This is a genomic window from Sphingomonas sp. PWP1-2 (genome assembly GCF_049898305.1).
Taxonomy (GTDB): domain Bacteria; phylum Pseudomonadota; class Alphaproteobacteria; order Sphingomonadales; family Sphingomonadaceae; genus Sphingomonas; species Sphingomonas glacialis.
On record NZ_JAFCXM010000004.1, the window covers coordinates 168,072 to 389,512 of the forward strand.

Here is a 221,441-nt window from a genome sequence, read left to right on the forward strand (position 1 = left end):
CTTGCGCCGCGCCCCACACGCCCATCCGCAACCCCGCTTGCGCTTCGCCGTCCGCGCCCGCCAGCGCCATCATCGCGCCGATCGCGGCGACTGCGAACACGCCATTGGCAAAACCGAGCGCAAAGATGTTGGCAAGGATCGGCCAGCCCGGCCCGACGCGCGCCGCCAGCGCGAGCCCCGCCAGCGCCAGCGCCGACCCGATACACCCGCCGACGATCCAGCGCTGCAGCGTAGTGCCGCGCCGCGCATCGAACGCGCCCCCGGCAAGCCCGACCACGATCATGCCGAGCAGCACGCCGCCATGCTGGATCCCCGAAACCTGAGTCGACTGGCTCGGCGTCATCCCGAAGCGCAGCCCGGTAAAGGGCTCGAGGATCAAGTCCTGCATCGCGTATGCGAGCATCGACAGGAAGACGAAGCCGGTAAACCCGCGCGCGCGGCGATCGGCCCACAGCGCCGCGAGCGCCGGGCGGAGCGGAACGCGCGCGGCAGGCGTCGCTGGACGCGGTGTCCCGCCCGCTGCTTCGACCCCCCAGATCGCCACCGTCGCGAGCAGGAAGGCGGCGCCGGCGATGCCGTCGACCACCAGCTGCAACCGCGCGAACGAGAAGGGATCGATAAGCTTGCCCGCCACGCCCGCCGACACCACGATCCCGACGACCATCATGATCCAGGTGATCGACGCCGCCGCGGCACGACGCTCGGGTGCAACGCGCGTGGCGAGGACCGCGAGCAGCGACGTCCCCGCTGCCCCGACACCTGCGCCGATCAAGCTGAAGCCGAGCACCGCGATCGCGATCCCCATCGCGGCCGACTGCGCGACCACTCCGACCGCCGCGACCGCGAGCATCGCCCCGCATGCGAGCACTGCCATCCCGCCAATCACCCACGGCGTCCGCCGCCGGCCACTGTCCGAGCGATGCCCCCATAGCGGGCGCGAGAGCTGCACCGCATAATGCCACGCGACGAGCCCGGCGGGCAGCGCCGCGGGCAAGGCGTATTCGACCACCATCACGCGATTGAGCAGCGACGTCGCCAGCATCACGATCGCGCCGATCGCGCTTTGCACCAGCCCCAACCGGACGATACCGACCCAGCCGAGCCCCGCCTGCGATCCCGCGCGCGTCATAGCCCGAGCACTCCCCCGAGCCCGAGCGCCGAGGCCAGCATGCCGAGGACATACAGGCTCGTGCCCGTCGCATTGTACCACGGCGTGAAGCGCAGCGGATCGCGCAGCAGGCGCGTCATCAACGCCAGCTGCCCGACGAGCAAGGCGGTAACGCTCGCCGCGACGAGCGAGTGCTGCCACAGCCCGAGCAGCACGATCACGCCGATTTGCGGGAGGATCATCACGCTACAGGCGAGCCGCGCCGCACGATCGACGCCCAGCGTCGCCGGCAGCGAGCGGATCCCCATCGCGCGATCGCCTTCGACCGCCTTGAAATCGTTGAGCGTCATGATGCCGAACGCGCCGGCACTGTACAGCAGCAGAATCGCGAGGATCTGCGGCGACGGGAACGCCCCCGCCATCACCGCCGCGCCGGTAAACCAGGTCAGCCCCTCATAGGTCAGCGCCACCGCGATCGGCCCCCAGACCCCGCTTTGCTTGAGCCGGAACGGCGGCGCGCTGTACGCCCAGGCGAAGACCAGCGCGAGGCACGTCGCAGCGAACACCCAGCGGTCGGTCGCCGCCGCGACGACAAGCGCCAGCACGGTGCCGATCATCGCGATCCACAGACCCCATTGGCCGGCGATCCGGCCCGAGGGGATCGGTCGTCCAGGCTCGTTGATCGCGTCGACGTGGCGGTCGAACCAGTCGTTGACCGCTTGGCTGGTGCCGCACACCAGCGGCCCGACGAGCAGGATCCCGGCGATGAGAAACGGCAATCGGCTCGCTACCGGCACGCCCGCCGACGCCACGCCACAGCCGAACGCCCAGATCGGGGGAAACCACGTGATCGGCTTGAGCAGCTCGAGCACGTCGCGGAGCCGCGGAAGCTGCGGAGCAGCGAGCGAAGGAGTCGTCACACGTGCCATGCCGCAAAGCTATGGCGGACACGTTCCAACGTCAAATGATTTTGACACTCGCTGTGTCAAGCAGGACTGTCAGTGCGTCAATTGTCGCCCGAGACGAGATTGCCCAATCCGTGCCGGTGGAGCTTGGAATAGAGGCTTTGCCGACTCACCCCGAGGATTTCCGCGGCCGATGCGCGATTGTCCGAGGTATAAGCAAGCGCCGCCTCGATGCAGAGCCGCTCGATCAGGTCGGTCGATTCGCGGACGATATCCTTGAGCGACATCCGCCCGACCAATTCGGTCAATTGCTCGACCGATCGCGGCGCGGCGCGCTCCTCGGGCGCCACGCTGCTCAAGCGCCGCGCGACATTGCGGATCGTGAAGCCGTAGCATAGCGAATCGCCTTGCGGCGCAACGACGCCAGACAGCTCGATCTCTTCCTGCGCGCCGTTCTGACCGCGCAGAATCGTCGCGACGTTGCGGACGGCGGTATGATCACGGATCTGCGCGAGGATCAGGTCGAGATCGATACCGGGACGCCCGAGCCATGTGCCGAGCGGCGCGCCGATCACGCGCTCGGCCGAAGCAACGCCCGCCAGCTCGACGAACGCGGCGTTCGCGACGAGGATAGTGAGGTCGGCATCGGTCAGCACGAAGGCGTCGGGCATGTGCTCGATGACATCCTCCACCGCCGCGGCATGCGAGGCGAGCACCGGCTGCGGCGCAGCCGCGACGATCCGCACGAGCAACAGCGCCGCGCGCCCCTGGCGGAACAGCCGCGCCGAGATTTCCGCATTGCCGTGTTCGCCAGCGAGCCGGACCGCGATCGACGGGAGATCGTCGGTTGCGCTCGCCGCGCCGAGATGCGCGATGAAGCTGTCCCGATCCTCGGCTGCGACGATCGCCCCGATCGACTGGTCGGCAAGGGCCCCGTCCGTGACGCCAAGCAGATTGAGCGCCGCCGGATTGCTCTCCCGGATGCGGCGCGTCGCGGCATCGACGATCAGGATCGGCTCGGTGCCGAGATCGAACAGCATGCGATAGCGCGCCTCGGCCTGGCGCAGCTTGATATAGTCGCGTTCGAGCGACTGCTGCGTCTGGAGCAAGCGCTGCTGGAGCGCCGCCGCCGCGCGCATCTCTCGACCGATCGCGATGATGCTGCCATCGGCACCCGTTTTCATGACGAGATAGCGGATCGGCACGTCGCCGCTGGGCAGGATGTGATTGACCTGCCGCCAGCGCGTCGACTCGCCATGCTCGGCAAGCATGTCGATGATCTTTGGCTGGCTTTCCGACGTGACGACATCGTGCCAGCGCTGGCCGACCCAGTCGCGCACGCCCTGCGCGTCGAGCTCGGCATTGGGGACCGCGATGTCGCGGATCACGCCAGCGGAATCGAGCACCAACGCGACATCCCCTACCGAGGCAAGCAACGACACGGCTGCGTGGGGCGCGAGCGTGCGCACCACCGTTTCGGGATCGCAAAAGGCATTGGGTGCAGGATGGGGGGGACGATCGTTCATCGCCGAACCGTTCATACTCCTGAAGTCCTTCGTCCCGCAGGGTGCCTGCCCCGCGCGACCCGAAATTAGATCAGCCCGTCATCGACGCAACAGCCTCCCGTGCCACCGCATCGACCAGCTCGCCAGCGACGCGAACCGCCGCACGCGCGTCGGGTGCCGTCCCGTCGGCACCGACCGCGGCGGCGCGGCTGGCATCAAGGGCAAACACTCGTCCGCCGACCATCACGCAAATTCGCGGATTACAAGACGCCGCACGGATAGCGCGCACGATCGAAGGCAAGGGCGCGATATGGCAGTCACACGTGATCGTCAATCCGACCAGGTCGAACCAAGTGTCGCGAACGCGCTCGAGCAATTGCGCCGTTGTCGCTTCGGCGATGCGATCGGTCATCCAGCCGTTGGCGCAGAACAGCTCGTCGATGACGACGGTGCCGAAGCTGTGCTGGTCGCCCTCGAGCGACGCGAACAGCGCGCGCCGTGCGAGATGCGGGATATGGCCATCGGGGGTGGTACGCCCGAAGACTTCGTGGACAACCTCCTGCAGCCGCCACAGGCCCATCGTCACATCGACGAAATCGCAGCGATCCTCTTCCCAGAACTGCCCGAGCATCCGCGCCGCGGGGGCGAGCAGATCGACCAGCAGCGTCTCGCGCGACACGCCGCGGGCCAGCAGCGCCTCGACATGCGCGAGCAGTTCGTCGGCCTCGACTTGCAGCGCGAGCGGCGCGAACGCCGCGACCTCGGTCTCGGCGATCCGATCGCTGTGCATGCCCTCGGCCGCGGCAATCGGCGCGGCGTGCGCAACGAGCAGGCGGGGGATGATCTCGCATTCGATCAAGTGATTTAGCGCGCGCGCCTTGTCCGCCGGAGGCGCGGGCTGCGGGGTATCGCGCCTTTCGAGCGTAGATCGATCGCGCAAGCGACTTAACCGCGCACGACCGCGCTGGACGAACTCTTCGAACCTGAGCACCGAAGCCACCCCGACTCTCCCGGTCTGGTTGATCACGCGACGTACGTCGGCGGCCATGTTTGGCTGGTCCGGCGACTCGCAACCTATGCCTCTCGGAAGTCCATGACAACGCACTATCGATGCGGCACCGCACCATTCTGTCATAATTATTGGACGTCAATTTATATTGACACTCTGAATGGGCTGGCCCAGTCTTTCCTCACGACAAGTGGAGCGGGGAAATGCAGCAGAGCGGGCGTTCCGGCACGACATTGAGCCCCCCGGCAGCGGTGGGGCTCTACACGCCCGAACAGCGGCTGCGGCGCGACGCGACTCGCTGGACGCTCGTCCAGGGCCTGCTTGCGCCGCTGCAATTCCTCGTCTTCCTGGTCAGCACGGTGCTGGTTCTGCGCTATCTCGCGACCGGACACGGCGCGACCGCGGCGACCGTCTCGATCGTGCTCAAGACGCTGACGCTCTACACGATCATGATCACCGGGTCGTTCTGGGAAAAGGCGGTGTTCGATCGCTGGCTGTTCGCCGACGCCTTCTTCTGGGAGGATGTCGTCAGCTTCCTCGTGCTCGGCCTGCACACCGCTTATCTGGCGATGCTGGCGTTCGGGCTCGGCAGCGAACGTGGGCGGATGCTCCTCGCGCTCGCCGCCTACGCCACCTATGTCGTCAACGCGACGCAATTCCTGCTCAAGCTGCGCGCCGCCCGGCTGCAGAGCAACGGCCACGCCGCGCGCTTGCAGGCGGTGACGGCATGACCGCGCTGACCCTGCCCGCGAGCAGCGACTGCGCACCCGCCCCACGCACGGTGCTGCGCGAGCGCGGCCAGCGCGAAGTGTTCTGCGGGTTGACCGGGATCATCTGGCTGCATCGCAAGGTGCAGGACGCGTTCTTCCTCGTCGTCGGCTCGCGCACCTGCGCGCATCTGCTGCAATCGGCGGCCGGCGTGATGGTGTTCGCCGAGCCGCGCTTCGGCACGGCGATTATCGAGGAACGCGATCTCGCCGGGATGGTCGATTGCAATGCCGAGCTCGACCGCGTCGTCGACCGGCTGCTTGCGCGCCGCCCCGATATCAAGCTGCTCTTCCTGGTCGGCTCGTGCCCGTCCGAAGTGATCAAGCTCGACCTCTCGCGCGCGGCGCAGCGGCTGTCGCTCAAGCATTCGGGCACGACGCGCGTGCTCAATTATTCGGGTAGCGGGATCGAGACGACCTTCACCGAAGGCGAGGATGCGTGCCTTGCCGCGCTGGTGCCCGAGCTTGCCGCGACGGCACCTGGTGCGGCGCTCGAGTTGATGATCGTCGGCGCGCTCCCCGACGTGGTCGAGGACCAGTTCCTGCGGCTGTTCGCGCAATTGGGGATCCCGCGCGTCCACAGCTTCCCCGCGCGGCGCGCCGGCGCGATGCCGCCGGTCGGGCCCAACACGCGCTTCCTGCTCGCGCAGCCCTTCCTCGGCGAAACCGCGCGCGCGCTCGAAGATCGCGGCGCGGTGCGGCTCGATGCGCTGTTCCCGTTCGGCGCCGAGGGCACGACCGCCTGGCTCCACGCCGCCGCGGTCGCCTTCGGGATCGACGAGATGCACTTCCGCGCGGTGATCGCCCCCGGCCGCGAGCGCGCCAAGCGCGCGATCGCGCATGCGCGCGACCGGCTTGGCGGCAAGAGCATCTTCTTCCTCCCTGATTCGCAGCTCGAACTGCCGCTGGCGCGCTTTCTCGCGCAAGAGCTCGGCATGGTGCCGCTCGAAGTCGGCACGCCCTACCTCCATCGCGCGCATATGGCGCGCGAGCTCGCACTGCTGCCCGCCGAGACGGTGATCAGCGAAGGGCAGGACGTCGACCGCCAGCTCGACCGCGTCCGTGCGGCGCGGCCCGACCTGACGGTATGCGGACTCGGGCTCGCCAACCCGCTCGAGGCCGAGGGGCTGACGACGAAATGGGCGATCGAACTCGTCTTCTCGCCGATCCACGGCTTCGACCAGGCGGGCGATCTCGCCGACCTCTTCGCGCGTCCGCTGCGGCGGCGCGACGTGTTGAAGGTATGACGTCGGTGTCCGCGTCCGCTCCGCTCGACCGGGGGCTGCGATGCAGCTGACCGTCTGGACCTACGAAGGCCCGCCGCATGTCGGCGCGATGCGGATCGCGACCGCGATGGAGGGCGTCCACTACGTGCTCCACGCGCCGCAGGGCGACACCTATGCCGACTTGCTGTTCACGATGATCGAACGCCGCGGCAAACGCCCGCCGGTCACCTACACGACCTTCCAGGCGCGCGATCTCGGCAAGGATACCGCGGCGCTGTTCCAGACCGCGGTGCGCGAGGCGATCGATCGCTTCGCGCCGCAGGCACTGCTCGTCGGCGCATCGTGCACCGCCGAACTGATCCAGGACGATCCGGCCGGGCTCGCCTCGGCGCTGCGGCTGCCGATCCCGGTGATCGCGCTCGAGCTGCCGAGCTATCAGCGCAAGGAGAATTGGGGCGCGGCCGAGACCTTCTACCAGCTGGTCCGCGCTTTGTGTCCGCCGGCAAAGGCCGAGGCCGAGCCGCGCAGGGATGGCCCACACACGCCGAGCGCCAACATCCTCGGCCCGACCGCGCTCGGCTTTCGCCACCGCGACGACGTCGTCGAGATCACCCGGCTCCTCGGGACGCTCGGCATTGCCGTCAACGTCGTCGCCCCGCTCGGCGCGACGCCGGCCGACCTCGCCCGGATCCCTGACGCCGATTTCAACATCAGCCTGTATCCCGAGATCGCCGACACCGCGTGCCGCTGGCTCGAGCGCACGCATGGTCAGAAGACCGTCCGCACCGTGCCGATCGGCCACGGCGCAACGCGCGACTTCATCGCCGAAGTCGCCGCGCTTGCTGGCGTAGATCCGACCGCCGCACTCGACACGTCGCGGCTGCCATGGTGGAGCCGCTCGGTCGATTCGACCTATCTCACGGGCAAGCGCGTCTTCATCTTCGGCGATGCAACGCACGCCGTCGCAGCAGCGCGCGTCGCGCGTGATGAGTTCGGCTTCGAAGTGGTCGGCCTCGGCTGCTACAATCGCGAGTTCGCGCGCGAGATCCGCGCTGCCGCTCAGCTGTACGGGCTCGAGCCGCTGATCACCGACGACTATCTCGAAGTCGAGGACGCGATCGCCAAGCTCCAGCCCGAGCTCGTGCTCGGCACGCAGATGGAGCGCCACATCGCCAAGCGGCTGCGCATCCCGTGCGCGGTGATCTCGGCGCCGGTCCACGTCCAGGATTTCCCCGCGCGCTACTCGCCGCAAATGGGGTTCGAGGGTGCGAACGTGCTGTTCGACACCTGGGTCCACCCGCTGGTGATGGGGCTCGAGGAACATCTGCTGACGATGTTTCGCGACGATTTCGAGTTTTCGGACCACGCGGGGGCGAGCCATCTGGGGCATGGCGCCGCTCCAATCCCCCCCCGCGAACCGCAGGAGGCGGCCCCTACGCCGTCAGCGAATGGTGGCGGGGAAGCGACAGCAGGTGTCGCGCCCGCCCCCCTCCACCCCTTGGCTGAAGGCGCCGAGCTGTCCCCCGCCCACATCCCCGCCGAAGCCGAGAAGGATCAGGAGGGCTGGTCCGCCGAGGCCGAGCGCGAGCTGCTGAAGATCCCGTTCTTCGTTCGCGGCAAGGCGCGCCGCAACACCGAGCGCTATGCCACCGAGCACGGCATCGCCGCGATCACGCTCGACACGCTCTATGACGCAAAGGCGCATTATGCCCGCTAGCGCACCCAGCCCCGCCGGCTCTGGATCGACCGCGGTCCACGTCGTCATCGTCACGCTCGACAATCATCTGGCGGGCGCGGTCCAGCGCGCGCAGGCGCGGCTGGCGCGCGAAAATCCCGGGATCACGATCGGCTTCCACGCCGCCGCCGATTGGGAGGAAAAGCCCGAAACGCTCGCCGCCGCTCGCGCCGACATCGCGCGCGGCGATATCGTGCTGGCGACGATGCTCTTCCTCGAGGATCATATCCGCGCGGTTCTGCCGCAGCTCGAGGCGCGCCGCGAGGACTGCGACGCGATGGTCGGGCTGATGTCCGGCGGCGATGTCGTCAAGCTCACGCGGATGGGCGACTATCGCATGGACCGCCCGAGCGGCGGAATGCTCGCCTTGCTCAAGAAATTGCGCGGATCCCCCAAGCCTGCGGCAAGCGGCGGCGCCAAGCAGATGGCGATGCTGCGGCGCCTGCCCAAGATCCTGCGCTTCGTCCCCGGCACCGCGCAGGACGTCCGCGCCTATTTCCTGACGATGCAATATTGGCTCGCGGCGTCGGACGACAATGTCGTCGAGATGATCCGTGCGTTGGTCGATCGCTATGCAGACGGTCCGCGCCGCGCGCTGCGGGGGACGATCAAGGCGCAGGCGCCGCGCGAGTATCCCGAAGTCGGCGTCTATCACCCCGCGCTGCCCGGCCGCATCGCCACCACCGCGACCGAGCTGCCGCGTCGGCGCGATGCGCACGGCACGGTCGGGCTGCTGATGCTGCGCTCGTACATCCTCGCCAAGGATGCCGGCCATTATGACGGCGTGATCGCCGCGCTCGAAGCGCGCGGTCTCGACGTGATCCCGGCGTTTGCCGGTGGGCTCGACGGGCGTCCGGCGATCGAGGCGCTGTTCCAGCACGACGGTGTCGCGACGGTCGATGCCGTGATCAACCTCACCGGGTTCAGCCTGGTCGGCGGCCCCGCCTATAACGATGCCGCGGCCGCCGAGTCGGTGCTCGCCAAGCTCGACGTCCCCTACATCGCCGCGCATCCGGTCGAATTCCAGTCGCTCCAGGCCTGGGCGGCGAATGCACAAGGGCTGCTCCCGCTCGAATCGACGATGATGATCGCGATTCCCGAGCTCGACGGCGGCACCGTGCCGATGCTGTTCGGCGGCAAGTCCGACGGCACCGCCTGCACCGGCTGCGCACGCCACTGCAGCTTCCCCGACGCCACGACGCCGCGCGCGATGCAGCCCTGCAGCGAGCGCGCCGATATGCTCGCTGCACGCGTGCTGAAGCTGATCGCGCTGCGCCGCGCCGAGAATGCCGAGAAGCGTGTCGCAATCGTGCTGTTCAACTTCCCGCCCAACGCCGGTGCCGCGGGCACCGCGCAATTCCTCAGCGTCTTCGCCTCGCTCCACGCGACGCTCGCGCGGCTCGGGCGCGAAGGCTATCAGGTCGAGCTTCCCGCAACCGTCGATGCGCTCCGCGAGGCGATCCTCGGCGGGAACGCCGCGCGCTTCGGGACCGAGGCCAATGTCCACGCCAAGGTCGGCGCCGACGCGATCGTCGCACGCGAGACCTGGCTTGCCGAGATCGAGGCGTCATGGGGCCCTGCGCCGGGCAAATTGCAGTCCGACGGCACTTCGGTGCAGATCCTCGGGCGGCAGTTCGGCAACGTGTTCGTCGGCCTGCAGCCCGCTTTGGGCTATGAGGGCGATCCGATGCGGTTGCTCTTCGCGGGCCGCTTTGCCCCGACGCATGCCTTCGCCGCTTTCTACCGCTGGCTGCGCGAGGATTTCGCGGCGCACGCGGTGCTGCACTTCGGAACGCATGGTAGCCTCGAATTCATGCCCGGCAAGCAGACCGGCCTCAGCGCGGCCTGCTGGCCCGACCGGCTGATCGGCGATTTGCCCAACATCTATCTCTACGCCGCCAACAACCCCTCGGAGGGCGTGCTCGCCAAACGCCGCTCGGGCGCGACGCTGGTATCGTATCTCACGCCCGCGCTGACCAACGCCGGCGTCTATAAGGGCCTCGCCGCGCTGAAGGCGTCGGTCGAGCGCTGGCGTGTCGCCGCACCGGGCAGCGATGAAGCGCGAGACCTGGCCGAACTGATCCGCGACCAGGCAAACGACCTCGACCTCGGTTCTCGCGACCGTCATCCCGGCCTCGTGCCGGGGTCTACCGGGTCGCTAAACCTGCAGCCCGAGCGCGAGGATGACGGTGGACCCCGGAACAAGCCCGGGGTGACGGAGGAAGCGGCTGGCTCGCATCCGGTCTCGGACGCATGGATCGCCGATCTCGCCGCGCGCCTCTACGAAATCGAGCGCGAGCTGATCCCGCAAGGCCTCCACGTCGCCGGCGAAGCGGCAAGCCGCGAGGAGCGGATCGCGATGATCGCCGCCACGCTCCAGGCGCGCGGCGAAACGCTCCCGCCCGAGACGATCGTCGCTTTGGTCGATGGCACCCGCGCCGCCGACACGCCGCTGCTCAAGGACCTGGCGGCACTCGACGCCGCGCTGTCGGCCAATGGCGAGATCGACGGTATCGTCACTGCGCTTGCCGGGCGCTACATCCACCCGGTCACCGGCGGCGACCTGCTGCGCAACCCCGAGATCCTGCCGACCGGGCGCAACATCCACGGCTTCGACCCGTTCCGCATCCCCTCGGCCTTCGCGGTCAAGGACGGCGCGGCCCAGGCGCAGCGGCTGATCGAGCGCAGCCTCGCCGATTCGGGGCACCTCCCCGAGACGGTCGCAATGGTGCTGTGGGGTACCGACAATCTCAAGAGCGAGGGCGCGCAGATCGCGCAGGCGCTCGCGCTGCTCGGCGCGCGCCCGCGCTTCGACAGCTATAACCGGCTGGCGGGTGCCGAACTGGTCCCGCTCGAAGAGCTCGGTCGCCCGCGGATCGACGTCGTCGTCACGCTGTCGGGGGTGTTCCGCGATCTGCTGCCGCTCCAGACGCGGATGCTCGCGCAAGCCGCCTTGCTCGCGGCCGAGGCCGACGAGCCCGACGCGCAGAACTTCGTCCGCCGCCACGCCCGCGCACACGCCGCGGCGCAGGGCTGCGACCTCGAGACCGCGGCGCTGCGGGTCTTCTCGAATGCCGAGGGCGCATATGGCGCCAACGTCAATCTGATGATCGACACCGGCGCGTGGACCGACCCCGACGAGCTTGCCGACAGTTTCGAGCGGCAAAAGGGCTATGCCTACGGCGTCAAGGGCGCGCCGGTACGCCAGCCCGAAGTGCTCAAGGCCGCACTCCAGACGGTCGATTGCGCCTATCAGAACCTCGAAAGCGTCGAGCTCGGCATCACCAGCATCGACCAATATGTCGACACGCTCGGCGGGATCAGCCGCGCGGTGACGCGCGCCAAGGGCGGCCAGACCGCGCCGGTCTATATCGGCGACCAGACGCAAGGCACCGGCAAGGTGCGCTCGTTGCAGGAGCAAGTCGCGCTCGAAACTCGGACGCGCGTGCTCAATCCCGTCTGGACCGAAGGTCTGCTCCGCCACGGCTATGAAGGCGTCCGCCAGATCGAGGGCAGCGTCACGACGACGATGGGCTGGTCGGCAACGACCGGCGAGGTCGATCCCTGGGTCTATCAGCGGATCAGCGAAACCTATGTGCTCGACGCCGAAATGCGCGAGCGGATCGCGGCGCTCAATCCCAAGGCTTCGGCGCGTGTCGCCAACCGGCTGATCGAAGCCTCCGAACGCAAATACTGGACTCCCGACGCGGCGACGCTCGCCGCACTCCATGCCGCCAGCGATGAACTCGAGGATCGTCTCGAAGGCATCGTTGCGGTGGCGGCATAAAGGAATTTCGCATGGCTCTGCTCGATCCCCCCATCCCCCGTTCGACTCTGGGCCTCGACGGCGAAGGTTCACTCCAGGTCGGGCTCGACCCCAATGACCGGATCGGCAACGCCAAGGTGTTCGCGGTGTACGGCAAGGGCGGGATCGGCAAGTCGACCACTTCGTCGAACCTCTCCGCCGCTTTCTCGCTACTGGGAAAACGCGTGCTGCAGATCGGCTGCGACCCCAAGCACGACAGCACCTTCACGCTGACCAAGAAACTGATGCCGACGGTGATCGACGTGCTCGAGACGGTCGAATTCCATGCCGAGGAATTGCGGCCCGAGGATTACATGTTCGAGGGCTATAACGGCGTGATGTGCGTCGAGGCGGGCGGCCCGCCGGCCGGCACCGGGTGCGGCGGCTATGTCGTCGGGCAAACGGTCAAGCTGCTCAAGCAGCACCATCTGCTCGAGGAAACCGACGTGGTGATCTTCGACGTGCTCGGCGACGTGGTGTGCGGCGGGTTCGCCGCCCCGCTGCAACATGCCGAGCGCGCGGTGGTGGTCGCGGCGAACGATTTCGACAGCATCTTCGCGATGAATCGCATCGTCGCGGCGATCAAGGCCAAGGCCAAGAATTACGACGTGCGGATGGCGGGCGTCATCGCCAACCGCTCGGCCGCGACCGACGAGATCGACCGGTTCAATGCCGCCACAGGATTGAAGCGGCTCGCGCATTTCCCCGATCTCGACGCGATCCGCCGCAGCCGCCTCAAGAAATGTACCTTGTTCGAGATGGACTCGACCCCCGAGGTCGATGCCGCCTGCCTCGAATACAAACGCCTCGCCGCGCAGATGTGGGCCGGCTGCGAGCCGCTCGATGCGCAGCCGATGAAGGATCGCGAGATCTTCGAATTCCTGGGGTTCGAATGATGCGCTCCTCCGCCTGCTCCCTCACCGTCATCCCCGCGCAGGCGGAGATCCATACGGGCGAACGTCTCCTGTCGCTTGCGGGCGTTGCTGCAATGGATTCCCGCCTTCGCGGGAATGACAGCGGTGTGAGGCACGCGCGATGAGCACGGCGAGCTACACCCACTTCCGCGGCAATCTCGAAACCTATTTCGATCGCACCGCGGCCAAGGCGTGGGAGCAGCTCACGTCGGACGCCCCGGTCAGCGGGATCCGCGCAACGGTGCGCGCCGGGCGCACCACGATGCGCGATACGCTGCTGTCGTGGCTCCCCGCCGACATGACGGGCGTTCGCCTGCTCGATGCCGGCTGCGGCACCGGCGCGCTCGCGGTGGCGGCGGCTGAGCGCGGTGCGCAAGTGGTGGCGATCGACGTTGCGGGCAGCCTCGTCCAGATCGCACGCGACCGCGCACCGGCGCATCTGGCGATCGACTGGCGCGTCGGCGATCTGCTCGATCCCGCGCTCGGGCATTTCGACCATGTCGTCGCGATGGACTCGCTGATCCACTACCGCGCGTTCGATATCGTCGCGGTGCTGCAACAGCTCGCCGAGCGCACGCACGGCTCGATCGTCTTCACCTTCGCGCCGCAAACCCCGCTGTTGATGGCGATGCTCGGCATGGGAAGGCTGTTCCCGCGCAGCGACCGCTCGCCCGCGATCCTGCCGGTGCGCGATCGCTTGCTCCGCACGCTCATCACCAACGCGGTCCCGACGAGCCGGATCGGGCGCGACCGGCGCATCTCGGCGAGCTTCTATACCAGCCATGCGCTCGAGCTGGTGACGGCGTGAGCGACCTCTCCGCCTTGAAAGCCTCGCTAGCACCGCGCGCAGCGGCGGAGCCCGGACGACTCGCGACGGTGCGGAGCGGCGCGTTCTGGGGACGGCTCGGCACGCGCTTCCTGCCCTTTGCCGATGCCGCCACCACCGAACTCCCGCTCGGACGGCTGCTGCGGCTGTCGCTGTTCCAAGTCTCGGTCGGGATGGCGGCGGTGTTGCTCACCGGCACGCTCAACCGCGTGATGATCGTCGAGCTCGGCATGGCGTCATGGGCGGTCGCGGCGATGGTGTCGCTGCCCTTGCTGTTCGCACCGCTTCGCGCGCTGATCGGCTTCAAGTCGGACCGTCACCAGTCGATCCTCGGCTGGAAGCGCGTTCCATATATCTGGTTCGGCACGCTGCTCCAGTTCGGCGGCTTTGCGTTGCTGCCGTTTGCTTTGCTGGTGATGACGGGGCTCGGGCACGGCCCGACGATCGTCGGACAGATCGGCGCCGGGATCGCCTTCCTGATGGTCGGTGCGGGGATGCATACGACGCAGACCGCCGGCCTCGCGCTCGCGACCGATCTTGCGCCAGCCGAAAGCCGGCCGCGGGTCGTCGCGTTGCTCTATGTCATGCTGCTGCTCGGAATGATGGTCAGCGCGATCGTGATCGGCCGGCTGCTCGACCATTTCACCCCGACGCATCTGGTCCAGATCGTCCAGGGCGCAGCGGTGCTGACCGTCGTGCTCAACATCACCGCCTTGTGGAAGCAGGAAGCGCGGCGTCGTGGCGGCACGGCACCCGAGGAAAACTCCGCGCCCTTCCGCGAGATCTGGGCGCTGTTCATCGCGCGCCCGCGCACGCTGCGGCTGCTGGTCGCAACCGGGCTGGGATCGGCCGCCTTCTCGATGCAGGACGTGCTGCTCGAACCCTATGGCGGGCAAATCCTCGGCCTGTCGGTCGGCGCGACGACGTCGCTCACCGCCTTGTGGGCGGTTGGCATGCTCAGCGGCTTCGCACTCGCCGCGCGCAGCCTGGCGGATGGTGGCGAACCGCACCGCCTCGCGGGCTTCGGCGGCGTCGCGGGGATCGCGGCGTTCCTTTGCGTGATCTTTGCAGCGCCGCTGCACGCGAGCGCTTTGCTGGCGATCGGCGCGACGATCATCGGCTTTGGCGGTGGCCTGTTCTCGGTCGGCACGCTGACCGCGGCGATGGCGATCTCCGACAGCGCAGAGCTCGACGGTCGCAACGGCCTTGCGCTCGGTGCGTGGGGTGCGGTGCAGGCGACCTGCGCGGGTGCGGCGATCGCGATCGGCGCGATCGTCCGCGACGTGACCAGCGCCGCTGCAACTGCGCGCGACCTCGGCCCGACGCTCGCCGATCCGGCGACCGGCTACGGCGTCGTCTACGGCGTCGAGATCATCCTGCTGCTCGCCACGCTCGTCGTGCTCGGGCCGCTCGTCCGCCCGGTCGCACCCTCGCAGACCATTCGCTTCGGCCTGGCCGAATTTCCGGCTTGAACCCAGGGGAGACCGCCCATGCACCCGACCCTCACCCCCGGCATCGATGTGGCGATGCTCGTCTTCTACGCCTTCGTGCTGTTCTTCGTCTGCCTGGTCTTCTACCTGCGCCGCGAGGATCGCCGCGAGGGCTATCCGCTCGAGCATGAGCTGACCGGGCGGGTCGAATCCGAAGGCGGCCCCTTCCACACCGCGATCGCCAAGACCTTCAAACTCTCGTTCGGCCGTGGTACCGTCACCACGCCGACCAAGGGCCGCGAACCCTTCCAGATCGCCGCACGCCAGACCGACCGCTTCACCGGCGCGCCCTATGCGCCGACCGGCAACCCGCTGGTCGACGGCATCGGGCCCGCCGCCTACGCCAACCGCGCCAAGCACCCCGACATCGACATGGAGGGACATCCGCGCATCGTCCCGCTCGGCGCCGCGCTCGACATCACGATCGAACGGCGCGATCCCGATCCACGCGGTATGCCGATCTTTGGCTGTGACGGACGCCAGGCCGGCATCGTCACCGAACTGTGGATCGATCGCGCCGACCGGCTGGTCCGCTATCTCGCTGTCGACGGCGCTGCCGGGACCGGCGCGATCCTCGTGCCGATGATGATGGTGACGATCGACCGCCGCCGCGGCCATGTCGCCTGCGACGCGATCACCGCCGCGCAATTCGCCGACGCGCCGCGCATCGCGACCGACACGATCACCCTGTACGAGGAGGATCGCGTGCTCGGCTATTTCGGCGGCGGCTATCTCTATGCCACCCCCGCCCGTCAGGAGCCCTTCCTGTGACCGAACATGATTACGAGCCGATCCCGGGGCTGCCCGGGCTCCTCCCGCCAGGCGAGCGGATCGTGTGGCAGGGCGCGCCCGACTGGCGGGTGCTCGCGCGCCGCGCCTATCATACGCGCGCGGTGACGGCCTATTTCGGCGTGCTCGGGGTGTGGGCGGCGGTCGCCGCGGTCGCGCGCGGCATCCATGGCCCCGGAGATCTGTCGGGCCTCGCGCTGACGGCGATGTTCGGGATCGTCGCGGTCGGCCTGTTGCGCGCGCTCGCTTGGGGCGCGGCGCGCACCACGCTCTATACACTGACCAACCGGCGCGTCGTGCTCCGCATCGGCGTCGCGTTTCCGAAATGCATCAACCTGCCACTGGCGATGATCGGCACCGTCGGTCTTGCCGTTCAGGGCGACCGATCGGGCGACATCCCGCTCGCGCTGGTCGGCGAGCGCCGGCTCGGGTATCTCGCGCTGTGGCCGCACGCGCGGCCGTGGCATGTTGCCTCGGCGCAACCGATGCTGCGGGCACTTCCCGATGCAGCGCACGTCGCGTCGCTGATAGCGCGCGCGTGCCTCGAGGTGCAGCCGGGCGGCCAGGTCGCAGTGCCGGTAACTTCAGCAGCGCAAGGCCACGGCTTCGGCCAGGCGGTGGCGGCATGACCCACGCCCATCACGCCGAGCAACTCCCGCGCGGCGCGCTCATCCTGGCCGGGTCGCTCGTCGGCTTTGCCTTCCTGCTGACCGCGACCGTCCGCATCGCCCACATCCCGCCCGCCGGCTCGCCCGCCGCGCTGCGCGAGACGACGCACGTCGCAGCGGTGCAAACGCGCACGCTGCGCTTCCTCGATGCGGCCAATCGCGGCGTGCGGATCGAGGATGTCGGCACCGGGCAGACCGCGGGAACGATCGTACCGGGCCAGGAGACGGGCTTCATCCGCGGCGTGATGCGCGGGCTCGCGCGCGAGCGGCGGATGCACGGGATCGGCAGCGAGGCGCCCTTCACGCTGACGCAGTGGCGCGACGGCGAGCTGACGCTGACCGACAGCGCGACGGGGCGCTCGATCGAGCTCAACGCCTTCGGCACCACCAACCGCGCTGCCTTTGCCGCGCTGCTGCGCACGCCGGAGCTGCCCCGATGAGCCCGTTCCGCCGCAGCTGCTTCGACACGCCATGCCGGATCGAGGTCGAGCATAGCGACGAGTTCCTCTGCGCGCATGTCGAGCTGGCCGGCGGTGTCGCGATCAATCCGGGCGACCGCGTCCGCGTCCATGGCGATCCGATCCACGTCGCCTTTGGCAGCGCGCGCGTGTTCGAGCGGATCGCGACGGTCGAGCGCGCCGGGCCGATCGAACGGCTGTGGACCAAGCTCTGCGGCCATTTCGAGATGAACGAACTGTACGAAGTCAGCTTTTCGGATCGGAAACTGTCATGAACGCTATCACGCCGATCAACACGCATGGCGCCGACACGCTCGCGATCGCGCGCGAGGATACCGTGCTGTCCCCCCGCTTCTACACCACCGATTTCGCCGCGATGGACCGGATCGACGTCTCGCCGGTGCGCGCCGAATGGGACGCACTGATCGCCGAAATGGTCGCCGACCCCAACCGCCGCCATTTCCGCCGCACCAACGCCTTTGACGGCGTGATCGAAAGCTTGCCCGATGGCTTGCGCGAGGAATTCATCGATTTCCTGGTGAGTTCGCTCACCGCCGAATTCTCGGGCTGCATCCTCTACGCCGAGATCCAGAAGCGGGCGCAGAATCCCGATATCAAGGCGCTGTTCCGGCTGATGAGCCGCGACGAAAGCCGCCATGCGGGCTTCATCAACGATACGCTCAAGGACGCCGGGATCGGGGTCAACCTCAGCTTCCTGACCAAGACCAAGAAATACACCTATTTCCGCCCGAAATTCATCTTCTACGCGACCTATCTGTCGGAGAAGATCGGCTATGCGCGCTACATCACGATCTTCCGGCACTTGGCGCAGCATCCGCAGTGGCGCTTCCACCCGATCTTCAATTGGTTCGAGGAATGGTGCAACGACGAGTTCCGCCACGGCGAGGCGTTCGCGATCCTGATGCGGACCGATCCCAAATTGCTGCGCGGGCACAATGTGCTGTGGATCCGCTTCTTCCTCGTCGCGGTCTACGCGACAATGTATGTCCGCGACCACAACCGGCCGGCGTTCCACAAAGCGCTCGGGATTGATCCCGACGTCTATGACCACCGCGTCTTCACGGTCTGCTCGCAAATCACGCGGCAGGTCTTCCCGCTCGTGCTCGACACCGACTCGCCGCGCTTCCGCGCCGGGCTTGTGCGGATGCGGCGGATCGCCGCGAGGATCGATGCCGCCAAGGCGCAGGGCGGCGTGATCGGCGCGATCAAGCGAGTCGGGCTGATCGGCGCGGCAGCGGTCAATTTCGCGCATCTGTATCTGACGCCCGTCCAGCGCAACGCGATCCCCGCCTCGGCCCGGCTGGTTCCGGCCTGGTGACGATCCCGCCGCTCCTGTTCGCGCTCGTGATGTGGTTCATCGGGACCGCGGCGGTGGTGTGGCTCGACAGCCGCCCGCGCGCGACCTTCCGCACCAGCTTTCGCGTGGCAGGTGTCGCGGCAGTGGCGGCGACTGCGGCGGTGTGGTGGTCGGCGAATGATGCGAGCTGGGGCGGCGCCTATCTTGGTTTCGCAGGCGCAATCTTGATCTGGGGCTGGCATGAAATGGGCTTCCTGATGGGATTCGTCGCTGGCCCCAATCGCGCGCCCTGCCCACCCGCGGCGACTGGCTGGACGCGATTGAAGCTCGCCACCGCGACGGTGATCCATCACGAGATCGCGATCGCGGCGACCGCGCTGCTGCTGTTCGCGCTGACCTGGCGCCAGCCCAACCAGAGCGCGCCGCTGACCTTCCTCTTGCTGTTCGGCTTGCGGCTCAGCGCCAAGTTCAACCTGTATCTCGGCGTGCCCAATCTCAGCGACGAAGTCTTCCCGGCGCATCTCGCCTATCTCAAGAGCTATTTCCGCACCCGCGCGGGCAATGCGCTGCTGCCGGTGTCGGTGATCGGCTCGGGCGCGCTTGCCGGGTGGGCGTGGAGCGTCGCCGAAGCCGCGCCAGCGCAAAGCGGCGCAGCCGTCACCGCGACCTTGCTCGCAGCGCTCGCGGCATTGGGGCTCGTCGAGCATCTTTTTCTTGTGTTGCCGCTGCGCGATGCCAAACTGTGGCAGTGGGCGTCGGCAAAGACCCAAGCGGCAAAAGCCGCGATAAGAGAGTAGGAGGGGTACGCCATGGATTATGAGGCATTCTTTCAGGTCGAGCTCGACGCGCTGAAGGAGGACGGGCGCTACCGCATCTTCGCCGAGCTCGAGCGCAAGGCCGGCAGTTTCCCACGCGCGAATCATTATGCCGAGGACGGCATCGGCGACGTCACCGTATGGTGCTCGAACGACTATCTCGGCATGGGTCAACACCGCAAAGTGCTCGACGCGATGCACGCCACGCTCGATGCGTGTGGCGCGGGCGCCGGCGGCACGCGCAACATTTCGGGCACGACGCACGCGCATGTCGTGCTCGAGGCCGAACTCGCCGATTTGCACGGCAAGGAAGCGGCGTTGCTGTTCACCTCGGGCTATGTCTCGAACTGGGCGGCGCTCGGCACGCTCGCCGCGCGGATGCCGAATTGCGTCGTGCTGTCGGACGAACTCAACCACGCCTCGATGATCGAGGGAATCCGCCACAGCCGCGCCGAGTGCATCCGCTTCAAGCATAGCGACCCCGAGGATCTCGACCGCAAGCTGTCGCAGATCGACCCGTCGCGGCCCAAGCTCGTCGCGTTCGAAAGCGTCTATTCGATGGACGGCGACATCGCACCGATCGCCGAGATCCTTGACGTCTGCGAGAAACATGGCGCGATGTCGTATCTCGACGAAGTCCACGGCGTCGGGCTGTACGGCCCGCGCGGCGGCGGCGTCGCCGAGGAGCGCGGGCTGATGGACCGCATCACCGTGATCGAAGGCACGCTCGGCAAGGCGTTCGGCGTGATGGGGGGCTATATCGCCGCCTCGGCCGCGCTTTGCGATTACGTCCGCAGCTTTGCGAGCGGCTTCATCTTCACCACCGCGCTGCCGCCCGCCCTCGCCGCTGGCGCGACCGCGAGCATCCGGCATCTCAAGGCCAGCGGGTGGGAGCGCGCGCAGCACCAGGCGCGCGTCGCGCAAGTCCGGCGACGGCTCGACGCGATCGGCATCCCGACGATCGAGAATCCGAGCCACATCATCCCGGTGATGGTCGGCGATGCCAAGAAGTGCAAAATGATCAGCGACTGGCTGCTCGAGCAGCACGGCATCTATGTCCAGCCGATCAACTATCCGACGGTCCCGGTCGGCACCGAACGGCTGCGGCTCACGCCGTCGCCGGTCCATTCGGACGGCGATGTCGACAAACTGGTCAACGCGCTGTCGGAGATCTGGTCGCAATGCGCACTGGCGCGGCGCGCCATGGCGGCGTGAGGGCGGCGGCGTGAGGGCGGCGGCGTGAGGGCGGCGGCGTGAGCGGGGCCGCGCCAGCGGCGCGGCGCCAGGGGGCGAAATACACGCCGAGTCTTTCGCAACGCCCTTCTCCGTCACCCCGGCCTTGTGCCGGGGTCCACGGCTGAGCGCGACACGGCTCCCGATGCGATTGCGGCACGGTGGACCCCGGGACGAGCCCGGGGTGACGAGTCTCGGCGAAGCACCCGTTTTGGTCTATTGGAGCGACATGCCGATCTCGGCGAAAAACCTCGGACAGTCCGGTGCCCGCGTCTACTCTTCCAGCCGCCTGCGCACCCGCCGCGCGAACAGCCACGCCGCGCCGAACACCAGCGGCACCGCGCCGACCATCACCCATTCCTTCCAGGCATGCGCCGGCGCAGCGAGATAGCCGATCAGCGCCACGGCATAGTAACTGATCGCCACCACAGAGAGCCCCTCGACCGTCTGCTGCAGCCGCAATTGCAGCTGCGTGCGCGTGTCCATCGATTCGAGCAAATCGCGATTCTGCTTGGCGAGCGCGATGTCGATCCGCGTGCGGAGCAGCTCGCTGGTCCAGGCGGCGCGCTGCGACAGATCGTCGAGCCGCGCCGAGAAGCTGTCGCACGTCCGCACCGCCGGCGTCAGCCGCCGCTCGGTAAAGTCGGCGAGCGTCTGATAGCCCGCGATCCGCCCGATCCCGAGCGTCTCGAGCCGGTCGAGACTGAGTTGCGCATAAGCGCGCGTCGCGCTCATCCGATAGCGCGTCTCGGCAAGCAATCGCGCGAGCTCGGCCGACAGATAGGTCAGCTCGTCGAGCAGATTGTCGTCCTGTGTCCGCCGCTCGGATACTGCGTGCGTCAGGTCGGCGAGTCGCGCCTCGAGCCGCGAGACGTCGGGGGTGAGCCGCTGTGCAAGCGGCAGGCCGAGCAGCGCCATGTTGCGATAATTGCCGAGCTCCTGCAGCCGCAGCACGAGCTGCGAGGGCTCGTCACGCTCAAGGCCATGGTCGATCAGCAGCAGGCGTCCGAACCCGTCGGTGTTGAGCCGGAAGTCCGACAGCATCGTCGCCTTGCCCCCGGCAATCTGGCAGCGGATCAGCGCATCGGGCGCGAACAGCCGGTCGAGCTGCGCTTCGGCGGGCGGATCGGTGCCGGGCGGATAGACCGCGATCTGCGTCGCGCGGATCACCGCGCCGGGCATATCGGCGGCGATATCGGGCGCCAGCGGATCGAACAGGTCGGTCGCGAACGGCTCGTCGAACGCCCCTTCGCTGAGGAAGGTATAGCTGGCGAACTCGGTATGCCGTTCGAGCACGAGCTTGGTGGTGCCGAAATCGACCACCGCATAGCGCGTATCGGGAGCAACGCGTATCCCGATGTGCCGCGTGATCCGCTCGAAATGCGCCGCCGCACCGCTTGCGCCCTCTTCGCCGAGCACGGTCACGATCTGCATCAACCGGCACGGCGCGGCGAACCGCGGCAGCCGGCGGACGTGCATTTCCTCGGCGAGCGCGGCGCGCAGCGGATGGTTGTGGAAGCTCAGGCCGTCCATGCAGACTGCTCCCGACCGGACACACGCCCGCAGCCAGGCGGCTGCGGCGCGCGATCCATCATTGCCGCCGCGTCATAGCCTGCGGGTCGGCCAGCACCGCGGGCACCGCCTTCCCGGCGGCACCACCCTCGGGTGCAGCGGTTGGCATTGGCGGCGCCTTGAGCGTCGGGTTCGCCGCGAGCATCGAAATCCCGCCGAGCGGCTTCGACTGGCCCTGGTGACACGTCTGGCAATTGACCTTGTACGGGTCGCCATGCGGTCCCTTGCGATAGGCCGGGAACACGCTTGCCAGCGAGTCGATATATTGGCCGTTGATATCGCGCACCATGCGGATCCCGTAATAGGCGGTGACGCGCTGCGGCCGGCTGATCGTCCACGATCGGAACGACTGCGTATTGTGGCAATAGGTGCAGTTGACGCCGAGCGCAGTGCTCATGTGCATCATCAACCCATAGCTCTTCTCGGCCTCTTTGATCGACACGACGTGGCCCGGCGAGGGATATTGGCTGCTCGCCGCGACGCGGATCTGCGCCTTGCCGTTGAGATAGGTGGCAAACGGATCGTAAGGCAGCGAGGCATAGCCGACGCTTACGTTGGGCGTGTTCTGGCCATGCTTGTTGCGCACGATCGAATTGGGATCGGCGACTCCTTCGGCGATCGCCCATTTATACGCCGGCACCGCATTGCCGCGATGGCAGGTGTAGCAGGTCACGCCCGTCGCCTTGACATGGCTCGACCATTTGCCGTTGATCTGCCGCGTCATCTGCAACATCCGCCGCGCGACGACCTTGGTGTATTTCTCGTCCGACGCCATGTTGTTGGGGTTGTGGCAATAATTGCAGCCCTGTTCGGGCGGCGCGACCCATTGGTTGATCGACGCCATCAGATGGTTGAAGCGTTCGGTCGAGACGTCGCCGAGCACCTTGACGTTCTGATAGGTTTCGCGCGCGCGCGGCCCGCTATCGTCGGGGAGCGCGTAAGGCGGCGCGGGGATCGCCGACGCCTTCACCATATGGCGGACGTCGATGATCTGGTCGCCGCCGGTGCCGCGATACCCGGTCTGCTGCGTGATCTTCGGTCCGACTTCGCACCCGCCGAGCAGCATTGCGCTCGCCAGCCCCGCGACACCAAGGATCTTGCTGACGCCGCTCATTGCGATGCTCCCGGAAGCGTAGCGGGATCGATCACGCCCGTGCCCGGATAATTGGGCGCATAGCCGTGCTGGATTGCCCACAGATACCAATTGTCGACCACGGTGCCGGTCAGCAGGATACCGATCCCGCCGGTCAGCGTGGTCAGCACCGCGAACCACCAGGCCCAGCGATGGATCGATTCGTAGGTCGCGTTGAACCCCATCGTCCAGCGCCAGAACAGCGCCGCGCGTTCGGCCGCCGTCCCGCGATCGGTGATGTGCTCGAGCTCGCGCTCGCCGCCATAGCGCCCGACCGCGAGGATCGTCGCGCCATGCATCGCGAACAGCAGCGTCGATCCGTACAGGAAGACGATCGAGAGGCAGTGGAACGGGTTATAGAAGAGATTGCCGTAGCGGATCGAGAACGCCGCGGTCCAATCGAGGTGCGGGAAGATGCCGAACGGCACCGCCTCGGCCCAGCTCCCCATCAGCATCGGCCGGATGAAGCCGAGCACCAGCATCAGCCAGATCGCGCTCGCAAAGGCCCAGGGCACGTGCGTCCCCAGCCCCAGCGCCTTGGCGCGCCGGAACGTGCGCAACCACCACAGCAGCACCGAGGTCGACATCGAGAAGCCCGCGATCTGCCACCAGCCGCCTTTCGCCAGCGGCACGAACAGCTGGAAGCCATATTCGGGCCCGGGCGGCTCGAGCGCGAGCCACGGCAATTGCCGTGCGAACTGGATCGGGTCCCAGCCGACCGACGCCCACATGTTGAGCCCGATCACCTCGAACGCGAGGAAGCCGAACATCAGCGACAGGATGCCGAGCCCGCCAAGATAGATCGGCCCGATCTGCGCATTGCCGATCTTGCCCATCCAGTAGGAGAAGCCGGGCTTGCCGAGCCGCGGGAAATCATAGGGTCCAAGGGCGGGCCCCATTTCGGGCGCGCCGCGCAATTGGATTTGGGTGAAGATGTTCTGATAGCTTGCCACGCGACGTCTCCCCTCAGGACCAGATCGGCAGGTTGAGCCACCAGCTCCACCATTCGGGCCAGCCACGTGTCCATAGCGGCCCCGAGATGATGATGCAGATCGCGCTCCAGAAACCTGCGCTCAGCGCGAGGAACAGCCCGAGCCGGTGGATGCCGAGCGTGCCGACCGAATAGCCGATCGTGTCGCGGAAGAAGGCGTCCTCATATTCGGGCGAGCGCACCTCGCCTTGCGTCCCGTCGGGGTTCTTCGCGGGGTTCGCCGCCGACAACACCAGGCCGCCGTGCAGCGCGAGCGCGAGCGTCGTCGTGAAGAAGAAGCTCACCGCGAGCATGTGCGCGGGATTGTAGTGGAAATGGAGATATTGGTAGCCGGTGTTCGACACCCAATCGAGATGGCTGAAGATGCCGTAGGGAAAGCCGAAGCCCCACGCGCCGAGCAGCATCGGGCGGATCACGACGAGCGAGACATAGGCGAAGATCGCGACGCCGAACGCGGCCGGCACGTGATAGCCGATGCCGAGCTTGCGGCAGATCTCGACTTCGCGCAGCGCCCACGACACGAACGATCCGACCGCGCAGATCGTGATGATCTGCCAGAAGCCGCCCTCGCGAAGCGGCGCCAGCGACAGGCCATAGCGGAGGTCGGGGGGCGCGATGCTGATCAGCCAGATGTTCCAGGTCGGCCCGAGCGATGCGGCATAGACGATCAACGCCGTGCCGAGCCCCGCGAACAAGGCGGTCGTCACCCCGAAGAAGCCGACGAAAAACGGCCCGACCCAGAAATCGAAAAGATCCCCGCCAAGCAGCGTGCCGCCGCGGACGCGGTATTTTCGTTCGAAACTCAGCAGCGCCATGACGCCATCCTCCATCGCCAGCCCGCAGCGTCGTGCTGCGGCGGGCGCCATCCCTCCCCAATACCGGCATCAAGCGGATGGGACGGCTGTCACGCCCCATCCGCTTGAGCGCGCGCCCGCTATGGCGCGGGCGTCGTCGCCGGTGCGGTCGCCGCCGCTGGTGCGGTGTGCGGACCATCGAGCCAGTTGAACCGGTCGGTGCTGAGCAAGATGAAATGGATCAGCAGCGCCAGCACGAACAGGAAGGCGAACAGAGCGACGAGCGTGCGCCGCGGATCGAAAATAAGCCAAACTCTCCACATGACGTGGTCTCCTCGTTACGATGAAATATCAATGGATCCAGGGCCGCCACATCCACACAAGGATATGCGCCACGATCGCGACTGCGGTGAACAAAGCGAAGCTGGTGATGAAGAGCTTGTGAAACTCCTTCGCTTCTTCCGGGGTCAAATAGGTCCCCGGCCCGAACCTTTCTTCTCGATTATCGCTCATTGCTGCGTCTCCATTCTGACGACCACGATCAGGAGCGTTGGATGCGCTCCCCGGCTGCATCCGCGCGGCACCTGCCGTGGGATTTCGGATCCGCGCGAACGCGGGAAAGAACACCGCGCGGTCATCCGCCGCGGCTTTCGGTGATGGCGTGCGCGAGGCGGCTCGGCGAAACCGAGGCCTCGCCGGCGCGCCGCGCGCCACGTTCGGCGGCGTCGCGGATGCGCTTGGCGGCGGAAATCCGCACCAGGACGGGCTCGCGCTCGACCGCTTCGTCGAGCGCCGCCTTGGCGGCGTCTTCCCACGCGACTTCACGCTCGATCCGCGCGGGCGTCGCCTCGACCGTGTCGAGCTGGCCGGCAAGCGGAAGGATGTGGAAGAGCGCGTCGAACAGCGCGTTGCACACTTCCTGGATGAGATAGGTCGCGCCGGCATAGCCCATGAACGGCGTGCCGGTGTGGCGGCGGATCACCGCGCCGGGGAAGCTCGCCGGAATGTACACGCCGCGCGCGCCGGCCTCGGCCATGTACATCCGCTCGTTGAAGCTGCCGAACACGATCAGCGGCGGGTTGCTGCGGATCGCGTCGATCACCGCCTGGTTGTCGGGCTTGATCCCGGCCGAGCGCCCGAAGGCGAAGTGGCACGGCAGCCCCATATCGCCTTCGAGAAACGCGCGGATGCCGCGCGCATAGGTCTCGGTCGCGACGATGCCGAAGCTTGCGGTGCCGAAGAAGTCCTGCGTGACCGAGCGCCATAGGTCCCAAAGCGGCTTGATCGTCGTATGCTTCTCGCGCTCGATGAACGGCTCGGGATCGAGCCCGAGCAATTCGCCGAGCTTGCGCAGGAACAGCGTCGTGCTCTCGAGCCCGATCGGCGCCTGCAGATAGGGCCGCTCGAGCGCCTCGCACAGCCCGCGCCCGAACTCGCGATAAAGGCAGACGTTGACGCGCGCGTCGGCGAGCTTGCGGACGTCGGCGAGATGGCTGCCGAGCGGGAAGACCATCCCGATTTCGGCACCGATCCCCTCGACCAGGCGGCGGATTTCGGCGAGGTCAGACGGCATGTTGAAGCTGCCGTACATCGGGCCGATGAGGTTGACCTTGGGGCGTTCGCCCTCCTTCAACGGACGTAACGCCGGAACCTTCTTCGGGCCGAACTGCGTCCACAGCCAGGTCAGCGCGCGGTCGCCCGACTGCCACTGATCCTCGTCGATCGTGCGCGGCAGGAAGCGCTGGATGTTGGTGCCCTCGGGCGTGACGCCGCCGCCGATCATCTCGGCGATCGAGCCGGTCACGACGACTGCGGGGAGATCGGCGTCGAGCGTCGCCCAGGCGCGTTTCATCGCGCCTTCGGTGCCGTCGCGGCCGAGCTCCTGCTCGCCGAGCCCGGTGACGACGATCGGCAATTCGTGCGGCGGCAACGCATCGGTGTAGTGCAGCACCGAGGTGACGGGCAGATTTTCGCAGCCGACCGGGCCGTCGATGATGACCTGCAGCCCCTTGATCGCGGTGAAGGCGTAGACCGCGCCCCAATAGCCGCCGGCACGATCATGATCGAGGATCAGCGTCATACCCCGACGCTTTCTTCCGCCTTGGCGGCGGCGATGCGTTTGGCGGCGTATTTTGCCTTGAACTCGGGCCGGTCGACCGGCGTGGTCTCCCACACGCCGGCCGACGGCCCCGTCCCCACCCCGTCGAAGAAACGCGTCATCTTGTCGAAGCGCGCCTGATTGGCGAGCGCGGCGTTGACGACGAGTGCGAGGCTCCCCGCGCCCGCCGGCCCCATCAGCGGGCGCGCCGAGATGAGGTTGGTGAAATAGAGCGCCGGGATCGCCTTCTGCTTGGCGTGCTGGACGACGGGCGTCGTGCCGATCGCGAGATCGGGGCCGAATTCCTCGACCGCGGCGATGTCCTGCTCAAGGCTGGCGCGATATTGCACGCGGCAGCCATGCGCCTCGAGCCAGTCGCGATCGGGATCCGACCACACTGTCCGCGGGCATGCCGTACCGACATAGGGGACGTCCGCGCCGCTCTCGATCAGGAGGCGCGCAACGAGCAGTTCTGAGCCTTCATAGCCCGAGACGGTGATCCGCCCGGCAATGGGTTTGGCGGCGAGCGCGCCGCGGATCGCGGGGATAAAGCGGTTCTTGGCCGCATCGACCTTGCCTTGAGCGATCCCGCATGCCGCGCCGATCGCGTCGAGCCATGCCGCCGTCCCGTCAGCCCCGACCGGCGCCGAGCCGACCACGCTGCGGCCAGCCGCCTCGAACTCGCGGATGCTCGCGGTGTAAAACGGATGGATTGCCGCCACCGCGGCGCAATCGAGCGCGGCGTAGAGCTCGCGCCATTCGCGCGTCGGGACGACCGGGCCAGCAGCTAGGCCCAGCGGTTCGAGCAACAGCCCGATTCCGGGCGGGTCCGCCGGGAACATCTCGCCCAGGAGCGTCACGCTCGGCCGGTCGGGTCGTTGCTTCGGCGCGGCGACCGGGCCCTGCTCGGCCTCCTTGCGCGCATAACTGAGCATCGCGCCGGCAAGCACGTCCTTCGCCTCGGCATGCGTCGGCACGCCGAAGCCGGGGACGTCGATCCCGATAATGCGGACGCCGTTGATCTGGTCGGGGAGCAATTGCAGCGGGACGCCGCTTGCCGTCGGCACGCACAGATTGGTGACGATCACCGTGTCGTACAGCGCCGGGTCAGCGAGCTGGTGGACGGCGTCGCGAATGTCCTCGAACAATTTGCCCGTCACCAGCGTCTCGGACGAGAAGGGGACGTAGCCGACGCTGCGTTTCGCGCCGTAGAAATGCGAGGTGAAGGTCAGGCCATAGACGCAGCACGCCGAGCCCGAGAGGATCGTCGCGGTGCGGCGCATCCTGAGGCCCACGCGGAGCGAGCCGAACGCCGGGCACATCGATTGCGGCTGGTCGTGCGGTCCCTTGGGGTAATCGGCGTCGTAGCGGGCGAGGACGTCGGATTTGCCGGCGAGTTCGGCGGCTTCGCGGAGCGTGGAACCACTCGAGCAGCCACCGCTCTGGGTCGCAAGTTCGATGCGGTCCGGGCGTCTCTCCGTCCCTGCGGGCAGGGAAGGCGCAAGGAGACCAGCGTCAGACGGCATCGTACACGACCTCGAGCGTCGGCTTGGTGACATAGGCGACGCCGCGCATGTCGGTCTGGCTCGCAGGCCGGAGCGTGTAGTCGGCCCCCGTCACGTCGGCCGAGAACAACCCGAGCAGCCCGTCCTGGTCGAGCGGCGTGGGCCGCAGCGGCGGCGCCTCGGCGACGTTGAGCGCGAGCTGTTCGAACAGGCTCGCCCATTGTCCGCCGGGCTTGCCGATGATCTGATAGTTCGCGCTCTTCTTGCGGATATCCTCGTTCGCGGGGATCGCGGTCAGCACCGGAATCCCGACGGCCTCGGCAAACGCGTTGGCCTCGCCAGTGCCGTCATCCTTGTTGAGGATCATCCCCGCGACGCCGACATTGCCGCCCATCTTGCGGAAATATTCGACCGCCTTGCAGACGTTGTTGGCGACATAGAGCGACTGGAGATCGTTCGAGGCGACGACGATCACCTTCTGGCACATGTCGCGCGCGATCGGCAGGCCGAAGCCGCCACATACCACGTCCCCCAGGAAATCGAGCAGGACATAGTCGAAGCCCCATTCGTGAAAACCGAGTTTCTCGAGCGTCTCGAAGCCGTGGATGATCCCGCGCCCGCCGCAGCCGCGGCCGACCTCGGGGCCGCCCAATTCCATCGCGAACACGCCGTCGCGCTGGAAGCAGACGTCCTCGATGCCGATCTCCTCGCCCGCGAGCTTCTTCTTCGAGCTCGTCTCGATGATCGTCGGGGTCGATTTTCCGCCGAACAGCAGCGACGTCGTGTCGCTCTTGGGGTCGCAACCGATCAGCAGCACGCGCTTGCCCTGCTGCGCCATCATGTAGCTGAGGTTGGCAAGCGCGAACGATTTGCCGCTGCCGCCCTTACCGTAGATCGCGATGATCTGCGTTTCCTTGGTCACCGGCCCGGTCGAAACGGGATCGGGCTCGTACGCGGCTTCGTCGCGCAGCGGGCCTGGGTCGAGCATCGTCATACCGCACTCCAATCGAGGACCATCTTGAGGCAAGCAGGATCGCCGAACGCCGCCGGATAGGCGTCGGCGGCTTCGGCGGCCGGCCGAAGGTGACTGATCAGCCCGTCGAGCCGCAGCGCGCCGGATGCGATCAGCGCCGTGGTCGCGGCGACATCAGCCGGGGTAAATTCGGCCGAGATGCGCAGCCGCGCCTCGCGCTGGAAGGCTGGCGGAAAGGCAAAACCGAGCCGGTCATAGAATCCCGCAAGCACGATCTCGCCGCGCTTGGCGAGCCGTGGGACGATCGCGTCGAGGATATCGGACGCGCCGCTCGCCTCGCAGATCGTCGCATAGTCGCGGCGCTCGTCCTGTGCGGGATCGATCACTGCATAGCCGCTCGCATCGCGCCGGTCGGGGTTGGTCTCCCACACCGTCGGCGCCGGCGCGCCGAGCGCCACCGTGATCCGCGCCGCAAGCCGCCCGACGATACCGTGCCCGATCACGAGCTCGGGCGGCGCGCCACCCGCGACGGCGTGATAGGCGGTTGCCGCGAGCGCGGTGAGGATCCCGTCGGCACCGAGCGACTCGTCGACCGGGATCGCGCGCGCCGAAGGCAACAGGACGCGCCGCGCCGATCCGCCGAACAGGCCGCGTGCGCCCTCATAGCAATTGGCACCGGGAACGAAGACCCATTCGCCGATGCGCGCGCGGACCTCAGGGCCCGCATCGACTATCCGCCCGACCGATTCATATCCCGGGACCAGCGGATAGCCCATGCCGGGGAAGGCGGGCATCTTGCCCGACCACAGCAATTTCTCGGTGCCCGCGCTGATCCCGCTCCAGGCGATTTCGATCAGGACGTCGGCGGGGCCCATCGCGGTCAACGCCAGGCGACGCAGGGCGAGCTGTCCGGGCTCCTCCAATACGATCGCCAGTGTATCCACCGTGCTTCCCCTGCCGCGCCCCGTTACGGGTCGTCTTGGTGTCAATCTATATGGACACTTTGTTTTGTCAATCATGATTGACGGTTGATCGTCAGGCCTCCGCGACGACCACACGACACGTGATCGGCAGCGCAGTCGGCAGCAGCCGCGAGCGAGCAAAGCCAGCGGTGTGGAGCATAGCGCGAATCTCGGCGGGAGCGCGCGGACGGCCCGACCCCATCGCGAGCAGATACAGGCCGAAATAGGCGTCTCCGGCGGGTTCGGCGCCCGGTGTCTGCGCCATCGGCTCGGCGATCAGCAGGCGACCGCCGGGGGGCAGCGCGGCACGGATCGCGCGCAACAAGGCGAGCACGACCGAATCGTCATGATCGTGCAGCACACGCACCAGCGTGATGAGATCGTACCCCTGCGGGACGGGGTCGCTGCGAAAGCTGCCACCATGAATCGACGTCCGTTCGCCAAGCCCCGCGGCGGCGAAGCGCGCGCGCGCGCGTTCGCCGACCGCGGGCAGATCGAACACAGCGAGCTCGAGCGTCGGCACACGCGCCGCGACCGATTCGACAAATCCTCCCTCGCCCCCGCCGATATCGAGCATCCGCAGGTGGCGCGCGAAATAGTAGGCGTCGAGCGTCTGCGCCGCGACGAGCGGCTGCGACGCCGCCATCAGCCGCGAATAGGGCGCGACCGATTCGGCGTCGCCGGCGCCCGGCGCCTCGGCATAGCCCCAATATCCCGCGAGCGCCCCGCCGCCGCCACCGCGCCGCAGCAGCGCCACGGGGTCGGCGAGATCGGCATAGAGCAAGCCGTGGTGCGCGACCATTTCGGCAATCCCGCCATTGCCGCGCAGCGCCGCGCCCGCGCTGCCCAGCACCCAGGCATCGCCGAGTCGTTCGACCAACCGCAGCGCCGCAGCCGCGCGCAGCAGCCTGAGCGTGCCCTCGGGCGGCACGTCGATTTGCGCGGCGAGCGCGTCGCACGTCTGCGGTCCGCCGCCGAGTCGATCGAGCAGACCGGTCGCGATGCACGCCGCGAGCGTCTGCGAATAGACGAAGCCCGCCACCAGATCGAACAGCCCGCGCGCACGCGACCGGGCGATCGGGCGCGTCAGCCAGCAGCGCGCGGCAAAGCGCTGAAACCGCGGCGACCCCAGCAGCCCGTTTCGCCATGCCAGCCAGGACGTCCGGGCCGAGAGCAGGAGGGACTTGCGCAAGACAGGCTTTGACATGTCGCCCTTGGTGGACGAAACTGAGTGTCCAGTCGAGTGGACACTGACTGGATCGAGGATTCATTACGGTGGACAGACGCGATACGGTGCTCGTCATCGGCGCCGGGATCGGTGGGCTGGTCAGCGCGGCCTTGCTCGCCGCGCGCGGTGTGCCGGTTACCGTGGTCGAGGCAGCCTCTGCCCCGGGCGGAAAGATGCGCCAGGTCATGGCGGGCGGCGCGGCGGTCGACGGCGGGCCGACGGTCTTCACGCTGCGCCATGTGTTCGACGAGATCTTCGCCGCCTGCGGCGCGTCGCTCGATGCGCATGTCGCGCTCACCCCCGCAAAGATCCTCGCGCGCCACGCCTGGGGCGACGACCGGCTCGATCTGTTCGCCGATCCTGCGGAAAGCGAGGCCGCGATCGGCGATTTTTCCGGCGCGCGCGCAGCGGCGGGTTACCGCGCATTCTGCGCCGAGGCGCGCCATATCTTCGAAACGCTCGAAGCGCCGTTCCTGCGCGCGCCGCAGACCAACCCGCTCGGGCTCACTTGGCGGATGGGGTTGCGCGGGCTGACCGATCTCAGCCGCATCCGCCCGTACGAAACGCTGTGGTCGGCGCTCGGTGATCATTTTCCCGATCCAAGGCTGCGGCAATTGTTCGGGCGCTACGCGACCTATTGCGGATCCTCGCCGTTCCACTGCCCAGCGACGTTGATGCTCGTCGCGCATGTCGAGGCCGCCGGGGTCTGGCTGATTTCGGGCGGGATGCATGCGCTGGCCAAGGCGCTCGAGGCACTGGCGATCCGGAACGGCGCGGTCTTCCGCTATGGCGCACCGGTCAGCGAGATCCTGGTCGAGCGCGGGCGTGCGAGCGGCGTGCGGCTCGCCTCGGGCGAGCAGATCCGCGCGACTGCGATCGTCTGCAATGCCGATCCCGCAGCGATCGCGCACGGTGCGTTCGGCCAGGCAGTGCGGCGCGCGGTCGCTCGGCAACCGGCGCACAAGCGCTCGCTCTCGGCGCTGGTGTGGTGCGCGAACACGCCCGCGCGCGGTTTCCCGCTGCTGCGCCACAATGTGGTCTTCGCACGCGACTCGGCGACCGAATTCGCCGAGCTCGCCGCCGGCCGCGTTCCCGCCGACCCGACCGTCTATGTCTGCGCACAGGACCGCGACGCCACGACCGGCGCGGGCGCCGGCGCGTCCGAGCGCGTCCAGATCATCGTCAACGCCCCCGCCACCGGCGACACGTCCCCTCTTTCCCAAGCGGAGATCGAGCAATGCACGCTATCGATGCACGCCACGCTGCAGCGCGCTGGCCTGACGCTGGACTTGCCCGAGGAGGCGACGGTGCTGACGACGCCGAGTGGCTTCAACGGCCTGTTCCCACGGACGGGTGGAGCCCTTTATGGACGGGCCTCGCACGGGTGGGCGGCATCCTTCCAGCGCCCCGGCAGCCGGACACGGATCCCTGGGCTCTATTGCGCGGGCGGGAGCACCCATCCGGGCGCGGGCGTCCCGATGGCGGCCTTGTCCGGCCACCTAGCCGTCGACTGCCTGCTCAAGGACCGCGCTTCGACGTCCATGTCGACGCGAACGGCTATGCCTGGTGGTATATCGACGCGGTCAGCGCCGACCGTCGCTTCGGCCTGACGATCATCGCGTTTATCGGGAGCGTCTTCTCTCCCTATTACAAGCTTTCAGGGCGCGGACGGCCCGACAATCACTGCGCGATCAACGTCGCGCTGTGCGGTCCGCGCGGTGGGGCATGGGCGATGACCGAGCGCGGCGAGCGCCATGTTCGGCGCGATGCCGATCATTTCCAGGTCGGACCGAGCGCGCTCAGCTGGGACGGCGATACGCTGGTGATCGCGATCGACGAACGTTCGGCACCGCTGCCCTACCGCGTGCGCGGCACCGTCCGCGTCACCCCGGAGCTGATCGGCACCACCGCCTTCGCGCTCGATCCCGCGGCGCGGCACCGCTGGCACCCCGTCGCGCCGCGCGCGCGCGTCGAGGTGGCGATGACGCATCCCGATCTTGGCTGGTCGGGCAGCGGCTATTGGGATTCGAATTTCGGCGACGAGCCGCTCGAGGCGGGGTTCGACGACTGGCACTGGGCGCGCGCGCACCTGCGCAATGACGTGGCCGTGCTGTACGAGGGGCGACGCCGCGGTGGCGATCCGTTCGAGCTGGCGCTCAAATTCGATCGGCAAGGCCGCTGGCATGACGTCGCGCCGCCACCGCGCGTGCGGCTTCCGCATACCGGCTGGCGTGTCGCGCGTGCGACACGCGCCGATTCCGGCGCTACGCCGCTCGTGACGCGGACCTGGATCGACGCGCCGTTCTATGCGCGCTCGGGGCTGTCGACGCGGCTGTTCGGCGAGACCGTCGACGCGGTGCATGAAAGCCTGTCGCTCGCGCGCTTCCGCTCACCGATCGTCCAGTCGATGCTCCCCTACCGGATGCCCCGGGCGCTCTGGTGAAGCGTCGGGCGGCACCGCCTTCTTGGCCTTGTCGCGCGCGATCTCGCGGTTGATCGAGACGAGTTGCCAGACGACGAAGAGGATCGTCGGCACCCCGACGATCGCCATGTCGAGCAAGGCGAAATAGCTATTCGGCATCCGCAAACCCTCGAATCAAGGCGGCGACATCGGCGGGGCGTTCCTCGTGCGCGAGATGGCCGAGCCCGGCGAGCACTTCCAACCGGCTCTCGGGCAGCAAGGCTGCGGCTTGGCGGACCGACGCCAGCGCGATCGCCGAATCGGCCGACCCGTGGATCAGAAGCGTCGGCACGCGAACGCGCGGCAGATCGCGCGCGAGCGAGTCCAAATCCCAATCCGCCATCATCGTGATCGCGCCCGCGGCGTGATCCGAGGTCGAGAACAGCCGCCGATACCAATCGACCCCGCGCGCGTCGATCGTCGAGCCTGTCGCGCGCTCGAGATAGCGCTTCGCATCGCCCGGCCCGCGCGCAAGCCCCGCAACGAGATGCGGCGCGAACGGATTGACGAACAGCATCCGCGCGAGCGTCGGGAAGAGCGCCGCGGCGAGCCCGGGAAACGGCATCAGCGCGGGGTTGAGCCCGACCAGCCGCGCGGGCTTAGCGCCGCCATCGAGCACCAGCCGCGCCCCGATCGCCGCGCCCGCGGAATGCCCCACAACCAGATCAGGCGCGAGCCCGAGCGTGGCGAGCAATTCCCCCACCGCGCGCGCCATCGCGGGCATCGTCAGCCCCCCGACCGGGCGCCCGGTAGTGAAACCGTGCCCCAGCAGATCGGGCGCGACCACGGTAAAATTTTCCGCCAGCAGCGGTGCAAGATCACGCCAGCTATGTGTCGCCGCCCCCGTGCCGTGGAGCAGCAGCAACACCGGCCCTGCCCCCATCATCTGGACATGCCAGCGAATGCGCGCGGTATCGACGAATTGGCTCGCGGCGCGATTGGGCCAATCGCGCCCCTCGGCCTCCCAGCGCGCGCGGCTCATGCGGCCTGCGCCGCCGACACCGCGCGGTGCATCGCCGCGGCATCGGCGCGCGGCAGCGGGAGGTAGCGCGCGCCCATCGCCAGCGCGAGTCGCGCGCCCTCGGGGCGGGGGCGCGCGGCGGTATCGAGGAACACCGCGCCGATCCCGGCCTGGCCGATCGCGCGCGCGGCTTGCTCGGCGTCGCGCTCGGCACGCTCGCGCACCGCGCTGCCATCGGCGGCGATGTTGCCGCGTCCGTCGGTCAGCACGACGAGGAAGGGCGTGCGTCCGCGCGCGCGCGCCGCCTCGGCGAGCGTTCGCGCCGCGTCGAGCCCGGTGGCCAGCGGCGTGCCGCCACCGCCCGGCAAATCCGCCAGCGCGCGCCTGGCGCGAGTCAGCGAGCGCGTCGGCGGCAGCAAGACCTCCGCGCCGCCCCCGCGAAACGCCACCAACGCGACTTGCGCGCGCTTCACATAGGCTTGCGCGAGCAGCAACTCGACCGCGCCCTTCGCCTCGGCCAACCGCGCCGCCGCCGCCGAGCCCGACGCATCGACCGCAAAGATCGTCACCGTTTCCGCACGCGTCTCGAAGCGACGGATGCGCAGGTCGTCGCGGCGAATCCGGATCGCGCCGCCGCCACGCTCGCGCAGCTTCTGCCACGGCGCGGCGGCGCGCAGCGTGTCGATCAAGCTCAGCCGCAAGCCGCCACGCGGAATTCCCGCACGCGCGCCGAGCGGGCGACCTCGAAGGGGCGACTTGCGCCGTTCGCCCGCGCCGCGCGCGCGATTGACCCCGCGCCGTGCCGCGCCGGCCGCGAGTCGTTCGAGCACGTCGCGCGGGAGCGCCGCGAGCGCGGCGGCGAGCACGACGTCGTCGGGCGGTTCGGGCGCACCGCGCTCTTCCTCGCTCGACTCGCTTTCGGGCGGCGGGGGTGGCGCGTCGGTCGCGCTGTCGTCCTGCGGCGGCGCGGGAAGCCGCGTCGCGCGCGGGCCGAGGACGAGCCGGATCGCGAGGATCACATCGTCTTCGTCGGGTTCGCTGCGCCCCGCCAACGCCGCCGCCGCGCGCGCGGCACGCAGCGCGAACAGCGCAGCGCGCGCCGAATCGATGCCGAGTGCGGCAGCAGCGCCGCTGAGAATCGCGCACGGGTCGATCGCTGGCGCGTCGCCGTCTGCTGCCTTCGCTTCAGCATCGGATGGCACCGTGTCGGTTGCCCCGCGGCACTCGGACAGATCGATCCGAAACGCCAGCCGCTCGACCAAGGCTTGCGGCGGCGCTTCATCCTCGACCCCGTCATCGAACGCGACCACCGCAATGCGCACCGCTACCGCATCGATCGCGCGCGCGTCGAGCACCGCGGTGATCCGCGCCGCAGTCGCTTCGGCGATTCGCTCCGCCATCGGCAGCACGACGATCCCGCCATCCGCCGCCGCAAGCACTCCGCGCTGCCGCACCGGCCGCCCGAGCGCGAGCGTCGCGCCAAGATCGAGCCCGCCGAGCAGCGCATCGTCATCGACATGCGCGGGAATCCGCCGCAGCGGCGCGCCTTCAGGGAGGTCCGCATGCAAGCGCGCGACGACGCGGTCGCGCAATTCTGCGCCACCGCGCAGGATCATGCCCCCCAGGCCGACTGGATCGATCGCGCACAACCGCGCCGCTAGCATCGCATCGTCGAGCGGCGAGGCGGCCGCGCTCACGCCGCCGCCAGTTCGTCCAGCGCGCGTTCGATCCGCACCGCCGAGCCCGTCTCGTCGAGCACCCCGCGCCGCAACCGGTGCCGCAACGCGAGCGGGGCGACGCGCGCAAGCTGCGCGGGGCCGACGACGGCTTCGCCATCGAGCGCCGCCAGCGCGCGTGCCGCGCGCATCAGCGTCAGCTCGCCGCGCAAGCCATCGGCCCCGACCGCCATGCACAATTGTGCGGCGCGTGCGAGGATAGCATCGGGCACGGTCACGTGCGCGAGGCTGGCCCGCGCCCGCGCGAGCCGTCGCAGCGTCTTCTTCTCCGCTGCGCGCCACGTCTCGGCGAATTCCGCAGGCGTCCGCTCGAACGCGTCGCAGCGCTTGAGGATCTCGATCCGCGCGGCGAGATCCTGCGGCGTGCGCACCTCGACCGACAGGCCGAAGCGATCGAGCAATTGCGGGCGGAGTTCGCCCTCCTCGGGATTTCCGCTGCCGACCAGCACGAAGCGCGCCGGATGCCGCACCGACAATCCCTCGCGCTCGACGACGTTCTCGCCCGATGCCGCGACGTCGAGCAGCAGGTCGACGATATGGTCCTCGAGCAGGTTGATCTCGTCGATATACAGGAACCCGCCATTGGCGCGCGCAAGCAACCCAGGCTCGAACGCCTTTACCCCGGCGCCGAGTGCCCGCTCGAGATCGAGCGCGCCGACGACGCGGTCCTCGGTCGCGCCAAGCGGCAGATCGACGAAGGGAACGGGGACCGTCGCCTTGCGATCGGGCGGTGGCGCACCCTCGGGATGGAACCCGGCAAGGGCGGCAGGCATTGGGGGAAGCAAGGCGGCGAGCGCGCGCACCGCGGTCGACTTGCCGGTGCCGCGATCGCCGAATACCATCACGCCGCCGATCCGCGCGTCGATCGCGGCCAACAGCAGTGCCAGTTTCATCTCGTCCTGGCCGACGATCGCCGAAAAGGGAAATGCCATGCCCATCGCTCATGTGTACCACGCGCTTGACACTCGGCAAGTGGACAGTCGTCGAAAAGTGATCGGAAACGCCGCATGAGCCCGCTGATCGTCTCGGGCGGATGCGCTGCGGTGTTGCTCGTGGCGGGTGGCCTCGCGACGCCGATCGGGTCGTGGTACAAGGCGCTGCGTAAACCCTGGTGGCAGCCGCCCGGCTGGGCGTTCGGCCCTGCTTGGACGATTCTGCTCGGACTTGCCGCCTGGTCCGCCGCGATCGCATGGCAAGCTGCGCCCGATGCGGCGGCGCGTCAGTCGGTCGTCATCCTGTTCGCGGTCAACGCGGCGTGCCATTTCGCGTGGAGCCCGCTCTTCTTCGCGGTGCGGCGGCCCGATTGGGCGCTGGTCGAAGTCGTCTTCCTGTGGGGCTCGCTCATCGCCTTGCTCGTCGGGCTGTGGCCGATCTCGCATTTCGCTGCGGCGCTGATCGTGCCCTATTTCCTGTGGGTGAGTTTTGCCGCGGTGCTCAACCGCAAGATCGTGCAGCTCAACGGGCCGTTCGGCTGAGGCTTTCGCGCTAATATTGTCGGCGCTCGCCAAAGGGCGTACAGTCCTCACTCCAAGACAAAGGAAAGTACGCTTAGGACGAGGACCAACCGATGACCGCCACCCTACACGCAACCGCCCTGCCCGCACGCGCCGCCGATCTGCCCGAGATCCGACGAATCGAGACAGCCGACTTGACCTGGGCGCTGGCGGAGGGGTGGAAGGACTTTACCGAAAAGCGCGGCGATCTGATCTTTCTCGGGCTGCTCTATCCCGTCATCTGCTTCGTGGCGGTCGCGCTCGCCTTCAACGCGCCGCTGCTGCCCTTGCTCTTTCCGCTCGTCGCAGGGCTCTCGATCGCCGGGCCGGCCGTGGCATCGGGCTTCTACGAACTCGCGCGGCGCCGTGAGGAAGGCCGCGACTCGAGCTGGTGGCACTTCCTCGATCCGCTCAACGGGCGCAGCCGCTGGCCGCTCGCGCTGCTGACCGGCGGGATCGCGCTGCTCTTCGTGGCATGGCTCGGCGTCGCCTATGCGATCTATCAAGCGACCTTCGGCACGGTCGGGCCGATGCAGCCCGGTGACGTGATCGCGCGGCTGTTCACCACGGCGGAGGGCTGGCAGCTGATCGTGCTCGGCAATCTTGCCGGCGGGGCGTTTGCGCTGGCCACGCTCGTCGTTGCGGTCGTCGCGTTCCCGATGGTGGTCGATCAACCCGTCGATGCAGTGACGGCAGTGCGCACGTCGCTCGCCGCGGTGCGCGAGAATCCGCGCGAAGTGCTCGGCTGGGGCGTGCGCGTCGCGGGGCTGCTCGCGCTCGGCATGATCCCGGCGGCGATCGGGCTGGCGGTGGTGCTGCCGTGGCTCGGCTACGCCACCTGGCACCTCTATACGCGGCTGGTGGTGCGCTAACGCGCCGCCGCGCGCTGTGCGGCCGCCACCTTGTCGAACTGATCGAGCGCGGCGAGCCGCTGGACGATGTCGTCGCGATACGGCGCGTTCGCCGGCGTCACGCTCAGCGCGAACGCCCAGGCCGGCCGTGCCTGTGCGACCTCACCGGCATCGACATACGCCATGCCGAGGAAGAACGCCGGACCCGGGCTGTGCGGCGCAAGCGCAACCGCGCGGCGGAAGGCGAACTTCGCCGCCGGCGACACCGCAGTGTCGTGCAGCGCGAGGACATAGCCGAGCCCGGTCCACAGCGCAGCGTCGCCCGGGCGCAGCGCGATCTCGCGGCGCAGGCCATCGGCCGCGGCATGCGCGTCGCCCGCCGCCAGCCGCGCATCGGCGCTGGCAAGCGCGAGACTGTCCTCGCGCGACGGCGCGAACACCGCCTCGCGAAACGCGACCATCCCGGGATCGACCGCGATCGGCGTGACATCGGCGGCGATCGGCTTGCCCGGCACGTGCCGCGCCGCCTGCACCGCAAAGCCCGCCGCGCCGAGCATCAGCGCCGCGCCGGCAAAGCTCCACAAGCGGCGCCCGACGCCCAATCCCCACAGCAACCCCGTCGCAGCGATCCCAACCAGGGCGAGCATGAGAAGGTTCATCGTTTCGCCCGCCGCTTGAAACTCGCGCGTGCGAACCAGACGCCGAGCGCCAGCAAGATCAACGGCGCGATCCACAAGGGAGCGGTCACCGCGCTGAGCGGCGGATCGTAGCTGACATAGTCGCCATAGCGCGCGATCAGCCACGCCCGGATCGCCTCCGGGCTCTGCCCCGCGGCGATCCGCGTGCGGACCAGCGCGCGCATGTCGCCCGCCATCTCGGCATTGCTGTCGGCGATCGACTGGCCTTGGCAGACGACGCAGCGCAGCGTCAGCATCAACGTCTGCGCCTGCGCTTCCTTGGCCGGGTCCTTGAGCTGGACATTGGCGAGCGGGGCGGGCGGAAGGTTGCTGTCGGCAAACGCCGGTGCCGCAACCAGCATCAACAGCGGGAGCAGCAGCCGCTTCACCGCGCGTTCCTCACCGCCGCGATCAGCCCCGGCACCTCCTCGGCGCGGATGTCGCCGACATGCTGGAGCACGATTCGCCCGTCGCCACCGATCACGAAGGTTTCGGGCACCCCCGACGATCCGAGCGCGAGCTGGACCGAACTCGTCTTGTCGTCACCGATCGCGGCGTAAGGATCGCCATTGCGCGCGAGGAACTCGGCGATCGCGGCGGGCGTATCGCGGATCGCGACGGCGTCGATCTCGACCCCGGCTTGCTTGAGCTTGAGCAATTGCGGCGCCTCGGCGATGCACGGGATGCACCAGCTGGCAAAGACGTTGAGCAAGCGCGGCTTGCCCGTCGCAAACGCTGCGGTGGCGAGCCCCGGCTTGCCCGGGACGATCGGCGGGAGCGCGAATTGCGGCAAGCGTTGGCCGACCAGCGCCGAGCGGACGGTGCGGTCCGCAGGCTTGTAGAGTCCCCAGCCGACCAGAGCGAGCAAGCCCAGCGCGACGGCGAACGGCACCCAGATCAGCCAGCGCTTCATGCGTACGCCTCACGCACCCGCACGCGGCGTTCGCGCCGCAAGCGCCCGAGCAGCGACAGCGCCCCGCCGATCGCGACGAGCGCGCCGCCGAACCAGATCAGCGTCACGAACGGCTTCCACCACAGCCGCAGCTGCCAGCGCCCGGTGCCATCGGGCTCCCCGAGCACGGTGTAGAGTTGCCCGTCCCAGCGCGTCGCGATCGCCGACTCGCTCGTCACCGTCACCGGATTGGCGAAGAAGCGCGATTGCGGGCGGAGATAGAAGACCGCGCCGTCGGCCCCACGCCGCGCGCTCAGCCGCGCTTCGAGCGCCGACCAATTGGGGCCGACCACAGGCTTGATCCCGTCGAGCGTCACGCTGAACGGCCCGGCGCGATACGGCTCGCCGACGCGCACCGCGACGAGCGTCTCCTGCGTGAAGGCGGCGTCGCACGCCATCCCCGCCAGGCTCACCGCGATCCCGAGATGCGCGACGACCATGCCGTAGGTGAAGAGCGGCGTGCGGCGCAGGTTGCGCCCCCACAGCGGCAACACGCTCGCCACCGCGAGCCCGATCGCGAGCGCCAGTCCGAACAGCGGCAGCCACGCGATCCCGCCGCCGAGCGCGACCAAGGCAACGAGCGCGAAGCCCGTCACCGCGACGGGTGCGATCATCCGTCCGAGCACCACGCCTGGATCGTCGCGCCGCCAGCGCACCATCGGCCCGATCGCCATCACCACGCCGAGCGCAAGCGCGATCGGACCGATGAACTTGTCGAAGAACGGCTTGCCGATCGACAATTGCGTCCCGAAGCCCGCCGCGACGATCGGATAGAGCGTGAACAGCAGGACGAGCGCGAGGATCACCGAGAGCAGCAGATTGTTGACGATCAACGCGCCCTCGCGGCTGACCGCGTCGAAGGTGTTGCCTTGCTTCACCGTGCCGACGCGGAGCGCGAACAGCAGCAGCGCGCCGCCGATATAGATGGCGAGCAGCGCGAGGATGAACGACCCGCGTGTCGGATCGACCGCGAAAGCGTGGACGCTGGTGAGGATTCCCGAACGCACCAGGAAGGTGCCGATCATCGACATCGAGAAGGCGACGACGGCGAGCATCAGCGTCCAGGCGCGCAAGCCGTCACGCGTCGCGAGCACGCTGACCGAATGCAGCAAGGCGGTCGCCGCGAGCCACGGCATCAGCGAGGCGTTCTCGACCGGATCCCAGAACCACCAGCCGCCCCAGCCGAGCTCGTAATAGGCCCAATACGATCCCGCAGTAATGCCGAGCGTCAGGAAGATCCACGCGCCGAGCACCCACGGCCGCATCGCGCGCGCAAACGCCGGGCCGACATCGCGCGTGATCATCGCGCCGACCGCGAAGGAGAAAGCGATCGAGATGCCGACATAGCCGATGTAGAGCGTCGGCGGATGAAACGCCAAGCCGGGGTCCTGCAACAGCGGGTTGAGCCCGTTGCCGTCGGCGGGCGCGGGATCGAGCCGCGCGAACGGATTCGAGGAAAAGAGCAGGAAGGCGTAGAAGCCGAGCGCGATCGCGGCCTGCGCGCCGAGCGTGGCGATCAGGGTAGGCTTGGCGAGGCTGCGCTCGAGGATCGCGACCGCAGCGCCTGCGACGCCGAGGATGGTCACCCACAGCAGCATCGAGCCTTCATGGTTCCCCCACGCGCCCGCGATCTTGTAGAGCATCGGCTTGTCCGAATGGCTGTTCTCGGCGACGAGCAGCACCGACATGTCGCTGCGCACGAACACGGTGATGAGCAGCAGCATCGCGAACAGGGCGAGCACGCCCTGCACCACCGCGACCGGTCGGACCGCGGCGATGATGTCGGCGGTGAGCGTGGTTTCCGCGTCGGTTCGCGCTGAGCCTGTCGCCTCAGCGCGAAGGGGGGTGGAGCGCCAGACCCCCATTCCCGCCAGCACGAGCTGCAACAGCGCGAGCGCCGCGGCGAACCACAGAGCGGCAAGGCCGGCCTCGGCGATCAAAGGACCGTCCCCCCGCCGTCACCCCGGGCTCGTCCCGGGGTCCGCCCTGCAACGAGCGCTGCACGTGCGGCGCGGTGGACCCCGGGGCGCGCGCGGGGTGACGAAGCATGGTGTGACGAACGGCGCGCCCTCATTGCTGCAACGTCTTCGTCTCGTGCATCTTGCCGGCGATTTCGGGGGGCATGTATTTCTCGTCGTGCTTGGCGAGCAGATTGGTCGCGGTGAAGCTGCCGTCGGGGTTGAACGATCCTTCGGCGACGACGCCCGATTTCTCGCGGAACAGGTCGGGCGCGATGCCTTTATAGGCGACCGGGACCGTGGCGACGCCATCGGTCACGACGAAGCGCATCGAAACGCCATCGGTGAGCCGCTGGATCGAATGATCGGCGACCATTCCGCCAAGTCGCACCGCACGCCCGATCGGCAGGCCGTCCTTCTTGACGTCGCCCGGCGCGTAGAAGAACGCCGCCTGGTCCTTGAGCGCGGAGAGCGCGAGCAAGCTCGCCCCGCCGACCGCACCGATCGCAAGCAGGACAAGCGTGAGGCGTTGATGCTTGGCTTTCATTTCTTTTCGCAGCCGCGCATCGCGAGAAAGCTCCACACGGCGAGCCCAACCGAGACGACCCCGGTCAACGCATACGCCGCCGTCACGAACGGCCAGGGATTCATGCAGTCACCTCGACGACATTGGCCATTCGCCGCAGCCGCGCCTCGGCCTTGGTGCGCGCGAGGATCGTGCGCATCCGCATCAGCACGATCCCTGCGAAGAAAAAGGTGAAGCCGCCGAGCGTGAACCACAGCGGCCACAGGATCGACGAATCGATCGTCGATTTGGTGAGGCCGATACTCTGCCCCTGGTGGAGCGTATTCCACCACACCACCGAATAGCGGATGATCGGCAGCAACACCGATCCGGCGATCCCGTAGAGCGCCGGGGTCCGCCCATCGCCGCCGCGATCGTCATCGGCCCGGACCAGCGCCATGAAGCCGAGATAGACGAAGAACAGCAACAGCATCGAGGTCAACCGCCCGTCCCACTGCCACCACGTCCCCCAGGTCGGGCGACCCCAGATCGACCCCGTCGCGAGGCACAGCCCGGCGAACACCGCCCCCGGCAACGCGATCGCGCGTGCGGCGATCATCGCGAGCGGATGCCGCCAGACGAGGAACACCAGCGACGAAATCGCGATCCCGCTCCACCCGCCCATGCCGAGCCAAGCGGTCGGCACATGGATATAGAGGATGCGGACGGTCTCGCCCTGCAGATAGTCGGGCGGGGTTTGCGTGAGGCCACCCCAGACGCCGATGCCGATGAGCCCGACGCCGAGCCAGAACAAGACGGGCGTGAGCGGACGCGCAAGCTTCAGAAAACGGGCCGGATTGGCGAGGATGTGGAGGCTCGGCACGCGGTCGAGGTTACGCAAGAAACGTGGAAGAATCTACAGTCAAGCCAGCCTCCCCTTTACCGTCGCGCGCGGATTTTCACTCCGCTGCGCGTAATCCGTTCTCACCATAATCAACATCCTCGGGCAGTGCCCAGAGCAATTCGTGCTTGGTCAGCACGCGGCCGTCCCACGCTCGTACGTCGATCGGGGCGATCGGGCGCATGTCGCGCTTGTCGACCAGCACCGGGCTGGCGCGAAAGCCCGTCTCCCAGCGCTCGCCCCATTGCCGCAGCGCGAGCATCGTCGGCAACAGCGCAGCGCCCTTCTCCGTCAGCTCATACTGGATCTTGCGCCGGTCGGCGGCGACCGCTGTGCGCGTGAGGATGCCATGCTCGACCAACCGCCCCAGCCGATTGGCGAGGATGTTGCGCGCAATCCCGAGCTCGGACTGGAATTCCTCGAAATGGTGCAGGCCGTTGAACGCGGCGCGCAGGATCATGAAGCTCCAGCGCTCGCCCATCGCTTCGAGCGCCGCGGGGAGGCTGCATTCCACCAAATCCCGCAAGGGCTCGCGCAACTTTGCATCCATAATCGGAAACCCTAACGCATTTATAGGTAAAGGGGGAAGCAAAACTACGTTTTGACTTGCAACTCGCAACTGCAGCATTTAGGTAGCGGATCGAAACTGACAAGGCAAGGAGTCTCCCCATGATCCGTTCGCTTCCGCTTGCCGTCGCCGCGTTCGTGGCGACGCTCCCCTTCGTACCGACCGTCGCGCATGCCGCCGACGCTGCGCCGTATTATGCCGCGACCCCGGTCGCTGCGCCCGCCAAGACGATGCTGATCACCAACGGCACCGTGTGGAAGTGGAACGACACCGCCTTCACCGCGAACAAGGGTCCGCAGCGCGAAGGCATCGTGTGCGAGATGATCGCGCAGCGTGCCGGCAAGCTTTCGGCCTTCGCGATCGCCGGCCAGCCGCTCGATGCCGACGCGCTCGCCAAGTGCAACGCCCGCGCCAAATAAGCGTGGCGGCAAACCGATCGAAGCCCCTTTCGCAAGCGTGCGAGAGGGGCTTTTTTCTGCGATTCGCGCAAACATGTTGCAAAGCAACACTTCGTGACGCCATCTTGGTTTGAGATGTTGCGTCAGTATGAACTCGTCGATCGTGTCCTGGAGTACGATCCCTCGGCCAATGAGGCGCTGCTCAACCGCGCCTATGTCTTTTCGATGCAGGCGCACGGATCGCAGAAGCGCGCGAATGGCGATCCCTATTTCAGCCATCCGATCGAAGTCGCCGGCATCCTGACCGACCTCCATCTCGACGACGAGACGATTGCGACGGCGATCCTCCACGACACGATCGAGGACACCGTCGCCACCCCCGAGGAGATCACCCGCCTCTTCGGCGCGAGCGTCGCGCGGCTGGTCGACGGCGTCACCAAGCTGTCGAAGATCGAAGCGCAGACCGAAAACGAGCGCGCCGCCGAGAACCTCCGCAAATTCCTGCTCGCCATGTCGGACGACATCCGCGTGCTGCTGGTCAAGCTTGCCGACCGGCTGCACAACATGCGCACGCTGCATTTCATCAAGAATCCCGACAAGCGCAAACGCATCGCGCGCGAGACGATGGACATCTACGCGCCGCTCGCCGAGCGGATCGGCATGTACGAGTTCATGAAGGAGATGCAGACGCTCGCCTTCGCGCAGCTCGAGCCCGAGGCGTTCGAATCGATCACCAAGCGGCTCGCCCAGCTCAAGGACGGCGGCGGGGACCGCATCGCCAAGATCGGGTCGGGGCTCAAGCTGCTGCTCAGCCGCCAGGGAATCGAAGGCGACGTATCGGGGCGCGAAAAGCATCCCTATTCGATCTGGAAGAAGATGGCCGAGCGGCACATCAGCTTCGAGCAGCTCAGCGACATCATGGCGTTCCGCGTGATCGTGCCCGATGAAGAGGCGTGCTACACCGCACTCGGCGTGATCCACCGCCGCTGGCCGATGGTGCCGGGGCGTTTCAAGGATTACATCTCGACCCCCAAGCGCAACGGCTACCGCTCGCTGCACACGACGGTGATCCATGCCGACAATACGCGCGTCGAGATCCAGATCCGCACGCGCGCCATGCACGAAGAGGCCGAACTCGGGCTCGCCGCGCACTGGGCGTACAAGCAGGACAAGGTCCGGCCCGACTCACAAGTCAGCTGGATCCGCGATCTGGTCGAGATCCTCGACAATGCCGAGAGCCCCGAAGAGCTGCTCGAGCATACCAAGATGGCGATGTATCAGGATCGCATCTTCGCCTTCACCCCCAAGGGCGAGCTCCACCAGCTGCCCAAGGGCGCCTCGCCGATCGATTTCGCCTATGCCGTCCACACCGATCTCGGCGATCAGGCGGTCGGCGCGAAGATCAACGGGCGCGTGGTCCCCTTGCGCACCGTGATCGACAATGGCGATCAGGTGCAGATCCTGCGGTCCAAGGCGCAGGAGCCGCAGCCCGGCTGGCTCAACTTCGCGATCACCGGCAAGGCGCGCGCCGCGATCCGGCGGCATCTGCGCCACAAGGAGCGGATCGAGACACAAGCGCTCGGCCGCAAGATGTACGACGAGCTCGTCTCGCGTCTCCCCGCCCCGCTCGCCGGCAATGCGCAGGCGATGGCGATGCAGCGTCTCAAGGTGTCCGACGAAGCCGCCTTGCTCGAGGCGATCGCGCGCCGCCGCATCCCCGACGCCGCGGTGATGGAAGCGTTGATGCCCGGCTCGGCCGGCGTCGACGCGATGCGTGATTTGCCGCCGCAGTCGAGCGCGATCTCGATCCGCGGGCTGACCGCAGGCGTCGCGTTCGATCTCGCCGAATGCTGCCATCCCGTCCCCGGCGACCGGATCGTCGGGCTGCGCCGCCCCGACGCCGGGATCGAAGTCCATACGATCGATTGCCCGATCCTCGGTGCCGCCGACGATACCGATTGGGTCGATCTATCGTGGGGCGACAAGACCGAGGGCGCGACCGGGCGGATCTCGGTCGAGGTCAAGAACGAACCCGGCGCGCTTGGCACGATCGCGACGATCATCGGCGCGCAAAAGGCCAACATCGTCAATCTGCGGCTCGATAATCGCGATACCGGCTTCCACACCAATACGATCGATGTCGAGGTCCACGACGTCCAGCATTTGATGCACGTCATCGCCGCGCTGCGCGCCGCCGACGCGGTCAATGCGGTGACGCGCGTCTAGTACGCCGCCGGCGGACCGACACCCTTGCGCGTCAAGGGCGAGCCGTTAGGCTGCGCTGCGGGCAGACAAAGGGATGATGATGGACCGGCGTGATTTTCTGTGTTCGACGAGCGTGTTCGGCGCGCTCGCCCTTCTTCCCGCCGCCGCTGCCCGCGCCGCGATCGCGGCCGCGCCGGGCGATGCTGCGCTCGCGGCGCTGTTCGACCGGATCTTTGCCGAAGGCCTGCAGGAAAGCCCCGAAAGCGCGACGCAGCTCGGGCTCGACAAGGGTGCCAATGCTGCGCTGAAGCGTCGGCTCGACGACCCCTCGCTCGCCAATCGGGCGCAGGGCTTGGCCCGGACACGCCGCGCGATCGCTGCGCTCGACGCGATCGATCCCGCGACGCTCTCCCCGGCGAGCAAGCTCGACCGCGAAGTCGTGCTCTATTCGCTGCGCCAGCGCGAAGTCGGCCCCGCGCGCTTCGGCGTCGGCTCGCCGCAGCGCCCCTATGCGATCACGCAGCAGCAGGGCGCCTATTTCGCGGTCCCCGACTTCCTCAATTCGCGCCATGTCGTCGCGAATGCCGCCGATGCGGAAGCCTATCTCGACCGCCTCGCCGATTTCGCGCGCGTGCTCGATGCCGAGAACGCCGTGCAGGCGGAAGCGGCCAAGCGTGGCTTGCTCGCCCCCGCCTTCGCGCTCGATCTCGCGCTCGGGCAGATGGCCGCTTTGCGCAAGCCAGCCCCCGCCGATAGCGGACTCGTCACCTCGCTCACGCGCCGGACGACGGCTGCCAAGTTGCCCGGCGATTACGCCGGCCGCGCGGCCAAAATCGTTGCCGATGCCGTCTATCCGGCGCTCGACCGGCAGATCGCACTCGTCACGCGACTGCGCCGCACCGCGCGGACCGATGTCGGGCTGTGGTCGGTGCCCAATGGCGACGCGCTCTATGCTGCCGCACTGGCAAGCGCGACGACGACCGATTTCACGCCCGATCAAGTCCATCAGATGGGGCTCGACCAAGTCGCCGAAATCGGCGCCAAACTCGATTCGCTGCTCAAGGCGCAAGGGCTGACCACCGGCAGCGTCAGCGCCCGGCTCGACACGCTCAACACCACGCCGTCACAGCTCTTTCCCGACACGCCCGAAGGCCGCGCCGCGTTGCTCGCAAGCCTCAACGGCCAGGTGCGGACGATGCAGGCGCGGCTGCCGGCGCTGTTCATCAACCCGCCCGACGCCCCGCTCGAGATCCGCAGCGTGCCGGTCGAAATCCAGGACGGCGCGTCGAACGGCTATTATTACCGCGCCGCGCTCGATGGCTCGCGCCCGGCGATCTATTGGATCAACCTCAAGCACATCACCGATTGGCCGAAATACGGGCTGCCGACGCTGACGCATCACGAGGGCGTTCCCGGCCACCACCTCCAGATCAGCATCGCGCAGGGTGCCGCAGGGCCGCTGATTCGCAAGACGAGCTTCTTCAACGCCTATACCGAGGGCTGGGCACTCTATGCCGAGCAACTCGCCGACGAGAGCGGCGTGTACGACCAGGATCCGCTCGCGCGCATCGGCTATTACCAGTCGCTGCTGTTCCGCGCGTGCCGGCTCGTCGTCGATACGGGCATGCACGCCAAGCGCTGGAGCCGCGAAAAGGCGATCGCCTATATGGTCGAGATCACCGGCTTCCCGCCCCCGCGCGCGACGAGCGAGATCAACCGCTATTGCACCATGCCGGGACAGGCGTGCAGCTACAAGATCGGTCATGTCAGCTGGCTGCGCGCGCGCGCCAAGGCCAAGACGATCCTCGGCGCGAAGTTCGACGTACGGCAATTCCACGAGATCTTGCGCAACGGCGCGGTGCCGCTGGTCATTCTCGAACGTCTCGCCGAGGAGCGCGCGCGGGCTCAGGCGTGAGCTCGCCGGCATAGGCGCGATGCGGATAGGCGATGACGTAGCGGCAAAGCGGCGCTAAACCTGCCGCATGATCCGCCCCGCGCTCTCCATCGTCATTCCCTGCTATAACGAAGCGGCATGCCTCGACGTGTTGCACGCACGCGTCTCGGCCGCTGCGCACGCTGCAGTCGGCGCGGATTACGAGATCGTGCTGATCAACGACGGGTCGCGCGACGAGAGCTGGCCGGTGATGCAGCGCCTCGCCGCCGCCGATCCGCGGCTGGTGGTGATCAACCTGTCGCGCAACCACGGCCATCAATTGGCGCTGACCGCCGGGCTCGATCTGTGCTCGGGCGCGCAGATCCTGATCATCGATGCCGACCTGCAAGATCCGCCCGAATTGCTCAGCGACATGCGCGCGGCGATGGCGGCGCAGCAAGCCGATGTCGTCTATGCCGTGCGCCGCACGCGCGAGGGCGAGACCGCGTTCAAGAAGCTCACCGCGGCGATCTTCTATCGCTTGCTCGACCGGGTCACCGACACCGCGATCCCGCTCGACACCGGCGATTTCCGCCTGATGAGCCGCCGCGCGCTCGATGCGTTCCTGGCAATGCCCGAGCAAGCGCGCTTCATCCGCGGGATGGTCGCGTGGGTCGGCTTCCGCCAGGTGCCCTTCCCGTACGATCGTGCCGAACGCCATGCCGGCGAGACGCATTACCCGCTCGCCAAGATGATCCGGCTCGCACTCGACGCGGTCACCGGCTTCTCGACCGCGCCGTTGCGCTTCGCCAGCCATCTGGGGCTCGCGCTGACCGCGGCGTCGCTGCTGCTGTTCCTCTATATCGCGATCGGCTTCTTCAGCGGCAGCGCGGTCGCCGGCTGGACCTCGACGATGCTCGTCGTCGTGCTGCTCGGTGCGTTCCAGATGTTCGTGCTCGGGATGATCGGCGAATATCTCGGCCGGCTCTATGTCGAATCGAAGCGCCGGCCGCTCTATCTGGTCGCCGATGTGGTGGGGCCGATCCAGGGTCATGCGACGCTGGGGTATCGCGCGGAAGTCGAGCCCCTGCCCGTTCGCCCCGAGCCTGTCGAAGGGCACGCCGCTCCGCAGGCGACCGCGCCTGCTGCAAGCAGTGCTTCGACAAGCGCAGCACGAACCGAAATCTAGCGTCAGCCCTCCTTCGGCGACGCCAAGGTCAGGATCGAAACCCCTGGCGACAGCGGCACGCGCCCGACGAGATGCCGCTCGAGCCGGAAGATCCGCTCGAACAGCGCATTGAGCGCGGGGTGCGGCGGCGAATCGTCGCTGTCGTCCTTGCCGCGCAGCCGCCCGGCGATCCGCGATGCGGCGGCGAGCGGGAAGAGCAGCGAGTTGAACCAGCGCAGCCCATTGTGCTTGAGCCCGGCCTTCCCGATCGCCGCGGCGAGCGTCGCCTTCGAATAGCGGCGGTGATGGTGGTTGACGACGTCGTGCGCGCTCCACATCCATTGGTGCGCGGGCACTGCGATCAGGATCTTGCCGCCGGGCTTGAGGCATTCGCCCATCGCCTTCAGCGCCGCGACATCGTCCTCGATATGCTCGACCACATCGAGCACCGCGATCAGATCGTACGCGCCGCGCTCGATTCCCGGCAGTTCGGGCAGCGGTGCCGCGCTCACCGGCGCGCCGAGCCGCGCGCTCGCGATCGCGCGCGCGGCGGGATCGATCTCGATCGCCTCGACCCGCCCGAACTGCGCGAGCATCGGCAGATTGTGCCCGGTGCCGCAGCCGATCTCGAGGATCCGCGCATCCTTGGGCAAGCCCCCCTCGCGCACGAGATAGTCGGCGAGGATGTCGCGCCGCGCGCGATACCACCAATGCGTGGAATCGTGTGCCGCCATGCGGTCGTAAACGATGCGGTCCATTTATTTGAACACCAATTGGCGATTGAGGAAGAAGGTGAAGACGGTGGCGCAAGCGACCGCGGGCAGCAGCGGCACCCATGCCGGATACCCGAGCTTGGCAGTGCCGATCCAGGTGATCAGCGCGTTCAACAGCACGCCCGAGGCCTGCACGCAGACGAATTTGACGTGCTGCATCCGACCGGGATCGCGCGATCCGTGCCCCTTGAAGCTCCACCGGCTGTGCAGGAAGAATCCCACCGTCACCGCCACCAGAAAGGCGAAGGGCACGGCATAGACCGCGTGGCGCTGCTCGAACACGAAGTGCGTCAGCGGGAGATAGACCGCGGCGTAGATGGCCGTGGTGATAACACCGGCGATCCCGAAGCGCACGAGCTGCCCGACGAGCGGGTTCTCTCGCAGGCTCTCAATCTGTCGCTGGATCGCTGTCACGTTGGCTTGCCCTTTACGATAGCGCCACTAGAGGGCGGAGAGACCCGAGGAAAGCGTTTTACATGGTTGACGGTACAGTGGCGCGGACGCTCGATCGGGATTGGGTCCGCCTCAGCCTGATCGCATGGGTCGGCATCGCGATCTATTATGTCGCGCAACGCTGGACCGGGATTCACTACCTCCAGCTCGGCGACACCGACGACAATATGCGGCTGATGCAAGTCCGCGCCTGGCTCGGCGGGCAGGGCTGGTACGATCTGCGCCAGTACCGGCTCAATCCGCCGCTCGGTTTCGACATGCATTGGAGCCGGCTGGTCGATCTGCCGCTCGCCGGGCTGATCGTGCTGCTGCGCCCGTTCGTGGGGCCGCGCGAGGCCGAGATGCTCGCGTGCGGCATCGCGCCGTTGCTGCCGCTCGGCATCGTGATGCTCGGTATCGGCGCGACGGTGCGCCGCCTGGTCAGCGTCTATGCCTGGCCGCTCGGCATCGTGCTGCTGCTCTGCTGCTCGGCGACGATGATGATGTATATGCCCGAGCGGATCGACCATCACGGCTGGCAACTCGCGATGCTGAGCCTTGCGGTCGCCGGACTGTCCGACCCCAAAAGCGCGCGAGGCGGCGCGATCGTCGGCGTGGCGAGTGCGGTGTCGCTGACGATCGGGCTCGAGATGCTGCCCTATGCAGCACTGGCCGGCTCGATCCTGACGCTGCGCTGGATCTGGGACCGTAGCGAAGCGCCGCGGCTCGCGATCTATGCACTGTGCCTCGGCGCTGGCAGCGGACTCGGCTATGCGCTGTTCGCCTCCTATGCCGATGCGGTGCTGCGCTGTGACGCGCTGACGCCGGTCTGGCTGAGCGTGATGGTGATGGCGGGCGCGCTGTTGTTCGCACTGGGCTGGGCAAACCCGGCGAACCGCTGGGTCCGGCTTGGCCTGGCGATCGCGGCGGGGGCGATCATCGTCATCGGCTTCGCGCTCGTCTTCCCGCAATGCCTCGGCCGCCCCGAACAAGCGTCGCCCGAGCTGCAGAAGAACTGGCTCAACATGATCCGCGAAGCCAAGCCGATCTACAGCCATCCCTTCCGCGTCGCCTTTCCTGTAGCGGCGATGCCGATCGTCGGGGTGATCGGCGCGGCAGTCGCGACGTGGCGCGCGCGCGGGACCGAGCTGCGCGGTGCGTGGGCGACGGTCCTGCTGTTCGTCACCGGCGCGGCATTGCTGCTGCTGTGGCAGGCGCGCGCGGGGCCCGCGGCGCAAATGCTCTCGGTGCCCGGCGCGGTCGCGCTCGGCTGGCTGCTCGTCCCTAGCCTCCTCGGCAATCGCTCGGCGCTGGTGCGCGTGCTTGGAACGGTGGCGGCGGTCGTGGTGATCGGCTCGGGGCTGTTCGCCGGGCTCGCGATCCGCTTCCTGCCGATCGACCGACCGAGCAAGCGCGTCCAGATCATCGACCGCGCGAGCGGCCAATGCCCGACGATGACCGCGCTGCGCCCGCTCGATCGCTATCCCGCGCAGACGGTGTTCAGCTTCGTCGATCTGGGGCCGCGGATCATCACGATCACGCATCACGATGCGGTCGCGGGCCCGTATCACCGCAATGGCGCTGCGATTCTCGACGTCCAGCACGCCTTCTCGGGAAGCCCGGAGAATTTCCGCGCGATCGCCAAGCGCCACGGTGCGACGCTGCTGCTGGTCTGCCCCAACATGGCCGAATCGACGATCTACCGCGTGCGCGCGCCCGGCGGCTTCTATGACCAGCTCGCGCATCGCAAGACGTTCGACTGGCTCGAGGAACTGCCGATGCCGGCCAAGTCGCCGCTGCGGCTGTGGCGGATCAAGGACTGACGATTTATGCCCCTTCCCTTAAGGGGAGGGGCTTTTCTCCAATCACCCGAGGCTTTGCTTCACCCCGTCGATCACGAACTGCACCGCAAGCGCTGCGAGCAGCACGCCGAGCAGCCGCGTGATCACCGCTTCGATCTTCGCCCCGAGCACGCGCATGATCGGCCCCGCTGCCAGCAAGGCGGCGAGCGTCAGCGCCAGGATCGTGGCGAGCGCGGCGAGCACGACGGCGATCGGCTCGAGCCCGTGGTTGCGGCTCATCAGCAGCATCACCGACGCGATCGACCCCGGCCCCGCGATCATCGGCATCGCCATCGGGAAGATCGAGACATCCTCGACTTCGGGCGTCGCGGCGACCTTGGCAGCGCGATCCTCACGCCGCTCGGTGCGCTTTTCGAACACCATCTCGAGCGCGATCAGGAACAGCATGATCCCGCCGGCGATGCGAAACGAATCGAGGCTGATGCCGAGCGACTTGAGCAGCACTTCGCCGAACGCGGCAAAGGCGAACAGGATCGCGGCGGCGACGAGCACCGCGCGGATCGCCATCGCCCGGCGATTGGCAGGCGAGGCGCCCGACGACAGCCCGGCATAGATCGGCGCGCAGCCGGGCGGGTCGATCACCACGAAAAAGGTGATGAGCGACGAGATATAGAGTTCGATCAAAGCGCGCCCTCACCGACGACGTTTTCGCGCCGTTCGGCGGAGATCAGCGTGTTGCGCAGCAGCACCGCGATCGTCATCGGGCCGACGCCGCCGGGTACGGGCGTCACCGCCCCCGCCACGTCGAGCGCACCCGCGAAAGCGACGTCGCCGACCAGTCCCTCGGGTGTGCGGTTGATGCCGACGTCGATCACCGTCGCGCCGGGCTTGAGCCAGTCGGCCTTGACCATCTGCGGTCGCCCGACCGCCGCGACGACGATGTCGGCGCGCTTGACCACGCTCGGCAGATCGCGCGTACGCGAATGCGCGACGGTGACGGTGCAGCTCTCGGCGATCAGCAATTGCGCCATCGGCTTGCCGACGATGTTCGAGCGGCCGATCACCACCGCGTCGAGCCCCGACAGATCCCCGAGCTGGTCCTTGAGCAGCATCAGGCAGCCGAGCGGCGTGCACGGCACGAAGCCGGGAAGCCCGACCGCGAGCCGCCCGGCATTGACCGGATGGAAGCCATCAACGTCCTTGTCGGGGTCGATCCGCGTCGTCACCGCTTGCTCGTCGATATGTCCGGGCAGCGGCAGCTGGACGAGGATCCCGTCGATCGCGGGATCGGCGTTGAGCGCGTCTACGAGATCGAGCAGCGCCTGCTGCGGCACGTCGGCGGGGAGGCGATGCTCGATGCCCGCCATGCCCGCCGCCTTGGTCGCCTTGCCCTTCGAGCGGACATAGACCGCCGAAGCGGGGTCGTCACCGACGAGCACGACCGCGAGCCCCGGCGCGCGGCCGGCCTGTTCGACAAAGCGCGCGACGCGCTGTGCGACGCGCTCGCGCAAGCCGGCGGCGAACGCCTTTCCGTCGATGAGTGCGGCAGTCATGCTAGCGCCTTTCGCCTTAGAGCGGCGTGCCGCTCAGGATATGGGCAGCCAGATTGTTGAGGATGATGCTGAGGATCCGCAGCGTCAGCAGCACCGCGAACGGTGCCAGGTCGATCGATCCGAAATCGGGGAGGATCCGGCGGAACGGGCGATACAGCGGCTCGGTCCCGCGGTTGAGCCCGGTATAAATCGAGCGCACGACTTCGTTGTAGGTATTGATGACGTTGAACGACACGAGAAGCGACAGGATCACCTGAACGATGACGATCAGCGTGACCGCGTCGATCAACACCTGCAGGATCTGAATGATGGTAATCACGCGCGTCTCCGGGTGGTGTTCATCACGGTTCTAGCGCGCTACCGCAGGTGCGAACACCCCTAGCGACGCAGACCGTGCGAGGCGCAACGCTCAGCGGCGAACCAGGGTCCCGGCGCCGCGCTTCGTGAAGATTTCGAGCAGCATCGCATGCGGCACGCGCCCGTCGAGGATGACCGCGGCATCGACCCCGCCCTCGACCGCATGGACGCAGGTCTCGAGCTTGGGGATCATCCCGCCGCTGATCGTGCCGTCGGCGCGCAGCGCCGCGACGGCCGCGGGATCGAGATCGGTGACGAGTGCACCCGCCTTGTCGAGCACGCCGACCACGTCGGTGAGCATGAAAAGGCGTTCGGCGCCGAGTGCGGCGGCGATCGCACCGGCCATCGTGTCGGCATTAATGTTATAGGTCGCGCCATCCGCGCCGAGCCCGACCGGCGCCACCACCGGGATGAAGCCGTCGCGCGCGAGGTTGATCAGGATCGACGGGTTGACCGCAACCGGATCGCCGACGAAGCCCAGATCGACGTGCCGCTCGATCCCCGAATTGGGATCGGGCTCGCGCCGCCCACCGACCTTTTCGGCCACGACGAGGTTGGCGTCCTTCCCCGAAATGCCGACCGCGCGGCCGCCCGCCTGGCCGATCCAGCCGACGATTTCCTTGTTGATCGACCCCGCCAGCACCATTTCGGCGATCTGCGCGGTCTCGGCATCGGTTACGCGAAGGCCGTCGACGAAGCGCGATTCGACCCCCAATCGCTTGAGCATCGCGCCGATCTGCGGTCCGCCGCCGTGCACCACGACCGGATTGATCCCGACCGCCTTCATCAACACCACATCCTCGGCGAAATCTCGCGCGAGCTCGGGGTCGCCCATCGCGTGCCCGCCGTACTTCACGACGAAGGTCTTGCCGGCGTAGCGCTGCATGTACGGCAGCGCCTCGACCAGCGTTTCTGCCTTGGCGAGCAGTTCGGGCGCAGGGGAATGATCGGTCATGTTCGCGCCCATAGCCAATCCGTCACCCCAGCGAAAGCTGGAGTGATATGTCAGCCGCGATCGAGCCGCCGCCCGATCGCCACCGCGAGATAGATTGCCGGCGGCACGAGCAGCGCCGACAGGATCACCTTGATCAGCATCTGCCCAGCGAGCAACTGGCCGATCGGGAATTCGCCGTAGAACGCGATCGTCACGAACAGCAACGTATCGACGACCTGGCTCAGCATGCTCGCAATCGCCGCGCGCAGCCACAGCAAGCTGCTCCCCTCGCGGCCTTTCAGCGCCGCGAAGATCGTCACGTTGAGCGTCTGCGACACGCCGTAGGCGACGATCCCGCCCGCCCAGATCCGCCACGTCGCGCCGAGCACGAGCTGGATCGCATCGCGATTGGCGGGCAGCATCGCGGGCGACGGCGGCAGGATCCAGACGATCCACGACAGCAGGATCGACACCAACAGCGGAACGAAGCCGATCCGCACCAGCCGGTTGGCGACCGCACCGCCATGCAGCTCGGCGACCGCGCTCGACGTCACCACGAGCAAGAGGAAGGCGAAGATCCCGGCCTCGACCGCGAGCGGCCCCAGGCCGAAGACCGGTCCGATCGCGGAAATCGGCCCAAGCGAGACTTGCTTGTTGCCGAGCACGCCCGCGATGCAGACCATCCCGCCGTAGAAGATCGAGAAGGCGAAGAGCGAGCGCGGGATACCGCCGACCGCGGGAGAAGCAGCTGTGTTCATCGCGCCGACGCTAGCCGGTTTCGCGCGCAGAGCAAACCGCCACTAGCCCCCGCCGCGCGGCGCTGTATGGTGGCGCGCTTGCGCGGGGGGCCGCGTGCCGGTTTCAACGCGAGTAACGACCCACATGAATCGTCTTCTCATCGGCATCGCCGGAATTGCGGTCATCCTGCTGATCGCCTTCGCTTTGTCGAGCAATCGGCGCGCGATCCGGCTGCGCGTCGTCGGCGCGGCGTTCGCGCTGCAAGTCGCGATCGCGGTGCTCGTGCTGAAGGTGCCGGCAGGCGTCGCGGCGCTGCAATTCCTGTCGGGCGGCGTCGCAAACCTTCTGGGCTATGCGCATAACGGCGTCGATTTCCTGTTCGGCCCGCTCGCCAAGCCCGAGATCGGCGGCAACAGCTTTGCGATCGCGGCGCTGCCGGTGATCATCTTCTTCGCCAGCCTGGTGTCGATCCTCTATTATCTCGGCATCATGCAGTTCATCGTCCGCTGGCTCGGCGGTGCGATCGAGGCGGTGATCGGCGTGTCGAAGGTCGAGGCCTTGTGTGCCGCGGCCAACATCTTCGTCGGCCAGAGCGAATCGCCGCTCGTCATCCGTCCCTATCTCGCCGGGCTGACCCCGGCACAGCTGTTCACGGTGATGACCAGCGGGATGGCGGGCGTCGCCGGCACGATCCTCGCGGCCTATGCCTCGATGGGGATCCGCATCGAATATCTGCTCGCGGCAAGCTTCATGGCGGCGCCGGCGGGGATCCTGATGGCCAAGATCATGATGCCCGACGAGACCGTTCGCCAAGGCGAACTGCCGCTCGGCGATCATCCCGAGGAGAATATCCAGCTTTCCGAGGCGCGGATCAGCGGCCAGGGGCCCGCCGCCTTGCTGCCCGAGGGCGTCCCCGGCGAACCGATGCCGCACGCGAGCCACGACGAGGAAAAACCCGCCAACATCATCATGGCCGCGGCACAGGGCGCGCAGACCGGCGTCAAGCTCGCGGTCGCGGTCGGCGCGATGGTGCTCGCCTTCGTCGCGCTCGTCGCGCTCGCCAACGGCATCCTCGGCGGAATCGGCGGATGGTTCGGCTATCCGGCGCTGAGCTTTCAGGGGCTGCTCGGCACGGTGTTCGCGCCGATCATGGTGCTGCTCAACGTCCCGTGGACCGAAGCGCAGATCGCCGGGGGGCTGTTCGGGCAGAAGATCGTGCTCAACGAATTCGTCGCCTATATCAGCCTCGGGACGCAGAAGGGTCTGAGCGCGCATACCATCGCGGTGGTCACCTTCGCGCTGTGCGGGTTCGCCAATTTCTCGTCGATCGCGATCCAGATGGCGGTGACTGGCAGCCTCGCCCCCAACCAGCGCCCGATGATCGCGCGGCTCGGGTTGAAGGCGCTGGCGGCGGGGAGCCTCGCCAATCTGATGTCGGCGGCGCTGGCCGGGCTGCTCATCCCCGACGTCCCCGCACAGCCCGCGGCCAAAGCGCCGGCAGCGGTCGTTGCGCCGGTGGCAAAGCCGTGATCGACGCGCAGCGCGGCTAGCCTCCCTTGATCGAGGCGCGGTCCGCCAATGCCGTCCGGACGGAGCCCGTCGAAGTCCAGCCCTGAACCCGCCGGCGGTCGGCAAGTGGCGATCGGCCCTTCGACAGGCTCAGGGCAAACGGTGGGTCGGTTAGCCTCTGGAAAAGGCCGCTAGCGGTAGATCCAATGCCACACCCCGGCTGCGACCCCCGCGATCGGCAGATGCGCCCAGGTCGCAGCGAGCCAGATCACGACACCGCCCGCGATGTCATGCGGCCGGAAGCCACCGAACGCCGCGCGCCGCTGCGCGATCGCGACGAATGGCCAATAGCTCGTCTTGCCCTCCCAATCGCGCCATAGAGCGGGCTGGAGCGCTTCCTTCTTGCGATCCTGCAACGCCGCGCCGACGAGCGCGAGCACGATGATCGCCACCGCCACGACGATGTTCGCGGCGATCGGATAAACCGCGATGTGGCACAGCCCCCAGAGCGCGAACGCCCACATCATCGGATGCCGCGTGATGCTGAACACGCCGCGCGCGCTGGCAGGCGCAGTCGCGGTCGGTGGTCCGGGAAGCGCGGGATTGCCGAGCAGCGAGCCCATCAACAGGATGCTCGCCACCAGCATGACGAGCGTGACGGGACCCCAGATGCCCTCGCCGACCGCCCAGAGCAGCGCAGTCGCAGGCGCGATCTTATAGGCATGCGCGAGCCAGCCGAGCGTCGCGAAGGCGACCAGCGCATACACGCCCATAAAGCCGTTCGCGCCGATCGCCTTGACGATCGGCGCGCGCAACGGATGCGACAGCAGGAAATGCGTTCCAACGAATGCCGCAGCCGCGGCGATCACCATTTCCGTGCCGTCCATCGTCTTTCCCCCTTATTTGACGCCGTGCATCCACTTCTTGAGCGGCCACGACAAGGCCAGCAGCACGACCCCGAGCACGATCGCGACTTCGGCGATCGTCGTGAAGGTGCCGGTATAGGTGTCGAGGCTGACCTTGAGATTGGTCACCTGCCCGCCGACGGTGTCGACGCTGGCGAACTGCGCGACGATGCCCGCGACATATTGCGCGCACGAGATCGACAGGAACCACACGCCCATCATCAGCCCGACGATCCGCGCGATCGACAGCTTGGTGATCATCGAGAGGCCAACGGGCGAGATGCACAGTTCGGCGACCGAGTGGATCAGGTACAAGCCAGCGAGCCACCAGATGCCGACCTGGAAGCCCGGCCCGGCGAACCCTGCGCCGAGCACAAGGAACAGGAAGCCCGCCCCCACGCCGATCAGCGCGATACCGAACTTGACCGGGATCGACGGCTCGAGCCCGCGCTTGGCGAGCGTGGTCCAGAGGATGCTCATGATCGGCGCGAGCGTGACGATGAAGAAGGCGTTGAAGAACTGCGTCTGCGGCGCCGAGATCGCGAAATCGCCGAACAGCCGCAAATCGGTGTTGCGATCGGCGAACAGCGTCAGCGACGAGCCGGCCTGCTCGAACAGCGTCCAGAACACGACGTTGAAGATGATCAGCACCATCGCTGCGAGCATCATCTGGAATTCGCGCTTGTCGCCGATCACGAACGACCAGATCAGGATGCCCGGGATCGCGACGAGGAAGGTGCCGAACAGCAATTTGCCCATCAACGACAGCGACGCGAGATAGCCGATAAAGCCCGAACCCGGCACTGGCGGGGCCGAGTTCATCAAATTGACGAACAGGAAATACAGCACCGGAACCGCAACGAGCGCGCCGATGAAGATCGGGATCGTCCGGTCGGGCCCGCTCCGCACGGGCGGTTCGCCGTATCCGTTGAGCTTGCCGCCATCGAACTGGATCAACGTGAACGAGATCAGCATGCCGACTGCGGCAAGGCCGAAGCCTGCCCACCAGCCGAACGTCTCGGCAAGGATCGGACAGAGGATCTGCGAGGCGAGCGACCCGAGATTGATCCCCATGTAGAAGATCGTGAAGCCCGAATCGCGGCGTCGGTCGCCCTGCGCGTACAATTCGCCGACCATCGTCGAGATGTTGGGTTTGAAGAAGCCGTTGCCGACCGAAACGAGGCTGAGCGCGAGCAGCATGATCGTGACGAACAGCGGGCTGCGCTCGGCATCCGACTTGAAGCCGTCCTTTTCGATCGTGCGCGCGGTGCTGCCATCGGCGGCGAGCAGCGAGACGGTGCCGTCGTCATTGCCCTTCACCTGCAGCCGCTTGCCCTGATCGGTGATGTAGCGCTGCTCGGTCCCGGCCTTGGATTCGACCGTTACGTTATAGCGCTGGCCGTCGATCGTCGCGAACGGCACCGCTGTCTGGCCGCCGAAGCAGAGCGTGAAATACCCGACCGCCATCATGATCGCGCCGAACTTCACCGAGCGCTTCGACCCGAGATACTGGTCCGCCAGATACCCGCCGACGAGCGGCGTCAGATAGACGAGCGCGGTGAACCCGCCGTACAGCCCGGTCGCGGCGCGATCGCCGAAGACGAAATGCTTGGTGAGATACAGCGTGAGCAACGCGCGCATGCCGTAATAGCCGAAGCGTTCCCACATTTCGGTGGTGAACATCCGCGCAAGCTGGCGCGGATGTCCGAACCAGGTCTCGCCCGCCGCCGGATTGACGTGGCTAATATCCGGCTCGCGCGGAGTATCCGCGGTCGGGGTGTCCACCATGTACGAAAGCTCCCTGAATGTCCGTGCGCCGCTACCTTCGGCGCCGACTTGTTACCGTTGAGACTAGCGGCTTGGGCGACGGTGTAAATATGCGCGCGTTCCGCTACAGCGCGGCGATGCTCAACGACTCGTCCACCCCGCTCTTGCTCCTCGCCACGCGCCGCTCGGGAAAACCGCGCGATCTCGTCGCGCCGGGGCCCGATGCGGCACAGCTCGACACGATCCTGCAGATCGCCGCGCGCGTCCCCGACCACGGCAAACTCGCCCCGTGGCGCTTCGTGATCGTCGCGCCCGAGCAGCGCGCCGCGCTCGCCCGCGTGATCACCGACGCCTGTCGCGCCGAGCGTCCGCACGCGTCGGCGAAGGAGCTCGAATCGCTCGAACAGTTCGCGCACCAGGCACCGACTTTGGTGGTGGTCCTGTCATCGCCGCGGATCGACAGCCCTATCCCCTTGTGGGAGCAGCAATTGTCGGCGGGCGCCGCGGCGATGAACCTGCTCCAGGCGACGCACGCGCTCGGTTTTGCCGGCGGCTGGCTGACCGGCTGGGCGAGCGCTTCGGATGCGGTGCGCGATGCGTTCGGCGCGGCCCCGGAACGGATCGTCGGCTTCTTCTTTCTCGGAACACCCGCCAAGCAATTAGAAGAACGCCCCCGCCCGGATACGAGCAAGATTATTTCTCACTGGAAGGGCTGAGGTGTGGACCTTTTTGGCGGTTGCTGTATTATAGCAGCATGACAGCCCTGAATAGCGAAGACAGCCCAGTCTACATCAAATTGCGCGGGACGATCTCGGCCGCGATCCTGCGCGGCGAGTTTCGCGCTGGGGACCAGCTCCCCTCGGTCCGCGCGCTTGCCGCCGAACATGGCGCAAACCCGCTGACCGTCGCCAAAGCGTATCAGAGTTTCCAGGACGACGGCTATGTCGAGGTCCGGCGCGGGGTCGGCATGTTCGTGCTCCCAGGCGCCGCCGAAAAGCTCCGCGCTGCCGAGCGCGAGCATTTCGTCAAGACGAGCTGGCCGCGCATCGCGGCGCATATCGAATTGCTCGGGCTCGACGTCGCCGACCTGCTCGAGCGCGAAAAGGCCTGAAAGCCTGGCCCGGCCGCGAAGCGCTGCTTCCGACCGGGCCGTTACACAATAACCGCCTATCCGACGGTGACCCCCGCCACGCGCCAGCCACCCGTCTCGCGCTCGAGCGTGACCGTCTCGATCGCCTCGGTCCTATTGGCGAAACGGGTCCGAAACTTCACCATTTGGTAGCCGTGCGGCGGCGTCGGCACTTCCTGCTGGCTGACGAAGTTGCGTGACAGCATCTCGCCCAGCGGCACACGCGCCTGTTCGGACGCCTTCGTCCAGACTTCGAGCGTGTTGAGCTTTTGGAACGACGGCGTCGTCGCACGGTAGCTCTCACCCCACTGCGCGCGGTCGAGCAGCATGAGCCATTGCCGCGCTTTATCCACGACCGCTGCATCGGGCGTTTCTGCAGCGACGGATGGCCCCGGAGGGGCAGGCGCGTCTTGAGGCAGCGCGACGAGCGCCAAGAGACCGAGGGTAAACGTCATGAGCAAGCCTCCGATGAGGAACCGGGGCTGGCGGTGTGCCCGCCCCACGCCGACTTCCGGCGCGGTTTCCTGTTCCCCCCGAGCAGCGTCCGCGGCTTCCCCGATTGGCGTGTCCCCCACAGAATCGGGGGCCGGCGGCACGCCGCCGCCTTCGGCCGCGAGCAGCATCCGCGCAGCCTCGCGACTGCTCGACACGGCGAGCTTGCGCCGCGCATCGCGCAGCCGCTCGTTGATCGTATGGACCGACAGGCCGAGATCGCGCGCGCTCGACTTCGCATCGTGCCCGCGCACGATCAGGCGAAGCGTCTGCTTCTCCTTCTCGGTCAGCGCGCGGACCCCGTCTCTCACCGGCATGTTCATGCCCCGGAGGCTAGGTCGGGGGCCGCGTTGCGCCTACCCCGAAAAATTCGGGGTGAGCGCGGCAGGGGCTCAGCTCAGGCCGCGAAGGCCTCGGCCGGGACCGAATAGAGCACATCGGCCTTCGCCGTCGCCGCCGCCTTGAGCCCCAACGCCTCGGGGACGATCTGCGCGACATAGAAAGCGCACGCCGCGCGCTTCATCGCCGAGAAGGCATCGTCGCCCGTCGCGATCCGGCCCGAACGCTCCATCAGCCAGCCGCACGTCGCGACCGAGAGCATCGTCAGGAACGGATAGCTTGCCGCAAGCTTGTCGTCGGCATCGAGCCCCGCCATGCCGCGCCCGATCTCGTCGCACGCGTCGATCAGACCGATCAGGCCTGCATCCTGCGCTTCGGCGCGCATGTCGGCGATCAGCTGCGCGAACACGCCGCCATTGGCCATCGACAGCTTGCGCCCGACCAGATCGGCCGCCTGGATGCCGTTGGTGCCCTCGTAGATCGGCGTGATGCGTGCATCGCGGAAGAACTGCGCCGCGCCCGTCTCCTCGACATAGCCCATCCCGCCATGCACCTGGATGCCGAGGCTGGCGACTTCGTTGCCGATATCGGTGCCGTGCGCCTTGGCGAGCGGGGTGAGGATCTCGAGCCGGTCCTGCGCGCCCGCTTGCCCGAGCGCCGCGCGGTCGACTTGCGCCGCGGCGTAATAGACGAGCGCACGCGCCGCCTGTGTCTGCGCCTTCATCCGCAGCAGCATACGGCGGACGTCGGGATGCTCGACGATCTTGACCGATTCCTTGCTGGGCGAGCCAGCGCGCGGCGACTGCACGCGATCGAGCGCATAGGCCACCGCCGCCTGCGTCGCGGCTTCGGCGACCTGGACGCCCTGCAGCCCGACATTGACGCGGGCATTGTTCATCATCGTGAACATGGCGCGGATGCCGCCGAATTCGCCACCGATCAGCTCGCCGATACAGTCATCGTTGTCGCCGAACGACAGCACGCAGGTCGGCGAAGCGTGCAGCCCCATCTTGTGCTCGATCGAGACGACGCGGACGTCGTTGAAGTCGCCCGGCGTGCCGTCCTCCGCCAGCCGGTACTTGGGCACGAGGAACAGCGAGATCCCCTTGGTGCCGGCCGGTGCGCCCGGCGTGCGTGCGAGCACGAGGTGGACGATGTTGGGCGCCATGTCGTGATCGCCGAACGAGATGTAAATCTTGGTGCCCTTGATCGACCACTTTCCGTCGCCAAGCGGCGTCGCGGTCGAGCGCAGCGCGCCGACGTCCGAGCCCGCCTGCGGCTCGGTCAGGTTCATCGTGCCGGTCCATTCGCCCGTCGCGAGATGCGGAAGATACAGCGCCTGCTGCTCGGGGCTGCCGTGATGCGCCAGCGCCTCGATCGCACCGACGGTCAGCGTGGGCGCGAGCGCGAAGCCCATGTTCGCGCCACCGAGCGTATCGAGCACCGCGGTCTGGATCGCGAAGGGCAGGCCCTGCCCGCCAAATTCTTCGGGAACGCCGATCGTGCCCCAGCCGCCTTCGACATAATCGTGATACGCCTTCACGAAGCCGTCGGGCATGACGACGCCCTCTGGGGTCCATTTCGCGCCGACGGTGTCGCCGGCGCGCAGCAGCGGCGCCCATTCGCCCGCCGCGAGTTGCCCGACGCCTTCGAGCACCGCGTCGACGACGTCGTCGCTCGCGGCGGCGAAGCGTTCGGTCGCGGCGAGATCGGCGATCCCGACGATGTGATCGAGCACGAAACGCTGGTCGGCAGTGGCGGGGGTGAACATGGCGGATCCTCTGACTCAGGGCCCCTTATCGGGGCTGCTGCGCCGGGCTATAGCCCTGTCCGATGATCCCGCCAAACCCGCCTTTTGCGACGCAGACCTTACCCTACGGCGAGGCCGCGATCGCCGCCGCCGCCGCGCTGATCGTGGCCGGCCAGCCGGTCGCGATCGCGTCCGAGACGGTCTACGGCCTTGCCGCCGACGCGACCGATTCGGCCGCCGTCGCGGCGATCTATGCGGCGAAGGGCCGGCCGAGCTTCAACCCGCTGATCGTCCATGTCCTCGATCTGGCGGCGGCTGAGGCGATCGCCGAGTTCGATTCCGTAGCGCGCGCGCTCGCCGAGGCGTTCTGGCCGGGACCGCTGACGCTGGTGCTGCCGGTGCGCGCCGATGCGGGGATCGCCGCGGCGGTGACGGCGGGGCTGCCGACGATCGCGCTGCGCGTGCCGGCGCATCGCGCGATGCGCGCGCTGATCGCGGCGTCGGGCAAGCCGCTGGCGGCGCCGTCGGCCAATGCCAGCGGGGCGATCAGCCCGACGCAGGCGGCGCACGTGGTGTCAAGCCTGGATGGCCGCATCGCGCTGGTGGTCGATGACGGCGCGACCGAAGCCGGGCTGGAATCGACGATCGTCGCGACCGCGGGTGGGCTGCACGTGCTGCGCCCGGGGCCGATCACGACCGAAGCGCTCTCCCCCTTCTCCTTCCCCGGCGAAGGCCGGGGCCCAGGAGGTGAACAGCCGGCATCAGGCAGAGCGCACGATACCGACCCGCCCTCGACCGGGCCCCGGCCTTCGCCGGGGAAGGAAAAAGGGGAGACACCCGCCATAACCGCGCCCGGCCAGCTCGAGAGCCATTACGCGCCGAGCAAGCCGCTGCGCCTCAACGCAACCACGGCAGCCCCCGACGAATATCTCATCGGCTTCGGCACTATCCCCGGCGCCGTCACGCTCTCCCCAAGCGGAAATCTTGCAGAAGCCGCGACCAACCTCTTCGCCGCGCTGCACGCGGCGGACGCATCCCCATCAGCAAGAATCGCCATCGCGCCGATCCCGAGCGAAGGGATCGGCGCCGCAATTAACGATCGGCTACGGCGGGCGGCGCATAGCGGATGAGATCGCGCAACATCCTCGCGATCCTATTCGTAATCGTCGTAGCTGCTTGGGTCGGCTGGTCGATCAGAACAAGCATCGCAGTTGATGCATGTCTCGATTCCGGCGGCCGTTGGGAAGCCACAGGGGGTTTTTGCGAAAGTGCCCCGCCGACTGGCGGCTAGGCCCCCACCGCCGCCTTCGACCGTGCCGCGAAGCTCTTGCGCAGCTTGGCGAGCTTGGGCGGGATCACCGCGAGGCAATAGGGATTGCCGCGGCCTTCGGTGTCCCAATAGTCCTGGTGATAATCCTCGGCCGGATACCAGGTCGACATCGGCTCGATCGTCGTGACGATCGGCGCGGGCCAGTCGCTCGCGGCCCGCTGCATCGCCGCGACGGCCGCGTCGCGCTGCGCATCGTCGGCGGGGAAGATCGCCGAGCGATATTGCGTGCCGACATCGTTGCCCTGGCGGTTGAGCTGCGTCGGATCGTGCGTTGCAAAGAACATGTCGAGGATCTCGCCATACGACACCTGGTCCTTGTCGAAGGTCACGCGGATCGCCTCGGCATGGCCGGTGTCGCCACCGCACACCTGCTTGTAGGTCGGATCCGGCACCGTCCCGCCGATATACCCGCTTTCGACCTTCTCGACGCCGATCACGTCCTTGAACACCGCCTCGGTGCACCAGAAACATCCACCCGCGAGCGTTGCGACTTCGCTTGCCATTTTCGAATCCTTTATTGCTAGGTTCCTAGATAGGAACGCGGTGGCGCGACGCAATCTCCACGGGTAGGGCGTGGGCGCTGGCAGGAGACGAAGATGCTCGACGGTGCGGTAATGGTGACGGGCGGAGCGGGCTATATCGGCAGCCATGCGGTGCTGGCGCTGCTCGACGCGGGGCACCGTGTCGTGGTGTTCGACAATCTTTCGACCGGGTTCGACTGGCTGGTCGACCGTCGCGCGACCCTGGTCCGCGGCGAGATCGAGGATGACGTGCTCGTCCGCGGCACGATGCGCGATCATGACGTCCGCGCCGTGATGCATTTCGCCGGCTCGATCATCGTCCCCGAATCCGTCTCGAACCCGCTCAAATATTATCGCAACAACACCGTCGCGAGCCGCGCCTTGCTCGAAAGCGCGGTCACCTCGGGCGTGAAGCACTTCATCTTCTCCTCGACCGCGGCGACCTACGGCACGCCCGAAAAGGTGCCCGTGGCCGAGCGCGACCCGACCGTGCCGATCAACCCGTACGGCATGTCGAAGCTGATGACCGAGGCGATGCTGCGCGACGTCGCCGCCGCCTATCCGTTGAACTACGCCGTGCTGCGCTATTTCAACGTGGCCGGTGCCGACCCGCAGCAGCGCACCGGCCAGTCGACCGTCGGCGCGACGCATCTCATCAAGATCGCGGTCGAAGCCGCCCTCGGCAAGCGCGCGAGCGTCGGCGTTTACGGCACCGACTATGACACGCCCGACGGCACCGGCGTGCGCGACTACATCCATGTCAGCGATCTCGCCGCCGCGCACGTCGCCGCGCTCGACCTCCTCGTGGCGGAACCCGGCAAGAGCCACACGCTCAACGCCGGCTACGGCAAGGGTTTTTCGGTGCTCGAAGTGCTCGACGCGGTCGACCGGGTCACCAACATGAAACTGACCCGCGTCATCCAAGGCCGCCGCGCGGGCGACGCCGGCGAACTCGTCGCCGACAATCGCGCGATCCTCGCCACGCTCGACTGGACGCCGCAGCGCGCCGACCTCGACGGCATCGTCCGCGATGCGCTGGCGTGGGAGCGCAAACTGGGCGAGCGGGGCTGAACGTCCCCCCTCCCGCTTGCGGGAGGGGAGTAGGGTCAGATCGTCTTGCTGATCCCGAACATGAAGCCGCGCCGCGCGCCGAATTGCGGCGCGCCGACGCCGACCCCCGAGCCGTCGCGAATCTCGTACACCCGGTCCGCCACGTTGAGCACGTCGAAGCGCACCTCGATCCCCGGCCCCTTGAAGTCGTGGCTCGCGGTGAGGTTGAACACCGCATAGGGCGTCAGCTTGCCGCCATTGGGCACGTCGCCGTCCTTGCGCAGCCCCGAGCCGTAAATCATGCTCCCGCCGAGTTTGCTGTCGCGCAGGAACCCCTGGTCGAAGTGATACGACGCGCCGGCCGAGCCGGTGTAGGTCTGATCGTGGTCGAGATAGATGTAGTTGCGCGCGATATAGGCGACGTCGCCCGGGTCGAAGTTGAACTGCCCCGACGCGATCCCCAGCCCCTGCGCCTTGGCGTAGGAGAAATTGGCATAGGCGAACACCGGCCCGTGCTGGTACGAGACATTGCCTTCGATCCCGTCGATCCGCCCGCGCGTGTAATTGAACGGCGTGAGAATGATCGGCGCACCGAACTGGCCTTCGTCGACCAGGTTGCGCGACCGGCGATGATAGGCGTCGATCCCGAGCGTGAAGCGGCCCAGTTTCTGCTGCGCGCCGACGTCGAAATAATCCTGCCGCTCGGCAAATGGGGCGGTGGCGAGCGGAGGCGTCACGCCGTCGTCGCCCGGCGCCTGTGCGCTGGTGCCGCGGAACTTGAGGACGCTCGTCGTCGCGACGTTCGAAAAGGGCGCGGGCGAGAAATAGCGCGCATAGCCGGCGTGCAGCGTCAGCCCCTTCGACGGCGTCAGCACTGCATTGATCCGTGGCGAGAACTGCGATTCGGCGCGGAAGCCGGTATAATGATCGAAACGCCCGCCGAAATTGACGATCAGCGGCTCGGCGATCTTCCATTCGTCCTGCAGATAGACGCTGTAAGTCATCTCGGTCGTCGCGCTGTTGTCGACCACGGTAATCGGCTGGCCGACCTGCGCGCCGGTGTCGTCGAGCTGGAACACCTGGGCGCTGGTCTTCGAATTGCTGCGATCGCGCGAGATGATCACGCCGCCGCGCAGCGTATGCGCGTCGGACGCGCGATAGACGCCCTCGAGCTGGCCGCCGAAGGTGAAGTCCTGTTTGAACGCCTTTTGCGCGATGCCGTTGAACAGCAGCTCGCCCGTTACGTCGGGGGTGTAGCGCAGCGACGAATAGCGCGCGAACAGCGAGGCCTGGAGCGTCACCGGCCCGGCATCGTGCAGCAAGCTGGCGAGGCCGAACGCGGTGCGTTCGCGCTGGCGCTCGTCGAGGTCCTCGCTGCGGAAATCGGTGACACCGCCGACATTGTAGCCGTTGCCCGGGGTCAGCCCGCGAGGATTGGGGATCTGGAAGCTCTGGTCGGAATAGCCGCCCATGAACGAAACGCGATTGTTCTCGTCGAGCGTGTGATCGACATAGACGAAACCCTGATACTGGTTGGTCTTGTCGTGGAGCGGGGTGCGGCTGCCATCGACTGCTTCGATCCCGATATTGCTGTGCTTGTAGCTGCCGGTGACGAAGTAGTTGGTGTTGCCGGTCGACCCGCCATAGTCGAAGCTTGGCTGCACCGTGTCGTTGGTGCCGCCATACAGCGACACCTGCCCACCATTCTTGAAGCCGTTCTTGGTGGTGATGTCGATGATGCCGGCCGTGCGCAGGCCGTATTGCGCGGGCAGCGCGCCGGTGCGCAGGTCGAAACGCTCGACCAGGCGGGGCGATAGCGTCTGGCCGAACACCGCGACCCCCTCGGGCAGGATCGTGCCGTTGATGCGGTATTGCAGGTTGTTGTGGTCGTCGCGGACGTGGAACTGGCCGCCGCCATCCTGCACGACGCCGGGCAATTGCAGCAGGATCTGGTTGAGCTGCTGATTCTCGCCACCGGGGAGCGCTTTGATCGTCTCGCTGGTGATCGTGTAGGTCGTCGCGCCGAGGCTCGGCTGGATCGAGGCGCGCGCCGCATCCAGTCGGCCGGTGACGACGATGTCGGGACCGCTCTTTGCGGTCGACGGTGCAGTCTGGTCATCGGTGCTGGCGGCAACCGGTGCCGGCGTGGCTTCGGGGGCGGCATAAGCGGCGATCGGTGCGAACGACAGCAGCGCAGCGCTGGACAACAGAGTGGCTCGGATCATGCGGGAGGCGGCCTTTCAAGATGCGTTGTGCAGTGCAGTAGATGTTATGTGATATTATCACAAGACCGTTTCGTCGACTCCCGGAAACGATTCGGCCGTGTAGGCGCAGCGGTGGCCCGCGCCACCTTGCGGGCAGATGAACGAGGCTCGAATCGGTGGCTAGGCGGAGGTCTTGCCGCGCGCGATCCGCAACCGCAGCGCGGCACCCAGTGACCACCACGCGACCGCCCACAGCCCGCCGAAGGTCCAGCCGGCGAGCACGTCGCTCGGCCAATGCACGCCGAGATAGACGCGGCTGCACCCGATCGCCGTGACGAGCAGAAGCGCTGCGCCGAGCACATAGCGCCGGAGCGCACGATGCTCGGTGATTTGCAGCAGCAGCAGCGCAAGTGTCAGATAGACGCACGCGCTGTTCGCGGCGTGGCCGCTCGGGAAGCTCGCATTGTAGACCGAAACGAGGTGATCGGTCACCGTCGGCCGCGTCCGCCCGACCAGCGCCTTGACCAATGTCACCACGATCGATCCGCTGATCGTTCCGCCCAGCACCAAAGCGAGCGTCAGCCAATGCCGCTGGACGATCAACAGCCCCGCCGCCAGCGCGGCGACCAGGACCAAGACGGTCGGCCCGCCAAGTGCAGTCACATCGACGACGCTTTGCGTCAGCCAGGCCGGCCCTGGCGGCACGCCATGCGCCACCCCGCCGCGCGCCCATAACAGGATCGCGCGGTCGAACCCGAATTGCAGCCCGCGATCGATCAACGCGCCGAGCAACAACAGCGCGCCGCCAGCGCCGGTCAGCGCCGCGACCGCGACAATCGTCCAGGGCGGGTGGCGGACATCGGGGGCTGGGGGCGGCATCGAGGCATCCTTGCGTGCCGGTGGTGGGCCCAATGGGACTCGAACCCATGACCTACAGATTAAAAGTCCGTTGCTCTACCAACTGAGCTATGGGCCCACACCGGGCTCGCGTTAGGAGCGGTTGCCGGATGGGTCAACCCAGGCGCTTAACCTTGCGCAATCGCGCGAGCAGGTGGCGCGGGGTCAAACCGGTCCGCGGGTCGCGCCAAACGGGCGCAATCGCGCACAAGGGCGCGAGCACGAAATCGCGGTCCTGGAAGGCGGCGTGCGGGACGCGCAGCCCCTTCGATCGCCATGCGCCGCCCGACCAGGCGACGATATCGAGATCGATCACGCGTGCGCCCCAGCGCGCGCCACGCCGCCGCCCGAAAGCGCGCTCGATCGCCTTGAGCCGCGCGAGCATCGCCGGCGGCGCGACCGCGCTCTCGATCAGCACGACGGCATTGGCGAAGCGTCGAATCGACGGTCCGATCGGCGCACTGCTCAATACAGGGGATTCGGCGACGACACCGCCGAGCGCCGCGATCGCCGCGATCGCTGCGGCGACTTCTGCCACCGGGCTGCCATGCCGCCCGCGCCGATTCGATCCGATCGCGATAGCGTAACACGGCGCGTAGCAGGGGGCTTGGCGCAGGGTACAGGTTGAGTTGCTCACCCAAACCTGCCTATCGCATCGCGATGAACTTCGCACCCAGCCCGCTGCCCGAAACCGAACCTTCGCGCGATTGCCCGCTTTGCCCACGCCTCGTCGGCTTGCGCGAGACGTTGCGCGTCGAACATCCCGCGTGGTGGAACGCCCCCGTCCCCGCTTTCGGCGATCCGCAGGCGTGGCTCGGCATCGTCGGCCTCGCTCCCGGCCAGTTCGGCGCGAATCGTACCGGGCGGCCATTCACCGGCGATCGCTCGGGGCCGTTGTTGTTCGATACGCTCGCCAAGTTCGGGCTCGCCACTGGCGACTATGAGGGCAAGCCCGACGACACGCTCCAGCTCGACGGCGTGATGATCGTCAACGCGGTCAAATGCCTCCCGCCCGAAAACAAGCCGACACCCGAGGAAATCCGCACCTGCCGTCCCTTCCTCGAAGCGCAGGCCGATGCGGTCCCCAGCGCGCGCGTCTTCATCGCGCTCGGCCAGGTCGCGCATCAGTCGGCGGTCAAAATCCTCGGCGGACGCCTCCCCAAATGCCGCTTCGCGCACGGCGCCGAGCATCGCATGCCTGACGGGCGCATCCTGATCGATAGCTATCACTGCTCGAGCTACAACCAGAGCACCGGGCGGCTCACCGCCGAGATGTTCGAAGCGATCTTCGCCCGCGCCTTGGAACTGCGCGCGGCGGGCTGACCGCCCCGCGTCAGATATCCTGCACCAGCCGCCCGTAGAGATCGGGGCGGCGATCGCGGAAGAAGCCGAACGCGGCGCGGTGGCGCTTGACCCGGTCGAGGTCGAGCGTCGCGGTGATGACGCCCGTCTCCTCGCGCCCGAGCTCCGCCAAGATGTCGCCGCGCTCGTCGGTGATAAAGCTCGTCCCGTAAAAGGTCTGGCCGTGCTCGACGCCGATGCGATTCGCGGCGACCACCGGCACGACGTTCGACACGGCATGCCCGACCATCGCGCGCCGCCACAGCCGCGCGGTGTCGAGCGACGTGTCGTGCGGCTCGCTGCCGATCGCGGTCGGGTAGAACAGGATCTCCGCGCCCATCAGCATCAGCGCGCGCGCGGTTTCGGGATACCATTGATCCCAGCACACGCCGACGCCGAGCGTCGTCGCGTCCGGACCCGGCCACACCTTGAAGCCGGTATTGCCCGGGCGGAAATAGAATTTCTCCTCATAGCCCGGCCCGTCGGGGATATGGCTCTTGCGATAGACCCCCATCACGCCGCCATCGGGGCCGATCATCGCGAGCGAATTGTAATGATGCGGGCCGTCCGCCTCGAAGAAGCTCGTCGGGATGTAAACGCCAAGCTCCTTGGCGAGATCCTGCATCGCGAGCACCGCCTTGTGGACGCCGACGGGCTTCGCATTCGCGAACAACCCCTCGTCCTCGACCCGGCAGAAATATTCGCCCTCGAACAATTCGGGCGGCAGGATCACTTGCGCGCCCTTGTCGGCGGCCTCGCGCACGAGATCTGAGACATGCGCGATATTCGCGTCCATATCGGCGGAAAAGGCGAGTTGCAGCGCAGCGACGGTGATTTCGGTCATGCGCCGCCATATCGGGCTTCGCCGCGCCGATTCAAAGACGCAAAAGGAGTTGGGCGTGGAAAAGCTGTTCGAAACGATCGCGCAAAAGGCAACGGGCTGGGCAGGGCGCCCGCCCGCCTTCGTCCTCGCGCTGTCGGTAATCGTGATCTGGGGCGTGACCGGGCCGCTGTTCCACTATTCGGACACGTGGCAGCTGGTGATCAACACCGGCACCACCGTCATCACCTTCCTGATGGTGTTCCTCATCCAGAACGCGCAGAATCGCGATGCCTCGGCGATCCAGGCCAAGCTCGACGAGATCATCCGCGCGACCACCGATGCGCGCAACGCGTTCATCGGGATCGAGCATCTGACGCAGGACGAGCTCGAAGGCATCCGTCGGATGATCGAGCGCGATTGCGGCGAGAGCTCGACCGATCACCACGCCATCGAACGACTGATCGGCCGGCTCTAACCCCGAATCAGGCGGGGACTTGCTGCGAGATGCAGTGGAAGCTCCCGCCGCCGGTCAGGATCGCATCGGCACGCAAGCCAACCGCAGTCCGGCCCGGGAACAGCTGCTGCACCGCCGCGACCGCCGATTCGTCGTTGGGTGCGCCGTAGAGCGGCACCACCACCGCGGCATTGCCGATATAGAAGTTCATATAGCTCGCCGGCACGATCTCCTCGTCGCGCAGCACGCGGCCGGGCGACGGGATCCGCACCACGGTGATCCCCGGCATCGCTTCGGCCGCGGCGGCGGCATGCTGATAGACCAGCCAGTTGGGATCGTTCTCGGCCGCCTGCGGGATCGCCAGCACGCCCGGCGCGACGAAGCGCGCGAGATTGTCGACATGCCCATCGGTGTGATCGTTCATCAGCCCCTCGCCGAGCCACAGGACTTGGTCGAGACCGAGATCGTCGTGCAGCCGCCGCTCGATCTCGGCCTTGCTGAGCGCGGGGTTGCGGTTGGGGTTGAGCAGGCATTGCTCGGTCGTGACGACCAGCCCGGTGCCATCGCCATCGATCGCGCCGCCCTCGAGCACCCAGTCGCACGGCGTGACCGGCAGCAGCTTGCTCGCCGCGAGCCGCAGCCCGACATCGTCGTCGCCGGGCAAATCGTATTTACCGCCCCAGCCGTTGAAGCGGAAATCGCGCGCGCTGTGGTCCGACAGGACGATCGGCCCGGTGTCGCGCAGCCAGATGTCGCCGAACGGTTCGACCACGATCTCGGCGAAATCCCCCGCCAGGCTGCGTGCCGCCTCGGCCGCATCCTCGTCAGCGGCAACGAGGATGACGCGCTCGCCGCGACCCTCGGCATGGACCGCGCGGCCGAACGCCGTCACTTCGTCGCGCGCGGCGTCGAGATCGTCCTCCCACAGCTCGGGATGGCTCGGAAACCCGATCCACACCGCGGCATGCGGTGCCCATTCCGCGGGCGGCAGCAGCTTCGACATACGTTATTTCCCTGCACGACTCGTGTCGCGAACGGCGCGGAATTCCGCGGATTTGTACCAATTGGGCCAATCGGTGCCATCGGCGAGCTGACGCCCCAGCGCATAATAGAGCTGAACGTCCTCGACCGCGCCCGACCAATCCCATGCCGCATTATATTCGTCCTGCGGCTTGTGATAGCGGTTTTGGATATAATCGAGCGTCGCGGCGTGTCCCGCTGCGACACCGCCGACGCGCAGATCCTCGCCCGCGCCGCCATCGAACATCGGCACGCCCAATTTGGCGAAGCTGAAATGGTCCGAACGGAAATACCCGCCGCGCTCGGGATTGGGCTCGGGCTTGATCACGCGATCCTGCGCTTCGACCAGCAGCTTCATGCGATCCTCGAGCTCGGACTTGCCCGCGCCAGCAACGACGAAATCCCGGGTCCTGCCCTTGACGTTGAGCCCGTCCATATTCACCCCACCGACGGTCTGCGCGAGCGGATAGATCGGATGCTCGGCATAATAACGCGAGCCGAGCAGCCCGCATTCCTCGCATGTCACCGACAGGAAGACGAGCGAGCGCTTCGCGGCTCCGGCCTTGGCATTGGCCTCGGCGAGCGCGACGAGCCCGGCGACGCCGCTCGCATTGTCGAGCGCGCCGTTGCAGATGTCATCGCCGTTGACCGCGTCGCAGTGGCCGAGATGGTCCCAATGCGCGGTATAGAAGACATAGTCCTTCGGCGCCGTCTTGCCGGGCAGGATGCCGATCACGTTCTTCGACGCCTGGCGCTTGATCGTGTTCGCGAAGCTGACCGACGCCGTCACGCCGAGCGGCACGGCCTTGAAGCCCTTGGTCTTTGCGGCGGTGCTGAGCGTATCGAAATTCTGCCCGGCGCTGGCGAACAGCTCTTTTGCCTTCGCAAGCTGCATCCAGCCGATCGCCGCGCTCTGGTCGGCATGGTCGCCCTTCTCGTCGAGCTCCAATTGCGGGCCGGTCCAGCTCGACTGGACGACGCCCCAGCCATAGGCGGCGGGCTCGGTATCGTGGACGATGATCGCCGCGGTCGCGCCGTGGCGCGCGGCTTCCTCGAACTTGTAGGTCCAGCGGCCGTAATAGGTCATCGCCTTACCCTCGAAGAGCCCGTCGCGGCCCGGCGTCTGCCAGTCGGGGTCGTTGACGAGGATCACGACGGTCTTGCCGTGGACATCGACCCCGGCATAGTCATCCCACCCGCGTTCGGGCGCGGTGATGCCGTAGCCGACGAACACGACGGGCGAATCCTTGATCGCGATCGTTGGTGTGACGCGATAGGTCGCGAGCACCACGTCTTGGCGATATTGCAGCGCGACCGGCGTCTTGCCGCCGCTGAAGGTCATCGGCGTCACGTCGCGCGCGGTGAGTTCGACGAGCGGGACGGGCTGGAACCAGCTGCCATTGTTGCCCGGCTTGAGCCCCGCCGCCTTGAAGCGCGCGACGATATAGTCGGTCGCCTTGTCCTCGCCCGGCGTGGTCGGCTTGCGGCCTTCGTACGCGTCGGACGACAGCGTCTTCGTGACGTCCTTGAGCGTCTGCACGGATATCGCTGGCGCGGTTTGCGCGGTCGCACTCGTCGATAGCGCGGCCGCGCCCAGGATCACGGCAAACGTCGGGGAGAGGCGCATCGGCAAGCCCTTTTACTGGATTTCGCGCACCGTTCTGGCAGGCCACGATCAAACGCGCAACGCTCCGGAACGGGTCGCTTGCGGGGGATCGGAAACGCGGTATCGTGCGGAATCATAGGGGGGATTCCATGACACGACATATGCTGCGCGCAGCGCTGATCGCCTGCGTTGCCACATCACCGCTTGCCGCGAGCGCGGCCCCGGATGCAGCGGCGACCGCACCCACCGCGCTGACCGACGCGCAGCGCTTCGGCGCGCGCGAATCGGTGCAGCAGATCAGCCTTTCGCCCGATGGCAAACGCGCCGTCGTGCTGATGAGCGCGGGCGATCGCGGCGTCGCGGCGTTCGTGCTGACGGTCGATTCGGCCGAACCATTGGTCCGCGTGTTCGGCTCGAGCGGCGAGAAGGAGCAGCTCGATTATTGCCAATGGGCCACCAACGACCGGCTGGTCTGCGGGCTGCGCTTCACCGACGGCAAGGTCAGCGACATGGTCGGCTTCGATCGGCTGATCACGGTGCAGGCCGATGGCAAGAACCTCAAGCTGCTCAGCGCCAGGACCTCGACCGACGCGCTTGGCGTGATGCAGAATGGCGGGCGCATCATCGACTGGCAGGGCGACCCCAGCGGCGCCACGCTGCTGATGACGCGCCAAGTCGTTCCCGAATACAGTACCGGCACGCATCTCAACGAGACCGACCACGGTCTCGCCGTCGAACGCGTCGATCCCGCGACACTGCGCCGCAGCTTCGTCGAGCCCGCGCGCGCGGATACCGAGGAATATATCTCCGACGGGCGCGGGACCGTTCGCATCGCCGGCATCCGGCCGAAAACGAGCAGCGGCTATGGCGCGACGCATATCCGCTATGTCTATCGCAAGGCCGGCACGACCAAATGGCTGCCGCTCAGCACCGTCACCGGCGACGCACAGACCGAATCCGGGTTCGACCCCTATGCCGTCGATCCCGCGCTCGACGTGGTCTATGGCTTCGACAATCTCGACGGGCGCCGCGCGCTGTTCAAGATCGCGCTCGATGGCAGCCTCAAGCGGGAGCTCGTCTATTCGCGCCCCGACGTCGATGTCGCCGGGCTGGTCCGCATCGGGCGTCACAACCGCGTGGTCGGCGTGAGCTTCGTCACCGATCGACGCCAGACCGATTTCTTCGACCCCGAGCTCAAGAAGCTGTCGCTGAGCCTGTCCAAGGCGATGCCGGGCACCCCGCTGGTCCGCTTCATCGACGCCAGCGCGGATGAATCGAAACTGCTGCTGTGGACCGGAAGCGACGTCGATCCCGGCAAGTATATGGTGTTCGACAAGAAGACGCGACACCTCGACGCTCTGCTGCTCGCGCGCCCGCCGCTCGAGGAAGCGAAGCTTGCCCCGGTCAAGGCGATCACCTTTCCCGCCGCCGACGGCACGCCGATCCCCGCCTATCTGACGCTCCCGGTGGGCGGATCGGGCAAGGGGCTGCCCGCGATCGTCATGCCGCACGGTGGCCCGGGCGACCGCGACGAATGGGGCTTCGACTGGCTCGTCCAGTTCCTCGCGGCGCGCGGCTACGCCGTGCTCCAGCCGAACTATCGCGGATCGACCGGTTATGGCGATACATGGTTCCAGCAGAACGGTTTCAAATCGTGGCGCATCGCGATCGGCGACGTCAACGATGCCGGGCGCTGGATGGTCAAGCAGGGCATCGCCGCGCCGGGCGGGCTCGCGATCGTCGGCTGGTCGTATGGCGGCTATGCCGCGCTGCAATCGCCGATCCTCGACCCCGCGCTGTTCAAGGCGATCGTCGCGATCGCGCCGGTCACCGATCTCGACACGTGGCGCCACGAGCATGACCATTATGAGAGCTTCGCGCTGGTCGATGCGTTTGTCGGCAAGGGGCCGCATATCCGCGAGGGATCGCCTGCGCTGAACGCCGCGCAGATCGCCGCGCCGGTGCTGCTGTTCCACGGCGACATGGACCAGAATGTCGGCATCGGTGAGTCACGCACGATGGCGAGCCGGCTGCGCAGCGCGCACAAGCAAGTCGAGCTGGTCGAGTTCAAGGGTCTCGACCATCAGCTCGACGATACTGCCGCACGCACGAAGATGCTCGACAAGACCGATACGTTCCTGCGCACGTCGCTCGGCATCAAGTGACACGAAAAAGGGCGGCCCGTTGCGGGGCCGCCCTTCTTGGTTCGGATCGGCGCCGCGGCGAAGCCACGGCGTCGGTCGGTGCCTTGGGCACCGCCGGCCGAGCCGCTGAGTATGGCTGGCGCTAGCTTCACTAGCGCCTCGCCTCAGCGGCTGTAGAACTCGACCACCAGGTTCGGTTCCATCTTCACCGGATAGGGCACTTCGTCGAGTGCCGGCACGCGCGTGAAGGTGACCTTCGCCGCACCGTCGGGCGCGACATAATCGGGGATTTCGCGCTCGGCGAGCTGCTGCGCTTCGAGCACCAGCGCCATTTCCTTGGCCTTGGTGCCCAGCGTGATCTCGTCACCGACGAAGCAGCGACGCGACGCGATGTTGCACTTCACGCCGTTGACGCGGATGTGGCCGTGCGAAACGAGCTGACGCGCCGCCCAGACGGTCGGTGCGAACTTGGCGCGATAGACGATCATGTCGAGACGCTGCTCGAGCAGGCCGATCAGGTTCTGGCCGGTGTCGCCCTTCATGCGCGCTGCCTCGGTGTAGCACGCGCGGAACTGCTTCTCGGTCACGTCGCCATAATAGCCCTTGAGCTTCTGCTTGGCGCGCAGCTGGATGCCGAAGTCCGAGACCTTGCCCTTGCGGCGCTGGCCGTGCTGGCCGGGGCCGTATTCGCGCTTGTTGACAGGCGACTTGGGACGACCCCAGATGTTCTCGCCCATCCGGCGATCGAGCTTGTACTTTGCGCTTGAACGCTTCGACATGTGATATTCCTTGGCAAGTGCTTCGTGACAAGACCACCTGCCGGGGCAGGCGATCGATACCCGGTATCGCTCTATCCAGATCTTTGGAGGATCAAGGCAGGGCCACCACTTCACCGGGGTGCGGGGCCTTTTGCGAAGGTGGGCGCCTAGCCGCGTGGGCCGTGTGAGTCAAGCTGGACAGCTGCGGCCCGTCACGCCAAGACCGCTGGCATGAGCGAAATCCTGTCAGGCCCCGACTGCACCACCATGATCGAGGTCCGCGCCGGCGTCGACCAGGTCGACCGCGATCTCGTCGCGCTGCTGGCACGGCGCTTCGCGTACATGGATGCCGCCGCGCGGATCAAACCCGCGCGCACGGCGGTGCGGGACGAAGCGCGCAAGGCCCAGGTCATCGCCAATGCCTGCGCCGCGGCGCAGGCGGCCGGCGTGCCCGAACGCATCGTCGCAGATCTCTGGGAGCAACTGGTCGAAGCGTCGATCGCCTACGAACTCGCTGCGTTCGACCGACGCTGATCGCTCAGCGCGGGACGTCGACGCCGTTGCCGCGGCTCTGGTTCTGCATATGCTCGGCCGAACGCTGCCCCTCGAGGTCGAGCGACGCCCATTCGGCCTTGGTGCGGCAGACACGCTTGACGAACAGCGACCCGGTCGCTTCCTGGCTGCGGCAGACCTTCTTTTCTTTCTCGGCCGGGGCGGCCGCGGGGACCGCGTCGCTCGCATAAGCGAGACTCGGGACGCACAGCAGCAAAACAGCGATGATAGTTTTCATGGTGTTCCCCGCGACCCGACTCAGCTCGATGTAAGTCGTTGCTAAACCGCAATATAATGCCGCTACGCGCAGATCAAGGCCGCCGCGGCGTCTTCCCCGACAGCGCCGACAGCACGCCGCGCAGCGTCCGCACTTCCTGCGCCGACCAGGCGGGCTTGGTCAGCAAGGTGCGCAGCGTCCGCCGCGTCACCGGGGTGCGGTCAGGCGGATAGAAGAAATCGGTCGCGACGAGCATCGCGTCGAGCTGGCCGATCATCCCGTCGAGCTCGGCCTGCGGCGCGGGCTCGTGCAGTTCGACCGCGGGCGGCTGCGCCAGCCCCATGCCCTTCGACCATTCGTACGCGACGAGGATGACCGCCTGTGCGAGATTGAGCGAACCGAATTCGGGGTTGATCGGCACGGTGACGATCGTCCGCGCGAGCGCGACGTCGTCGGTCTCGAGCCCCGAGCGTTCGGGCCCGAACAGGATCGCCGCGCGCCCCGGCCCGGCATGGATCGCGGCAGCGGCCTGTTCGGGGGTCACCACCGGCTTGGTCACGCCGCGCTTGCGCACCGTGGTCGCATAGACATGGCTGCAATCGGCGACCGCGTCGGCAACGGTCTCATAGACCTGCGCTCGTTCGAGCACGATATCGGCACCCGATGCCGCCGGCCCGGCCGACGGATTGGGCCAGCCGTCGCGCGGCGACACCAGCCGCATCTCGACCAAGCCGAAATTGAGCATCGCGCGCGCGGCCTTGCCGATATTCTCGCCGAGCTGCGGGCGGACGAGGACGAGGACGGGGGGCGGAACAGCCGGAAGCGTGCTCACGCCTTGCCGACCTCACTCACCGTACCGGCGAACTCCTCGAAATCGCGCGCTTCGCGGAAATCCTTATAGACGCTGGCGAAGCGGATATAGGCGACCGAATCGAGGCCCTTGAGCCCCTCCATCACCATCTCGCCGATTCGCCCCGAGCGCACTTCGCTTTCGCCCTGCGTCTCGAGCTGGCGCTGGATGCCCGAGACGAGCTTCTCGAGTCGCACCGCCTCGATCGGGCGCTTGCGCGCCGCGATCGAGACCGAGCGGAGCAGCTTCTCGCGGTCGAACGGCTCGCGCTTGTCCTCGCTCTTGAGCACGGTCAGCTCGCGCAGCTGGATCCGCTCGAACGTGGTGAAACGCGCTGCACACCCCTCGCACTGGCGCCGGCGGCGGATCGCACCGGCATCTTCGGTCGGGCGCGAATCCTTGACCTGGCTGTCTTCATGTCCGCAAAAGGGGCAGCGCATCTCTTATTTGTTCAACTTTCGATAAGCGGCATAGCCGACGCCGAGCAAAGCGCCCGTCATCAGCGAAAACGGCAGCACGATCGCCGCCAGCGCACCGACGACGGCGCCGCCGACGATCCGGTTGCCTTCCTCGCCGCCAAGCAGCGTGCTGGTCTTGTCGACCGCGCTGTCGAGCACTTCGACGACATCCTCGCCAACGGCGCGGGCCATGTCTTCGAAGGTGGTCTTGGGTTTCTCGTCGCCAGCGGGATCGGTCATGTCAGCTCTCCGGGTAGATCGGGAACCGGTGACATAGTGCAATAACACGCTCCCGTACAGCGGCTTCTACCGCCGGGTCGCCGCCCTCGCCCTTCTGGCGCAGGCCGTCGAGCACGTCGGCGACCATGTTGCCGATCTCGCGGAACTCGGCGGGGCCAAAGCCGCGCGTCGTGCCCGCGGGCGTGCCGACGCGGATGCCGCTGGTCTTGGTCGGCGGGAGCGGATCGTTGGGGATGCCGTTCTTGTTGCACGTGATGTTCGCACGCTCGAGCGCTTCGTCGGCATCCTTGCCGGTGACGCCGAGCGGGGTGAGGTCGATCAGCGCGAGATGCGTGTCGGTCCCGCCCGAGACGATCTCGGCGCCGCGCTCCTTGAGCGTCGCCGCGAGCACCTTGGCGTTCTCCATCACCGCGGCGATGTAGCTCTTGAAGCCGGGTTCGAGCGCTTCGCCGAACGCGACCGCCTTGGCGGCGATGACGTGCATCAGCGGGCCGCCCTGCAGCCCCGGGAACACCGCCGAGTTGAACTTCTTGCCGAGCGCCTCGTCATTGCTGAGGATCATGCCGCCGCGCGGGCCGCGCAGCGTCTTGTGCGTTGTCGTCGTTACGACATGCGCGTGCGGCAGCGGCGAGGGATGCAGGCCGGCCGCGACCAGTCCCGAGAAATGTGCCATGTCGACCAGGAAATAGGCGCCGACCTCATCCGCGATCGCGCGGAACTTGGCGAAATCGATCTGCCGCGGATAGGCCGAGCCACCCGCGATGATCAGCTTGGGACGATGCTCGCGCGCCAGGCTCGCGACTTCGTCGAAGTCGATCAAGTGGCTGACCGGATCGACGCCGTATTGCACCGCATTGAACCACTTGCCCGACATCGCCGCGCGCGCGCCGTGCGTCAGATGGCCACCGGCATCGAGGCTCATGCCGAGGATCGTCTCGCCGGGCTTCACCAAAGCGAGCATCACGGCACCATTGGCCTGCGCGCCCGAATGCGGCTGGACGTTGACATAGGCGCAGTCGAACAGCTGCTTGGCACGGTCGATCGCCAGCTGCTCGACTTCGTCCGACGGGTGGCAGCCCTGGTAATAGCGCTTGCCGGGATAGCCTTCGGCATATTTGTTGGTGAACACCGAGCCCTGCGCCTGCAGCACCGCCTTCGACACGATGTTCTCGGAGGCGATCAGCTCGATCTGCGTCTGCTCGCGCGTCAGCTCGTGCTGGACGCCCGCGAACACCGCGGGGTCGGTTTCGGCCAGGCCGCGCGTGAAGAAACCGTCGGGCTGGACGTCGTGGAGCGTGGTGGGGTTGGTGCTCATGCCGGATCCTTTGCGGGAGCTGGGGCGCCGAGCTTGTCGACGCGGGTTTGATGGCGGCCACCGGCGAAATCGGTGGTCACGAAAGCGGTAATGCAGGCCTTGGCCATGTCCTCGCCGATCAGCCGCGCGCCGAGCGCGATGACGTTGGCGTCGTTATGCTCGCGTGCAAGCGCGGCGGACAGGGGTTCCGAGACGAGCGCGCAGCGCACCGCCGGGTTGCGGTTGACCGCGATCGAAATGCCGATCCCCGACCCGCACAGCGCGATACCGCGCTCGGCCGATCCCGCCGCGATCGCTTCGGCCAGCTTGAACCCGAAATCGGGATAATCGACGCGCGCATCGCTGTCGGGACCGAGATCGACGACGTCATGCCCCTGCCCGGCGAGCCAGGCGGCAAGTATGCCCTTTAGCGCAAAGGCGGCGTGGTCGGAGGCAATGGCGATGCGCAAAGCGAAGGCGCTCCCAATTCGATTGAGCGGATCGGCAGCGCTTTAGCCAAGCATCCGCGCAATTGCCACACTCAAGCCGGCAGAATTGCCGTGCGGCGATTGCGATACCCGCGACAGCTGGCTAGGGTGTTGATCTGTGATAGATTCGACGCCTCGCGCTTCCGTCAACTCCGCCGCCGGGACACCCGAAGCGGCGCGTCTTCGGCTCGTCGAGACGCTGGTCCGCACCGGCGAGGAAGACCGCGCGGCCTTTCGCGATCTCTATTCGCTGACCTCGGCGAAGCTATTCGGCATCTGCTACCGTATCTGCGGCGAAAGGCAGGCTGCGGAAGACGTGTTGCACGACGTATATCTCACCATCTGGAAACGCGCCGGCGCCTACGAACCCGCGCGCGCAAGCCCGATCACCTGGCTCGCGACGATCGCGCGCAACCGCGCGATCGATTGGCAGCGTGCGCAGACCGTGCGCCGCGCATCGCCGATCGAAGATGCGCCCCCGATCCTCGATACCGCGCCGCTTGCCAGCGACGTGCTGCTCGAGGCCGAATCGACGCACCAGCTGCACGCTTGCCTCGACAGCCTCGAGGAACGCCAGCGCGCCGCGATCCGCACGGCGTTTTTCGACGGCGTGACCTATGCCGAGCTCGCCGAGCGCGAGGCGGTGCCGCTTGGCACGATGAAGAGCTGGGTGCGGCGCGGTCTCGCGCGGCTCAAAGCGTGTCTCGAGGGATGAGCGACGTGCTGCCCCCCGACGTCCGCGACGACGATCTGCCCGACACGATGGCGGGCGAATTCGCGCTTGGCCTGCTCGACGGCGACGCGCGCGCCGCTGCGACCCGGCGTGTGCTCGCCGAGCCCGGCTTTGCGCGCGAGGTCGAGGCGTGGCGCACGCACCTCGCGCAATTGTTCGACCTGTGGCCCGAAATGCCCGCGCCCGATCTGTTCGCACGGATCGAGCGCTCGCTCTATGGCGCCCCCGCGCCAAGCGTCGTCGCCCTGCCGGCGCGCGCGCCGAGCAAATTCTGGCCGAGCCTGGCTGCGTTTTCGAGCGTTGCCGCCGCGGGTTTGCTCGTGGTGTTGTTCACCCGCCCGCTGCCCGTGCCGCAACCCCCGGTCGCGCCCCGTGTCGTGGTCGAGACCGGCCCGACGCTGGTCGCCTCGATCACCCCGACCGCCAAGGGCGCCCCGGTCACCGTGGTGTACGACGCGCGCGCCGGATCGCTGCGGCTGACCGAGGCGAGCCTGACCGACGCGAAGCGCACCGCCGAACTGTGGGTCATTCCAGCGGGCGGGACGCCGCATTCGCTCGGCTTGCTCCAGACACATGGCGGCACGGCGTTGACGCTCGATGCGGCCAATCGCGCGCGGCTTGCCGCGGGCGCAACGCTTGCCGTTTCGCTCGAGCCGATCGGCGGATCGCCGACGGGTCTGCCGACCGGGCCGGTGGTCGCGACGGGTGCGCTGTCGCGCGTCTAGGCGTCGGGTAAAGCGTCGGCACATTTCCAATAGGTCCGGTTGCATCCATACCCGGGTTTCGAGCGTATATCCGGCACGTCCGGACCACCGGGCGATCCGTTGGAGAGAACGCACATGACTCGCACCTTCCGCACCTCGATCGTCGCTGCAGCGATTGCGCTCAGCGGTGCCTCGCTCGCTTATGCCCAGACCAATCCGATGGTCGGCGGCGCCGCCATGTACCCGACGAAGAACATCGTCGAGAACGCCGTCAATTCGAAGGACCACACGACGCTCGTCGCCGCAGTCAAGGCTGCCGGCCTGGTCGAGACGCTGAGCGGCCCTGGCCCCTTCACCGTCTTCGCGCCGACCAACGCGGCCTTCGCCAAGCTGCCCAAGGGCACGGTGACCACGCTGCTCAAGCCCGAGAACAAGGACACGCTGACCTCGGTCCTGACCTATCACGTCGTCCCCGGCACGATCACCGCGCAGGACATCGCCGCCAAGGCGAAGGCCAACATGGGCAAGGCGACCTATGCCACCGTCCAGGGCGGCACGCTGACCTTCATGAAGTCGGGCAACGGCTGGGGCATCATGGATGCCAAGGGCCACAAGGGTAAGGTCACGATCGCCAACGTGATGCAGTCGAACGGCGTGATCCACGTCATCGACACCGTGATGATGCCATAAAAAATTGTCGCAGCGGGGTGCATCCAGCGATGCAATCCGCGCGTACCTACCGTGTCGCTGCCCCAAGCAGCGGCGTGTAACACCGTCGTCGGATCCCCTCCTTTGCGACGAACGGTGGCGTAAACGGACCTGTCGGCCCCCCTTTAGCCGGCAGGTCCTTTTCATTTAGACGCTATCCCGTCATGGAAGCGTCACCGGATCGTCGTAGTGCGTGCGCGCCACCGCGCGCCGCATCCCTGGCGTGATCGTCCGGCGGGAGAGTTCATCATGGCCAATGCCCTCCGATCGCTCAAGGACCGCGTCGTCCACCGCCCCGGCACTCGCGCGGTCAAGAACCGCGCAGTGCGCAACGCGGTGCTCCAGCACAAGCATATGTCAAAGCAGGGTTTGCTCGAGCGCGCCTTCACTTTCGCGTTCCGCGGGCTCGTCTATGCGCAGATCTGGGAAGATCCCGCGGTCGACATGGAAGCGCTCGCGATCACGTCCGACAGCCATGTCGTCACGATCGCCTCGGGCGGGTGCAACATGATGTCGTACCTCACCGCCAACCCACGCGCGATCACCGCGGTCGATCTCAACCCGGCGCATATCGCGCTCAACAAATTGAAGCTCGTCGCGGCACGGCATCTGCCCGATTACGACGCCTTCCACCGCTTCTTCGCGCAGGCCAACAGCCGCCAGAACGTGCTCGCCTATCGAACCTATATCCGCCCGCATCTCGACCCGACGACGCTCGCCTATTGGGAAGGCCGCGACATGGTCGGGCGCCGGCGGATCGGCGGGTTCGCCAAGAACGTCTACAAGCGCGGGCTGCTCGGCAATTTCATCGGCGTCGCACATCTGCTGGCACGGCTCAACGGGGTGAACCCAAAGATCCTGCTCACCGCAAAATCGATCGAGGAACAGCGCGAGATCTTCGACCGCGAATTTGCGCCGTTCTTCGACAAGGGCTTCGTCAAGTGGATCACCGACCAGCCCGCATCGCTGTTCGGGCTCGGCATCCCGCCCGCGCAGTACGAGGCGCTCGCCGGCGACGAGAAGATGGCGGTGGTGCTGCGCGAGCGGCTCGAGAAGCTCGCTTGCGATTTCGACATCAAGGACAATTATTTCGCCTGGCAGGCGTTCGGCCGTGGCTATGGCAAGGATGCCGCCGCCCCGCTGCCGCCCTATCTCCAGCGCGACCATTATGACGAGATCGTCGCGCGCGCGTCGCGGATCGAAGTTTGCCACGTCAATTTCGCCGAATATCTGCGCGAGCAAGGCGACGCCTCGCTCGATCGCTACATCCTGCTCGATGCGCAGGACTGGATGACCGACGCGCAGCTGAGCGACCTGTGGAGCGAGATTACGCGCACCGCCAAGCCCGGCGCGCGCGTGCTGTTCCGCACCGCGGGCGAGCCGACCATCCTGCCCGGCCGCGTGCCCGATGCGGTCCTCGGCAAATGGCAGTATCGCGCCGAGGATTCGCTCGATTACACCAAGCGCGACCGCTCCTCGATCTACGGCGGCGTCCATCTCTACGTGCTCGGATGAACGACGCGGCAGTGGTCGAGGCGGCGTCGGGGCATGCCGGGCAGATGGATGCGATCTACCGCTCGCAGCGCCACATCTATGACCTGACACGCAAATACTATCTGCTCGGGCGCGACGCGCTGATCGCCGGGATCGCCCCGCCCGCTGGCGGCAGCGTGCTCGAGATCGGCTGCGGCACCGGGCGCAACCTGATCGCGGCCGCGCGGGCGTGGCCCGACGCACGCTTCTTCGGCATCGATATTTCGGAAGCGATGCTCGAGACTGCGCGTGCGAAGGTCGCCGCGGCGGGCCTCTCGGATAAGATCGTGCTCGCGCAAGGCGATGCGACCGCGTTCGATTCGACGGCCCTGTTCGGGGTGAGCACGTTCGACCGGATCTTCCAGAGCTACACGCTCTCGATGATCCCCGACTGGCGCGGCGCGATCCGCGAGGGTGCCGAGAAGCTCGCGCCGGGCGGCCGGCTCGATGTGGTCGATTTCGGTCAGCAGGAGCGCTTGCCGCGGGTTTTCCGCAGCGCGCTGTTTGCGTGGCTCGACAAGTTCGACGTCTCGCCGCGCGCGACGCTCCAGCCTGCGCTGATCGAGGCCGCCTCCGAGACCGGCGGCACCGCGCGCTTCACCCCGCTGTATCGCGGCTATGCCTGGTCGGGCAGCATCCGGCGGCCGGCAGCATGAACCCGCCACAGCTCCCGCGCTGGCTCGGCCTTGCCGGCCTGCTACCGCAGATCGCGGCGGCGGCGGTGGTGTTGAGCGGCGACGGCGCGTTGCGCTTTTCGGCGCTGTCGATGGGCTACGCCTATGCCGCGTTGATCCTGAGCTTCCTCGGCGGGCTGTGGTGGGGTGTCGCGGCGAGCCATGAGCGTCCGCCCGAATGGCTGTGGGTCGCCGCGATCGTGCCGTCGCTTTTTGCCTTGGCGAGCGCAGTCCCCTGGGCGGTCGGCGAACCGTGGCCGGGGCCGTCGCTGATCCTGCTGGGTGTCGCGCTGATCGCCGCGCTTGGCGTCGACCATTTGCTCGCCAGGCGCGGGCTCGTCCCGGCTTGGTGGATGCGGTTGCGGATCCCGCTCTCGCTCGGCCTCGGATTGCTGACTCTGCTGCTCGGGATCGCCTGACCGATCAGTGGCCGAAGAGCAGCCACAGCAGCAGGATGACGGGGATCGGCACGCCGATCAGCCACAAGATACACCCTTTACCCATCGCGCAATCTCCTGATTGCAAAGGGAAACGGGCCGGGCGCTCGCTGGTTCCGTGGCGCTCGCGTGTGCGGCGCGGGCATGATATCCTTGCGGGCATGAACAAGCCGGTCCGCCTCGCCGTCGAGTCCGTCCCAGAGACGCTGTTCACCGCGCGCGAGTATCTGCGGATGCACGACGCTGGCGCCTTCACCGACATGAACGTCGAGCTCGTCCGGGGGGAATTGCGCAAGATGATGTCCGGGGGCTTCTCGCATGGTGCGCTGAACGCCAGGCTGATCGCGAAACTGATCACCGCCTATTCCGCAACCGACCGTTGCTTGGCAGTCGATCTGATGATCGGTATTGGTCCACTAACGATCCGCGGTGCGGACATCGCGGTCGTGCTGCCCGACGTACCGTCGAGTGGGCCAGTCCCTCCGGATCGCGTCGTGCTGATCGTCGAGGTCTCCGTGACCACACTCGGCACCGATCTCGGCGAAAAGCAGGCTGAATATGCGACCGCCGGCGTGCCGGACTATTGGGTCGCCGATGTCGAGGCGCGCGTCATGCACGTGATGCGGTCGCCCGAAGGGGACCGCTACGCCGAGCGCTTCGTCGTTGCGTTCGAGCAGCCGCTCGCGGTGCCGGGCACGGCCGAGACGATCGTCGTCGCCTAGGCCGCCTTGCGCAGCTCCAACCGGCCCCAGATCTCGACCAGGGCATCGGTCAGTTCGCGCATCATTGCTTCGTCATGCGCCGGGCCAGGCGTGAAGCGCAGCCGCTCGGTGCCGCGCGGCACCGTCGGGTAGTTGATCGGCTGGACGTAGACGCCGTATTCGGCGAGCAGGATGTCGCTGATCTTCTTCGCCTTGATCGGATCGCCGACCATCAGCGGAACGATATGCGTCGTCGAATCCATAACAGGGAGCCCGGCCCCAGCAAACAGCGTCTTGAGCATCGTGGCGGCCGCCTGTTGCCCGTCGCGCTCGACGCTCGACGCCTTGAGGTGGCGCACCGCGGCAAGCGCCCCCGCGACCAGCACCGGCGACAGCGAGGTCGTGAAGATAAACCCCGGCGCGTACGAGCGGATCACGTCGATGATCGTCTGATCGGCGCTGACATAGCCGCCCATCACGCCGATCGCCTTGCCGAGCGTGCCTTCGATGATCGTCAGCCGATGCGCGACGCCGTCGCGCTCCGAAATGCCGCCACCGCGCGCGCCGTACATGCCGACGGCATGGACTTCGTCGAGATAGGTCAGTGCATTGTACCGATCGGCCAGATCGCAAATCTCGGCGATCGGCGCGACATCGCCATCCATCGAATAGACGCTCTCGAAGGCGATCAGCTTGGGCACGGTCGGATCGGCAGCGGCAAGCAGTTCCTCGAGATGCGCGACGTCGTTGTGGCGGAAGACATGCTTCTCGCACCCCGAATTGCGGATCCCCGCGATCATCGAGGCGTGGTTGAGTTCGTCCGAGAAGATCACGCAGCCGGGCAACACCTTGGCGAGCGTCGCGAGCGTCGCCTCGTTCGAGACATAGCCGCTGGTGAACAGCAGCGCGCCTTCCTTGCCGTGCAGATCGGCGAGCTCGCCCTCGAGATCGACATGGTAATGCGTGTTGCCGCCGATGTTGCGCGTCCCGCCCGAGCCCGCGCCGACGTCGTGGAGCGCATGTTCCATCGCCGCGATCACTTCCGGGTGCTGGCCCATCGCCAGATAATCGTTCGAGCACCACACCGTAATCGGCTTGGGTCCGTTATGCCCGGCAAAGCAGCGCGCGTTGGGGAACGCACCCTTGTTGCGCAGGATATCGATGAAGACGCGGTAGCGCCCCTCGACATGCAAGCGATCGATCGCTTGCGTGAAGATCCGGGAGTAATCGACTCCGCGAGGCGGTGTGTCCACGTCCATCGCCGCGATCTAGTCCTTCATCGCCCGGAATTCCAGCGCGTTTACGCGATCAGCGTGATCGAACGGGTGGTCATAATGTCTCACGTCGCGCGAGACCGAAGCGCGCGAGCGCCGGCACCAGCGCATCGGTCGACGCATCGCTCGCGGTGAACACCGCGCGTCCGTCGCCCGCTGCATCGGGCCAGTCCTGCCCCGCGGTGAGGAACGCGATCCGGCGCGCGATCCCGGCGCTGCCATCGACGAAGGTCACCGGGTACCGCGCGGCGGCGGCGAGCTCGTCGGCGACGAGCGGGAAATGCGTGCAGGCGTTGACGATCGTGTCGATCCGTTCGCCGCCCGGCTGGCCGAACAGGCCGTCGAGGATCGCGGCATAGCGCGCCGGATCGGTCGCGTGGCCGTGGAGCTTTGCCTCGGCGAGTTCGACGAGCTCAGCCGAGCCGCAGCGCAGCACCGTGCAGTCGCTCGCGAAGCGCGCCGCGAGGTCGTCGACATAGGGCTGGCGGACCGTCGCATTGGTGCCGAGCACGCCGATCACGCGCGTCTTGCTGACCAAGGCGGCGGGCCTGATCGCCGGAACGGTTCCCACGACAGGCACGTCGAGCGCCTCGCGCACCGCCGCGAGCGCGATCGTCGACGCCGTATTGCACGCGATCACGATCAGCCGCGGACGATAGCGTTCGGCGAGTCGCCCCAGCAGCGCGGGGACGCGCGCGGCGATCTCGGCCTCGCTCTTGGTGCCGTACGGGAAGCCCGCCGAATCGGCGACATACACCACGGGCATCCGCGGCAGCAGCGCGCGCGCCGCGCCGAGCACCGACAGCCCGCCAATCCCAGAGTCGAAAAACAGTACCGGCCGTGCATCCATCGGCGCGCAATACCGCGCTGGTCGCATTTGACAAAGTACCGGGTAGCGCGAGAGTGTTCCCGCAGCACGCCCGGGCATGCTATGCTCGATTCGCTTGGGGGCTGAAACCGTGTCGATGGAAACTTTCTGGATGGCACCTGCCGCCGCGCTGGTGCTTGGCTATCTGCTGGGCTCGATTCCGTTCGGCGTGGTGCTGACGCGGATGGCGGGCGCGGGCGATCTGCGCACGATCGGGTCGGGCAATATCGGCGCGACCAACGTCCTGCGCACCGGACGCAAGGGCCTCGCCGCGGCGACGCTGCTGCTCGACGCGTTCAAGGGTTTTGCGGCGGTGTGGATCGCCGAGCGCTATCTCGGCGGCGCTGGCGTGATCGCCGCGGCGGCGGCGTTCCTCGGGCATTGCTACCCCGTCTGGCTCGGTTTCAAGGGCGGCAAGGGCGTCGCGACCTTGCTCGGCATCGTGCTCGCGCTGCATTGGCCGATCGGGCTGGTCTATGCGGTGGTGTGGATCGCCTTGCTCGCGATCTTCCGCATCTCGTCGCTCGCCGGCATGCTCGCCGCGATCAGCGCGCCGCTGAGCGCCGCCTCTTTCTCGCGGTTCGACCTCGTGCTGCTGCTGCTCGCGCTCGCGCTGATCGTGGTGTGGAAGCACCGCGCGAACATCGAACGGCTGGTCGGCGGGGTCGAGCCGCGCGTCGGCAGCAAACATGGCTGATACCGGGCGGGAGACCGACGCGATCGCCCGCCTCCGCTTGATTCGCACGCCGCAGATCGGCCCGGTCAGCTACGCGCAGTTGCTCGCGCGCTACGGCACTGCCGCGGCAGCCCTCGACGCGCTCCCACACCTCGCCACCCGCGGCGGTGGCGCTCCGCCGCCGATCGCGCCGGTCGCGCTCGCCGAGCGTGAGCTCGCGCACGCCGCGCGGCTCGGCGCGCGGCATCTGTTTCTCGGCGATCCCGACTATCCCGATCTGCTCGCCGAACTCGACGATGCGCCGCCCGTCGTGATGCTGCGCGGGCGAACCGAGTTGCTTGCCCGCACGACGATCGCGATGGTCGGCGCGCGCAACGCGTCGGCGGCGGCGTGTCGCTTCGCGCGCCAGCTCGCCGCCGAACTCGGGCAGGACGACGTCACGATCGTCTCGGGCCTGGCGCGCGGCGTCGACACCGCGGCGCATATCGGTTCGATCGCGACGGGAACGATCGGCGTGATCGCGGGCGGGATCGACGTGGTCTATCCGCCCGAAAACGCCGCGCTGCAGGACCGCATCGCCAGCGAAGGCCTGCTCATCGCCGAGCAGCCGCCCGGCACCGAGCCGCGCGCGCGCCATTTCCCCTATCGCAACCGCATCATCGCCGGGCTCGCGCTCGGCACGGTGGTGGTCGAGGCCGCGCCCAAATCGGGATCGCTGATCACCGCGCGACTGGCGGGAGAGCTCGGCCGCGAGGTGATGGCGGTCCCCGGCAGCCCGCTCGACCCGCGCGCGCAAGGGTGCAACGGGCTGATCCGCGACGGCGCGACGCTCGTGCAGAACGCCGCCGATGTGCTCGAAAGCGTGCGCCCGATCGACCGCCGGATGGTCCGCACCACCCGCACGCCGTTCGCCGCGCCGCCACCCACCGATGCGACCGACACCGAGCGGCGCGATGTCGTCGGTCTGCTCGGCCCCGTCCCGGTCGCGATCGACGAACTCATCCGCCAGTCGGGGCATGGCCCGGCGATCGTCCAGACGGTGCTGCTCGAGCTCGAGCTCGCCGGGCGGCTCGAACGACACGCTGGCGGTCGAGTCGCGCTGCTCGATTTTCCCGGCTGAGCACGGTCGGGGCTGCGAATAGCGCCAAGATCTGACCGCTGGGCAGGAACGAGAGCCGACTCTGCACAGTCAAACGCTCCGACCACCGCGCATATCGGGCGCTCGAGAAACTTCGGCTTGCGCCGATCGTTACGCCGCCGCAGCAGACCTGCACTTACGCGGAGCCGATGCCTTGCCCTTTCTGCACAGTCCGACACGTTTCCTCATGCACTATGTCGCCGCGCGCCCGTGGATCTTCGTGACGCTCGGCCTGCTCGTCGCCGCCGCCTCGATCAGCGCGATCGGCGTGCAATATGCGATGAAGCTGCTGATCGACGCGATGACCGGCGGGGTGCGCGCGCGCGGCACGGTCTACGCCGCGCTTGCGGGCTTTCTCGGGCTCGTCATCCTCGAGAGCCTGTTGCAGCGCGCCTCGGCGCTGACGCTGGGCCAAGCGACGGTCAGCTCGGGCGTCGGCATCCGGCTCGACATGGTCAATTACCTCACCGGCCACCAGATGCCGTTCTTCCAGAACCAGCGCGCCGGGTCGCTCGGGCACCGCATTTCGGGGCTGGCGGGGATCTTCGGCGCGATCATGCACCGGCTGCTGCGCGAAGTGACGCCGCCGCTGATCGCGTTTGCCGGCGCGATGCTGATCTTCGTCACGATCGACGCCGCGATGGCCGCGGTGCTCGGCGGCGTGTTCCTCGTCGTCACCGCGGTCCTAATCGTGCTCGGCTTGCGCGGCCACGTCCACCACACCGCCTTTGCGCAACATGCCGGGCGCGCGGGCGGCGAGCTGATCGACATGATCGGCAATATCTGGGTCGTAAAGGCATTCGCCGCGCGCGACCGCGAGCTCGACCGGCTCGAGGGGTTTCTCGACAAGGAAGCCGATGCGCAGCGGCGCGGCTGGTTCTTCGTCGAGCAGATGCGCGGGCTCCACGATCTTGCGCTGGCGGTAATGGTCGGGGGGACGCTCGTCTGGGCGATCGGGCGCTGGTCGACCGGCGCGATCTCGACCGGCGACGTCGTCATCATCAGCACGATGACCTTCCGCATCCTCAACGGCTCGCGCGATCTCGCGATGGCGGTGATCGATACCAGCCAGCAGTTCAGCTATCTGCGCGAAACGCTCGACATCATCGGTGTGCCGCAGACGCTCAGCGACGCGCCCGATGCGACGCGGCTGCGCGTCGGCGAGGGCACCGTCAAGCTCGCCAACGTCACCTTCGGCTACGATCCGCGCGATCCGATCATCCACGATCTGTCGCTCACCGTCCCTGCCGGGCAGAAGATCGGGATCGTCGGTTCATCGGGCGCGGGCAAATCCTCGCTGCTCCAGCTGATCCAGCGCTTCCACGACCCGCAGATCGGCAACCTGACGATCGACGGCCAGCGGATCGACCATGTTACGCAGGAATCGCTGCGCGATGCGATCGCGGTCGTGCCGCAGGAAGTGCTGCTGTTCCACCGCTCGGTGATCGACAATATCCGCATCGCGCGCCCCGATGCGAGCGACGAGGACGTCCACGCCGCTGCCGAGGCGGCCGGCTGCGACGATTTCATCCGCCGCCTGTCGCACGGCTACGACACCGTCGTCGGCGAGCGCGGCGCCAATCTGTCGGGCGGACAACGCCAGCGAATCGGCATCGCGCGCGCCTTCCTCAAGAACGCGCGGGTCGTGCTGCTCGACGAAGCGACCAGCGCGCTCGATTCGGAGAGCGAGCTTGAGGTGCAGGCCGGGCTCGACGCGCTGGTCCGCAACCGCACGGTGATCGCGGTGGCGCATCGGCTGTCGACGATCGTCGGGTTCGACCGCGTGATCGTCGTCGACAAGGGCCGGATCATCGAAGACGGGCCGCCGCAGCAGCTGTTGCGCCAGAAAGGCGGGGCGTTCCGGCAATTGTGGCTGATGCAGGTCGAGGGGCTCGACCGTCAGCCGAGTCGTTCGCGCGATCTCGCTGCGGCTGGCGGACGGCTGCGCGACGTTTCGGTCGAGCGCGGGCGCAAATTGGGGGGCGCGATGCTGACCGCGTGGAGCAACCTGGCCGAGCGCGAGCGCGGATAACGGGTTTGGCGCGGCGCGACAAATCGCTGTCCCCGGGCGCGGCGCTTGTGGCATGAGGCGCCGCGATGCGCTCTCCCCTCCCCCTCGAAGCGGCGCGCGTCGCAGCTCCCAAGCGCTTCGCGTGCTCGACCTGGCCCTCGGCCCATGGCTTGACGCCGCCGCCCTCGTCTCTCCATCCTCGCGCGTACACGTAAGGACGCTTTGAACCACCATGCAGCTTGTCATCGTAGAATCGCCCGCCAAGGCGAAGACCATCGAGAAATATCTCGGTTCTGACTATCGCGTGCTCGCAAGCTACGGCCATGTCCGCGATCTGCCGCCCAAGGACGGATCGGTGAACCCCGATGAGGGCTTCGCGATGGAATGGGAGAATTACGCCGACAAGACCAAGCAGTTGAAAGCGATCACCGATCTCGCCAAAACCGCCGACCGCCTGATTCTCGCAACCGATCCCGATCGCGAAGGCGAGGCGATTTCGTGGCACGTCCAGGAAGTGCTGCGCAATCGCAAGGCGCTGCCCAAGGACGTCCAGCGAGTCACCTTCAACGCGATCACCAAGGCGACGGTGACCGAGGCGATGAAGCATCCGCGCGAGCTCGATACCGATCTGATCGACGCGTACCGCGCACGCCGTGCGCTCGACTATCTCGTCGGCTTTACGCTCTCGCCGGTGCTGTGGCGGAAACTCCCCGGCGCCAAGTCGGCGGGCCGCGTCCAGTCGGTCGCGCTGCGGCTGATCGTCAGCCGCGAGCGCGAGATCGAAGCCTTCCGCGCGCAGGAATATTGGTCGGTCGTGGCCGACATGGAGCAGGACGGCACGCCGTTCCAGGCGCGGCTCGTCCAGTTCGAGGGCAAGAAGCTCGACCGCCTGTCGATCGGCGAAGAGGGCGCGGCGATGCGCGCCAAGGCCGCGGTCGAGGCGGGGCGCTTCACCGTGCAGACGGTCGAAGTGAAGCCCGCGACGCGCAACCCGCCGCCGCCCTTCACCACCTCGACGCTGCAGCAGGAAGCGTCGCGCAAGCTCGGCTTCTCGGCCGATCACACGATGCGGATCGCGCAAGGTCTCTACGAGGACGGCGCGATCACCTATATGCGCACCGACGGCGTGCAGATGGATTCGAGCGCGATCTCGGCCGCACGCCTCGCCGTCGCCAACCGCTATGATGCGAGCTACGTCCCCGACAAGCCACGCGTCTATCAGACCAAGGCCAAGAACGCGCAGGAAGCGCACGAGGCGATCCGCCCGACCGATTTTTCCAAGGACAAGGCCGGCGGCGGCGACCATGCGCGGCTCTACGACCTGATCTTCAAGCGCGCACTCGCCAGTCAGATGGCGTCGGCGCGGATGGAGCGCACCACGGTCGAGATGCTCGACGGCACCGGCCAGACCGGCCTGCGCGCCACCGGGCAGGTCGTGCTCTTCCCCGGCTATCTCGCGCTCTACGAAGAAGGCTCGGACGACACGCAGGACGAGGATGCCCGCCGCCTGCCGCGGCTGCGCGAGGGCGACGCCCCCGCCAAGAAGGGCGTCACCGCCGAGCAGCACTTCACCCAGCCGCCACCGCGCTTCTCCGAAGCGTCGCTGGTCAAGCGCCTCGAAGAGCTCGGCATCGGCCGCCCATCGACCTATGCCTCGATCATCAAGACGCTGAAAGACCGCGAATACGTCCGCGTCGAGAAGAACCGCTTCTTCGCCGAGGAATCGGGGCGCCTCGTGACGGCGTTCCTCGAACGCTTCTTCGAGAAATATGTGAGCTACGATTTCACCTCGGGCCTTGAGGACGAGCTCGACGAAGTCTCGGGTGGCCGCGCCGAATGGCAGGCGGTGCTCGAGGCGTTCTGGCGCGATTTCAAGCCGCGCACGACCGAGGTGATGGAGCAGAAGCCGTCCGAAGTGACCGCCGAGCTCGACAAGTTCCTCGAGCCCTATCTCTTCCCGGCGCAGGCCGATGGCAGCGATCCGCGGCTGTGCCCGCATTGCGGCCAGGGACATCTCGCGCTGCGCGGCGGCAAGTTCGGCGCGTTCGTGGCGTGCTCGAACTATCCCGAGTGCAAATATACCCGCCGCTTCGGACAGCCGGGTGCGGCCGGCGAGGATGCCGGACCCGAGACGCTTGGCGAGGATCCCGAGACCGGCCTACCGGTCGAGCGCAAATCGGGGCGGTTCGGGCCGTATATCCAGATCGGCGAGGGCGAGACGCGCAAGATGGCGTCGATCCCGAAGGATATTGGCGAGCTCGATCTCGAATGGGCGCTGAAGCTGCTGTCGCTGCCACGCACCGTCGGCACGCATCCCGAGACCGGCGAGGCGATCACCGCGGCGATCGGCCGTTATGGTCCGTATCTGAAGCATGCCGGCAAATATGCGCGGCTGACATCGACCGAGGACGTGTTCGAGACCGGCATGAACGCCGCGGTCGTCAAGCTGGCCGAAGCTGCAGCGGGTGGTGGGCGGCAACAGCGCGGCGCGCAGGCCCCGCTGAAAGTGCTCGGGCTGCATCCGCGCAGCGAGGCCGAGATCAAGCTGATGGAGGGGCGCTACGGCGCCTACGTCACCGACGGCACGACCAACGCGACGCTGCCCAAGTCGATCGAGAAGGATGCGCTGACGCTCGAGGAAGCGGCGCAGCTGATCGACGCACGCGCGGCGGCGGCACCGCCGGCGAAGGGCAAGAAGAAGCCCGCGGCGAAGAAGGCGCCTGCCAAGAAAGCGGCAGCCAAGAAGCCTGCGGCTGAAGCAGCCGCGGCAGGCGAGCCCGCCGTCAAGAAGGCGCCCGCGAAGAAGCCGGCGGCGAAAAAACCCGCGGCAAAGAAAGCCCCTGCCAAGAAAGTCGCGGCAGCGGCGGAGTGAGGATCAGGCGGCGCGGCGCTGCCGGCTGACGAGCACGGCACGCGCCGCAGCCTGCGCGGCGGCGATCTCGCGCGCGGTCATGTCCTCGGCGATGTCGCGGCGGCAATCCTTGGCGATCTCGCTGCCGGCGACGGCGGCGAGATTGAACCATTTATGCGCTTCGATCAGGTCGATCCCGACGCCCGCGGCGCCGCTCGAATAGACCATGCCGAGTTCGTAACAGGCGTCGGCATCCCCGAGCGCCGCGTCGGCGACGCGACTGTCGGTCAGGAATTGTGCGTGCTTCAGGCTCGTGCCCATGTCGTAAACCCCCGTTAACCATCTCTGTGAGCACGACCATGCCGCAGGGAGATCAACAAAAGGTTAACGACAATTAGGCATGATCGCGCGGCGGCACGGCGAGGTTGTCGATCAGCCGCGTCGCGCCGATTTTCGCTGCGGCAACGAGCCGCCGCGCCCGCTCGGGATCGGTGCCCGGGGTCAGCGTCAGCGCGTCCACCAGTTCGAGATAATCGACCACGAACCCCGCCGCGATCAACGCCTCGCGCGCACTCGCCAGTGCATCGTCGGCAGCGTCGCCGCGCGCGATCGCCTTGGCAGCAACGCCGAGCGCACGCGGCAAGGCGACCGCCGCCGCACGCTGCGCATCGTCGAGATAGATGTTGCGTGACGACAGCGCGAGCCCGTCATCGTCGCGCTGCGTCGGCACGCCCTGGATCTCGATTCCGAAATCGAGATCGGCGACCATCTGGCGGATCACCGCGAGTTGCTGGAAATCCTTCTCGCCGAACAAGGCGATATCGGGCCGGACCTGGTTGAACAATTTGGCGACGACGGTCGCGACGCCGTCGAAATGCCCAGGCCGCGACACGCCGTCGAGCCCCTCGCTCACCCCCGACACCGAAATCTTGGTGGCGAAGCCCGTGGGATACATCACTTCGACCGGCGGCAGCCAGAGCAGGTCGCAGCCCGCGTCGGCCAGCATCCGGGCGTCCGCGCTCTCGCGGCGCGGATAGCGCGAAAGATCCTCGTTCGGCCCGAACTGCGTCGGATTGACGAAGATCGACGCGACGACCTTGCGCCCCGGCCGCTTCGCCGCCTCGATCAAGGCGAGGTGCCCGGCGTGGAGCGCCCCCATCGTCGGCACGAGCGCGATGCTCGCGCCGCCGTCGCGCAAGGCGGCAATCCCGGAACGGAGCGCTTCGAGGGTACGGATGGTTTGCACGGGTCGGTGCCCTTCGGTAAAGACGCTTGGATTGGGCGCGCCTTCTATGAGGCTCGCCCCCACCGAACAAGACGGGAAGCAACCACGTTGGCGACTGCTGCGCGAAAGCCACATATCATTGTCTTTGCCAACGAAAAAGGCGGCACGGGCAAATCGACCACCGCGGTCCATGTCGCGATCGCGCTGCAGGCGCGCGGCGCGCAAGTCGCCGCGTTCGACCTCGATCATCGCCAGCGCACGATGGGCCGCTATTTCGACAATCGTGCCGCAACGGTACAGCGCACCGGCCGCGAACTGCCGATTCCGCGCCACGCCACGCATGACGGCGAAAGCGAGGACCGCTTCAACGACGTGTTCGCCGCGCTGGCGGAAGATGCTGACTTCCTCGTGATCGACACCCCCGGCCGCGACGATCCGTTCGCGCGGATCGCAGCGAGCCGCGCCGACACGCTCGTCACGCCGATGAACGACAGTTTCGTCGATTTCGATTTGATCGGCCAAGTCCATCCCGAGACCTACAAGGTCACGCGGCCGAGCTTCTACGCCGAGCTGATCTGGGACGCGCGGAAGATCCGCGCAAAGGCCGATGGCTCGACGATCGACTGGGTGGTGCTGCGCAACCGCATCCAGCACATCGAGGCGCGCAACATGCGCCGCGTGTCCGAAGCGCTCGACCAACTCGCCAAGCGCGTCGGTTTCCGCATCGTGCCGGGGCTCGGCGAGCGCGTGATCTATCGCGAGCTGTTCCCGGCCGGCCTGACGATGCTCGATTCGGGCGAGTTCGGGTCGATGGGGCTGGCGCATGTCGCCGCCCGCCAGGAGCTGCGCGAGATGATGGGCGCGCTCGCCCTGCCCGAGACCGTCGTCCCGCTCGTCGCCTGATGGGCAAGCTGCTCCTCATCGCCGCGATCCTGATCGGCGGATGGCTGTTGCTGCGTCCGCGGCCCAAGCCGGTGCCGCGGGTCGGCGAGGCCGAGGCGCGTGCGGTGCTCGGCGTCGGCGCGGGGGCCGACGAAGCGACGATCCGGGCGGCGCATCGGCGCTTGGTGTCCGCCGTCCATCCCGATAGAGGCGGCTCGGCCGATCTGACGCGCCGGATCAACGCCGCGCGCGACGTCCTGCTGCGGCGCTAATATCTGGAAATCTTGAACCTTTTGGTCGCTCGCGGCTTGGGTCAGAGCCAGTATTGCAGGAGCCCGCATGACGCATCGTTTCGACCCTAGTTCGCTGCGCGAATATGACATTCGCGGGATCGTCGGGAAAACGCTGGGCGAGGCCGATGCCGACGCGATCGGCCGCGGCTTCGGCACGCGCGTGCGCCGCGCCGGTGGCCGCCGCGTCGCGGTCGGCTATGATGGCCGCCTCTCCTCGCCGATGCTCGAAGCCGCGCTGGTCGAAGGTCTCGTCGCGGTCGGGATCGACGTCGTGCGGATTGGCCGTGGTCCGACGCCGATGCTCTATTACGCCGAGGCGACGCTAGAGGTGGATGGCGGCATCGAGATAACCGGCAGCCATAACCCCGCCGACTATAACGGCTTCAAGCTGGTGCTGCAGCACGCGCCGTTTTTCGGCGCAGACATTCAAGCGCTTGGTCAAATGGCCGCGGACGGCGATTGGGACACGGTCGACGCAGAGGATCGCGGCGTGGTTTCGACGTTCGACATCGAGGACGATTATGTCGGCCGCCTCGTCGCTGGCTATGCCGGCGGCAGCTACAAGATCGGCTGGGACGCCGGCAACGGTGTTTCGGGCCCGATCATCGAGAAGCTCGTCAAGCTCCTGCCGGGTGAGCATCATCTGCTGTTCACCGATGTCGACGGCAAATTTCCCAACCATCATCCCGATCCCACCGAAGAAGCGAACCTCGCCGATCTCAAGCGCCTCGTCGCCGAGAAGCAGCTCGATTTCGGACTGGCCTTCGACGGCGACGGTGACCGGATCGGCGCGATCGACGGGCAGGGCCGGGTGATCTGGGGCGACCAGATTCTCTCCATTCTGGCCGAACCTGTGCTCAACGAACTCCCCGGCGCGACGATCATCGCCGATGTGAAGGCGTCGCAAATGCTGTTCGACCGAGTTGCGGCGCTCGGCGGCACGCCGTTGATGTGGAAGACCGGCCACAGCCTGATGAAGACCAAGATGAAGGAAACCGGCAGCCCGCTTGCGGGCGAGATGAGCGGGCACATCTTCTTCGCGCATGAATTCTACGGTTTCGACGACGCGCATTACGCCGCCGTCCGGCTGATCCGCGCGGCGCACCTGAGCGGCCGCTCGATCACCGAATTGCGCGGCGCGATGCCCGATCTCGTCAACACCCCCGAACTGCGCTTCCAGATCGAGGAAAGCCGCAAGTTCGCGGTCGTCGAAGAAGTGCTCGCACGACTCGAAGCCGAAGGCGCCAAGGTCGATTCGACCGACGGCGCGCGCGTCACCACCCCGGACGGTTGGTGGCTGCTCCGCGCCTCGAACACGCAGGACGTCCTCGTCGCGCGCGCCGAAGCGCGGGATCAGGCTGCGCTAGACCGCCTGTTGGCGATGATCGATGATCAACTCGGCAAGAGCGGCGTCGTGCGCGGGGTGCAGGCGGCGCATTAAGAAGTTTTGTTCGCGCAGAGGCGCGGAGGTGCGGAGGTGTTGCGCGCGTGTGAGCCTTTTCGCGTCCCCCCAGGGCTTTTTTACGTCGGTGGAATGCCCTGGCACACCTGGCGCGTTGGACGCGATACCGCGAACCCGCACACCTCCGCGCCTCCGCGCCTCCGCGCGAACAAACCTGCTTCTTTGCTCGCAATCACTCCCAAAACACGCCACCTAAAAGCGATGCCTCCCCCGCCCCCCCAGATCATCCGCGTCATCGACCTCGAGACCACCGGTGAAGCCCCACCGCTCCACGGCGTATGCGAAATCGGCTGGCAGGACGTCGCGCTCGGCAAGGACGGCCGCTGGGAGATCCAGGGCGAGGGCGGATCGCGGCTGGTCAATCCCGGCCGGCCGATCCCGCCGCTGACGCAGGCGATCCACCATATCCTCGACGAGCAGGTCGCCGACGCGCCGTTCTGGCACGATGTCGCGCGCGGTGTACTCGATCCCTATCCGCGGCGCATCGCGCTCGCCGCGCACCGCTCGGCGGCGGAGGAGAAATTCTGCACGCCGGCGCTGACCCGCGACGCGCCGTGGATCTGCACGTGGAAATGTGCACTGCGGCTGTGGCCTGACACGCCGAGCTTTTCCAACCAGATGCTGCGCTACTGGCGCAAGCCCGAGGGCCTCGAGCATGAGCGCGGCTTGCCTGCGCATCGCGCCTTTCCCGATGCCTATGTCACAGCCTTCCATTTGCGTGACATGCTCAACACGGTCGGGCCCGAGCAGTTGATCGCCTGGTCGAGCGTCCCCGGGCTGTTGCCGCGCGTCATTCGCCCAGGCCCCGATCGCGGGAAGGACTGGGCCGAGCTCAGCGACGATTCGCTCGCGATCATGCTGGGCGACCGCGACGAGGATGTGCGGTTCACCGCCGAGACCGAACTGGCCCGGCGGAGCGGCAACGGTTCGCGCAACTGACGCGCGCAAACTTGATTTCAGTCAATTCAGCCAGACTGGTCATTGTTGTTGTCGCTGCGTAAGGACGTGTCGATGTTCAAGCGTTCGTTCCTCGGTTTCGGCGTTAGCGAGGGACGCATGGGGCGCTTTCTCGTGGCCTGCATGGCGCTGGGCTTTGCCGCGCTGGTCGCCGCTGGCGTCGCCGCCGGCTGGTCGACCGCGCAAAACGAGCGCCACACGCGCGACGTCAACCACACTTACGAGGTCGAACTGGCGATCGGTCGTGCGCGCGTCCTGACCGAGCAGAGCGAGACCGCACGCCGCGGCTATGTGCTGACGGCGAAGCCGGTCTATCTCGCGACCTATCGCGCGGCGATGCGCGCGCTCCCCGCCACGCTCGACCGCTTGGCTACACAGACGCGCGACAATCCGCGCCAGCAGCGCAATCTCGCGATGCTCCGCCAATCGATCGACGATCTTTCGCGGCAGCGCGAAGTGACGATCGCGTTGACCGGCAACGGCGAAAGCGCGCGCGCGGTCACGGTGTTCCAGGGGGAAAGCAACGCGCGCCGGATGCTCGTGCTGCGCGCGCGCGCCGACGCGATGGTGGCCGAAGAACAGCGGCTGCTGGCCCAGCGCGACGCCGCGCAGCAATCGAGCGTCCGCATCTTCTATGTCACACTGGCGATCGCGGGGCTGCTCGTCATCCTCGTCGCGATCGCATCGCTGCTGATGGTGCGGCGCTATACGCGCGATCTCGCGACGTCGCGCGATGCGTTGCGGGACTTCGCCGACACGCTCGAAGAGCAAGTCGAGGAACGCACCGCCGATCTGACGCGCGCGAACGAGGAAATCCAGCGCTTCGCCTATATCGTCAGCCACGATCTGCGCAGCCCGCTCGTCAACGTGATGGGCTTCACCGCCGAGCTCGAAAGCGCGACGACCGAGATCGGCGCGCTGATTGACCGCGCCGAAGCGACCGCGCCCGAGATCGTCACCGAAGATGCCCGGCTTGCCGCGCGCGAGGATCTGCCCGAGGCGATCCGCTTCATCCGCACCTCGACGCAGAAGATGGACCGGCTGATCAACGCGATCCTCAAACTGTCGCGCGAAGGCCGCCGCGTCATCGCGCCGCAGCGGCTCGACGTCACCGCGATGGTCGAGACGATCGCGGCGAGCCTCCAGACGCAGATCGAGCAACGCGGCGCGACGTTCGTGATCGACGCCCCGCTTCCTGGGCTCGTCAGCGATCGGCTCGCGATCGAGCAGATCTTCTCGAACCTGATCGAGAATGCGGTCAAATATCTCAGCCCCGATCGCCCCGGCCATATCGTCGTGCGCGGCAAGACGCATGGCAAGCGCGTGACGTTCGAGTTCGAGGATAACGGCCGCGGCATCGCGCCGAACGATCACCAGCGCGTATTCGACCTGTTCCGGCGCGCCGGCAACCAGGACCAGCCCGGCGAGGGGATCGGCCTCGCGCATGTCCGCGCCTTGGCGTATCGTCTCGGCGGCGTTATCGATGTGACGTCGGAGCTTGGGCGGGGGACAACCTTCCGCTTGAATTTGCCCAAGATTTTCGTCGACCCCACTACAACAGCCACGCGGGAACTCCAGCAATGACCGATCATAAGAGCGTCAGCATCGTGATGATCGAGGATGATGAGGGGCATGCGCGCCTGATCGAGAAGAACATTCGTCGTGCCGGGATCCTCAACGCGATCACGCACTTTACCGACGGCACGACCGCGCTCGACTATCTGTTCAACAGCGCGGACGGCCCGCAGCGCAACGGCCCCGCGCTCGTGCTGCTCGATCTCAATTTGCCCGACATGAGCGGGACCGACATTCTCGCCAAGATCAAGTCGGCCGACGGCCCGCTGCGTCGCACCCCCGTCGTCGTGCTGACCACGACCGACGACAAGGTCGAAATCCAGCGCTGCTACGATCTGGGCTGCAACGTCTACATCACCAAGCCGGTCAACTATGAGAGCTTCGCGACCGCGATCCGCCAGCTCGGCTTGTTCCTGTCGGTGATCCAAGTGCCAGACATCGAGCCTCAGGGGTGAACCAAGCCGCTGGCGCCGCGATCCTCTATATCGACGACGATGCGGGCTTGCGCCGCCTCGCCGTCCGCACGCTCGCGCGCTACGGCTATACGCTCTCGGTCGCCGAGGGCGGCGCCGAGGGCATCGCGCTCGCCCAGGCGGCGGTCGCCGAGGGCCGACCGTTCGATCTGATCGCGGTCGATCATTACATGCCGGGGATGGACGGGCTCGAGACGCTCGAGCGGCTGCGGATCCTGCCGGGGATGCCGCCGGTGGTCTATGTCACCGGCTCCGAAGAAGGCCGGATCGCGGTCGCCGCGCTCAAAGCCGGCGCCGCCGATTACGTCGTGAAGACCGTCGGCACCGATTTCTTCGATCTGCTCGCCAGCGCGTTCGGACAAGTGCTCGAACGCGCCGCGCTCGAACGCGACAAGGCCGCCGCCGAGGATCAGCTGCGCGCGAGCAACGCACGGCTCGAGGCGCTGCTGCGCGAGGTCAACCACCGCGTCGCCAATTCGCTCCAGATCGTCTCGGCGATGGTGCGGATGCAATCGACCGCGCTCGCCGACGAAAATGCGCGGCTCGCGCTCGAGGATACGCAACGCCGCATCGCCGCGATCGCGCAAGTCCACCGCCGGCTCTACACGAGCAACGATGTCGAGCAGGTCGACATGCGCGAATATCTCGGCGCGCTGGTCGACGAATTGGGCGAGACCTGGTCGACCCCGGGTGCACCGCGCGTGCTGTCGCTGGCAGCCGAGCCGATCCGCCTGTCGACCGACCGCGCGGTGTCGCTCGGCGTGATCGTCACAGAACTCGTCAGCAACGCGTGCAAATACGCCTATCCGACGAGCGGCGGCGAAGTCCGCGTGTCGCTCACCGGCGATGGCGACGGGCATTTCCGGCTCGCAGTCGAGGATGACGGGATCGGCATGGTCGCCGACGCCGCGCCGCGCGGCACGGGGGTCGGCACCAAGCTCATTCGCGCAATGGCGCAGAGCCTGCAGACGATCGTCGAATACGACACCGCGAACCGCACCGGCGTGCGCGCGACGCTCCGCGCGGCGCTCGGTTAAGCCAGCAGGTCCGTCACCCCGGCCGTATGCCGGGGTCCACCGAGGTCGCGACCAATGCCTTCGATATCGGCGTCTCGGTGGATGCCGGGACGAGCCCGGCATGACGGCGATGGGATACCGGCTTGCCGCTCAGCGCGGCTTGCGGAACTTGAGGACGAACTGGTCGGTCTTGCCGCGGATCGCCGGGTCGAACACCTTCGCGCTGTGATCGTCGGCGGGATTGCGCAGCACGTCGCTCTCGCCGACGAACTGGAAGCCGGCCTTGGCGACTTCGGTCTTGACCACGGCCGGGTCGATCCGGTGCTTGGTGTCGGTGCCCGTCAGGCCAGTCCCCGCCGCATCGACATGGTCGATCACGAGATAGGTGCCGCCGGGCTTGAGCGCCTTGAACGCCTCGGCGTTCATCTGGTCGATCCCGGCTTCGCCCGCGCCATTGTTGGCGAGATCGTGATAGTTCTGCACGGTCCAGATCAGATCGACCGGCTCTGATGCCGCGACGATGCCCGATCCGAGCACCTTGACCGTCACGTTCGACAGATGGCGATCCTCGAGCGCGGTCGCGGACTTGGCAGCATATTTCGCCATCGCCGCAGGCCACACGGCATAGACATGCCCCGAAGCCCCGACGATCCCGGAGAAAGCGCGCGTCCAATAGCCAGAGCCCGGGAGGAAATCGAGCACCTCGTCGCCCGGGCCGACGCCCGAGAAGGCGAGCACTTCGGCCGCCTTGCGCCGCGCGTCATCGGTTGCCTGGTCGGCGCGCGCCGGGCTTGCAAGCGCGGTCGCGACCGCCTTCTGCGTCTGCTTCGCGCTGTGCACCGAAGCCGGAACCCCGGCTGCGCTTGCCACCGTGACGATCAACGCCGTTGCCGCCACGCCCGTCAGAAATGCTCGCATCAACCCACTCCCCCTTGTGTTGTTGGTGGTACGCTAGACGTCGAGATTGGCGACGTTCAGCGCATTCTCCTGGATGAATTCGCGCCGCGGCTCGACCACGTCTCCCATCAGCCGCGTGAAGATCTCGTCGGCGACATCGGCCTGTTCGATCTCGACGCGGAGCATCGAGCGGACCTGCGGATCGAGCGTCGTCTCCCACAATTGCTCGGCATTCATCTCGCCGAGACCCTTGTAGCGCTGGATCGCCAGCCCCTTGCGGCCGGCGGCGAGGATCGCGTCGAGCAGTTGCGACGGCCGTGCGACCATCGTCGAGCCCTTGGCAGCGGTCGCCACCGGCGCCTGCGCCGGCGCCTCGGTTGCGGCCGTTGCATCCTCGGCCGCATCGGCTTCAGCCTGCGCGGCCGCCGCTGCCTTGGACGATACGATCCGTGCGGTCTGCTCGTACGCTTCCTGCTGCTCGACCGCGAGGCCGTGCAGTTTCCGCGCCTCGGCCGAGCCGAGGAACGCACCTTCGATGATGTGATGATCGGTCACGCCGCGCCACACGCGCTCGACATGGAAGCCGCCATCCTCGGCTAGCCGCGCCGACCAGCGCGCATCGGGATCGCCGGCATCGAGCCCGCGCACGACCTGGACGACGACTTCGCGCCGCGCCTCGAGATCGAGCGCCGGATCGAGCGCGCCGCCCATCGCGAGCGCCTCGACGATCGTCGGGTCGTAGCGGCGCGGAATGTAGCGCATCAGCGTGCGCATCCGCCGCGCATGGTCGACCAGCATCCGCAGATCCTGCCCCGAGCGCGAACCGCCCTGCACGCCCTCGAGCACGGTGCCGGCGACGCCCGCTTCAACGAGATATTCGTCGAGCGCGCTATCGTCCTTGAGATACACTTCCGAGCGCCCGCGCGTCGCTTTGTAGAGCGGCGGCTGTGCGATGTAGAGGTGCCCGCCGGTGATGATCTCGGGCATCTGGCGGTAGAAGAAGGTCAGCAGCAGCGTGCGGATATGCGCGCCGTCGACGTCTGCGTCGGTCATTATGACGATCTTGTGGTAGCGCAGCTTCTCGACGTTGAAATCGTCGCGGCCGATGCCGGTGCCCATCGCCTGGATCAGCGTGCCGATCTCCTTCGACGACAGCATCCGGTCGAAGCGCGCACGCTCGACGTTGAGGATCTTGCCGCGGAGCGGCAGGATCGCCTGGAAGTGGCGGTCGCGGCCCTGCTTGGCCGAACCGCCGGCCGAGTCACCCTCGACCAGGAACAGTTCGGACTTGGCGGGGTCGCGCTCCTGGCAGTCGGCGAGCTTGCCGGGCAGCGAGGCGATATCCATCACGCCCTTCCGCCGCGTCAGCTCGCGCGCCTTCTTCGCGGCTTCGCGCGCGGCGGCGGCGTCGATGATCTTGGCGACGATCGCCTTGCCGTGCGCAGGGTTTTCCTCGAGCCATTCGGCGAGCTTGTCGGCCATCAGGCTTTCGAGCGGCTGGCGGACTTCGGACGAGACGAGCTTGTCCTTGGTCTGCGACGAGAACTTCGGGTCGGGCAGCTTGACCGAGACGATCGCGGTGAGCCCCTCGCGCATGTCGTCGCCGGTCAGTGTGACCTTCTCCTTCTTGAGGAGCCCCGATTTCTCGGCATAATTGTTGAGCGTGCGCGTCATCGCCGCGCGGAACGCCGCCATATGCGTGCCGCCGTCGCGCTGCGGGATGTTGTTGGTGAAGGCGAGGACGTTCTCGTAATAGGAGTCGTTCCACTCGAGCGCGACGTCGATCGTCACGTCGTCGCGCGTTCCCGAGATCGCCACCGGCTCGGGCATGAGCGGCACCTTGTTGCGATCGAGATACTTCACGAACGCGGCGATCCCGCCCTCGTAATAGAGCTCGACCGTCTTGAGGTCGGCGTGGCGCGCATCGTTGAGATACAGCCGCACGCCCGAATTGAGGAAGGCGAGCTCGCGGTAGCGATGCTCGAGCTTGTCGAAGTCGAATTCGGTGATCTTGAAGGTGGCGGGCGACGGGAAGAATGTGACGCGCGTCCCCTTCTTGCCCGGCGCCGGGCCGACGATATTGAGCGGGGCCACGGCATCGCCGAACGCGAAGCGCATGTAATGCTCCTGCTCGTCGCGGAAGATCGTCAGGTCGAGCCATTCGCTGAGCGCGTTGACGACCGAGACGCCGACGCCGTGGAGGCCGCCCGAGACCTTGTACGCGTTATCGTCGGACGTGTTCTCGAACTTACCGCCGGCGTGGAGCTGGGTCATGATGACCTCGGCTGCAGACACGCCTTCCTCGGTGTGGATGCCGGTCGGGATGCCGCGTCCGTTATCCTCGACCGAGACCGAGCCATCGGCGTTCAGCGTGATGTCGATCCGGTCGCAATGCCCGGCGAGCGCTTCGTCGATTGCGTTATCCGAAACCTCGAACACCATGTGGTGGAGGCCCGAACCGTCGTCGGTATCGCCGATGTACATGCCGGGACGCTTGCGGACCGCGTCTAGGCCTTTGAGCACCTTGATCGAGTCTGCGCCGTAATCATTCGTATTGGGGTCTTCTGCCATGCCGAGCATATAGGGATTCACGGCACGAAACGGAAGCGAAATGGCACTTCCCGGCCCGGGACGCAGGCGTCCCGGGCCGGATGCGCTCACTTCTCGACGATGAAGGGCAATTGCCCGCCGCCCGCGCTGTAGGTCGGCAGCTTGCCGTCCCATTTCTCGATCGCCCGCTGCCGCAGGATCTCGGGATTGGCGCGCAGCGCGTCGCCCTCGATCTGCGATGACTTCGCCTTGCCCTCGGCGTCGGCGATCCGAGCATCGGCATTGGCCTTGACCGTCGCGACATTGGCCTGCGCGGCGAGCGCGGCCTGCTCGTTGGCGATCTTGGTGTTGATCTGGTTGAGCACTTGATCGGGCACGCGGATGTTCGACGCCCAATAGAGTTGCTCGACATGCAGCCCGACCGGCTCGAAATAGCGGTCGACATCGCGTTGCACCGCCGACAGCAGCGCCGCCTTCTTGGGGCCATAGATTTCCTCAACGCCGAGCCCCGCGGCTTCCTCATTGAGCGCGCTGCGCACCGCGTTGCGCAACGGCCCCGCGACGATCCCCGCCATGTCGATCCGGTATTTCTGAAACAGGATCGGCGCCTTCACCGGATCGACGCGATACGCCACCGATACGTCGGCCGAGAGGTTGAGGCCGTTGCGATCCTGGAAGGGGAATTCCTCGTCGACGCCGGTCTGTTCGGTGGTCGACTTGGTCCAGGCATAGGTCGAGGTGTAGATCGGATATTCGAAGATGTTGGTGCCGAACGGCGTGAAATACCAGCCGACGCCGAGCGCATGATCGGCGACGCCCGCCGCGCTGCCGAAATTGCTCACCTTGATCCCAACATGCCCCGGCTCGACGCGGCTGCACGAACTCATCGGCAGGATCGCGATCAAGGGAATCAGCAGCAGCGGTGCGAAACGAACGAGTTTATTCATGGTCCTTGTCCAGCAGGAGGAAGGTGAATTCGCGGGTCAGCGCGGTGACCGACAGGAAGCCGGCGGCGAGCGCTGCGAGCGCGATCAGCGCCGCACCGACATCGGCCGCGTCGCTGTGCAGGTTGAACAGCGTGGGGATGACGAAGCCGAAACAGGCCAGCTCGCAGACGAGCAACCCCGCGCAGCGCAAGCCAAAGCCGACGAGCCACAGATCCAGCGATTTCATGGGAAGAGCGAGCCCTCGGAACGCCCCCGATAGGATGCCGGGGCCGTGATTGGGATCAGAAGCGGTCGGCGCGCTGGCCGAGCAGGGTGACTTCGACGCGGCGGTTCTGGCGCATGCCCTGCGGCGTCGTGTTGGGAGCAACCGGGCTCGCCTCGCCATGCCCGACGACCGAGAAGCGCGCACGCGTCACACCCATCTGGTCGAACGCGGTGCGGACCGCATCGGCGCGGCGCTCGGACAGTACCTGGTTGTGCGCGTCGGTCCCCCGCGAGTCGGTGTAGCCGTCGATCGCGACGCGCACGCCCGACTCCGAGCGCAGGTAATTCGCAAGTGTGCGCAGCTTGTCGATCGCGCCGGGGCGCAGCACCGCGCTGTCGGTGGCGAACAGCACATCCTCGTCGAGCCGCATCATCGCGCCGCGCGACGTCTGGCGGAAGCCATAGCCGCGCATCGCACCGCGATCCCAGCCGCCGCCTTGCGGGCCGCGCTGCTCGACGACGACGACCCGATCACGCGACTCCCAGTCGAACCGGTCGCGGCGTGGGCCGGCGACCCGGGCGAAGGCGCGGTTGGCGGCGTCGGCCTCGCGCGGCTGCACCCGGCCGTCGCGGTTATAATCGAAATTGCGCATCACGAACGCACGCCCGCGGTTGGTCTGACGCAGTTCGGGGTAGAGGATCGGCACGCCAGCGCCGATCAAGCGGTATTCGCGGTCGCCGTTGCGGCCACCACCCCAATCCCAGCGGTCCTGTGCGGATGCGGGGGCAACGCCCGCGCCAAGCGCGATCGCGGCGGCGGTTGCGGCGAGAATGGTCTTGCGGAATGTCGTCATCGGATAGTCTCCATGGCCCCCGCCATACAGCGGCAGATGCACCCGATCGCTTGAACGCGGCGTGAGTTCCCTCGACAGCTTGCGTTCAGCCGCCGAGCGTGAGGCGCACCGCGTCGCGCCCGAGATCGGTGAACAGCGCATCCTCGGTCCCCGTCATCCACACCTGACCCGAGCCCGCGAGCCGGTCGAACAACGCCGCGCGCCGCACCGGATCGAGATGCGCCGCCACTTCGTCGAGCAGCAGCACCGGCGCGCTGCCGGTCCGTTCGGCGACGAGCTCGGCATGCGCGAAAATGATGCCGAGCAGCAGCGCCTTCTGCTCGCCGGTCGAGCAGAGACCCGCCGCCTGGTTCTTGCCGAGATGCGTCACCGCCAGATCGGCGCGATGCGGCCCGATCAGCGTTCGCCCCGCAGCGGCATCGCGCGCACGGCTCTGCGCAAGATCGACGGCGAGCGTCGCGCCACCGCCGGTCCACCCCTCGAGCGAAAGCCCGGCGCGCGCGAACGGACCATCGGCCTGCCCCGCCAGGCGATCGGCAAGCGCCGTTACCGTGTCGCGCCGCGCCGCATCGATCGCCGCGCCGTGCTCGGCCATCTGCGCTTCGAGCGCGGACAGCCATTCGCGATCGGGCGGCAGGTCATCGGCGAGCAGCCGATTGCGTGCGCGCATCGCCGCCTCGTAGCGATTGGCGTGGACCGCGTGCCCCGGCGCGAGCGCGAGCGTCAGCCGGTCGAGGAAGCGGCGTCGCTCGCCCGCAGGTTCGACGAACAGGCGGTCCATCGTCGGGGTCAGCCACAGCACCGTCAGCCATTCGCCGAGCGCGGTCGCAGCGACGGGCGATCCCTGGACGCGAACGATCCGCCGCTCGGGCGCCGCGGCTTGCGTGCCCGTCGCGATCGCCACATCGCCGAGCAGGTCGGCTGCGACACCGAAGCCGCCTGCCCCGCCTTGGCGTGCCATTTCGCCGAGCCCCGCGCGGCGCAAGCCCCGCCCGGGCGCGAGCAGCGATACCGCCTCGAGCACGTTGGTCTTGCCCGCGCCATTCTCGCCGGTCAGCACGACAAAGCCTGGGCCTGCGGCGATCGTCAGGTCGGCATGGTTGCGAAAATCGGTCAGAACGAGGCGCGTCAGCATCGCTGCGTGCCTTAGCCGGTTTTCACGCTGTGCCACCCGCCTTTTGCATCGCCGCCCGGCGACGCCGTGGCAAACCGATCAGGCCGGCCGGGTGGTCGCCTCAGGCGGCAAGCCGTTCGGGTACCGCAACCGCGTCGCCGCGCGTGCTGAGATAGGAAGCGAGCTCCGGCCCAAGCTCGCGCTGCGCCTTGAGATAGGCGTGCGGCGTCGCGATGCCGAGCCGCGCCCGCGCTGCGTCGAGCGGTTCGGCGAGCAGGCGCTCGTAATCCTCGCCCGAAATCCACCGCGCGCGCCGCCCGAGGCGATAGCCCTCCCACACCGCTTTTGCGAACAGCGTGCCATGCGTCACCTTGAGGCTCTTCAACGCCGCCGCGCCACCGATGAACGCCCAGCCCAGCCCTCCGACCTGCGCGTAGGAGAATGCGACGAGGCATGCCTCGCCCAGACTCTCGTCGGCCTTGTAGCCCGTCAGCACATGCCAGATGTCGTGCGTGTCGCGAACGCGGCGGCCGAACCAGGCATACGGATGCTGGACTTGATCCTCGCTGACGATCTGGCTGACCTCGACCAGACCATCGGCGGAATAGCCCGTCGTCGCGAGAAAATCGCGATAGGCGCCACCGACCGTGCCGGGCGCAAAGCCAGCGACGAACGTCGGATCGCCCAGACGCGCGGCCAATTCGACCTGCTCGCTCGCGAGCCGCCCGCCGTCGCTCGTGGCGATCAGGCGCGCATAGTTACGCGGCGCGTTGCCGACGTTGAGCGCGCGCATGATGCGGAAAACTTGTGTCGTATCGTCGCCATTGGCGAGCAATTTGCGAATCGCGTCAAAAGCGGTGCGCCAATCGCGCCGTCCAGTCGTGCCGGGGAACGGGGGAAGCTTCGCCATGCGGGAATCCTCTACTGACAGGGTTGTCAGTAAGCGATGACACGCAAAGTGTCAATATCGGCGATGCTTCGAGGCCGTCAGCTGCCATAGAGCGAGCGGCGCGGAGAGGGCGATCGGCCGGTCGATCAAAACGAACGTCGCCCTGCCGCTGGCGAGGAAGCATTAGCGCTAAAATAGTGCGGGCCGCACGTGCCGACCCCGCAAGAACGGCCCAACGGCCACGTCTCGCGGTGTGGCTCGAGCGGCCTGCGACCTCAGACGCGCATCGGCATGAGCACGTACAGCGCCGACGATTTGTCGTTTTCGCGGATCAGCGTCGGGGCGGCGGCATCGGCGAGATGGACTTCGATCGTGTCGCCCTCGAGCTGGCCGAGGATGTCGAGCAGGTAGCGGCTGTTGAAACCGATCTCGAACCCGAGCGCGACATATTCGCCGGGCACTTCTTCGGCCGCCGTGCCGTTTTCAGGCGACGTCACCGACAGGATGATCTTGTCGCGATCGAGCGCCATCTTGACCGCGCGCGTCTTCTCGGTCGCGATCGTCGAGACGCGATCGACGCCCTCCTCGAAGCTGCGCGGGTCGATCTTGAGGATCTTGTCGTTGCCGGTTGGGATGACGCGGCTGTAATCGGGGAAGGTGCCGTCAATCAGCTTGGACGTGAGCAACGCCTGCCCCAGGTCGAAGCGGATCTTGGTCGGCGACAGCGACACGCCGACCGAACCGTCGACCTCGTCGAGCAGCTTGCGCAGCTCGGCGATGCACTTGCGCGGGATGATCACGTCGGGCATCGACTCGGCGCCCTCGGGCCGCGGCATCGTCACGCGCGCGAGGCGGTGGCCGTCGGTTGCAGCGGCCTTGAGCACGGGGCCTGCCCCGCCTGCACCGCCGTCATCCGAGACGTGCCAGAAGATGCCGTTGAGGTAGTAGCGCGTTTCCTCGGTCGAGATCGCGAAGCGCGTCTTGTCGATGATCTGCTTGAGCGTCTCGGCGGGGAGCTCGAACGAGACGGGCAGTTCGCCCTCGGCGATCACCGGGAAATCGTCGCGCGGCAACGTGCCGAGCTGGAACTTCGCGCGGCCGGCCATGATCGTCATCTTGCCGTCGGCCGCGGCGAGGCTGACCTGGCTGCCCTCGGGAAGCTTGCGGCAGATGTCGAAGAAAGTGTGCGCCGACACCGTGGTCGCGCCGGGCTGGTCGACCGCGGCGGCGATCGTCTCGTTGATCTGCAAGTCGAGATCGGTCGCCATCAGCTTGAGGCCGCCCTCAGGCGTAGCCTCGATCAGCACGTTCGACAGGATCGGGATGGTATTGCGCCGTTCGACCACGCTTTGCACGTGGCTGAGGCCCTTCAACAGGGTCGCGCGTTCGATCGTCGCCTTCATGTCGTTCCCCCGGGCAAAGATCGCCCAAACATCCCACCGAATCTGCGCGCTTTTCAGCACATCGGGGGGCAATACGCCGTGTCCCTTTCCTTAAACATAAAAGGGGCCGGAGCAAGCGCTCCGACCCCCTTCTTGTCGCGGCAAAAGCTTGCCGGTCTGCTTCAGAAACGGACACCAACACCAGCGACGACCTGGTGACGGTCGGTGTTGACGCTGAAATTGTTGGTGTTGCCGCCATTGGCGTATTCGAGCCGCGCATCGCCATAGTTCGAATAGCGATATTCGACCTTGGCGTAGGTGGTGCGACCGATCTTCTGCTCGACACCGGCGCCGACGCGGTAGCCGTCGAGGTTGTAGTGGTTGCCGGTGGTGACGGTGCCGTTGTTCGCGGTCAGATCGAGCCGGGCGTTCGTATAGCCGCCCTTGGCGTAGATCATCGTCTTGGGGGCGACGACATAGCCGAGGCGCCCGCCGACATACAGATCGCGGCCGGTCTTGACGCGGCCATAGCCGAGCGCGCCGGCGCTGGTGGGGGCGTTGCTGACGTCGGCGGTCGACCCCGTCACTTCGCCCTCGACGCCGAGCACGACGCCGTGGAAGGCGGCGTCATAGCCGATATCGCCACCATAGGTCAGGCCGTCGGCCTTGCGGTTGCTGCCGATGTCCGAATTCGGGCCACGGCCGGGCTGCAGCTTGTCATAGCCGAGGATCACGCCGGCACGGGCACCGGTGAAGGTTGCGTCGTCACGCGGCGGCGGGGGGCCGTCCTGGGCAAAGGCCGGAGCGGCCAGGCCGAGCGTGAGCGCTGCGGTTGCAGCGGTGAGAGCGAACTTGCGCATTGGGGTAACTCCATTGGTACACATCCACCGATCCCTGGTGGGACTGCTCAAATAGGTGACGGCGCAGGCCGTTGCATGAACCTCAGACAACGGGATAAAGCGTTGCTTTTGCGCCACACGGGGTTGAAAGCGACGCCATGGATTCCAACGCCCACAAGCCGCCACGAAGCGGCCCCAAAAGAACGGGGAGGGATTTCATCGCGCGGCATGGCGAGACGGTGTTCAACGCCGCCGGGCGGCTGCAGGGCGACCATCCACACACCCCGCTGACGCGCGCCGGCTTCGCCCAGGCCGACGAGATGGGGCGGGCACTGCGCGCGCATCTGGGAGCGAAACCGGCACTGACGTTATGGTCTTCGCCAACCGGGCGCGCCTTGCAGACGCTGGCGATCATTGCCGAGCATCTCGAGCTCGACTGGCACGCCGCGCGGACCGACGCGCGGCTGGTCGAGATCGGCACGGGGAGCTGGGGCGGGGCCTATTATGCCGACTTGGCCGATGCCGGCGTCAAGGTCGTCGATCACGCGCACGGGCTGCTGTTCCCGGCAGAAGATGGCGAAACCTATCCAGAGATTGTGGCGCGTGTGTCAGGATGGCTGACCGATACCGAGGGCGATCGCGGCGACCGGCTCGTCATCATGCACGGAATTTCGAGCCGGGTTTTGCGCGGTGTGATGACCGGCACGGCCGATCTGCCCGGATATGGCGCGCCCGCAGCGCCGGGATTGCCGCAAGGATCGGTCGTCGCGATCGAGCACGGCGTCGAGTCGCTGGTGCATCGCGGCATGGGCCACGCCCCCGCATGAAGCGCCTGGCGCTGCTTGCACTAATGGTCGCGACGCCCGCGGCGGCGCGCGATTCGCTCGGCGTGTTCGATCGCTGGGGCGCATTCACCGATGCCGCGCCGCTCAGCTGCTATGCGATCGCGCAGCCGGTCGAGGCGGGCGGCGCATCGCGCTGGCGCCCGTTCGCGAGCATCGCGAGCTGGCCCGGTCGCGGCATCCGCAACCAGCTCCACATCCGGCTGAGCCGCGAACGCAATCCGCAATCGCGCGTGACACTGTCGATCGGCGAGCGGCGCTTCGAACTCGTCGCGGGCAATGCCGACGCCTGGGCACCCGACCGGCGCACCGACGCCGCGATCATCGCCGCGCTTCGCTCAAGCCGCAGCATGAGCGTCGAGACGCTCGCCAAGAGCGGCGCGCCGTTCGCCGACGTCTATGCCTTGCGTGGCGCGGCGACCGCAATCGACGCGGCGTCGCTCGGGTGTGTGGGACGCTAGCGGCCGACCTACTTCCTCCGTCATCCCCCGCGAAAGCGGGGATCCCGCTACTTTGTCGGCGTCATAAGAAGAAGCGGGACCCTCGCTTTCGCGAGGGTGACGGGGTGTTGGTCAATACGCTGATCGGCGAAACGCACCCCGGTAGAAAAACCCGCCGAAACACGCTATGTGCCAGCGCATGCCCAACTCCGCGACCACCCTCATGGCCATTCCCGGCCATATCGACCCCGTGCCCGTGCCCCGCGCCTTCGTGCCGCGCGCCGATGGGCGTATCGACTTGCTCGGCCTGTCCAAGGCCGATCTGCGGCTCGCGCTCGAGACCTCGCAGCTCGACCCCAAGCAAGCGAAGCTGCGCGCAAAACAGCTGTGGCACTGGATCTACAATCGCGGCGTGCGCGATTTCGCGCTGATGACCGACATCGCCAAGACGATGCAGCCGTGGCTCGAGCAACGCTTCGTCATCTCGCGCCCGCAAGTCGTCGAGGCGCAGGTGTCGAACGACGGCACGCGCAAATGGCTGCTGCGGTCGGACGACGGCAACGATTACGAGATGGTGTTCATCCCCGACGCCGACCGCGGAACCTTGTGCGTGTCGAGCCAGGTCGGCTGCACGCTCAACTGCCGCTTCTGCCATACGGGCACGATGCGGCTCGTCCGCAACCTGACCGCGGGCGAGATCGTCGGCCAGGTGATGCTGGCGCGCGACGCGCTCGGCGAATGGCCGAGCCAGCCCGAGGGGCGGATGCTCACCAACATCGTGATGATGGGCATGGGCGAGCCGCTCTACAATTTCGACAATGTCCGCGATGGCTTAAAGATCGTGATGGACGGCGACGGGCTCGGCCTGTCGCGCCGCCGCATCACGCTCTCGACCTCGGGCGTCGTGCCCTTGATGGCGCGCGCGGGCGAGGAGATTTCGGTCAACCTCGCCATCTCGCTCCACGCGGTGACCAAGGAAGTCCGCGACGAGCTGGTGCCGATCAACAAGAAATACGGCATCGAGGAATTGCTGCAGGCGTGTGCCGATTATCCCGGCACCAACAATGCGCGGCGGATCACCTTCGAATACGTCATGCTCAAGGACAAGAACGACAGCGACGCCGATGCGCGCGAGCTCGTCCGGCTGCTCAAGCATTACGACTTGCCCGCCAAGGTCAACCTCATCCCGTTCAACCCGTGGCCGGGCGCGCCATATGAATGCTCGACGCCTGATCGGATCAAGTCCTTCTCGAACATCGTGTTCGACGCAGGCATCAGCGCGCCGGTGCGCACCCCGCGCGGCCGCGACATCGATGCGGCGTGCGGCCAGTTGAAGACCGCGAGCGAGAAGATGAGCCGCGCCGAACTCGACCGCCAGGCCGAGGCGAAGCTGGCGGCGCTCGACTGACCTCGCTTCGTCACCCCGGGCTTGTCCCGGGGTCCAGCGTGCAGCAAGAGCGACATGGGCAGGATGTGCGGCGCGGTGGACGCCGGGACAAGCCCGGCATGACGAGGTACGGGTGACTCTGCCTACCATAGCGCTGGCCGCTGGCGCCGGCATTCTCGGCGGTGCGATGAACGCGCTTGCGGGCGGCGGCAGCTTCGCAACCTTGCCTGCGCTCATCGCGCTCGGCCTGCCCGCCAACACCGCCAACGCGACTTCGAACGTCGCGCTGCTGCCCGGCGCGGCGACGAGTGCCTGGGCGTTCCGCACCGAGCTCGGCCCGATCGGCGGCGTGGGCTTGCGCACGCTCGTCGCCATCACCTTCGTCGGTGGCCTGGCGGGCAGCGCGCTGCTCGCGCTCACGCCGAGCCATGTGTTCGATCTCGTCATTCCCTGGCTGTTGCTGTTCGCCTTCCTGGTGATCGCCTTCGGCAAGACGGCCGCCGATGCGCTACGGCGTCGCGTCGCGATCGGGCAGCGGACGCTGATCGTCGCGCAAGGCCTGCTTGGTCTGTACGGCGGCTATTTCGGCGGCGGCGTCGGGCTGATGACGACGGCGGTCTACGGCCTGCTCGCAGGGGTCTCGCCGCGCGCGCTGTTCGCGCCGCGCACGCTGATGCTCGCGGTCGCCAATGCCGCCGCCGCAATCGTGTTCATCGCGGTCGGGCTGGTCGCGTGGAGCGCGTGCCTGCCGATGCTGGCGGGCGGGATGCTCGGCGGCTGGGGCGGCGCGCATCTCGGCAAGCGGCTGCCCGCCGGCGTGGTACGCGCGTGGACGCTGCTCGTCACCGCGGTGACGACGGGCGTCTTCTTCTGGCGCGCCTACGGCTGAACCGCGCTCAGCGCGCGGTGCCATCCTGCAGCGCGACCAGCGCCGCGACGAGCTTTGGATCGTCAGCCTCGGCGATCGACGCCTTGTAGGCGGTGCGCATCTTGGCGACTTCGGCGGCCCATTGCTCGGGCTTGAGCCGAGGTTGCGTCAGGATCTGTTCGGCCGAATGGCACGCGGTGCAATTGGTGCTGACGATCTCGGCGCTCGCAGGCAAGGTGACGCTTTCGGTCGGCAGCGTGATGCTTTGCGAACTCAGCGCAATCGCGCGCGCGCCGCCGCCGCTCGTGCGCGTCTCGCCTGGCGTGGCATAACGCTGGCACCCACCGAGCAGAAGCAGCAACGCAACAAGGGGGAACGCGCGGCTCATACGGTAACCTTCGCGGTTTCGATCACGTTGCGCATATAGCCGCCGGGATTCCAGATCGGGTCGGCGACTTGCCTGACGCCGCGCACATTGGTCGCGCGCACCGCGACCGTGTGGCTGCCGCGCGGGAGGGCCGCGGCCCAGCGGCGGAAGCCGTACGGCCCGTGATCGCGTCCAAGCTGTGCCGCATGCCAGCTTTTGCCGGCATCGATCGACCATTCGACCTTCGCGACGCCGGCATCGCCGCCCATCGCGATCCCGCGCACGGCTTGTGCATCGGCCTTGGTGAAGAACGCGCGCGGCAGCATCCGCCCGATCGGCGCAGTCGGGAAATCCTTCGCGCCGGGGACGACGCTCGCGCGCGGCGCGGTCGGGATGCGGTACGCCTTCTCCATCCAATAGCCCGTGTCGGGGCCGGTCAGCAGGTCGATCGAATCGAGCGCTTTGACCCAATAGGTCGAATAATAGCCCGGAACGATCAGCCGCAGCGGGAAGCCGTTGAGCAGCGGGAGCTGCACGCCGTTCATGCCGTATGCGACGATCACGTCGCGGCTGCGCGCCTCGGCAAGCGTCAGCGTCTTGGCGAACCACGGCGCATCGCCCGGCGGCTGGTCGAGCCCGGCGAATTTGACATGACTGCCCTTCGCGCCCGCGCGGTCGAGCAGGTCGGCAAGCCGCACGCCGGTCCATACCGCATGCCCCATCGCGCCATTGCCCCATTGCGCACCGGGCACGCGCGGGCCGAACAGCCCGCGCGAATTGCCCGAACATTGGTTGACCGCGGCGATCTCGACCGCGGGCATGCTCTGGATCGCATCGAGCGACAGCGACAGCGCGCGGTTGACCGCGCCCTTGATCTGCAACCGGAACGCGGCGGCATCGACCGCCAAGGGAATGTCGGCATAGTGCCAGCGGACGAAGAAGCGGTCGTTGGGCGTCGCCGGATCGTCCGACAGCGCGCCGTCGAACGCCGCCATCGGCGTTTCGAGCAACGGCCCGCGCGTGCGCTGGAGGATCATCCCCGTCTTGCCGGGAAAGGCATCGGTCAGCGGGCGTCGGCCATCCTGCTCGGAAAAGCCGAGATCGACGAGCGACTGCGCCCAGAGCGGGCTGCTCGCCAGCGCGCCTGCGCCGAGCGCGAGCGCGCCGCGTCGGCCGATCTGCTGGCGCAACGCGTCATCCATGCTGGATCGCCAGCGGGGCAAAGCGCGCGACTTGCTGGCCGACCATGCGCAGCTGGTCGAGCACCGCTTGGTCGTTCGCGCCGCCTTCGTCATCGAACTTGGTGACTTGCGAATTGACCGCGGCGGCAAACGGCGTCGGCCAGCCGCGCAGCGCGTGGACGATCGAGCGCAGCGCCGCGATCGTGCTCCCCGTCGCCTGCCAGCCATACGCCGTCGCGATCAGCCCGACCGGCATGTCGGCGAGGTACGGCCGGTGCGGATCGCGCGCGGTTTCCTCGAGCAGATCGAGCGCATTCTTGACGACGCCCGAGATGCTGCCGTGATAGCCCGGCGAGGCGATGATCAACGCCGAGGCCTGGCGGATGGTATCGACGAAATCGCGCTCTTCCGCGGTGCGCGACGTCGCCTTGGGGTCATAGAGCGGCAGCCGCCCCATCTCGGCGCCACCGAACAGCCGCGTGCGGAAGCCCTCCTGCCCCGCCGCCTCGAGCGCGATCGCGAGCGCGCGCTCGGTCGACGAGATGCCGCCGATCGTCCCGCCGATCCCCACCACCAGGGGCTGGCCGGCGACAGGCGAAGCAGAGAGAGCGTCGGACATGAACAAGGCTTTCGGCAGAGGGGCGCGACCGCCCGACGCTATTCTGATAGCGTTGTCAGGGGTCCACCTCAAGGTGGAAGTCGCCGGCGACCCTACGCTGCGCCGCCCGGATTCGGCAAGCGATCGCCGTGCGCCGCGCGGGGAACGGCTCGCTTGGCCGCCAGTCGGCTGCTACAGGCCTGGCAATGTCGCCTCCCCGCTTGCCCCATCTGTTCTACATGACTAATACACACACTCGTCGTTGCGGGATCTAGTCATGCGTTTCTTCTCCTCCGATCGCGACGCGGACTCGCGCCAGGCCGATGATGCGCTCGAACTGACGCACGGCATGCCGCCGCCCGAGCGGCGCATCGATCCCGGCTATCCACCGCAGCCGCCGTTCGATTACGAGCGCTACGCAGCACGGCTTCCCACCGCCCGGCGCCGCACGATCACGCGCTGGATCATGCGCGGCGTTGCGGGGCTGATCGTGCTGTTCGTCTTCGCGGTCGGCTGGCTCGCGGTGACCGCGCCCTTGTCGAAATCGCTCCAGCCGCCGACGCCGCCAAGCATCACCTTGCTGTCCGACGACGGACGGCCGTTCGCGCGGCGCGGTGCGGTGATCGACGCGCCGGTCGACGCGGCCAAGCTCCCGAAAAACGTCACCAACGCGTTTCTCGCGATCGAGGACCGGCGCTTCCGCTCGCATTGGGGGATCGACCCGCGCGGGATCGCACGCGCCTTCTTCCACAATGTGACGTCGAAGGGACGCGACCAGGGCGGCAGCACGATCACGCAGCAGCTCGCCAAGAACGCGTTCCTCGATTCGGACCGCACCGCCGCGCGGAAAATCCGCGAAGTGATGATCGCCTTCTGGCTCGAGGCGTGGCTGACCAAGGACCAGATTCTCTCGCGCTATCTGTCGAACGTCTATTTCGGCGACAACGTCTATGGCCTGCGCGCCGCCGCGCGACACTATTTCGCAAGGAAGCCCGAGAATCTGTCGATCGGCCAGGCGGCGATGCTCGCCGGGCTGGTCAAGGCGCCCTCCAAGCTCGCGCCGACGACCAACCTGCAGGGCGCACGCGATCGCGCGCGGCTCGTCGTCGCGGCGATGGTCGACGCCAAGCTGCTCGACAAGGACGAAGCCGCGGGCGTCCGCCCCGCGCGCGTCGTTCCCGAAGCGAAGGCCCCGCTCCCCAACGGCACCTATTTCGCCGACTGGGTGCTCCCCGCCGCGCGCGACCATGCCGGCGAGATCGCCACCGAATCGACCGTCCGCACGACGCTCGACCGCCGCCTCCAGGCCGCCGCCGAGCGCGCGGTGAAGCGCGCTGGCCTCAAACAGGCGCAGATCGCGCTCGTCGCGATGCGCCCCGACGGACGCGTCGTCGCGATGGTCGGCGGGCGCTCCTATGCCGCAAGCCCATTCAACCGCGCGACACAGGCGCAGCGCCAGCCGGGATCGGCGTTCAAGCTGTTCGTCTATCTCGCCGCGATGCGCAGCGGGATGACGCCCGATTCGGTGATCGACGACAAACCGATCACGATCGCCAATTGGAGCCCCAAGAACGCCGATGGGCGCTATCTCGGCCCGATCACGCTGCGCCAGGCGTTCGCGCGCTCGTCGAACGTCGCGGCGGCGCGGATCACGCAGCAAGTCGGCGTCGCCAAGGTCATCCAGGCAGCGCGCGACCTCGGCGTTTCGACCCCGATCCCCAATGAGGCGACGATCGCGCTCGGTACGTCGAGCATGTCGCTGCTCGAACTGACGGCGGCCTATGCCGCGGTCGCCGCCGAGCAATATCCGGTGCGCCCGCGCGGGCTCGAGGATCCGCCCGAGCGCGGCGTGCTCGCGACGCTGACCGATCGCAGCCACGCGCTCGACGGCACGCTGCATGACGAGATGCTCGATTTGCTCTCCGCCTCGGCCGAGACCGGCACAGGCCGCGCGGCCGCGCTCTCGGTCAAGACCTACGGCAAGACCGGCACGACGCAGGATAGCCGCGACGCGCTGTTCGTCGGCTTCGCCAACGGGCTGGTCGTCGGCGTGTGGGTCGGCAACGACGACAATACCCCCAACGCCGGCCTGTCGGGCGGCGGCGTGCCGGCCCGCGTCTGGCGTGATTTCATGCAGCAGGCGCTGGGAGTCGGTGCCGCGCAAGTCGCCGCGCCCGCCGAAGACGAAATGGTTGACCCCGACGCCGCCAACGGCATTGGCGAGACGCTCGAGAATTTCCTCGATCCGTCGAACATTCCGCCGGTCGAGGGCGAAATCCCCGGGATCGGCCGTGTGCGCTTGCGCAACGGCGAACTCGACTTCCAGTCGAACCGGCCCGACGAGCGCGATCGTCGGCGGAGTGACCCCGAAGAGCGCGCCCCGCCCCGCGATTTCGGGCGCGAGCCTGACCGTGGTGGACGCGACTACCGGGATTATCAGGACGATCGCTGATCGCACGAGTTGACGCCGCGCACGCCCATCCGCAAGACCGCGGCATGCGCTTCTTTTCCGACAATGCCGCCCCGGTCCACCCGGCGATCTTCACCGCGATGGCCGACGCCAACGTGCTCGACACCGCTTATGATGGCGACCGCTGGAGCAAGGCGCTCGATGCGCGCTTTTCCGAGCTGTTCGAAACCGAGGTGCGCGCGCTGTGGGTGCCGTCTGGCACGGCGGCGAACTGCCTCGCGCTCGCTGCGATGTGCCCGCCGCACGGCAGCATCGTCTGCCACCGCGACGCGCATATCCAGAATGACGAATGCGGCGCGCCCGAATTCTACACGCACGGCGCCAAGCTGTTCCTCGCCGATGGCGACGGCGCCAAGCTGACGCCGCAAACGATCAGCGCGGTGCTCGATGCGACGCGCTACGACGTCCACCAGACGCAGCCGCATGCGATCTCGATCACCAACGCGACCGAATATGGCCGCGTCTATTCGCCCGCCGAGGTCGCCGCGATCGGCGATCTCGCCAAGGCGCGCAAGCTCGGGCTGCATATGGACGGCGCGCGCTTCGCCAATGCGGTCGCCTCGCTCGAGTGCGCGCCCGCCGACGTGACGTGGCGCGCGGGCGTCACCGCGCTGAGCTTCGGCTTCATCAAGAATGGCGGGATGAACGCCGAGGCGCTGATCTTCTTCGATACCGCGCTCGCCGACGCGACGCTCTACCGCCGCAAGCGCGCGGGAATGCTGCTGTGCAAGGGGCGCTACCTCGCGGCGCAATTGCTCGCGATGACCGAGGGCGATCTGTGGCTCGATCTTGCGCGTAACGCCAACACCGGCGCAGCGTTGCTCGCCGCCGCGGCGGGCGACCGGCTGGTGCATCCGGTCGAGGCGAACGAGGTGTTCATCCGCGTGTCGGCCGCCGAAGCCGCGAGCCTGCGCGCGCTCGGCTTCGATTTCTACGATTGGGGCCCGGGCGAAGCGCGGCTCGTCATCTCGTGGAACCAGGATCCCGCCGACATCCGGCCGCTCGCCGACGCGATCGCCGCGCTTTGAGCACTGGGGCAGCGCCCAGTTCGAGCAAGCTCGCGATCCTGATTCCGTTCGGGATCGTCACGCTGATCTGGGGCTCGACCTGGCTCGTCATTCGCGGGCAGCTCGGCGTGGTGCCGGCGAGCTGGTCGGTGACGTACCGCTTCCTCGTCGCTGGCGTTGTCATGTGCAGCTATGCGCTGATCCGGCGTGAATCGCTGCGGCTCGATGCGCGTGGGCTGCGCTTCGCGGCGGTGCTCGGGCTCGCGCAATTCTGCCTCAACTTCAACTTCGTCTATCGCGCGGAAATGCACATTACGTCAGGGCTGGTCGCGGTGGTGTTCGCGCTGATGCTGCTGCCCAATGCGGTGTTCGGGCGGATCTTCCTGGGGCAGCAGCTCGGGCGGCAGCTGATTATCGGCATGGCGGTGGCGATGGCGGGGGTCACGCTGCTGTTCGTGCGCGAGATCCGGATCGATCCGCACGGGCCGATCGAGGCGCTGACCGGGATCGGTTTCACGCTGCTCGCGATCTTCTCGGCCTCCTCGGCAAACGTGATGCAGGGGACGCAGACCGCGCGCGCCTATCCGATGATCCCGATGCTCGGGGTCGCGATGCTGCTTGGCGCCACGTTCGACGGGGCGTTTGCGTGGGTGACGACGGGTCCGCCGGTGATCGAGCTCACCTTCGCCTATCTTGCCGCGACGCTGTATCTCGGCGTGTTCGCCTCGGCGATCGCCTTCCCGCTCTATTTCGGGGTGTTGCGCGTGATCGGCCCGGCCAAGGCGGCCTATTCGGGGGTGCTCGTTCCCGTCATCGCGATGTGCCTGTCGACGCTATTCGAGGGCTATCGCTGGTCGCTGCTGGCGGGCGCCGGTGCCGCGCTGGTGATCGGCGGGCTGGTCATCGCCTTGAGGGCGCGCAGGCCCGCGCGATAGTCGCGATACGCCGGGCGCCAGCCGAGCACGCGCTTTGCTTTGGCGTTGGCGATGCGGCGATTCTCGGCATAGAAACCGCGCGCCATCGGCGAGAGCGAGTCGAGCGGCACGAACGGGGGGGGATCGCGCCCGAGCAAGGCGGCGGCAAAGGCGATGACGTCGTTCTGGCTCGCCGGCACGTCATCGGCGAGGTTGTACGCACCAGCCGGCGCATCGAAGCCCGCAATCACGCCCGACACGATATCGTCGACATGGGCGCGGCTGAACACCTGGCCGGGCGATTCGACGCGGTGCGCAGCGCCGCTCGCGACGCGGTCTAGCGGCGAGCGGCCGGGGCCGTAGATCCCCGGCAAGCGGAACACGCGCGCGCCGAGCGCGAGCCAGTCGCGATCCGCCTCGGCGCGTGCGCTGCGTCGGCCGGTGCCGAGCGGCGCGGTTTCGTCGACCCACGCGCCCGCCGCATCGCCGTAAACGCCGGTCGAGGAGAGATAGCCGAGCCACGCCCCGCTCCGTGCGAGCGCTGGACCGTAGGAGACAAGCACCGGATCGATCTCGCCCGACGGCGGGACCGACGAGAGCACATGCGTCGCGACCGCGATCTCGCGCGCGATCGCGGCGCCGTCCTCGAAGCGGAGCGTGTCGCCGCGGCCATCGCGCGTCGTGCCGACGACTTGCCAGCCCGCCGCGCGCACCCGCGCGGCCAGCACTTGCGCGGTGTAGCCGAGTCCAAAGATCAGGAGACGCATGTCATGCCCTTAGCAGTTCCCCGGCGCAGGCCGGGGCCCAGCAGCGCAGGCTGCTGCAAAGACCGTTGCGCTCGCCCATTCCGTCCGTCCGCCTGGGCCCCGGCCTTCGCCGGAGAACCGAAATTATCTCGCGCCATAGCCATGATAGAGCAACCCGAAGAAGTCGCCCTTGTTCCAGCGCGGCCGCGCATCGCCATCGGCGATCGCGCGGGCGATCGCGTAATTGGCGTCGACGAAGCGGATGCCCTGCCGCCAGTCGATCGGTTGCGCCAGATCGTCCGACGGCTGGTGATAGCGATGCGCGAAGAAATCGGCGGTCGCCGCCTTGCCCGGCCCCTTCTGCCCCGGCCACAGGAACACCGCGGGCACGCCCTGCTGGACGAAGCGATAATGGTCCGAGCGCACGAAGATCCCCTGCGCCGGATCGGGATCGGGCGACATCGTGACGCCGAGCGTCCCCACCGCCTGCGCGACGATCGGCCCGAGCGTCGAGCGGTCGGCGCCGAACACCGTCATGTCCTCGAACGGATAGGACAGGATCGGCATGTCGAGATTGACGTCGGCGACGATCGACTGGATCGGCAGCGTCGGGTGCTTCGCGAAATAGTCCGAACCGACCAGCCCCTTCTCCTCGGCGGTGACCGCGAGGAACAGGATCGAGCGCCGCGGGGGCTTGCCCGACGCCTTGAAGCGCCGCGCTTCCTCGATCAGCGCGGCGATGCCGACGGCATTGTCTTCGGCGCCGTTGTAGATCGCGTCGCCCTTCGCATCGGGCGTGCCGACGCCGAGATGATCGAGATGCGCCGACAGCACGACCACTTCCTTGCCGAGCTTGGGGTCGCTGCCGGGGATCAGCCCCGCAACATTGCCGCTCATCCCAGGCTCGAAGCGCGTCTTGAGCGCGACCGTCGCCCCGATGTTGAGCGGCATCGCGCGAAAGGTCGCGTTGCTGTCGGCAACGCGCGCCGCGATCGCGGACCACGGCGTCTTGGCCTGCGCGAACAATTTGGCCGCGCCCGTCCCACTCAGCGTCGCGAGGATCGGCACGCCGGGCGAATCGCCCGTCCCATCGGCGCGCGCCCAGGTCGTGCGCGGCCGGTCGAAGCTCGCGCCGCCCTGCGGCAGCGTCGCGCGCGTGAGCACGATCGCGCCGACCGCGCCGTGCGCCGCGGCGATCACCGCCTTGGTCGCGGGGCTCGAGAAATGCGCGCGCTCCTCGCTCTGGAAGCTGAGCGGCGCGCCGCCGAAAAACGCGACGATCTTGCCGCGCACATCGACGCCGGCATAATCGTCGCGCTTGTAATCGGGCGCGACCAGCCCGTAGCCGACGAACACCACCGGCGCATCGAGCGCGGTCTGCGCCGCGCCCGCCACCACGCCTGGCATATAGTCCTCGCCGAATACCAGCCCGAGCGGCGCCGCCCCGGGCCGCGTCAGCACGACGTCGCCCTTGTCCGCCGCGCGATAGCTGACGAGCGGCACCTTCTGGATATAGCTGCCGCCGTCGCCTGCGGGCTTCAACCCCGCGGCATAGAATTGCGCCGCGACATATTCGGCGGCGATCCGGTATTCGGGGCTCCCGGCCTCGCGCCCGCGCAACGCGTCGGAAGCGAGGAACAGCACATGCGCCCTCATCGCGGCCTGATCGTCGGGCAGCGGCGCGTCCTGCGCGCTCGCCGCCGGCGTCATCGCGATCGCCGCCAGCGCAAGGAACCGGATCTTCATGTCTGCCCTCATCATCTGTACGAGCGCGGTAGCACAGCGCCGCGCACGCACAAACGGCGCGATTTCGGTAGCGAGCGGCAAACAGCCACCCTACATCTTGGTCAATGCTCGATCTCCAGACCAGCCTCGCCCAGCCCCATGTCACGCGCCGTTCGGAGTATACGCCGCCCGACTGGCAAGTGCCCGAAATCGCGCTCGACTTCGCGCTCGATGCCGCGGCAACGCGCGTCAAGGCGACGTTGCACGTCCAGCGCGGCGATCTGCATCAGCGTCCGCTGCGGCTCGATGGCGCCGGCCAGACCCTGCTGTCGGTCAAGGTCGACGGCGTCGCGGTCAATGACTGGACGCTCGACGGCGAGACGCTGGTCCTGCCACTGAGCGGCTCGGCGCATGTCATCGAGACTGAGGTCGAGATCGCGCCCGAGCGCAACACGCAGTTGATGGGGCTCTACGCCTCGGGCGGCAATCTGTGCACGCAGTGCGAGGCCGAAGGCTTCCGCCGCATCACCTATTTCCCCGACCGGCCCGACGTGCTCAGCCGCTACCATGTCCGTATGAGCGCCGACAAAGCGCGCTATCCCGTGCTGCTCGCCAATGGCGATCCGATCGCATCGGGCGACCTCGAAGGCGGGCGGCATTGGGCCGAGTGGCGCGACCCCTTCCCCAAGCCGTGCTACCTGTTCGCGCTGGTCGCGGGCGATCTCGCGGTCAATCGCGGCAGCTTCGTGACGATGTCGGGGCGCGAGGTCGAGCTCGGCATCTGGGTCCGCGCAGCCGATATCGACCGTACGCACCATGCGCTCGACGCGCTCAAGACGTCGATGGCATGGGACGAGCGCGTCTATGGCCGCGAATATGATCTCGACGTGTTCAACATCGTCGCGGTCGACGATTTCAACTTCGGCGCGATGGAGAATAAGGGCCTCAACGTCTTCAATTCGCGCTACATCCTCGCCGATCCCGACACCGCGACCGATTACGATTACGACGCGATCGCCGCGGTCGTCGCGCACGAATATTTCCACAATTGGTCGGGCAACCGCGTCACTTGTCGCGACTGGTTCCAGCTGTCGCTCAAGGAAGGCTTCACGGTCTATCGCGACCAGGCCTTCTCGGCGGACCAAGGCTCGGCCGCGGTCAAGCGGATCGAGGACGTGCGGGGCTTGCGCGCGTCGCAATTCCCCGAGGATGCCGGCCCGCTCGCGCATCCGATCCGCCCCGACGAATATCAGGAAATCTCGAACTTCTACACCGCCACGATCTACAACAAGGGCGCCGAGATCATCGGCATGCTTGCGACGATCCTCGGCCGCGAGAAATTCCGCGCCGGGACCGATCTCTATTTCGACCGCTTCGATGGCACCGCCGCGACCTGCGAGGATTTCGTCGCGAGTCTGGAAGACGCGAGCGGGATCGACCTGACGCAGTTCCGCCGCTGGTACGGCCAGGCAGGCACGCCGCGCGTCACCGCGTCGTTGCACCACACCGAAGGCTCGGGCCGCGCCGAACTCGTGCTCGCACAGCGCACGCCGCCCACGCCGGGGCAGGAGCACAAGCTGCCGCTCGTCCTCCCGCTGCGCATCAAGCTGTTCGGGGCCGAGACCGCGCAGACCGTCGCGCCCGAACAGACGATCCTGCTGACCGATGCCGAGGAGCGCATCGTGTTCGAAGGCATCAGCGAACGCCCGGTGCTGTCGATCAACCGTGGCTTTTCCGCTCCCGCGATCCTCGAGACCGACCGCACCGCCGCCGACCTCGCCTTTCTCGGCGCGCATGACGATGATCCGTTCGCGCGCTACGAGGCGTTGCAGCAATTGATGCTCGATACGCTCGTTGCCGCGGCGGGCAACAATCGCGCCGACACCGCCGCGGTGGTCGCGGCAGTGGCGGGGACGCTGGCCGACGCCACGCTCGACCCGGCTTTCATCGCCGAGGCGGTGCTGCTCCCTTCGGAAAGCTTCATCGGTGACCAGATGGCGATGGTCGATCCCGACGCGATCTTCCGCACGCGCGAGGCGCTGCGGCGCGAGATCGGGCGGACGCTCGAGGCCGACTGGCGCGCGGCGTACGACGGGTCGCAGGCGACGGGTTCGGGCTATGTCTACTCCCCCGCGGCGAAGGGCCTACGCCGGCTCAAGTCGGTCGCGCTCGGCTATATCGCCGCTTCGGGCGCGAGCGACGCCGCCGCGCTCGCCTTCGCGCAGTTCGAGGCCGCCGACAACATGACCGACCGGCAGAGCGCACTGACCACGCTGGTCGCCGGCGACTCGGCCGAACGCATTGCGGCGCTCGACATCTTCTACAATCGCTACAGCGACAATGCGCTGGTGCTCGACAAATGGTTCTCGGTGCAGGCGATGGCACCGCGTGACGATACCGGGGCGATGGTCGCCGAATTGCTGCGGCATCGCGCTTTCACGCTCACCAACCCCAATCGCGCGCGCGCGCTGATCGGGGCGTTCGGCGTCAACCAGCGCGCGTTCAATGCGGTCGATGGGTCGGGGTATCGCTTGCTTGCGGACCAGCTGATCGCGCTCGACCGGATCAATCCGCAGACCGCCGCCAAGCTGATCGCGCCGCTTGGACGCTGGCAGCGCTACGATGCAGCGCGCGGGGGCATGATGCGGGCGGAACTGGCGCGGATCGTCAAAACGCCGGGTCTGTCGAAGGATATGTTCGAGCAAGCGTCGAAAAGTCTCGACGCCTGAAGGTCGTTTAGCGTGCGGCGGCGACCTGGCTCGCCGTCGCGGCGCGCGCCGGTTCCATCGGATGCAGCGTCACGAGCGCCAGCGCACCCAGCGCGAACCCACCGACGAACTTCCACAGGAAATCGGACTTCAAGACGCTACGCATTGCTTCTGACCTTTCGCGCCCGGCCCCGTGCCGAATCGCTGCGGTGCAGCAAATCGGCTTCTCGGGATCGTTTCGCAAGCGGCTTATTGGCAACCCAGCGTTAACGGAAACTGACCGTTAGCGCAGCGCCGCGCACGCCGTCTGGATCCGCTCGCACGCTTGCGTCAGCAACGCATCCGACGTCGCGTACGAAATCCGCATCGCCGGCGACAGGCCGAACGCCGCGCCCTGCACTGCCGCGACCTTGGCATCGTCGAGCAGATAGCCGACGAACGCTTCGTCGGTATCGATCAGCTTGCCCGCCGGCGTCGACTTGCCGATCACGCCCGACAGATCGGGGTAGACGTAGAACGCGCCCTGCGGCCGCGGGCAGGTGATGCCGTCGGCCTGGTTGAGCATCGACACCACCAGATCGCGCCGCCCCTGGAAGACGCGCGCCCAATCCTTGAGGAAGCTCTGGTCGCCGTTGAGCGCGCCCGTTGCCGCGGCCTGCGCGATCGAGCAGGGGTTGCTCGTCGACTGCGACTGGAGCTTGGACATCGCCTTGATCAGCCACGAGGCGCCGCCGGCATAGCCGATCCGCCAGCCGGTCATCGCATAGGCCTTCGAACAGCCATTCGCCGTCAGCGTGCGCTCGTAGAGCGACGGGCAGACCTGCGCGATCGTCGCGAATTCGAAGCCGTCGTAGAGGATATGCTCGTACATATCGTCGGCGAAGATCCAAACATGCGGATGCCGTTCGAGCACTTCGCCGAGCGCCTTCAATTCGGCGGCAGTGTAGGCAGCGCCGGTCGGGTTCGACGGCGAGTTAAGGATCACCCACTTCGTGCGCGGCGTGATCGCCGATTCGAGCTGTTCGGGGAGCAACTTATAGCCCTGCGATGCACCCGCCGCGACGAACACCGGCGTGCCGCCCGCGAACAGCACGACGTCGGGATAGCTCACCCAATAGGGCGCCGGGATGACGACCTCGTCGCCGGCGTCGAGCGTCGCGACCATCGCGTTGAACAGCGTGTGCTTGCCGCCGACATTCACCGTGATCTGGTCGGGCGTATAATGCAGGCCGTTGTCGCGCGCGAACTTGGCGACGATCGCGGCCTTCAGCTCGGGCGTGCCATCGACATTGGTGTATTTGGTCTTGCCGTCGTGGATCGCCTGGATCGCGGCGTCCTTGATGAAATCGGGCGTGTCGAAATCGGGTTCGCCCGCACCAAGACCGATCACGTCGACGCCGGCGCGTTTCAGCTCTTGGACGCGCGTCGTGATCGCAAGCGTTGGCGAGGGCTTGATGCGGACGAGCGCGGCGGATGGCTGCATGTGAAGGACCTTGCGGAAATGCCGCGGTGCGGCGGGTTCGCGCGAGCGCTTATCGTGCCGAAGCGTTTGTCGCAACCACGCGCCGCGCACGAATCAGTCCGCGCAGGGCGTTTCCGACGAAAAAATCCTGCGTCAGATCGGCCTCGGTGAGGTCCCCCTCGATCGCTTGGCCCTGCGCGACGAGATCGGCGCGCAGCACGCCAAGCAGCAGTCCGTCGGCGAGCGGCGGCGTCACCAGCGTGTCGCCGCGCGGCACGAACAGCGTCGTGAAGCTCCCTTCGGTCAGCCGCCCGTCAGGCCTCACGAACACGACTTCGTCGCAGCCAGCCGCGCGCCGCGCGTCATCGTAGAAGCCGCGGTCGCTGGTCTTGTGGCGCAAGCGGATATCCGCCGGCGTGACGGGCAACGGCACCACCGCGACCGATAGCGGCGCATCGCGCACCGCGGGCAGCGGCGCGACCTCGATCGCCACGGCGCCGCTGCGCGCGAGCAGCAGCCGGACCTTGCGCCCCGCGCGCAGCCGGAAGGTCGCCGCCTGCAATTCATTGCGCGCGCTGTGCCGATCGAACGCGAAACCGAACGCGCGCGCACTCGCGGTCAGCCGCTCGAGATGGCGGTCGAGCCGCAAGATGCCGTGTTCGGGATCGAACGCCATCGTCTCGATCAGGTCGAACGGCCGCGGATCGCGCGTCATGAAGGCGGTCTTCGCCCTGGCCTCGTCCCATTCGTCGGCGGCGCGCGAATCGGCGACGATCCCGCCCCCTGCCCCGTAGCGCGCGTGGCTCGCGCCATGCGGCAGCGTCAGCGTGCGGATCGCGACGTTGAAAATCGCATCGCCGTCAGCATCGAAACGGCCGATCGCCCCGGTATAAAGCCCGCGCGGCCCCTGCTCGATCTCGGCGATCGCCTGCATCGCCGCGATCTTCGGCGCGCCGGTGATCGACCCGCACGGAAACAACGCGGCGAGCACGTCGATCGCATCGGTCTCGGGCGCGATTTGCGCGGTGACGGTCGAGACGAGCTGGTGGACGGTCGGATAGCGCTCGACCTCGAACAGGTGCGGCACCGCGACCGAACCCGCGCGTGCCACCCGCGCAAGATCGTTGCGCATCAGATCGACGATCATCAGATTTTCGGCGCGCTGCTTGGGATCGTCGGCGAGCGCGCGCGCGGCGGCGGCATCCTCGGCCGGGGTCGCCCCGCGCAGTGCCGTCCCCTTCATCGGGCGACACGTCAGCGTCTCACCCTCGAGCGCGAAGAACAGTTCGGGCGAAAGCGACAGCACCGCCATGGCGCCAGTGTCGATCAGCGCGCCGAACCCCGCGCGCGCACTCTCGCGCAACCGCGCATAGGCCGAGCGCGGATCCCCGAGCACCGCAATCTGGCCGAGATGGGTGAGATTGGCCTGATACAGATCCCCGGCGGCGATCAGCGCCTGCACAGCTGCGAATTGCGTGTCGTAGTGGCGCTTGTCGATCGTCGATTCGGGCGCGCCGATCCAGGCGCCTGCGGGATCGGGCAACAGGCGGGGAACATCGCCGGGCGCGATCTCGGCAAAGTCGGTGAACAGCCCGAACCACAGCAACGGCATGTCCGAGTCCGCCGGCTCGGCGAGCGCTGGCTCGAACGCCGCCCCCGCTTCGTACGACAGGAACCCCGCCGCGTGGAGCCCGTCGCGCCGGGCGGCGCGCAGTTCGGCCAGCGCGGGCGCGATCTGCGCGAGAGTCCACGCCGCGACGATCCGCACCGGATCGCGATAGAGCCGCGCCGGTGCGCCGCCGTCACGGGCATCGTCGAGCAGGACGAAAGGCGGGGAAAGACGCGTCACCATATGTCGTTTCGCAGATGCCCCGGCTTTGCTGCCCGGGGCAACCCTTGGTTTTCGCGGTGGTCCGCCGTATCTCGGACGCATGAGCACCCAAGCCCCCCTGCCGCCGCTCCGCGCCGCGGTCATTCCCGTCACACCGCTCCAGCAGAATTGCACGCTGCTGTGGTGCACCGCGACGATGCGCGGCGCGTTTGTCGATCCCGGCGGCGACCTCCCCAAGCTGCTCGCCGCGGCGCAGGAACACGGCGTCACGGTCGAGAAAATCATCCTGACGCACGGCCATATCGACCATTGCGGCGAGGCCAAGCCGCTCGCCGACCAGCTCGGCGTACCGATCGAGGGCCCGCACGAGGAAGACCGCTTCCTCACCTGCTCGCTGTCCGAAAGCGGCGCGCAATACGGCATCGCCGGCATCAATTTCGAACCCGACCGCTGGCTGGTCGAGGGCGACACCGTCAGGGTCGGCGATCTCGTGCTCGACGTGTACGAGACGCCCGGCCACACGCCGGGCCATGTCATCTTCCATCACGTGGCGTCGAAGCTGGCGATCGTCGGCGACGTGCTGTTCGCGGGCTCGATCGGCCGCACCGATTTCCCACGCGGCAACCATCCGCAATTGCTCGAATCGATCGTCACCAAGCTGTGGCCGCTCGGCGACGACACGACCTTCCTGCCCGGCCACGGCCAGCCAAGCACCTTCGCGCACGAGCGGCGCACCAACATGTTCGTCAGCGACGCGGCGATGGCGGCCTGAGCCGATGAAACCGGGCGACATCCGCGTCGGTATCGGCGGCTGGACCTACGAGCCGTGGCGCGGCAGCTTCTTCCCCGAGAAATGGCCGCACAAGCGCGAGCTCGATTATGCCGCGAGCAAGCTCACCGCGATCGAAGTCAACGGCACCTATTATTCGTCGCAGAAGCCAGCGACCTTCGCGTCCTGGGCGAAGGCGGTGCCCGACGACTTCGTCTTCGCGCTCAAGGCGTCGCGCTATTGCACCAATCGCAAGGTGCTCGCCGAAGCGGGTGAGTCGATCGCGCGCTTTACCGGGCAGGGGATCGTCGAGCTCGGCGACCGGCTCGGGCCGATCCTGTGGCAGTTCATGGCGACCAAGAAATTCGATCCCGACGATTTCGGCGCGTTCCTCAAATTGCTGCCCGCCGAGCAAGACGGCATCGCGCTGCGCCACGCGGTGCAAGTCCGGCACGAAAGCTTCCAGACACCCGAATTCGTCGCGCTCGCGCGCGCCGCCGGGGTGGCGATCGTCTATGCCGATTCGACCGACTATCCCGCGATCGCCGATGTGTCGGGCGACTTGGTCTATGCCCGGCTCGAGGCCGCGGTCGAGGAGGAGCCCGCGGGCTATTCGCCCGCCGCGCTCGATCGCTGGGCCAGCGCGGCACGAAGCTGGGCCGAGGGCGATGCGCCCGTCGACTTGCCCTATCTCGCCGACCCCGCGCCGAAGACGCCGCGCGAGACCTTCGTCTTCTTCATCAACGGCGCGAAAGTCCGCGCACCGCATGGTGCGATGGCCTTGATCGAGCGCGTCGGCGCTTAAGGCGTTGCCTCAGCCGGGGTAGCGGGCGCTTGGGCCGGCGCGGCTTGCGGCTGCGGGGCGACGGTATCGACCCCCGGCGCGAGGATCGCCGCGCTCTCGATCGTGTCGAGCGCGCGGCGGACATCGACATAGCGCCGCGCCGCGCTCGTCCAGCGACCGGCCGACGCGACACCGGGCGTCCGCGACACCTCGGCGAGCGCCGCCTCGACCTTGCCCGCCTCGAGCAACCGCCGCGCGGTCGCGACGCGATCGACCGGCAGCGGCGACGGGCTTCCCGCACGGCGCAAAACGATTAGATGGCCAAGCTCGTCGCGCAGGCTTTGCCACCAGCCATTGCTCGCGGCGCCAGTGAGCAGCTCGGGCGTGACGCCATCGAGCCCGGCGCGCAGATCCTCGAGCGTCACCGGCGCGCGTGCCGCCTGGATGATCGTCGCGACCGCAGCAGGCTGCAGCGCGGCGAAGCGCGAGCGCAACTGCCCCTCGAGGAAGCCGAGATTGAGCCCGCGGTCGATCGCACGGCGCGCGGCAAAGGCAATCATCAGCGCCTGACTGCGCGTCGCATAGGTCGAGGCGCGCTGCGAATCGCGGTCGATCGTCCCGGCGCGCGCTTCGAGTGCGTCGATCTCGGCAGCGAGCGCGGCCTCGCGCGTCGTCAGCGCAGCGAGTTCAAGCGCGGGCGCCGCAACGGCTGCCTTGTTGGGGACGATGACGAGCGGCGCCTGGCCATTGGCACCGACCGGGACCGTAACCGTGGCGATCGGCTTGGCATCGGTCTTGACGAATCTGACCACCAGCAGCGCGGCGAGCCCAGCGCCGACCAGAAACGCGATCAGCGCAAGCGCGATCCCCGCGCGCCAGCCGGGTCCGCGCGCGGCGCGCGGCGGGGGTGGGGGCGGCGTGGAAAGCGGCGGCAGCAAGCGCGGTGCGGGTCGGTCGGAGAAAGCCGAATCACGGCTGGGCGATCCGGGCAAAGCGGGATCGGGGACGGGGAGGGCGGGTTCGTCCATCATCGCCTTATCGGGGCGTCGGCGCGGGCGGTCAATCGCCCGTCGCCCTCGGCAAAGCGAGCGCGGCGGCAAACAGTGCCGCATCGTCGGGCGTCGCGGCGGCCACCACGCCGCCCCAGCCCGCGCCGAGCGTCGCGGCGATCGCTGCGCTGAAAGCAGCGATGGCGATGTGCGAGCGCTCGAGCCCGGCCGCAGTCACCAGCGTCTCGAGCCGGCGCGCGGCGCGCGCCGAGTGGAGCAAGGCGATCGTCCCGTCGAGCGCGCCGAGCGCGTCGGGCGCGACGGGCACTGCGACGCTTTGATAGACCGGCAGGACGCATGCGATCGCGCCGCCTGCAGCGAGCGTCCGGTCGCGTCCGCTCAGATGCAAGGCCCGGCGGATGCCATGCGCGTGCGCGACCGACGCGATCTGCGCGCCGTCGCCGCTGCCGATGGCCATGACGTCAAACCCCGCGGCGCGCGCCGCAGCGGCGGTATGCGGGCCGACCGCGAGCACCGGCAGGCCCGTCAGCGCAGCGATCCCCGCACCGCCAAAGCGCAAGGCGTTCGCGCTGGTCAGGATCAGCGCGTCGTGCTGCGCGGGATCGGGCACGTCCCACTCGAGCGGCTCGACCGCGAACAGCGGCAACGACAGCGTCGCGAACCCGGCCGCGGCGGCGCGCGTGCAGGTCGCGGCATTGCCCGGCTCGGGGCGCAACACCGCGAGCACGCGCGTCACGCCGCGAACAAGCGCCGTACCGCCTCGGGCGCGCGCGCAAGCAGATCGGCGGCGAGCCGATCGGCAAACGTCCCGTCGCCGATCGCGCCGCGCATCTCGCCGCTCACATGCGCGCTGCCATCCTCGGCGAACAATTGGGCGCGCAGCAGGATGCTGTCGCCATCGAGCGTCGCGAGCGCCGCGACCGGCGAATGGCAGTCGGCCTGCAAAGCCGCGAGCAAGCCGCGTTCGACCAGCACGCACAGATGTGTCGCCGCATGGTCGATCGCGCCGAGCCAGTCGCGCATACGGGTATCGTCGGCGCGCGCCTCGATCCCGACTGCGCCTTGCGCGGGTGCGGGAAGCATGACGTCAGTCTCGATTCCGACCCCGACGCCCGGGCGCCCGAGCCGGTCTAGCCCGGCTGCCGCAAGCATCGAGGCATCGACCTCGCCCGCGGCGACCTTGGCGAGGCGCGTGTCGACATTGCCGCGGAAGAGCACGGTCTCGAAATCGGGTCGCAGCCGCTTCAATTGCGCGACGCGACGCGGCGAGCTCGTCCCGATCACCGCGCCGGGGCGCAGCGCTTCGATGCTCGGCGCGCCGATCAGCCGGTCGCGCACGTCGGCGCGCGGCAGCATCGCGGCGATTGCGATCGCGCTCGGTCGCACCGTCTCGACGTCCTTCATCGAATGCACCGCGAAGTCGATCGCGCCCGACAGCAGCGCGCGGTCGAGCTCCTTGGTCCACAAGGCCTTGCCGCCGATCTCGGCGAGCGCGACGTCCTGGACGCGGTCGCCCGTCGTCTTGATCGGGACGATCTCGATCGCGTCGATCTGCCAGCCATGCGCGGTGCACAGCGCGTCGCGCACCATATTGGCCTGGACGAGCGCGAGCGGCGATCCACGCGTGCCGAGTTTGAGCTGGGGGTGCGTCAAGAAAGTCCCTCCCTTTTTGCGCCACTGTGGCGAACCGTCTCGGCTTCGACAAGCCGCCTCCAAGCCGCTACAGGCGAGGACATGGCATTGATCCTCGGCCTTGAATCGAGCTGCGACGAAACCGCGGCTTCGCTCGTCACCTCCGACCGCCGCGTCCTCGCGCACCGGCTTGCCGGGCAGGAGGCGGCGCATCGCCCGTTTGGCGGCGTCGTCCCCGAAATTGCCGCGCGCGCGCATGTCGAAGTGCTCGCGCCCTTGGTGGAGGCCGCGCTCGCCGATGCTGGCGTCACGCTTGCCGACGTCGATGCGATCGCGGCGACCGCCGGGCCGGGGCTGATCGGCGGCGTGATGGTCGGGCTCGTCACGGGCAAGGCGCTCGCGCACGCCGCGGGCAAGCCGCTGATCGCGGTCAACCATCTCGAGGGCCATGCGCTCTCGCCGCGGCTGTCGGATCCCGATCTCGATTTTCCCTATCTGCTGCTGCTCGTCTCGGGCGGGCATTGCCAGTTGCTGCTCGTCGAGGGCGTCGCGCGCTATCGTCGGCTCGCCACGACGATCGATGACGCCGCGGGCGAGGCATTCGACAAGACCGCCAAGGTGCTCGGGCTCGGCTTCCCCGGCGGGCCCGCAGTCGAAGCCGCCGCCGCGCGTGGTCGCCCGATCGTGCCGTTGCCGCGGCCGATGAAGGGCTCGGCCGAGCCGCATTTCTCTTTTGCCGGGCTGAAAAGCGCGGTGGTGCGCGCGCATGACGCCAAGACCTGGGAGGTCGACGACATCGCCGCTTCGTTCCAGGCGGCGGTGGTCGATTGCCTGCTCGACCGTACGATCCGCGCGCTCGACCACGCCGGTGGGGCGACCGCCTTGGTGGTCGCGGGCGGGGTTGCCGCCAACACCGCGGTGCGCAGCGCGCTGAGCGGGCTCGCAAGCAACCACGGCCTGCGCTTCGTCGCGCCGCCTTTGTGGCTGTGCACCGACAATGCCGCGATGATCGGCTGGGCGGGGGCGGAGCGCTTCGCCGCCGGTCTCACCGATCCGCTCGATATCGCGCCACGTCCGCGCTGGCCGCTCGATCCGGGCGCCGAGGCTGTGCGTGGGGCTGGGGTGAAGGCATGAAGATCGGGGTCATCGGCGGCGGAGCGTGGGGCACTGCGCTGGCGCAAGTGGCAGCGCGCAGCGGCGCTCCGGTCACGCTATGGGCGCGCGAGAGCGAAGTCGTCGGCGCGATCAACGATGCGCATGAAAATACGCGCTTCCTCGCCGGGGTCGCACTGTCGCCGTCGATCCGCGCGACCTCGGCGCTGGCCGATCTTGCCGACTGCGACGCGCTGCTGGTCGTCGTGCCGGCACAACATGTCCGCGCGGTGCTGACCGAAACCCCCGTCGGCAAAACGCCGTTGGTGCTCTGCGCCAAGGGGATCGAGGCCGGCACGCGGCTGCTCGTCGGCGAAGTCGCGCGGGCGCTGCACCCCGCCGCCCCGATCGCGGTGCTGTCGGGCCCGACCTTCGCGCATGAGGTTGCCGCCGGTCTTCCGACAGCGGTGACGCTTGCATGCGCCGATCCGGCGATCGGCGCGGCGCTCGCCGATCGCCTCGCCGGACCGAATTTCCGTCCCTATGCGTCGGATGACGTCATCGGTGCGGAGATCGGCGGCGCGGTCAAGAACGTGCTCGCGATCGCGTGCGGCGTGGTCGAGGGCGCGGGGCTCGGGCAGAATGCGCGCGCCGCGCTGATCGCGCGCGGGTTCGCCGAAATGACGCGCTTCGGCGTCGCACGCGGCGCGCAGATCGAGACGCTGAGCGGGCTATCGGGGCTCGGCGATCTCGTGCTGACCTGCTCGTCGACCGCATCGCGCAATTTCTCGCTCGGGCTTGGGCTGGGGCAGGGCAAGCGTGCCGTCGACCTGCTGTCCGATCGGCTGACCGTCGCCGAGGGCGCCTTCACCGCGCCGGTGCTGCGCGAGGCGGCAGCCGAGGCTGGCGTCGATATGCCGGTGGTCGAGGCGGTGTGTGCCTTGCTCGACGGGGCCGAAGTCCAGGCGGTGATCGGGGCGCTGCTCGCCCGCCCGTTGACGCGCGAGTGATGCGCTGGGCGGCATTGCTCAAGGGGGTCAACCTCAACGGGCGCAAGCTGCCGATGGCCGATTTGAAGGCGCTTATCGAAGCGCTGGGCTATCGCGAGGTCGCGACGCTGCTCGCCTCGGGCAATGTCGTGTTCGGCTGCGACGAGACCGACGGCGCCAAGGTCGAGGCGGCGATCGAGACGGCGTTGGCCGCTTATGGCCTCGAGACCGACGTGATCGTGCGCGGCGCCGCCGATTTGCTGGCGGTCATCGCTGCCAATCCGTTTCCGGAGGCGACGCTCACGCGACCGAATCATGTCGTAGTGCTGTTTCACCGCGACTCGATGCCGACCGATCTGCCCGATGCGCTGCGTGCAGTTTACGCTGGCCGCGAGACGGTCGTGGCGCAGGGTCGCGAGCTCTATGTCGATTATATCGACGGGATCGGCGCGTCGAAGCTCCCACAGGCGATGGCGAAGCTCAAATTTCCCAAGCTCGCAACCGCGCGAAATTGGAACACCGTCGTCAAGCTGGCGGCGTTGCTGGAGCACCCGCACGTCTAGCGCCCCGTCACCCTCGCGAAAGCAAGGGTCCCGCTTCTTCTCCTCAGCGGGGGAACAGGCAGCGGAATCCCCGCTTTCGCGGGGATGACGGACGGAGTGGGCGATCGCGCCGCTCAGAAATCGATCGCGATGCCCTTCATTTCCCAATCGCCGTAACGCGTCGGGTCGAGCCCATCGGGGTCGCCTTTCACACTTTGCCCCTTGGGCGCGAGCGGGATCGAATCGGGTTCGGGCACCGGCGGACTCTTGCTGAGATAGGCGGGTGGCTTCACATGCGGCGGGCGAACGGCCATGGAGTGTCCTTGATGCACGACAGGTGCGCCCCCGCTACATCGGCGGCCTTTAGACAGAGTTCAAGCTTTTGACCCTTCCGCCGCCACGTCGCTACATGCCGAAACCCGAACCGGTCGATCCGCCCGGCGTCCCCGCACGGCGTGCCGCACTCCGCTTGCTCGACGCCGTCTTGCGCCAGGGTCTCCCGCTCGAAGCCGCGATCGGCCGCGCCACCGCCGGGATCGAGCGCAGCGACGACCGCGCACTCGCCCACGCGATCGCGGCCGAAGTGCTGCGCCGCCTCCCCGACCTCGATGCGCTGATCGACTCGGCAACCAAGACGCGACTGCCCGATGACGCCAAGGCGCGTTTCGCGCTGCGCATCGCTTTGGTGCAGGCGCTGTCGCTCGGCACGCCGCCGCATGCCGCGATCTCGACCGTGCTGCCGCTCGTCGACGGCGGTCCACGCAAGCTCGTCCACGGCGTGTTCGGCGCGCTGATGCGCGGCGGCGATCAATTGCCCGAACAGCCGACCTTGCCCGATCCGGTCGCGATCCGCTGGCACGCCGCCTTGGGCGACGACGGCATCGAAGCCGCCGAGCGCGCGATGGCCGCCCCGCCGCCGCTCGACCTGACGCTCGCCGACCCAGCGACGACCGATGCGATGGCCGAAACGCTCGGCGGGGTCTCGCTGCTGCCGGGGCACGTCCGCTTGCCTTCGGCGCATGTGCCCGAGCTGCCGGGCTTCGAGGAGGGCAGCTGGTGGGTGCAGGACATCGCCGCATCGCTCCCCGCCCGCCTGCTCGGCAAGGGGCCGGGCAGCGTGCTCGACCTGTGCGCCGCGCCGGGCGGCAAGACGATGCAGCTTGCGAGCGCCGGCTGGAGCGTCACCGCGATCGATTCGTCGGAAAGTCGTCTTGCGCGACTTCACGAGAATCTCGAGCGGACGCACCTAGCGGCGACGGTGATCACCGCCGACCTGCTGCTGTGGTCGCCCCCGGCACCTGTCGATGCGGTGCTGCTCGATGCGCCGTGCAGCGCGACGGGCATCTTCCGCCGTCACCCCGACGTGCTCCACCGCGTGCGCCCGTCGCAGATCGCCGAGCTGGCCGCGCTGCAGGCGAAACTGCTCGCGCGCGCCGCCGATTGGGTCAGGCCGGGCGGAACGCTCGTCTTCGCGACCTGCTCGCTCGAACCCGCCGAGGGCGAGGCGCAGCTCACCAAATTCCTCGCCGCCCGCCCCGACTACAGCATCATCCCCGTGGCGCAGGACGAATTGCCGGCAGGGATCGTCCCCAATCCCGGCGGCTGGGTGCGGACCTTGCCCGGGATGATCGATCCTGGTGGCAATGACGGCTTCTTCATCGCGCGCCTGCGCCGACAGGGTTAAGCGTTGCTTGCCCACGCCTGCGACCATGCTAGAGGCTAAACGACCATGAGCCAGCTTCCCGTCCGCATCGCCCCGTCGATCCTCTCCGCCGATTTTGCCAAGCTTGGCGAGGAGGTCCGCGCGATCGATCTCGCCGGCGCCGACTGGATCCACGTCGACGTGATGGACGGGCATTTCGTCCCCAACATCTCGATCGGGCCGGGCGTGGTGAAGGCGATCCGCCCGCACACCACCAAGCCGCTCGACGTCCATCTGATGATCGCGCCGGTCGACGCCTATCTCGAGGCGTTCGCCGAGGCCGGCGCCGACACGATCAGCATCCATGTCGAGGCCGGGCCGCACACGCATCGCAGCCTCCAGCACATCCGCCAGCTCGGCAAGCGCGCGGGCGTCGTGCTCACGCCGCAAACGCCCGCCAAGGCGCTCGACTATCTGCTCGAGGAAGTCGATCTGGTGCTGGTGATGAGCGTCAATCCCGGTTTCGGCGGGCAGGCGTTCATCGAAAGTTCGCTGCGCAAGATCGAGGCGATCCGCAAGATGATCGACAAGGGTGGGTACAGCGTCGATCTCGAAGTCGATGGCGGGATCGACCACGCCACCGCGCCACGCGCGATCGCCGCCGGGGCCGATGCGCTGGTCGCGGGCACGGCGACCTTCCGCGGCGGACCCGATGCGTACGCCGCCAACATCGCGGCCTTGCGTGGTTAGGAGCCGCGATCTGCCCCCGCTCGACTCGCCCGCAGCGACGGATGAGGACATGCTGCGCGACAGCATCGACGAGGGCAAGCGGCTCGTCCGGCTGGGAGGAGACAAAGGCTTGTCGCTCGCCGAACGCCTCTCGGAGCGCTTCCACCGGCTGACCTGGAGCACGCCGATCCACGGGATGCGGCTGAAAGGCCGCCATCCGCTCAAGCTCACCGCAGTCCCCGACGACCCCTTCTTGGGCGACGTCAAGCGCGGGAAGGCGTTGCTCGAGGGCACGCTGACCTTCCGCGGCGAAAGCCGCGAGATCGCGACGCTCGATCTCGCCAAGCCCGATTTCTCGCGCGCCTTCAGCGACTATCTTCACAGCTTCGCCTGGCTGCGCGATCTCTCGACCGTGGCGACGCGCGCGCAGGCGACGCCGATCGCCGAAGCGCTGATGCGCAAATGGCTCGCGGTCCATGCCGAAAAGATCAGCGAACCCGCGTGGCGCGCCGATCTGTGGGGTCGCCGGATCCTGTTCTGGACGGCGCACGCCCCGCTGATCCTGTCGTCGGCCGATCTCGTCTATCGCAGCAGCGTGCTCAACACGCTCGCGCGCGGGGCGCGACATATCGATCGCGGCGCCGAAAAGCTCGCGCCTGGCGCACCGCGCATCGCGGCACTGTGCGGCGTCGTCGCAGCGGGCTTGCTGATCACCGGGGGCGATCCGCGCCGCGCTGCGGTCGAGGCGGCGCTCGCCAAGGGACTCGCGGTGTCGATCTTCGAGGATGGCGGCAATGTCGCGCGCTCGCCATCGGCGCAAGTCGACATGGTGATGTTGCTCACCGCCTTGCGCGAAGTGTATGCAGCGCGCCAGATCGAGGCTCCCGCCTGCATCGCGAGCGCATTGGCGTCGCTGATGCCGGCGTTGCTCGGCATTTGCCACGGCGACCGCGATGTCAGCAGCTGGCAGGGCGGCGGGCCGATCGGGGCCGATGCGCTCGACCAGATCATCGCCGCCTCGGGCGTCCGCACCCGCCCGCTGCGCCAAGCGCGCGACTGGGGCTATCAGCGGCTCGCCGCGGGCACTGTCGTCGCGATCGTCGATGCCGCGCCGCCGCCGATCGCGCGGTTGGTCGAGGGCGGCTGCGCCTCGACGCTGGCGTTCGAACTGTCCGAGGGGCCAAACCGCATCGTCGTCAATTGCGGCGGGGCGCGGACCGGGATCGTCCAGCTTCCGCCCGCGCTGGCCGAGGGCTTACGCACCACTGCGGCGCATTCGACGCTGATCGTCGGCGACAGCAATTCGACCGCGATCCATGCCGACGGCACGCTCGGTCGCGGCGTCGGCGAGGTCGAGCTCGCGCGCCAGGAAAGCGACGCGGGCAGCCGGATCGAGGCGAGCCATGACGGCTATGCGCGCCGCTTCGGCTTCCTCCACCGCCGCCAGATGACGCTGACCCGCGACGGCGCCGAGCTGCGCGGCGAGGACATGCTGCTGCCCGCGAGCAAACGCCGCAAGCTGACCGCGACGGGCTTTGCGATCCGCTTCCATCTCGGGCTCGGTATCCAGGTCTCGCCGACCGCCGATGGCCTTGCGGCGCTGCTGCGGTTGCCCGGCGGCGGGTTGTGGCAGTTTCGCTGCCGTGGCGGGACGCTCGCGATCGAAGAAAGCGTGTGGGTCGACGCCGAGGGACGCCCGCGCGCGACGATGCAGCTCGTCGTCACTGGCGAATCGCCTGCTGGCGGGGCCAATGTCAGCTGGGCGTTCAAGCGCGCCGGTTAAGCCATCCCAGGTTGAATCTTGGGGGGTGAGCGGGCAGGGGACGCGCGAACGTTCCCCGGAGCCTGCCCCATGACCGATATCCCCATCCGCCGCGCGCTTCTCTCGGTTTCCGACAAGACCGGGATCGTCGATCTCGCGCGCGGTCTTGCCGGCCACGGTGTCGAGCTGGTTTCGACCGGCGGCACCGCAAAGGCGCTGCGCGATGCCGGGCTCGACGTTCGCGACATCAGCGAGCTGACCGGTTTCCCCGAGATGATGGACGGTCGCGTGAAAACGCTCCACCCCAATGTTCACGGCGGCCTGCTCGCGGTGCGCGACGATGCGGCGCATGTCGCGTCGATGGAGGAACACGGGATCGGCGCGATTGATCTCGTCGTCGTCAATCTCTACCCGTTCGAGGCGACCGTCGCCAAGGGCGCCGAGCGCGACGAGGTGATCGAGAATATCGACATCGGCGGCCCGTCGATGGTGCGCTCGGCCGCGAAGAACCACGCCTTTGTCGCGATCGTCACCGATCCGGCCGATTACGCGTTGGTGGCGGGCGGCAGCACGACGCTCGCCGACCGCCGCAAGCTCGCCGCCAAGGCCTATGCGACGACCGCCGCCTATGACGGCGCGATCGCGACGTGGTTCGGCACGGTCGACCAGGGCGAGGCGTTCCCCGACACGCTGCCGATCACGCTCAAGCGCGGCCCCGAACTCCGCTATGGCGAGAACCCGCATCAGTCAGCCGCCTTCTACACCGCGGGCGGCGCCACCGCGCGTGGCATCGGTCAGGCGCGGCAGGTGCAGGGCAAGGCGCTGAGCTACAACAACCTCAACGACGCCGACGCCGCGCTCGATCTCGTGAGCGAATTCCGCGACGCCCCGCCGACCTGCGTCATCGTCAAGCATGCCAATCCGTGCGGCGTCGCGACGGGCGCGTCGCTTGCCGAAGCGTATGAGGCCGCCTTCGCCTGCGACACCGTCTCGGCGTTCGGCGGGATCATCGCGCTCAATCGCCCGCTCGACGGTGCGACGGCGCGCGCGATTGCTGGGATCTTCACCGAAGTCGTCGTCGCGCCCGATGCCGACGAGGAAGCGCAGGCGATCTTCGCCGCCAAGAAGAACCTCCGCCTGCTGCTGACCGGCGAGCTGCCCGATCCCGCCCGCAGCGGTCTGCTCGCCAAGGCGATCACCGGCGGCTGGCTCGTCCAGACGCGCGACAATGCCAGCAATCCCGAATTGAAGGTCGTCACCAAGCGCGCGCCGACCGAGCAGGAACTGATCGACTGCCGCTTCGCCTGGACGATCGCCAAGCACGTCAAGTCGAACGCGATCGTCTATGCCAAGGACGGCAGCACCGCCGGGATCGGCGCGGGGCAAATGAACCGCCTCGAATCGGCGCGCATCGCCGCGTGGAAGGCGAAGGATGCCGCCGACAAGGCGGGCTGGCCGACCCCGCGCACGATCGGCTCGGCAGTCGCCTCGGATGCCTTCTTCCCCTTCGCCGACGGCTTGCTCGCCGCGGTCGAGGCAGGCGCCACTGCGGTGATCCAACCCGGCGGCTCGATCCGCGACGACGAAGTGATCGCCGCCGCCGATGCCGCTGGCCTCGCGATGATGTTTACCGGGGTACGCCATTTCCGGCACTGAGCCCGGGGACGGGCAAGGCGGGCGTCTCGCCCGCCTTGCGCCGGAAAAGCGCGCGATCCTCGGGGCGTGCCGCCCAGCGATACAGCACGAACAGATAGACACCGGCGATCGCGGGGACGCCGATCGCGAGTTCGGCCCATTCGAAGCGGTGCGGCAACAGCGTGAAGCCGAACCCGACCGTCCCCGCCGCGAGCACCGCCCACAGCATCGGCAGACGCCATCCGGCGACGCCCGCGCCGAGCAGCCGCGACAGATAGGTCGATTTGATGATCGACGTGATCCCGACCGAGACGAACAGCGCCACCGCCGGCCCCGCCGCCTGATACGCGACCGGCCAGCCGATCCATTGCATGGCGAAGATCAGCGCGAAGCTGAGCACGACCTGGAACAGCAACATCCCGATCGAGATCGCGACGTTCTGCACGCGCGCGATATAGACGAGCGCCGATTCGCACACCGCCCCGGTCGAGGCCGCCGCCTCGGCGAGCAACAGGAAGGCGAGCGCCGCGGTCCCGGCGACGAATTGCGGGCCGACGGTCCCCATCACCGCTTCGCCCGGGATCGAGCCCATCAAGGCCAAGCCCGTCTGCGCGGCAAGGATCCAGAACCCGACCTGGCGGACCTGGCTCGCGACGCCCGCGGTGTCGCCGCGGGCGAGGCTCGAGGTGATCACGGGGCCGAGGATCGGGTCGAAGCTCGTCTTCAATTTGCCCGGGATCGAGGCGACTTGCTGCGCCATCCAGTAGATGCCGACGATTCGCGGCTCGAACATCAGGAACAGGATCGAGCGGTCGACATTGCGCGTCCCCCATTCGAGCGCATCGGCGCCAGCAAGCGGCGCATTGCGGCGGATCAACGCGAAGGTGCGCCCGGGGTGCAGCCGCCAGCCGGTCGGCCGGCCATAGCTGCGCAGGAACGGCACGATCGACGCGACGAGCGCGGCGGCCATCGACAGCATGTAGGCGAGTACCAGCCCGTCATGCGGCGCGATCGGATAGAGCAGCCCGGCCGCGATCGAGATCGTCCACGGCTCGATCACTGCGCGCGCGGTGACCGTCGCCTGGACGTTGCGGCGATAGGCGAGCGCGGCGAGCATGATGTCCGACCACGCGCTCGCAACGATGATGCACGGCAGGAAGCGCTCGAGCGCCGAGGGATTGCCGCCATGGAACATCACGTCGGGCATCAGCAGCAGGATCCCGCTCGCGCAGCCCGAGGCAATCGCCGCGACGACGAGGCAATCCCACACGATTTGAACGTGCGGCCGCGCGCTCTCCGAAATCGCGAGCGCAAGTCCGCGCTTCAACCCGAAGGTCGCGAGCAACGCCGCGACCTCGACGAACAGCACCGCGCGCGCGAAGGTGCCGAGCGTGTCGGGACCGTAGAGCCGCCCGGCAATAAACAGGAACGGCAGCCGCGCGACGAGCCGCATCACGAAACCGATGATGTTGGTCCGCCCACCCTTGGCGAGCGCATCGATCTCTTCGGTAGTTCGCCCGCTCGCCGTCGGCTCGAAGCCAGTCGTCGTCGTCAATGCGCCGCGCCCCAGCTCAGGCCTGTCCCGATCTCGATGCCGAGCGGCACGCTGAGCACGATTGCCGGTTCGGCAGCGCTCGCCATGACATGCTCGATCACGGGCTTGGCCGCGGCGACATCGCCCTCGGGCAATTCGAACACGAGTTCGTCGTGCACTTGCAGCAGCATCCGCACATGCCCCAGCCCGGCGGCTTCGAGCGCGGGCCCCATCCGCACCATCGCACGCTTGATGATATCGGCCGAAGTGCCTTGGATCGGCGCGTTGATCGCGGCGCGCTCTGCACCCTGGCGTTCGTGCTGGAGCTTCGACTTTATCCGCGGGAAGTGCGTCTTCCGCCCGAACAGCGTCGCGGTGTAGCCCGTCTCGCGGACGAACTCGGTGGTCGCCGCGATATAGTTGCGGATGCCCGGGAAGCGCTCGAAATAGCGATCGATCATCGCCTGCGCTTCGTCGGCGGTCACATCGAGCCGCCCCGCCAGCCCCCAGCGGCTGATGCCGTAGAGGATCGCGAAGTTGATCGTCTTCGCCCGCCCGCGCGTGTCGCGATTGACCTCGCCGAACAGCTCCATCGCGGTGAGGCTGTGGATGTCGTCGCCATTGGCGAACGCGGCCTTCAGCGCAGGCACGTCGGCCATGTGCGCGGCGAGCCGCAACTCGATCTGCGAATAATCGGCGGCGAGCAGGACGTTGCCCGGCTCGGCGACGAACGCGTCGCGGATCTGGCGGCCGATCTCGGTGCGGATCGGGATGTTCTGCAGATTCGGGTCGGTCGAGGACAACCGCCCGGTCTGCGCGCCGGTCAGCGAATAGGACGTGTGGACGCGCCCGGTCGCGGGGTTGATCTGTGCCTGGAGCGCATCGGTATAGGTCGATTTGAGCTTCGACAGCTGGCGCCACTCGAGCACCTTCGTCGCGATGTCCTTGCCGGGCGAATCCTTGTCGGCGGCGATCCGCTCGAGCTCGGTGACGTCGGTCGAATAGACTCCCGACTTGCCCTTGCGCCCGCCCTTGATCCCCATCCGCTCGAACAGCACGTCGCCCAATTGCTTGGGGCTGCCGATCGTGAAGGCGCCGCCGGCGAGCGCATGGATCTCGACTTCGAGCGCGCCGATCTGCTGCGCGAAATCGTTCGACAGGCTGCTGAGCTTTTCGCGATCGACCTTGATGCCGTGCATCTCCATCTGCGCGATAACGGGCGCGAGCGGGCGATCGACCATCTCGTAGACGCGCGTCGCGCTCTCGGCGACGAGCCGCGGCTTGAAGCGCCGCCACAACCGCAACGTGACGTCGGCATCCTCGGCGGCGTAGCGTGTCGCCGCATCGAGATCGACTTCATTGAAGCTGCGCTGCGACTTGCCGACGCCGACGACGTCCTTGAACGCGATGCAGCTGTGCGAGAGATGCGTCGCGGCGAGCTCGTCCATGCTGTGACCATGCAGGCCGGCATCGAGGTCGAAGCTCATCAGGATCGTGTCGTCATGCGGCGCAACCCCGACGCCGAGACGTCCGAGCACGATCATGTCGTATTTGAGGTTATGCCCGATTTTGAGCACCGCGGGGTCCTCAAACAGCGGTTTCAGCTTGGCGAGCGCGACATCGCGGTCGAGCTGCACCGGCGTCTCGGCGAACAGCCCCGATCCGCCATGCGCGAGCGGAATGTAGCATGCCTTGTTGGGCTGGAGCGCCATGCTCACCCCGACCAGCTCGGCGCGCGTCGCGTCGATCCCGGTCGTCTCGGTATCGATCGCGATCCAGCCCTGGTGGCGCGCCGCGCCGATCCAGCTGTCGAGTGCGGCTTCGTCGACCACGGTCTCGTAGCCGTCATGGTCGCACGGCGGATCCTGCTCGGTCGGCACCGATTTCGGCGCAGGCACCGGCGCATCGGCGACCGCCGACAGCTTGGCGAGCAGCGAGCGGAAGCCGTGATGTTCCAAGAACGCGCGCAAAGGGGCGTCGGGAATGCCCTTGAGCTCGAGATCCTCGAGCGGCTCGGGGAGCGCTACGTCGCATTTCAGCGTGACGAGCTCCTTCGACAGTCGCGCCATCGCGGCATGTTCGATGAGGTTGTCGCGCAGCTTGCCTGCCTTCATCCCCGGCGCGGCGGCGAGCACCGCTTCGAGATCGCCATGCTCGAGGATCAGCTTGGCAGCGGTCTTGGGACCGACGCCGGGAACGCCCGGCACGTTATCGACGCTGTCGCCCATCAGCGCGAGCACGTCGCCGAGCTGCGCCGGGGTAATGCCGTGGAATTTCTCCGCGACATGCTCGGCGCCAAGGCGCCGGTTGTTCATTGTGTCGTACATGTCGAGCCCGGGCTCGATCAGCTGCATCAGATCCTTGTCGGACGAGACGATCGTCACTTCCCACCCTTGCGCGAGTGCGGCGCGCGAATAGCAGGCGATGATGTCGTCGGCCTCCAATCCCTCGGTCTCGATGCACGGCAGCGAGAAGGCGCGCGTCGCGTCGCGGATCATCGGGAATTGCGGGACGAGGTCTTCGGGCGGCGGCGGGCGCTGCGCCTTGTACTGGTCGTACAGCTCGTTGCGGAAGGTCTTCGACGATTTGTCGAGAATCACCGCCATATGCGTCGGGCCGTCGGCGGCATGGACTTCGTCGGCGAGCTTCCACAGCATCGTCGTATAGCCATAGACCGCGCCGACCGGCTCGCCATGCTTGTTGGTGAGCGGGGGAAGGCGGTGATAGGCGCGGAAAATGTATCCCGAGCCATCGACAAGATAGAGATGCGGCATTTGGCGGGGATAGCCCAAGCTTGGGGAAGCACAAAGCCCCCGCGTCACGCCATTCGCCGCTTATGCGCGGTTAGCCGCGATGGTTCGCAACGACGCTCGCCACCACCGCCTGCATCAACGCCTGACGCGCCGGGATCGGGCGCGGCGTGTCGCCGATCATGATCGCGATCGCGTAGCTGCTGCCGTCGGGCGCCATCAGCAAGCCGACATCGTTATAGCCCGCGGTCCGTCCGGCGAGATCCTGCCCCGTGCCGGTCTTGTGGCCGAAGCTCCACCCCGGCGGCACCGCGCCGCGCATCCGCTGCTTGCCGGTATGCGACGATTCCATCGTGCCGATCAGATACCGCGTCGATTCGGGCGAGAGCAGATCGCCGCGCTTCAACCGTGCCAGCGCACCGGCGATCGCCATCGGCGCGGCACCGTCCGGCGGATCGGCGACGTAGCGCTCGAACGCGGCGACCCGGTCGGCGCGCGGCAGCCGGTTGCGCGCGAGCGCAAAGCCGTTGCCGAACGCGTAGGACGGCTGCCACACCAGGCCCGCCGTCTGGCTTTGCAGCAAACGCTCGCCTGGGCCGAAGCGGATGTCGCCCAGGCCCTTGCGCTGGATGAAGTCGCGCACCGCATTCGGCCCGCCGACATAGCGCAGCAGCCGGTCGTTGGCGGTGTTGTCGCTCATCGTCAGCGCACGCTGGAGCAATTCGCCGACGGTCGTCGGATAGCCCTGATCGCCCTTGATCAGCGCGGCGATCGGCTGGTGGAACAGCGTGATATCGTCGCGGTACAGCGTCACCGGATCGGTCAGCCGGAGCCGCCCGCGGTCGCGATAGTCGAGCACCGTCATCGCCACCCACAATTTGCTGACGCTTTGCTGCGGCAGCAACTGGTAGCCGCCGGTATCGACCGACCAGCCGCGTTCGATGCTCCGCACCGCGATCCCGACGCGACCGTCGAACTGCCGCGCGAGCATCGCGACGTTGGCGACCAGAGCCGATGGTGCGGAAACCGCCCGTGGGGCGGGCTGCGGGGCCGTCATCGCCACCGTCCCGGGCGCTGTCGGCACGACGCGCGCGAGATGGACATTGGCGTCCTGTCCGCACGCGCACACAGCGGCGGTCAGGAGCAACGCGGCGGCGGGCTTGGGAAATCGATAGGGAAGGATACGCAACACCGTCTTTCGTCCCGCTACTCAAACCCACGTTCGATCATGGCGGTAAGGCCAGATTGTGGTGGGGATATCCCCCGCCCCCCACGCTTGCGACGAAGCGTCGGGCATGCGGGACAAGACGATATCGCAGTGGGACCTGTCTATTCCGTGGATTTACGGAACCAAGATGGTGTCGACCGCCTCGGGCAGCAAGTCGGGATAGTCGAGCGTGTAGTGGAGCCCGCGCGATTCATGCCGGTGAAGTGCGGATCGCACGATCAGTTCGGCGGTCTGGAGCAGATTGCGCAGCTCGATCAGATCGGGCGTCACGCGGAAATGGCCGTAATAGTCGTTCACTTCATCGGTCAGCATGCGGATGCGATGCTGCGCGCGCTCGAGCCGCTTGGTGGTGCGCACGATCCCGACATAATTCCACATGAAGCGCCGGATCTCGGTCCAGTTCTGCTTGATGACGACCTCTTCGTCCGAATCCTCGACGCGGCTCTCGTCCCACGCGCGGATCGGCGGCGGAGCGGGGAGCTCGTCCCAATGCTCGGCGATATGATTGGCGCACGCCTCGCCGAACACGAAGCATTCGAGCAGCGAGTTGGAGGCGAGGCGGTTGGCGCCGTGAAGTCCGCTCTCGCTGCACTCGCCCGCGGCATAGAGCCCGGGCAGATCGGTCCGCCCGTCGAGATCGACCACCACGCCGCCACACGTATAGTGCTGCGCCGGCACCACCGGGATCGGATCCTTGGTCATGTCGATACCGAGGCCGAGCAGCTTTTCGTAGATGTTGGGGAAGTGCTCGCGGATGAACGCTTCGCCCTTGTGGCTGATGTCGAGGTGGACATAGTCGAGCCCGAGCCGCTTGATCTCGTGATCGATCGCGCGCGCCACGACATCGCGCGGCGCGAGTTCGAGGCGCGGGTCGAAATCGGGCATGAAGCGATAGCCGGTCTCGGGGATCAGCAGATGCCCGCCCTCGCCGCGCACCGCCTCGGTGATCAGGAAGTTCTTGACCTCGAGATTGTAGAGGCAAGTCGGGTGGAACTGCATCATCTCCATGTTCGAGACGCGGCAGCCCGCGCGCCACGCCATCGCGATGCCGTCGCCGGTCGCGCCGCGTGGCGCGGTCGAGAAAAGATAGGTCCGCCCCGCCCCGCCGGTCGCGAGGATCGTCGCGCGCGCGGTGTAGACCTCTACCCGCCCGGTCGCGCGGTTGACGGCGTAGACGCCCCAGACATGGCCGGCGCCCGAATAGCGCTCCTCATGCTTGCCCGTGGCGAGGTCGATCGCGACCATGTCGGGGACGAGCGTGATGTTGGGATGGTCGGTCGCGGCGCGCTGCAGCGCTTCCTGCACCGCCCAGCCGGTCGCATCGGCGACGTGGACGATGCGGCGGTGGCTATGCCCGCCCTCGCGGGTGAGGTGGAGCGCATTCCCCTCGGTCGCGAACGGCACGCCCAATTCCTCGAGCCGCGCGATTGCCGCGGGCGCCTGCGTCACGACGAACTCGACCGTCGCGCGGTCGTTGAGCCCGGCGCCGGCGATCATCGTGTCCTCGATATGGCTCTCGAACGTATCGCCTTCCTCGAGCACCGCGGCGATCCCGCCCTGCGCCCAGGCGGTCGACCCCTCGTTCATCGCGCCCTTGGCTAGCACGGTGACCTTGAAGCGATCGGCGAGATTGAGCGCGGCGGTGAGGCCGGCGGCGCCGGAGCCGATGATGAGGACGTCAGAGGTCTTGGTTTCGGGCACGCGCGTCTCTCTCATACCGTCGCCCCGGCGGAGGCGGGGGCGGCTCTGTTAGATGCGCGTCGCTGGCGTCTTGCGCAAACGCCAGCGGCCCCGGCCTCCGCCGGGGCGACGATCACGCCGCGTTCGACGCCCGGGTCAGGTTGAGGAACACATCCTCGAGATCGGCCTCGCGCGTCGATACGTCCACAATCCCGTACCCATCGGCCTGCACCGCGGCGAGCACTTCGCCGGCATTCACCTTGTCCTTGGCGTAGGTAATCGCGAGCGTCCGCGTCCCCTTCAATTCGATCTTTTGGAAGCAGACCGCGCTCGGCGGCACCGCGACGTCGCGGTCGACCGTCACCTCGACGAGCTTCTCGGTTGCCATGCCGACGAGCTCGCGCGTCGGCTTGTTGGCGATCACCTTGCCATGGTTGATGATCGCGATCCGATCGCAGAGCTGCTCGGCTTCCTCGAGATAATGCGTCGTCAGCACGACGGTGACGCCCTGGTCGTTGAGCTGGCGGACATAGGCCCAGAGCTGCTGGCGCAGTTCGATGTCGACGCCCGCGGTCGGCTCGTCGAGCACGAGCACGGGTGGGGTATGCACCATCGCCTTCGCTACCATCAGGCGGCGTTTCATCCCGCCCGACAGCGTGCGGGCATAGGCGTTGGCCTTGTCCTCGAGATGCACCGCGCGGAGCAATTCCATCGAGCGACGCTTGGCCTTGGGGACGCCGTAGAGCCCGGCCTGGATCTCGAGCGTCTCGATCGGCGTGAAGAACGGGTCGAACAGGATCTCCTGGTTGACGATCCCGATCGACGCCTTGGCGTTCCGCGGATGCTGGTCGGTGTCGAAGCCCCAGATCGTGGCGGTGCCGCTGGTCTTGTTGACGAGGCCAGCCAGGATGTTGATCAGCGTCGACTTGCCTGCGCCATTGGGGCCGAGCAGCCCGAAGATCTGGCCGCGTGGCACATCGAACGACACATGGTCGAGCGCGCGCTTGCCGCCCTTATAGGTCTTGCACAGGTTCGCGATGGAGATGGCGGCCTCGGTCATGCCTTGCGCATAGCGCGCGATTGCGGGCCGGTCATCCCCCTCCCGCTTGCGGGAGGGGTTAGGGGAGGGACCGACCTGGAACCCCTACGCGGCGTCCGCGGCAAGGCCCTCCCCCAAGCGGGCGGGGAGCAAGAACGATGTGCCCCCCACAAGCCCCCCCCGGGGAGAAGGGGCGTTGAAGCGAAGCACCGACCTTGCTACACGCACGCTCATGATCGCACCGCCCGAAATCCTGCGCGTAACGCATGCCCGCAACATCTGTGACGGCGCGACCGACATTCCCGGCGGCGCAAGCCTCGGCCATCCGCGCGTCTTCCTCGAGATCGACGAGAGCGGCTATGTCGATTGCGGCTATTGCGACCGCCGCTTCGTGCTGATCGGCGGGCCCGCCGACGGCGTCGATCCGTCGACTTTGCACGATCACGGGGATGGCGCAGGGCGCTAACCTGCCTATATTCGTCGGATGACCAGTCCGACAGACCCCCGCGCGTTCCTGTATCATGACGGCCAGCTCTCGCCCGACGAAGCGCAGGCGCTCACCGCCGCCGCGCTCGGGAAGGCCGACGATGGCGAGCTCTATCTGCAATATCGCAAGTCCGAGGCGTTCGGCTTTGACGACGGCCGGCTGAAGACCGCGAGCTACGACACCCACTCGGGCTTTGGCCTGCGCGCCGTGTCGGGCGAGATGACTGCGTTTGCGCACGCCAACGAACTCAGCGCCGCCGCGATCAAGCGCGCGAGCGAGACGATGGCGCTGATTGATCCATCGAGCGCGCCCAAGGCCGGCCCGCCGCGCGCAACCAACCGCCACCTCTATACGGCATCCGACCCGCTCGATCTCGTCCCCTTCGCCGACAAGGTGAACCTCTGCCAGACGATCGACGCCGCCGCTCGTGCGCGCGACCCGCGCGTCGCACAGGTTTCGGTCTCGCTGTCGGGCAGCTGGAACGTCGTCGAGATCGTCCGCGCCGACGGTTTCATCGCCACCGACGTGCGCCCGCTCGTCCGGCTCAACGTCTCGATCGTGGTCGAACAGAACGGCCGGCGCGAGACGGGGACCTTCGGGCTCGGCGGCCGCTATCTCTATGACGAGCTGATGGCCCCCGAAACCTGGAACCGCGCGATCGACGAGGCGCTGGCGCAAGCCGTTGTCAATCTCGACTCGGTTGCCGCCCCCGCCGGCGAGATGACCGTGCTGCTCGGACCGGGCTGGCCCGGCATTCTGCTGCATGAAGCCATCGGGCACGGGCTCGAAGGCGATTTCAACCGCAAGGGCACCAGCGCCTTTTCGGGCCGGATCGGCGAGCGCGTCGCAGCGCCCGGCGTCACCGTGGTCGACGACGGCTCGATCGCCGACAAGCGCGGCTCGCTGTCGATCGACGATGAGGGCACGCCGACGCAGGAAAACGTGCTGATCGAGGACGGTATTCTCAAGGGCTATATCCAGGACCGGCTCAACGCCCGGTTGATGGGCGTCGCGCCGACCGGCAACGGCCGCCGCGAATCGTTCGCGCACGCACCGATGCCGCGGATGACCAACACCTTCATGCGCGGCGGCAAGGATGATCCCGCCGAGCTGCTCAGCCGCGTCAAGAACGGCATCTTCGCCAAATCGTTCGGCGGCGGACAGGTCGATATCGTGTCCGGAAAATTCGTGTTCAGCTGCACCGAGGCATACAAGATCGAGAACGGCCGCATCGGCGCGCCGATCAAGGGCGCAACGCTGATCGGCGACGGTCCCTCGTGCCTCACCCGCGTCGAGGGCATCGGCAACGATTTCGCGCTCGACGAGGGCGTCGGCATTTGCGGCAAGGGCGGGCAAAGCGTGCCAGCCGGCGTCGGGCAGCCGACCTTGCTAGTGGCCGGGCTCACCGTCGGTGGGACCGCGATGTGATCCTCGCACTGCTGCTCTCCGGGTTACTGCTCGATCAAAGTAGCGTTCCAGTCGCAGCACAGCCGATAAATTGTGACCGTGGCGGAGCGATCCACACGTTCGGCGGAACGAAGTGGATCGTCTTCGGGTGCAGCGACGACCAGAGCACCGTCGTCGTTTCGGAAGCAGCGAGCCCGGCAGCTCCGTTCGTTTTCGTTATTGCGCCCGTGGATGGTCATTACACCATCCACGGCGAGGGAAATGGCAGCAAGTCAGCGAGCGATGCGGCAGGAGACGCTCTGAAAATTTTGGGTGACGACGGGCTTCGCGCTCTCGCCCTGAGCGTTCAACGGACTCAGAAGTGAAGAGCCCCTGGCCCGAACTCGACTGGACCGCCTGGCGCGAGACCGCAATTGGGTTGCAACTCCGTACGCAGATCATTGGCAAGGTCCGGCTCGCGTTGACGCCGTGGCTCAACCATAGCTGGCACGTCCCGCTCTATGTCTCGGCGCGCGGGCTGACGACGTCGGCGATTCCGCTCGGCGACCGGATCCTTGAGATCGAATTCGACCTGCTCCACGATCGCCTCGTCTTCATGACCAGCGACGGACGCAGCCGCGGGATCGGGCTAGGCCCTGGCAGCATCGCGCATTTCCACCAGACCGTGACCACCTGCCTCACCGAGCTCGACGTTCCCGCACAGTTCGACGGCGTCCCCAGCGAAATGGCCGACGTCCCGCCCTTCGCCGAGGATACGGCCGAACGCCCGTACGATGCCGACGCCGTCCGCGCCTTCTGGCGCGCGCTGACCCAAGTCGGGCGCGTCTTCGGCGAATTCCGCACCGGCTTTCTCGGCAAGGCCTCGCCCGTCCATTTCTTCTGGGGCAGCTTCGATCTCGCCGCGACGCGGTTCTCGGGCCGTGCCGCACCGCGCCATCCCGGCGGCTTTCCCGGCCTGCCCGATGCGGTGACGTGCGAAGCCTATAGCCATGAGGAAGCCAGCGTCGGCTTCTGGCCGGGCAGCGATGCCTATCCACATGCGGCGTTCTACGCCTATGCCTATCCCTCGCCCGCCGGGTATGCGCAGGCGTCTGTCGACCCCGCCGAAGCCAGCTGGAACGCCGATCTCGGCGAGTTCCTGCTCGACTATGAGGTCGTGCGCAGCGCCGCCGACCCGAGCGCAACCTTGCTGGCCTTCTGCCAATCGACCTACGCCGCCGCCGCCGATCTCGCCGACTGGGATCGCGATGCGCTCGAATGTCCGCTCGGCCGCCCACGGATTCCCCGCATCGTCTGAAAGGGCTATACGCACGGCATGGAAATGTTCTCGGCCATTAACGATGCGCACCGCGCCTTCATCGCGAAGCAGCCCGTCTTCTTTGTCGCCACCGCCGCTGCGGGGGCGCGGGTCAACCTCAGCCCCAAGGGCATGGACAGCTTCCGCGTGCTCGGCCCCAATCGCGTCGCCTATCTCGACCTCGGCGGATCGGGCAACGAGACTCAGGCGCATCTCGTCGCCGACGGCCGCATCACGATCATGTTCTGCGCGTTCGATAATCCCGCGCTGATCCTGCGGCTCTATGGAACGGGCAGCTTCACTGTCGCGGGCGAGCCGGGCTATGACGATCTGGCAGGTCAATTCCCCGCGCTCGCCGGGGCGCGGCAGGTGTTCGATATACGAGTCGACAGCGTCCAGACCAGCTGCGGTTGGGGCGTTCCGCGCATGACGCTCGATCGTCCACGCGACACGCTCGTCAAATTTCACGCACAGCAGGACCCCGACGCCCGCCTCGCCGTGATCGCCAAGCGCACGCACAGCATCGATGGCTTGCCGGTGCGCGTCCAGACGATCCTGCCCGCCTTCGATCCGCTCGAAGGGACCAACGGGCGATGAGTCTGGTCGAGGTCGGTCGGTTCGCGCGCAACGAAGCCTATATCGTCGTCGGACGGCTCGAGTCCGAAGGCATCATGGCACTCGCGCTCGACGGCAATGCGAGCATTGCCGATGGCAGTCAGTTCTTCATTCCGGTCCGCGTGATGGTCGATGACGACGATGTCGACGGGGCGCGGGCTATCCTTGCCGAATCTGCCTGATTCTTAGGCAGCGGTTCGCAACTGCACAAAAATTTACGATGCGGTAAGCGCTCCTAGCGCGGCGGTACCGCGGCAGACGGTCGTTTCACGTCTGGCACGGCTTTTGCGAGATATCCTCCAGGACCAATAACCAGGGGGGTTCTTGCGTGAAGCTCGTCATTGCCATCATCAAACCTTTCAAGCTCGACGAGGTGCGCGAGGCGCTGACCGAAATCGGCGTCGCCGGAATGACCGTTACCGAGGTCAAGGGTTTCGGACGCCAGAAAGGCCAGACCGAAATCTATCGCGGCGCCGAATACAGCACCAACATGGTCCCCAAGATCAAGATCGAGGTCGTCTGCGGCTCCGACCTCGCTGGCAAGGTCGTCGAGGCGATCCAGGCCTCGGCCAACACCGGCGCGATCGGCGACGGCAAGATCTTCGTGCTCGATGTCGGGCAGGCCGTCCGTATCCGCACCGGCGAAACCGATGAGACCGCGCTGTGAGCGGGTACGACTTTAAGGGGGTATCGATGAAGCAATCGACCAAATTGGGTTTTGCGGGTCTGGCAGCTGTCGCGGCGATCGCCGCGCTGCCGGCCTGGGCGCAGGCACCCGTGGCGGCCGCCGCCAAGCCGTTCGTGCCGACTGCGGCGATGGTCAACAAGGGCGACACCGCCTGGATGCTGACCTCGTCGGTCCTCGTGCTGATGATGTCGGTGCCCGGCCTCGCGCTGTTTTACGGCGGCCTCGTCCGCACCAAGAACATGCTGTCGGTGCTGATGCAGGTCTTCATGATCGTCTGCATCGCGGCTTTGGTGTGGGTCAGCTGGGGCTATTCGATGGCCTTCACCGGCGGCTCACAGTTCGTCGGGGGGTTCGGCAAGCTGTTCCTCAAGGGCGTCGACGCCAATTCGCTCGCGGCGACCTTCTCGAACGGCGTCTACATTCCCGAATATGCCTATGTCTGCTTCCAGATGACGTTTGCATGCATCACGCCCGCGCTGATCGTCGGCGCGTTCGCCGAGCGCGTGAAGTTCACGCCGTTGATGGTGTTCATGGTCGCCTGGATGACAATCGTCTATTTCCCGATCGCACACATGGTGTGGTATTGGGCGGGCCCGGATTTCCTCCCCAACGCGCCGACCGACTTCGGCTTCCTCTATGGCAAGGGCGCGCTCGATTTCGCTGGCGGCACCGTGGTCCACATCAATGCCGGGATCGCCGGGCTCGTCGGCTGCCTCGTGATCGGCAAGCGCGCGGGCTTCAACAAGGAGCCGATGCCGCCGCACTCGCTGACCATGACGATGATCGGCGCCAGCCTGCTGTGGGTCGGCTGGTTCGGCTTCAACGCCGGTTCCAACCTCGAATCGAACGGCCTCACGGCGCTCGCCTTCATCAACACCTTCGTCGCGACGGCAGCAGCCGGCGTGTCGTGGGCGGTGATCGACCAGATCAAGCACGGCAAGCCGTCGCTGCTCGGCGCGGTAACGGGCGCAGTTGCCGGCCTCGTCGCGATCACCCCGGCGTCGGGCTTCGCTTCGCCGATGACCTCGATCATCCTCGGCCTGCTCGTCTCGCCGCTGTGCTTCTTCTTCGTCACCACGGTGAAGAGCTGGGGCAAGTATGACGACTCGCTCGACGTGTTCGGCGTGCATTGCGTCGGCGGCATCTTCGGCGCGCTGGCGACCGGCGTGGTCGCCGATCCCAAGCTCGGCGGCCAGGGCTGGGTCGATTACACCGCCGCGGTCGCCAAGCCCGGCGTGTACGACATGGCGACGCAGTTGTGGACGCAGGCCGAAGCGGTCGCGATCACGCTGGTCTGGTCGGGCGGCGTTTCGGCCGTGCTGTTCCTGATCCTCAAATACACCGTCGGCATCCGCCCTTCGCAAGAAGTCGAGCACGAAGGCCTCGACATCTCCGAACATGGCGAGCGCGCCTACAATTATTGACCAGATTGGGGGGCGGGCCCCGAACGATCCGCCCCTCTCACGACGTTCCTCCTGCGGACGACCTAAGGCCGGTGCGGCAACGCACCGGCCCTTTTTTATGTCTGCGGCGGGGTCGCGGTCATTTGGTGCGGAAGCTCTGCCCGTGCGGTGTCGCCGATGAAGCGCGCCCACACGCCGCCCGGGCGCCAGATCGCGTCGAGCGCGGGGCGCGCCTGCGCTTCGTCCCAGCCGAGCACCTCGCGCCGATAGCGATAGAGGAAGGCCGAAACGCGCGCATTGACGATGCAGTGGACGTGTACCGGCCGCGTGCCGCGATCGGCCATTGCCGCGCAGAAGCGCTCGAAATCCGCGTCGGTCGGCGCATCGAACACGACCGGGATGTGGATGTAGCGCATCCCCAGCGCGGCGACCGTGGCCGCTTCGTCGGGCAGGGCGCGCGGATGATCGTGCAAGGCGAGATTGATGACATCGCGCACGCCCAGCGCTGCGATCGCGGCGAGCTGTTCGCCGCTCGGCTGGCCCGATGTCGTCAAGTGATCGTCGAGACGATGCCAGTTTGGAACATAGATTGGGTCGCCCATGCGGGCTCCTTTCAAGCGAGGGTGCCCAGGCGAGCGGCGGCCGGGTCCGCGCTCCACGGTGGTGCCCCGCCTGCTTCGCCAGTCACGCGAACGCGGCGATCCTAGTCGCGCGGGCCCTTGCCCTCAACCGGCTCGTCGGTCGTGACGGCGTCCGTGTCGCGCGGCTTCGCACGCAGCCGTCGCGCGGCGAGCGCGGCGCCGAGCAGGAAGCCGCCCGGCACCAACACCACCGCTGCCGTCAACGCGACCCGATTCCAATCCTTGCGGTCCATGCCGCGGCATCTAGCCGATCAGGCGAGGTCCGCCGCCACGAAATCGGCACAACGTTCCCCGATCATGATCGACGGCGCATTGGTGTTGCCCGAGACGAGCTTGGGCATGACCGAGGCATCGGCGACATAAAGGCCCTCGACCCCGCGGACGCGCAGCCGCGGGTCGCACACCGCATCCTCGTCCGATCCCATCCGCGCGGTCCCGACCGGGTGATAGACCGTATCGGCGCGCGCGCGTATCAAGCGTTCGAGCGCGTCGTCGTCGCGCAAGTCGATCGGATAGCGATCGCGGCCCTGATGGTCGCTGAGCGGTGGCGCCTCGAGGATGCGATACATCGCGCGGACGCCGCGCATCATCGTCGCCATGTCGCGCGGATCGCTGAAGAACGCCGGGTCGATCAGCGGAGCCACGCGCGCATCGCTCGAGGCGAGCCGCACCGTGCCGTGGCTTTCGGGCCGCAGCACGCAGACGTGGCACGAATAGCCATGCCCCGGCACTTGCGTGCGGCCGTGATCCTCGAGCGCGGCGACGACGAAGTGGAGCTGGACGTCGGGCGCGGGGGCGTGCGGATCGGTGGTTAGGAAGGCGCCCGCCTCGGCGAACGGGGTCGTCATCATCCCCTCGCGCTTGCGCAGCCACTGGAACAGCGCGCCCGCCATATCGAGCTTGCCCTTGAGCGAATTGCCGACGAAGCTCTTGCCCGGCGTCTCGAAGGCCGCGACATAATCGATATGGTCCTGCAGATTGGCGCCGACCGCCGCGCGATCGACCCGCACCGATATGCCCTGCTCGCGCAGATGCGCCCCCGGCCCGATCCCCGACAGCATCAGGATCTGCGGCGTCCCGAACACCCCGGCGGCTAGCACGACGGCCTTGCGTGCGCGGATCACCTTCGACTCGCCACCCTGCAGATAGGCGACGCCCCAGGCGCGCCCGTCCTCGAACAGCACGCGCTCGACGGTGACGCCGGTGAGCACGTGCAACGCCGGATTGTCGGGCGCGTCACCCAGATACGCGCGTGCCGAGGTCCAGCGCTCGCCGCCCTTCTGCGTCACTTGGTAGAGCCCGATCCCCTCCTGCCGCGCGCCGTTGAAATCGTCGTTGCGCGGGATCTGCAGCGACGCGCCGGCCTCGACGAAATCGCGGCTGCCGGGATTGGCGTGGTGCTGCTCGCTCACCCACAGCGGTCCGTCGCCGCCGTGATAAGCGTCGCCGCCGCGGACATTATGCTCGCTGCGCTTGAACCACGGCAGCACGTCGTCATACGACCAGCCGGGGCAGCCGAGCGCCGCCCAATTGTCGTAATCCCATTTGTTGCCGCGGATATAGATCATCGCGTTGATCGCGCTCGACCCGCCGAGCCCCTTGCCGCGCGGCTGGTGCCCGCGCCGGCCGCCGAGCCCGGCTTGCGGGACGGTCTCGTAATTCCAGTTGGTCTTGTCGGTCTGGAACGCGAGGAACGCCGGAATGCGGGTGCGGAGCCCCGTGTTGCGGCCCCCCGCCTCGAGCAAGGCGACCGAGAATTTCCCGCCATCGCTCAAGCGCCCGGCCGCCGCCGCGCCGCCCGAACCGCCCCCGATGACCACGATATCGGCTTCTTCCACGCGCTCTCTCCTGCTCGCGGCGCTTTAGCGCGCCTTTGTATCGCTCGATCGCCACTGCGCCTTGATCGTCTCGGACGTGTCGCGGCTACCGTCGTGGCTCCACCCGGGCGGCATCACCAGATAGCCGAGCTTGGCACGAAGCCCCGGCGCCCGCCAGACGTCTTGCGCGATCCCGATCCATTCGTGCGTCGCAGCCCATAACAGATTGAACGAGCCGAGATTCTTGACGATGCCATAGCGCGGTCGATCGTCGGCGCGCTCAGGCTCGAAGGTGCCGAACAGGCGGTCCCAGACGATGAAGACGCCGGCATAATTGGTGTCGAGATAGCGCGGATTGGTCGCGTGATGGACACGGTGGTGCGACGGCGTGTTCATCACCGCCTCGAACCAGCGCGGCATCCGGTCGATCATCTCGGTGTGGATCCAGAACTGATAGATCAGGTTGAGCCCGGCGACGAACACCAGCATCGCCGGCGGAAAGCCGATCAGCAGCAGCGGCAGGCGGAAGATGAAGCCTAGCGAGACGAAGCCCGTCCAGGTCTGCCGCAGCGCGGTCGACAGATTATAATGCTGGCTCGAATGGTGGATGACATGGCTCGCCCAGAACCAGCGGACGCGGTGGGCCGAGCGGTGGAAGACGTAATAAAACAGGTCGTCGAGCACGAAGGCGAGGACGAACCAATACCAGGCATAGCCGATGTCGAAGAGCCGGAATTGCCACACCCAGAGCGACAGCGCAAAGACCAGTCCGACCGACAGCGCGCCGGCGACGGTGCTGCCGAGGCCGAGCGCAAGCGACACGAGCGTGTCCTTGGGCTCGTAACGCGTGCGATCCTTGATCCGCGCGACGATCATCTCGGCAAGGACGAGCGCGATGAAGCCGGGGACGGCGTAGTGGACGGGATCGGGCAGGTCCATACGCACTGTTTACACCAGTGTCAGTGGGATCCGTAAAGAGCCAATATCGCGCGGGCGGTCAGTGGTACGTCGTGCCGCGCGTGACGCTGTCCTCGATCGCGCGGACATCGGCTTCGAGCACGCCGAACAGCAGCACCGCGCCGAACTGGCGTTCGCCCGTTTCGACGCGCACACCCTCGATCGCCTGAGTGAGCCGCAATGGTGCGATCAGCCGCCGGGCGGCGACTTTTGCACCGTGGCGTTTCAGCAGCGCAAGCGCCCCGTTTCCAGCGACGAGCGCGGCATTCCCGTCGGTCCCGATCACCGCCCCATGCGCGACGAAGCCGGCGAGCATCTGCTCGGCGGTCTCGCGTGCTTGCGCCTTGCTCGAAATGCGCGCCTCGCCGAGTCGCATCCAGCGCGCGACCAGCGCCAGGCCGAGCACTCCGGCGACGCTTAATCCAAGTTGCGTCCAGTCCATCGCCTTGCTGTCACGCCGGCGTAGAAAGCGCGTCGAGCAGCGGGCGAAGTCCGGTGAGATCGTATCCGGCGGCGGCGGCTTTCGTCATCGCCGTATCGGGATGCATGCCGCCCTTGACGACCGCGAGCGCCCAGAGGTTGCACGAGCGCGTTCCCGAGCGGCAGTATGCCAGCACCGGCCCCTTGGCCTCGGCAAGCACCGCCGCCATCGCGTCGATCTGCGGATGCGAGAATCCGGCGTGCGTCACCGGGATCGCGGTGTAGGTCAGGCCAGCGGCCTCGGCGGCGGCGGCGATCTCGGCACCGCTCGGCTGGCCCATATCCTCGCCATCGGGGCGGTTGTTGACGATTGCGGTGAAGCCCGCGGCGGCAAGCTCGCCCATCGCGTCGGGCGAGATTTGCGGAGCGACCGCGATGGTCGGATCAATGGTGCGGAGCGTGGTCATGGACTTGCTTCTAGCTCGCACGGCAGCGCGGCGGAAGCGGCAGATTTGGTTCGCGCAGAGGCGCGGAGGCGCGGAGGGAAAACGGCGGGCGAACGCGCTGTTAAATCAAACGGCCCGCGCGCGACCGGGAAACCGTAGTCTTTTTCCCTGCGCCTCAGCGCCCCTGCGCGAACAAATTTTCACGCAAAGCCGCGAAGACACGAAGAAGGGGAGTGATGATCCCGCCGCCTATCGCTTCGCGCTTTCGCGTGAAACTCGAGCGCTCAGAACCGTCGCAGGACCCCGAGAAACGCCTCGCCATAGGCCTCGAGCTTGCGCGCACCTACGCCGGTGATGTGCCCCATCGCCGAGAGCGACGAAGGCCGCGTCGTCGCCATCTCGCGCAGCACCGAATCGTGGAAGATGACGTAAGGCGGCACGCTCGCCTCGAGTGCGAGTTCGCGGCGCTTGGTGCGCAACGCCTCGAACAGCGGTTCGCCGGTCGGGTTGGGCACGCTGCCAGCGCTTCCGCGCCGCCGCCGCTCGCGCTTGGGCGGGACGATCAGCGCGACGTGTTCGCCCTCTTTCAAGATGCCGCGGGCGCCCGGCCCAAACTCCAACCCGCCGAAATCGTTCGCGCGCAGCGCGTCGCGCAGCAGCAGCGCCCGCCCGACCGGCTTGATCAGCGCGGCTTCCTCAGGGCTAGAGGCGATCCCGAATACGCCGAGCGTCTCGTGGCCGTTCATCAGGCTGCGCTCGCTCGACTGGCCCATCAGGACTTGCTCGATATAGCCCGCGCCAAAGCTCTGCCCCGTGCGAAAGACCGCGGAGAGGAATTTCCTCGCCACCTCCGTCGCATCGACCGCGGCGGGCGGGTTGAGACAATTGTCGCAATTGCCGCAATTCTCGGGACTGTCGTCGCCGAAATGCTTGAGCAGGATGCGCCGCCGGCATCCGGCGGTCTCGGCCAGCGCGCCGAGGGCGGCGAGCCGCTGGCGCTCGCCCGGCTGGCGCGCCGGCTCGACCTCGCCGATCCGCTGCCGCGCGCGCGCGAAATCCTCGGCGCCCCAGAATAGATGCGCCACCGCAGGATCGCCATCGCGCCCCGCGCGGCCGGTCTCCTGATAATAGCTCTCGATCGATTTGGGCAGCCCGGCGTGGGCCACGAAACGCACATCGGGCTTGTCGATCCCCATTCCGAACGCGACCGTCGCGCACATCACCATGTCCTCGCTCGCCACGAAATCGGCCTGGTTCTTCGCGCGGACATGCGGATCGAGCCCGGCATGATAGGCGCGCGTCGGTCGTCCGGTCTTGCTCAGCGCCTCGGCCATCTTTTCGGTGCCGGCGCGGCTCTGCAGATAGACGATGCCTGCGCCGGGGGTCTCGGCGATCAGGTCGGCGATCTGGCGCGTCGCATTGTCCTTCGGCGAGATGCGATACTGGATGTTCGGCCGGTCGAACCCCGCGACGATCATGCCATCGTGCGGGATGCCGAGCTGTTCGAGAATGTCCGCGCGCGTCACGGCGTCGGCGGTCGCGGTCAGCGCGAGCCGCGGTACATCCGGGAATGCGTCGAGCAGCGGCCGCAGCAGGCGGTAATCGGGCCGGAAATCATGCCCCCATTCGGACACGCAATGCGCCTCGTCGATCGCGAACAGCCCGATCGGGGCGCGCGCGAGCAACTCGCGGAATGCGCCGCCCGAGGCACGCTCGGGCGCGACATAGAGCAGGTCGAGCTCGCCGCGGCGAAAGCGCGCGATCGTCTCGGCTTGGTCGGTATCGACCGAGGTCAGCGTCGCTGCGCGGATCCCGATCGCGGTCGCGGCGCGCAGCTGGTCGTGCATCAGCGCGATCAGCGGCGAGACGACGACACACGTCCCCTCGAGCACCACCGCGGGCAATTGATAGCACAGCGACTTGCCCGCGCCGGTCGGCATTACCGCAAGCGTCCGCGCGCCGGCGAGCACGCGCTCGACCACCGCCCCCTGCACGCCGCGAAACGCCGGGAAGCCGAAGGTCGATTGGAGGACGGGGAGGGGGTCGATCATTTACGCGAAACCAAGAATAAGAAGGAGAGCCTGATCGACACGCTGCATGTCGGTCTCGGACAAACGGCCGATCACTCGGCCAAACTGCTGGTGATCCACGGTCACCAAAATGTCGACCGCGACGTCTGAAATCGCTTCAAGGCCATTCTGCGCGTCGGGCAAGACCCTCGGGCGAAGGTCGCGTGCCTCCCCTCTCGCGGTCTGGCATAATGCCACGAGACGATGCGGCGTATCGCCAAAAGCGTCACCCTGCACAACCAAGACCGGGCGAGGCTTGCCGCCATAGCCGCTTCACGATCGAGCTTTAACGCTCTGTTTCGCGGTCGAGGCGTTCGAGCACGACGTCGGTCATCGCGCCAGCGAACGCCATCGCTTCGCGGTCATCCTCGACATGCGCCCACAACCACTCTCGCGTCTTGCGGGCTTCCTCCTGAAACTCCGGCGTCGTCGTGTCCGGCAACCAGAAAGTCTTCGGCCGCAATCCCTGCGCGCGGAGTGCCGCGCGACGCTTCGCGACCCGCTCGGCGCTGGTCATCGGTCGCTCCATGCCCATCGCCACGCTCCTTCCGCCCAAGCGTTACATGTAACGTCCACCCCCCAAAATCACAAGATGTTTACCCCTTGTTCTTGCGCGCGGGCGCGTTCCCGGTGCAAGCGGACGCACATGGAAACAGTCCGCGACAACAAGGCCGAGCAGGAATTCGAGCTGACCGTCGGCCGCCACCGCGCGGTCGCGGCGTATCAGATGGAAGGCGACACGATCGTCTTCACGCACACGCTCGTGCCCAAAGCGGTCGCCGGGCATGGGGCCGCGACCAAACTGGTCCGCGCCGCGCTCGACAGCGCGCGCGACCGCGGGTTGAAGGTCATCCCGCAATGCCCGTTCGTCGCCGCCTATATCGACAAGCATCCGGAATATCGCGATTTATTGTGACGCTGCCGTGGTTTGGCCCCAATCTGCGGCAAGATCGAGCTGAACTCGAACGGGGCAGCCGACCATGATGATCCACCTTCGCATGCTTATGGGCTGCTCGATCCTGGCGATCGGTCTCGGCGCGGCGGCACCAGATCCCGTCTATACCGTGCGCGACGATGGCATTGTCTCCGCGAGCGTCGGCGGAGCGCAGGGCACGCTGCGCATCGACCCGGGTGCCCCCGCGCTCCCGATCCTGGCGAAACCCTATGCGCTTCGCGCCGGACTCAAGTCGGGCATGTTCGGTCTCCATTACAAGGTTGGCCCGAGCGGGGTACACGGCGTGACCGCGGTGACGCGCCTGATCGTCGACGGAATGGAGATCCGGCGGCGCGTCGGCTGGTTCGACACGCCCTATGCGACCGGCGCCGACGGCGTGATCGGGCCCGGTGGCCTGCCTGCACCGGTGGTGCGCTTCGAGCTCCATGCTCCGCGCCCAGGTGAGCGAACGCTCGACCTCCCGCTCGTCGACGGCGGCGCGCTGATCGGCAATTGGGGCGGGCTGTTCGGCGAGATCATCGTCGGCGGCGTGCCGATGAAGGTCCGCTTCGACCTGCACCACCGCCTGTCGCTTGCCAGCGCCGGCGCGGCACAGCGCATCGCTGCGGCACAGGGGGGTGCATTGACCGGGCCGGTCGACCAGGCCGAGATCGCCTTCGGTATCGCGCGGCCGGTCCGGCGTATGACGCTCACCATTCCGTTCGTGATCGGGCCGATGGCGCTGAACGCTCTGCACGTGCGCGTATCGGACTATGGCAATGCGGCGACGATCCGCGATGCCGACGTGACCCCCGATCCCGAAGAGATCATCGTGACCGGCAAAGCCAAGCGTGATCCCTCGCGCGACCGCCTGTCGATCGGCCGTGATGCGCTCGAGCAATGCTCGTCGATCACCTTCGACAAGCCTGCCAAGCGGATCCGGCTGAGCTGCCTCTGACGCTTATTCCGCGGCGAGCGTTTCCTCGGCGCGTTCCTGCGCCTGGCGGTTCCACATCTCGGCATAGAGGCCGTCCTTGCGCAGCAGCGCAGCGTGGCTCCCGCGCTCGACAACTTGCCCCGCCTCGAGCACGACGATCTCGTCGGCATGCACGACGGTCGACAGCCGATGCGCGATGACGATCGTCGTGCGCCCGCGCTCGATCGCCTGGAGCGTGTCGAGGATCTCGCCCTCGGTGCGGCTGTCGAGCGCCGACGTCGCTTCGTCGAGGATCAGCACGGGCGGATTCTTGAGCAAGGTCCGCGCGATCGCGACGCGCTGCTTCTCGCCGCCCGACAGCTTCAATCCGCGCTCGCCGACGCGCGTGCCATAGCCCTGCGGCTGGCGTTCGATGAAGCCGGCGATCGCCGCCCCGCGCGCGGCAGTCTCGATCTCGTCCTGCCCCGCACCCTCACGGCCATAGCCGATATTGTAGCCGATCGTGTCGTTGAACAGCACGGTGTCCTGCGGCACGATCCCGATCGCCGAGCGCAGCGACGCCTGCGTCACCTGGGCAATGTCCTGCCCGTCGACGGTGATCCGCCCGCCGGTGAGATCGTAAAAGCGGTACAGCAACCGCGCGAGCGTGCTCTTGCCCGCGCCCGACGGCCCGACCACGGCGAGCGTCTTGCCCGCCGGGATATCGAGGTCGATCCCCTTGAGGATCGGCATCCCCTTGTCATAGCCGAAGCGGACATTCTCGAACCGGACATGCCCGCGCGCCACCACCAGCGGCGGCGCGCCGGGCGCGTCGACCACTTCGGACGGCGTATCGATCAAGTCGAACATCGCGCCCATGTCGATCACGCCCTGGCGGATCGTACGGTAAACCATTCCGAGCAGGTCGAGCGGCCGGAACAGCTGCGACAGCAAGGTCGAGACGAACACCACGTCGCCCGCCGAGAACGCCCCACGCCCCCAGCCCCAGGCGACGAACGCCATTCCGCCGCCGAGCATCGCATTGGTGATAAGCGCTTGCCCGACGTTGAGCCAGGCGAGCGAATTCTCAGACGTCACCGCGGCGTTGGCATAAGCCGCCATCGCCGCGTCGTAGCGCTTCCCCTCGCGCTCCTCCGCGCCGAAATATTTCACCGTCTCGAAATTGAGCAGCGAATCGACCGCGTGGCTGACCGCACCCGTGTCGAGATCGTTCATCCGCGTGCGCAAGGCGGCGCGCCAGTCGGTCACCATCCGCGTGAACCAGATATAGATCGCCACCATCACCACAGTCGCGGCAACCAGCCCCCAGCCGAAGCTCGAGCGGAAGATGTTGAGCACGAGGACGAGTTCGAGCACCGTCGGCGCGATGTTGAACAGCATGAAATAGAGCATCGTATCGATGCTCTTCGTCCCGCGCTCGACCACCTTGGTGACCGCACCTGTCCGCCGTTCGAGATGGAAGCGCAGCGACAATTGGTGGAGATGGCGGAACACGCTCGCCGCCAGCCGCCGCGTCGCATCCTGCCCGACACGCTCGAACACCGTGTTGCGCAGATTGTCGAACAAGGTCGTCGAGAAGCGCGCCCCGGCATAGCCGAGGACGAGCGCGATCACGATCCACACCGCGCCGCGCTCCCCCTGCGCCATCCGGTCGACTGCCCATTTCAGCGTGTAGGCGCTGGCATAGACCTGCGTGACCTTCGACACGATGACGAGCAGCATCGCACCGACGATGCGCAGCCGGAGAACCGGCGCATCCTTCGGCCACAGATAGGGTACGAAACGCCGGAGCGTAGGCAGCATCGGCCGTTCGGGCGTGGTCGAGGTGGTGGCTGTATCGGGGGGCATCTGTCCTTCATGTAGGCGCAGTCAAGCGCGACCGAAAGCGTCTCATGGAACAAGCAAGGCAGTTCGTCGGTTTTTGCTACGAACGGAGACGGTTATGGACCCGCTTTTCTACGTCATGGCGATCATGGGATGCGGCGACGGCAGCTCGGCCTGTCAGCAGGCGCGCGTCGAACAGGTGCAATATCGTTCGATCGGCGAATGCCAGCGCGCAATGCCCGCAGCGCTCGCGCGCAACAGCGATGTCGACTATCCCGTGGTGACCGCATCGTGCCGCGCAACGGGCGAGCGCATGGCGCAAACCAAGGCAAGCGTGACACGCGGATGATCGCCATCGCGCGATAGCCTGCTATAGCCCGCACGACAGGGGCGCGCCGTGCGGAAATTGACTGCAATCATCGTCGGAAGCTTGGTATCGCTCGCGCTCGTTGCCGCGATCGAGAGCCTTAGCGCGACGCTGTACCCCGTTTCGGGCGACATCGCCGCGGCCGACCGTGCGACGCTGCTCGCGATGATCACCGGAATCCCGCTCCCGGCGAAACTCATCATTGTGGCAGGTTGGCTGATCGCCCCGTTCGCCGGGGTCTGGTTGTGCCTGCGCATCGGGGACTGGCCGATCGGAGGGTGGCTGGTGACAGCCATCTACCTCGTCGCCGCGATCGCCGGGCAAATCAACGTGCCGCATCCTGCGTGGATGGCACTGTGCGCGGTGCTCTTCCCGTTGCTTGGCGCGTGGCTCGCACAGCGTGCTCACCGCAAACCCTATCCCGGTGAGCCCTTGCTCGGATAAACGGGGGTCAGCCCTCCGGGTCGATCGTCCCACTGCCATCCTGGATCGGCAGCGCCCAGCGGATCTGCTCGCGCAGCAACGATTCGAGGTCCTTTGCACCGACGACATGCGCGGTCGCGCGTTTGCGCAACAAGGCGGCGAGTAGCGAAGCGCGGCTGTCGGGCGCTTGTGCGATTCGTCCGCGCGACAGGGCTTTGGCGAACTGGACGGAGAGCGCGGTCATCGAATCAAGGCCTTTATCCAGGCCCGTGACCTAAGCTTGCAGACGTGCAGAACGTCTCACCGAAAGGGGTTAGCGCCGCCTTCAGCGTTGCGCGGACGAGTCCAGAGTGCGCGATCACGCGGCGACGGAGGATAGGCCTGCGCGCGGCGCCGCGCCGCGAAGTATGCCTTGCCGATCATCGCGAGCTTCGCCGCGCTCGATGTCGTCACGCGGCCATCCCATGCGCGCGGCCCCAACGCCGCGACACCGCGCGCGATCGCGCCATAGATGTCGGCCGCCGCCAGCACCGCCCAGGCCGAACGAAACGACAGCGCCGGGGTGCCGTGGCGTGCGCTCGCCTCATAGCCCGCTGCCAGATCCGCAAGCCGCACGCCAAGCACGCCAAGCGCCGCGCGATGTTCGGGGGCAAGCAGCGTGTCGGGGCTCAGGCCCATTTCGTCGAGCCACTCCTGCGGCAAATAGCACCGCCCGGCGCGCGCATCCTCGGCGATGTCGCGCGCGATATTGGCGAGCTGGAACGCCATCCCCAGGTCGGACGCGCGATCAAGCGTGGCTTCGTCGCTTGGCGCGACCCCCATCGCGATCGCCATCATGCACCCGACCGCACCCGCGACATGGTAGCAATATTGGTAGAGATCGGCCTCGCTCCGCGGGCGCCAGCCTTCGGCATCGAGCGCGAAGCCCGCGATCAGATCGTGCGCGAGGGCAGGAGGGAGTGCGGTCTCCGCCGCGAAGAGCCGGAGCGCGTCGAACGCCGGATCGCCGACCACCTCGCCCGCGAGCGCAGCGTCGGTCTTCGCTGCGATTTCCGCGAGGCGTGCGGGACCATCGTCGACCCCGGTCATGTCATGGCCGTGATCCTGGCCATCGGCGATATCGTCGCACGCGCGGCACCAGGCGTAGAGCAGCCAGGCGCGTTCGCGCGTCGGCCGATCGAACAGCTTGCTCGCCGCGGCAAAGCTCTTTGATCCGCGCGAGATCGATTCCTGCGCGGTCGCGACGATCGCATCGCGACTGGGCAAGGCGGTGTTGCTCACAAGTCTTTCGCACCGATCTTGGTGATCGTCACGATCGGCTCGGGCGCGGCCATCTGGTCGAGCAGGCTGTCGAGCGCGGTGTCGATCAGCAGGATCCCGTGGTGCTGCGGCCGCAGGAAACCGACCTCGCCCATGTGGCGATAAAAAGCGACGAGATGGTCGTAATAGCCCGCGATGTTGAGCAGCCCGACGGGCTTGGCGTGATAGCCGATCTGCGCCCAGCTCAGGGCTTCCCACAATTCGTCCATCGTACCGGTGCCGCCGGGCAAATTGACGAACCCGTCGGACAGATCGGTGAACGCCTGTTTGCGCTGGTGCATCGTCTCGACGACGTGGAGCTCGGTCAGCCCGCGATGCGCGACCTCGGCGTCGACCAAAGCCTGCGGGATGATCCCGATCACCTCGCCACCGGCTTCGAGCGCGCTATCGGCGACCGCGCCCATCAGCCCGAGCTTGCCGCCGCCATAGACGACGCCGATGCCGCGCTCGGCCAGCGTCCGCCCGACCTGGCGCGCGCAGTCGATATAGACGGGATCGGCCGGGGTGGCCGATCCGCAATAAATCGCGAGCCGCTTCATTTTATCGTTCGCCTTCCAGCATTAGCGCCGCGGTCGCCTTGGCGCTGCCCACCACGCCGGGAATCCCGGCGCCGGGGTGCGTGCCGGCACCGACGAAATAGAGGTTCGGGATATGGTCGTCGCGATTGTGCACGCGGAACCACGCGCTCTGCGTCAGGAGCGGCTCCAGCGAAAAGGCGCTGCCGAGATGCGCGTTGAGATCGGCCGCAAAGTCGTTCGGCGCATAATGGAATTTGGTGACGATCCGCGAATGGATGTCGGGGATCAGCCGCCGCCCGATCTCGTCGAGGATGCGCTTTTCGAGGATCGGCCCGATCTCGTCCCAATCGACCGGGAACTTGCCCATGTGCGGCACCGGCGCGAGCGCATAGAAGGTCGAATGCCCCTCGGGCGCCATCGACGGATCGGTGACGGTCGGGTGGTGCAGATAGAGCGAGAAATCCTCGGGCAGCACACCGTGATCGTAAATGTCGCTGAGCAGCCCCTTATAGCGCGGCCCGAACAGGATCGTGTGGTGCGGGATCCCCGGCCACGTCCCCGTGATCCCGAAATGGACGACAAACAGCGACGGCGAATAGCGTTTGCGCGCGAGCGCCTTCCTGGTGCGCTGCGCACTGCGCGACGACTTGAGCAGATCGCGATAGATGTGCATCACGTCGCCATTGCACGCGACCATGTCGGCATCCTGGTGCCAGCCGCTCGCGGTGGTGACGCCGGTCGCGCGGTCGCCGAGCGTGGCGATGTCGACCGCGGCGTCGCCGAGCCGCAGCACGCCGCCGAGCCGTTCGAAATGCGTGACCATCGCGTCGATCAGCTTGCTGGTCCCGCCCATCGCGAACCACACGCCGCCGTCTTTCTCGAGCTTGTGGATCAGCGCGTAGATCGCGGATGTGTTCATCGGGTTTCCGCCGACGAGCAGCGTATGGAACGACAGCGCCTGGCGGAGATGCTCGTCCTTCACGTAGGACGACACGATCGAATAGACCGAGCGCCACGCCTGGTATTTGGCGAGCGCGGGCGCTGCCTTGATCATTGAGGCGAAGTCGAGGAACGCGACATGGCCGAGCTTGCGATAGCCCTCCTCATACACGCCGGCGGCATAGTCGAGGAACTTGGCATAGCCCGCGACATCGTCGGGGTTGAGCTTGGCGATCTCGGCATTGAGCGCGGGCTCGTCGTTCGAATAATCGAACACCGTGCCGTCGGGCCAGTTGAGCCGGTAGAACGGCATGACGGGCGCGAGCGTCACGTCGTCGGCCATGTCGCGCCCGGTCAGCGCCCACAATTCCTGCAGGCACGGCGGATCGGTGATGACGGTCGGCCCGGCGTCGAACACGAAGCCGTCCTTCTCCCAGACGTACGCGCGGCCCCCGGCCTTGTCGCGCGCCTCGAGCAGCGTCGTCTCGATCCCCGCCGATTGCAGCCGGATCGCCAGCGCCAGCCCGCCAAACCCGGCGCCGATGACGATCGCGGTCCGCGCCGGTGCGCGCACCGGATGCGAGCTCATGCCTTCACCCCGCCCGGCAGCACGCCGATCGCGCGCAAAGCGCGGCTGATCGGTACCGGCGGCTTGCCGGTCAGGATCCGTGCCTTGTCCATCATCGTCGAGCGTCCTGCATAAAAGCGCCGCACCAGGCGCTGGTCGAGCCGGTAGAAGCGTTCGAGAACACGATAGCGTTCCTCGGGCTCGGCGGCGCGAAAGAGCATCTTGTCGAGCATACGGTAGAAGCCGCGCGCCTGCCACGTCCGTTTCGCATAGGCATGCGTCAGCGTGTGCAGTCCCTCGCCCGACAGGTCGCGCGCCGTGGCGATCAGCGCGGCGAGCCGCACCGCATCGGGTAGCGAATAGCCGGTCGTCGGGTGGAACAGCCCCGCACGCATCCCGGCCTTGGCGACCTTGTTGCCGCCAGACTGCCAATAGGCCTCGAAATCGCCGCCCATCGTCACCGGCAGGACGCCCGATTCCTCGCGGATGACCGTATGCGTCGCCCAGCCATGCGCCGCGGCATAAGCGCGTACGCGATCGGCGATCGGGTCGGCATTGTTGCCGCTGCCGGGTTGCGGCCGGTACAGATCGGGGGTGTCGCTGTAATAGGTGTCTTCGATGAACAGCCGGGTCGGCGACAGCGGCAGTGTGTAGACGAAGCGATAGCCGTCGATCTGCTCGACCGTCGCGTCCATCACGATCGGACGCGTGAGCCCGTGCGGCGTATCCAGCTCGAACTCGATCCCGACAAACTTCTGCCAGCCCAGATCGAGCAGCCCGAGATCGCCCGGCCCGCGCGTGTCGATCACGCCCTTGGCCTCGAGCCGGTCGCCGTCGGCGAACACCACTGCGGTCGGTCCCGCCGCGAGCACCTTGCGACCGGTCATCAGCCTGTGTGCCGGCAATTCGGCGCGCAGCGTCGCATCGAGCCGCTCGGATTCGATCGAATAATAGGCGCTGTCGAGCGTCCGGCGGTGCGCCGGAAAGGCAATGTCATAGCTTTTCCAGCCATAACTGACGAGCGGCGCGACGATCCAGCGATCGGCATCGCGCACGTCGCTGGCGAAGAACGACCAGAGATGGTTGCCACCGAAGCGATCGGATCGCTCGACGATCCGCACGTCGAGCTCGGGCCGCTGCTTGGCGAGCGCCAGGGCGATCAACCCACCGGCAAGCCCGCCACCGACGATGGCGATGTCGCAGGAGAGAGTCTCTGGCATAGCCATTGCGATAGCCGAAATGTGGCAAGGTGCAAGCGCAGCGGGCGATCGTGGGACGCGCCGCAGACGCTGGCCGGTGCGGCGAATCTCCCTGACTTGCGGGGCTGGCTGCGCTACACCGCAGGAATGTTGCTCGCGATCCTCGCCGCCACGCTCGTCATGTCGCTGATCGTCGGCGTGCGCTATCTGATCGTCTCGGGGGCATTCGCCGCGGCAACGCGCGTCAGGCATCCCGGCCTCTACGACGGCCTGACGCCGCAGATCCGTCGCGAGATTGGCTGGAGCCTTGCCTCGGCGGTGATTTACGGCGTGCCGGCGGGCGTCGTCGCCTGGGGATGGCAGAATCTCGGCTGGACGCGGATCTACACCGATTTGCACAGCTACCCCTTATGGTATGCGCCGGTGTCGGTGCTGCTGTACCTGATCGCGCACGACACGTGGTTTTATTGGACGCATCGCTGGATGCACACGCCGCGCGCGTTCAAGCTCGCGCACGCGGTGCATCACGACAGCCGCCCGCCGACGGCGTGGGCGGCGATGGCGTTCCATCCGATCGAGGCGATCGCCGGCGCTGTGATAATTCCGCTACTTGTCTTCCTTATTCCCATCAATATCGGCTGCCTCGGCTTGGTCCTCGCGATCATGACGGTTATGGGGGTTACCAATCATATGGGTTGGGAAGTCTTTCCCCGGTTCATGTGGAATGGACCATTGGGGGCATGGCTGATCACGGCCAGCCATCACCAACGGCACCACGATCTCTATCGAGGAAATTATGGTCTCTATTTCCGTTTCTGGGATCGGCTCTGCGGCACCGACAAAGGTGTCGGCGATTTTGTCAAAGCGCATGCGCAGGCTCGCGTGCGTCGGCGGCGCGTCGGCGGTGGTGTTGCTGGCGCTGCCGGGGGCGGTGGCAACGAGTGACCTGTCGGTCGATCTCACCAATCTGCGGTCGCACAAGGGATCGGTCCGCGTCTGCCTGACCGCCGACCCGCAGAACTTCCCCGCGTGCATCGACGATGCGCAGGCCGTGACGCGCTCCATACCCGCGACAGCCGGCAGCTTGCGCTTCGATGGGCTGACGCACGGCGATTATGCCGTCGCGGTGATCCATGACGAGAACAACAACCGCAAGCTCGACACCTTCGCAGGAATTCCGCGCGAAGGCTTTGGTTTTTCTCGTAATCCGGCAGTGAGCTTTGGCCCGCCGCGCTTTGCTGCGGCCCGCTTCACGCTGACAGGTGATGCAGATCGGCAACAGATCAAAATGCGTTATCTGCTCTAGCTTACATTTTCGGACCCAAAGCGTTGCGCGAGCGTTACGGCCCCAAATCCTTAGATTCTGGAGCTACCCCGTGATCGATCGTCGCTTTCTTATATCCGCCGCCACCCTGCTGATCGCCAGTGCGGCCCCGGCGTTTGCGCAAAGCGCGCCGCCCGCCCCGGCGGACAACGACCAGATCGCCGCCGACTTCAACAAGGATTCGGTCACGGTCGGCATCGGTGGCGCCTACCTTCCCGATTATGACGGCTCGAACGAGTATCGCTTCGTGCCGGCACCCGCCGCGATCGGCTCGGTCAAGGGCTTCAACTTCTCGGTGATCGGCAACCGTGCCAGCATCGATCTGATCCCGAACCGCCCGGGCCAGTCGATCGATCTGCAATTCGGTCCGATCGGCGTGATCAATTTCGACCGCTCGAGCATCAAGAACATCGACGACGTCCGCGTCCGCGCACTCGGCAAGCGCAGCACCGCGCTCGAGCTCGGTGGCTATATCGGCATCGGCAAGACCGGCGTGATCACCAGCCCGTATGACAAGATCTCGGTGTCGGTCAGCTATCGCAAGGGCGTGACCGGCGCGCACAATAGCGGGATCTGGCAGCCGAGCTTCACCTATCTGACGCCACTCAGCCGCAAGGCCGCGGTCGGCATCCTCGCCTCGGCACAGCATGTCGGGCAGGGCTATGCCGACACCTATTTCAGCATCACGCCGACGCAGAGCCTCGCGAGCGGCCTTCCGACGTACGCGGCACGCTCGGGCTGGAAGAACTATTCGGTCGGCGGTTTCGCGACCTATTCGCTGACCGGCAATTTGCTCCACGGCGTTAAGGTCGTCGCCGGCGGTACCTATTCGCGGTCGCTGGGGGACTTCTCCTACGCCCCGATCGTTCGCATCGCCGGCTCGCCCAACCAGTGGCTGGGCGCCGTCGGGCTCGCTTACACCTTCTAACCCCGGCGCAATTCAGCGCAGGTTCAGGACCCGCCGTGGAACACAACTCGTGGTTCCACGGCGGGTTTTCGTTTGCGCGCGGATCGTCGGGAATGGCCGACGCTCCAGCTATTCGGGTCTTGCGCCGTCGCGCGCGAGGTGCCACGCCAGCGCCGCACTATAGCGTTTCCAGCAAAAGGGTTCGCCCCAATGACCGACACCGAAGACCAGCTGATCGAGCGCCTCGAAGCCCGCGCCGACCGTCGGAATGAGCGCCGCGAATTCTTCCGCACAGCCCTTGGAGCCGGTGCGGTCGCCGCCGTCGGCGCCGCCGCCGTCGCGGTCGGGACCAGCGCATCGGCGCAGGCGACGTCGGAAACCGACATCCTCAATTTCGCGCTCAACCTCGAATATCTCGAGGCGCAATTCTATTCCTACGCCGTCTTCGGTACGGGCTTGCCCAACAGCCAGCTCACCCCGGGCAGCGCCAGCACGACGACGCAGGGAACGGTCACGGGTGGCCGCCAGGTCAGCTTCAGCGATCCGCTCGTCGCGCAATATGCGCGCGAGATCGCCGGTGACGAAACGCAGCACGTCGCCTTCCTTCGCAGCCAGCTCGGCACCGTCGCCGTCGCGCAGCCCGCGATCGACATCGGCAGCACCGCCACGAGCGCCTTCACGGTCGCTGCGCGCGCCGCCGGCCTCGCGACCAATGCAAGCGGCGCGGTCGACAACGTCAACGGCACTTTCGACCCTTACGCCAACGACCAGAACTTCCTGCTTGCCGCCTTCCTGTTCGAAGATGTCGGCGTCACCGCCTATAAGGGCGCGGCCTCGCTGCTGACGACCAAGGCCTATATCGACGCGGCGGCGGGCATCCTCGCCGCGGAGGCCTATCATGCCTCGATCATCCGCACCGTGCTGTACAGCAAGGGCCTGGCGACGCCGTCGCTGCGCACTGCGGCGGGCGCGATCTCCGACGTTCGCGACAAGCTCGACGGGACCTCGGACGACGATCAGGGCATTGCCTCGGCAGTCGTCGCGAACAGCCAGTTCGCCGCGCTCAACGGCCTGACGGCATCGAACATCGTCCCCACCGGGCTCGACGGCATCGCCTATGGCCGCTCGACCGGGAACGTGCTCAATATCGTCTACCTCAACAGTCTGGCTGTCGCGAAGGGGGGCTTCTTCCCCAATGGGCTCAATGGCACCATCGTGACCAGCACCGCGAATTGAGCCGCCCGATACCTTCAGCCTGACGCCTTCCAGCTTGCCCGAACGGGAGTTCCCCAGTGATCGATAGCGACATCCTCTTGCAGGTTCTCGACGCCGGCGAACGCCGCCGCGCCGAGCGCCGTAATTTCCTGCGCAGCGCTGGCGTCGCCTCGCTCGCCGTTGGCGGCGCATCGCTGCTGTCGGCCTGCGGCGGCAGCGGCTCGACGAGCACCGATCCAGGCGCGACGGCGACCGCAACGCCGACGCCGAGCCCGAGCTCGACCAGCACGCTGCAGGATCAGGACACGCTCAACTTCGCGCTCAACCTCGAATATCTCGAAGCGCAGTTCTACAGCTTTGCCGTTACCGGCGCAGGGCTGCCCAATGCGTTGATCGCCAAGGGCGATGGCAACCAGACCGTCCAAGGCACCGTGACGGGCGGCCGCAAGGTCACTTTCACCGATCCGATCGTCCAGCAATATGCGGTCGAGATCGCCGCCGACGAAGTCGCCCATGTCGCCTTCCTGCGTTCGGCACTTGGTGCTGCGGCGGTTGCGATGCCGTCGATCAACATCGATGGTGGCGCCAATGGCGCCTTCTCGGCCGCCGCGCGCGCCGCCGGGATCGCAACCACCAATGGCGTCGTCGATCGCGTCAACGGCACCTTCGACCCTTACGCCAGCGACGAGAACTTCCTGCTCGGTGCGTTCATCTTCGAAGATGTCGGCGTGACCGCATACAAGGGCGCTGCGCAGACGATCAACACGACGTTGCTGCTCGATGCCGCTGCGGGCATCCTCGCGACCGAGGCTTACCACGCCGGCCTGATCCGGACCGTGCTCTATTCGAAGGGCCTCGCCACCCCGAGCCTGCGCGTCAATGCCAACCTGATCAGCGACGCGCGCGATAGCCTCGATGGTACGAGCGACATCGATCAGGGCATTACCGGAACCGCGACGACATCCAACCTCGTTCCGGTCGATGCCAACGGCCTGGTCTACGGCCGTACCGCAGGCCAAGTGCTCAACGTCGTCTATCTCAACAAGAACGCCGTGGTCGGCGGGGGCTTCTTCCCCAATGGTTTCAATGGCAACATCCGCACCAGCGCCGCAAACTAGTTGCACGCGGCGCGCGAGCGCCTAGACTGACGCCATTCCCCGGGGGGCTGCTGTTCGGCGGCTGAGAGGGGGGCACGAGCCCCCGACCCGCATCAACCTGATCCCGTTAATACGGGCGTAGGGAGGGAGCGGTGGCCGCCCGGAAACCGTCTTTGCTCCTTGCGATTTTGGAGCGAAGAGCATGGCAGATATCCCGGCGCGTACCGAAATCGGCGTGACGACTGGCCCGATCCGTGGCTCACGCAAGATCTACGTGCCCTCGGTGGCAATTCCCGGGCCAGGCGTCGCGATGCGTGAGATCCTGCTTGAACCATCGTGTGGCGAGCCGCCGCTACGCGTTTACGACACGTCGGGGCCCTATACCGACCCCAAAGCGCGGATCGATATCCACGTCGGCTTGCCGACGCTGCGGCGCGACTGGATTCTCGCACGCGGCGACGTCGAGGAATACACTGCGCGCGAAATTCGCCCCGAAGACAATGGCTTGAGCGGCCCCGATCGTTCGACTGGCTTACCGCAATATCCCAATGTCGTTAAACGCCCGCTGCGCGCCAGGCCTAGCGCCAATGTCAGCCAGATGCACTATGCGCGACGCGGCATCATCACCCCCGAGATGGAATATGTCGCGATCCGCGAGAATCTCGGGCGCGCTGCCGCCAAGGAAAAGCTGATCCGCGACGGCCAGGACTTCGGCGCATCGATCCCCGATTACGTGACGCCCGAATTCGTCCGCGACGAAATCGCGCGGGGGCGGGCGATCCTTCCCAACAACATCAACCATCCCGAATCCGAACCGATGGCGATCGGCCGCAACTTCCTGGTCAAGATCAACGCCAATATCGGCAACTCCGCCGTTGCGAGCAACGTCGCGGCCGAGGTCGACAAGATGGTCTGGTCGATCCGCTGGGGCGCCGACACGGTGATGGACCTGTCGACTGGCCGCAACATCCACGACACGCGCGAATGGATCCTGCGCAACAGCCCCGTGCCGATCGGCACCGTGCCGATCTACCAAGCGCTCGAAAAGGTCGGCGGCGTTGCCGAGGACCTCACCTGGGACATCTTCCGCGACACGCTGATCGAACAGGCCGAGCAGGGCGTCGATTACTTCACGATCCATGCCGGCGTGCGGCTCGCCTATATCCCGATGACCGCGAAGCGCGTCACCGGGATCGTCTCGCGGGGCGGATCGATCATGGCGAAATGGTGCCTCGCGCACCACAAGGAGAGCTTCCTCTACGAGCGGTTCGACGAGATCACCGAGATCATGAAGGCGTATGACATCGCCTACTCGCTCGGCGACGGCCTGCGACCTGGCTCGATCGCCGACGCCAACGACGAAGCGCAGTTCAGCGAGCTCTACACGCTCGGCGAACTCACCCACCGCGCTTGGAAGAGCGACGTCCAAGTGATGATCGAAGGCCCCGGCCATGTGCCGATGCACAAGATCAAGGAGAATATGGAAAAGCAGCTCGAAGTGTGCGGCGAGGCGCCCTTCTATACGCTCGGGCCGCTCACCACCGATATCGCACCGGGCTATGACCATATCACCAGCGGGATCGGCGCGGCCATGATCGGGTGGTATGGCACCGCGATGCTCTGCTACGTCACGCCGAAGGAGCATCTCGGACTCCCCGATCGTGATGACGTCAAGGTCGGCGTGGTGACCTACAAGCTTGCCGCGCACGCCGCCGATCTCGCCAAGGGCCATCCCGCCGCCAAGATGCGCGACGATGCGGTCAGCCGCGCGCGCTTCGAATTCCGCTGGCGCGACCAGTTCAACCTGTCGCTCGATCCCGATACGGCGGAACTCTATCATGACGAGACGCTCCCCGCGGAGGGCGCAAAGACCGCGCATTTCTGTTCGATGTGCGGGCCGAAATTCTGCTCGATGAAGATCACGCAGGAAGTGCGCGATTTTGCGGCGAAGCAGAACCAGCCGGCGGACGGCTTCCTCGCCGCAACGCCGATGGTCGATGAGGCCGACGCCGACCGCGCCGCGTTCGCACGCGGTGTGCAGGCCGAGGCGGGCATGGCTGAAATGAGCGCCACGTTCAAAGCAAAGGGCAGCGAGCTCTACCTGCCCGCGACCGAGTGACCTGCCGGTCCGGCGGACGCCCGAAGTGTCCGCCGGCCGCGGATCAGATACGCTCGCCGGTCAGCCGCTGGCACACCATGTCGAGTTGATCGAGCGTCGAATAGGACAGCGTCAGCGTGCCCCCCTTGGCGCTGTGCGCGACACGCACCGACAGGCCCAGCAGATCGGCCAGCTGATGCTCGAGCGCCGCGAGATCGGGATCTCGCCCCTCGCTGTCGCGCTGGCCGCGCGGCGCAGGCTTGGCAGCGCGCGCCATACGCTCGGTATCGCGCACCGACAGACCGCGCGCGACGACCTGGTCCGCCAGCGTCTCGACATCGGGCGCGCCGATCAGCGCGCGCGCATGCCCCATCGTCAGCGCACCATTGACGACGCGCTCCTGCACCGGGGTCGGCAGCTCGAGCAGACGCAGCAGATTGGCGATGTGGCTGCGCGACTTGTTGACCAGCTTGCCTAGCGCTTCCTGCGTGTGACCGAAATCCTCGATCAAGCGATGATACGCTTCGGCCTCTTCGATCGCATTGAGGTCTTGCCGCTGGATATTCTCGACGAGCGCGACTTCGAGCGTTTCGGTATCATCGAACGCCCGCACGATGACCGGCACCTCGTGCAGCCGCGCACGCTGGGCAGCGCGCCAGCGGCGCTCGCCTGCGACGATCTGATAGCCGGTGCCGTGCGGCCGCACGACGATTGGCTGCAACACCCCGCGCAGCGCGATCGATTGCGCGAGTTCCTCGAGTGCGGCTTCGTCGAAGTGCCGCCGCGGCTGGCCCGGATGCGGCGTCAGCGAGCCGACGGGGAGCGAGCGCACACCCGGCGAGGCATTCTCCTTGCCTTCACCGACGGGCTCTTCGCGCGCCAAATCTCCCATCAAGGCGTTGAGGCCGCGGCCCAATCCCGAACGCGGCTTCGGGCGTGCAATCGGAGGCGTCGAGTCGGTCATGCGGCCCTTGCAGGTTGCGGGGTATCAAAGGCGGGCAGCCGCGCGATCAGCTCACGCGCGAGCGCGATATAGGCTTCCGAGCCGGGGCAGCGATAATCGTAGATCAATGCCGGCAAGCCGTGGCTCGGCGCCTCGGACAAACGCACGTTGCGCGGAATCACCGTGTCGAACACCACGCGACCCAGCACCGCGCGAACGTCGTTCGAGACTTGGTCGGTCAGACGGTTGCGACGATCGTGCATCGTCAATGCGACACCCATGATCGACAGCGCGGGGTTGAAGCGCTCGCGGATCCGCTCGACGGTGCTCAACAGCTGGCTGAGCCCTTCGAGCGCGAAGAATTCGCACTGCAGCGGGACGAGCAGCGAATTCGACGCGACCATCGCATTGAGCGTCAGCAGACCGAGCGACGGCGGACAATCGATCAGCACGACGTCCCAGCGATGATCCGAGCGGGCGAGAGCGCGCGACAGGCGATGCGTGCGCTCTTCATATTCGACCAGCTCGATTTCGGCACCCGAGAGGTCGACCGTCGCCGGTACGATGTCGAGCTTGGGGACGCACGTCGGCATTGCCGCGACGTCGATCGATGTCTCGCCGAGCAGAATGTCATAGGTCGAGTGATGCCGGTCGGCGCGCGCGATCCCAAGCCCCGTCGAGCAATTGCCTTGCGGATCGAGATCGAGCAGCAAAACCCGCAGCCCGGTCGCAGCAAGCGCAGTGCCGAGGTTGATCGCGGTCGTCGTCTTTCCGACACCGCCCTTCTGGTTCGCGACGGCAATGACGTTCATCGGCGTGTTACCCCTGATGCAAGAACGATCAGCGAGTCGGGATCGGTGATACTGTGTTCCACGTGAAACACCCCGTCCCATGCTAGCTGCGCGGCGGTGACATCTGCCAGCGCCGTCCGCCCTTTTGGCAGAATCCAGCACGTTGCGGAAGATGCGCACTTCGCGCCCCAGGCGAAAAGACTGTCCAACGATGCGACGGCCCGCGCCGAGATAATCCTTGCATCGACAAGGACATCCTCGATCCGCGCACACTTCACCGTAACGCGATCGCCGACCCCCATCGCCTCCGCCGCTTGCGTCAGGAAGTCTGCGCGACGTCGACGCGGCTCGACCAGCCAGACCGGTCGATCGGTAAGAGCTGCAACAACCAGTCCTGGGAAACCGGCACCGCTCCCGATATCGAGCCATACCCCGTCGTCCTTGGGGGCGAGCATCAGCAGCTGCGCGGAATCGACAATGTGGCGCGTCCACATCGCGCCCAGCGTCGAGGGTGCAATCAGATTCTGCTGCGCGCTTTCGGCGGTAACGATCTCGACGAGCTGTCGCATCGCCGCGAGCCCGTCAGCGCCAAAGTGCTGCGAGACCCAGTCCCGCGCTTCGTCCTCGGTCACGCCGCCTTCTTTCGTATCTGCAGGAGGATCGCCGTCAGCGCCGCCGGGGTGATGCCGCGAATGCGACCCGCCGCTGCGAGCGTCGCGGGGCGTGCGGTCTCGAGCCGTTCGATCATCTCGCTCGATAGCCCGGGGACGGTCGCGAAGTGCAAGCCATCGGGAACGGCGATCGTGTCATGCGACCGCATCGCCGCAACTTCGGACTCCTGCCGTGCGAGATAGGGGGCGTAGCGCGCGTCCTCGGTCGCTTCGGCAAGCAGATCGGCATCCATGCGTTCGAGGAGGTCTGGGGCCACCATCTCGAGCGTCACGCCCGCCACGCGTAGCCATGCGGCGCCCGATCGACGTTCGGGATCGCTGCCGATCACCGCACCGCGCGTCGTGAGCGTTTCGCTTGGCACCGTCTGGTCGAGCACCCGTTCGATTTCGCCACGGCGCTCGATCCGATCCGCGAGCCGCTCGATCCGCGCGGGCGACAAGCACCCAATCTCAGCCGCTATCGGGCTCAAGCGTGTCTCGGCATTATCGGCGCGCAATCGCAGCCGATATTCGGCGCGAGCGGTGAGCATGCGATAGGGTTCGGTAATGCCTTGCAGCACCAGATCGTCGATCATCACACCGAGATACGACGATGCTCGGTCGAGCACGATCTCGGGCCGCTCGAGCGCGCGCGCCGCTGCATTGAGCCCCGCCATCAACCCTTGGCCGGCGGCTTCTTCATATCCAGTCGTTCCGTTGATTTGCCCACAGCAATACAGACCTTCGAGCGCGCGGACCTCCAGCGTGGCATCCAGCGCGCGCGGGTCGATGTGGTCATATTCGACGGCGTATCCCGGCGTCAGCATCGTCGTGGCCTCGAGCCCGGGGATCGAGCGAAGCATCGCCGCCTGGATATCGACGGGCAGCGAAGTCGAAATGCCGTTGGGATAGATCGTCGGATCGTCGAGGCCCTCGGGTTCGAGGAAGATCTGATGGCCGTCGCGGTCGCCAAAGCGATGGATCTTGTCCTCGATCGAGGGGCAATAGCGGGGGCCTGCCCCCGCGATCGCACCGCCGAACAGCGGCGACCGGTCGAGCCCGGAGCGAATGATGTCGTGTGTCTGCGGCGTCGTCCGCGTGATCGCGCAGTGAAGCTGGGGCAGGGGGCGATGCTTCGAAACGGGTGACATGGTCCACGGCTCGGCGTCGCTTTCCTGCTGCGCCAGCCGCGCCCAGTCGATCGTGCGGCCATCGAGCCGTGGCGGCGTCCCGGTCTTGAGGCGCGCCATCGGCAGGTTGGCAGCGCGAAGCTGCTGCGCGAGCAAGGACGCGCCCGCTTCCCCGACACGCCCACCTTCGGAGCGTTCCTCACCACAGAACATCCGCCCGCCGAGGAAGGTGCCAGTTGCTAGCACCACGGCGCGTGCATGAAGTACCGTACCATCGGCTAGGCGAACACCTGCGACGCTCCCGCTCTCGCTCAGCAGGAGACCGGCGACTTCGCCACCGATAATCTCCAACCCTGCTTGCTGTGCTAGCATCGCGTTGATCGCTGCCGCGTAGCGGCGTCGGTCCGCCTGCACTCGTGGGCCCTGAACGGCTGCGCCTTTGCTGCGGTTGAGCATTCGGTAGTGGATACCCGCCGCATCGGTCGCGCGCGCCATCAGGCCGTCGAACGCATCGACCTCGCGGACAAGATGCCCCTTGCCGAGACCCCCGATCGCGGGGTTGCACGACATCGCGCCCACTTTCGCAGGATCGAAGGTGATCAATGCGGTCCGTGCGCCGCGGCGCGCCGCCGCGGCGGCAGCCTCGGTGCCGGAGTGTCCGCCACCCACTACGATGACGTCGAAATCGTTCATGGCTTCGCGCTAAATGGCTCGCCGCGATCTGTCAAAGCCGACCGTGTTCCACGTGGAACATCATTTGCCGATGCAGAAGCGCGAGAAGATCGCGTCGAGCACGTCCTCGGTTCCGGTGCGCCCCGTGATCGCGTTGAGTGACCGCATCGCGCAGCGCACTTCCTCTGAGACGATCAGCAAATCGCCTTGACCCGCCTGGCGGAGATGCTGCTCGCTTTCGCGCAGCAACGACCGCTGCCGATCATTTGTCGCAATCGCATCGGCGACGGGGAGCAGCGCTTTCGCCTCCGCGGCAAGCCGCGCCCACAGGCCGGCTATGCCAGCCCCGGTCTCTGCCGAAACAACGAGCTCAGCGAAAGGGGGAGGGGACGAGCGCGACGACAGGTCGGCACGCGCGTGTACCGCGATATGCCTCGGATCGGCAGGCGGGGTGTCGCCCAGCCACAGCACGATATCCGCCGAGCCCATCGCCGCCTCGGCACGCGCAATGCCGATCTCTTCGACAATGTCGTTGGGCGTATCCGTCAGACCGGCAGTATCGGTCAGCAGATAGGCGATCCCCCCACGCGTGACCGCGGCCTCGATCCGGTCGCGCGTCGTCCCCGACAATGGCGAGACGATCGCCACATCGCGCGCCGCGAGCACGTTGAGGAGCGTCGATTTCCCACTATTGGGGGGCCCGGCTATCACCACGCGTACGCCGTCGTGCAGACGCTCGACCGGGGGCGTTGCGAGCAGCGCAGCCATCGCATCCGCAATGCCTGCGATGTTGGTCGTGATCGCCTCGACCGCTTCGTCGGGCACATCGTCTTCGTCGGAGAAATCGAGCTGCGCTTCGATGCTCGCAGCCACTGTCACCAACCGGTCCGACCAGTCTTCGATAACGGTGCGCAATCCGCCTTCCGCAATCCGAAGCGCTGCACGACGCTGCGTCTCGGTCTCGGCGCTGAGCAGATCGCCGAGGCCTTCAGCTTCGGTCAGATCGAGCACACCGTTGGTCAACGCACGGCGCGTGAATTCCCCCGGCTCGGCGGCGCGCAGACCCGGTTGCGCAGCGAGGACATCGCCGACCGCCGCCACCACCGCACGCCCGCCGTGAAGATGGAGTTCGACCAGATCCTCACCCGTCGCGGTACGCGGAGCCGGAAAGGTCAGGACCAGCGCACGATCGAGCAATCGCCGGTCGGCAGGATCGCGCAAGGCGCGCACGCCCGCCACGCGCGGTGACGGCAGGGTCCCCGCGAGCGCCGCTGCAACCGCCATCGCCGACGGCCCGCTGATCCGCATGATCGCGATCGCCGCCGGCGGCGGGCCGCTCGAGCAGGCAAAGATCGTGTCGTCCGCCACGGCTTATTTCGCTGCGCGATCGAACATCGTCCGCCACAGTCCCATGCTCGCATCGCTGACCGGCGCCCAGCTTCGCATCATGTTTTCGATCAGGTCGGGCGAAACGACGCCATCCATCGAATCGGTCATCATCGACAGATACTTATCGTGGATCGGCGTGAGATCCGGGAGCCCCATGAACGCACGCGCTTCCTGGGGGGTACAATCGATCTCGACGTTGATCTTCATTACGGCGTCTCCGCTTGAGCCGGCACGAGCCCGGCGCCATAGTCTGCTCATGTATGCGCGCGATATGGCCCGGATCGCAACGCCCGTCGGCGTGATCACGATCAGCGGCGATGACCGCGAACTCCATGCGATCACGCTGGGCGGGGAGGGCGAGATCGTCGCGGGGACAACCGCACCCGTACGTGCCGCCGCCGAGCAACTGACCGCGTGGTTTGCGGGAGCGCTAACGACCTTTGATCTGGCTTTGTCAGCGGCAGCGTCCGAACGCGGGGAGGCGCTGCGGACCGCAATGGTCGCGATCCCGTATGGCGATACGCTAAGCTACGGAGCACTCGCCAAGCGTGCTGGATCGAGTGCGCGGGCGATCGGGCAGGCCTGCGCGCACAATCCGTTCCCGATCGTGGTGCCATGCCACCGCGTGGTCAATGCCTCGGGAAGCCTCGGCGCCTATTCGGCGGGGGAGGGGCCGATCACCAAGCAATGGCTGCTCGCGTTCGAGCGGCGCGGTCGGCGGGATCTGCTGCTTTAGGGATTTGGTCGGCGGGGCGGGCATGGGCAAAGCCCATGCCGTCGGTCGGGCGCGGAATTGCGCCCGCCGGCCGAGCCGGTGCGAGTCCGGCGGCAGCCTGCCGCCGGCCGCACTCGGCTATTGATTCATGCTGTCGAAGAAATCTTCGTTGGTCTTCGAATTCTTCATCTTGTCGAGCAGGAACTCCATCGAGTCGATCGTGCCCATCTGCATGAGGATGCGGCGCAGCACCCACATCTTCGACAGCTTGCTCTGATCGACCAGCAGCTCTTCCTTGCGCGTGCCCGACTTGCCGACGTCGAGCGCCGGGAAGATGCGCTTGTCGGCAACCTTGCGATCGAGCACGATTTCCGAGTTACCCGTGCCCTTGAATTCCTCGAAGATCACTTCGTCCATCCGGCTGCCGGTATCAATCAGCGCGGTCGCGATGATCGACAGCGAACCGCCTTCCTCGATGTTGCGCGCGGCACCGAAGAAGCGCTTCGGACGCTGCAGTGCATTGGCGTCGACACCGCCGGTCAGCACCTTGCCCGACGACGGGACGACGGTGTTGTAGGCCCGGCCGAGACGCGTGATCGAGTCGAGCAGGATCACGACGTCCTTCTTGTGCTCGACCAGGCGCTTGGCCTTTTCGATCACCATTTCAGCGACTTGCACGTGGCGCGTCGCGGGCTCGTCGAAGGTCGAGGAGACGACCTCGCCCTTCACCGAACGCTGCATGTCGGTCACTTCCTCGGGGCGCTCGTCGATCAGCAGGACGATCAGGAACACCTCGGGGTGGTTGTCGGTGATCGCCTTGGCGATGTTCTGCAGCATCACCGTCTTGCCGACGCGCGGCGGCGCGACGATCAGCGTGCGCTGGCCCTTGCCCTGCGGCGAGATGATGTCGATGACGCGCGCCGACTTGTCCTTGACGGTCGGATCGGCGGGATCGAGCGTGAGCTTCTCATCGGGATAGAGCGGCGTGAGATTGTCGAAATTGACGCGATGACGAACCGCGTCGGGATTGTCGAAATTGACCGCGGTCAGCTTGGTCAGAGCGAAATAGCGTTCGCCATCCTTCGGTCCGCGGATTTCACCTTCGACCGTATCGCCGGTGCGCAGGCCGAATTTGCGGACCTGGTTGGGCGAGATGTAGATGTCGTCAGGGCCGGCGAGATAATTCGCCTCGGGGCTGCGCAGAAAGCCAAAGCCGTCGGGCAGCACTTCGATCGTGCCGAGCCCCATGATTTCCTCGCCCTCTTCGGCCTGGACCTTGAGGATCGCGAACATCAGATCCTGCTTGCGCAGCGTCGATGCGCTCTCGATGCCGAGCTCCTCGGCCATCGCGACCAGTTCGGCCGGCTTTTTGTTCTTGAGGTCTTTGAGATGCATGGAGGGCGTCCGGGGCATGAAGATGCGAGGGGGGAGCTTCGGTCGGCGACAGATACGCGACGATGCTAGAGGAAGGATGCCGCGACCGAGCGGGTGGACCCGCCGCATCGTGACACGGCGTTGGAGATACGATCCGGCGCGCGGCGCGTCAAGGCTTGGCGGTTTTTGCGCAAGTGCTGAGAGCGCGATTATCGGTCGCCCTCCGCACGCGTCGCGTCCCACGCGCAGAGGGCTTCAGGACCTCAGAAAGGCTGGACGATCGCGAGGATGACGATGAACGTCACCAGCACCGCCGGCACTTCGTTGATCAGCCGCAGCTGCCGCCCGGTGAGCGTCGGCTTGCCCGCCGCCAGCTTCTTCGAATAGCCGACCGCCCAACCGTGATACCCGCTGAGGATCACCACCAGCAGCAGCTTGAGATGCAGCCAGCCGAGCCCACTCGCGCCCGAGAACAGCCCGAGATTGGCGCCGAGCGTCAAGCCGAGCACCCAGACGACGACCATCGCAGGCGTCAGGATGATCTTGCGGATCTTGGCTTCGCGCTCGACCCATTGCGCCGCCTCGGGCGAGCCGATCGCGGCTTCCTGATGATACACCAGATAGCGCGGCAGCATGAACAGCCCCGCCATCCAGAAGATGACGAAGATCAGATGCGCTGCCTTCATCCACGGATAGGCATTGCCGAGCATCCCGATCATCGCGCGCTCCGGACATAGGCGAGCAACTGCTCGACATGCGGGATCGGCGTGTCCTGCAGGATGCCGTGGCCGAGATTGAAGATGTGCGGCCGATCGGCGAACGCGGTGAGGATGCGCGACGCGGCCTGTTCCATCGCCGCCCCGCCGGCGATCAGGACGAGCGGATCGAGATTGCCCTGCACCGGCATCCCCTGCGGAAGCGTCCGCGCGGCCCATTCGGGGTCGATCGTCTCGTCGAGCCCGAGCGCATCGACCCCGGTCTCGCGCGCATAGGCAGGAAGCTTCTCGCCCGCGCCCTTGGGAAAGCCGATCACCGGGACGCCGGGGTGGCGCTCATGCAGCGCCGCGACGATCGCGGCATTGGGGGCGATCACCCAGCGTTCGAACTGCGCGGGGCTGAGGCTGCCGGCCCAGCTGTCGAACAGCTGCACCGCCTCGACGCCTGCCTCGATCTGGCGCGACAGATATTCGATCGTGCAATCGGCGATCGCGGTGATGATCCGACCAAAAGCGGCAGGGTCGCCATACGCAAAACGCCGCGTCTCGCCCTGATCCTTGCTGCCATGTCCTGCGACCATATAGGTGGCGACGGTCCACGGGCTTCCAGCAAAGCCGAGGAAGGTGGTCTGTGGCGGCAATTGCGCTGCGACCAGGCGCACAGTCGCATACACCGGATCAAGCCGCTCAGGCGCCGCCTGAAGGCTTTCCAGCGCATGATCGACGAGCGGGGGCGTCAGCGCCGGTCCTTCGCCGACACCGAAGCTCAGACCCTGTCCCAGCGCCGAGGGGACCATCAGGATGTCCGAGAACAGGATCGCACCGTCGAAGCCGAAGCGCCGGATCGGTTGGATCGTTACCTCGGCTGCCGCTTCACTGTCATTGACCAAAGCGAGGAACCCGCCCTTCTCGGCCCGGAGCGCGCGATATTCGGGGAGATAGCGTCCCGCCTGGCGCATCAGCCAGATTGGCGGGGTGGAGGCACGCTCACCCTTGAGCGTGGCGAGCAGCGGCTTGTTTTGCGTCAGCACGATCGGTCTTTCCTCACCCTACTTCTATAAGAATCTAGAATCTTAAAAGGTTGAAGTGGTTGTTGGCACGTTGATAACGGGGCTTATGCCGCCATCCCCAAAATGCCAACAGATTGACGCGGCGCAATCGACGCTCACGCCTTGAGTCGGCGTGCTCGTCCCCATTATCCACAGGCTGTGGGGGGAACCATGGGGTGTTTGCGCGATTGTGGATAGCATGAGGGTTATGCACCGCGGTCGCTCGGCTTTGCGGACGGGCAAAGTTGCGCTAGCGCTTGCCCCCATGTTGTCCACAGTTTCGCCCCGCACCCGTCTCTGATGCGCCTGCATCTCCATCTTTTGTCGGATTCGACCGGCGAAACGCTCGAGAACATCGCCAAGGCCGCGCTCGCGCAATATGACGATGTCGAGACGATCCGGCATTTCTGGCCGATGGTCCGGACCGAGGCGCATCTCGAGCGCATTTTGCAGGAAATCTCGCAAAATCCCGGGTTGGTGCTGTTCACTCTGGTGAACAGCGAGACGCGGCGCACGCTCGAGACGCGCTGTCGTACGCTCGGGCTCCCCGCGGTCGCGCCGCTCGATGCGGTGACGGGCGCGCTGTCGGGCTTGCTTGGTCAGGCGGCGAAGGCCCGCCCGGGGCGGCAGCACGTGCTCGACGCCGCGTATTTCGCGCGAGTCGATGCGATTCAGTTCACGATCGCGCATGACGACGGGATCCTGGCCGAGGAGTGGGAAGAGGCGGACATTCTGCTCGCAGGCGTGTCGCGGTCTTCGAAGACGCCGACGTCGATCTATCTCGCCAATCGCGGCTTCAAGACCGCGAATATCCCGATCGTCGTCGAAAGCCCGCCGCCCGAAAATCTCTTCACGTTGAAGAACCCGATCATCGTCGGCCTTACGACGAGCGCCGATCGGCTGATCCAGGTGCGCCGCAACCGGTTGCTGTCGCTAAATGAAACGACCACCACCGCTTATGTCGACCAAGAAGCGGTGACGCGCGAAGTCGCCTATGCGCGGCGGATGTTCGCCGACAATGGCTGGCCGGTGATCGACGTCACGCGGCGCTCGATCGAGGAAACCGCAGCGGCGATCATTGCGCTTGTCGGCGAACGCCGTGGCGAAACACGAGGTGAGGCATGAAGCTCCTGCTGGCGTCGCAAAGTGCCTCGCGGCGCGCCATGCTGACCGCGGCAAATGTCCCGTTCGTCGCGGTCTCGGCCGGCGTCGATGAGGAATCGGCAAAGGCGGCGTTGCTCGGCGAAGGGCTCGCCGCGCGCGACATGACCGATGCCCTGGCCGAACTTAAGGCGATCAAGGTTTCGTCGGGTGAGGGGCAAGCGCTTGTGCTCGGTTGCGACTCGGTCGTCGCGCTCGAGGATGGGTCGATGCTCGACAAACCGCGCGACCGGGCCGAGGCGGGCGCGCATCTGCGCCGGCTGTCGGGCAAGCGTCACGAACTCGTCAGCGCCGCGGTGATAGCCGAAGGCGGCCGTCCGGTGTGGCGCGTCGTCGATCGTGCGCGAATGCACGTGCGCCCGCTGTCCGAGGCGTTCATCGAGACCTATCTCGACCTCGAATGGCCCGAGATCTCCGGCTGTGTCGGTTGCTATCGGATCGAGGGCCCGGGCGCGCAATTGTTCAGCCGGATCGAGGGGAGCCAGTTTACCGTGCTCGGCCTGCCTTTGCTGCCGGTGCTCGATTATCTGCGGGTTCGGGGAGTTATGGCGTCATGATGCTGGCCGAAGTGATCGGCGATCCGATCGCGCATTCCAAATCGCCACTGATCCACGGCTTCTGGATCGAACGCCTCGCGCTCGATGCCGAATATCGCCGCTGTCAGGTCGCTGCCGACGGGCTGGCAGCGTATTTCGAGGCGCGCAGTGCCGATCCCGCTTGGCGCGGCTGCAACGTAACGATCCCGCACAAGATCGCGGTGTTCGACCATGTCCCCGATCCCGGTGGCGTCCGCGCCACGATCGGCGCGGCCAATACCGTGTTCCGCGGCGAAGACGGCAAGGTGATCCTGACCAACACCGATGCCGCCGGCTTCTATGCGCCGATCAACCAGCTCGAACTTACCGGCGCGCCGGTCGTGGTGATCGGGGCAGGGGGGGCGGCACGCGCGGTGTTGTTCGCGCTCGCGCGGCTCGACGTCGGTCCGGTGACGATCCTCAACCGCAACGTGCTCAAGGCCGCGGCGTTGCTGTCGTCGTTCGGGCTCAAGGGCAAGGCGCTGCCGCTCGATGCGACGCTCCCGGCCGCGGCCTTGTTGGTCAATGCGAGCGCACTCGGGATGGTCGGGCAACCCCCGCTCGAGCTCGATCTGGCGCCGTTGCCCGAGGATGCAGTGGTGTATGACGTCGTTTATGCACCGCTCGAAACGCGCCTGCTGGCGGCGGCGCGCGACCGCGAGCTCGAGACGGTCGACGGGCTCGATATGCTGATCGGCCAGGCCGCGCTCGCGTTCGAGCTGTTCTTTGGCGTCGCCCCACCGCGCGACGAGGCGAGCGACGACGAGCTCCGCGCGCTGCTGACCGCATGACGGCCGAGCGGCCGATCACGATCGGGCTGACCGGGTCGATCGGCATGGGCAAATCGCCCGTCGCCGCGATGTTCGCCGACGCCGGCGTGCCGGTGTTCGACGCCGATGCCACGGTGCACGCGCTGCAAGGGCCGGGTGGCCGCACCGTCGCCGCGATCGAGTCTGCCTTTCCCGGCGTGACCGGGCCGAATGGCGTCGATCGCGCTGCGCTCGGCGCCAAGGTGCTCGGCGACCCGGCGGCACTCGCGCGGCTCGAAGCGATCGTCCATCCGGCGGTCGGCGAGGAGCGCGCGGCCTTCCTGGCGGCGCATGCGAGCGCGCCGATCGTGCTGTTCGACGTCCCCTTGCTGTTCGAGACGGGTGGCGAGTCGCGCGTCGATCGCGTCGTCGTCGTGTCGGCCCCGCCCGAGATTCAACGTGCGCGGGTGCTCGCCCGCACCGGAATGACGCCCGAAAAGCTCGACGCGATTCTCGCCAGGCAGTTGCCGGACGGGGATAAAGTCGCGCGCGCCGACTTCGTCGTGCCGACGGGCGGGTCGATCGATGCGACGCGCCGTGCGGTTAGCGCCATCATCGCTTGCCTCGAAGGGCGCGAGACCCCACTATCCTAGACTTATGCGCGAGATCGTTTTCGATACCGAGACCACAGGCTTTAGTTTTTCCGATGGCGACCGCATGGTCGAGATCGGCTGTCTCGAGATGGTCAACAAGGTCGAGACCGGGCGCACCTTCCACGCCTATTTCCACCCAGAGCGCACAGTGCCGCCCGAAGCGCAGCGCGTCCACGGGCTGAGCGACGCGTTCCTCGCCGACAAGCCGCTATTTCCGCAGCTGGTCGAGGATTTGCTCGATTTCATCGGCGACAGTCCGCTTGTCGCGCACAATGCGAGCTTCGATTTCGGCTTCCTCAACGGCGAACTGCAGCGCTGCGGCCGCGCGACCGTTGGGCTGCACCGGATGGTCGATACCGTCGCGATGGCGCGGATGCGCCACCCCGGCGCCAAGCACAGCCTCGATGCGCTCTGTAACCGCTACGGCATCGATCGTAGCCATCGCACCGTCCACGGCGCGTTGCTCGACGCGCAATTGCTCTCGCAAGTCTATGTCGAGCTCACCGGCGGTCGACAGATCGGGCTCGGCCTGGTCAGCGAAGTGATCGAGGACATGGCGCCGATGCAGTCGACCGCGCCGACGACGGTGCGTCCGGCGCGGATTTTCGCAGCCGCCGAGAGCGAACTCGCCCGGCATGCGGCGTTCCTCAAAACCGTGGTCAATCCGTTGTGGGGGAGCGATCCGGCACTGTCTTGAGTTTAAGGGGGTCGAGGCGCCCGACAGGCGTCGTCTACCGGCGATGATCGTCAAAGCGACATCGGCCAGCTAAGGAGAATGCTCATGGATATTCGGGTTTCCGGCCATCAGGTCGAAACGGGCGAGGCGCTCAGGACCCATGTCGACGAGCGACTCCAGGGCATAGCCACCAAATATTTCGCGCGCGCGATCTCGGCGCAGGTCACCTTCGGCAAGGGGCCGCACGACAATCGCTTCACCGCCGACATCGTCGCGCACGTGATGCAGGGGTTGATCCTCAAGGCACATGGCGATGCCGCGGATGCGCATCTCGCCTTCGACGCTGCCGCCGCCAAGGTTGAGAAGCAATTGCGGCGCTACATGCGCCGCCTCAAGGATCGCAATGCCGGGGTGGCGAGTGCAGCGGCGGCACAAGCGGCCGATGCCGAGAATGCCGGCTATACGCTGTTCCAGGAGAGCACCACTGAAGAGGAGGTCGAGGACTTCCCGCTGATCGTCGCAGAAACGCGCGTCGACGTGCCCGATGCCTCGGTGTCCGATGCGGTGATGATGCTCGACCTGCGCAACACCGCGGCCTTGCTGTTCCGCAACAGCGTATCGGGCACCTACAACATGGTCTATCGCCGTGGCGACGGGACGATCGGCTGGGTCGAGCCGCACCGCGAAGCGTAAGGCCATCAGCGGCACGGCGCCGATGTCCTAGCATAAGGCTCGTGCTTTCGCCGATGACCGATCGGCGCTATGGGCTCGCTCAAAGCCTCCGCTTTGGGCGGGCCCAAGGACTAACATGACCGATCTGCACGATATTCTCGCGTCCGACGCCGTGCTCGAACGCGTCAGCGCAGGCACGCGCAAGGCGCTGTTCCAGCAGCTCGCAGCGACCGCGGCGAGCGTATACGGAGTAGATGCCAGCGCGGTGTCCGAAGTGGTCGGGACGCGCGAGAAGCTCGGTTCGACCGGGTTCGGCGGGGGCGTTGCGACGCCGCACGGCAAGTTGCCCGGGCTGGACCGCGTCTGCGGCGTTTTCGCCCGGCTCGCCCAGCCGATCGATTTCGACTCGGTTGACGACATGCCCGTCGACATCGTCTTCATGCTGCTGTCGCCACCCGATGCCGGTGCGACTCATCTCAAGGCGCTGGCGCGCGTGTCGCGTGCGCTGCGCGATCAGGCGTTCGTCGCGAAACTGCGCGGGGCAGGGTCGCGCGATGCGCTTGTCGCGTTGCTGTCCGCCGATCAGACGTGCGATGCCGCTTAACGACGGCCCGGCCCCGGCGGGAGAACAGGCGCATTTCCGTGCGCTCGAATCGCTCTATGCCGCGGCACCGATCAATCGCTTGTTCGAGTCGACGCTTGAAATCCCCGAAGCCGGGCTCGCGCGGATCCATTTCACGATCGACGAGCGCTTCTTCCACGCCGCGGGCGCCGCGCACGGCACGAGCTATTTCAAGATGCTCGACGACGCTGCGTTCTACGCCGCGAACAGCCTCGTGACCGATCGCTTCCTGCTCACCACCGCGTACAATCTGCTGCTCACCAAGCCGCTGCGCGCGGGGCCAGTGATTGCAGAGGGCCGTTGGGTGTCGGGGCATCGGCGTGTGTTCGTCGCCGAGGCGCGCTTGATCGATGCGAGCGGTGATGAAGCTGCGCGTGGCACCGGCACCTTCATGCGCTCGCAGATCGCGCTTGCCGGATTGCCCGGGTACCGCCCTGCATGAGCGACACGCTGGCGAGCGGAATTCTGGTGTCGGCCCTGCTCAAACGCGTCAACGATGCTGGTGGGATGGGGATGGTGCGGGCCAGGGGTGACGCAGATTCCGGCGCGATCCTGATGATTTTGAACGATGGTCCGGGTCGCTCACGGCTGGTCGAGCGCGGACGGGACTCGCTCGGCAAGCGGGCGCTCATTGCCGCGGGGCCAAGCGGCGCGAGCGATCCGATGACGTGCGATACCTATTGGCGACGCCGACGCGCGCGGGATCCCGACCTGTGGGTTATCGAACTGGATATCCCGTCGGCAGAACGATTCGCCGCAGAAACGATCCTCGACGATTGACCGGGCGGCCCCGCGCATGGATAGGCAAAGCTCTAGTCAGGGCGTTGTGTCGTGCCGGGTGCGATCCGGAATGATTACGCAGTCGGGGGGCTGTCCGGAAGGGCGACGTATGTCGACCCTATCCGTGCACCAACCGCATTTTAGTCGTCTTCATGTCGTTTTCGAATCGCGTCGCATCCATCGTGACGCTGACCTTTACCGTCGCTGCTCTCATCGGCTTCGGAACGCCTGGGTTCGCCCAGGAAATCAATCGTGCTATCAACGTGCCGTCCGCGCTTTCGGTTCCGCAGACGCCCCAGATGATCCCGGCGATCGCCACGACCCAGTCGGCTGATCCCGTAACCGCTCCTTCGCAAGAGTCCGACGCAGAGCAGGTTGGCGATACCGTTGCTTATGGTACGCTCGATGCCGCCGTCGCTGCGCAGCCTGGCCCCGAAGCGATGAACGACGAACTTCAGTGCATGGCCGGCGCGATCTATTTCGAGGCCAAGGGCGAACCGCTGAGCGGCCAGCTCGCTGTCGCCGAAGTGATCCTCAACCGTTCGAAGTCGGGCCGCTTCCCCAAGGGCGTGTGTTCGGTCGTGACCCAGAAGGGTCAGTTCTCTTTCGTTCGCGGTGGCCATGTCCCCGAGATCGCCCCAAACAAGCAGTATCGCACCGCCGTCGCCGTCGCGCGTGTCGCGCTCGCCGATGCGTGGGACAGCCCAGCGTCGGACGCGATGTACTTCCACGCGCGCCGCGCTGCGCCGGGCTGGCACCGCGTTCAGGTCGCTGCGATCGGCAACCATCTTTTCTACCGCTGAGACGCGCGCGTCCTCTTGGACGCGTTCGTGAAATGTTCTAGGGTCGGGTGATGCTCCGCACGCCCGATCCTTCCGCATTTCCCAGGGGCGCCTGCGCCGAATTTCCCGGCTCGTCGCTCTGCGCAGCCGATGTCGCGCGTGGCACGATCCGAATGCTGCTTCGCCACGATCTGGTCGCGCTGAGCGAGGTGCCGCTCGATGGCAATCGTCGCGCCGATCTGATGGCGATCGATGCGCGCGGCCAGATCGTCATTGTCGAAATCAAGGTCACGCGCGCCGATCTGCTCGGCGATGGCAAATGGACTGATTATCTCGGATGCTGTGATCGCTATTATTGGGCGGTCCCTGCGGGGTTCGACGCATCGCCACTCGATGGCGCGGCTTTCCTCCCCGAGCGCACCGGGATCATCGTCGCTGATCGCTACGATGCCGCGGTGGTCCGCGATGCGCATACCGAGCCGTTGTCGGCAGCGACGCGTAAGCGCGCGACGCTCGCGTTCGGGCGTCGGGCAGGGCGGCGCTTGATCGCGCTCACCGATCCCGAAGCACAGGTCATGCTTTAGGCGACGTCCTCCGAGTGTTCCACGTGGAGCAATCTCAGAGCGTTGGCCCTGACACTGCCTTGCGAACCTTTTTGGGGCTGGCCTCGATCATTTGCGCGATGCTCGGCGAGCGCTTGTCCTGCTGTGCATATTCGCGCGCGGAAAAGCCCTGGAGATGATCGGCCTGGTCGGGATCGGCGCCCAGATCGAGCAGAGTGCGCACGAGCGACTGGTCACGACGCTGGACCGCGATAATCAACGGCGTCTCGCCGCGCGCGTCGGCGAGGTTGACGTTGCCCCCGCTCTTGGCGAGCGCATCGACCATTTCCTTGCGCCCGAGCCGGGTCGCCAGCAGCATCGCGGTCTCGCCCTTGTCGTCGCGGAGATTGGCGTCGGCACCCTTCGACAGCAGATACGAAACATAGGCCATGTCGCCGCGCCGCACGACGATGTGGAGCGCGCCTTCGCCAGTCGAGCGATCGCGCGTGTTGACCAAGGTCACGCCAGGCTTCTCGAGCGCGGCGATCACTTCATCGTTCTTCGCGTCTTTCACCGACTGGAGGAACTTGTATCCGGCCGACTGACCGATCTGCGCCACGGCGGGCGTCGAAACCAGCGCAAGCGGCGTGGCCGCGAGCAAGACGAAGGCGAGCGATGCAGTACGAAGGGTCATCGAAAAGGTCCTGGCTAGGTCGAGCGATGCGATCGGGAAAAGCTCAAAAGCTTGCGCCGATCGGACTAACAGATCATGGCTGGCGATGCCATGAACCAGATTGCCCGCACGCTGTGCGCGCTGTTGCTGACCGTATCGACGGTCGGCTGTAGCGGCTCTCCCGCCCCGACCCGCGCCCCGCTCGACGGGGTCAAGATCGGTGTCCCGTTCCAACTGATCGATCAGGACGGAAAGCCGCGCAGCGATCGCGACTTTGCCGGTCGCTATCGCATCCTGTATTTCGGCTACACCTTCTGCCCCGATGTGTGCCCGACCGATCTCCAGACGATCGGCGCGGGGCTGCGTGCGTTTGAGGCGCAGGATGCGAAGCGGGCGGCAACGGTCGTGCCGATCTTCGTCTCGGTCGATCCGAAGCGGGATACGCCCGCCGTGCTCAAACCCTATGTCGCGGCGTTCCATTCGCGAATGGTCGGGCTGACCGGCTCGCCCGAAACCATCGCCGCGGTCGCCAAGGGGTACGGCGTCACCGTCGAACTCGAGAAACCCAATGCCGAGGGCGCGTATCTCGTCGCGCACAGCCGCTTCGCGGTGCTGATGGATCCGGCTGGCAAGCCGGTGGTCCTCCTGCCCGCGGACAAGACGCCGAGCGATGTCGCGGCCGAGCTCGACCGGTGGGTGAAATGAGCGGAAAATTCTGGGAAGAACCGATCGACACGCTCGATCGCGGGCAGTGGGAAGCCTTGTGTGACGGCTGCGGCAAATGTTGCGTCCACAAGCTCGAGGATGAGGAGACGGGCGAGCTGCTGCCGACGAACGTGTCGTGCCGTCTGCTCGATCGCGCGACGGCGCAATGCTCGAATTACAAACATCGCCACGCCTATGTCAGCGAGTGCGTGCGATTGAGCCGCGACAATGTCCGCACGATCGACTGGCTGCCGGCGACCTGCGCCTATCGTCTGCGCGCCGCCGACGAGCCGCTCCACGACTGGCATTATCTCGTGTCGGGCGACCGCGAGTCGGTGCACCGCGCCGGGCAATCGGTGCGCGGCTGGACGATATCGGAAGATGACGCCGGCGAGCTCGAATATCATCTGGTCGACCGCGAATTGTGAGCAGCGCGATCGAGGTCGTCCGCAACGCGCGAGCGCGGCGCGCGCGACTGTCGGTCGATAGCGCGACCGGACGCGTACGCTTGGTCCTGCCGCCGCGCGCGCCGCTCAAGAAGGCGCTCGCCTGGGCCGAGGAAAAGGCCGAGTGGATCGCCGAGCAACGCGCGCGTTTGCCACAAGCGCAGCCGTTCGAACCCGGTGGGACGATCCCGTTCGGTGGCGCTTGCCTGACGATCGCCTGGGAGCCGAGCGCATCCCGAACGCTCAAGCGCGTCGGTGATACTTTGCACTGCGGGGGTACGCGCGATGGCGTGTCGCGACGGATCGCGACTTGGCTCAAGCGCGAAGCGCTACGGGTGTTGAGCGCGGAGACCGACGAGTTCGCTGATCGGGCAGGCGTTACCGTCACCAAGGTCGCGGTTGGCGATCCCAAGACGCGCTGGGGAAGCTGCGCCTCGTCTGGGACAATCCGTTACAGCTGGCGGTTGATCCTGATGCCCGATTTCGTCCGCCGCTCGACAGTAGCGCACGAAGTCGCGCACCGGCTCCATATGGACCATAGCGCGCGCTTCTACCGCGTGCTCGAAATGCTCGACGAACGCGATCCCGACGAATCGCGCCGCTGGCTACGCGCCAACGGCGCGGCGCTTCACTGGGTCGGCCGCGAATCCTGACGCTCGTCATAGCGGTCGGGCGGCGTCATCGCCGGTCGATCGCGCGGGACGCGATTCGGATTGGGGGCAGGGCGGGGGGCATCGCGTCCGAGGACATGGTCGAGCCAGCCCTGATCGAGCCGCTGGGTATCGTCCGGGCGGTTCTGCTCGGTCTGCGGCTGGGTATCTGATCCGCGAGTGATGCGCGGATCGGCACTGCGCGGCACGATCGGATTGCCGTCAGCATCGACTTGCGGCTCAGCCGACGTCGCGCGTCCCGAATCGACTGGATTGCCGTTCTCGTCGACGAACAGGCCGTTATCCGCCTCGCCGAAATACGATTCCTGGTCGGGTTCAAGCTGGTATTCGGGTAGCGTCACCTTGGTATCGAACTGTTCGACCGGGCGCGAGGCGACCGCGGTCCGCATGAAGGCCGCGAACGCCTTGGCCGGCGCCGTGCCGCCGTGGAGCCCGGCGATCGGCTTGGCATCGTCACGCCCCATCCACACACCGGTGGTGAGGCCGCTCGAGAAGCCGAGGAACCAGCCATCCTTGCTCGACGTCGTCGTCCCGGTCTTGCCCGCGACCGGGCGTCCGATCTGGGCAGCCTTGCCAGTGCCGGTATTGACCGTCGTCTGGAGCAAGTCGGTCATTTCCGCAGCGACATAGGGCGCGACCAGCACATGGCTGGTATCGACCGATTGCGCGTAGATCGTCTCGCCCGAGGCGGTCACCTTGGTGATGCCGTACGGCGTGACCGCGACGCCCTTGTTGCCGACGCTGGCAAAAGCGCGCGTCATGTCGAGCAAACGGACCTCGGAGGTGCCAAGCACCATCGAGGGATGCGTGTTGACCTTGGTGGTGATGCCGAAGCGCCGTGCCATGTCGGCGACGGTCGAGAAGCCGACTTCCTGACCGAGCTTGGCGGCGACGGTGTTGAGCGAATACGCGAACGCCGTGCGCAAGCTCACTGCACCGCTGTTGCGGCGCGAATCGTTGCGAGGGCTCCAGCCATCGATCGTGATCGGCTCGTCGACGATCGAATCTTCAGGCTTATGCCCGGCCTCGAGCGCGGCGAGATACACGAACAGCTTGAACGCCGACCCGGGCTGCCGGATCGCCTGCGTCGCGCGATTGTAGATCGAGCTGACATAATCCGTCCCGCCGACCATCGCGCGCACCGCCCCATCGCGGTCGATCGCGACGAGTGCACCTTGCGCGCCGCGCGGAGCATTCTGCTGGATCGCGGCATCGGCGGCGCGCTGCATGTTGAGGTCGAGCGTGGTCCATACTTCGAGCGGACGCTGCGTCTCGTCGATCAGCATTTCGAGCTGGGGGAGCGCCCAGTCGGTGAAATAGCGCACGCTGTTCTGCCGCGCCTCGGGGACGAAGGCGACCTTGTCGATCTCGGCCTCGTCGGCTTGCGCCGGCGTGATCACGCCGGTTTCCTGCATCAGCTTGAGCACGACTCCGGCACGACCGCGCGCAGCCGCGATATCGGCGGTCGGAGAGTAATTGGAAGGCGCCTTGACGAGCCCCGCGATCACCGCCGCCTCGGTCAGGCTGAGATGATCGGCGCCGTGGCCGAAGAATTTGCGCGATGCGGCATCGATCCCGTACGCGCCGCCGCCGAAATAAACCTTGTTGAGGTAGAGCTCGAGCACCTCGTCCTTGCTGAACTTGCGTTCGAGCGCGAGCGCGAGGATCCCCTCGCGGACCTTGCGGCCCCACTGCTTGTTCGAATTGAGGAAGATGTTGCGCGCAATCTGCTGCGTGATCGTCGATCCGCCCTGGCGCCAATGCCCGCGCTCGATGCGAACCTGGATCGAGCGCACCATCCCGATCGGGTCGACCCCGATATGCGAGCGGAAGCGACGATCCTCGACCGAAATCATCGCGTCGCGCATCACCTTGGGGATGCGGTCATACGGCAGCCATTCGCCATAGCTCGGCCCCATCGACACGATCACCGTGCCGTCGGCGGCGTGGACGCGGATCATCTGGCCGTTGGGCGACGATTTCAACGCATCAAAGCTCGGCAACTGCCCTTCCGACACATAGACGGTGATCGCGAGTACGATCGCCCCGAGTACCGCGAACCCCGCGCCAAGCTGGAGAACAAAGACGCTCCAACGGCGCCAGGCAGGCGCGCGTTTGGAGCGGGGCGAAGGAGCGGATGAGCGGGCCATGAAGCAGCGTAGCGTTAGGCTTTGCCGGGCACCCCGACAAGCCGTAGCCGGCTAGCTTAGTCCTTCATCTCGTCGCTGCCGGCACTCTCCCGGGCGCGAAAGTCGAGGCTGAGCGAGTTCATGCAATAGCGCAGGCCGGTCGGCGGCGGGCCGTCGGGGAAGACATGGCCGAGATGGCCGTCGCAGCGCGCACAGCGCGCTTCGGTGCGAACCATGCCGTGGCTGACATCGCTATGCTCGATGACGTGCTCGGGCGAGATCGGCTGGGTGAAGCTCGGCCAGCCCGATCCCGAATCATATTTGTCGGCCGAATCGAACAACGGCAGTGCGCATCCGCCGCAGCGATAGATGCCATCAGCCTTGTTGTTGTCGTAATGGCCGGAAAAGGCGCGCTCCGTGCCGGCTTCGCGGAGCACGTGATAGGCCTCGGGGCTCAACTTCTTGCGCCACTCCGTTTCGGACAGGGTGATGTGATCCATGCGGAGGTTTTTCCAATTAGCTGGGCGTCCGGTCAAGCCGGGAATGGCCGATCCGGGTCAAAGAGGCGATAATCTCGATCAGTCCCGGGATCTGCCGCAGCAGCGGAAGCGCGAACCCGGTGAGGGCCGGGCGCTCAGCGGCATCGCGGACGAGCCCGGCAAGACGGATCGGTCTGGCGGTGGCGCGCGCAAATCCCTGCTGAAAGCCGGGGGCAGCTGCCGCACCGCCCCCTAGATAGGCATGGCCTGCGCGAATGCCACTGGCGATCGCGATGCCCATGCCCTCGCCGGCGAGCGACGGGATGACGCCAGCCTGGTCGCCGAGCCGGAAAAGCCCGGGCGCGCCGTGGAGCGCGCGCCAGCCATAGGGGACATTGGCGATTGCATCGATCGCTTCGCTGCCGCTGCGATACGCGAAGCGTTCGCCGAGCCGCGGATGGTCGCGCCCGAGCTGGTCGAGCAAGGCGGCGGGGCTGCCCGCTTCGATCAACGCCGAGCGGTGGACCGCGAGGCAGCAATTCGCGCTCCCGTCCTCCTGCCGTACGATGCCGACATAGCCGCGGTCGAACAGATGGAGTTCGATCGACTCGCCGATCAGGGCGTCGAGCCCGGGCGCCGCGGGAATACGCACGCGCAAGCCGAGTACGGGATCGCTGCCACGCGCCGCAGCCGGGCGTGCCGCGCCGCGGACGTCATGCTTGCCGCTGGCGAGGAACAGCGTGTCGGCGGCGAGATCCGCACCGTCGTCGAGCCGTGCCGTCAAGCCATCGACGCCGCGCACGGTCACCCCGCGCTCGACCGCCGAGCCAGCTTCGATCGCGCGCTTCAGCATTACCGTGTCGAGCAAATGCCGCGACACGCCATGCGCCGGGCGTGGGAGGCGTGTCTCGACGACGCGGCTGCCCGAAAGCACGCGTACCGTGGTCACGCGCGCGGGACCGAGCGCGTCCGGGGCAACGCCGAGCCGTGCGAGGGATTCGAGCGTGCGCCAGCTCAGGAAACCGCCGCAGATCGCATCGCCCGTCTCGCGGCTTCGCTCGACGAGCAAATGCGGCGCTCCAGCGCGCGCAAGCACAATCGCGGCGCTCGCGCCCGCGGGGCCGCCGCCGAGGATCAGCGCAGGTGTTCGACGCATAACCGAAACGGGAAGGCGCGATAGACACGCGCGGATACGCCGGCTTCGGCGAGGATCGGGGGCCATTCCGCCGGGCGATACGAGCGAGCGATCGACAGGGTACCGTCGTGCCGGACGATTCGGTGCCAGCGCGCGAGCGTCGCGAGCAGGGGGAATCCCCGATAGGCGAAGCCGTGGCGGTGGAGATCGTTAACCAGCCAGCCGCGCGCGCTCTCCACCGCCATGAAGCGCAGGAAGGCGATCAGCTGATCGTGGTCCATATGGTGCGCCACGAGGCTCGACACGACGAAATCCCAGCCTTGCCCGGCAAGATCGGCATAGTCGCCGCTCACGTAGCGAATGGGCAGATCGGCCGGCGTGTGGGCAGCCGCGGCAAGCGCACTGCGCGGGTTGAGGTCGACACCGACAAGGTCGGCCGCAATTCCGCGCCGCGCTGCCCAGCGCGCGATTCGCCGCAGCATGTCGCCATCCCCGAAGCCGACGTCGAGCAGCTTGAGGTGGGGGCGCCCCTTGGTTCCGCGGCGCAGGAAGTCGAGTGTCGGTCGCGCCGCCATCGTCACGACGTTCACCTTGGCAAGATCGCCGACGACCGCGGCATAGATGTCGGGCGCCAAATCATCGGCATCCATCAGCTCTTCGGCGATGGCGCGCCGCTCGAGCATCATGCGGCGCTCCGAAAGCCAAACCCTTCGGCGGCGAGGCCGGGGCCGAACGCGAGCGCTACGCCTTCACGAATCGGTGGCCCGGCGAGCAAACGCGCGAGCACGAACATCAACGTCGCTGACGACATGTTGCCATTGTCGGCGAGCACGCCGCGCGATTCCGTCAGCGCATCGGCGGGCAAGGCAAGGCTCGTCTCGACCGCATCGAGGATCGAGCGACCCCCCGCGTGGATCGCCCAGCCATCGATATCGGCGGGTGCGCGCCCCCCGGTCGCGGCGGCGGCGAAGACTGGGTCGCTCAATCCGGCGGCGATACGCGCCGGGACTTCGCCCGATAGATGCATCGCAAAGCCGCGATCGGTGATGTCCCAGCGAATGAGCTCTGCCGAATCGGGGAGGGTGGTTGCGAAGGGCTGGCCGAGCGAGAGACCTTGCGGCTGGGCGGTGACCAATGCTGCGGCCGCGCCATCACCGAATTGCAGCATTGCGAGCAGGGGCTCGAGCGCAGGCGTGTCCTGAAGATGGAGCGTCGAAAGCTCGACGCAGATGACGAGCACGCGCGCAGCAGGATCCGAGCGCACGATGTGGCGCGCGCTGCGCAAGGCCGCGACAGCGGCGTAGCAGCCCATGAACCCGACCAGCAGTCGTTCGACCGACGGATCGAGCCCGAGTCGCGCGGCAACGATCTGGTCGATCCCGGGGGCCACGAAGCCGGTGCAGCTCGCGACGACCAGGTGGGTAATGCCGTCGAGTGAGACTTGGGCCCGTAGCGCATCGATCGCGGCGAGGCTGAGCGCAGGGGCGTATTGCGCGTAGAGTTGCATGCGTTCTGCAGTGCCGGGCAGCAGATCGCGCGCGTAGAAGCCACCCATATCGACGGGCGACCCGCCATCGTCCCCGATCGGCAGCACGGACCAACGATGCCCGATACCGGCGCGCCCCGCCATCCGGTCGAAGATCTTCGCCGATCGCGTGTCGGGCAAACGCGCACGCGCCCAGTCGATAAAGGCATGATGAATGTCGTGATCCGGAACGGCGGTGCCGATCGCGATGATATGAGCGGTGCTAGGCAAGCGAGGCTTTCACAGGGCCGGCGGTACGTCCGGTTCGGAGACAACGCTACGCCAGTCGGTACGATCCGCAAGAGGCCGTAGAATCCATGAGACTTGCCGGAAAGGATCGACCGCCACGTCACGGTGTCCCGTGCGTGGCAGCGATTTCCAGAAAAAGTGGTGCGGCCGAGAAGACTCGAACTTCCACGGGCTTTCGCCCACAACGACCTCAACGTTGCGCGTCTACCAGTTCCGCCACGGCCGCACGTAACATCGCCGGGCGAACCCGGCAGCTGGTAGGCGAGCGCCCCTAGCAAAGGCTTTCGGGGAGTGCAACGCCTATCGCATCGATTGCGTTCAGAGTAGCAGCGCGGGATGCCGCGCCACCGCCCCCTGCTCGACGAAACGCGCCGCATTCTCGCGCTTGCGTGGCCGGTCATGCTGACGAGCCTCAACTGGACGATTCTGAGCGTGACCGACATTGTGGTCGTCGGGCTGACCGGCACCGATCAGGTCGCAGCCCTTGGCGCGAGCCGTGCGCTGACCTTCGTGACGATCGTCGGCGGGCTCGCCTGGCTGTCGGGAACGCTGGTCTTCTCTGCTCGAGCGGACGGCGCGAACGATTCGCCCGAGACGGGGGCGACGTTGCGCGCCGGGCTCGTGCTGGCGGTGTTGCTGGGTCTCGGCGGCGCACTCGGCTTCGGACTGTTCGCCGAGCGGTTGTTGGCGGCGATCGGCGTGGCGCCGGCGCTGGTCGATCCGGCGGCGCGCGTAGTGCGGGTGATGGCGCTCTGCTATCCCACACAACTGGCGATGATCGCGGCAAGTTTCTTTCTCGAAGGCATTGCGCGACCGCGTCGTGTAATGGGCGTCAACCTCGCGGTGCTACCGATCAATGCGCTGCTCGCCTGGGCCTGGTCGGGCGGGCATCTCGGCTTTCCCGCGCTTGGCGCGGTGGGGGCTGCGCTCGCGACGGCCATGGCGTCATCGCTCGGCGCGGCGGCGATGCTGGGCGCGGCGTGGACCGTCCCGCAGGCCCGCGAACGCGGCGTGCGAGATCTTTCGGGCGCGGCGTGGACGACGGCACTGCGCGGGGCGGGGGGCCTTGCGCGATTTGGGATCGTACCCGCGCTCGCCTCGGGGCTCGAGCTCGCCGGCTTCTCGATCCTGATCGCGCTGTCGACCGATTTCGGTGCGGTAACCGCGCACGCCTTCCAGATCGTCTTTGCGGTCCACAATGTCGTGTTCGGCGTCGCGTTGGGGCTCGGATCAGCCGCCGGGGTCCGTGCCGGCAATGCGGTTGGTGCGGAGACTCCGGCACTGGCGATTCCGCGCGCGCTGATCGCGATGGCGCTGGCGGCGCTGGCGACAGGCGTGCTGGCGATCCTGATCGTGCTCGGACGCGGCACGATCGTCGCGCTGTTCCCCGCCGCTGCTGGCGTCCACGGCGTGGCGCTGGCGATGCTACCGGTCTGGGCGCCGTTCATCCTGTTCGACGGGGTGCAGGTCGTGATCGTCTACACGCTGCGTTCGCTCGGCGATCAGGTGGTGACGGGGATCAACAGCATCGTCGCCTTCTTCCTCATCACCGGCGGTGCTGGCTGGTTGCTGGTCCATCACGGCGCCGGGCCGATCGGGCTGGTCTATGCCTCGGGAATCGGAATGGTCGCCGCGACCGTGCTCCACGGCGCGCGCTTCGCGCTGGTCAGCGCGCGGTTTCGCCGGAAAAGCTGAGCACCAGTTCCTTGGCGTTGACCGGCACGTCGAGCTTGGCGCTGTTGAATTCGAGCTTGCCGCGCGGCGCGAGCGTATTGGCCTCGGGCCGGATCATCCAGCTGAAGACGATGCGGCGTTGCGAATCGCGCAGATCGGCGCGGATGTCGGGCACGGGCTGCGGCGAATCCGTCGGGTTGAGCACGGTGCCGCTGACCGCGAAGATCTCGTTGCCGTTGAAGACATGCTGGTCGATCGGCTTGCTGACGATCTTGAGCGGGGTGCCGGCATTGGGCTGGAACAGGTCGCGCGCGAGCCCGGGGGCGCCCGAATAGACGATGCCGCCGAACGCGGCGAGCATCACGACGCCCGCGGCGAGCGCAGCGACGGTTGCACGCTTTGCCGGGTTACGCCGCGCGCGAAACGGTGGTGCGTGGTCAAAGGCGTCGTAGCTGGGCGCGGCGGGCTCGACCGGGAGAGGCTGCTCGACGGGCGGCGACGTATCGGCCACCGGCGTTTCGACTCGCGGGGCTTCGACGGCGACGGGCGCTTCGCTGCGCGTGTCCGCAGTCTCTGCGGCAACGCCCTCCTGGAACCAGCTATGCTTGCAGCTGGCACAGCGCACGGTGCGCCCATCGGGCCCGATCGCAGTGTCGGGAACGAGGTAACGCGTGTGGCACTCGGTACATTCGAGGATCATGATACGGCTTTGGCCCCGTTGCCGACCGCTGGCAACGTATCGCGAAAACTACGCCTTTCGCAGATCGGCTGCAAGCGCCGCGACGCGTGCCCGCTTGTGGCGGCGTGGCGGATCGTGCGATGCAGGACTGGGGCATACGATCAGAAGCGAGCAACACGCGCCACCATGGCGAATATCGTCCAGTTCGAGAATGTGGGGCTACGCTACGGCACCAGCCAGGAGACGCTGACCGATGTCAGCTTCACCCTGTCGAGTGGCGCGTTCTATTTTCTGACCGGCGCGTCGGGCGCTGGCAAGACCTCGCTGCTGCGGTTGCTCTATCTCGCGCAGCGCCCGACGCGCGGCAACATCCGGCTGTTCGGCGAGGATGCGGTGACGCTGCCGCGCGCGCGGCTGCCGGGGTTCCGCCGGCGGATCGGCGTCGTTTTCCAGGATTTCCGGCTCGTGCCGCATCTTTCGGCGTTCGACAATATCGCGCTGCCGTTGCGTGTTTCGGGCGTTCCCGAAAGCGATATCGATGCGCCGGTGCGCGAAATGCTCGACTGGGTGGGCCTCAGCGACCGCATCACCGCCAAGCCGCAAACGCTGTCGGGCGGCGAGCAGCAGCGCGTCGCGATCGCGCGCGCAGTGATCGGCCGGCCCGAAATCCTCGTCGCCGACGAGCCGACCGGCAACGTCGATCCCGACATGGCCGAGCGGCTGCTGCATCTGTTCGATTCGCTCAACCGGCTCGGCACGACCGTCGTCGTCGCGACGCACGATTTCCACCTGCTCGGGCGGATCCAGAACGCGCACATGATGCGGCTCGACAAGGGGCGCTTGCTCGATCCGACCGGGTCGCTGCGCTTCCCGCCGCCCGCGAACGGCGAATGAGCGTCGCGTTGATCGCCTCGACCGCCGACCGGCGCTTGCTCGACGAGAGCCACAGTACGCGGGTGATGACGTGGATCATGGCGATCATGCTGTTCCTGACGGTGTTGGCGGCAGCGCTCGGGCTGGGGACGCTCGGCGCGGCGGCGTTGCTCGATCGCCAGCTTGCCGGGCGGCTCACCGTCCAGATCGTCGAGCCGGTCGAGGCCAAGCGGATCGACCAGGCCGCGCGCGCGCTGGCCGCGCTCAAGGCGACGCGCGACGTGACGCGCGCGGTCGAAGTCGATCATGCCAAGCTTGCGACGCTGCTGCGGCCCTGGCTCGGCAGTGACGCGGCCGACCCCGATCTGCCGATCCCCGCGATGATCGATGTCGACCTGGGTGTGGCGGATGCCGCCGCGGTGGCGCGCGTGCGCGCTGCGGTCCGGCGCGTCGCGCCGTCGGCGCGGATCGATCGGCATGAAAGCTGGATGTCGCCGGTGCGCGATTTCATGGCGATGGTGACGTGGCTGGCCGGCGGACTCGTCCTGCTGATGGCGGCGGCGACCGCGGCGGTGGTGATTCTTGCGGCGCGCGCGGGGCTCGAAACGCACCGTGCGACGATCGAGGTGCTCCATATGCTGGGCTCGACCGACGTCCAGGTCGCACGGCTGTTCCAGCGCCGGATCGCGCTCGATACGCTGGTCGGCGGGTTGCTCGGGACCGCGCTCGCCTTCGTCATGGTCGGCGTGATCGGCTGGCAATTGCGCGCGCTTGGCTCGGATTTGCTCGCGGGCCTGACGCTCGGTGTGCGCGACTGGATCGTGCTCGCCGGATTGCCGATCGCGTTTGCCCTGCTTGCGACCTTCGCCGCGCGCCAGGCGGTGCTCGGTACGCTCGGCAAATATCTATGATCCTGCGTTTCCTCGCCGTGCTGGCCCTGCTCTACGCGATCGGCTTTGCGATCTTCCTCAAGACGATGCCCGCCCCGGTTGACGGGCCCAAGACCGACGCGATCGTCGTGCTGACTGGCGGGGCAGGGCGGATCGACCGCGGGCTGGCCCTGCTCAAGGCGCATGCTGGACAGCGTATGCTGATCAGTGGGGTCGCGCCCGAAGTGAAGCCGGGTGAGCTGGCGCACGAATATCGCGTCAGCCCGGCGCTGTTCCGCTGCTGCATCGATCTCGGCCACGAAGCCGTCGATACGCGCTCGAACGCCGAGGAAACCGCAGATTGGGTGCGCGACCATAAATACACCTCGGTGCGGCTGGTCACGTCGGACTGGCACCTCGCACGCGCCAGGCTTGAGCTCGTGAATGCGCTCGACGGCGATGCGAGCGTGATCGGCGACGGCGTGCCGAGCAGCCCGCGCTATCGGCTGCTGATCGGCGAATACAACAAATTGCTGGTGCGGCGCGTCGCGTTGCTGATCGGGGCCGCCACATGACCGCGTTGCGCAACCTGCTGTTCAAGCTGCTATTCTACGGCGGATCGGTGCCGATTGTGCTGACGACGCCGATCTCGGCACTGATCAGCTGGCGCGCGCTCGTCGCGCACACGCATTTCTGGACGCGCTGGCACGGCTGGACGACGCGCCACATCCTCAGGATCGATCAGCGGATCGAGGGCGGGCGCTTCGGCGATATGGCGTTCGGCGGCGCGCCGGTGCTGTACGCCGCGAAGCACCAGTCGATGTACGAGACGCTCGAGCTCGGGCGGATGCTGCGCAACCCCGCGATCGTGATGAAGCAGGAACTGACCGACATTCCGGTGTGGGGCTGGGCGGCGAAGCGCTATGGCGTCATCGTCGTCGATCGCGAGGCGTCGGCGGGCGCGTTGCGGCGGATGCTGCGCGATGCGCGTGCGGCCTTGGCGGCGAAGCGCTCGATCCTGATCTTCCCCGAGGGCACGCGCGTCGAGCCGGGCGAACAGCCCGAACTGCGCGCAGGGTTCGCCGGGCTGTATCAAATGCTCAAGATCCCGGTGGTGCCGGTGGCGATCGACAGCGGGCTGGTGTGGCCGAAGCATGGGCCGAAGGTGCCGGGAACGGTGACGTTCCGCTTCGGCGACCCGATCCCGCCGGGGCTGCCGCGCGAGGAAGCCGAGCGCCGCGTCCACGCCGCGATCAACGCGCTGGATGTGCCGCGCGGCTGAAGTCCCCGTCATCCCCGCGAAAGCGGGGATCCCGCTGCCTGGCCCGCGCCTAGAAGAAGAAGCGGGCCCCTCGCTTTCGCGAGGGTGACGGCGGGGGGAGTCGAAACCGCTATTCGTGCGTGCGCCCGAAATCGGGCGCTGGGTCGTCCTGCCCCTGTTCGATGATCCCGCGGCGTACCGCGCGCGTCTTGGTGAACAGATCGAACAGCTCGTCGCCCTTGCCCCAGCGAATCGCGCGCTGGAGTGCCGACAGATCCTCCGAGAAGCGCTGGAGCATGTCGAGCACCGCCTCGCGATTGGCGAGGAACACGTCGCGCCACATCGTCGGGTCCGACGCCGCGATGCGCGTGAAATCGCGAAAGCCGCCCGCCGAATATTTGATCACTTCGGACTGCGTGACCTCTTCCATGTCCGACGCGGTGCCGACGATCGTATAGGCGATCAGATGCGGCAAATGGCTGGTGATCGCGAGCACGCGGTCGTGATGGTCGGGCGCCATCGTCTCGATCTCGGCACCCAGCCGCCGCCAGAATTCGGCGACGCGCTCGACTGCGAGTGCATCGGTGCCCTCGGGTGGCGTCAGGATGCACCAGCGCTTGTGGAACAGCGTCGCGAACCCCGCTTCGGGCCCGCTGCGCTCGGTCCCCGCGACGGGGTGCGCCGGCACGATCGTCGCGTTCGGTAACGCTGCTGTCAGCGCGCGGACGACTTCGGCCTTGCAGCTGCCGACATCGCTGACGACGGCGTCGGCGGGAAGATCGGCGGCGAAATCGCGCGCGGCGGCTTCCATCGCGCCGACGGGCACGCACAGGATGACGAGATCGGCGTCGATCACCGCAGCCCCGCTGCTGCTCGCGACATCGTCGAACATGTCGAGCCGCTCGGCGGTCGTGCGCACATCGGCGTCGGCGTCGTAGCCGGTCAGCGCGACGCTTGGCATCGCGGCACGCGTGGCGCGCGCGATCGAGGATCCGATCAGGCCGATCCCGATGATGGTGACGCGGGCGAAGGGCAGCATGGCGCGGCGCATGGCGGATCGCTGGCGTCATGGCAAGGTTTGCGCCTCTGGCGTTGTCGCGCGCGCCTGCTAGGAGACGGCGAGCAGGAGACGGGAATGCGGGGTGGCGAGACGGTCTGGCATGCGCTCGAGGCGGCGCGACAGGCCAATCTGAGCGAGGCGGGGATCGCCCCGCCGGTGGCGGGCGATACCGGCCAGACGCGGCGTGCGGTGTTGCTGGCGCTAGGCGCGGCTGGGGCGGCGGCGGCGCTGCCACGTCCCGCCTTTGCCGCGCCGGGCGGCGGCCCGGTGGCGATCATCGGCGGCGGGATCGCCGGGCTGACCGCGCTCTGGCACCTGACGCAAGCCGGGATCGATGCGCAGCTCTACGAGGCGCGGACGCGGCTTGGCGGGCGCATGTACACCGCGCGCGAACCCGGCAAGCCGACGGTCGAGGCGGGCGGGCAGCTCGTCAACACCGACCATGCCGACATGCACACCCTCGCGCGCGAATTCGGTCTGTCGCTGCTCGACCGCAAGGGCGCGCCGCATCGCACCGTCATCCTGAGCGACGGCAAGGAAGTCCCCGAGGGCAAGCTTGCCGGTGCCTTGCGCGGGATCGCCGGGCAGATCGACGCCGATTCGGTGCGGCTCGACCAGAATTACGCCAAGGTCGCACTCGAGCTCGATGCGATGAGCTTCACCTCGTATCTCGACAAGCACGCCGCGCTGATGCCCGAGCCGTGGGTCCGCCGCTTGATGGAAGCGACCGCGCGGACAGAATATGGCGCCGAGCCGGGGCAGGCCTCGGCGATCGAGCTGGTCTTCAACCTGCCGTCGATCTCAGGGCGGCGGATCGACGTGCTCAGCCGCAGCGACGAACGCTATCTGATCGAGGGCGGCAGCAGCGCGCTGATCGCGGCGATGGCGGCGCGGCTCACCGGACGAATCACCACCAACCGCCGCGTGACGCGGGTCGACCCGTTCGGCCCCGGCGTGCGGATCGTCTTTTCGGACGGCAAGACCGTCGATGCCGCCAACGTCATCGTCACGACGCCAGCGTCGGTCACGCGGAAGATTGATTTCCGCATTCCGCTGCCGCCGCTGTGGACGCGCTTCATCGCCGAGGTCGGGCTTGGCGTGAACATGAAGGTCCAGGCCGGGATGAACGCGCGGCCGTGGGACAAGGTGATGGGCCGCGGCGGCGAGATCTGGCAGACCAATCCGCGCGGTGGCGTCGCCAGCGGGTGGGACGGTAGCGTGCGCGGGCGCGGCGCGAGCGGCGACGTGTGGACGTGGTTCCTCGGTGGCGCCGAGGTCGCAGCGGCCGATACGCCCGAGCCCGCCGCACTGGCCAAGCGCTTTGCCGGTCAGGCCGAGGCCGGGCTGCCCGGGATCACCGCGGCGACGAGTGCGTTCGCGCGGCGCAGCACCTGGCACCGCGATCCGCTGTCGATGGGCGCCTATGTCAATTTCCGCCCCGGCCAGCTGACGCGCTTCGGCCGGCTGATCTGGACCGAGGTCGATGGCATGGCGAAGGCGCCGGTTCCGTCGGGTCCGGTGCTGTTCGCCGGCGAGCATCTGTCGGACGCCTATCCCGGCTATATGAACGGCAGCGCGCAGACCGGGCGGCTGGCGGCGCAGACGATCATCGCAGGGCGCGCGCATGCGCGCCGCTTGAGTTGAGCCCTGCGCGGGCCTAACCGCAGGCCATGAGCGAAGATCCGCGTTTCGGGCTAGCCCGCCATGTCAGCCTGCCGGGGCCGCTCCGGCTCGATGGCGGGGTGCTGCTCTCGCCGGTCGAGATCGCCTACGAGACCTATGGCACGCTCAACGCCGACGCCAGCAACGCGATCCTGCTCTGCCACGCGCTGACGGGCGACCAGCATGTCGCCTCGGCGCATCCTGTGACGGGCAAGCCCGGCTGGTGGGTGCGGATGGTCGGCCCGGGCAAGCCGATCGACCCCGCGCGGCACTTCATCGTCTGCGCGAACGTGCTGGGGAGCTGCATGGGTTCGTCGGGCCCCGCGACGATCAACCCGGCGACCGGCGCGCCGTGGGGGATGAGCTTTCCCGTCATCACGATCCGCGACATGGTGCGCGCGCAAGCGCTGCTGCTCGATCATTTTGGGATCGCGACGCTGCACGCCGTTGTCGGCGGGTCGATGGGGGGGATGCAAGCGCTGAGCTGGCCCGCGACCTTCCCCGACCGTGTCCGCGCCGCCGTGGTGATCGCCTCGACCGCGCGGCACACTGCGCAGAACATCGCGTTCCACGAAGTCGGACGCCAGGCGGTGATGGCCGATCCGAAATGGCGCGGCGGCGCCTATTACGAAGCGGGCGACCCGCCCGCGGCGGGGCTCGCGGTCGCGCGGATGGCGGCGCACATCACCTATCTGTCCGAGGCTGGCCTCACCGAGAAGTTCGGCCGCCGGCTGCAGGCGCGCCCCGACCGGCCCGACGGCGCGATCAGCTTCGGCTTCGACGCCGATTTCCAAATCGAGAGCTATCTGCGCCATCAGGGGATCAGCTTCGTCGATCGCTTCGACGCCAATTCATATCTCTACATTACGCGGGCGATGGATTATTTCGACTTGGCGGGCGAGCATGGCGGGCAGCTCGCCAACGCCTTCCGCGCGACCAAGGCACGCTTTTGCCTCGTCAGCTTCGACACCGACTGGTTGTACCCGACCGCCGAATCGCGCGCGATCGTCCATGCGCTGAACGCCGCCGGCGCGCCGGTCAGCTTCGTCGAGCTGTCGAGCCCGTACGGCCACGACGCCTTCCTGCTCGAAGCGCCCGAGATGAATCGTGTCGTCAACGGCTTCCTGAGGGCTGGCGAATGATCACGTTATCCGACGACAAGAGCGAGCTCGACGTGGCACAGATCCACGCCTGGCTGGCCTCGAGTTACTGGTCGCCGGGAATCGCGCGCGATCTGGTCGACCGGACGATCGCCGGGTCGCACTGTCTCGGCGCGTACCGCGACGGCGTACAGGTCGGCTATGCCCGCGCCATCACCGATCGCGCGACCTTTGCCTGGATCGCCGATGTGTGGATCGACGCCGCGGCACGCGGGCAGGGACTGGGGCGGCGGATGGTGCAATGGTTCGTCGACCATCCCGACTATCGGGGAATACGGCGGATCGCGCTCGTCACCGCCGACGCGCACGGCGTCTACGAAGCGATCGGCTTCCACGCCCCGCTCCGACCCGAACGCTATATGGAGCGGCTCGACCCCGCCTTCGCCGCGGCGCTGCGCGCATGACCGCGCTCCGCCCCGACCTCGCGATCATCGCGGAGCATGTTGCGCCCGGCACGCGGATCCTCGACGTCGGCTGCGGCGATGGCGCGCTGATGGCCGCGCTGCGCGATACCAAGCGCGTCGATGCGCGTGGGCTCGAGCTCGATGCCGGCAATGTCGCGGCCGCAGTGTCGCGCGGGCTGTCGGTGATCCAGGGCGATGCCGATGTGGATCTCGCCGAATATCCGGAGGCGAGCTTCGATTACGCGATCCTCAGCCAGACGTTGCAGACCGCCAAGCGCCCTGATGTGGTGCTCGATCATCTGCTCCGCGTCGGCCGCCAGGCGTTCGTGTCGTTCCCGAACTTCGCGCATTGGCGCGTGCGGATGTCGCTGCTGTGGGGCGGCCGGATGCCAGTGACGCGGCTCTTGCCGGAGCGCTGGTACGACACGCCCAACATCCATCACGTCACGATCGACGATTTCCGCAGCTTCGTGGCTGAGCGCGGAATCGTCGTCGAAGGGGCGTGGTTCCTGTCGGGCGACAAACGTACCGGGACCGCAGCGGCCAACATCCTGGCCGAACATGCCGTCTTTCTGCTGCGCAAACCGGCGTAAGCGCGAGGAACCAAAGCGTCCGATGCGGGGTTTCTTGGTTTCGTAACACAACCAAGGTCCGCACGGTCATGCCCGCCACTGCCCTCATCGTCGAAGACGAGATTTTCGTCGCGCTCGACCTCGAGCGGATTCTGATGGACGCGGGCTATGCCGTGAAAGCCATTGCCGCGGATCGTTCGGGCGCGCTCGATGCTGCCGAGGACTGCAGTTTCGCGCTGGTCGACATCAATCTCCGCGACGGTCCGACCGGCCCTGAATTGGCGCGAACGCTCGCACACGACTATGGTGTGAAGGTCATCTTCGTCACGGCAAATCCGGGTCAGATCGCCCATCCGAGCGGTGCCGTCGGCTATGTTCGCAAGCCGTTCCGCGCCGATGCGATCCTTGCCGCAGCAGCCGCCGCCACGACAGACTTCGACGTGGTGGAGCACGCGGATTTCATTCCGCTCGTCTGAGCTGTGAGGGCTCGGCCTGCCGGGCCAGCCATGCGCTTCAGTTCCGGCTGAGCGAGCTTTCGGGCAGCGTGATTTCGACTTCCAGCCCGCTGCGCTCCCAGCGCTGCGCCACGGTCCCGGCGAGCTGGCGAACTGCGCTCAATTCGATCAGCTGCGAGCCGAATCCGGTCTTGGCCGGCGCTTGCACCATCGGCCCGCCACGCTCGCGCCACTCGATCACGATCCGGTCACCGACGCGGCGGCTGTGGACGAGGATCGCACCGTTATCGTTGTACAAGGCGCCATATTTGGTCGCGTTGGTGGCAAGCTCGTGGAACAGCAACGCGATCGGCGTGGCCGAACGGTCATCGATCGCGACGTCATCGCCACTGATCGTGATGCGCGACGCAGTGCGCGACTGATAGGGTTCGAACAGCTCGGCGAGCAGGCCCTGGAGGCTCGTCTGATCGGCCACCGGACGCGACTGCGCGCTGTGCGGCCGGACGAAATCGTGCGCGCGGCCAAGCGCGATGACACGCGCGCGCAAATCGTCGGCAACAGTGGCAAAGCCCGGATTTGCGCGGGCCGAAAAGCCGATCAGCCCCGAAATCACCGCAAAGATGTTCTTGATGCGGTGGCTGAGCTCCTGCGCGACGACTTCGCGCTCTTCGCTTGCCAGCTTGGCTTCGTGGATGTCGGTGCACGTGCCGAACCAGCGGACGATCGCCCCGGTATCGTCGAAGATCGGCAGCGCGCGGCCGAGCGTCCAGCGATACTGGCCGTCGTGGCGGCGCAGGCGGTATTCGGTCTGGTACGGCTCTCCGGTAGCGAGCGAATGTTGCCACACGGCCCAGGCACGGTCCTGATCGTCGGGATGGAACATGCCCGCCCAACCCTCGCCATCGGTCGATCCGGCGGGGACTCCGGTGAACTCGTACCAGCGCGCATTGTAATAATCGTGGAAGCCGTCGGGCTGAGTCGACCACACCATTTGCGGCATCGTGTCGGCAAGCGTGCGGAAGCGCCCCTCGCTGTCGCCGATCGCCGCGCGCGAGGCGGCAGCCGAGCGACTGTCGCCAAGCCGCCGCAGCACATCCTCGGCGAGCACCTTCAAGCCCTGGCGCTGCAGCGCGGTCAGCCCGGCGCGCGGAACGGTGTCGATCACGCAGAGCGATCCGAGCGGAATGCCGTCGTCGCGCACCAGCGGCACGCCCGCGTAGAATCGGATGCCGAGTCCATCGATGACGAGCGGATTGTCGGCGAACCGCGGATCCTGCGTCGCGTCGGGAATGACCATGATGTCGTCCTCGCGCATCGCATACGCACAGAACGACATTTCGCGCGGTGTTTCAGTCAGATCGAGTCCGGTGCGCGACAAGAAGGTCTGGCGCTCGGCCTCGACGATGCTGACCAGGCCGACCGGAACCTCGCACAACGCCGCGGCGAAATCGGTGATGCGGCGCAAGGCCGCATCGTCGCGGAGCGACTCGATATCGTGTTCGGCAATCGCCGCAGCGCGCACACGCTCGTCGATCCGCCAGCCGGGTGCAACCGGCAATGGCGGTTGGGAAGTTTGGGTCATGTCCGACATCAACGCGACAGGTCGCTCCCGGTTCAGAATGGTACGTCGTCGTCCAGATCGTCGGCAAACCCGCCACGCTGGCCACCGCCGCCGGCAGGCGCGCCGCCGCGTGCCCCGCCGCCACCGCTGCGCTGACCGCCGCCGTAGCCGCCACCACCGCCGCCGCCGCCGCCGAAATCGTCATTCCCGCCGAAATCGTCGCGCTGGCCGCCACCACCGCCGCCGCCGCCGCCGCCCGAACCGGGCGCGCCGTCGAGCATCGTTAGGACGCCGTTGAAGCCCTGGAGCACGATCTCGGTCGAATATTTGTCGTTACCGCTGGCATCCTGCCATTTGCGCGTCTTGAGCGCGCCCTCGATATAGACCTTCGAGCCCTTGCGCAGATAGCGCTCGGCGACGCCGCCGAGCGCCTCGTTGAAGATCGCGACCGAATGCCATTCGGTCTGTTCCTTGCGCTCGCCGGTATTCTTGTCCTTCCACGTCTCCGACGTGGCGATGCGCAGGTTCACGACCTTGCCGCCATTCTGGAACGACTTGCTCTCGGGATCGCGCCCGAGATTGCCGACGATGATCACCTTGTTGACGCTGCCGCCCGCCATATCCCTAATCCCGCTGCTGGGGCTCGCTAGAGCCCGAATCCGATCGCGGCCCAATAGACCGCTCCTGCAGCGATGTAAGCGAGCGCGAACAAATAGCCAACCATGAAGGCGGGCCACTTCCATCCGTTGGTCTCGCGCCGGGTAACGGCAATCGTCGAGATGCACTGCGGCGCGAACACGAACCACATCAGGAAGGCGAGCGCGGTCGGCAGGCTCCAGCGTTTATGGAGCGTCTGCGCCATCTTGGCTTCGCTCTGCTCGCCCGCGGTGTCGATCGCATAGACCGTGCCGAGCGCCGCCACCGCGACCTCGCGCGCGGCCATTGCCGGAATCAGGGCGAGCACGATGTCGCGATTGAAGCCGATCGGACGGAAAGCGGGTTCGATCGTATTGGCGATCCGTCCCGCGACCGAATAATTGACCGCCGACACCGGGCTGCCCTCGGGCGGTTTGGGAAAGCTCAGCAGCGCCCACAGCACGATCGTCGTAAAGGCGATCGTCGTGCCGGCGCGCTTGAGGAAGATTTCCGCACGGCTCCACAGCCCGATCGCGAGATCGCGCAGCCGCGGCAGCTGGTACTTCGGCATCTCCATCATGAAGCCCGACGATGCGCCCTTGGTCACGGTCCGGCGCAGCACGAAGGCGACGACGAACGCGCCGACCACGCCCATGACGTAGAGCCCGAGCATCACCAGCCCCTGTAGCCCCACGAACGGCAGCACCTTGGTGTCGGGGATCAGCGCGCCGATCACCAGCGTATAGACCGGCAGCCGCGCCGAGCAGGTCATCAGCGGCGCGACGAGGATCGTCGTGAGCCGGTCCTTCTCGTCTTCGATCGTGCGCGTCGACATGATGCCGGGCACCGCGCAGGCAAAGCTCGACAGCAAGGGGATGAACGCGCGCCCCGACAACCCCACGCTCGCCATCACGCGGTCCATCAGGAACGCGGCGCGGACCATGTAGCCGCTCGCCTCGAGCACCAGGATGAAGAAGAACATGATCAGGATCTGCGGCAGGAACTTCACCACCGCGCCGACGCCCGCGATGATCCCGTCGGTGATCAGCGAGCGCAGCACCGAATCGGGCATCACGTCCTTGATCTGCGCCGACACGCCATCGAATACGCCCGCGATCGCCTCTGCCGGCGCGGCGCCTGCAAAGAACACCGCCTGGAACATCACGAACAGGATCGCGAAGAGCAGCACCAGCCCGAACACCGGATGCAGCGCAACCGCATCGAGCGCATTGCCCCAGCGTCGCGCCGGCGCTTCCGCGACCGTCGCCGCTTGTGCGATCTTCCGCGCGCGGCGTTGCAGCGTGACGATATCCTCGCCGATCGCGTGATTGCTCGGGCGCAGCCGGATCGCCGCGTCGGCATCGACGATCCCGCCAAGCAGGATCTTCAGCTCGTCGAGCCCGCGTCGCCGCACCGCGACGGTCGGCACGACGGGCACGCCGAGTTCGGCCGAGAGCTTCAACGGATCGAGCGTCAGCCCGTCGCGCTCGGCAAGATCGAACATGTTGAGCGCGA

General features: G+C 67.2%; 225 protein-coding genes, 2 tRNA genes, 1 pseudogene and 2 riboswitches (2 of these 230 cut by a window edge). Of the genes and pseudogenes, 110 read left to right on the forward strand and 118 right to left on the reverse strand.

The window, feature by feature from the left end; genetic code table 11:
• The 4 genes from ACP7C5_RS11755 to ACP7C5_RS11770 all read right to left on the reverse strand — a co-directional run.
• A protein-coding gene (locus tag ACP7C5_RS11755) for a BCD family MFS transporter (RefSeq protein ID WP_426264391.1) crosses the window boundary here: on the reverse strand, positions 1–1,129 show its 5' portion. Its footprint begins 191 nt before the window's first position; the window shows 1,129 of its 1,320 coding nt (coding positions 1–1,129); its start codon is at positions 1,127–1,129; its stop codon lies off the left edge, out of view.
• The gene (gene chlG / locus ACP7C5_RS11760; RefSeq protein WP_426264392.1) at positions 1,126–2,037 is read right to left on the reverse strand and encodes a chlorophyll synthase ChlG; all 912 of its coding nucleotides are present in this window, start codon (positions 2,035–2,037) and stop codon (positions 1,126–1,128) included. The genes ACP7C5_RS11755 and chlG overlap by 4 nt, the downstream gene beginning before the upstream one ends.
• A gap of 77 nt (positions 2,038–2,114) precedes the next feature.
• Entirely contained in the window at positions 2,115–3,539 is a 1,425-nt protein-coding gene (ppsR, locus tag ACP7C5_RS11765; protein ID WP_133191453.1) for a transcriptional regulator PpsR, read from the reverse strand.
• A 70-nt stretch (positions 3,540–3,609) separates the two neighbouring features.
• Positions 3,610–4,566: a cobalamin B12-binding domain-containing protein gene (locus ACP7C5_RS11770; RefSeq protein ID WP_426264393.1), complete on the reverse strand. Its 957-nt coding sequence runs from the start codon at positions 4,564–4,566 to the stop codon at positions 3,610–3,612.
• A gap of 164 nt (positions 4,567–4,730) precedes the next feature.
• Between ACP7C5_RS11770 and bchF the strand changes: the two genes are divergently transcribed.
• The 14 genes from bchF to hemA (ACP7C5_RS11840) all read left to right on the forward strand — a co-directional run bounded on the left by bchF (position 4,731) and on the right by hemA (ACP7C5_RS11840) (position 20,553).
• On the forward strand, positions 4,731–5,258 hold the full coding sequence (bchF, locus tag ACP7C5_RS11775) for a 2-vinyl bacteriochlorophyllide hydratase (protein ID WP_133191451.1): 528 nt from the start codon (positions 4,731–4,733) through the stop codon (positions 5,256–5,258).
• Complete coding sequence (locus ACP7C5_RS11780) at positions 5,255–6,541, forward strand: ferredoxin:protochlorophyllide reductase (ATP-dependent) subunit N (protein WP_426264394.1); 1,287 nt, start codon at positions 5,255–5,257, stop codon at positions 6,539–6,541. The genes bchF and ACP7C5_RS11780 overlap by 4 nt, the downstream gene beginning before the upstream one ends.
• Positions 6,542–6,581: 40 nt before the next feature.
• A complete protein-coding gene (gene bchB, locus ACP7C5_RS11785) occupies positions 6,582–8,237 on the forward strand; it encodes a ferredoxin:protochlorophyllide reductase (ATP-dependent) subunit B (RefSeq protein WP_426264395.1) in 1,656 nt (551 codons plus the stop codon).
• Positions 8,227–12,042: a magnesium chelatase subunit H gene (locus ACP7C5_RS11790; RefSeq protein ID WP_426264396.1), complete on the forward strand. Its 3,816-nt coding sequence runs from the start codon at positions 8,227–8,229 to the stop codon at positions 12,040–12,042. The genes bchB and ACP7C5_RS11790 overlap by 11 nt, the downstream gene beginning before the upstream one ends.
• An 11-nt stretch (positions 12,043–12,053) precedes the next feature.
• Positions 12,054–12,956, forward strand: coding sequence for a ferredoxin:protochlorophyllide reductase (ATP-dependent) iron-sulfur ATP-binding protein (bchL, locus tag ACP7C5_RS11795; protein ID WP_426264397.1), 903 nt, complete (start codon positions 12,054–12,056; stop codon positions 12,954–12,956).
• 139 nt (positions 12,957–13,095) lie between these two features.
• Positions 13,096–13,782 carry a magnesium protoporphyrin IX methyltransferase gene (bchM, locus tag ACP7C5_RS11800; protein ID WP_426264398.1) on the forward strand — a complete coding sequence of 229 codons (687 nt, stop codon included), beginning with the start codon at positions 13,096–13,098 and terminating at the stop codon, positions 13,780–13,782.
• Entirely contained in the window at positions 13,779–15,272 is a 1,494-nt protein-coding gene (locus ACP7C5_RS11805; protein ID WP_133191445.1) for a BCD family MFS transporter, read from the forward strand. Before bchM ends, ACP7C5_RS11805 begins: the two co-directional genes overlap by 4 nt.
• An 18-nt stretch (positions 15,273–15,290) precedes the next feature.
• The gene (gene puhA / locus ACP7C5_RS11810) at positions 15,291–16,061 is read left to right on the forward strand and encodes a photosynthetic reaction center subunit H (protein WP_133191444.1); all 771 of its coding nucleotides are present in this window, start codon (positions 15,291–15,293) and stop codon (positions 16,059–16,061) included.
• Positions 16,058–16,708 carry a photosynthetic complex putative assembly protein PuhB gene (gene puhB / locus ACP7C5_RS11815; RefSeq protein WP_426264399.1) on the forward strand — a complete coding sequence of 217 codons (651 nt, stop codon included), beginning with the start codon at positions 16,058–16,060 and terminating at the stop codon, positions 16,706–16,708. The genes puhA and puhB overlap by 4 nt, the downstream gene beginning before the upstream one ends.
• Positions 16,705–17,187, forward strand: coding sequence for a photosynthetic complex assembly protein PuhC (puhC, locus tag ACP7C5_RS11820; RefSeq protein ID WP_426264400.1), 483 nt, complete (start codon positions 16,705–16,707; stop codon positions 17,185–17,187). Before puhB ends, puhC begins: the two co-directional genes overlap by 4 nt.
• Positions 17,184–17,480 carry a hypothetical protein gene (locus tag ACP7C5_RS11825; RefSeq protein WP_133191441.1) on the forward strand — a complete coding sequence of 99 codons (297 nt, stop codon included), beginning with the start codon at positions 17,184–17,186 and terminating at the stop codon, positions 17,478–17,480. Before puhC ends, ACP7C5_RS11825 begins: the two co-directional genes overlap by 4 nt.
• Entirely contained in the window at positions 17,477–18,544 is a 1,068-nt protein-coding gene (acsF, locus tag ACP7C5_RS11830; RefSeq protein WP_426264401.1) for a magnesium-protoporphyrin IX monomethyl ester (oxidative) cyclase, read from the forward strand. The genes ACP7C5_RS11825 and acsF overlap by 4 nt, the downstream gene beginning before the upstream one ends.
• The gene (puhE, locus tag ACP7C5_RS11835; RefSeq protein WP_426264402.1) at positions 18,541–19,320 is read left to right on the forward strand and encodes a putative photosynthetic complex assembly protein PuhE; all 780 of its coding nucleotides are present in this window, start codon (positions 18,541–18,543) and stop codon (positions 19,318–19,320) included. Before acsF ends, puhE begins: the two co-directional genes overlap by 4 nt.
• A gap of 12 nt (positions 19,321–19,332) precedes the next feature.
• On the forward strand, positions 19,333–20,553 hold the full coding sequence (hemA, locus tag ACP7C5_RS11840; protein WP_426264403.1) for a 5-aminolevulinate synthase: 1,221 nt from the start codon (positions 19,333–19,335) through the stop codon (positions 20,551–20,553).
• A gap of 291 nt (positions 20,554–20,844) precedes the next feature.
• Here hemA (ACP7C5_RS11840) and ACP7C5_RS11845 read toward each other — a convergent pair whose 3' ends face one another.
• The 11 genes from ACP7C5_RS11845 to ACP7C5_RS11895 form a co-directional block, all read right to left on the reverse strand.
• Positions 20,845–22,104: a DUF3422 family protein gene (locus tag ACP7C5_RS11845; RefSeq protein ID WP_426264404.1), complete on the reverse strand. Its 1,260-nt coding sequence runs from the start codon at positions 22,102–22,104 to the stop codon at positions 20,845–20,847.
• Between the two features lie 58 nt (positions 22,105–22,162).
• A complete protein-coding gene (pufC, locus tag ACP7C5_RS11850) occupies positions 22,163–23,257 on the reverse strand; it encodes a photosynthetic reaction center cytochrome PufC (RefSeq protein ID WP_426264405.1) in 1,095 nt (364 codons plus the stop codon).
• Positions 23,254–24,228, reverse strand: coding sequence for a photosynthetic reaction center subunit M (gene pufM / locus ACP7C5_RS11855; protein WP_133191435.1), 975 nt, complete (start codon positions 24,226–24,228; stop codon positions 23,254–23,256). Before pufM ends, pufC begins: the two co-directional genes overlap by 4 nt.
• A gap of 13 nt (positions 24,229–24,241) precedes the next feature.
• Positions 24,242–25,081: a photosynthetic reaction center subunit L gene (gene pufL / locus ACP7C5_RS11860; protein ID WP_133192152.1), complete on the reverse strand. Its 840-nt coding sequence runs from the start codon at positions 25,079–25,081 to the stop codon at positions 24,242–24,244.
• 119 nt (positions 25,082–25,200) lie between these two features.
• A complete protein-coding gene (gene pufA / locus ACP7C5_RS11865) occupies positions 25,201–25,383 on the reverse strand; it encodes a light-harvesting antenna LH1, alpha subunit (RefSeq protein ID WP_133191434.1) in 183 nt (60 codons plus the stop codon).
• Between the two features lie 28 nt (positions 25,384–25,411).
• Positions 25,412–25,573: a light-harvesting antenna LH1, beta subunit gene (pufB, locus tag ACP7C5_RS11870; protein ID WP_133191433.1), complete on the reverse strand. Its 162-nt coding sequence runs from the start codon at positions 25,571–25,573 to the stop codon at positions 25,412–25,414.
• Between the two features lie 121 nt (positions 25,574–25,694).
• A complete protein-coding gene (gene bchZ / locus ACP7C5_RS11875; protein ID WP_426264406.1) occupies positions 25,695–27,140 on the reverse strand; it encodes a chlorophyllide a reductase subunit Z in 1,446 nt (481 codons plus the stop codon).
• Positions 27,137–28,684, reverse strand: coding sequence for a chlorophyllide a reductase subunit Y (gene bchY, locus ACP7C5_RS11880; protein ID WP_426264407.1), 1,548 nt, complete (start codon positions 28,682–28,684; stop codon positions 27,137–27,139). The genes bchZ and bchY overlap by 4 nt, the downstream gene beginning before the upstream one ends.
• Complete coding sequence (locus tag ACP7C5_RS11885; protein ID WP_133191430.1) at positions 28,674–29,657, reverse strand: chlorophyllide a reductase iron protein subunit X; 984 nt, start codon at positions 29,655–29,657, stop codon at positions 28,674–28,676. Before ACP7C5_RS11885 ends, bchY begins: the two co-directional genes overlap by 11 nt.
• Positions 29,654–30,580, reverse strand: coding sequence for a chlorophyll synthesis pathway protein BchC (gene bchC, locus ACP7C5_RS11890; protein ID WP_426264408.1), 927 nt, complete (start codon positions 30,578–30,580; stop codon positions 29,654–29,656). The genes ACP7C5_RS11885 and bchC overlap by 4 nt, the downstream gene beginning before the upstream one ends.
• A gap of 91 nt (positions 30,581–30,671) precedes the next feature.
• Positions 30,672–31,805, reverse strand: coding sequence for a methyltransferase (locus ACP7C5_RS11895; RefSeq protein WP_426264409.1), 1,134 nt, complete (start codon positions 31,803–31,805; stop codon positions 30,672–30,674).
• Positions 31,806–31,873: 68 nt separating this feature from the next.
• On the opposite strand from ACP7C5_RS11895, the gene crtD reads away from it, so the two are divergent.
• Both crtD and ACP7C5_RS11905 read left to right on the forward strand, forming a co-directional pair.
• Positions 31,874–33,436, forward strand: a complete 1,563-nt coding sequence (crtD, locus tag ACP7C5_RS11900; protein WP_426264410.1) for a 1-hydroxycarotenoid 3,4-desaturase CrtD — start codon at positions 31,874–31,876, stop codon at positions 33,434–33,436.
• Between the two features lie 122 nt (positions 33,437–33,558).
• On the forward strand, positions 33,559–34,269 hold the full coding sequence (locus ACP7C5_RS11905) for a hydratase (RefSeq protein WP_426264411.1): 711 nt from the start codon (positions 33,559–33,561) through the stop codon (positions 34,267–34,269).
• Here ACP7C5_RS11905 and ACP7C5_RS11910 read toward each other — a convergent pair.
• The 4 genes from ACP7C5_RS11910 to ACP7C5_RS11925 are packed head-to-tail and all read right to left on the reverse strand — an operon-like array spanning position 34,216 to position 37,922.
• Positions 34,216–34,407, reverse strand: a complete 192-nt coding sequence (locus tag ACP7C5_RS11910; RefSeq protein WP_189676398.1) for a hypothetical protein — start codon at positions 34,405–34,407, stop codon at positions 34,216–34,218. The genes ACP7C5_RS11905 and ACP7C5_RS11910 overlap by 54 nt on opposite strands.
• Positions 34,397–35,269, reverse strand: a complete 873-nt coding sequence (gene bchO / locus ACP7C5_RS11915; RefSeq protein ID WP_426264412.1) for an alpha/beta fold hydrolase BchO — start codon at positions 35,267–35,269, stop codon at positions 34,397–34,399. The genes ACP7C5_RS11910 and bchO overlap by 11 nt, the downstream gene beginning before the upstream one ends.
• The gene (locus tag ACP7C5_RS11920; RefSeq protein ID WP_426264413.1) at positions 35,266–36,945 is read right to left on the reverse strand and encodes a magnesium chelatase subunit D; all 1,680 of its coding nucleotides are present in this window, start codon (positions 36,943–36,945) and stop codon (positions 35,266–35,268) included. Before ACP7C5_RS11920 ends, bchO begins: the two co-directional genes overlap by 4 nt.
• Positions 36,942–37,922: an ATP-binding protein gene (locus tag ACP7C5_RS11925; protein WP_426264414.1), complete on the reverse strand. Its 981-nt coding sequence runs from the start codon at positions 37,920–37,922 to the stop codon at positions 36,942–36,944. The genes ACP7C5_RS11920 and ACP7C5_RS11925 overlap by 4 nt, the downstream gene beginning before the upstream one ends.
• A gap of 69 nt (positions 37,923–37,991) precedes the next feature.
• Between ACP7C5_RS11925 and ACP7C5_RS11930 the strand changes: the two genes are divergently transcribed.
• On the forward strand, positions 37,992–38,459 hold the full coding sequence (locus tag ACP7C5_RS11930; protein ID WP_426264415.1) for a TspO/MBR family protein: 468 nt from the start codon (positions 37,992–37,994) through the stop codon (positions 38,457–38,459).
• A gap of 92 nt (positions 38,460–38,551) precedes the next feature.
• Positions 38,552–39,349, forward strand: coding sequence for a DUF2189 domain-containing protein (locus ACP7C5_RS11935; protein WP_133191421.1), 798 nt, complete (start codon positions 38,552–38,554; stop codon positions 39,347–39,349).
• Here the strand turns inward: ACP7C5_RS11935 and ACP7C5_RS11940 are convergent.
• The 7 genes from ACP7C5_RS11940 to ACP7C5_RS11970 all read right to left on the reverse strand — a co-directional run bounded on the left by ACP7C5_RS11940 (position 39,346) and on the right by ACP7C5_RS11970 (position 44,871).
• Positions 39,346–39,975, reverse strand: a complete 630-nt coding sequence (locus tag ACP7C5_RS11940) for a tetratricopeptide repeat protein (RefSeq protein ID WP_426264416.1) — start codon at positions 39,973–39,975, stop codon at positions 39,346–39,348. The two genes, ACP7C5_RS11935 and ACP7C5_RS11940, sit on opposite strands and share 4 nt — an antisense overlap.
• Before the next feature lie 8 nt (positions 39,976–39,983).
• On the reverse strand, positions 39,984–40,367 hold the full coding sequence (locus ACP7C5_RS11945) for a cytochrome c-type biogenesis protein (protein WP_133192150.1): 384 nt from the start codon (positions 40,365–40,367) through the stop codon (positions 39,984–39,986).
• A 23-nt stretch (positions 40,368–40,390) separates the two neighbouring features.
• A complete protein-coding gene (locus ACP7C5_RS11950; protein ID WP_426264417.1) occupies positions 40,391–40,918 on the reverse strand; it encodes a redoxin family protein in 528 nt (175 codons plus the stop codon).
• Positions 40,915–42,897 (reverse strand): heme lyase CcmF/NrfE family subunit, encoded by a 1,983-nt coding sequence (locus ACP7C5_RS11955; protein WP_426264418.1) that lies wholly within the window; start codon positions 42,895–42,897, stop codon positions 40,915–40,917. The genes ACP7C5_RS11950 and ACP7C5_RS11955 overlap by 4 nt, the downstream gene beginning before the upstream one ends.
• Positions 42,898–43,027: 130 nt before the next feature.
• On the reverse strand, positions 43,028–43,462 hold the full coding sequence (ccmE, locus tag ACP7C5_RS11960) for a cytochrome c maturation protein CcmE (RefSeq protein WP_426264419.1): 435 nt from the start codon (positions 43,460–43,462) through the stop codon (positions 43,028–43,030).
• Between the two features lie 100 nt (positions 43,463–43,562).
• Positions 43,563–44,303: a heme ABC transporter permease CcmC gene (ccmC, locus tag ACP7C5_RS11965; RefSeq protein WP_426264615.1), complete on the reverse strand. Its 741-nt coding sequence runs from the start codon at positions 44,301–44,303 to the stop codon at positions 43,563–43,565.
• A 76-nt stretch (positions 44,304–44,379) separates the two neighbouring features.
• On the reverse strand, positions 44,380–44,871 hold the full coding sequence (locus tag ACP7C5_RS11970; RefSeq protein ID WP_133191416.1) for a winged helix-turn-helix transcriptional regulator: 492 nt from the start codon (positions 44,869–44,871) through the stop codon (positions 44,380–44,382).
• Positions 44,872–44,990: 119 nt separating this feature from the next.
• On the opposite strand from ACP7C5_RS11970, the gene ACP7C5_RS11975 reads away from it, so the two are divergent.
• From ACP7C5_RS11975 to ACP7C5_RS11990, 4 genes are all read left to right on the forward strand, one after another.
• Positions 44,991–45,308: a CC_3452 family protein gene (locus ACP7C5_RS11975; protein ID WP_206365596.1), complete on the forward strand. Its 318-nt coding sequence runs from the start codon at positions 44,991–44,993 to the stop codon at positions 45,306–45,308.
• A gap of 114 nt (positions 45,309–45,422) precedes the next feature.
• On the forward strand, positions 45,423–47,513 hold the full coding sequence (locus ACP7C5_RS11980; RefSeq protein WP_133191415.1) for a RelA/SpoT family protein: 2,091 nt from the start codon (positions 45,423–45,425) through the stop codon (positions 47,511–47,513).
• Positions 47,514–47,592: 79 nt separating this feature from the next.
• Positions 47,593–49,407 carry a DUF885 domain-containing protein gene (locus ACP7C5_RS11985; protein ID WP_426264420.1) on the forward strand — a complete coding sequence of 605 codons (1,815 nt, stop codon included), beginning with the start codon at positions 47,593–47,595 and terminating at the stop codon, positions 49,405–49,407.
• Between the two features lie 67 nt (positions 49,408–49,474).
• Positions 49,475–50,554, forward strand: a complete 1,080-nt coding sequence (locus ACP7C5_RS11990; RefSeq protein ID WP_426264421.1) for a glycosyltransferase family 2 protein — start codon at positions 49,475–49,477, stop codon at positions 50,552–50,554.
• A gap of 2 nt (positions 50,555–50,556) precedes the next feature.
• On the opposite strand, the gene ACP7C5_RS11995 is transcribed toward ACP7C5_RS11990, so the two are convergent.
• On the reverse strand, positions 50,557–51,291 hold the full coding sequence (locus ACP7C5_RS11995) for a class I SAM-dependent methyltransferase (protein ID WP_426264422.1): 735 nt from the start codon (positions 51,289–51,291) through the stop codon (positions 50,557–50,559).
• On the reverse strand, positions 51,292–51,720 hold the full coding sequence (locus tag ACP7C5_RS12000) for a GtrA family protein (protein WP_133191411.1): 429 nt from the start codon (positions 51,718–51,720) through the stop codon (positions 51,292–51,294). It abuts the gene before it with no gap.
• 62 nt (positions 51,721–51,782) lie between these two features.
• Between ACP7C5_RS12000 and ACP7C5_RS12005 the strand changes: the two genes are divergently transcribed.
• Positions 51,783–53,561 (forward strand): AcrB/AcrD/AcrF family protein, encoded by a 1,779-nt coding sequence (locus ACP7C5_RS12005; RefSeq protein WP_426264423.1) that lies wholly within the window; start codon positions 51,783–51,785, stop codon positions 53,559–53,561.
• Between the two features lie 42 nt (positions 53,562–53,603).
• On the opposite strand, the gene ACP7C5_RS12010 is transcribed toward ACP7C5_RS12005, so the two are convergent.
• The 5 genes from ACP7C5_RS12010 to ACP7C5_RS12030 all read right to left on the reverse strand — a co-directional run bounded on the left by ACP7C5_RS12010 (position 53,604) and on the right by ACP7C5_RS12030 (position 57,142).
• Complete coding sequence (locus ACP7C5_RS12010) at positions 53,604–54,224, reverse strand: MarC family protein (RefSeq protein ID WP_133191409.1); 621 nt, start codon at positions 54,222–54,224, stop codon at positions 53,604–53,606.
• On the reverse strand, positions 54,221–55,093 hold the full coding sequence (gene folD / locus ACP7C5_RS12015; protein WP_426264424.1) for a bifunctional methylenetetrahydrofolate dehydrogenase/methenyltetrahydrofolate cyclohydrolase FolD: 873 nt from the start codon (positions 55,091–55,093) through the stop codon (positions 54,221–54,223). The genes ACP7C5_RS12010 and folD overlap by 4 nt, the downstream gene beginning before the upstream one ends.
• Before the next feature lie 16 nt (positions 55,094–55,109).
• On the reverse strand, positions 55,110–55,412 hold the full coding sequence (locus ACP7C5_RS12020) for a YggT family protein (protein ID WP_133191407.1): 303 nt from the start codon (positions 55,410–55,412) through the stop codon (positions 55,110–55,112).
• Positions 55,413–55,502: 90 nt separating this feature from the next.
• Positions 55,503–56,405: an acetylglutamate kinase gene (gene argB / locus ACP7C5_RS12025; RefSeq protein WP_133191406.1), complete on the reverse strand. Its 903-nt coding sequence runs from the start codon at positions 56,403–56,405 to the stop codon at positions 55,503–55,505.
• Between the two features lie 50 nt (positions 56,406–56,455).
• Complete coding sequence (locus tag ACP7C5_RS12030; protein WP_133191405.1) at positions 56,456–57,142, reverse strand: queuosine precursor transporter; 687 nt, start codon at positions 57,140–57,142, stop codon at positions 56,456–56,458.
• A gap of 124 nt (positions 57,143–57,266) precedes the next feature.
• Between ACP7C5_RS12030 and ACP7C5_RS12035 the strand changes: the two genes are divergently transcribed.
• Complete coding sequence (locus ACP7C5_RS12035; RefSeq protein WP_426264425.1) at positions 57,267–58,652, forward strand: NupC/NupG family nucleoside CNT transporter; 1,386 nt, start codon at positions 57,267–57,269, stop codon at positions 58,650–58,652.
• Positions 58,653–58,822: 170 nt separating this feature from the next.
• Here ACP7C5_RS12035 and ACP7C5_RS12040 read toward each other — a convergent pair whose 3' ends face one another.
• Entirely contained in the window at positions 58,823–59,518 is a 696-nt protein-coding gene (locus tag ACP7C5_RS12040; RefSeq protein WP_426264426.1) for an NnrU family protein, read from the reverse strand.
• Between the two features lie 12 nt (positions 59,519–59,530).
• Positions 59,531–61,324 carry a peptide MFS transporter gene (locus tag ACP7C5_RS12045; RefSeq protein ID WP_426264427.1) on the reverse strand — a complete coding sequence of 598 codons (1,794 nt, stop codon included), beginning with the start codon at positions 61,322–61,324 and terminating at the stop codon, positions 59,531–59,533.
• Between the two features lie 116 nt (positions 61,325–61,440).
• On the opposite strand from ACP7C5_RS12045, the gene ACP7C5_RS12050 reads away from it, so the two are divergent.
• A complete protein-coding gene (locus tag ACP7C5_RS12050; RefSeq protein WP_426264616.1) occupies positions 61,441–62,019 on the forward strand; it encodes a nitroreductase family protein in 579 nt (192 codons plus the stop codon).
• 38 nt (positions 62,020–62,057) lie between these two features.
• Positions 62,058–62,414 carry a GntR family transcriptional regulator gene (locus tag ACP7C5_RS12055; RefSeq protein WP_133191401.1) on the forward strand — a complete coding sequence of 119 codons (357 nt, stop codon included), beginning with the start codon at positions 62,058–62,060 and terminating at the stop codon, positions 62,412–62,414.
• Positions 62,415–62,470: 56 nt separating this feature from the next.
• Here the strand turns inward: ACP7C5_RS12055 and ACP7C5_RS12060 are convergent, their stop codons facing one another.
• Together ACP7C5_RS12060 and ACP7C5_RS12065 are read right to left on the reverse strand one after the other, a co-directional pair.
• Positions 62,471–63,247, reverse strand: a complete 777-nt coding sequence (locus ACP7C5_RS12060) for a DUF4019 domain-containing protein (protein ID WP_426264428.1) — start codon at positions 63,245–63,247, stop codon at positions 62,471–62,473.
• 74 nt (positions 63,248–63,321) lie between these two features.
• A complete protein-coding gene (locus tag ACP7C5_RS12065; protein WP_426264429.1) occupies positions 63,322–65,034 on the reverse strand; it encodes an acyl-CoA dehydrogenase in 1,713 nt (570 codons plus the stop codon).
• A 62-nt stretch (positions 65,035–65,096) separates the two neighbouring features.
• Between ACP7C5_RS12065 and ACP7C5_RS12070 the strand changes: the two genes are divergently transcribed.
• Positions 65,097–66,143 (forward strand): L-threonylcarbamoyladenylate synthase, encoded by a 1,047-nt coding sequence (locus tag ACP7C5_RS12070; protein ID WP_426264430.1) that lies wholly within the window; start codon positions 65,097–65,099, stop codon positions 66,141–66,143.
• A 157-nt stretch (positions 66,144–66,300) separates the two neighbouring features.
• Here the strand turns inward: ACP7C5_RS12070 and msrA are convergent, their stop codons facing one another.
• Entirely contained in the window at positions 66,301–66,846 is a 546-nt protein-coding gene (gene msrA, locus ACP7C5_RS12075; RefSeq protein ID WP_354287458.1) for a peptide-methionine (S)-S-oxide reductase MsrA, read from the reverse strand.
• Positions 66,847–66,939: 93 nt separating this feature from the next.
• On the opposite strand from msrA, the gene galE reads away from it, so the two are divergent.
• Positions 66,940–67,935 carry a UDP-glucose 4-epimerase GalE gene (gene galE, locus ACP7C5_RS12080; protein ID WP_426264431.1) on the forward strand — a complete coding sequence of 332 codons (996 nt, stop codon included), beginning with the start codon at positions 66,940–66,942 and terminating at the stop codon, positions 67,933–67,935.
• Positions 67,936–67,970: 35 nt separating this feature from the next.
• On the opposite strand, the gene ACP7C5_RS12085 is transcribed toward galE, so the two are convergent.
• From ACP7C5_RS12085 to folK, 4 genes are all read right to left on the reverse strand, one after another.
• The gene (locus ACP7C5_RS12085) at positions 67,971–70,139 is read right to left on the reverse strand and encodes a TonB-dependent receptor (RefSeq protein WP_426264432.1); all 2,169 of its coding nucleotides are present in this window, start codon (positions 70,137–70,139) and stop codon (positions 67,971–67,973) included.
• 159 nt (positions 70,140–70,298) lie between these two features.
• Entirely contained in the window at positions 70,299–70,997 is a 699-nt protein-coding gene (locus ACP7C5_RS12090) for a phosphatase PAP2 family protein (protein ID WP_133191394.1), read from the reverse strand.
• 21 nt (positions 70,998–71,018) lie between these two features.
• Positions 71,019–71,094, reverse strand: a tRNA-Lys gene (locus tag ACP7C5_RS12095).
• Between the two features lie 36 nt (positions 71,095–71,130).
• Positions 71,131–71,631 carry a 2-amino-4-hydroxy-6-hydroxymethyldihydropteridine diphosphokinase gene (folK, locus tag ACP7C5_RS12100; RefSeq protein WP_426264617.1) on the reverse strand — a complete coding sequence of 167 codons (501 nt, stop codon included), beginning with the start codon at positions 71,629–71,631 and terminating at the stop codon, positions 71,131–71,133.
• A gap of 44 nt (positions 71,632–71,675) precedes the next feature.
• Here folK and ACP7C5_RS12105 point away from each other — a divergent pair, with 44 nt between their 5' ends.
• Positions 71,676–72,338: a uracil-DNA glycosylase gene (locus ACP7C5_RS12105; protein ID WP_426264433.1), complete on the forward strand. Its 663-nt coding sequence runs from the start codon at positions 71,676–71,678 to the stop codon at positions 72,336–72,338.
• Between the two features lie 10 nt (positions 72,339–72,348).
• On the opposite strand, the gene aguB is transcribed toward ACP7C5_RS12105, so the two are convergent.
• Positions 72,349–73,200, reverse strand: coding sequence for an N-carbamoylputrescine amidase (aguB, locus tag ACP7C5_RS12110; RefSeq protein ID WP_426264434.1), 852 nt, complete (start codon positions 73,198–73,200; stop codon positions 72,349–72,351).
• A 55-nt stretch (positions 73,201–73,255) separates the two neighbouring features.
• Between aguB and ACP7C5_RS12115 the strand changes: the two genes are divergently transcribed.
• Positions 73,256–73,654 (forward strand): low affinity iron permease family protein, encoded by a 399-nt coding sequence (locus ACP7C5_RS12115; RefSeq protein ID WP_426264435.1) that lies wholly within the window; start codon positions 73,256–73,258, stop codon positions 73,652–73,654.
• A 7-nt stretch (positions 73,655–73,661) separates the two neighbouring features.
• Here the strand turns inward: ACP7C5_RS12115 and ACP7C5_RS12120 are convergent, their stop codons facing one another.
• Together ACP7C5_RS12120 and ACP7C5_RS12125 are read right to left on the reverse strand one after the other, a co-directional pair.
• Positions 73,662–74,636 (reverse strand): agmatine deiminase family protein, encoded by a 975-nt coding sequence (locus ACP7C5_RS12120; protein WP_189676425.1) that lies wholly within the window; start codon positions 74,634–74,636, stop codon positions 73,662–73,664.
• A 3-nt stretch (positions 74,637–74,639) separates the two neighbouring features.
• Positions 74,640–76,280, reverse strand: coding sequence for a M28 family metallopeptidase (locus ACP7C5_RS12125; RefSeq protein ID WP_426264436.1), 1,641 nt, complete (start codon positions 76,278–76,280; stop codon positions 74,640–74,642).
• Between the two features lie 128 nt (positions 76,281–76,408).
• Between ACP7C5_RS12125 and ACP7C5_RS12130 the strand changes: the two genes are divergently transcribed.
• Positions 76,409–78,424 (forward strand): alpha/beta hydrolase family protein, encoded by a 2,016-nt coding sequence (locus tag ACP7C5_RS12130; protein WP_133191388.1) that lies wholly within the window; start codon positions 76,409–76,411, stop codon positions 78,422–78,424.
• 143 nt (positions 78,425–78,567) lie between these two features.
• Here the strand turns inward: ACP7C5_RS12130 and rpsD are convergent, their stop codons facing one another.
• The gene (rpsD, locus tag ACP7C5_RS12135; protein ID WP_133191387.1) at positions 78,568–79,182 is read right to left on the reverse strand and encodes a 30S ribosomal protein S4; all 615 of its coding nucleotides are present in this window, start codon (positions 79,180–79,182) and stop codon (positions 78,568–78,570) included.
• A 210-nt stretch (positions 79,183–79,392) separates the two neighbouring features.
• Between rpsD and ACP7C5_RS12140 the strand changes: the two genes are divergently transcribed.
• On the forward strand, positions 79,393–79,695 hold the full coding sequence (locus ACP7C5_RS12140; protein WP_426264437.1) for a chorismate mutase: 303 nt from the start codon (positions 79,393–79,395) through the stop codon (positions 79,693–79,695).
• Between the two features lie 4 nt (positions 79,696–79,699).
• Here the strand turns inward: ACP7C5_RS12140 and ACP7C5_RS12145 are convergent, their stop codons facing one another.
• The 6 genes from ACP7C5_RS12145 to rpiB form a co-directional block, all read right to left on the reverse strand.
• Complete coding sequence (locus tag ACP7C5_RS12145) at positions 79,700–79,951, reverse strand: hypothetical protein (protein ID WP_426264438.1); 252 nt, start codon at positions 79,949–79,951, stop codon at positions 79,700–79,702.
• A gap of 73 nt (positions 79,952–80,024) precedes the next feature.
• Complete coding sequence (locus ACP7C5_RS12150) at positions 80,025–80,762, reverse strand: RNA methyltransferase (protein WP_426264439.1); 738 nt, start codon at positions 80,760–80,762, stop codon at positions 80,025–80,027.
• Positions 80,759–81,220: a transcriptional regulator NrdR gene (gene nrdR, locus ACP7C5_RS12155; RefSeq protein WP_133191383.1), complete on the reverse strand. Its 462-nt coding sequence runs from the start codon at positions 81,218–81,220 to the stop codon at positions 80,759–80,761. Before nrdR ends, ACP7C5_RS12150 begins: the two co-directional genes overlap by 4 nt.
• Before the next feature lie 3 nt (positions 81,221–81,223).
• Positions 81,224–81,478, reverse strand: a complete 255-nt coding sequence (locus ACP7C5_RS12160) for a hypothetical protein (protein ID WP_426264440.1) — start codon at positions 81,476–81,478, stop codon at positions 81,224–81,226.
• A 1-nt stretch (position 81,479) separates the two neighbouring features.
• Positions 81,480–82,793 (reverse strand): serine hydroxymethyltransferase, encoded by a 1,314-nt coding sequence (glyA, locus tag ACP7C5_RS12165; protein WP_426264441.1) that lies wholly within the window; start codon positions 82,791–82,793, stop codon positions 81,480–81,482.
• A complete protein-coding gene (gene rpiB / locus ACP7C5_RS12170) occupies positions 82,790–83,242 on the reverse strand; it encodes a ribose 5-phosphate isomerase B (protein WP_426264442.1) in 453 nt (150 codons plus the stop codon). The genes glyA and rpiB overlap by 4 nt, the downstream gene beginning before the upstream one ends.
• 136 nt (positions 83,243–83,378) lie before the next feature.
• Here rpiB and ACP7C5_RS12175 point away from each other — a divergent pair, with 136 nt between their 5' ends.
• The 7 genes from ACP7C5_RS12175 to ACP7C5_RS12205 all read left to right on the forward strand — a co-directional run bounded on the left by ACP7C5_RS12175 (position 83,379) and on the right by ACP7C5_RS12205 (position 88,771).
• Positions 83,379–83,975, forward strand: a complete 597-nt coding sequence (locus ACP7C5_RS12175) for a sigma-70 family RNA polymerase sigma factor (protein ID WP_229839383.1) — start codon at positions 83,379–83,381, stop codon at positions 83,973–83,975.
• Positions 83,972–84,718 (forward strand): anti-sigma factor, encoded by a 747-nt coding sequence (locus ACP7C5_RS12180; protein WP_426264443.1) that lies wholly within the window; start codon positions 83,972–83,974, stop codon positions 84,716–84,718. Before ACP7C5_RS12175 ends, ACP7C5_RS12180 begins: the two co-directional genes overlap by 4 nt.
• 114 nt (positions 84,719–84,832) lie before the next feature.
• Positions 84,833–85,387 (forward strand): fasciclin domain-containing protein, encoded by a 555-nt coding sequence (locus ACP7C5_RS12185; protein WP_133191378.1) that lies wholly within the window; start codon positions 84,833–84,835, stop codon positions 85,385–85,387.
• Between the two features lie 267 nt (positions 85,388–85,654).
• Entirely contained in the window at positions 85,655–86,920 is a 1,266-nt protein-coding gene (locus tag ACP7C5_RS12190) for a DUF3419 family protein (RefSeq protein WP_426264444.1), read from the forward strand.
• Positions 86,917–87,594 carry a class I SAM-dependent methyltransferase gene (locus ACP7C5_RS12195; RefSeq protein WP_426264445.1) on the forward strand — a complete coding sequence of 226 codons (678 nt, stop codon included), beginning with the start codon at positions 86,917–86,919 and terminating at the stop codon, positions 87,592–87,594. Before ACP7C5_RS12190 ends, ACP7C5_RS12195 begins: the two co-directional genes overlap by 4 nt.
• Positions 87,591–88,031, forward strand: a complete 441-nt coding sequence (locus tag ACP7C5_RS12200; RefSeq protein ID WP_426264446.1) for a DUF3429 domain-containing protein — start codon at positions 87,591–87,593, stop codon at positions 88,029–88,031. The genes ACP7C5_RS12195 and ACP7C5_RS12200 overlap by 4 nt, the downstream gene beginning before the upstream one ends.
• A 35-nt stretch (positions 88,032–88,066) precedes the next feature.
• A complete protein-coding gene (locus ACP7C5_RS12205; RefSeq protein ID WP_426264447.1) occupies positions 88,067–88,771 on the forward strand; it encodes a Uma2 family endonuclease in 705 nt (234 codons plus the stop codon).
• Here ACP7C5_RS12205 and hemA (ACP7C5_RS12210) read toward each other — a convergent pair.
• Both hemA (ACP7C5_RS12210) and murI read right to left on the reverse strand, forming a co-directional pair.
• Entirely contained in the window at positions 88,768–90,009 is a 1,242-nt protein-coding gene (hemA, locus tag ACP7C5_RS12210; protein ID WP_426264448.1) for a 5-aminolevulinate synthase, read from the reverse strand. The two genes, ACP7C5_RS12205 and hemA (ACP7C5_RS12210), sit on opposite strands and share 4 nt — an antisense overlap.
• A gap of 70 nt (positions 90,010–90,079) precedes the next feature.
• Positions 90,080–90,874: a glutamate racemase gene (gene murI, locus ACP7C5_RS12215; RefSeq protein ID WP_426264449.1), complete on the reverse strand. Its 795-nt coding sequence runs from the start codon at positions 90,872–90,874 to the stop codon at positions 90,080–90,082.
• A 130-nt stretch (positions 90,875–91,004) separates the two neighbouring features.
• On the opposite strand from murI, the gene plsY reads away from it, so the two are divergent.
• From plsY to topA, 4 genes are all read left to right on the forward strand, one after another.
• Complete coding sequence (gene plsY / locus ACP7C5_RS12220; protein WP_133192143.1) at positions 91,005–91,589, forward strand: glycerol-3-phosphate 1-O-acyltransferase PlsY; 585 nt, start codon at positions 91,005–91,007, stop codon at positions 91,587–91,589.
• Complete coding sequence (dprA, locus tag ACP7C5_RS12225) at positions 91,582–92,688, forward strand: DNA-processing protein DprA (RefSeq protein WP_426264450.1); 1,107 nt, start codon at positions 91,582–91,584, stop codon at positions 92,686–92,688. The genes plsY and dprA overlap by 8 nt, the downstream gene beginning before the upstream one ends.
• Positions 92,689–92,860: 172 nt before the next feature.
• A complete protein-coding gene (locus ACP7C5_RS12230; protein WP_133191371.1) occupies positions 92,861–94,738 on the forward strand; it encodes an ABC transporter ATP-binding protein in 1,878 nt (625 codons plus the stop codon).
• Between the two features lie 211 nt (positions 94,739–94,949).
• Positions 94,950–97,589, forward strand: coding sequence for a type I DNA topoisomerase (gene topA, locus ACP7C5_RS12235; RefSeq protein WP_426264451.1), 2,640 nt, complete (start codon positions 94,950–94,952; stop codon positions 97,587–97,589).
• 3 nt (positions 97,590–97,592) lie between these two features.
• Here topA and ACP7C5_RS12240 read toward each other — a convergent pair whose 3' ends face one another.
• Together ACP7C5_RS12240 and panC are read right to left on the reverse strand one after the other, a co-directional pair.
• Positions 97,593–97,889 (reverse strand): SEL1-like repeat protein, encoded by a 297-nt coding sequence (locus tag ACP7C5_RS12240; RefSeq protein WP_133191369.1) that lies wholly within the window; start codon positions 97,887–97,889, stop codon positions 97,593–97,595.
• Positions 97,890–97,962: 73 nt separating this feature from the next.
• Positions 97,963–98,814, reverse strand: a complete 852-nt coding sequence (panC, locus tag ACP7C5_RS12245; protein ID WP_133191368.1) for a pantoate--beta-alanine ligase — start codon at positions 98,812–98,814, stop codon at positions 97,963–97,965.
• 87 nt (positions 98,815–98,901) lie between these two features.
• Between panC and ACP7C5_RS12250 the strand changes: the two genes are divergently transcribed.
• The 7 genes from ACP7C5_RS12250 to ACP7C5_RS12280 all read left to right on the forward strand — a co-directional run bounded on the left by ACP7C5_RS12250 (position 98,902) and on the right by ACP7C5_RS12280 (position 105,472).
• Positions 98,902–99,696, forward strand: a complete 795-nt coding sequence (locus ACP7C5_RS12250; RefSeq protein ID WP_426264452.1) for a division plane positioning ATPase MipZ — start codon at positions 98,902–98,904, stop codon at positions 99,694–99,696.
• Positions 99,696–99,947 (forward strand): J domain-containing protein, encoded by a 252-nt coding sequence (locus tag ACP7C5_RS12255; protein WP_189676444.1) that lies wholly within the window; start codon positions 99,696–99,698, stop codon positions 99,945–99,947. Before ACP7C5_RS12250 ends, ACP7C5_RS12255 begins: the two co-directional genes overlap by 1 nt.
• Before the next feature lie 67 nt (positions 99,948–100,014).
• Complete coding sequence (pgmG, locus tag ACP7C5_RS12260) at positions 100,015–101,409, forward strand: phosphoglucomutase/phosphomannomutase PgmG (RefSeq protein ID WP_426264453.1); 1,395 nt, start codon at positions 100,015–100,017, stop codon at positions 101,407–101,409.
• Between the two features lie 222 nt (positions 101,410–101,631).
• A complete protein-coding gene (locus tag ACP7C5_RS12265) occupies positions 101,632–102,369 on the forward strand; it encodes an exonuclease domain-containing protein (RefSeq protein WP_189676446.1) in 738 nt (245 codons plus the stop codon).
• 72 nt (positions 102,370–102,441) lie between these two features.
• Positions 102,442–103,971 (forward strand): sensor histidine kinase, encoded by a 1,530-nt coding sequence (locus tag ACP7C5_RS12270; protein ID WP_426264454.1) that lies wholly within the window; start codon positions 102,442–102,444, stop codon positions 103,969–103,971.
• Positions 103,968–104,417 carry a response regulator gene (locus ACP7C5_RS12275; protein WP_133191362.1) on the forward strand — a complete coding sequence of 150 codons (450 nt, stop codon included), beginning with the start codon at positions 103,968–103,970 and terminating at the stop codon, positions 104,415–104,417. The genes ACP7C5_RS12270 and ACP7C5_RS12275 overlap by 4 nt, the downstream gene beginning before the upstream one ends.
• Positions 104,414–105,472 carry a sensor histidine kinase gene (locus tag ACP7C5_RS12280; RefSeq protein WP_189676448.1) on the forward strand — a complete coding sequence of 353 codons (1,059 nt, stop codon included), beginning with the start codon at positions 104,414–104,416 and terminating at the stop codon, positions 105,470–105,472. The genes ACP7C5_RS12275 and ACP7C5_RS12280 overlap by 4 nt, the downstream gene beginning before the upstream one ends.
• 129 nt (positions 105,473–105,601) lie before the next feature.
• Here ACP7C5_RS12280 and ACP7C5_RS12285 read toward each other — a convergent pair whose 3' ends face one another.
• From ACP7C5_RS12285 to ACP7C5_RS12325, 9 genes are all read right to left on the reverse strand, one after another.
• Entirely contained in the window at positions 105,602–106,369 is a 768-nt protein-coding gene (locus ACP7C5_RS12285; RefSeq protein ID WP_426264455.1) for a class I SAM-dependent methyltransferase, read from the reverse strand.
• Between the two features lie 33 nt (positions 106,370–106,402).
• Entirely contained in the window at positions 106,403–108,919 is a 2,517-nt protein-coding gene (gene gyrB / locus ACP7C5_RS12290) for a DNA topoisomerase (ATP-hydrolyzing) subunit B (protein WP_426264456.1), read from the reverse strand.
• 86 nt (positions 108,920–109,005) lie between these two features.
• Positions 109,006–109,845, reverse strand: a complete 840-nt coding sequence (locus tag ACP7C5_RS12295; RefSeq protein ID WP_426264457.1) for an SPFH domain-containing protein — start codon at positions 109,843–109,845, stop codon at positions 109,006–109,008.
• Complete coding sequence (locus ACP7C5_RS12300; protein ID WP_426264458.1) at positions 109,838–110,071, reverse strand: hypothetical protein; 234 nt, start codon at positions 110,069–110,071, stop codon at positions 109,838–109,840. The genes ACP7C5_RS12295 and ACP7C5_RS12300 overlap by 8 nt, the downstream gene beginning before the upstream one ends.
• Before the next feature lie 55 nt (positions 110,072–110,126).
• Entirely contained in the window at positions 110,127–110,903 is a 777-nt protein-coding gene (locus ACP7C5_RS12305; protein ID WP_426264459.1) for an OmpA family protein, read from the reverse strand.
• Between the two features lie 85 nt (positions 110,904–110,988).
• Positions 110,989–112,038 (reverse strand): DNA replication/repair protein RecF, encoded by a 1,050-nt coding sequence (gene recF, locus ACP7C5_RS12310; protein ID WP_426264460.1) that lies wholly within the window; start codon positions 112,036–112,038, stop codon positions 110,989–110,991.
• Between the two features lie 100 nt (positions 112,039–112,138).
• A complete protein-coding gene (locus ACP7C5_RS12315) occupies positions 112,139–112,927 on the reverse strand; it encodes a Coq4 family protein (RefSeq protein ID WP_426264461.1) in 789 nt (262 codons plus the stop codon).
• 254 nt (positions 112,928–113,181) lie between these two features.
• Positions 113,182–114,309, reverse strand: a complete 1,128-nt coding sequence (gene dnaN / locus ACP7C5_RS12320) for a DNA polymerase III subunit beta (protein ID WP_133191353.1) — start codon at positions 114,307–114,309, stop codon at positions 113,182–113,184.
• A 161-nt stretch (positions 114,310–114,470) separates the two neighbouring features.
• Complete coding sequence (locus ACP7C5_RS12325; RefSeq protein ID WP_133191352.1) at positions 114,471–115,148, reverse strand: outer membrane protein; 678 nt, start codon at positions 115,146–115,148, stop codon at positions 114,471–114,473.
• Positions 115,149–115,285: 137 nt separating this feature from the next.
• On the opposite strand from ACP7C5_RS12325, the gene ACP7C5_RS12330 reads away from it, so the two are divergent.
• From ACP7C5_RS12330 to ACP7C5_RS12345, 4 genes are all read left to right on the forward strand, one after another.
• Complete coding sequence (locus ACP7C5_RS12330; protein ID WP_426264462.1) at positions 115,286–115,954, forward strand: histidine phosphatase family protein; 669 nt, start codon at positions 115,286–115,288, stop codon at positions 115,952–115,954.
• Positions 115,951–116,430, forward strand: coding sequence for a hypothetical protein (locus ACP7C5_RS12335; protein WP_189676457.1), 480 nt, complete (start codon positions 115,951–115,953; stop codon positions 116,428–116,430). The genes ACP7C5_RS12330 and ACP7C5_RS12335 overlap by 4 nt, the downstream gene beginning before the upstream one ends.
• 202 nt (positions 116,431–116,632) lie before the next feature.
• Positions 116,633–117,817 carry a 23S rRNA (adenine(2503)-C(2))-methyltransferase RlmN gene (rlmN, locus tag ACP7C5_RS12340; protein ID WP_426264463.1) on the forward strand — a complete coding sequence of 395 codons (1,185 nt, stop codon included), beginning with the start codon at positions 116,633–116,635 and terminating at the stop codon, positions 117,815–117,817.
• A 112-nt stretch (positions 117,818–117,929) separates the two neighbouring features.
• Positions 117,930–118,685 carry a sulfite exporter TauE/SafE family protein gene (locus ACP7C5_RS12345; RefSeq protein ID WP_426264464.1) on the forward strand — a complete coding sequence of 252 codons (756 nt, stop codon included), beginning with the start codon at positions 117,930–117,932 and terminating at the stop codon, positions 118,683–118,685.
• A gap of 7 nt (positions 118,686–118,692) precedes the next feature.
• Here ACP7C5_RS12345 and ACP7C5_RS12350 read toward each other — a convergent pair whose 3' ends face one another.
• From ACP7C5_RS12350 to ACP7C5_RS12360, 3 genes are read right to left on the reverse strand one after another with little or no spacing between them, the layout of a single operon-like run.
• Positions 118,693–119,052 (reverse strand): cytochrome C nitrite reductase, encoded by a 360-nt coding sequence (locus tag ACP7C5_RS12350; protein ID WP_426264465.1) that lies wholly within the window; start codon positions 119,050–119,052, stop codon positions 118,693–118,695.
• Entirely contained in the window at positions 119,049–120,233 is a 1,185-nt protein-coding gene (locus ACP7C5_RS12355) for a molybdopterin-dependent oxidoreductase (RefSeq protein ID WP_426264466.1), read from the reverse strand. Before ACP7C5_RS12355 ends, ACP7C5_RS12350 begins: the two co-directional genes overlap by 4 nt.
• Positions 120,226–120,831 (reverse strand): NADPH-dependent FMN reductase, encoded by a 606-nt coding sequence (locus ACP7C5_RS12360; protein WP_133191345.1) that lies wholly within the window; start codon positions 120,829–120,831, stop codon positions 120,226–120,228. Before ACP7C5_RS12360 ends, ACP7C5_RS12355 begins: the two co-directional genes overlap by 8 nt.
• A gap of 256 nt (positions 120,832–121,087) precedes the next feature.
• Between ACP7C5_RS12360 and ACP7C5_RS12365 the strand changes: the two genes are divergently transcribed.
• Genes ACP7C5_RS12365 through ACP7C5_RS12375 form a run of 3 tightly spaced genes read left to right on the forward strand, consistent with a single transcriptional unit; the run spans position 121,088 to position 125,222 of the window.
• Positions 121,088–123,262: a transglycosylase domain-containing protein gene (locus tag ACP7C5_RS12365; RefSeq protein WP_426264467.1), complete on the forward strand. Its 2,175-nt coding sequence runs from the start codon at positions 121,088–121,090 to the stop codon at positions 123,260–123,262.
• 44 nt (positions 123,263–123,306) lie between these two features.
• Entirely contained in the window at positions 123,307–124,308 is a 1,002-nt protein-coding gene (locus tag ACP7C5_RS12370; RefSeq protein ID WP_426264468.1) for a threonine aldolase family protein, read from the forward strand.
• Entirely contained in the window at positions 124,305–125,222 is a 918-nt protein-coding gene (locus tag ACP7C5_RS12375; protein ID WP_426264469.1) for a DMT family transporter, read from the forward strand. The genes ACP7C5_RS12370 and ACP7C5_RS12375 overlap by 4 nt, the downstream gene beginning before the upstream one ends.
• Here the strand turns inward: ACP7C5_RS12375 and ACP7C5_RS12380 are convergent.
• Positions 125,132–125,968, reverse strand: a complete 837-nt coding sequence (locus ACP7C5_RS12380) for an NAD(P)-dependent oxidoreductase (RefSeq protein WP_426264470.1) — start codon at positions 125,966–125,968, stop codon at positions 125,132–125,134. The genes ACP7C5_RS12375 and ACP7C5_RS12380 overlap by 91 nt on opposite strands.
• Positions 125,969–126,091: 123 nt before the next feature.
• Positions 126,092–127,693 (reverse strand): M28 family metallopeptidase, encoded by a 1,602-nt coding sequence (locus tag ACP7C5_RS12385; protein ID WP_426264471.1) that lies wholly within the window; start codon positions 127,691–127,693, stop codon positions 126,092–126,094.
• 104 nt (positions 127,694–127,797) lie between these two features.
• Between ACP7C5_RS12385 and pepN the strand changes: the two genes are divergently transcribed.
• The gene (gene pepN, locus ACP7C5_RS12390; RefSeq protein ID WP_426264472.1) at positions 127,798–130,401 is read left to right on the forward strand and encodes an aminopeptidase N; all 2,604 of its coding nucleotides are present in this window, start codon (positions 127,798–127,800) and stop codon (positions 130,399–130,401) included.
• A 7-nt stretch (positions 130,402–130,408) separates the two neighbouring features.
• Here the strand turns inward: pepN and ACP7C5_RS12395 are convergent, their stop codons facing one another.
• The 3 genes from ACP7C5_RS12395 to pabB form a co-directional block, all read right to left on the reverse strand.
• The gene (locus ACP7C5_RS12395) at positions 130,409–130,546 is read right to left on the reverse strand and encodes a hypothetical protein (protein ID WP_189676467.1); all 138 of its coding nucleotides are present in this window, start codon (positions 130,544–130,546) and stop codon (positions 130,409–130,411) included.
• Between the two features lie 117 nt (positions 130,547–130,663).
• Positions 130,664–131,863: a pyridoxal phosphate-dependent aminotransferase gene (locus ACP7C5_RS12400; RefSeq protein WP_426264473.1), complete on the reverse strand. Its 1,200-nt coding sequence runs from the start codon at positions 131,861–131,863 to the stop codon at positions 130,664–130,666.
• Between the two features lie 49 nt (positions 131,864–131,912).
• Entirely contained in the window at positions 131,913–133,694 is a 1,782-nt protein-coding gene (pabB, locus tag ACP7C5_RS12405; RefSeq protein ID WP_426264474.1) for an aminodeoxychorismate synthase component I, read from the reverse strand.
• A 79-nt stretch (positions 133,695–133,773) separates the two neighbouring features.
• Between pabB and ACP7C5_RS12410 the strand changes: the two genes are divergently transcribed.
• Entirely contained in the window at positions 133,774–134,445 is a 672-nt protein-coding gene (locus ACP7C5_RS12410) for an MBL fold metallo-hydrolase (protein WP_426264475.1), read from the forward strand.
• 4 nt (positions 134,446–134,449) lie between these two features.
• Positions 134,450–135,247, forward strand: a complete 798-nt coding sequence (locus ACP7C5_RS12415) for a DUF72 domain-containing protein (protein ID WP_426264476.1) — start codon at positions 134,450–134,452, stop codon at positions 135,245–135,247.
• On the opposite strand, the gene ACP7C5_RS12420 is transcribed toward ACP7C5_RS12415, so the two are convergent.
• From ACP7C5_RS12420 to hemC, 3 genes are read right to left on the reverse strand one after another with little or no spacing between them, the layout of a single operon-like run.
• On the reverse strand, positions 135,244–136,257 hold the full coding sequence (locus ACP7C5_RS12420) for a hypothetical protein (protein WP_426264477.1): 1,014 nt from the start codon (positions 136,255–136,257) through the stop codon (positions 135,244–135,246). The two genes, ACP7C5_RS12415 and ACP7C5_RS12420, sit on opposite strands and share 4 nt — an antisense overlap.
• 28 nt (positions 136,258–136,285) lie before the next feature.
• Positions 136,286–136,972, reverse strand: coding sequence for a uroporphyrinogen-III synthase (locus tag ACP7C5_RS12425; protein ID WP_426264478.1), 687 nt, complete (start codon positions 136,970–136,972; stop codon positions 136,286–136,288).
• Positions 136,969–137,889: a hydroxymethylbilane synthase gene (gene hemC / locus ACP7C5_RS12430; RefSeq protein WP_426264479.1), complete on the reverse strand. Its 921-nt coding sequence runs from the start codon at positions 137,887–137,889 to the stop codon at positions 136,969–136,971. The genes ACP7C5_RS12425 and hemC overlap by 4 nt, the downstream gene beginning before the upstream one ends.
• Positions 137,890–137,970: 81 nt before the next feature.
• On the opposite strand from hemC, the gene tsaD reads away from it, so the two are divergent.
• The 3 genes from tsaD to ACP7C5_RS12445 are packed head-to-tail and all read left to right on the forward strand — an operon-like array spanning position 137,971 to position 140,512.
• Positions 137,971–139,002 carry a tRNA (adenosine(37)-N6)-threonylcarbamoyltransferase complex transferase subunit TsaD gene (gene tsaD / locus ACP7C5_RS12435; protein ID WP_426264480.1) on the forward strand — a complete coding sequence of 344 codons (1,032 nt, stop codon included), beginning with the start codon at positions 137,971–137,973 and terminating at the stop codon, positions 139,000–139,002.
• A complete protein-coding gene (locus tag ACP7C5_RS12440; RefSeq protein WP_426264481.1) occupies positions 138,999–139,970 on the forward strand; it encodes an NAD(P)H-dependent glycerol-3-phosphate dehydrogenase in 972 nt (323 codons plus the stop codon). Before tsaD ends, ACP7C5_RS12440 begins: the two co-directional genes overlap by 4 nt.
• On the forward strand, positions 139,970–140,512 hold the full coding sequence (locus tag ACP7C5_RS12445; RefSeq protein ID WP_426264618.1) for a DUF1697 domain-containing protein: 543 nt from the start codon (positions 139,970–139,972) through the stop codon (positions 140,510–140,512). The genes ACP7C5_RS12440 and ACP7C5_RS12445 overlap by 1 nt, the downstream gene beginning before the upstream one ends.
• Positions 140,513–140,625: 113 nt before the next feature.
• Here ACP7C5_RS12445 and ACP7C5_RS12450 read toward each other — a convergent pair whose 3' ends face one another.
• Positions 140,626–140,805 (reverse strand): DUF1674 domain-containing protein, encoded by a 180-nt coding sequence (locus tag ACP7C5_RS12450; RefSeq protein ID WP_354287557.1) that lies wholly within the window; start codon positions 140,803–140,805, stop codon positions 140,626–140,628.
• Positions 140,806–140,900: 95 nt separating this feature from the next.
• Between ACP7C5_RS12450 and ACP7C5_RS12455 the strand changes: the two genes are divergently transcribed.
• From ACP7C5_RS12455 to purH, 4 genes are all read left to right on the forward strand, one after another.
• Positions 140,901–142,175 carry an RsmB/NOP family class I SAM-dependent RNA methyltransferase gene (locus ACP7C5_RS12455; protein WP_426264482.1) on the forward strand — a complete coding sequence of 425 codons (1,275 nt, stop codon included), beginning with the start codon at positions 140,901–140,903 and terminating at the stop codon, positions 142,173–142,175.
• Positions 142,176–142,220: 45 nt separating this feature from the next.
• Entirely contained in the window at positions 142,221–142,883 is a 663-nt protein-coding gene (gene rpe, locus ACP7C5_RS12460) for a ribulose-phosphate 3-epimerase (RefSeq protein WP_133191327.1), read from the forward strand.
• A gap of 49 nt (positions 142,884–142,932) precedes the next feature.
• On the forward strand, positions 142,933–144,645 hold the full coding sequence (locus ACP7C5_RS12465; protein WP_426264483.1) for a heparinase II/III family protein: 1,713 nt from the start codon (positions 142,933–142,935) through the stop codon (positions 144,643–144,645).
• Between the two features lie 69 nt (positions 144,646–144,714).
• Positions 144,715–146,280 (forward strand): bifunctional phosphoribosylaminoimidazolecarboxamide formyltransferase/IMP cyclohydrolase, encoded by a 1,566-nt coding sequence (gene purH / locus ACP7C5_RS12470; protein ID WP_426264484.1) that lies wholly within the window; start codon positions 144,715–144,717, stop codon positions 146,278–146,280.
• On the opposite strand, the gene ACP7C5_RS12475 is transcribed toward purH, so the two are convergent.
• From ACP7C5_RS12475 to ACP7C5_RS12495, 5 genes are all read right to left on the reverse strand, one after another.
• Positions 146,252–147,814 carry a lipopolysaccharide biosynthesis protein gene (locus ACP7C5_RS12475; protein WP_426264485.1) on the reverse strand — a complete coding sequence of 521 codons (1,563 nt, stop codon included), beginning with the start codon at positions 147,812–147,814 and terminating at the stop codon, positions 146,252–146,254. The two genes, purH and ACP7C5_RS12475, sit on opposite strands and share 29 nt — an antisense overlap.
• Positions 147,811–150,567, reverse strand: coding sequence for a DNA polymerase I (polA, locus tag ACP7C5_RS12480; protein ID WP_426264486.1), 2,757 nt, complete (start codon positions 150,565–150,567; stop codon positions 147,811–147,813). Before polA ends, ACP7C5_RS12475 begins: the two co-directional genes overlap by 4 nt.
• Positions 150,568–150,637: 70 nt before the next feature.
• Entirely contained in the window at positions 150,638–151,735 is a 1,098-nt protein-coding gene (locus tag ACP7C5_RS12485) for a serine hydrolase (protein ID WP_426264487.1), read from the reverse strand.
• 150 nt (positions 151,736–151,885) lie between these two features.
• Positions 151,886–153,487 (reverse strand): L-aspartate oxidase, encoded by a 1,602-nt coding sequence (gene nadB, locus ACP7C5_RS12490; protein WP_133191322.1) that lies wholly within the window; start codon positions 153,485–153,487, stop codon positions 151,886–151,888.
• A gap of 97 nt (positions 153,488–153,584) precedes the next feature.
• Positions 153,585–154,511, reverse strand: a complete 927-nt coding sequence (locus tag ACP7C5_RS12495; protein ID WP_426264488.1) for an ABC transporter ATP-binding protein — start codon at positions 154,509–154,511, stop codon at positions 153,585–153,587.
• A 211-nt stretch (positions 154,512–154,722) separates the two neighbouring features.
• On the opposite strand from ACP7C5_RS12495, the gene ACP7C5_RS12500 reads away from it, so the two are divergent.
• The 8 genes from ACP7C5_RS12500 to ACP7C5_RS12535 all read left to right on the forward strand — a co-directional run bounded on the left by ACP7C5_RS12500 (position 154,723) and on the right by ACP7C5_RS12535 (position 160,408).
• Positions 154,723–154,956, forward strand: a complete 234-nt coding sequence (locus ACP7C5_RS12500; protein ID WP_133191320.1) for a zinc-finger domain-containing protein — start codon at positions 154,723–154,725, stop codon at positions 154,954–154,956.
• A gap of 18 nt (positions 154,957–154,974) precedes the next feature.
• A complete protein-coding gene (tldD, locus tag ACP7C5_RS12505) occupies positions 154,975–156,405 on the forward strand; it encodes a metalloprotease TldD (protein ID WP_426264489.1) in 1,431 nt (476 codons plus the stop codon).
• A complete protein-coding gene (locus ACP7C5_RS12510; protein ID WP_426264490.1) occupies positions 156,402–156,749 on the forward strand; it encodes a hypothetical protein in 348 nt (115 codons plus the stop codon). Before tldD ends, ACP7C5_RS12510 begins: the two co-directional genes overlap by 4 nt.
• Positions 156,746–157,681: a DUF5996 family protein gene (locus ACP7C5_RS12515; RefSeq protein WP_426264491.1), complete on the forward strand. Its 936-nt coding sequence runs from the start codon at positions 156,746–156,748 to the stop codon at positions 157,679–157,681. The genes ACP7C5_RS12510 and ACP7C5_RS12515 overlap by 4 nt, the downstream gene beginning before the upstream one ends.
• An 18-nt stretch (positions 157,682–157,699) precedes the next feature.
• Positions 157,700–158,278, forward strand: a complete 579-nt coding sequence (locus ACP7C5_RS12520) for a pyridoxamine 5'-phosphate oxidase family protein (protein WP_426264492.1) — start codon at positions 157,700–157,702, stop codon at positions 158,276–158,278.
• Positions 158,275–158,478, forward strand: coding sequence for a putative signal transducing protein (locus tag ACP7C5_RS12525; RefSeq protein WP_426264493.1), 204 nt, complete (start codon positions 158,275–158,277; stop codon positions 158,476–158,478). Before ACP7C5_RS12520 ends, ACP7C5_RS12525 begins: the two co-directional genes overlap by 4 nt.
• 146 nt (positions 158,479–158,624) lie before the next feature.
• Positions 158,625–158,963 carry a P-II family nitrogen regulator gene (locus ACP7C5_RS12530; RefSeq protein ID WP_140850681.1) on the forward strand — a complete coding sequence of 113 codons (339 nt, stop codon included), beginning with the start codon at positions 158,625–158,627 and terminating at the stop codon, positions 158,961–158,963.
• 26 nt (positions 158,964–158,989) lie between these two features.
• Positions 158,990–160,408: an ammonium transporter gene (locus ACP7C5_RS12535; RefSeq protein ID WP_133191314.1), complete on the forward strand. Its 1,419-nt coding sequence runs from the start codon at positions 158,990–158,992 to the stop codon at positions 160,406–160,408.
• 95 nt (positions 160,409–160,503) lie between these two features.
• Here ACP7C5_RS12535 and ACP7C5_RS12540 read toward each other — a convergent pair whose 3' ends face one another.
• The 9 genes and pseudogenes from ACP7C5_RS12540 to ACP7C5_RS12580 all read right to left on the reverse strand — a co-directional run bounded on the left by ACP7C5_RS12540 (position 160,504) and on the right by ACP7C5_RS12580 (position 167,254).
• Positions 160,504–160,989: a protein tyrosine phosphatase family protein gene (locus ACP7C5_RS12540; RefSeq protein WP_426264494.1), complete on the reverse strand. Its 486-nt coding sequence runs from the start codon at positions 160,987–160,989 to the stop codon at positions 160,504–160,506.
• A gap of 16 nt (positions 160,990–161,005) precedes the next feature.
• Positions 161,006–161,085, reverse strand: a riboswitch (ZMP/ZTP riboswitch).
• Between the two features lie 5 nt (positions 161,086–161,090).
• Complete coding sequence (locus ACP7C5_RS12545; protein ID WP_165954420.1) at positions 161,091–161,261, reverse strand: hypothetical protein; 171 nt, start codon at positions 161,259–161,261, stop codon at positions 161,091–161,093.
• 18 nt (positions 161,262–161,279) lie between these two features.
• A complete protein-coding gene (locus ACP7C5_RS12550; RefSeq protein ID WP_426264495.1) occupies positions 161,280–162,866 on the reverse strand; it encodes a GMC family oxidoreductase in 1,587 nt (528 codons plus the stop codon).
• 24 nt (positions 162,867–162,890) lie between these two features.
• The gene (locus tag ACP7C5_RS12555) at positions 162,891–163,784 is read right to left on the reverse strand and encodes a sterol desaturase family protein (protein ID WP_426264496.1); all 894 of its coding nucleotides are present in this window, start codon (positions 163,782–163,784) and stop codon (positions 162,891–162,893) included.
• Positions 163,785–163,842: 58 nt separating this feature from the next.
• Positions 163,843–164,244: a hypothetical protein gene (locus ACP7C5_RS12560; RefSeq protein ID WP_354287587.1), complete on the reverse strand. Its 402-nt coding sequence runs from the start codon at positions 164,242–164,244 to the stop codon at positions 163,843–163,845.
• Between the two features lie 10 nt (positions 164,245–164,254).
• Positions 164,255–164,689, reverse strand: coding sequence for a TIGR01244 family sulfur transferase (locus ACP7C5_RS12565; protein WP_426264497.1), 435 nt, complete (start codon positions 164,687–164,689; stop codon positions 164,255–164,257).
• 263 nt (positions 164,690–164,952) lie between these two features.
• Positions 164,953–166,719, reverse strand: coding sequence for a DNA helicase RecQ (recQ, locus tag ACP7C5_RS12570; RefSeq protein ID WP_426264498.1), 1,767 nt, complete (start codon positions 166,717–166,719; stop codon positions 164,953–164,955).
• Positions 166,720–166,986: pseudogene (locus ACP7C5_RS12575) on the reverse strand (type II toxin-antitoxin system PemK/MazF family toxin); the annotation flags it as partial.
• Between the two features lie 37 nt (positions 166,987–167,023).
• Positions 167,024–167,254: an antitoxin MazE-like protein gene (locus ACP7C5_RS12580; RefSeq protein ID WP_322161588.1), complete on the reverse strand. Its 231-nt coding sequence runs from the start codon at positions 167,252–167,254 to the stop codon at positions 167,024–167,026.
• Between the two features lie 129 nt (positions 167,255–167,383).
• Here ACP7C5_RS12580 and ACP7C5_RS12585 point away from each other — a divergent pair, with 129 nt between their 5' ends.
• Positions 167,384–167,653 carry a GNAT family N-acetyltransferase gene (locus ACP7C5_RS12585; RefSeq protein WP_133191305.1) on the forward strand — a complete coding sequence of 90 codons (270 nt, stop codon included), beginning with the start codon at positions 167,384–167,386 and terminating at the stop codon, positions 167,651–167,653.
• A 64-nt stretch (positions 167,654–167,717) separates the two neighbouring features.
• Complete coding sequence (locus ACP7C5_RS12590) at positions 167,718–168,629, forward strand: hypothetical protein (RefSeq protein ID WP_426264499.1); 912 nt, start codon at positions 167,718–167,720, stop codon at positions 168,627–168,629.
• A gap of 3 nt (positions 168,630–168,632) precedes the next feature.
• Here ACP7C5_RS12590 and ACP7C5_RS12595 read toward each other — a convergent pair whose 3' ends face one another.
• Complete coding sequence (locus ACP7C5_RS12595) at positions 168,633–170,456, reverse strand: ABCB family ABC transporter ATP-binding protein/permease (RefSeq protein ID WP_426264500.1); 1,824 nt, start codon at positions 170,454–170,456, stop codon at positions 168,633–168,635.
• Between the two features lie 94 nt (positions 170,457–170,550).
• Between ACP7C5_RS12595 and ACP7C5_RS12600 the strand changes: the two genes are divergently transcribed.
• A complete protein-coding gene (locus tag ACP7C5_RS12600) occupies positions 170,551–170,781 on the forward strand; it encodes a hypothetical protein (protein WP_133191303.1) in 231 nt (76 codons plus the stop codon).
• Between the two features lie 48 nt (positions 170,782–170,829).
• Positions 170,830–171,243, forward strand: coding sequence for a hypothetical protein (locus ACP7C5_RS12605; protein ID WP_426264501.1), 414 nt, complete (start codon positions 170,830–170,832; stop codon positions 171,241–171,243).
• Between the two features lie 7 nt (positions 171,244–171,250).
• Here ACP7C5_RS12605 and ACP7C5_RS12610 read toward each other — a convergent pair whose 3' ends face one another.
• Genes ACP7C5_RS12610 through crtY form a run of 5 tightly spaced genes read right to left on the reverse strand, consistent with a single transcriptional unit; the run spans position 171,251 to position 175,787 of the window.
• Positions 171,251–171,466 carry a hypothetical protein gene (locus tag ACP7C5_RS12610; protein WP_426264502.1) on the reverse strand — a complete coding sequence of 72 codons (216 nt, stop codon included), beginning with the start codon at positions 171,464–171,466 and terminating at the stop codon, positions 171,251–171,253.
• A 56-nt stretch (positions 171,467–171,522) separates the two neighbouring features.
• Complete coding sequence (locus ACP7C5_RS12615; protein WP_426264503.1) at positions 171,523–172,503, reverse strand: phytoene/squalene synthase family protein; 981 nt, start codon at positions 172,501–172,503, stop codon at positions 171,523–171,525.
• Positions 172,500–173,081, reverse strand: a complete 582-nt coding sequence (locus ACP7C5_RS12620; RefSeq protein WP_426264504.1) for a TIGR00730 family Rossman fold protein — start codon at positions 173,079–173,081, stop codon at positions 172,500–172,502. Before ACP7C5_RS12620 ends, ACP7C5_RS12615 begins: the two co-directional genes overlap by 4 nt.
• A 1-nt stretch (position 173,082) precedes the next feature.
• The gene (locus tag ACP7C5_RS12625) at positions 173,083–174,588 is read right to left on the reverse strand and encodes a phytoene desaturase (protein WP_189676503.1); all 1,506 of its coding nucleotides are present in this window, start codon (positions 174,586–174,588) and stop codon (positions 173,083–173,085) included.
• Entirely contained in the window at positions 174,585–175,787 is a 1,203-nt protein-coding gene (gene crtY, locus ACP7C5_RS12630; protein ID WP_133191298.1) for a lycopene beta-cyclase CrtY, read from the reverse strand. The genes ACP7C5_RS12625 and crtY overlap by 4 nt, the downstream gene beginning before the upstream one ends.
• 126 nt (positions 175,788–175,913) lie before the next feature.
• Here crtY and ACP7C5_RS12635 point away from each other — a divergent pair, with 126 nt between their 5' ends.
• From ACP7C5_RS12635 to thiC, 6 genes are all read left to right on the forward strand, one after another.
• The gene (locus tag ACP7C5_RS12635; protein WP_426264619.1) at positions 175,914–176,711 is read left to right on the forward strand and encodes a sterol desaturase family protein; all 798 of its coding nucleotides are present in this window, start codon (positions 175,914–175,916) and stop codon (positions 176,709–176,711) included.
• On the forward strand, positions 176,674–177,072 hold the full coding sequence (locus ACP7C5_RS12640) for a DUF2141 domain-containing protein (RefSeq protein ID WP_426264505.1): 399 nt from the start codon (positions 176,674–176,676) through the stop codon (positions 177,070–177,072). Before ACP7C5_RS12635 ends, ACP7C5_RS12640 begins: the two co-directional genes overlap by 38 nt.
• Before the next feature lie 70 nt (positions 177,073–177,142).
• On the forward strand, positions 177,143–178,018 hold the full coding sequence (locus ACP7C5_RS12645) for a MipA/OmpV family protein (protein ID WP_322161569.1): 876 nt from the start codon (positions 177,143–177,145) through the stop codon (positions 178,016–178,018).
• A gap of 189 nt (positions 178,019–178,207) precedes the next feature.
• Positions 178,208–179,233, forward strand: a complete 1,026-nt coding sequence (locus ACP7C5_RS12650) for a ferritin-like domain-containing protein (RefSeq protein WP_133191293.1) — start codon at positions 178,208–178,210, stop codon at positions 179,231–179,233.
• 56 nt (positions 179,234–179,289) lie between these two features.
• A complete protein-coding gene (locus tag ACP7C5_RS12655) occupies positions 179,290–180,330 on the forward strand; it encodes a ferritin-like domain-containing protein (RefSeq protein WP_426264506.1) in 1,041 nt (346 codons plus the stop codon).
• Positions 180,331–180,360: 30 nt separating this feature from the next.
• Positions 180,361–180,471: riboswitch (TPP riboswitch) on the forward strand.
• Positions 180,472–180,511: 40 nt separating this feature from the next.
• A complete protein-coding gene (gene thiC / locus ACP7C5_RS12660; protein ID WP_426264507.1) occupies positions 180,512–182,428 on the forward strand; it encodes a phosphomethylpyrimidine synthase ThiC in 1,917 nt (638 codons plus the stop codon).
• Between the two features lie 43 nt (positions 182,429–182,471).
• Here thiC and ACP7C5_RS12665 read toward each other — a convergent pair whose 3' ends face one another.
• The 6 genes from ACP7C5_RS12665 to ACP7C5_RS12690 form a co-directional block, all read right to left on the reverse strand.
• Positions 182,472–183,299, reverse strand: a complete 828-nt coding sequence (locus ACP7C5_RS12665) for a ParB/RepB/Spo0J family partition protein (RefSeq protein WP_416194514.1) — start codon at positions 183,297–183,299, stop codon at positions 182,472–182,474.
• A gap of 68 nt (positions 183,300–183,367) precedes the next feature.
• Positions 183,368–184,162 carry a ParA family protein gene (locus ACP7C5_RS12670; RefSeq protein WP_133191285.1) on the reverse strand — a complete coding sequence of 265 codons (795 nt, stop codon included), beginning with the start codon at positions 184,160–184,162 and terminating at the stop codon, positions 183,368–183,370.
• Positions 184,159–184,773 (reverse strand): 16S rRNA (guanine(527)-N(7))-methyltransferase RsmG, encoded by a 615-nt coding sequence (locus tag ACP7C5_RS12675; RefSeq protein WP_426264508.1) that lies wholly within the window; start codon positions 184,771–184,773, stop codon positions 184,159–184,161. The genes ACP7C5_RS12670 and ACP7C5_RS12675 overlap by 4 nt, the downstream gene beginning before the upstream one ends.
• A complete protein-coding gene (gene mnmG / locus ACP7C5_RS12680; RefSeq protein WP_426264509.1) occupies positions 184,770–186,614 on the reverse strand; it encodes a tRNA uridine-5-carboxymethylaminomethyl(34) synthesis enzyme MnmG in 1,845 nt (614 codons plus the stop codon). Before mnmG ends, ACP7C5_RS12675 begins: the two co-directional genes overlap by 4 nt.
• A gap of 60 nt (positions 186,615–186,674) precedes the next feature.
• Positions 186,675–187,961: a tRNA uridine-5-carboxymethylaminomethyl(34) synthesis GTPase MnmE gene (gene mnmE / locus ACP7C5_RS12685; protein WP_426264510.1), complete on the reverse strand. Its 1,287-nt coding sequence runs from the start codon at positions 187,959–187,961 to the stop codon at positions 186,675–186,677.
• 3 nt (positions 187,962–187,964) lie between these two features.
• Positions 187,965–188,189, reverse strand: a complete 225-nt coding sequence (locus ACP7C5_RS12690) for a DUF6489 family protein (RefSeq protein WP_133191277.1) — start codon at positions 188,187–188,189, stop codon at positions 187,965–187,967.
• A 49-nt stretch (positions 188,190–188,238) separates the two neighbouring features.
• Between ACP7C5_RS12690 and ACP7C5_RS12695 the strand changes: the two genes are divergently transcribed.
• The gene (locus ACP7C5_RS12695; protein ID WP_426264511.1) at positions 188,239–188,718 is read left to right on the forward strand and encodes a methylated-DNA--[protein]-cysteine S-methyltransferase; all 480 of its coding nucleotides are present in this window, start codon (positions 188,239–188,241) and stop codon (positions 188,716–188,718) included.
• Between the two features lie 117 nt (positions 188,719–188,835).
• Here ACP7C5_RS12695 and rho read toward each other — a convergent pair whose 3' ends face one another.
• From rho to hemE, 3 genes are all read right to left on the reverse strand, one after another.
• Positions 188,836–190,092 (reverse strand): transcription termination factor Rho, encoded by a 1,257-nt coding sequence (gene rho, locus ACP7C5_RS12700; protein WP_133191273.1) that lies wholly within the window; start codon positions 190,090–190,092, stop codon positions 188,836–188,838.
• A gap of 242 nt (positions 190,093–190,334) precedes the next feature.
• Complete coding sequence (locus tag ACP7C5_RS12705) at positions 190,335–190,790, reverse strand: CopD family protein (RefSeq protein ID WP_189676513.1); 456 nt, start codon at positions 190,788–190,790, stop codon at positions 190,335–190,337.
• Complete coding sequence (hemE, locus tag ACP7C5_RS12710; protein WP_322161552.1) at positions 190,787–191,818, reverse strand: uroporphyrinogen decarboxylase; 1,032 nt, start codon at positions 191,816–191,818, stop codon at positions 190,787–190,789. The genes ACP7C5_RS12705 and hemE overlap by 4 nt, the downstream gene beginning before the upstream one ends.
• Before the next feature lie 318 nt (positions 191,819–192,136).
• Here hemE and ACP7C5_RS12715 point away from each other — a divergent pair, with 318 nt between their 5' ends.
• The 11 genes from ACP7C5_RS12715 (at position 192,137) to ACP7C5_RS12765 (ending at position 199,090) form a co-directional block, all read left to right on the forward strand.
• Positions 192,137–192,961, forward strand: coding sequence for a pyruvate, water dikinase regulatory protein (locus ACP7C5_RS12715; protein ID WP_426264512.1), 825 nt, complete (start codon positions 192,137–192,139; stop codon positions 192,959–192,961).
• A complete protein-coding gene (locus ACP7C5_RS12720) occupies positions 192,958–193,554 on the forward strand; it encodes a Maf family protein (RefSeq protein ID WP_426264513.1) in 597 nt (198 codons plus the stop codon). The genes ACP7C5_RS12715 and ACP7C5_RS12720 overlap by 4 nt, the downstream gene beginning before the upstream one ends.
• Positions 193,551–194,363, forward strand: a complete 813-nt coding sequence (locus ACP7C5_RS12725; RefSeq protein ID WP_426264514.1) for a shikimate dehydrogenase family protein — start codon at positions 193,551–193,553, stop codon at positions 194,361–194,363. The genes ACP7C5_RS12720 and ACP7C5_RS12725 overlap by 4 nt, the downstream gene beginning before the upstream one ends.
• On the forward strand, positions 194,360–194,974 hold the full coding sequence (gene coaE, locus ACP7C5_RS12730; protein ID WP_426264515.1) for a dephospho-CoA kinase: 615 nt from the start codon (positions 194,360–194,362) through the stop codon (positions 194,972–194,974). The genes ACP7C5_RS12725 and coaE overlap by 4 nt, the downstream gene beginning before the upstream one ends.
• Before the next feature lie 4 nt (positions 194,975–194,978).
• On the forward strand, positions 194,979–195,671 hold the full coding sequence (gene dnaQ, locus ACP7C5_RS12735; RefSeq protein WP_426264516.1) for a DNA polymerase III subunit epsilon: 693 nt from the start codon (positions 194,979–194,981) through the stop codon (positions 195,669–195,671).
• Between the two features lie 84 nt (positions 195,672–195,755).
• Positions 195,756–196,343, forward strand: a complete 588-nt coding sequence (hpf, locus tag ACP7C5_RS12740; RefSeq protein WP_133191259.1) for a ribosome hibernation-promoting factor, HPF/YfiA family — start codon at positions 195,756–195,758, stop codon at positions 196,341–196,343.
• Positions 196,344–196,458: 115 nt separating this feature from the next.
• The gene (locus tag ACP7C5_RS12745) at positions 196,459–196,926 is read left to right on the forward strand and encodes a PTS sugar transporter subunit IIA (protein ID WP_426264517.1); all 468 of its coding nucleotides are present in this window, start codon (positions 196,459–196,461) and stop codon (positions 196,924–196,926) included.
• Positions 196,916–197,386: a PaaI family thioesterase gene (locus ACP7C5_RS12750; protein ID WP_189676520.1), complete on the forward strand. Its 471-nt coding sequence runs from the start codon at positions 196,916–196,918 to the stop codon at positions 197,384–197,386. Before ACP7C5_RS12745 ends, ACP7C5_RS12750 begins: the two co-directional genes overlap by 11 nt.
• On the forward strand, positions 197,383–197,724 hold the full coding sequence (locus tag ACP7C5_RS12755; RefSeq protein ID WP_426264518.1) for a DUF1491 family protein: 342 nt from the start codon (positions 197,383–197,385) through the stop codon (positions 197,722–197,724). The genes ACP7C5_RS12750 and ACP7C5_RS12755 overlap by 4 nt, the downstream gene beginning before the upstream one ends.
• Before the next feature lie 152 nt (positions 197,725–197,876).
• The gene (locus ACP7C5_RS12760) at positions 197,877–198,527 is read left to right on the forward strand and encodes a cell wall hydrolase (protein ID WP_426264519.1); all 651 of its coding nucleotides are present in this window, start codon (positions 197,877–197,879) and stop codon (positions 198,525–198,527) included.
• A 50-nt stretch (positions 198,528–198,577) separates the two neighbouring features.
• Positions 198,578–199,090, forward strand: coding sequence for an MmcB family DNA repair protein (locus tag ACP7C5_RS12765; RefSeq protein ID WP_426264520.1), 513 nt, complete (start codon positions 198,578–198,580; stop codon positions 199,088–199,090).
• A gap of 34 nt (positions 199,091–199,124) precedes the next feature.
• Here the strand turns inward: ACP7C5_RS12765 and ACP7C5_RS12770 are convergent, their stop codons facing one another.
• Positions 199,125–199,742 carry an ankyrin repeat domain-containing protein gene (locus ACP7C5_RS12770; RefSeq protein WP_426264521.1) on the reverse strand — a complete coding sequence of 206 codons (618 nt, stop codon included), beginning with the start codon at positions 199,740–199,742 and terminating at the stop codon, positions 199,125–199,127.
• Between the two features lie 90 nt (positions 199,743–199,832).
• On the opposite strand from ACP7C5_RS12770, the gene ACP7C5_RS12775 reads away from it, so the two are divergent.
• Genes ACP7C5_RS12775 through ACP7C5_RS12785 form a run of 3 tightly spaced genes read left to right on the forward strand, consistent with a single transcriptional unit; the run spans position 199,833 to position 201,525 of the window.
• Positions 199,833–200,426, forward strand: coding sequence for an SCO family protein (locus ACP7C5_RS12775; protein ID WP_426264522.1), 594 nt, complete (start codon positions 199,833–199,835; stop codon positions 200,424–200,426).
• A complete protein-coding gene (locus ACP7C5_RS12780) occupies positions 200,423–200,854 on the forward strand; it encodes a YcgN family cysteine cluster protein (protein WP_133191243.1) in 432 nt (143 codons plus the stop codon). The genes ACP7C5_RS12775 and ACP7C5_RS12780 overlap by 4 nt, the downstream gene beginning before the upstream one ends.
• Complete coding sequence (locus tag ACP7C5_RS12785) at positions 200,851–201,525, forward strand: M48 family metallopeptidase (RefSeq protein WP_426264523.1); 675 nt, start codon at positions 200,851–200,853, stop codon at positions 201,523–201,525. The genes ACP7C5_RS12780 and ACP7C5_RS12785 overlap by 4 nt, the downstream gene beginning before the upstream one ends.
• Here the strand turns inward: ACP7C5_RS12785 and ACP7C5_RS12790 are convergent.
• From ACP7C5_RS12790 to ACP7C5_RS12815, 6 genes are all read right to left on the reverse strand, one after another.
• Positions 201,501–203,693 carry a transglycosylase domain-containing protein gene (locus tag ACP7C5_RS12790; RefSeq protein WP_426264524.1) on the reverse strand — a complete coding sequence of 731 codons (2,193 nt, stop codon included), beginning with the start codon at positions 203,691–203,693 and terminating at the stop codon, positions 201,501–201,503. The genes ACP7C5_RS12785 and ACP7C5_RS12790 overlap by 25 nt on opposite strands.
• A 56-nt stretch (positions 203,694–203,749) precedes the next feature.
• The gene (gene msrB, locus ACP7C5_RS12795; RefSeq protein ID WP_426264525.1) at positions 203,750–204,172 is read right to left on the reverse strand and encodes a peptide-methionine (R)-S-oxide reductase MsrB; all 423 of its coding nucleotides are present in this window, start codon (positions 204,170–204,172) and stop codon (positions 203,750–203,752) included.
• Between the two features lie 16 nt (positions 204,173–204,188).
• The gene (locus ACP7C5_RS12800; protein WP_426264526.1) at positions 204,189–205,307 is read right to left on the reverse strand and encodes an NAD(P)/FAD-dependent oxidoreductase; all 1,119 of its coding nucleotides are present in this window, start codon (positions 205,305–205,307) and stop codon (positions 204,189–204,191) included.
• Positions 205,286–205,972, reverse strand: a complete 687-nt coding sequence (locus ACP7C5_RS12805; RefSeq protein WP_133191234.1) for a methyltransferase domain-containing protein — start codon at positions 205,970–205,972, stop codon at positions 205,286–205,288. Before ACP7C5_RS12805 ends, ACP7C5_RS12800 begins: the two co-directional genes overlap by 22 nt.
• Positions 205,969–207,042 carry a type III polyketide synthase gene (locus tag ACP7C5_RS12810; RefSeq protein ID WP_426264527.1) on the reverse strand — a complete coding sequence of 358 codons (1,074 nt, stop codon included), beginning with the start codon at positions 207,040–207,042 and terminating at the stop codon, positions 205,969–205,971. Before ACP7C5_RS12810 ends, ACP7C5_RS12805 begins: the two co-directional genes overlap by 4 nt.
• Positions 207,043–207,199: 157 nt before the next feature.
• A tRNA-Leu gene (locus ACP7C5_RS12815) sits at positions 207,200–207,286 on the reverse strand.
• Positions 207,287–207,396: 110 nt separating this feature from the next.
• Between ACP7C5_RS12815 and ACP7C5_RS12820 the strand changes: the two genes are divergently transcribed.
• A complete protein-coding gene (locus ACP7C5_RS12820) occupies positions 207,397–208,755 on the forward strand; it encodes an MATE family efflux transporter (protein ID WP_426264529.1) in 1,359 nt (452 codons plus the stop codon).
• On the opposite strand, the gene ACP7C5_RS12825 is transcribed toward ACP7C5_RS12820, so the two are convergent.
• A complete protein-coding gene (locus ACP7C5_RS12825; protein ID WP_426264531.1) occupies positions 208,727–209,434 on the reverse strand; it encodes an MJ0042-type zinc finger domain-containing protein in 708 nt (235 codons plus the stop codon). The two genes, ACP7C5_RS12820 and ACP7C5_RS12825, sit on opposite strands and share 29 nt — an antisense overlap.
• 165 nt (positions 209,435–209,599) lie before the next feature.
• On the opposite strand from ACP7C5_RS12825, the gene ftsE reads away from it, so the two are divergent.
• From ftsE to ACP7C5_RS12845, 4 genes are read left to right on the forward strand one after another with little or no spacing between them, the layout of a single operon-like run.
• Positions 209,600–210,307, forward strand: coding sequence for a cell division ATP-binding protein FtsE (gene ftsE, locus ACP7C5_RS12830; protein ID WP_133191228.1), 708 nt, complete (start codon positions 209,600–209,602; stop codon positions 210,305–210,307).
• Positions 210,304–211,197: a cell division protein FtsX gene (locus ACP7C5_RS12835; protein WP_426264533.1), complete on the forward strand. Its 894-nt coding sequence runs from the start codon at positions 210,304–210,306 to the stop codon at positions 211,195–211,197. Before ftsE ends, ACP7C5_RS12835 begins: the two co-directional genes overlap by 4 nt.
• A complete protein-coding gene (locus ACP7C5_RS12840) occupies positions 211,194–211,730 on the forward strand; it encodes a YdcF family protein (protein WP_322161519.1) in 537 nt (178 codons plus the stop codon). The genes ACP7C5_RS12835 and ACP7C5_RS12840 overlap by 4 nt, the downstream gene beginning before the upstream one ends.
• The gene (locus ACP7C5_RS12845; protein ID WP_133191222.1) at positions 211,727–212,437 is read left to right on the forward strand and encodes a lysophospholipid acyltransferase family protein; all 711 of its coding nucleotides are present in this window, start codon (positions 211,727–211,729) and stop codon (positions 212,435–212,437) included. Before ACP7C5_RS12840 ends, ACP7C5_RS12845 begins: the two co-directional genes overlap by 4 nt.
• Positions 212,438–212,546: 109 nt before the next feature.
• Here ACP7C5_RS12845 and ACP7C5_RS12850 read toward each other — a convergent pair whose 3' ends face one another.
• Positions 212,547–213,455, reverse strand: a complete 909-nt coding sequence (locus ACP7C5_RS12850; protein ID WP_426264620.1) for a prephenate/arogenate dehydrogenase family protein — start codon at positions 213,453–213,455, stop codon at positions 212,547–212,549.
• Positions 213,456–213,551: 96 nt separating this feature from the next.
• On the opposite strand from ACP7C5_RS12850, the gene ACP7C5_RS12855 reads away from it, so the two are divergent.
• The 5 genes from ACP7C5_RS12855 (at position 213,552) to ACP7C5_RS12875 (ending at position 217,750) form a co-directional block, all read left to right on the forward strand.
• On the forward strand, positions 213,552–215,120 hold the full coding sequence (locus ACP7C5_RS12855; protein WP_426264534.1) for a flavin monoamine oxidase family protein: 1,569 nt from the start codon (positions 213,552–213,554) through the stop codon (positions 215,118–215,120).
• Between the two features lie 26 nt (positions 215,121–215,146).
• Positions 215,147–216,280 carry a homoserine O-acetyltransferase MetX gene (gene metX / locus ACP7C5_RS12860; RefSeq protein WP_426264536.1) on the forward strand — a complete coding sequence of 378 codons (1,134 nt, stop codon included), beginning with the start codon at positions 215,147–215,149 and terminating at the stop codon, positions 216,278–216,280.
• Complete coding sequence (locus tag ACP7C5_RS12865) at positions 216,277–216,702, forward strand: GNAT family N-acetyltransferase (protein WP_426264538.1); 426 nt, start codon at positions 216,277–216,279, stop codon at positions 216,700–216,702. The genes metX and ACP7C5_RS12865 overlap by 4 nt, the downstream gene beginning before the upstream one ends.
• On the forward strand, positions 216,699–217,295 hold the full coding sequence (metW, locus tag ACP7C5_RS12870; protein WP_189676538.1) for a methionine biosynthesis protein MetW: 597 nt from the start codon (positions 216,699–216,701) through the stop codon (positions 217,293–217,295). The genes ACP7C5_RS12865 and metW overlap by 4 nt, the downstream gene beginning before the upstream one ends.
• A 68-nt stretch (positions 217,296–217,363) precedes the next feature.
• A complete protein-coding gene (locus ACP7C5_RS12875; protein ID WP_133191210.1) occupies positions 217,364–217,750 on the forward strand; it encodes a response regulator in 387 nt (128 codons plus the stop codon).
• Between the two features lie 37 nt (positions 217,751–217,787).
• On the opposite strand, the gene ACP7C5_RS12880 is transcribed toward ACP7C5_RS12875, so the two are convergent.
• The 3 genes in view from ACP7C5_RS12880 to feoB are tightly spaced (at most 32 nt apart) and all read right to left on the reverse strand, a layout consistent with a single transcriptional unit that may run on beyond the window.
• Positions 217,788–219,311, reverse strand: coding sequence for a sensor histidine kinase (locus ACP7C5_RS12880; RefSeq protein ID WP_426264541.1), 1,524 nt, complete (start codon positions 219,309–219,311; stop codon positions 217,788–217,790).
• A gap of 32 nt (positions 219,312–219,343) precedes the next feature.
• Positions 219,344–219,910 (reverse strand): single-stranded DNA-binding protein, encoded by a 567-nt coding sequence (gene ssb, locus ACP7C5_RS12885; protein WP_426264543.1) that lies wholly within the window; start codon positions 219,908–219,910, stop codon positions 219,344–219,346.
• Between the two features lie 26 nt (positions 219,911–219,936).
• A protein-coding gene (feoB, locus tag ACP7C5_RS12890) for a ferrous iron transporter B (protein ID WP_426264545.1) crosses the window boundary here: on the reverse strand, positions 219,937–221,441 show its 3' portion. It continues 358 nt past the right edge of the window; 1,505 of the gene's 1,863 nt are visible here — the last part of the coding sequence; the start codon falls outside the window, past its right edge; its stop codon occupies positions 219,937–219,939.

Excerpts from the sequence above, each read along its gene's own strand:
- ACP7C5_RS12820 (WP_426264529.1), top strand. The coding sequence starts at position 207,397 with ATGCCGCGCCACCGCCCCCTGCTCGACGAAACGCGCCGCATTCTCGCG.
- ACP7C5_RS12780 (WP_133191243.1), top strand. The coding sequence starts at position 200,423 with ATGAGCGGAAAATTCTGGGAAGAACCGATCGACACGCTCGATCGCGGG.
- coaE (WP_426264515.1), top strand. The coding sequence starts at position 194,360 with ATGACGGCCGAGCGGCCGATCACGATCGGGCTGACCGGGTCGATCGGC.
- ACP7C5_RS12800 (WP_426264526.1), bottom strand. The coding sequence starts at position 205,307 with ATGCGTCGAACACCTGCGCTGATCCTCGGCGGCGGCCCCGCGGGCGCG.
- ACP7C5_RS12750 (WP_189676520.1), top strand. The coding sequence starts at position 196,916 with ATGCCGCTTAACGACGGCCCGGCCCCGGCGGGAGAACAGGCGCATTTC.
- ACP7C5_RS12335 (WP_189676457.1), top strand. The coding sequence starts at position 115,951 with ATGAAGCGCCTGGCGCTGCTTGCACTAATGGTCGCGACGCCCGCGGCG.
- ACP7C5_RS11930 (WP_426264415.1), top strand. The coding sequence starts at position 37,992 with ATGAGCCCGCTGATCGTCTCGGGCGGATGCGCTGCGGTGTTGCTCGTG.
- ACP7C5_RS12200 (WP_426264446.1), top strand. The coding sequence starts at position 87,591 with ATGAACCCGCCACAGCTCCCGCGCTGGCTCGGCCTTGCCGGCCTGCTA.
- ACP7C5_RS11885 (WP_133191430.1), bottom strand. The coding sequence starts at position 29,657 with ATGACGATGCTCGACCCAGGCCCGCTGCGCGACGAAGCCGCGTACGAG.
- mnmG (WP_426264509.1), bottom strand. The coding sequence starts at position 186,614 with ATGAACGATTTCGACGTCATCGTAGTGGGTGGCGGACACTCCGGCACC.
- ACP7C5_RS12065 (WP_426264429.1), bottom strand. The coding sequence starts at position 65,034 with ATGTTCACCCCCGCCACTGCCGACCAGCGTTTCGTGCTCGATCACATC.
- dprA (WP_426264450.1), top strand. The coding sequence starts at position 91,582 with ATGGCTGATACCGGGCGGGAGACCGACGCGATCGCCCGCCTCCGCTTG.
- argB (WP_133191406.1), bottom strand. The coding sequence starts at position 56,405 with ATGACCGATCATTCCCCTGCGCCCGAACTGCTCGCCAAGGCAGAAACG.
- ACP7C5_RS11940 (WP_426264416.1), bottom strand. The coding sequence starts at position 39,975 with ATGCTCGCCCTGGTTGGGATCGCTGCGACGGGGTTGCTGTGGGGATTG.
- ACP7C5_RS12145 (WP_426264438.1), bottom strand. The coding sequence starts at position 79,951 with ATGAAAACTATCATCGCTGTTTTGCTGCTGTGCGTCCCGAGTCTCGCT.
- ACP7C5_RS12725 (WP_426264514.1), top strand. The coding sequence starts at position 193,551 with ATGATGCTGGCCGAAGTGATCGGCGATCCGATCGCGCATTCCAAATCG.
- ACP7C5_RS12365 (WP_426264467.1), top strand. The coding sequence starts at position 121,088 with ATGCGTTTCTTCTCCTCCGATCGCGACGCGGACTCGCGCCAGGCCGAT.
- bchL (WP_426264397.1), top strand. The coding sequence starts at position 12,054 with ATGGCTCTGCTCGATCCCCCCATCCCCCGTTCGACTCTGGGCCTCGAC.
- dnaQ (WP_426264516.1), top strand. The coding sequence starts at position 194,979 with ATGCGCGAGATCGTTTTCGATACCGAGACCACAGGCTTTAGTTTTTCC.
- ACP7C5_RS12760 (WP_426264519.1), top strand. The coding sequence starts at position 197,877 with ATGTCGTTTTCGAATCGCGTCGCATCCATCGTGACGCTGACCTTTACC.
- ACP7C5_RS12255 (WP_189676444.1), top strand. The coding sequence starts at position 99,696 with ATGGGCAAGCTGCTCCTCATCGCCGCGATCCTGATCGGCGGATGGCTG.
- ACP7C5_RS12045 (WP_426264427.1), bottom strand. The coding sequence starts at position 61,324 with ATGGTGGACACCCCGACCGCGGATACTCCGCGCGAGCCGGATATTAGC.
- ACP7C5_RS12355 (WP_426264466.1), bottom strand. The coding sequence starts at position 120,233 with ATGGATGACGCGTTGCGCCAGCAGATCGGCCGACGCGGCGCGCTCGCG.
- pepN (WP_426264472.1), top strand. The coding sequence starts at position 127,798 with ATGCTCGATCTCCAGACCAGCCTCGCCCAGCCCCATGTCACGCGCCGT.
- ACP7C5_RS12410 (WP_426264475.1), top strand. The coding sequence starts at position 133,774 with ATGAGCACCCAAGCCCCCCTGCCGCCGCTCCGCGCCGCGGTCATTCCC.
- ACP7C5_RS12055 (WP_133191401.1), top strand. The coding sequence starts at position 62,058 with ATGACAGCCCTGAATAGCGAAGACAGCCCAGTCTACATCAAATTGCGC.
- bchM (WP_426264398.1), top strand. The coding sequence starts at position 13,096 with ATGAGCACGGCGAGCTACACCCACTTCCGCGGCAATCTCGAAACCTAT.
- ACP7C5_RS11895 (WP_426264409.1), bottom strand. The coding sequence starts at position 31,805 with ATGTCAAAGCCTGTCTTGCGCAAGTCCCTCCTGCTCTCGGCCCGGACG.
- ACP7C5_RS12035 (WP_426264425.1), top strand. The coding sequence starts at position 57,267 with ATGAATCGTCTTCTCATCGGCATCGCCGGAATTGCGGTCATCCTGCTG.
- ACP7C5_RS12665 (WP_416194514.1), bottom strand. The coding sequence starts at position 183,299 with ATGGGAGATTTGGCGCGCGAAGAGCCCGTCGGTGAAGGCAAGGAGAAT.
- ACP7C5_RS12670 (WP_133191285.1), bottom strand. The coding sequence starts at position 184,162 with ATGAACGTCATTGCCGTCGCGAACCAGAAGGGCGGTGTCGGAAAGACG.
- puhA (WP_133191444.1), top strand. The coding sequence starts at position 15,291 with ATGCACCCGACCCTCACCCCCGGCATCGATGTGGCGATGCTCGTCTTC.
- acsF (WP_426264401.1), top strand. The coding sequence starts at position 17,477 with ATGAACGCTATCACGCCGATCAACACGCATGGCGCCGACACGCTCGCG.
- ACP7C5_RS12240 (WP_133191369.1), bottom strand. The coding sequence starts at position 97,889 with ATGGGCACGAGCCTGAAGCACGCACAATTCCTGACCGACAGTCGCGTC.
- ppsR (WP_133191453.1), bottom strand. The coding sequence starts at position 3,539 with ATGAACGATCGTCCCCCCCATCCTGCACCCAATGCCTTTTGCGATCCC.
- topA (WP_426264451.1), top strand. The coding sequence starts at position 94,950 with ATGCAGCTTGTCATCGTAGAATCGCCCGCCAAGGCGAAGACCATCGAG.
- ftsE (WP_133191228.1), top strand. The coding sequence starts at position 209,600 with ATGGCGAATATCGTCCAGTTCGAGAATGTGGGGCTACGCTACGGCACC.
- msrA (WP_354287458.1), bottom strand. The coding sequence starts at position 66,846 with ATGGCAAGCGAAGTCGCAACGCTCGCGGGTGGATGTTTCTGGTGCACC.
- purH (WP_426264484.1), top strand. The coding sequence starts at position 144,715 with ATGACCGATATCCCCATCCGCCGCGCGCTTCTCTCGGTTTCCGACAAG.
- ACP7C5_RS12305 (WP_426264459.1), bottom strand. The coding sequence starts at position 110,903 with ATGACGACATTCCGCAAGACCATTCTCGCCGCAACCGCCGCCGCGATC.
- ACP7C5_RS12840 (WP_322161519.1), top strand. The coding sequence starts at position 211,194 with ATGATCCTGCGTTTCCTCGCCGTGCTGGCCCTGCTCTACGCGATCGGC.
- ACP7C5_RS12420 (WP_426264477.1), bottom strand. The coding sequence starts at position 136,257 with ATGATGGACGAACCCGCCCTCCCCGTCCCCGATCCCGCTTTGCCCGGA.
- bchY (WP_426264407.1), bottom strand. The coding sequence starts at position 28,684 with ATGCCGTCTGACGCTGGTCTCCTTGCGCCTTCCCTGCCCGCAGGGACG.
- ACP7C5_RS12030 (WP_133191405.1), bottom strand. The coding sequence starts at position 57,142 with ATGAACACAGCTGCTTCTCCCGCGGTCGGCGGTATCCCGCGCTCGCTC.
- ACP7C5_RS12050 (WP_426264616.1), top strand. The coding sequence starts at position 61,441 with ATGCTCAACGACTCGTCCACCCCGCTCTTGCTCCTCGCCACGCGCCGC.
- ACP7C5_RS12590 (WP_426264499.1), top strand. The coding sequence starts at position 167,718 with ATGATGATCCACCTTCGCATGCTTATGGGCTGCTCGATCCTGGCGATC.
- polA (WP_426264486.1), bottom strand. The coding sequence starts at position 150,567 with ATGCCGCATCTCTATCTTGTCGATGGCTCGGGATACATTTTCCGCGCC.
- aguB (WP_426264434.1), bottom strand. The coding sequence starts at position 73,200 with ATGACCGAAATCACCGTCGCTGCGCTGCAACTCGCCTTTTCCGCCGAT.
- ACP7C5_RS12395 (WP_189676467.1), bottom strand. The coding sequence starts at position 130,546 with ATGCGTAGCGTCTTGAAGTCCGATTTCCTGTGGAAGTTCGTCGGTGGG.
- rho (WP_133191273.1), bottom strand. The coding sequence starts at position 190,092 with ATGCATCTCAAAGACCTCAAGAACAAAAAGCCGGCCGAACTGGTCGCG.
- ACP7C5_RS12465 (WP_426264483.1), top strand. The coding sequence starts at position 142,933 with ATGCTGCGCGACAGCATCGACGAGGGCAAGCGGCTCGTCCGGCTGGGA.
- tldD (WP_426264489.1), top strand. The coding sequence starts at position 154,975 with ATGACCAGTCCGACAGACCCCCGCGCGTTCCTGTATCATGACGGCCAG.
- ACP7C5_RS11975 (WP_206365596.1), top strand. The coding sequence starts at position 44,991 with ATGATCCGTTCGCTTCCGCTTGCCGTCGCCGCGTTCGTGGCGACGCTC.
- ACP7C5_RS12770 (WP_426264521.1), bottom strand. The coding sequence starts at position 199,742 with ATGACCCTTCGTACTGCATCGCTCGCCTTCGTCTTGCTCGCGGCCACG.
- ACP7C5_RS12565 (WP_426264497.1), bottom strand. The coding sequence starts at position 164,689 with ATGACCACGCTCCGCACCATTGATCCGACCATCGCGGTCGCTCCGCAA.
- gyrB (WP_426264456.1), bottom strand. The coding sequence starts at position 108,919 with ATGGCAGAAGACCCCAATACGAATGATTACGGCGCAGACTCGATCAAG.
- ACP7C5_RS12855 (WP_426264534.1), top strand. The coding sequence starts at position 213,552 with ATGCGGGGTGGCGAGACGGTCTGGCATGCGCTCGAGGCGGCGCGACAG.
- ACP7C5_RS12625 (WP_189676503.1), bottom strand. The coding sequence starts at position 174,588 with ATGAGCTCGCATCCGGTGCGCGCACCGGCGCGGACCGCGATCGTCATC.
- ACP7C5_RS12415 (WP_426264476.1), top strand. The coding sequence starts at position 134,450 with ATGAAACCGGGCGACATCCGCGTCGGTATCGGCGGCTGGACCTACGAG.
- ACP7C5_RS12765 (WP_426264520.1), top strand. The coding sequence starts at position 198,578 with ATGCTCCGCACGCCCGATCCTTCCGCATTTCCCAGGGGCGCCTGCGCC.
- ACP7C5_RS12650 (WP_133191293.1), top strand. The coding sequence starts at position 178,208 with ATGACCGACACCGAAGACCAGCTGATCGAGCGCCTCGAAGCCCGCGCC.
- ACP7C5_RS12535 (WP_133191314.1), top strand. The coding sequence starts at position 158,990 with ATGAAGCAATCGACCAAATTGGGTTTTGCGGGTCTGGCAGCTGTCGCG.
- ACP7C5_RS12635 (WP_426264619.1), top strand. The coding sequence starts at position 175,914 with ATGTTGCTCGCGATCCTCGCCGCCACGCTCGTCATGTCGCTGATCGTC.
- ACP7C5_RS12705 (WP_189676513.1), bottom strand. The coding sequence starts at position 190,790 with ATGATCGGGATGCTCGGCAATGCCTATCCGTGGATGAAGGCAGCGCAT.
- bchF (WP_133191451.1), top strand. The coding sequence starts at position 4,731 with ATGCAGCAGAGCGGGCGTTCCGGCACGACATTGAGCCCCCCGGCAGCG.
- ACP7C5_RS12270 (WP_426264454.1), top strand. The coding sequence starts at position 102,442 with ATGTTCAAGCGTTCGTTCCTCGGTTTCGGCGTTAGCGAGGGACGCATG.
- ACP7C5_RS12140 (WP_426264437.1), top strand. The coding sequence starts at position 79,393 with ATGAGCGAAATCCTGTCAGGCCCCGACTGCACCACCATGATCGAGGTC.
- ACP7C5_RS12690 (WP_133191277.1), bottom strand. The coding sequence starts at position 188,189 with ATGAAGATCAACGTCGAGATCGATTGTACCCCCCAGGAAGCGCGTGCG.
- ACP7C5_RS12315 (WP_426264461.1), bottom strand. The coding sequence starts at position 112,927 with ATGGCGAAGCTTCCCCCGTTCCCCGGCACGACTGGACGGCGCGATTGG.
- ACP7C5_RS12120 (WP_189676425.1), bottom strand. The coding sequence starts at position 74,636 with ATGTCGAAGCTGCTGCCGCCCGCGGAATGGGCACCGCATGCCGCGGTG.
- ACP7C5_RS12495 (WP_426264488.1), bottom strand. The coding sequence starts at position 154,511 with ATGACCGAGGCCGCCATCTCCATCGCGAACCTGTGCAAGACCTATAAG.
- crtY (WP_133191298.1), bottom strand. The coding sequence starts at position 175,787 with ATGCCAGAGACTCTCTCCTGCGACATCGCCATCGTCGGTGGCGGGCTT.
- ACP7C5_RS12295 (WP_426264457.1), bottom strand. The coding sequence starts at position 109,845 with ATGAATAAACTCGTTCGTTTCGCACCGCTGCTGCTGATTCCCTTGATC.
- ACP7C5_RS12595 (WP_426264500.1), bottom strand. The coding sequence starts at position 170,456 with ATGCCCCCCGATACAGCCACCACCTCGACCACGCCCGAACGGCCGATG.
- galE (WP_426264431.1), top strand. The coding sequence starts at position 66,940 with ATGCTCGACGGTGCGGTAATGGTGACGGGCGGAGCGGGCTATATCGGC.
- ACP7C5_RS12805 (WP_133191234.1), bottom strand. The coding sequence starts at position 205,972 with ATGATGCTCGAGCGGCGCGCCATCGCCGAAGAGCTGATGGATGCCGAT.
- ACP7C5_RS12265 (WP_189676446.1), top strand. The coding sequence starts at position 101,632 with ATGCCTCCCCCGCCCCCCCAGATCATCCGCGTCATCGACCTCGAGACC.
- hemA (WP_426264403.1), top strand. The coding sequence starts at position 19,333 with ATGGATTATGAGGCATTCTTTCAGGTCGAGCTCGACGCGCTGAAGGAG.
- glyA (WP_426264441.1), bottom strand. The coding sequence starts at position 82,793 with ATGAGCACCAACCCCACCACGCTCCACGACGTCCAGCCCGACGGTTTC.
- pufL (WP_133192152.1), bottom strand. The coding sequence starts at position 25,081 with ATGGCGCTGCTGAGTTTCGAACGAAAATACCGCGTCCGCGGCGGCACG.
- ACP7C5_RS12400 (WP_426264473.1), bottom strand. The coding sequence starts at position 131,863 with ATGCAGCCATCCGCCGCGCTCGTCCGCATCAAGCCCTCGCCAACGCTT.
- ACP7C5_RS12060 (WP_426264428.1), bottom strand. The coding sequence starts at position 63,247 with ATGAACATGCCGGTGAGAGACGGGGTCCGCGCGCTGACCGAGAAGGAG.
- ACP7C5_RS12580 (WP_322161588.1), bottom strand. The coding sequence starts at position 167,254 with ATGACCAGCGCCGAGCGGGTCGCGAAGCGTCGCGCGGCACTCCGCGCG.
- ACP7C5_RS11825 (WP_133191441.1), top strand. The coding sequence starts at position 17,184 with ATGAGCCCGTTCCGCCGCAGCTGCTTCGACACGCCATGCCGGATCGAG.
- ACP7C5_RS12620 (WP_426264504.1), bottom strand. The coding sequence starts at position 173,081 with ATGAAGCGGCTCGCGATTTATTGCGGATCGGCCACCCCGGCCGATCCC.
- ACP7C5_RS12525 (WP_426264493.1), top strand. The coding sequence starts at position 158,275 with ATGAGTCTGGTCGAGGTCGGTCGGTTCGCGCGCAACGAAGCCTATATC.
- ACP7C5_RS12755 (WP_426264518.1), top strand. The coding sequence starts at position 197,383 with ATGAGCGACACGCTGGCGAGCGGAATTCTGGTGTCGGCCCTGCTCAAA.
- ACP7C5_RS12560 (WP_354287587.1), bottom strand. The coding sequence starts at position 164,244 with ATGGACTGGACGCAACTTGGATTAAGCGTCGCCGGAGTGCTCGGCCTG.
- ACP7C5_RS12610 (WP_426264502.1), bottom strand. The coding sequence starts at position 171,466 with ATGACCGCGCTCTCCGTCCAGTTCGCCAAAGCCCTGTCGCGCGGACGA.
- ACP7C5_RS12545 (WP_165954420.1), bottom strand. The coding sequence starts at position 161,261 with ATGGACCGCAAGGATTGGAATCGGGTCGCGTTGACGGCAGCGGTGGTG.
- ACP7C5_RS11945 (WP_133192150.1), bottom strand. The coding sequence starts at position 40,367 with ATGCTGGTTGCGGCACCGGCGTTTGCCGACAGCAACCTTCCGCCCGCC.
- ACP7C5_RS12300 (WP_426264458.1), bottom strand. The coding sequence starts at position 110,071 with ATGAAATCGCTGGATCTGTGGCTCGTCGGCTTTGGCTTGCGCTGCGCG.
- bchO (WP_426264412.1), bottom strand. The coding sequence starts at position 35,269 with ATGAGCCGCGCGCGCTGGGAGGCCGAGGGGCGCGATTGGCCCAATCGC.
- folD (WP_426264424.1), bottom strand. The coding sequence starts at position 55,093 with ATGACTGCCGCACTCATCGACGGAAAGGCGTTCGCCGCCGGCTTGCGC.
- pufB (WP_133191433.1), bottom strand. The coding sequence starts at position 25,573 with ATGAGCGATAATCGAGAAGAAAGGTTCGGGCCGGGGACCTATTTGACC.
- ACP7C5_RS12845 (WP_133191222.1), top strand. The coding sequence starts at position 211,727 with ATGACCGCGTTGCGCAACCTGCTGTTCAAGCTGCTATTCTACGGCGGA.
- ACP7C5_RS12385 (WP_426264471.1), bottom strand. The coding sequence starts at position 127,693 with ATGAAGATCCGGTTCCTTGCGCTGGCGGCGATCGCGATGACGCCGGCG.
- ACP7C5_RS11790 (WP_426264396.1), top strand. The coding sequence starts at position 8,227 with ATGCCCGCTAGCGCACCCAGCCCCGCCGGCTCTGGATCGACCGCGGTC.
- ACP7C5_RS12745 (WP_426264517.1), top strand. The coding sequence starts at position 196,459 with ATGACCGATCTGCACGATATTCTCGCGTCCGACGCCGTGCTCGAACGC.
- ccmE (WP_426264419.1), bottom strand. The coding sequence starts at position 43,462 with ATGAAAGCCAAGCATCAACGCCTCACGCTTGTCCTGCTTGCGATCGGT.
- plsY (WP_133192143.1), top strand. The coding sequence starts at position 91,005 with ATGGCACCTGCCGCCGCGCTGGTGCTTGGCTATCTGCTGGGCTCGATT.
- ACP7C5_RS12875 (WP_133191210.1), top strand. The coding sequence starts at position 217,364 with ATGCCCGCCACTGCCCTCATCGTCGAAGACGAGATTTTCGTCGCGCTC.
- ACP7C5_RS11935 (WP_133191421.1), top strand. The coding sequence starts at position 38,552 with ATGACCGCCACCCTACACGCAACCGCCCTGCCCGCACGCGCCGCCGAT.
- thiC (WP_426264507.1), top strand. The coding sequence starts at position 180,512 with ATGGCAGATATCCCGGCGCGTACCGAAATCGGCGTGACGACTGGCCCG.
- ACP7C5_RS12180 (WP_426264443.1), top strand. The coding sequence starts at position 83,972 with ATGAGCGACGTGCTGCCCCCCGACGTCCGCGACGACGATCTGCCCGAC.
- ACP7C5_RS12070 (WP_426264430.1), top strand. The coding sequence starts at position 65,097 with ATGATCCCGCCAAACCCGCCTTTTGCGACGCAGACCTTACCCTACGGC.
- ACP7C5_RS11990 (WP_426264421.1), top strand. The coding sequence starts at position 49,475 with ATGATCCGCCCCGCGCTCTCCATCGTCATTCCCTGCTATAACGAAGCG.
- recQ (WP_426264498.1), bottom strand. The coding sequence starts at position 166,719 with ATGATCGACCCCCTCCCCGTCCTCCAATCGACCTTCGGCTTCCCGGCG.
- bchB (WP_426264395.1), top strand. The coding sequence starts at position 6,582 with ATGCAGCTGACCGTCTGGACCTACGAAGGCCCGCCGCATGTCGGCGCG.
- ACP7C5_RS12585 (WP_133191305.1), top strand. The coding sequence starts at position 167,384 with ATGGAAACAGTCCGCGACAACAAGGCCGAGCAGGAATTCGAGCTGACC.
- ACP7C5_RS11985 (WP_426264420.1), top strand. The coding sequence starts at position 47,593 with ATGGACCGGCGTGATTTTCTGTGTTCGACGAGCGTGTTCGGCGCGCTC.
- ACP7C5_RS11770 (WP_426264393.1), bottom strand. The coding sequence starts at position 4,566 with ATGGCCGCCGACGTACGTCGCGTGATCAACCAGACCGGGAGAGTCGGG.
- ACP7C5_RS12440 (WP_426264481.1), top strand. The coding sequence starts at position 138,999 with ATGAAGATCGGGGTCATCGGCGGCGGAGCGTGGGGCACTGCGCTGGCG.
- dnaN (WP_133191353.1), bottom strand. The coding sequence starts at position 114,309 with ATGAAGGCGACGATCGAACGCGCGACCCTGTTGAAGGGCCTCAGCCAC.
- ACP7C5_RS12520 (WP_426264492.1), top strand. The coding sequence starts at position 157,700 with ATGGAAATGTTCTCGGCCATTAACGATGCGCACCGCGCCTTCATCGCG.
- metX (WP_426264536.1), top strand. The coding sequence starts at position 215,147 with ATGAGCGAAGATCCGCGTTTCGGGCTAGCCCGCCATGTCAGCCTGCCG.
- metW (WP_189676538.1), top strand. The coding sequence starts at position 216,699 with ATGACCGCGCTCCGCCCCGACCTCGCGATCATCGCGGAGCATGTTGCG.
- ACP7C5_RS12775 (WP_426264522.1), top strand. The coding sequence starts at position 199,833 with ATGAACCAGATTGCCCGCACGCTGTGCGCGCTGTTGCTGACCGTATCG.
- hemA (WP_426264448.1), bottom strand. The coding sequence starts at position 90,009 with ATGGACGTGGACACACCGCCTCGCGGAGTCGATTACTCCCGGATCTTC.
- ACP7C5_RS12370 (WP_426264468.1), top strand. The coding sequence starts at position 123,307 with ATGCGCTTCTTTTCCGACAATGCCGCCCCGGTCCACCCGGCGATCTTC.
- ACP7C5_RS12160 (WP_426264440.1), bottom strand. The coding sequence starts at position 81,478 with ATGACCGATCCCGCTGGCGACGAGAAACCCAAGACCACCTTCGAAGAC.
- ACP7C5_RS12195 (WP_426264445.1), top strand. The coding sequence starts at position 86,917 with ATGAACGACGCGGCAGTGGTCGAGGCGGCGTCGGGGCATGCCGGGCAG.
- ACP7C5_RS12715 (WP_426264512.1), top strand. The coding sequence starts at position 192,137 with ATGCGCCTGCATCTCCATCTTTTGTCGGATTCGACCGGCGAAACGCTC.
- ACP7C5_RS12125 (WP_426264436.1), bottom strand. The coding sequence starts at position 76,280 with ATGCGCCTCTCCCCGACGTTTGCCGTGATCCTGGGCGCGGCCGCGCTA.
- ACP7C5_RS11995 (WP_426264422.1), bottom strand. The coding sequence starts at position 51,291 with ATGGACCGCATCGTTTACGACCGCATGGCGGCACACGATTCCACGCAT.
- ACP7C5_RS12205 (WP_426264447.1), top strand. The coding sequence starts at position 88,067 with ATGACGGGGATCGGCACGCCGATCAGCCACAAGATACACCCTTTACCC.
- pgmG (WP_426264453.1), top strand. The coding sequence starts at position 100,015 with ATGACGCATCGTTTCGACCCTAGTTCGCTGCGCGAATATGACATTCGC.
- rpsD (WP_133191387.1), bottom strand. The coding sequence starts at position 79,182 with ATGTCGAAGCGTTCAAGCGCAAAGTACAAGCTCGATCGCCGGATGGGC.
- ACP7C5_RS12325 (WP_133191352.1), bottom strand. The coding sequence starts at position 115,148 with ATGCGCAAGTTCGCTCTCACCGCTGCAACCGCAGCGCTCACGCTCGGC.
- ACP7C5_RS12850 (WP_426264620.1), bottom strand. The coding sequence starts at position 213,455 with ATGCTGCCCTTCGCCCGCGTCACCATCATCGGGATCGGCCTGATCGGA.
- ACP7C5_RS12880 (WP_426264541.1), bottom strand. The coding sequence starts at position 219,311 with ATGACCCAAACTTCCCAACCGCCATTGCCGGTTGCACCCGGCTGGCGG.
- puhC (WP_426264400.1), top strand. The coding sequence starts at position 16,705 with ATGACCCACGCCCATCACGCCGAGCAACTCCCGCGCGGCGCGCTCATC.
- ACP7C5_RS12540 (WP_426264494.1), bottom strand. The coding sequence starts at position 160,989 with ATGGGCGACCCAATCTATGTTCCAAACTGGCATCGTCTCGACGATCAC.
- hpf (WP_133191259.1), top strand. The coding sequence starts at position 195,756 with ATGGATATTCGGGTTTCCGGCCATCAGGTCGAAACGGGCGAGGCGCTC.
- nrdR (WP_133191383.1), bottom strand. The coding sequence starts at position 81,220 with ATGCGCTGCCCCTTTTGCGGACATGAAGACAGCCAGGTCAAGGATTCG.
- ACP7C5_RS11845 (WP_426264404.1), bottom strand. The coding sequence starts at position 22,104 with ATGGACGGCCTGAGCTTCCACAACCATCCGCTGCGCGCCGCGCTCGCC.
- msrB (WP_426264525.1), bottom strand. The coding sequence starts at position 204,172 with ATGGATCACATCACCCTGTCCGAAACGGAGTGGCGCAAGAAGTTGAGC.
- ACP7C5_RS11950 (WP_426264417.1), bottom strand. The coding sequence starts at position 40,918 with ATGAAGCGCTGGCTGATCTGGGTGCCGTTCGCCGTCGCGCTGGGCTTG.
- ACP7C5_RS12005 (WP_426264423.1), top strand. The coding sequence starts at position 51,783 with ATGGTTGACGGTACAGTGGCGCGGACGCTCGATCGGGATTGGGTCCGC.
- ACP7C5_RS11925 (WP_426264414.1), bottom strand. The coding sequence starts at position 37,922 with ATGGGCATGGCATTTCCCTTTTCGGCGATCGTCGGCCAGGACGAGATG.
- ACP7C5_RS11780 (WP_426264394.1), top strand. The coding sequence starts at position 5,255 with ATGACCGCGCTGACCCTGCCCGCGAGCAGCGACTGCGCACCCGCCCCA.
- chlG (WP_426264392.1), bottom strand. The coding sequence starts at position 2,037 with ATGGCACGTGTGACGACTCCTTCGCTCGCTGCTCCGCAGCTTCCGCGG.
- ACP7C5_RS12330 (WP_426264462.1), top strand. The coding sequence starts at position 115,286 with ATGGATTCCAACGCCCACAAGCCGCCACGAAGCGGCCCCAAAAGAACG.
- ACP7C5_RS12040 (WP_426264426.1), bottom strand. The coding sequence starts at position 59,518 with ATGGACGGCACGGAAATGGTGATCGCCGCGGCTGCGGCATTCGTTGGA.
- ACP7C5_RS12600 (WP_133191303.1), top strand. The coding sequence starts at position 170,551 with ATGGACCCGCTTTTCTACGTCATGGCGATCATGGGATGCGGCGACGGC.
- pufA (WP_133191434.1), bottom strand. The coding sequence starts at position 25,383 with ATGTGGAGAGTTTGGCTTATTTTCGATCCGCGGCGCACGCTCGTCGCT.
- ACP7C5_RS12380 (WP_426264470.1), bottom strand. The coding sequence starts at position 125,968 with ATGCGTCTCCTGATCTTTGGACTCGGCTACACCGCGCAAGTGCTGGCC.
- recF (WP_426264460.1), bottom strand. The coding sequence starts at position 112,038 with ATGCTGACGCGCCTCGTTCTGACCGATTTTCGCAACCATGCCGACCTG.
- ACP7C5_RS12500 (WP_133191320.1), top strand. The coding sequence starts at position 154,723 with ATGATCGCACCGCCCGAAATCCTGCGCGTAACGCATGCCCGCAACATC.
- ACP7C5_RS12105 (WP_426264433.1), top strand. The coding sequence starts at position 71,676 with ATGAACTTCGCACCCAGCCCGCTGCCCGAAACCGAACCTTCGCGCGAT.
- ACP7C5_RS12085 (WP_426264432.1), bottom strand. The coding sequence starts at position 70,139 with ATGATCCGAGCCACTCTGTTGTCCAGCGCTGCGCTGCTGTCGTTCGCA.
- ACP7C5_RS12360 (WP_133191345.1), bottom strand. The coding sequence starts at position 120,831 with ATGTCCGACGCTCTCTCTGCTTCGCCTGTCGCCGGCCAGCCCCTGGTG.
- ACP7C5_RS12275 (WP_133191362.1), top strand. The coding sequence starts at position 103,968 with ATGACCGATCATAAGAGCGTCAGCATCGTGATGATCGAGGATGATGAG.
- rpe (WP_133191327.1), top strand. The coding sequence starts at position 142,221 with ATGAGCCAGCTTCCCGTCCGCATCGCCCCGTCGATCCTCTCCGCCGAT.
- ACP7C5_RS12695 (WP_426264511.1), top strand. The coding sequence starts at position 188,239 with ATGTATGCGCGCGATATGGCCCGGATCGCAACGCCCGTCGGCGTGATC.
- ACP7C5_RS11905 (WP_426264411.1), top strand. The coding sequence starts at position 33,559 with ATGACCGAGCGCGGCGAGCGCCATGTTCGGCGCGATGCCGATCATTTC.
- ACP7C5_RS12090 (WP_133191394.1), bottom strand. The coding sequence starts at position 70,997 with ATGCCGCCCCCAGCCCCCGATGTCCGCCACCCGCCCTGGACGATTGTC.
- ACP7C5_RS12825 (WP_426264531.1), bottom strand. The coding sequence starts at position 209,434 with ATGATCCTCGAATGTACCGAGTGCCACACGCGTTACCTCGTTCCCGAC.
- pabB (WP_426264474.1), bottom strand. The coding sequence starts at position 133,694 with ATGGTGACGCGTCTTTCCCCGCCTTTCGTCCTGCTCGACGATGCCCGT.
- rlmN (WP_426264463.1), top strand. The coding sequence starts at position 116,633 with ATGGCCATTCCCGGCCATATCGACCCCGTGCCCGTGCCCCGCGCCTTC.
- ACP7C5_RS12450 (WP_354287557.1), bottom strand. The coding sequence starts at position 140,805 with ATGGCCGTTCGCCCGCCGCATGTGAAGCCACCCGCCTATCTCAGCAAG.
- ACP7C5_RS12865 (WP_426264538.1), top strand. The coding sequence starts at position 216,277 with ATGATCACGTTATCCGACGACAAGAGCGAGCTCGACGTGGCACAGATC.
- nadB (WP_133191322.1), bottom strand. The coding sequence starts at position 153,487 with ATGAGAGAGACGCGCGTGCCCGAAACCAAGACCTCTGACGTCCTCATC.
- ACP7C5_RS12445 (WP_426264618.1), top strand. The coding sequence starts at position 139,970 with ATGCGCTGGGCGGCATTGCTCAAGGGGGTCAACCTCAACGGGCGCAAG.
- ACP7C5_RS12790 (WP_426264524.1), bottom strand. The coding sequence starts at position 203,693 with ATGGCCCGCTCATCCGCTCCTTCGCCCCGCTCCAAACGCGCGCCTGCC.
- tsaD (WP_426264480.1), top strand. The coding sequence starts at position 137,971 with ATGGCATTGATCCTCGGCCTTGAATCGAGCTGCGACGAAACCGCGGCT.
- ACP7C5_RS11970 (WP_133191416.1), bottom strand. The coding sequence starts at position 44,871 with ATGGATGCAAAGTTGCGCGAGCCCTTGCGGGATTTGGTGGAATGCAGC.
- ACP7C5_RS12185 (WP_133191378.1), top strand. The coding sequence starts at position 84,833 with ATGACTCGCACCTTCCGCACCTCGATCGTCGCTGCAGCGATTGCGCTC.
- ACP7C5_RS12835 (WP_426264533.1), top strand. The coding sequence starts at position 210,304 with ATGAGCGTCGCGTTGATCGCCTCGACCGCCGACCGGCGCTTGCTCGAC.
- ACP7C5_RS12720 (WP_426264513.1), top strand. The coding sequence starts at position 192,958 with ATGAAGCTCCTGCTGGCGTCGCAAAGTGCCTCGCGGCGCGCCATGCTG.
- ACP7C5_RS12555 (WP_426264496.1), bottom strand. The coding sequence starts at position 163,784 with ATGGACCTGCCCGATCCCGTCCACTACGCCGTCCCCGGCTTCATCGCG.
- ACP7C5_RS12455 (WP_426264482.1), top strand. The coding sequence starts at position 140,901 with ATGCCGAAACCCGAACCGGTCGATCCGCCCGGCGTCCCCGCACGGCGT.
- ACP7C5_RS12285 (WP_426264455.1), bottom strand. The coding sequence starts at position 106,369 with ATGCGAGCATTTCTGACGGGCGTGGCGGCAACGGCGTTGATCGTCACG.
- pufC (WP_426264405.1), bottom strand. The coding sequence starts at position 23,257 with ATGAGCGGCGTCAGCAAGATCCTTGGTGTCGCGGGGCTGGCGAGCGCA.
- ACP7C5_RS12130 (WP_133191388.1), top strand. The coding sequence starts at position 76,409 with ATGACACGACATATGCTGCGCGCAGCGCTGATCGCCTGCGTTGCCACA.
- ACP7C5_RS12350 (WP_426264465.1), bottom strand. The coding sequence starts at position 119,052 with ATGAGCCGCGCGTTCCCCCTTGTTGCGTTGCTGCTTCTGCTCGGTGGG.
- ACP7C5_RS11910 (WP_189676398.1), bottom strand. The coding sequence starts at position 34,407 with ATGCCGAATAGCTATTTCGCCTTGCTCGACATGGCGATCGTCGGGGTG.
- ACP7C5_RS11980 (WP_133191415.1), top strand. The coding sequence starts at position 45,423 with ATGTTGCGTCAGTATGAACTCGTCGATCGTGTCCTGGAGTACGATCCC.
- ACP7C5_RS12190 (WP_426264444.1), top strand. The coding sequence starts at position 85,655 with ATGGCCAATGCCCTCCGATCGCTCAAGGACCGCGTCGTCCACCGCCCC.
- ssb (WP_426264543.1), bottom strand. The coding sequence starts at position 219,910 with ATGGCGGGCGGCAGCGTCAACAAGGTGATCATCGTCGGCAATCTCGGG.
- bchZ (WP_426264406.1), bottom strand. The coding sequence starts at position 27,140 with ATGACGCTGATCCTCGATCATGATCGTGCCGGCGGCTATTGGGGCGCG.
- murI (WP_426264449.1), bottom strand. The coding sequence starts at position 90,874 with ATGGATGCACGGCCGGTACTGTTTTTCGACTCTGGGATTGGCGGGCTG.